150 protein-coding genes, 1 tRNA gene, 1 other RNA gene and 9 pseudogenes (1 of these 161 cut by a window edge) are annotated in these 172,081 nt (G+C 72.8%); 81 read left to right on the top strand and 80 right to left on the bottom strand.

What is annotated here, in order from left to right; genetic code table 11:
- Positions 1-119: 119 nt before the first annotated feature.
- The 3 genes and pseudogenes from tgmC to IE294_RS06910 all read right to left on the bottom strand — a co-directional run.
- Complete coding sequence (tgmC, locus tag IE294_RS06920; protein ID WP_306433359.1) at positions 120-1,097, bottom strand: ATP-grasp peptide maturase system methyltransferase; 978 nt, start codon at positions 1,095-1,097, stop codon at positions 120-122.
- Positions 1,098-1,238: 141 nt separating this feature from the next.
- Positions 1,239-1,649 (bottom strand): MvdC/MvdD family ATP grasp protein, encoded by a 411-nt coding sequence (locus IE294_RS06915; protein ID WP_229917048.1) that lies wholly within the window; start codon positions 1,647-1,649, stop codon positions 1,239-1,241.
- Positions 1,650-1,665: 16 nt separating this feature from the next.
- A pseudogene (locus tag IE294_RS06910) lies at positions 1,666-2,307 on the bottom strand (DNA-methyltransferase); the annotation flags it as partial.
- A gap of 638 nt (positions 2,308-2,945) precedes the next feature.
- Between IE294_RS06910 and IE294_RS06905 the strand changes: the two are divergent.
- Together IE294_RS06905 and IE294_RS06900 are read left to right on the top strand one after the other, a co-directional pair.
- Positions 2,946-3,461, top strand: a pseudogene (locus tag IE294_RS06905) (C40 family peptidase); the annotation flags it as partial.
- 278 nt (positions 3,462-3,739) lie between these two features.
- Entirely contained in the window at positions 3,740-4,933 is a 1,194-nt protein-coding gene (locus tag IE294_RS06900; protein WP_229917040.1) for a hypothetical protein, read from the top strand.
- 611 nt (positions 4,934-5,544) lie between these two features.
- Here the strand turns inward: IE294_RS06900 and rnpB are convergent.
- The 4 genes and pseudogenes from rnpB to IE294_RS06875 form a co-directional block, all read right to left on the bottom strand.
- Positions 5,545-5,957: RNase P RNA component class A (rnpB, locus tag IE294_RS06895), an RNA gene on the bottom strand.
- A 115-nt stretch (positions 5,958-6,072) separates the two neighbouring features.
- Positions 6,073-6,789 (bottom strand): annotated as a pseudogene (locus IE294_RS49580) (DMT family transporter); the annotation flags it as partial.
- A gap of 59 nt (positions 6,790-6,848) precedes the next feature.
- Complete coding sequence (locus IE294_RS06880) at positions 6,849-7,697, bottom strand: helix-turn-helix domain-containing protein (protein WP_189883307.1); 849 nt, start codon at positions 7,695-7,697, stop codon at positions 6,849-6,851.
- Between the two features lie 109 nt (positions 7,698-7,806).
- The gene (locus IE294_RS06875; protein ID WP_189883304.1) at positions 7,807-9,240 is read right to left on the bottom strand and encodes an RNB domain-containing ribonuclease; all 1,434 of its coding nucleotides are present in this window, start codon (positions 9,238-9,240) and stop codon (positions 7,807-7,809) included.
- Between the two features lie 74 nt (positions 9,241-9,314).
- On the opposite strand from IE294_RS06875, the gene yaaA reads away from it, so the two are divergent.
- A complete protein-coding gene (yaaA, locus tag IE294_RS06870; RefSeq protein WP_189883413.1) occupies positions 9,315-10,097 on the top strand; it encodes a peroxide stress protein YaaA in 783 nt (260 codons plus the stop codon).
- A 71-nt stretch (positions 10,098-10,168) separates the two neighbouring features.
- Complete coding sequence (eda, locus tag IE294_RS06865; protein WP_189883300.1) at positions 10,169-10,831, top strand: bifunctional 4-hydroxy-2-oxoglutarate aldolase/2-dehydro-3-deoxy-phosphogluconate aldolase; 663 nt, start codon at positions 10,169-10,171, stop codon at positions 10,829-10,831.
- 13 nt (positions 10,832-10,844) lie between these two features.
- On the opposite strand, the gene IE294_RS06860 is transcribed toward eda, so the two are convergent.
- Genes IE294_RS06860 through IE294_RS06850 form a run of 3 tightly spaced genes read right to left on the bottom strand, consistent with a single transcriptional unit; the run spans position 10,845 to position 13,977 of the window.
- Positions 10,845-12,317 (bottom strand): bifunctional RNase H/acid phosphatase, encoded by a 1,473-nt coding sequence (locus tag IE294_RS06860; RefSeq protein ID WP_189883298.1) that lies wholly within the window; start codon positions 12,315-12,317, stop codon positions 10,845-10,847.
- Between the two features lie 11 nt (positions 12,318-12,328).
- On the bottom strand, positions 12,329-13,072 hold the full coding sequence (locus IE294_RS06855; protein ID WP_189813676.1) for a zinc ribbon domain-containing protein: 744 nt from the start codon (positions 13,070-13,072) through the stop codon (positions 12,329-12,331).
- A complete protein-coding gene (locus tag IE294_RS06850; protein WP_189883295.1) occupies positions 13,069-13,977 on the bottom strand; it encodes a Nif3-like dinuclear metal center hexameric protein in 909 nt (302 codons plus the stop codon). Before IE294_RS06850 ends, IE294_RS06855 begins: the two co-directional genes overlap by 4 nt.
- A 187-nt stretch (positions 13,978-14,164) precedes the next feature.
- Between IE294_RS06850 and IE294_RS06845 the strand changes: the two genes are divergently transcribed.
- Both IE294_RS06845 and IE294_RS06840 read left to right on the top strand, forming a co-directional pair.
- The gene (locus IE294_RS06845) at positions 14,165-15,466 is read left to right on the top strand and encodes a hypothetical protein (protein WP_189883281.1); all 1,302 of its coding nucleotides are present in this window, start codon (positions 14,165-14,167) and stop codon (positions 15,464-15,466) included.
- Between the two features lie 96 nt (positions 15,467-15,562).
- On the top strand, positions 15,563-15,721 hold the full coding sequence (locus IE294_RS06840) for a hypothetical protein (protein ID WP_189883278.1): 159 nt from the start codon (positions 15,563-15,565) through the stop codon (positions 15,719-15,721).
- 47 nt (positions 15,722-15,768) lie between these two features.
- Here IE294_RS06840 and IE294_RS06835 read toward each other — a convergent pair whose 3' ends face one another.
- Genes IE294_RS06835 through chsH3 form a run of 3 tightly spaced genes read right to left on the bottom strand, consistent with a single transcriptional unit; the run spans position 15,769 to position 18,690 of the window.
- Positions 15,769-16,707 (bottom strand): 3-oxoacyl-ACP reductase, encoded by a 939-nt coding sequence (locus IE294_RS06835; protein ID WP_189883275.1) that lies wholly within the window; start codon positions 16,705-16,707, stop codon positions 15,769-15,771.
- Between the two features lie 11 nt (positions 16,708-16,718).
- Complete coding sequence (locus IE294_RS06830; protein WP_189883272.1) at positions 16,719-17,795, bottom strand: Zn-dependent alcohol dehydrogenase; 1,077 nt, start codon at positions 17,793-17,795, stop codon at positions 16,719-16,721.
- A gap of 37 nt (positions 17,796-17,832) precedes the next feature.
- On the bottom strand, positions 17,833-18,690 hold the full coding sequence (gene chsH3 / locus IE294_RS06825) for an enoyl-CoA hydratase ChsH3 (RefSeq protein ID WP_189883270.1): 858 nt from the start codon (positions 18,688-18,690) through the stop codon (positions 17,833-17,835).
- Positions 18,691-19,003: 313 nt separating this feature from the next.
- On the opposite strand from chsH3, the gene IE294_RS06820 reads away from it, so the two are divergent.
- Complete coding sequence (locus IE294_RS06820) at positions 19,004-20,350, top strand: sensor histidine kinase (protein ID WP_229917039.1); 1,347 nt, start codon at positions 19,004-19,006, stop codon at positions 20,348-20,350.
- Here IE294_RS06820 and IE294_RS06815 read toward each other — a convergent pair.
- Together IE294_RS06815 and IE294_RS06810 are read right to left on the bottom strand one after the other, a co-directional pair.
- Positions 20,316-21,896 carry an alpha-L-arabinofuranosidase B gene (locus tag IE294_RS06815; RefSeq protein ID WP_189883267.1) on the bottom strand — a complete coding sequence of 527 codons (1,581 nt, stop codon included), beginning with the start codon at positions 21,894-21,896 and terminating at the stop codon, positions 20,316-20,318. The two genes, IE294_RS06820 and IE294_RS06815, sit on opposite strands and share 35 nt — an antisense overlap.
- Positions 21,897-22,157: 261 nt before the next feature.
- Positions 22,158-22,775 (bottom strand): TOPRIM nucleotidyl transferase/hydrolase domain-containing protein, encoded by a 618-nt coding sequence (locus tag IE294_RS06810; RefSeq protein WP_189883252.1) that lies wholly within the window; start codon positions 22,773-22,775, stop codon positions 22,158-22,160.
- 397 nt (positions 22,776-23,172) lie between these two features.
- Between IE294_RS06810 and IE294_RS06805 the strand changes: the two genes are divergently transcribed.
- Positions 23,173-23,805: a response regulator transcription factor gene (locus IE294_RS06805; RefSeq protein WP_189883408.1), complete on the top strand. Its 633-nt coding sequence runs from the start codon at positions 23,173-23,175 to the stop codon at positions 23,803-23,805.
- A 279-nt stretch (positions 23,806-24,084) separates the two neighbouring features.
- Here the strand turns inward: IE294_RS06805 and IE294_RS06800 are convergent, their stop codons facing one another.
- Positions 24,085-24,909 carry a hypothetical protein gene (locus IE294_RS06800; protein ID WP_189883249.1) on the bottom strand — a complete coding sequence of 275 codons (825 nt, stop codon included), beginning with the start codon at positions 24,907-24,909 and terminating at the stop codon, positions 24,085-24,087.
- Positions 24,906-25,445 (bottom strand): SigE family RNA polymerase sigma factor, encoded by a 540-nt coding sequence (locus tag IE294_RS06795; protein ID WP_189883247.1) that lies wholly within the window; start codon positions 25,443-25,445, stop codon positions 24,906-24,908. Before IE294_RS06795 ends, IE294_RS06800 begins: the two co-directional genes overlap by 4 nt.
- Positions 25,446-25,700: 255 nt before the next feature.
- Here IE294_RS06795 and IE294_RS06790 point away from each other — a divergent pair, with 255 nt between their 5' ends.
- The 5 genes from IE294_RS06790 (at position 25,701) to IE294_RS06770 (ending at position 31,239) form a co-directional block, all read left to right on the top strand.
- Positions 25,701-27,443 (top strand): MFS transporter, encoded by a 1,743-nt coding sequence (locus IE294_RS06790; protein ID WP_189883245.1) that lies wholly within the window; start codon positions 25,701-25,703, stop codon positions 27,441-27,443.
- A gap of 153 nt (positions 27,444-27,596) precedes the next feature.
- Positions 27,597-28,247: a class I SAM-dependent methyltransferase gene (locus IE294_RS06785; RefSeq protein WP_189883244.1), complete on the top strand. Its 651-nt coding sequence runs from the start codon at positions 27,597-27,599 to the stop codon at positions 28,245-28,247.
- Positions 28,248-28,269: 22 nt separating this feature from the next.
- Positions 28,270-29,247: an N-acetylmuramoyl-L-alanine amidase gene (locus IE294_RS06780; RefSeq protein WP_189883242.1), complete on the top strand. Its 978-nt coding sequence runs from the start codon at positions 28,270-28,272 to the stop codon at positions 29,245-29,247.
- A 116-nt stretch (positions 29,248-29,363) separates the two neighbouring features.
- Positions 29,364-30,122, top strand: a complete 759-nt coding sequence (locus IE294_RS06775; protein ID WP_189883405.1) for a DUF5336 domain-containing protein — start codon at positions 29,364-29,366, stop codon at positions 30,120-30,122.
- A gap of 106 nt (positions 30,123-30,228) precedes the next feature.
- A complete protein-coding gene (locus IE294_RS06770) occupies positions 30,229-31,239 on the top strand; it encodes an LLM class F420-dependent oxidoreductase (RefSeq protein WP_189883240.1) in 1,011 nt (336 codons plus the stop codon).
- A 173-nt stretch (positions 31,240-31,412) separates the two neighbouring features.
- Here the strand turns inward: IE294_RS06770 and IE294_RS06765 are convergent, their stop codons facing one another.
- Entirely contained in the window at positions 31,413-31,982 is a 570-nt protein-coding gene (locus IE294_RS06765) for a hypothetical protein (protein ID WP_189883237.1), read from the bottom strand.
- Positions 31,983-32,155: 173 nt separating this feature from the next.
- Between IE294_RS06765 and IE294_RS06760 the strand changes: the two genes are divergently transcribed.
- Complete coding sequence (locus IE294_RS06760; protein ID WP_014672411.1) at positions 32,156-32,449, top strand: hypothetical protein; 294 nt, start codon at positions 32,156-32,158, stop codon at positions 32,447-32,449.
- A 34-nt stretch (positions 32,450-32,483) separates the two neighbouring features.
- Here IE294_RS06760 and IE294_RS06755 read toward each other — a convergent pair whose 3' ends face one another.
- From IE294_RS06755 to IE294_RS06745, 3 genes are read right to left on the bottom strand one after another with little or no spacing between them, the layout of a single operon-like run.
- A complete protein-coding gene (locus IE294_RS06755; RefSeq protein WP_189883236.1) occupies positions 32,484-33,554 on the bottom strand; it encodes a prenyltransferase/squalene oxidase repeat-containing protein in 1,071 nt (356 codons plus the stop codon).
- The gene (locus IE294_RS06750) at positions 33,551-34,303 is read right to left on the bottom strand and encodes a class I SAM-dependent methyltransferase (RefSeq protein ID WP_189883234.1); all 753 of its coding nucleotides are present in this window, start codon (positions 34,301-34,303) and stop codon (positions 33,551-33,553) included. Before IE294_RS06750 ends, IE294_RS06755 begins: the two co-directional genes overlap by 4 nt.
- Positions 34,297-35,697 carry a glycosyltransferase family 4 protein gene (locus IE294_RS06745; RefSeq protein ID WP_189883232.1) on the bottom strand — a complete coding sequence of 467 codons (1,401 nt, stop codon included), beginning with the start codon at positions 35,695-35,697 and terminating at the stop codon, positions 34,297-34,299. The genes IE294_RS06750 and IE294_RS06745 overlap by 7 nt, the downstream gene beginning before the upstream one ends.
- A gap of 220 nt (positions 35,698-35,917) precedes the next feature.
- On the opposite strand from IE294_RS06745, the gene IE294_RS06740 reads away from it, so the two are divergent.
- On the top strand, positions 35,918-36,535 hold the full coding sequence (locus IE294_RS06740; RefSeq protein ID WP_189883230.1) for a TetR family transcriptional regulator: 618 nt from the start codon (positions 35,918-35,920) through the stop codon (positions 36,533-36,535).
- Between the two features lie 319 nt (positions 36,536-36,854).
- Here IE294_RS06740 and IE294_RS06735 read toward each other — a convergent pair whose 3' ends face one another.
- From IE294_RS06735 to IE294_RS06725, 3 genes are all read right to left on the bottom strand, one after another.
- Positions 36,855-37,718, bottom strand: a complete 864-nt coding sequence (locus tag IE294_RS06735; RefSeq protein WP_189883227.1) for a tetratricopeptide repeat protein — start codon at positions 37,716-37,718, stop codon at positions 36,855-36,857.
- A gap of 365 nt (positions 37,719-38,083) precedes the next feature.
- Positions 38,084-38,317, bottom strand: a complete 234-nt coding sequence (locus tag IE294_RS06730; protein ID WP_189813109.1) for a ferredoxin — start codon at positions 38,315-38,317, stop codon at positions 38,084-38,086.
- A gap of 3 nt (positions 38,318-38,320) precedes the next feature.
- On the bottom strand, positions 38,321-39,772 hold the full coding sequence (locus IE294_RS06725) for an aldehyde dehydrogenase (protein WP_189883225.1): 1,452 nt from the start codon (positions 39,770-39,772) through the stop codon (positions 38,321-38,323).
- Between the two features lie 133 nt (positions 39,773-39,905).
- Here IE294_RS06725 and IE294_RS06720 point away from each other — a divergent pair, with 133 nt between their 5' ends.
- The gene (locus IE294_RS06720) at positions 39,906-40,931 is read left to right on the top strand and encodes a Strvi_7410 family MBL fold metallo-hydrolase (RefSeq protein WP_189883223.1); all 1,026 of its coding nucleotides are present in this window, start codon (positions 39,906-39,908) and stop codon (positions 40,929-40,931) included.
- A 60-nt stretch (positions 40,932-40,991) separates the two neighbouring features.
- On the opposite strand, the pseudogene IE294_RS06715 reads toward IE294_RS06720, so the two are convergent.
- A pseudogene (locus IE294_RS06715) lies at positions 40,992-41,471 on the bottom strand (pyridine nucleotide-disulfide oxidoreductase); the annotation flags it as partial.
- Positions 41,472-41,849: 378 nt separating this feature from the next.
- A complete protein-coding gene (locus IE294_RS06705) occupies positions 41,850-42,443 on the bottom strand; it encodes a helix-turn-helix domain-containing protein (RefSeq protein WP_014672423.1) in 594 nt (197 codons plus the stop codon).
- Positions 42,444-43,553: 1,110 nt separating this feature from the next.
- On the opposite strand from IE294_RS06705, the gene IE294_RS06700 reads away from it, so the two are divergent.
- The 6 genes from IE294_RS06700 to IE294_RS06675 all read left to right on the top strand — a co-directional run bounded on the left by IE294_RS06700 (position 43,554) and on the right by IE294_RS06675 (position 50,021).
- Positions 43,554-44,756: an SCO2321 family membrane protein gene (locus IE294_RS06700; protein WP_189883221.1), complete on the top strand. Its 1,203-nt coding sequence runs from the start codon at positions 43,554-43,556 to the stop codon at positions 44,754-44,756.
- Positions 44,753-45,388, top strand: a complete 636-nt coding sequence (locus IE294_RS06695) for an SCO2322 family protein (RefSeq protein WP_189883219.1) — start codon at positions 44,753-44,755, stop codon at positions 45,386-45,388. The genes IE294_RS06700 and IE294_RS06695 overlap by 4 nt, the downstream gene beginning before the upstream one ends.
- Positions 45,389-45,443: 55 nt before the next feature.
- Positions 45,444-46,550: an energy-coupling factor transporter transmembrane component T gene (locus tag IE294_RS06690; RefSeq protein WP_229917038.1), complete on the top strand. Its 1,107-nt coding sequence runs from the start codon at positions 45,444-45,446 to the stop codon at positions 46,548-46,550.
- The gene (locus tag IE294_RS06685) at positions 46,547-48,442 is read left to right on the top strand and encodes an ABC transporter ATP-binding protein (protein ID WP_189883217.1); all 1,896 of its coding nucleotides are present in this window, start codon (positions 46,547-46,549) and stop codon (positions 48,440-48,442) included. The genes IE294_RS06690 and IE294_RS06685 overlap by 4 nt, the downstream gene beginning before the upstream one ends.
- Positions 48,439-49,275: an ECF transporter S component gene (locus IE294_RS06680; protein WP_189883214.1), complete on the top strand. Its 837-nt coding sequence runs from the start codon at positions 48,439-48,441 to the stop codon at positions 49,273-49,275. The genes IE294_RS06685 and IE294_RS06680 overlap by 4 nt, the downstream gene beginning before the upstream one ends.
- A 332-nt stretch (positions 49,276-49,607) precedes the next feature.
- Positions 49,608-50,021, top strand: a complete 414-nt coding sequence (locus tag IE294_RS06675; protein ID WP_189883212.1) for an aggregation-promoting factor C-terminal-like domain-containing protein — start codon at positions 49,608-49,610, stop codon at positions 50,019-50,021.
- Positions 50,022-50,060: 39 nt separating this feature from the next.
- Here the strand turns inward: IE294_RS06675 and IE294_RS06670 are convergent, their stop codons facing one another.
- Positions 50,061-51,314: an alpha/beta hydrolase family protein gene (locus IE294_RS06670; protein ID WP_229917037.1), complete on the bottom strand. Its 1,254-nt coding sequence runs from the start codon at positions 51,312-51,314 to the stop codon at positions 50,061-50,063.
- Between the two features lie 118 nt (positions 51,315-51,432).
- Between IE294_RS06670 and IE294_RS06665 the strand changes: the two genes are divergently transcribed.
- Positions 51,433-52,122: a YoaK family protein gene (locus tag IE294_RS06665; protein WP_189883210.1), complete on the top strand. Its 690-nt coding sequence runs from the start codon at positions 51,433-51,435 to the stop codon at positions 52,120-52,122.
- A 33-nt stretch (positions 52,123-52,155) separates the two neighbouring features.
- Here IE294_RS06665 and IE294_RS06660 read toward each other — a convergent pair whose 3' ends face one another.
- The gene (locus tag IE294_RS06660; protein ID WP_189883208.1) at positions 52,156-53,391 is read right to left on the bottom strand and encodes a cytochrome P450; all 1,236 of its coding nucleotides are present in this window, start codon (positions 53,389-53,391) and stop codon (positions 52,156-52,158) included.
- A gap of 230 nt (positions 53,392-53,621) precedes the next feature.
- Between IE294_RS06660 and IE294_RS06655 the strand changes: the two genes are divergently transcribed.
- Complete coding sequence (locus IE294_RS06655) at positions 53,622-54,791, top strand: steroid 3-ketoacyl-CoA thiolase (protein WP_189883206.1); 1,170 nt, start codon at positions 53,622-53,624, stop codon at positions 54,789-54,791.
- Here the strand turns inward: IE294_RS06655 and IE294_RS06650 are convergent.
- Positions 54,775-54,918, bottom strand: a pseudogene (locus IE294_RS06650) (DUF397 domain-containing protein); the annotation flags it as partial. The gene IE294_RS06655 and the pseudogene IE294_RS06650 sit on opposite strands and share 17 nt — an antisense overlap.
- 29 nt (positions 54,919-54,947) lie before the next feature.
- Here IE294_RS06650 and IE294_RS06645 point away from each other — a divergent pair.
- On the top strand, positions 54,948-55,490 hold the full coding sequence (locus IE294_RS06645; protein ID WP_229917036.1) for a hypothetical protein: 543 nt from the start codon (positions 54,948-54,950) through the stop codon (positions 55,488-55,490).
- Between the two features lie 659 nt (positions 55,491-56,149).
- Here IE294_RS06645 and IE294_RS47355 read toward each other — a convergent pair.
- Positions 56,150-56,825: pseudogene (locus IE294_RS47355) on the bottom strand (hypothetical protein); the annotation flags it as partial.
- Between the two features lie 410 nt (positions 56,826-57,235).
- On the opposite strand from IE294_RS47355, the gene proP reads away from it, so the two are divergent.
- Together proP and IE294_RS06630 are read left to right on the top strand one after the other, a co-directional pair.
- Positions 57,236-58,546 (top strand): glycine betaine/L-proline transporter ProP, encoded by a 1,311-nt coding sequence (proP, locus tag IE294_RS06635; protein ID WP_229917035.1) that lies wholly within the window; start codon positions 57,236-57,238, stop codon positions 58,544-58,546.
- A 98-nt stretch (positions 58,547-58,644) separates the two neighbouring features.
- Positions 58,645-59,316: an O-methyltransferase gene (locus IE294_RS06630; RefSeq protein ID WP_189883195.1), complete on the top strand. Its 672-nt coding sequence runs from the start codon at positions 58,645-58,647 to the stop codon at positions 59,314-59,316.
- A 28-nt stretch (positions 59,317-59,344) separates the two neighbouring features.
- Here the strand turns inward: IE294_RS06630 and IE294_RS06625 are convergent, their stop codons facing one another.
- A complete protein-coding gene (locus tag IE294_RS06625) occupies positions 59,345-59,737 on the bottom strand; it encodes an FHA domain-containing protein (protein WP_189883192.1) in 393 nt (130 codons plus the stop codon).
- Positions 59,738-59,847: 110 nt separating this feature from the next.
- Between IE294_RS06625 and IE294_RS06620 the strand changes: the two genes are divergently transcribed.
- Positions 59,848-60,288, top strand: a complete 441-nt coding sequence (locus IE294_RS06620) for a DnaJ family domain-containing protein (protein ID WP_030649369.1) — start codon at positions 59,848-59,850, stop codon at positions 60,286-60,288.
- Here the strand turns inward: IE294_RS06620 and IE294_RS47350 are convergent.
- Both IE294_RS47350 and IE294_RS06610 read right to left on the bottom strand, forming a co-directional pair.
- Positions 60,277-61,326: a hypothetical protein gene (locus IE294_RS47350; protein ID WP_229917034.1), complete on the bottom strand. Its 1,050-nt coding sequence runs from the start codon at positions 61,324-61,326 to the stop codon at positions 60,277-60,279. The two genes, IE294_RS06620 and IE294_RS47350, sit on opposite strands and share 12 nt — an antisense overlap.
- Before the next feature lie 5 nt (positions 61,327-61,331).
- Positions 61,332-62,012, bottom strand: coding sequence for a hypothetical protein (locus IE294_RS06610; RefSeq protein WP_189883190.1), 681 nt, complete (start codon positions 62,010-62,012; stop codon positions 61,332-61,334).
- A gap of 135 nt (positions 62,013-62,147) precedes the next feature.
- Here IE294_RS06610 and IE294_RS06605 point away from each other — a divergent pair, with 135 nt between their 5' ends.
- On the top strand, positions 62,148-62,666 hold the full coding sequence (locus IE294_RS06605) for a GNAT family N-acetyltransferase (RefSeq protein ID WP_189883188.1): 519 nt from the start codon (positions 62,148-62,150) through the stop codon (positions 62,664-62,666).
- On the opposite strand, the gene IE294_RS06600 is transcribed toward IE294_RS06605, so the two are convergent.
- Positions 62,659-64,698 carry an MDR family MFS transporter gene (locus tag IE294_RS06600; protein WP_189883186.1) on the bottom strand — a complete coding sequence of 680 codons (2,040 nt, stop codon included), beginning with the start codon at positions 64,696-64,698 and terminating at the stop codon, positions 62,659-62,661. The two genes, IE294_RS06605 and IE294_RS06600, sit on opposite strands and share 8 nt — an antisense overlap.
- A 129-nt stretch (positions 64,699-64,827) precedes the next feature.
- Between IE294_RS06600 and IE294_RS06595 the strand changes: the two genes are divergently transcribed.
- Positions 64,828-65,736: a peptidoglycan-binding domain-containing protein gene (locus tag IE294_RS06595; protein WP_189883184.1), complete on the top strand. Its 909-nt coding sequence runs from the start codon at positions 64,828-64,830 to the stop codon at positions 65,734-65,736.
- Between the two features lie 39 nt (positions 65,737-65,775).
- On the opposite strand, the gene IE294_RS06590 is transcribed toward IE294_RS06595, so the two are convergent.
- Both IE294_RS06590 and IE294_RS06585 read right to left on the bottom strand, forming a co-directional pair.
- Complete coding sequence (locus tag IE294_RS06590) at positions 65,776-66,444, bottom strand: HAD-IA family hydrolase (RefSeq protein ID WP_189883175.1); 669 nt, start codon at positions 66,442-66,444, stop codon at positions 65,776-65,778.
- 200 nt (positions 66,445-66,644) lie between these two features.
- Complete coding sequence (locus IE294_RS06585; protein WP_014672445.1) at positions 66,645-67,226, bottom strand: TMEM165/GDT1 family protein; 582 nt, start codon at positions 67,224-67,226, stop codon at positions 66,645-66,647.
- 383 nt (positions 67,227-67,609) lie between these two features.
- On the opposite strand from IE294_RS06585, the gene IE294_RS06580 reads away from it, so the two are divergent.
- A complete protein-coding gene (locus IE294_RS06580; protein ID WP_189883173.1) occupies positions 67,610-68,254 on the top strand; it encodes an HNH endonuclease family protein in 645 nt (214 codons plus the stop codon).
- 10 nt (positions 68,255-68,264) lie between these two features.
- Here the strand turns inward: IE294_RS06580 and IE294_RS06575 are convergent, their stop codons facing one another.
- From IE294_RS06575 to IE294_RS06565, 3 genes are all read right to left on the bottom strand, one after another.
- Positions 68,265-68,876, bottom strand: coding sequence for a DedA family protein (locus IE294_RS06575; protein WP_181140261.1), 612 nt, complete (start codon positions 68,874-68,876; stop codon positions 68,265-68,267).
- Between the two features lie 138 nt (positions 68,877-69,014).
- The gene (locus IE294_RS06570; RefSeq protein WP_189883171.1) at positions 69,015-69,470 is read right to left on the bottom strand and encodes a DoxX family protein; all 456 of its coding nucleotides are present in this window, start codon (positions 69,468-69,470) and stop codon (positions 69,015-69,017) included.
- A gap of 573 nt (positions 69,471-70,043) precedes the next feature.
- Positions 70,044-70,274: a DUF2277 domain-containing protein gene (locus tag IE294_RS06565; RefSeq protein WP_189883169.1), complete on the bottom strand. Its 231-nt coding sequence runs from the start codon at positions 70,272-70,274 to the stop codon at positions 70,044-70,046.
- Positions 70,275-70,366: 92 nt separating this feature from the next.
- Between IE294_RS06565 and IE294_RS06560 the strand changes: the two genes are divergently transcribed.
- Positions 70,367-71,266: a ketopantoate reductase family protein gene (locus IE294_RS06560; protein WP_189883167.1), complete on the top strand. Its 900-nt coding sequence runs from the start codon at positions 70,367-70,369 to the stop codon at positions 71,264-71,266.
- 166 nt (positions 71,267-71,432) lie between these two features.
- On the top strand, positions 71,433-71,774 hold the full coding sequence (locus IE294_RS06555) for a DUF8825 domain-containing protein (RefSeq protein WP_189883165.1): 342 nt from the start codon (positions 71,433-71,435) through the stop codon (positions 71,772-71,774).
- A gap of 47 nt (positions 71,775-71,821) precedes the next feature.
- Here IE294_RS06555 and IE294_RS06550 read toward each other — a convergent pair.
- Positions 71,822-71,893: transfer RNA gene (locus IE294_RS06550), tRNA-Val, on the bottom strand.
- Positions 71,894-72,102: 209 nt separating this feature from the next.
- On the opposite strand from IE294_RS06550, the gene IE294_RS06545 reads away from it, so the two are divergent.
- The 3 genes from IE294_RS06545 (at position 72,103) to IE294_RS06535 (ending at position 75,054) form a co-directional block, all read left to right on the top strand.
- The gene (locus IE294_RS06545) at positions 72,103-72,873 is read left to right on the top strand and encodes a DUF4097 family beta strand repeat-containing protein (protein ID WP_189883163.1); all 771 of its coding nucleotides are present in this window, start codon (positions 72,103-72,105) and stop codon (positions 72,871-72,873) included.
- Positions 72,874-72,947: 74 nt separating this feature from the next.
- Positions 72,948-74,342: a coiled-coil domain-containing protein gene (locus tag IE294_RS06540; protein WP_189883161.1), complete on the top strand. Its 1,395-nt coding sequence runs from the start codon at positions 72,948-72,950 to the stop codon at positions 74,340-74,342.
- A 79-nt stretch (positions 74,343-74,421) separates the two neighbouring features.
- Entirely contained in the window at positions 74,422-75,054 is a 633-nt protein-coding gene (locus tag IE294_RS06535; RefSeq protein WP_189883159.1) for a DUF4383 domain-containing protein, read from the top strand.
- Here the strand turns inward: IE294_RS06535 and IE294_RS06530 are convergent.
- The 3 genes from IE294_RS06530 to IE294_RS06520 form a co-directional block, all read right to left on the bottom strand.
- Positions 75,042-76,145: an amidase domain-containing protein gene (locus tag IE294_RS06530; protein WP_189883393.1), complete on the bottom strand. Its 1,104-nt coding sequence runs from the start codon at positions 76,143-76,145 to the stop codon at positions 75,042-75,044. The two genes, IE294_RS06535 and IE294_RS06530, sit on opposite strands and share 13 nt — an antisense overlap.
- 187 nt (positions 76,146-76,332) lie before the next feature.
- On the bottom strand, positions 76,333-77,628 hold the full coding sequence (locus tag IE294_RS06525; protein WP_189883158.1) for a polysaccharide deacetylase family protein: 1,296 nt from the start codon (positions 77,626-77,628) through the stop codon (positions 76,333-76,335).
- Positions 77,629-77,671: 43 nt separating this feature from the next.
- On the bottom strand, positions 77,672-79,846 hold the full coding sequence (locus tag IE294_RS06520) for a transglycosylase domain-containing protein (protein ID WP_229917045.1): 2,175 nt from the start codon (positions 79,844-79,846) through the stop codon (positions 77,672-77,674).
- A gap of 211 nt (positions 79,847-80,057) precedes the next feature.
- Between IE294_RS06520 and IE294_RS06515 the strand changes: the two genes are divergently transcribed.
- A complete protein-coding gene (locus IE294_RS06515) occupies positions 80,058-80,279 on the top strand; it encodes an FmdB family zinc ribbon protein (RefSeq protein ID WP_079087989.1) in 222 nt (73 codons plus the stop codon).
- 51 nt (positions 80,280-80,330) lie between these two features.
- On the opposite strand, the gene IE294_RS06510 is transcribed toward IE294_RS06515, so the two are convergent.
- The 3 genes from IE294_RS06510 to IE294_RS06500 are packed head-to-tail and all read right to left on the bottom strand — an operon-like array spanning position 80,331 to position 84,817.
- Positions 80,331-81,143, bottom strand: a complete 813-nt coding sequence (locus tag IE294_RS06510; protein ID WP_189883156.1) for an HAD family hydrolase — start codon at positions 81,141-81,143, stop codon at positions 80,331-80,333.
- A complete protein-coding gene (locus tag IE294_RS06505) occupies positions 81,143-83,605 on the bottom strand; it encodes a phosphoribosyltransferase (RefSeq protein ID WP_189883154.1) in 2,463 nt (820 codons plus the stop codon). Before IE294_RS06505 ends, IE294_RS06510 begins: the two co-directional genes overlap by 1 nt.
- Before the next feature lie 45 nt (positions 83,606-83,650).
- Positions 83,651-84,817 carry an HpcH/HpaI aldolase/citrate lyase family protein gene (locus tag IE294_RS06500; RefSeq protein WP_189883152.1) on the bottom strand — a complete coding sequence of 389 codons (1,167 nt, stop codon included), beginning with the start codon at positions 84,815-84,817 and terminating at the stop codon, positions 83,651-83,653.
- A gap of 175 nt (positions 84,818-84,992) precedes the next feature.
- On the opposite strand from IE294_RS06500, the gene IE294_RS06495 reads away from it, so the two are divergent.
- The gene (locus IE294_RS06495) at positions 84,993-85,712 is read left to right on the top strand and encodes a TerD family protein (protein ID WP_189883151.1); all 720 of its coding nucleotides are present in this window, start codon (positions 84,993-84,995) and stop codon (positions 85,710-85,712) included.
- A 23-nt stretch (positions 85,713-85,735) separates the two neighbouring features.
- Here the strand turns inward: IE294_RS06495 and IE294_RS06490 are convergent, their stop codons facing one another.
- The 6 genes from IE294_RS06490 to IE294_RS06465 all read right to left on the bottom strand — a co-directional run bounded on the left by IE294_RS06490 (position 85,736) and on the right by IE294_RS06465 (position 90,207).
- The gene (locus IE294_RS06490) at positions 85,736-86,473 is read right to left on the bottom strand and encodes a TerD family protein (RefSeq protein ID WP_189883149.1); all 738 of its coding nucleotides are present in this window, start codon (positions 86,471-86,473) and stop codon (positions 85,736-85,738) included.
- A gap of 88 nt (positions 86,474-86,561) precedes the next feature.
- Complete coding sequence (locus tag IE294_RS06485; protein WP_189883147.1) at positions 86,562-87,701, bottom strand: DUF475 domain-containing protein; 1,140 nt, start codon at positions 87,699-87,701, stop codon at positions 86,562-86,564.
- Between the two features lie 76 nt (positions 87,702-87,777).
- Positions 87,778-88,356, bottom strand: coding sequence for a TerD family protein (locus IE294_RS06480; protein ID WP_189883145.1), 579 nt, complete (start codon positions 88,354-88,356; stop codon positions 87,778-87,780).
- Positions 88,357-88,468: 112 nt separating this feature from the next.
- Positions 88,469-89,044 (bottom strand): calcium homeostasis/redox stress adaptation protein, encoded by a 576-nt coding sequence (locus tag IE294_RS06475; RefSeq protein ID WP_100826004.1) that lies wholly within the window; start codon positions 89,042-89,044, stop codon positions 88,469-88,471.
- Positions 89,045-89,182: 138 nt separating this feature from the next.
- A complete protein-coding gene (locus IE294_RS06470) occupies positions 89,183-89,641 on the bottom strand; it encodes a peroxiredoxin (protein WP_014672466.1) in 459 nt (152 codons plus the stop codon).
- A 128-nt stretch (positions 89,642-89,769) separates the two neighbouring features.
- Positions 89,770-90,207, bottom strand: a complete 438-nt coding sequence (locus tag IE294_RS06465; RefSeq protein ID WP_189883143.1) for a DUF3052 domain-containing protein — start codon at positions 90,205-90,207, stop codon at positions 89,770-89,772.
- Positions 90,208-90,602: 395 nt separating this feature from the next.
- On the opposite strand from IE294_RS06465, the gene aceE reads away from it, so the two are divergent.
- The gene (gene aceE, locus IE294_RS06460; protein WP_189883141.1) at positions 90,603-93,350 is read left to right on the top strand and encodes a pyruvate dehydrogenase (acetyl-transferring), homodimeric type; all 2,748 of its coding nucleotides are present in this window, start codon (positions 90,603-90,605) and stop codon (positions 93,348-93,350) included.
- Between the two features lie 132 nt (positions 93,351-93,482).
- A complete protein-coding gene (locus IE294_RS06455) occupies positions 93,483-94,304 on the top strand; it encodes a potassium channel family protein (RefSeq protein WP_229917033.1) in 822 nt (273 codons plus the stop codon).
- On the opposite strand, the gene IE294_RS06450 is transcribed toward IE294_RS06455, so the two are convergent.
- Positions 94,301-94,606, bottom strand: a complete 306-nt coding sequence (locus tag IE294_RS06450; RefSeq protein ID WP_103811047.1) for a small hydrophobic protein — start codon at positions 94,604-94,606, stop codon at positions 94,301-94,303. The two genes, IE294_RS06455 and IE294_RS06450, sit on opposite strands and share 4 nt — an antisense overlap.
- Positions 94,607-94,844: 238 nt before the next feature.
- Positions 94,845-96,464, bottom strand: coding sequence for an MFS transporter (locus tag IE294_RS06445; RefSeq protein ID WP_189883139.1), 1,620 nt, complete (start codon positions 96,462-96,464; stop codon positions 94,845-94,847).
- 113 nt (positions 96,465-96,577) lie between these two features.
- Here IE294_RS06445 and IE294_RS06440 point away from each other — a divergent pair, with 113 nt between their 5' ends.
- From IE294_RS06440 to IE294_RS06430, 3 genes are all read left to right on the top strand, one after another.
- Positions 96,578-97,204, top strand: coding sequence for a TetR family transcriptional regulator (locus IE294_RS06440; protein WP_189883137.1), 627 nt, complete (start codon positions 96,578-96,580; stop codon positions 97,202-97,204).
- A gap of 104 nt (positions 97,205-97,308) precedes the next feature.
- Positions 97,309-98,526, top strand: coding sequence for an alpha/beta hydrolase (locus IE294_RS06435; protein ID WP_189883135.1), 1,218 nt, complete (start codon positions 97,309-97,311; stop codon positions 98,524-98,526).
- 66 nt (positions 98,527-98,592) lie between these two features.
- The gene (locus IE294_RS06430) at positions 98,593-99,441 is read left to right on the top strand and encodes a DUF4429 domain-containing protein (RefSeq protein ID WP_189883133.1); all 849 of its coding nucleotides are present in this window, start codon (positions 98,593-98,595) and stop codon (positions 99,439-99,441) included.
- On the opposite strand, the gene IE294_RS06425 is transcribed toward IE294_RS06430, so the two are convergent.
- Positions 99,442-99,897 (bottom strand): MerR family transcriptional regulator, encoded by a 456-nt coding sequence (locus tag IE294_RS06425; protein WP_189883130.1) that lies wholly within the window; start codon positions 99,895-99,897, stop codon positions 99,442-99,444.
- 96 nt (positions 99,898-99,993) lie between these two features.
- Between IE294_RS06425 and IE294_RS06420 the strand changes: the two genes are divergently transcribed.
- Both IE294_RS06420 and IE294_RS06415 read left to right on the top strand, forming a co-directional pair.
- Positions 99,994-100,470, top strand: a complete 477-nt coding sequence (locus IE294_RS06420) for a GNAT family N-acetyltransferase (protein ID WP_189883128.1) — start codon at positions 99,994-99,996, stop codon at positions 100,468-100,470.
- Between the two features lie 19 nt (positions 100,471-100,489).
- Positions 100,490-101,311: a serine hydrolase domain-containing protein gene (locus IE294_RS06415; RefSeq protein ID WP_189883126.1), complete on the top strand. Its 822-nt coding sequence runs from the start codon at positions 100,490-100,492 to the stop codon at positions 101,309-101,311.
- Here IE294_RS06415 and IE294_RS06410 read toward each other — a convergent pair.
- Positions 101,308-101,961 (bottom strand): pirin family protein, encoded by a 654-nt coding sequence (locus tag IE294_RS06410; RefSeq protein ID WP_189883384.1) that lies wholly within the window; start codon positions 101,959-101,961, stop codon positions 101,308-101,310. The genes IE294_RS06415 and IE294_RS06410 overlap by 4 nt on opposite strands.
- Before the next feature lie 185 nt (positions 101,962-102,146).
- Here IE294_RS06410 and IE294_RS06405 point away from each other — a divergent pair, with 185 nt between their 5' ends.
- The 5 genes from IE294_RS06405 to fabF all read left to right on the top strand — a co-directional run bounded on the left by IE294_RS06405 (position 102,147) and on the right by fabF (position 107,101).
- The gene (locus IE294_RS06405) at positions 102,147-103,352 is read left to right on the top strand and encodes a PucR family transcriptional regulator (protein WP_189883124.1); all 1,206 of its coding nucleotides are present in this window, start codon (positions 102,147-102,149) and stop codon (positions 103,350-103,352) included.
- A gap of 89 nt (positions 103,353-103,441) precedes the next feature.
- Complete coding sequence (locus IE294_RS06400; RefSeq protein ID WP_189883381.1) at positions 103,442-104,359, top strand: ACP S-malonyltransferase; 918 nt, start codon at positions 103,442-103,444, stop codon at positions 104,357-104,359.
- Positions 104,360-104,369: 10 nt separating this feature from the next.
- Entirely contained in the window at positions 104,370-105,401 is a 1,032-nt protein-coding gene (locus tag IE294_RS06395; protein WP_189813164.1) for a ketoacyl-ACP synthase III, read from the top strand.
- 81 nt (positions 105,402-105,482) lie between these two features.
- Entirely contained in the window at positions 105,483-105,731 is a 249-nt protein-coding gene (locus tag IE294_RS06390; RefSeq protein WP_014672482.1) for an acyl carrier protein, read from the top strand.
- Positions 105,732-105,838: 107 nt separating this feature from the next.
- On the top strand, positions 105,839-107,101 hold the full coding sequence (gene fabF / locus IE294_RS06385; RefSeq protein WP_189883122.1) for a beta-ketoacyl-ACP synthase II: 1,263 nt from the start codon (positions 105,839-105,841) through the stop codon (positions 107,099-107,101).
- A gap of 67 nt (positions 107,102-107,168) precedes the next feature.
- On the opposite strand, the gene IE294_RS06380 is transcribed toward fabF, so the two are convergent.
- Positions 107,169-107,663, bottom strand: coding sequence for a DUF3145 domain-containing protein (locus IE294_RS06380; RefSeq protein ID WP_041665147.1), 495 nt, complete (start codon positions 107,661-107,663; stop codon positions 107,169-107,171).
- 256 nt (positions 107,664-107,919) lie between these two features.
- Here IE294_RS06380 and IE294_RS06375 point away from each other — a divergent pair, with 256 nt between their 5' ends.
- The 3 genes from IE294_RS06375 (at position 107,920) to IE294_RS06365 (ending at position 111,367) form a co-directional block, all read left to right on the top strand.
- On the top strand, positions 107,920-108,804 hold the full coding sequence (locus tag IE294_RS06375; RefSeq protein ID WP_189883120.1) for an SGNH/GDSL hydrolase family protein: 885 nt from the start codon (positions 107,920-107,922) through the stop codon (positions 108,802-108,804).
- 15 nt (positions 108,805-108,819) lie between these two features.
- Entirely contained in the window at positions 108,820-109,797 is a 978-nt protein-coding gene (locus IE294_RS06370) for an aldose epimerase family protein (RefSeq protein WP_189883118.1), read from the top strand.
- Positions 109,798-110,125: 328 nt separating this feature from the next.
- A complete protein-coding gene (locus tag IE294_RS06365) occupies positions 110,126-111,367 on the top strand; it encodes a PA0049 family protein (RefSeq protein ID WP_189883116.1) in 1,242 nt (413 codons plus the stop codon).
- 43 nt (positions 111,368-111,410) lie between these two features.
- Here the strand turns inward: IE294_RS06365 and IE294_RS06360 are convergent, their stop codons facing one another.
- Both IE294_RS06360 and IE294_RS06355 read right to left on the bottom strand, forming a co-directional pair.
- Positions 111,411-112,205 (bottom strand): EI24 domain-containing protein, encoded by a 795-nt coding sequence (locus tag IE294_RS06360; protein WP_189883114.1) that lies wholly within the window; start codon positions 112,203-112,205, stop codon positions 111,411-111,413.
- Positions 112,206-112,281: 76 nt separating this feature from the next.
- Positions 112,282-112,719, bottom strand: coding sequence for a MarR family winged helix-turn-helix transcriptional regulator (locus IE294_RS06355; protein ID WP_189883112.1), 438 nt, complete (start codon positions 112,717-112,719; stop codon positions 112,282-112,284).
- A 95-nt stretch (positions 112,720-112,814) separates the two neighbouring features.
- On the opposite strand from IE294_RS06355, the gene IE294_RS06350 reads away from it, so the two are divergent.
- On the top strand, positions 112,815-113,813 hold the full coding sequence (locus IE294_RS06350) for an NADP-dependent oxidoreductase (protein ID WP_189883378.1): 999 nt from the start codon (positions 112,815-112,817) through the stop codon (positions 113,811-113,813).
- Positions 113,814-113,908: 95 nt separating this feature from the next.
- A complete protein-coding gene (locus IE294_RS06345; protein WP_189883110.1) occupies positions 113,909-114,328 on the top strand; it encodes an organic hydroperoxide resistance protein in 420 nt (139 codons plus the stop codon).
- A 92-nt stretch (positions 114,329-114,420) separates the two neighbouring features.
- Here IE294_RS06345 and IE294_RS06340 read toward each other — a convergent pair whose 3' ends face one another.
- Entirely contained in the window at positions 114,421-115,578 is a 1,158-nt protein-coding gene (locus IE294_RS06340) for a serine hydrolase domain-containing protein (protein WP_189883108.1), read from the bottom strand.
- A 247-nt stretch (positions 115,579-115,825) separates the two neighbouring features.
- Positions 115,826-116,737, bottom strand: coding sequence for an SCO2400 family protein (locus tag IE294_RS06335; protein WP_229917032.1), 912 nt, complete (start codon positions 116,735-116,737; stop codon positions 115,826-115,828).
- Between the two features lie 200 nt (positions 116,738-116,937).
- On the opposite strand from IE294_RS06335, the gene IE294_RS06330 reads away from it, so the two are divergent.
- The 8 genes from IE294_RS06330 to IE294_RS06295 all read left to right on the top strand — a co-directional run bounded on the left by IE294_RS06330 (position 116,938) and on the right by IE294_RS06295 (position 127,130).
- The gene (locus IE294_RS06330) at positions 116,938-118,101 is read left to right on the top strand and encodes a mandelate racemase/muconate lactonizing enzyme family protein (RefSeq protein ID WP_014672496.1); all 1,164 of its coding nucleotides are present in this window, start codon (positions 116,938-116,940) and stop codon (positions 118,099-118,101) included.
- Positions 118,098-119,102: a zinc-dependent alcohol dehydrogenase gene (locus IE294_RS06325; protein WP_189883105.1), complete on the top strand. Its 1,005-nt coding sequence runs from the start codon at positions 118,098-118,100 to the stop codon at positions 119,100-119,102. Before IE294_RS06330 ends, IE294_RS06325 begins: the two co-directional genes overlap by 4 nt.
- Positions 119,103-119,224: 122 nt before the next feature.
- Positions 119,225-120,241 carry a hypothetical protein gene (locus IE294_RS06320; protein ID WP_189883104.1) on the top strand — a complete coding sequence of 339 codons (1,017 nt, stop codon included), beginning with the start codon at positions 119,225-119,227 and terminating at the stop codon, positions 120,239-120,241.
- A 6-nt stretch (positions 120,242-120,247) separates the two neighbouring features.
- Entirely contained in the window at positions 120,248-121,357 is a 1,110-nt protein-coding gene (gene chvE / locus IE294_RS06315; RefSeq protein ID WP_189883102.1) for a multiple monosaccharide ABC transporter substrate-binding protein, read from the top strand.
- Positions 121,358-121,391: 34 nt separating this feature from the next.
- Positions 121,392-122,942, top strand: a complete 1,551-nt coding sequence (gene mmsA, locus IE294_RS06310; protein ID WP_189813179.1) for a multiple monosaccharide ABC transporter ATP-binding protein — start codon at positions 121,392-121,394, stop codon at positions 122,940-122,942.
- Complete coding sequence (gene mmsB, locus IE294_RS06305) at positions 122,939-124,183, top strand: multiple monosaccharide ABC transporter permease (protein ID WP_189883100.1); 1,245 nt, start codon at positions 122,939-122,941, stop codon at positions 124,181-124,183. The genes mmsA and mmsB overlap by 4 nt, the downstream gene beginning before the upstream one ends.
- Before the next feature lie 25 nt (positions 124,184-124,208).
- Positions 124,209-125,369: an aldose epimerase family protein gene (locus IE294_RS06300; protein ID WP_189883098.1), complete on the top strand. Its 1,161-nt coding sequence runs from the start codon at positions 124,209-124,211 to the stop codon at positions 125,367-125,369.
- A gap of 102 nt (positions 125,370-125,471) precedes the next feature.
- Entirely contained in the window at positions 125,472-127,130 is a 1,659-nt protein-coding gene (locus IE294_RS06295; RefSeq protein ID WP_189883097.1) for a pyridoxal phosphate-dependent aminotransferase, read from the top strand.
- 354 nt (positions 127,131-127,484) lie between these two features.
- Here IE294_RS06295 and IE294_RS06290 read toward each other — a convergent pair whose 3' ends face one another.
- Together IE294_RS06290 and IE294_RS06285 are read right to left on the bottom strand one after the other, a co-directional pair.
- A complete protein-coding gene (locus tag IE294_RS06290; RefSeq protein ID WP_189883095.1) occupies positions 127,485-127,688 on the bottom strand; it encodes a hypothetical protein in 204 nt (67 codons plus the stop codon).
- Between the two features lie 70 nt (positions 127,689-127,758).
- Positions 127,759-128,217 (bottom strand): RrF2 family transcriptional regulator, encoded by a 459-nt coding sequence (locus IE294_RS06285; RefSeq protein WP_189813184.1) that lies wholly within the window; start codon positions 128,215-128,217, stop codon positions 127,759-127,761.
- 74 nt (positions 128,218-128,291) lie between these two features.
- Between IE294_RS06285 and IE294_RS06280 the strand changes: the two genes are divergently transcribed.
- Positions 128,292-131,246 (top strand): beta-galactosidase, encoded by a 2,955-nt coding sequence (locus tag IE294_RS06280; protein WP_189883093.1) that lies wholly within the window; start codon positions 128,292-128,294, stop codon positions 131,244-131,246.
- Here the strand turns inward: IE294_RS06280 and IE294_RS06275 are convergent.
- Positions 131,233-131,523 (bottom strand): annotated as a pseudogene (locus tag IE294_RS06275) (alpha-L-arabinofuranosidase C-terminal domain-containing protein); the annotation flags it as partial. The gene IE294_RS06280 and the pseudogene IE294_RS06275 overlap by 14 nt on opposite strands.
- A 138-nt stretch (positions 131,524-131,661) precedes the next feature.
- Between IE294_RS06275 and IE294_RS06270 the strand changes: the two are divergent.
- The 3 genes from IE294_RS06270 to IE294_RS06260 are packed head-to-tail and all read left to right on the top strand — an operon-like array spanning position 131,662 to position 134,907.
- Positions 131,662-132,294, top strand: coding sequence for a toxin-antitoxin system, toxin component family protein (locus tag IE294_RS06270; protein WP_189883091.1), 633 nt, complete (start codon positions 131,662-131,664; stop codon positions 132,292-132,294).
- On the top strand, positions 132,291-133,520 hold the full coding sequence (locus tag IE294_RS06265; protein WP_189883089.1) for an MAB_1171c family putative transporter: 1,230 nt from the start codon (positions 132,291-132,293) through the stop codon (positions 133,518-133,520). The genes IE294_RS06270 and IE294_RS06265 overlap by 4 nt, the downstream gene beginning before the upstream one ends.
- On the top strand, positions 133,513-134,907 hold the full coding sequence (locus tag IE294_RS06260; protein WP_189883087.1) for an FAD-dependent oxidoreductase: 1,395 nt from the start codon (positions 133,513-133,515) through the stop codon (positions 134,905-134,907). Before IE294_RS06265 ends, IE294_RS06260 begins: the two co-directional genes overlap by 8 nt.
- Positions 134,908-135,152: 245 nt before the next feature.
- On the opposite strand, the gene IE294_RS06255 is transcribed toward IE294_RS06260, so the two are convergent.
- Together IE294_RS06255 and IE294_RS06250 are read right to left on the bottom strand one after the other, a co-directional pair.
- Positions 135,153-135,998, bottom strand: a complete 846-nt coding sequence (locus tag IE294_RS06255) for an SMP-30/gluconolactonase/LRE family protein (protein ID WP_189883085.1) — start codon at positions 135,996-135,998, stop codon at positions 135,153-135,155.
- Positions 135,995-136,768, bottom strand: coding sequence for an IclR family transcriptional regulator (locus IE294_RS06250; RefSeq protein ID WP_189883082.1), 774 nt, complete (start codon positions 136,766-136,768; stop codon positions 135,995-135,997). The genes IE294_RS06255 and IE294_RS06250 overlap by 4 nt, the downstream gene beginning before the upstream one ends.
- A gap of 96 nt (positions 136,769-136,864) precedes the next feature.
- Between IE294_RS06250 and IE294_RS06245 the strand changes: the two genes are divergently transcribed.
- On the top strand, positions 136,865-137,464 hold the full coding sequence (locus IE294_RS06245) for a hypothetical protein (protein ID WP_189883080.1): 600 nt from the start codon (positions 136,865-136,867) through the stop codon (positions 137,462-137,464).
- A 17-nt stretch (positions 137,465-137,481) separates the two neighbouring features.
- On the opposite strand, the gene IE294_RS06240 is transcribed toward IE294_RS06245, so the two are convergent.
- Positions 137,482-138,381, bottom strand: coding sequence for an ATP-grasp domain-containing protein (locus IE294_RS06240; protein WP_189883078.1), 900 nt, complete (start codon positions 138,379-138,381; stop codon positions 137,482-137,484).
- A 145-nt stretch (positions 138,382-138,526) separates the two neighbouring features.
- Between IE294_RS06240 and IE294_RS06235 the strand changes: the two genes are divergently transcribed.
- The 4 genes from IE294_RS06235 to IE294_RS06220 are packed head-to-tail and all read left to right on the top strand — an operon-like array spanning position 138,527 to position 143,203.
- The gene (locus tag IE294_RS06235; RefSeq protein WP_189883375.1) at positions 138,527-139,627 is read left to right on the top strand and encodes a MerR family transcriptional regulator; all 1,101 of its coding nucleotides are present in this window, start codon (positions 138,527-138,529) and stop codon (positions 139,625-139,627) included.
- 10 nt (positions 139,628-139,637) lie between these two features.
- The gene (locus IE294_RS06230; protein WP_189883076.1) at positions 139,638-140,243 is read left to right on the top strand and encodes an O-methyltransferase; all 606 of its coding nucleotides are present in this window, start codon (positions 139,638-139,640) and stop codon (positions 140,241-140,243) included.
- 55 nt (positions 140,244-140,298) lie between these two features.
- Positions 140,299-141,783: an acyl-CoA synthetase gene (locus tag IE294_RS06225; RefSeq protein ID WP_373315787.1), complete on the top strand. Its 1,485-nt coding sequence runs from the start codon at positions 140,299-140,301 to the stop codon at positions 141,781-141,783.
- Positions 141,776-143,203, top strand: a complete 1,428-nt coding sequence (locus tag IE294_RS06220; RefSeq protein ID WP_189883074.1) for a carboxyl transferase domain-containing protein — start codon at positions 141,776-141,778, stop codon at positions 143,201-143,203. The genes IE294_RS06225 and IE294_RS06220 overlap by 8 nt, the downstream gene beginning before the upstream one ends.
- A gap of 18 nt (positions 143,204-143,221) precedes the next feature.
- Here the strand turns inward: IE294_RS06220 and IE294_RS06215 are convergent, their stop codons facing one another.
- Positions 143,222-146,833 carry a S8 family serine peptidase gene (locus IE294_RS06215; protein ID WP_189883072.1) on the bottom strand — a complete coding sequence of 1,204 codons (3,612 nt, stop codon included), beginning with the start codon at positions 146,831-146,833 and terminating at the stop codon, positions 143,222-143,224.
- A gap of 253 nt (positions 146,834-147,086) precedes the next feature.
- Between IE294_RS06215 and IE294_RS06210 the strand changes: the two genes are divergently transcribed.
- The 5 genes from IE294_RS06210 (at position 147,087) to IE294_RS06190 (ending at position 155,487) form a co-directional block, all read left to right on the top strand.
- Complete coding sequence (locus tag IE294_RS06210) at positions 147,087-147,539, top strand: CU044_2847 family protein (protein ID WP_189883071.1); 453 nt, start codon at positions 147,087-147,089, stop codon at positions 147,537-147,539.
- Positions 147,539-149,281, top strand: a complete 1,743-nt coding sequence (locus tag IE294_RS06205) for a VMAP-C domain-containing protein (RefSeq protein WP_189883369.1) — start codon at positions 147,539-147,541, stop codon at positions 149,279-149,281. Before IE294_RS06210 ends, IE294_RS06205 begins: the two co-directional genes overlap by 1 nt.
- A gap of 44 nt (positions 149,282-149,325) precedes the next feature.
- Positions 149,326-150,360, top strand: a complete 1,035-nt coding sequence (locus tag IE294_RS06200) for an AAA family ATPase (RefSeq protein ID WP_189883069.1) — start codon at positions 149,326-149,328, stop codon at positions 150,358-150,360.
- Complete coding sequence (locus IE294_RS06195) at positions 150,360-154,292, top strand: SAV_2336 N-terminal domain-related protein (RefSeq protein WP_189883067.1); 3,933 nt, start codon at positions 150,360-150,362, stop codon at positions 154,290-154,292. The genes IE294_RS06200 and IE294_RS06195 overlap by 1 nt, the downstream gene beginning before the upstream one ends.
- A gap of 157 nt (positions 154,293-154,449) precedes the next feature.
- On the top strand, positions 154,450-155,487 hold the full coding sequence (locus IE294_RS06190; RefSeq protein WP_189883065.1) for a rod shape-determining protein: 1,038 nt from the start codon (positions 154,450-154,452) through the stop codon (positions 155,485-155,487).
- A 19-nt stretch (positions 155,488-155,506) separates the two neighbouring features.
- On the opposite strand, the gene IE294_RS06185 is transcribed toward IE294_RS06190, so the two are convergent.
- Positions 155,507-156,469 (bottom strand): anti-sigma factor RsbA family regulatory protein, encoded by a 963-nt coding sequence (locus IE294_RS06185; protein ID WP_189883063.1) that lies wholly within the window; start codon positions 156,467-156,469, stop codon positions 155,507-155,509.
- Positions 156,466-156,753: an STAS domain-containing protein gene (locus IE294_RS06180; protein WP_229917031.1), complete on the bottom strand. Its 288-nt coding sequence runs from the start codon at positions 156,751-156,753 to the stop codon at positions 156,466-156,468. Before IE294_RS06180 ends, IE294_RS06185 begins: the two co-directional genes overlap by 4 nt.
- Before the next feature lie 224 nt (positions 156,754-156,977).
- Here IE294_RS06180 and IE294_RS06175 point away from each other — a divergent pair, with 224 nt between their 5' ends.
- On the top strand, positions 156,978-157,739 hold the full coding sequence (locus IE294_RS06175) for an ANTAR domain-containing response regulator (protein WP_189883059.1): 762 nt from the start codon (positions 156,978-156,980) through the stop codon (positions 157,737-157,739).
- A gap of 158 nt (positions 157,740-157,897) precedes the next feature.
- Here IE294_RS06175 and IE294_RS06170 read toward each other — a convergent pair whose 3' ends face one another.
- The 6 genes from IE294_RS06170 to IE294_RS06145 form a co-directional block, all read right to left on the bottom strand.
- The gene (locus tag IE294_RS06170; RefSeq protein ID WP_189883057.1) at positions 157,898-159,172 is read right to left on the bottom strand and encodes a serine/threonine-protein kinase; all 1,275 of its coding nucleotides are present in this window, start codon (positions 159,170-159,172) and stop codon (positions 157,898-157,900) included.
- A 65-nt stretch (positions 159,173-159,237) separates the two neighbouring features.
- On the bottom strand, positions 159,238-161,073 hold the full coding sequence (gene asnB / locus IE294_RS06165; protein WP_189883055.1) for an asparagine synthase (glutamine-hydrolyzing): 1,836 nt from the start codon (positions 161,071-161,073) through the stop codon (positions 159,238-159,240).
- Between the two features lie 69 nt (positions 161,074-161,142).
- Positions 161,143-162,402, bottom strand: coding sequence for a nucleotide sugar dehydrogenase (locus IE294_RS06160; RefSeq protein WP_189883052.1), 1,260 nt, complete (start codon positions 162,400-162,402; stop codon positions 161,143-161,145).
- Positions 162,403-162,457: 55 nt separating this feature from the next.
- On the bottom strand, positions 162,458-163,864 hold the full coding sequence (locus tag IE294_RS06155; RefSeq protein ID WP_189883044.1) for an MFS transporter: 1,407 nt from the start codon (positions 163,862-163,864) through the stop codon (positions 162,458-162,460).
- Positions 163,865-163,866: 2 nt separating this feature from the next.
- Positions 163,867-165,750 carry an NAD-dependent epimerase/dehydratase family protein gene (locus IE294_RS06150; RefSeq protein ID WP_189883042.1) on the bottom strand — a complete coding sequence of 628 codons (1,884 nt, stop codon included), beginning with the start codon at positions 165,748-165,750 and terminating at the stop codon, positions 163,867-163,869.
- A gap of 103 nt (positions 165,751-165,853) precedes the next feature.
- Positions 165,854-166,639, bottom strand: a complete 786-nt coding sequence (locus IE294_RS06145) for a phytanoyl-CoA dioxygenase family protein (RefSeq protein ID WP_189883040.1) — start codon at positions 166,637-166,639, stop codon at positions 165,854-165,856.
- 268 nt (positions 166,640-166,907) lie between these two features.
- Here IE294_RS06145 and IE294_RS06140 point away from each other — a divergent pair, with 268 nt between their 5' ends.
- Positions 166,908-167,531: a hypothetical protein gene (locus IE294_RS06140; protein WP_189883038.1), complete on the top strand. Its 624-nt coding sequence runs from the start codon at positions 166,908-166,910 to the stop codon at positions 167,529-167,531.
- A 115-nt stretch (positions 167,532-167,646) separates the two neighbouring features.
- On the opposite strand, the gene IE294_RS06135 is transcribed toward IE294_RS06140, so the two are convergent.
- Positions 167,647-167,973, bottom strand: coding sequence for a hypothetical protein (locus IE294_RS06135; protein ID WP_189883036.1), 327 nt, complete (start codon positions 167,971-167,973; stop codon positions 167,647-167,649).
- Positions 167,974-168,081: 108 nt separating this feature from the next.
- Here IE294_RS06135 and IE294_RS06130 point away from each other — a divergent pair, with 108 nt between their 5' ends.
- Together IE294_RS06130 and IE294_RS06125 are read left to right on the top strand one after the other, a co-directional pair.
- Positions 168,082-168,282: a hypothetical protein gene (locus tag IE294_RS06130; RefSeq protein ID WP_189883419.1), complete on the top strand. Its 201-nt coding sequence runs from the start codon at positions 168,082-168,084 to the stop codon at positions 168,280-168,282.
- Positions 168,283-168,586: 304 nt separating this feature from the next.
- Positions 168,587-171,004, top strand: a complete 2,418-nt coding sequence (locus tag IE294_RS06125; RefSeq protein WP_189883034.1) for a helicase-associated domain-containing protein — start codon at positions 168,587-168,589, stop codon at positions 171,002-171,004.
- A 102-nt stretch (positions 171,005-171,106) separates the two neighbouring features.
- On the opposite strand, the pseudogene IE294_RS49300 reads toward IE294_RS06125, so the two are convergent.
- The 3 genes and pseudogenes from IE294_RS49300 to IE294_RS06115 all read right to left on the bottom strand — a co-directional run.
- A pseudogene (locus IE294_RS49300) lies at positions 171,107-171,254 on the bottom strand (VapC toxin family PIN domain ribonuclease); the annotation flags it as partial.
- Positions 171,253-171,436 (bottom strand): annotated as a pseudogene (locus IE294_RS06120) (type II toxin-antitoxin system VapB family antitoxin); the annotation flags it as partial. The pseudogenes IE294_RS49300 and IE294_RS06120, both read right to left, overlap by 2 nt.
- A gap of 396 nt (positions 171,437-171,832) precedes the next feature.
- On the bottom strand, positions 171,833-172,081 hold the 3' end of the coding sequence (locus tag IE294_RS06115) for a hypothetical protein (RefSeq protein WP_189883030.1). It continues 534 nt past the right edge of the window; 249 of the gene's 783 nt are visible here — the last part of the coding sequence; the start codon falls outside the window, past its right edge; the stop codon is at positions 171,833-171,835.

Genomic DNA, 172,081 nt, shown 5'->3' with positions numbered 1-172,081 from the left:
GTCGCCGTCGAAGGCACCGTCGACCTCGACGAGGACTTCTGACCGCACCCGCACAACGGCGCAAGGTGTCCCGGAACGTTCCGGGACACCTGTCGGCTGTCGTCGTCAGGACACGAAGGTCAGATCGGCAGGTTCCAGGAGCGGCCATCGGGTGTTCCGAGCCACACGCGTTGGGTGCCGTCCAAGTCCACGGTCAGGCCGAGGTCCGAGTGTGGGGGTGAGCCCGCGTCCTGCCAGACAGTGAGAGTGTCTTCCACCTGATCCCAGAGGCGGAGAGGGCCGTGCTGGTGCACGGTCCAGCCGCCTCCGGCCGGTTCGGTCCACGCCTGTGATCCGGTGGCGACGTCCACGAGGATCACGCCCGTGCCGGTGGTCATGAGTTCGGCGGACGGTGCAGCGAGCTGAGCGAGGAACTGCCCGGTCCAGTCTTCCAGGAGTGCGGGGTCCGCGCGGGTGGCGCGGGTATGGCCGGGACGCTGGTGGAAGGTGGGTCGGGGTGGGCGTTCGTGGGGGCGGGCGAGCATGTAGCTGATCTGGTCGGGGTGGAAGCGGCCGGTGGCGGTGCCGTCGTCCTGGACGGTGAGACGAACGAGTCCGGAGGCGAGCATCCACCCGCTGATGGTGGTGGTGATGGTGCCACCGGCACGTACCTGGCAGAGCCAGGCTGGGGGGATGTGGCGGACGGCGCAGGTGGCCACGATGTGGTCGTACTCAGCGTCGCCCTTGTGTCCAGCGAGGCCGTCGCCGGTGATCAGGGTGGGGTGATACCCGGCGGCATGGATGTGGTCGGCCGCCGCCGCGGCCAAGTTTGGGTCGTACTCGATGGAGTACACGTTCTTGTCGCCGAGGCGGCTGCACAGGATGGCGGTGGAATAGCCGGTGCCGGTGCCGATCTCCAGCACCTTGTGACCCTCGCTGATCCCGGCGACATCGAGCATGCGCACGATCAGGGAGGGCAGCGTGCTGGACGAGGTGGGGCGGCCGGTGACGGGTCCGGTGGCGTCGACGGCGGTGGTGCCGTCGACCTGGGTGACCCAGGTGGTGTCTTGGTAGACGAGCCCCAGCCACTTTCCGGGATCGGTCTGGTCGCGGTGCATGGGGGTCCACTGGCGGCCGTCGAACTGGAACAGGCCGTTGCCGAGGAAGAGCGCGGGGCACCGTTTCGAGGGCTGTGCGCCAAGCCGGGTCGTCCACAGGGACGACGGCGGCGAGTTGGCGGCGCAGGTCTGCGGAGTCGGTCATGCGGGGGCTCCGTGCTGTAGGTGGTCGGCGATGGCGTGCGTGAGGGGAGCGGTGATGTGGCCGGGAAACCAGGCCCATTGACCGTTCGGGTTGCACTCGTACCAGTGCCAGACGCCCTCACGGTCCAGACCGAAGTCGAAAGCGCCGAAGGTCAGTCCGAAAGCATCGAGGTAGGAGCGCACGCCCTTGACGATGGCCGGGGGAACGGGCACGGCGGTGTAGGTGAGCAGGTCGTAATGGCGACGCCAGTCCACGCCAGGTGAGCCGTCGATGCGGACGGCGGTGAGGTGGTCGCCGACGGCGGTGAGGCGGATGTCGGCGGACTTGCGGACGCGCTGCTGAAACAGGTGCGCAGTGTGGCGTAGGTGGTGGTCGATCTGGCACAGGGTGACGTCCTCGATCCACACGGTCAGCGCGCGGCCGGCGGCTCTCGCGCAGGGCCACGACGCCGGTCGTGCCGGAGCCGGCGAAGGGGTCGAGGACGGTGCCACCCGGCGGGCAGATCCTCACCAGCTCCTGCATCACTTCCACGGGCCTCTGCGTGATGTGCACGCGGTCCTTCCGGGGCTGGCTCGCGGCGTACAGACCGGGCAGGTAGATGGGGTTCCGGTCGGGGTCGACGGGGCCCTTGGTGCCCCAGACGATGTACTCGCAGGACTGCTTGAGCCGGCCCTTCTGCGGTCGGGAGATCGGCTTGTGCCACGAGGCGATGCCGCGCCATGTCCAACCAGCGGCCTGGAGTGCGTCGGTCGTGGTGGGCAGTTGCCTCCAGTCGGTGAACACGAGCGCGGAACCCGACTCGACGGTTGCCCGGTAGGACTCCGTGAGCAGGAGGGTGAGCCAGAAGCCCTACGAGCGCTGGTCGCGGTTCTCACCTGGGAAGTTGGCGAGGTCATGTTCGGCGTCGGCCGAGGTGTACTTCGCGCGGGCACTGCGGCCTGTTCGTTCGCTGCTGGTTCGGCCGCCACTGTTGTAGGACGGGTCCGTGATGACGGCATCGACGCTGCTGTCGGGGATGCCGGCGAGGGCAGTCAGTGCGTCGCCTCGGTGCAGGGTGTACGGCATAGTGCGGTTCTCTCTTTCGCAGGAAGGTCGTGTGCCTGATTCCGCACTCCCGGAATTCTGCACACGGCGGCGTTAGCCGCTCTCGGAGGCTGTAGAAGCAACCGTCTGGGGAGAGCGACGGGCTGGAGAGTAACTGCCTTATCCGGCCGTACCCTAATGCGCTCAGCCTCCATGTGGCGCGCCCCGACTAACCGTCATGACGTCGTTTGGTGGGGCCGAACTTCGTCTCTACAGTCTTGCCGTGCTCGACGGCCGGGGCTCAGTGCCCTCTCTGTTGAGCTTTGCTGATGCGCGTTGCCTAGTCCAGCTGGCGGTACGGACGGCACACACGAGGCAGCCTGACAATTCGGCCTGAGAGGACTCTCTGTGTGGCTTGTGAGATTACGAGCGCGGCTGACTGCCGCTCTCCAGTAACGGGGCCCCAAGGGCCGGGAGTTAGTGGCTTCCGACCTTTGGTCCCCACTTCCTGATCTCAGGTGATGTGAATTCCCGACCAGAGCGGTTCCGGTGACCTTTTCGACGAGAACGCTGGCGCTGCGCTGCCTACGAAGCAAGGAGCTGCTGATGCAGCATGCCCAGGCACACCCTTCCCCTGAGTCCAGCTCCCCCGCCGCCCTCTCGAAGGACGGCCCGCGGCCGTGAAGGCGGGCGCGGCGATAGTCGGGGCCGTGGCTCTCGGCCCGTTGCTGCTGATCGCCCCGCTCGCAATCGCTCTGGCTGGCGCGAACAGTGCCCAAGCCGCCTGTACAGGGAGCGATGCGCAGGCTGTGGATGCCACAGCGGTCGGCAAGCAGGTGGAGTCGATCCTCAAGGGTGGCGGCAAGGCCACGGCATCGGTCCCAGGGTTGGACGACCCCGCCGAGCAGATCCCGAACGCCAAGACGATCCAGGCCACGGGCGTCGCCATGAAGGTGCCGGCTCGTGGACAGGTTGTTGCCCTGGCCACAGCCCTGCGGGAGTCGGGGCTGCGGAATCTGACCTACGGCGATCGGGATTCGCTCGGCCTCTTCCAGCAGCGCCCGAGTCAGGGTTGGGGGACGGCCCAGGACGTCCGCGACCCGGGGCACGCCTCGACGAAGTTCTACGAGGCGCTGCTGGAGAGTCCGGGGTGGCAGTCCATGACCGTCGCGCAGGCTGCGCAGGCGGTCCAGAAGGACCGGGTGTGGAGCCGGATGACGAGGGCTGCCGCAAGTCCGCGGCCTGACGTACGCTCCGCACACGATCACCCTGCGGGCCCAATGTCAGTGCGGATCCATACAGTTGCTCCGCTGGCCGCGCCCGTGCGGCCGGATCCGTCCTCGAAGGAGATCTTGAGATGCGTTTACGAAGACGTGTGGCGGGTGTCGCGCTAGTTCTGGCGGCCGCCTCGTTCAATCTGCTCGGTGCTTCCGGCACAGCAGCGGCGCAGGCTCGGGGTGGCATCGTCCTGCCCGTGCGGTCGCATTGGCAGACCCTCGCCGACAGCCATCATGTGTACGTCAGCGCACCCGGCGACGACGCGGTGCTGGCGACCGACCACGACGGGCAGGTCGTGAAGAAGGTGGAGGGTCTCGACGGGGCGCGGGGCATGGCCGAGTCGGCCGACGAGTCCACCCTGTACGTGGCGCTCCCGGATGCTGACGCGATCTCCGTCATCGACACCGCGACCTTGACCGAGACGCGGCGCATCCCGACCGGGGCCGACACCGAACCAGAGAGCGTCGCCCTCGCCGGCGGCCGGCTGTTCTTCGGTTACCAGGCCACCTCCTTCAACGCCGGCATCGGGTCAGTCGCCATCGGCGGGGCGATCCCGGCCGTCAGCTTGGACGAAAATCCCGTCTGGTACGGCAAGCCGCGGCTCGCTTCGTCGCCAGGCACGCCCGACCGGCTCGTCGCCGCGGAGAGTCAGGGTGCGCTGGGCATGCGCGTGTACGACGTGGGCTCCGGCACGCTTCAGGAGACCGCCTACAGCGACGCCATCGGCGATGTCGAGGACGTGGCGATGACGCCGGACGGCAGCAGCGTGATCACCGCGAACGGCTCCAACTACTACCACCAGCGGTGGCGCCTGTCGGACCTGACGGAGGAGGCCCAGTACGATACCGGCCCCTACCCGAACTCCGTCGCTGTCGACTCCCACGGCACGGTCGCTGCGGGGATCGTGGCAGGAGGGGATTGGGACGTCTACGTCTACCGTCCGGGAGAGACCGCCGCGTACCGCACGGTCGCGTTGTCGCCGGGATACGCGGATCTCGTCGACCGGGGCGTGGCCTGGGCGCCCGACGGCAACAGGCTGTTCACCACCCGATTCCCCTACTCGGGCGAGGTCGTTCTCGACATCATCACCGACCTCAGCAAGGCATCCAGCACGATCACCCTGTCCGCCCCAGCGACGAACCCCATCGGCACGCCGGTCACCGTGACGGGAAAACTGACCTCGCTGGTCCCCTTCCCCGAGCACATGGCGGTCGCGGTGACACGCAACGGCGTGGAACTGCCGGATGCGACGGTCGGACCGGACGGCACCTTCAACTTCAGTGACACCCCGCCCGACTGGAACACGTATCCCCAGTACACGGTCACCTACGCGGGCGACGCCCGACATGTGCCCGGCACGGCGACCGTCATGGTCGAGTTCGTCCGCTGACCTGGCCGGGCGGTTTGCCTGAGCCCGTCACAACGGGGTCGGCCGGTGTCTCGGTGGACACCGGCCCACCCCGCGCTGGCGAAGAGTCTTCGAAGACCGGGGGAGTCTCGTTTCGAGATGAACGCGCGCCGTTGTTCTCCGGCCCCCATCAGGACGGTGAAGGGGGCTGCGGCCCAGCAGGCTGTCGACCGGGAGGGATGTCGCCGTGCCCCCCACCCTTGAACATGTATAGAACGGTCGACCTCGCCCCCATCCAATGGTCGAGCGTGTCCTCCAGCAAGGCCCTGGCGTCATCTGTACTCAGTTCGTCCACGGCACGCAACGCGGCCTCGGCTTCCGCGGTGAACGCCTTGTGGTGCGCCGTCGCGACCCACGCTTGTGTGGCGGGCGAAACGTGCGGCGAGTGCTGGGCAACGGTCCCCGGCAGGGTCAGGTAGCAGGCGCCGGCGAGTTCGGCCAAGGTGGCCCGGCTGGTGGCCAGGGACTTTCAGCGCTGTCTCAGGGACTTCCGAGGGACTTTCCGCCGCCTAACACGGCAAGCCCCCGAAAGATCGGAAAGGGCCTCCGACGCAGGTCAGAGGCCCTTTCCCAGGCAAAGCCGCAGGTGGCGGCAGACGAGTCGGGCTGTACGCCGGGTTCTGTTCCCCGGTGTCCTCGCGGACGCCGGGGCGACGGCCATCCATCTAGGGCCGGCGTTGCCGCCGGCCTCGTGCGGTCTACCCGCGGACTCGGGCGGGCAGCCCTCGATCGTCCGCGCAGGGACGCCCCTCTTGCGAGAGGCGGCCCCTCTTGACCTTGCTCCGGGTGGGGTTTACCTAGCTGCCCAGGTCACCCTGGGCACTGGTGGTCTCTTACACCACCGTTTCACCCTTACCAGGGGCCGGAGCCCCGGGCGGTCTGCTTTCTGTGGCACTGTCCCGCGGGTCACCCCGGGTGGCCGTTAGCCACCACCCTGCCCTGTGGAGCCCGGACGTTCCTCGGGAAGCCCCCTAGGGGGACTCCACGCGGCCGTCCGCCCGGCTCGTCTGCCGTGACGACCATGGTACCGGGCGCGTGCCGCGTCGCGGACCCGCGGCCGTCGCGAGGACCGAGCCGGCCAGGATGAGGGCGAAGGCGGCCAGCACCGGGAGGGTCAGCGGTTCGTCCAGGAACAGGGCGCCCGCCGCCACCGCCACCGCCGGGTTGACGTAGGTGATCACCGTGGCCCGGGTGGGGCCGGCCTCCTTGATCAGCTCCAGGAACGCCACGAACGCCACCGCGGTGCAGATCACGCCCAGTCCGGCGAGCGCGGCCAGGACGGTGGGCGAGGGCAGGGCGGCCGGGCGGGTGAGGGCCGCCGCGGGGGCGTAGACCAGGGCGGCCAGGGTGAGGCACGCGGCCGTCAGATGGAGCGACGGGACCTCCTTGAGGCGGCGGGCGGCGATCAGGGGGGCCGTGGCGTAGCCCAGGACCGTGACCAGGACTTCCGCCAGGGAGCGGGCGTCGCCGCCGGTGAGGTGCGGGAGGGTGAGGACCGCCACCCCGGCCAGGCCCAGGGTCAGGCCCGAGACCCGGCGGACGCCGAGGTGCTCGGTGTCGCCCAGGAACCGGGCCAGGACCACGCCGACGATCGGTACGCCCGCGATCAGCAGGCCCGCCGTCGAGCTGGACAGGTGCCGTTCGGCGTCGGTCAGGGTGAACCAGGGGATCATGATCTCCAGGACCGCGAAGGCCAGCATGGGGCGCCAGTGGCGTCGTATCGCGTCCCCGAAGCCGCCCTGGCGGAGGGCGAACGGGAGCAGCAGGGCCGCGCCGAGCGCGCAGCGCGTGAACACCACCACCGGCGGGGACACCGCGTCCACCGCCACCTTGATCATCAGATAGGGGATGCCCCAGACCACTCCCATCAGGGAGAACAGGAACCAGCCGCGTGCAGTCATGCGGCCGAGTGTCGGCCTCCCGGTCCGGGGCCGTCTTGAACGCTGTTGCGGTAGGCCGCCGGGGTCACCCCGAGCACCCGGCGGAACCAGCGGGTCAGGTGGGCCTGGTCGGCGAAGCCGACGAGGGCGGCCACTTCGGCGGGGCGCAGGCCGCTCTCCAGCAGGTACCGCGCCTTGGTGACCCGGTGCTGGGCGAGCCAGGCGTAGGGGGGTATGCCCATCGTCGTACGGAAGGCGCGCAGGAGCTGGTAGCGGGACAGGCCGAGGTCGGTGGCGAGCAGGGCCAGGGAGGGCGGGTCGGTGAGTTCGTCGGCGAGGCGGTCGCGGACCGTGCGGGCTATGGCGTCGGCGCCGGGGATGCGGTCGGCGAGCGGGCGGGCCGTGGAGTGGCGCCGGGCCAGGGCGGTGAGCACCCAGGGCAGGACGGACTCGGCCTCCAGCGGGTCGGGGCAGGCGCTCAGTCGCGTGTGGGCGGTGCGCAGGGCCTCGGCCAGCGCCGGGTCGTCGACGAGGGGTTCGCGGAAGTGCGGCAGGCCGCCGAGGGTGCCGTCGGCCAGCAGGGACGGCTCGGCGTACAGGGCGCGGTAGGCGTAGCCGTCGGTGGGGTTGCCGGGGCCGCCGGTGTGCATCTCGCCGGGTTCGAGGACGACGATCGTGCCGGGGCCGGTGCGGATGTGGCCGCCCCGGTAGTCGATGATCTCCGAGCCGCCGACGCAGACGCCGATCGTGTACTCGTCGTGGGCGTGCGGGGCGTAGACGTGCCGGCGGAAGCTCGCGGTGAGCAGGTCGAGCGGGGGACCGCAGCGGCCCAGCCGGGCCCGTGTCCACCGTGCCTGTTCCCCCATCGGACCGTCCCCCTCACGACTCCCGCGGCCGGCGCCCGTCCCGCGCCGTGCCCCCGCTACCGGGTACAGCGTCGGAAGCCCCGATTCCATGCCGCGCTCGTCCAGGCGCTCAGGCCACGGTGAAGCGGATCTTCGACGTGCCCGGGTCGGCGCGGGTGAGCCGGACGCGCAGGCGTTCGCCGAGCGGCAGGTCCGTGCCCTCGACGCGTCCGATGACCGCCGGGGACAGCACCTGGACGGTGCCCACGGTCGGCCGGTGCTCGTCGACGTCCACGACACAGCCGTCGAAGACGTCCCCGACCCGGTCCTTGAGCAGGGCCGCCTCCACGATGTCGACGCACTCCCGTTCGACCGTGCCCGCGCGCCGGGAGCCGTCGGCCATCCGCCGGGGCAGCGCGTCCAGCGCGGCGAGCACCCAGTCGGGCGGGTCCTGGCCGGCGACGGCGGCGAGGCAGATCTCCGAGGCGTACCGGTCGGCGAGGCGGCGCAGCGGGGCGGTGCAGTGCGCGTAGGCGGCGGCGACGGCCGCGTGCGTGGTGAGCGCGGGCAGTTCGCCGTCCCGGAAGACGGTGTAGCCGGCCCCGCGCAGCAGGGTGGTGCACTCCTGGAGGAAGGCCGCGTGGTGCGGGTCGTGCGGGTCCAGGGTGCGCAGCAGGGCCGCGTACGACACGTGGTGCGGCCAGTCGATGTGCAGGGCGGTGGCGGTACGGCGCAGCCGCGCGACGGCACCGTCGGGGGCGGTGGGGAGGGTGCGCAGGATGCCGGTGCCGTGGGCGAGCATCAGATCGGCGGCGGCCATGCCGGTGAGCAGGGAGAGCTGGGCGTTCCAGCGGTCGGCGGGCAGCGGGGCGCGGTAGCGCAGCGCGTAGGTGTGGTCCTGCTCGATGATCTCCTGCTCGGGCACGTGCAGGGAGATCCCGCCGCGCTCGGCCTCCAGGCGTTCCCGTGCCTCGCCGATCTCCTTGAGCAGCGCGACGGGTTCCTCGGCCGTCCCCTTGTCGATGTCCCGCTGCACGTGGGCGTAGTCGAGCTTGGCCCGGCTGCGAACCAGGGCCCGGCGCACGTCGACGGCGCGGGTACGGCCCTCCGCGTCCAGGTCGATCGTCCACAGCGCGGCCGGCCGGGTCCGGCCGGGCAGCAGGCTGGCCGCGCCCTCGCTGAGCACGGTGGGGTGCAGCGGGACCCTCTCGTCCGGGAAGTACAGGGTGGTCACCCGCCGGTGTGCCTCCGCGTCCAGGGCTCCGCCGGGTGCGACGAAGGCGGCGACGTCGGCGATGGCGTACCGGACGCGGTAGCCGGTGCCCTGCCGGGACAGGTGGGTGGCCTGGTCGAGGTCCGTGGAGGTGGGCGGGTCCAGGGTGAAGAAGGGGATGTCGGTGGCGTCGTACACCGGCAGGGCCGGGTCCTTGGCCGCCTGCTCGGCCGCGGCGTGGACCTCCGGCGGGAAGGCCTCCGGTATGCCGAGTTCGGAACGGAGCGCGGCGAGCGCGGCCCGGAGGGGGGCTTCGGGGGCGCCGGTGACGCGGATCTTGCGGCGGGGCATGGAGTGAGCGTAGGCCGAGGTGGCAGCGGAGTCACGCCGTACCCTGGCGCGGAGGTCTACGTGAGGAGTACGTGTTGCTGGTCCTGCTGCCGCCCTCGGAAGGCAAGGCGAACGGGGGCGAGGGTGCCTCGCTTCGGCTGGAGTCGCTGTCCCTGCCGGGGCTGACCGCCGCGCGGGATGCCGTGCTCGGGGAGCTGGTCGAGCTGTGCTGCGGCGACGAGGAGAAGGCCCGCGAGGTGCTGGGGCTGAGCGAGGGGCTGCGCGGCGAGGTCGCGAAGAACGCCGGGCTGCGCACGGCCGGCGCCCGCCCGGCCGGCGAGGTCTACACCGGTGTCCTGTACGACGCCCTCGGCCTGGCCACGCTGGACGCGGCGGCGCGGCGCCGCGCGGCGGACTCGCTGCTGGTCTTCTCCGGGCTGTGGGGTGCCGTGCGGGTGACGGACCCGATTCCCTCCTACCGCTGCTCGATGGGCGTGAAGCTGCCGGGGCTGGGCGCGCTGGCCGGGCACTGGCGGGCGCCGATGGCCGAGGTGCTGCCGGAGGCGGCGGCCGACGGCCTGGTCCTCGACCTGCGGTCCTCGGCGTACGCGGCGGCCTGGAGGCCGAAGGGCGAGGTGGCCGGGCGCACGGCGACGGTACGGGTGCTGCACGCGCCGACCCGGAAGGTCGTCAGCCACTTCAACAAGGCGACGAAGGGCCGGATCGTCCGCGCTCTGCTGACCGCCGGGGCCGCGCCGAAGGATCCCGCGGAGCTGGTGGAGGTGCTGCGGGAGCTGGGGTACGCCGTGGAGGCGGAGGCGCCCGGGAAGGCGGGCAAGGCGTGGGCGCTGGATGTCCTGGTGGACGAGATCCACTGAGGACACCGTAAGGCGTTGCAGCATGCGCAACGCTCATTGCGGGGATTGCAGTACCTGGGCACGATGAGCGCATGACCTCGCCGCTGCCCTCGTTTCCGGCTGCCTCCGTACTGGACCTCGCCCCCGTCGTGCCCGTGGTGGTGCTCACCGACGCCGCCGACGCCGTACCGCTGGCGCGGGCGCTGGTCGCGGGCGGGCTGCCCGCGATCGAGGTGACCCTGCGGACCCCGGCCGCGCCCGCCGCGATCCGGGCCATCGCCGCCGAGGTCCCGGAGGCCGTGGTCGGGGCGGGCACGGTGATCACGCCCGAGCAGGTGGACGCCTGTACGGCGGACGGGGCGCGGTTCCTGGTCAGTCCCGGGTGGACGGAGGCGCTGCTGGCGGCGATGCGCGGGTCCGGGGTGCCGTTCCTGCCCGGGGTGTCGACCACCTCGGAGGTCGTCGCGCTGCTGGAGCGCGGGGTGCGGGAGATGAAGTTCTTCCCGGCGCAGGCGGCGGGCGGTACGGCGTATCTGAGCTCGCTGGCCGGGCCGTTGCCGCAGGCCCGGTTCTGTCCCACGGGCGGGATCGGGCCAAAGACCGCGCCGGAGTACCTGGCCCTTCCCAACGTCGGCTGCGTGGGCGGGAGTTGGATGGTCCCGGCGGAGGCGGTGGCCGCCCGGGACTGGGGGCGGATCGAGGAACTGGCGCGTACGGCGGCCGGGTTGAGGTCCCCGGGCGGCTCGGGGGCGTAGCCGCCCGGGTGGCTCAGGGACGCAGGTGGGAGGTGTCGTTGAACAGCCGCACGCTCGCGTTGCCGTCCGCGTAGTACGCCACCGCCGACAGGGAGGCCGCCGAGAGCTCCATCCGGAACAGCGACTTGGGCGGGGCGCCGAGCGCGAGGCGGACGAAGGTCTTGATCGGGGTGACGTGCGTGACCAGCAGGACCGTACGGCCCGCGTGGGCCGCGACCAGCTTGTCGCGGGTCGCGGCGATCCGGGTGGCCGTCTCGGCGAAGCTCTCGCCGCCGCCGGTGGGGTGGGCCTCCGGGTCGGCGAGCCAGGCGTCGAGGTCGTCCGGGTGGCGCTCGCGGACCTCGCCGAAGGTCAGGCCCTCCCAGGCGCCGAAGTCCGTCTCGCGCAGGCCGTCGTCGAGCGTGACGTCCAGGTTCAGGCGGGCGGCGACGATCTCGGCGGTCTCGCGGGTGCGGGCGAGGGGGGAGGCGACGACGGCCTGGATCGTGCCGCGCCGTGCCAGGGCCTCGGCGACCCGGTGCGCCTGCTCCCGGCCCGCGGCGGAGAGGGAGGGATCGGTACCGCCGCTGCCGGAGAAGCGTTTCTGGGGGGTCAGGGGGGTTTCGCCGTGCCGGAGCAGGACGAGGGTGGCGGGCGCGCCCAGGTCGGGGGCGGCGCTCCAGCCGGGGGCACTGGTGACGCGCTGCTCGTTCACGGTTTCCCCACCGGAACTGGAGGGGCGCCCTTCGCTGGGGGACCCGGGGCGCTGCTCGCCGAGGGCCTGCCCGGCGCCGAGGGCCTGCCCGGCGCTGGGGGACTCGGGGCTCTGCTCGCTGGGAGGTGCCGCTTCCGCTGGGACGGGTGCCGCCCCAGCGGCACGACTGCCCGCAGCTGCGGCGGGTTCAGGGGCCGCACCGGCGGCCCGGTCCCCCGCGGCCACCGCGGAATCCGGAACCGCACCGGCGGTCCGGCTCTCCGTCAGGGCCGCGCGGGCCTTCGCCGCGCCCGCCGCCGCGTCTCCGGGCGGGCCCGACGGCTCAGGGACGGCAGGCGGGGTGTCCAGGGCCGCGCGGGACCGCGACGGTGACCACTGCCGGCCCTTCGCCCCCGCGTCCATCGCCTCGTTCGCCAAGCGGTCCGCGTGCTTGTTCCGCTCGCGCGGGATCCACTCGTAGGTGACCTGGTCCGGGGGGTAGACGGACCTCGCCTCCGTCGCCAGCGGCTTCATGTCGGGGTGCTTGATCTTCCAGCGGCCCGACATCTGCTCGATGACGAGCTTGGAGTCCATGCGGACGTGCACCCGGGCCGACGGGTCGAGGGCGCGGGCGGCGCGGAGGCCGGCCAGGAGGCCGCGGTACTCGGCGACGTTGTTCGTGGCGACGCCGATGTACTCCGCGGCCTCGGTCAGGGCCTCACCCGTGGCCCCGTCGAGCACGACCGCCCCGTAGCCCGCGGGCCCGGGGTTGCCCCGCGACCCGCCGTCGGCCTCGACGATGAACTCCCGCACCCTGAAGCCCCTTACAGACCCGACTCGGCCGTACGCACCAGGATGCGGCGGCAGTTCTCGCAGCGGACCACCGTGTCCGGCGCCGCCGCGCGGATCTCGTTCAGCTCGGTGATGGCCAGCTCCTGCCGGCAGCCCTGGCAGGTGCGGGCGTACAGCTTGGCCGCGCCGATGCCGCCCTGCTGCTCGCGCAGCTTGTCGTAGAGCTTCAGCAGGTCCGCGGGGACGGAGGCCGCCACGACCTCGCGCTCCTTGGTCACCGAGGCGGCCTCGCCGTCGATCTCCTCGAACGCCGCGTCCCGGCGACCGGTCGCGTCGTCGATCTTCGACTGCACGGAGGCGACCCGCTCGGTCAGCTCGTTCACCCGCTCCTGCGCGGCCTCGCGGCGCTCCATGACCTCCAGGACGACGTCCTCCAGGTCGCCCTGCCGCTTGGCGAGGGAGGCGATCTCGTGCTGGAGGTTGGAGAGGTCCTTCGGCGAGGTGACCGCGCCGGAGTCCAGGCGCTGCTGGTCGCGGGCGGCGCGCTGGCGCACCTGGTCGACGTCCTGCTCGGCCTTGGTCTGCTCGCGGGCGCAGTCGCTCTCCTCGGTCTGCGCGGCCACGAGCAGGTCGCGCAGCTGCGTGAGGTCCTTCGTCAGCGACTCGATCTCGGCGTGCTCGGGCAGGGACCTCCGCTTGTGCGCGAGCTGCTGGAGGCGGACGTCGAGGGCCTGGACGTCGAGGAGTCGGATCTGGTCGGCGGGCGCGGCGTTCAGTTGGGGGCTCCCGTGGTATCGGAAGGGGCGCGCGAAGCGCTCGTTGGAAGGGTGGTGGTGGGCGACGGGTGGGCGGTGGCGGTGGACGCCGCGTGGGCGGTCCAGGGGTCGGTGACCGTCTTGGAGACGTGGACGCGCAGGTCCCAGCCGTAACGGTCGGAGATCTCGTCGAGCTGGCTCGCGGCCAGCTCGCACCAGGGCCACTCGGTGGCCCAGTGCGCCGCGTCGAGCAGCGCGAGGGGACTGTGGGCCACGGCCTCGGAGGCCGGGTGGTGGCGCAGGTCGGCGGTGAGGAAGGCGTCGACGCCGGCCGCGCGGACCTGGTCGAAGAGGCTGTCGCCGGAGCCGCCGCTGACGGCGATGGTGCGGACGACGGCCTCGGGGTCGCCGGCCACCCGGATGCCCTGCGCGGTGGCGGGCAGCCGCTCGGCGGCGCGGGCGGCCAGTTCGCGGAGGGTGAGGGGGTGGTCGAGTTCGCAGACGCGGCCCAGGCCCCGGCGGCCCTCGGGGTCGGCGGGGTCCGGCACGAGGGGGCGTACGACGCGGAGGTCGAGGGCCCCGGCGAGGGCGTCGGAGACGCCCGGGTCGGCGGTGTCGGCGTTGGTGTGGGCGACGTGCAGCGCGATGTCGTTCTTGATCAGCGTGTGCACGACCCGGCCCTTGAAGTGCGTGGCCGCGACCGTGGTCGTGCCGCGCAGGTAGAGCGGGTGGTGGGTGACCAGCAGGTCGGCGCCGAGCTTCACCGCCTCGTCCACGATCTCCTGGACGGGGTCGACGGCGAACAGGACCCGGGTGACCTCCTGGGCGGGGTCGCCCACGACCGTGCCGACCGCGTCCCAGGACTCGGCCCGCTCGGCGGGCCACAGGTTCTCCAGCGCGGCGATGACTTCAGACAGACGGGGCACGGCCCAAGGCTACCTGGCTGCTCGGCGGGGCTGTACCGCATGCGTCCGGTCTGCCCCCGCTCAGCACAGACGCCCCGGTTTCCTCAGGTGAATCGCTTCTGCACCACCCGTACGTGTGAAGCCGGGGAGGGCCGGTCCCCCGCCTCCGCGCGCGAAAACTAGCTTCGTCGCCGGAGGTGACCGAACGATGACGGTCTGTGCGATCGACCCCCCCTCCACGGACGGGACCGCCGGCCTGCCGGGGACGGGGTGCGCGATCACGGCGGACGGCGCGTACGCCGCCCGGCTCGCCCGTGACGGTGACTCCTGGTTCCCGGAGCGCTGGACCCTGGACGGCCCGGAGCCGTACGCGGTGCCCCTGCCCGGAAACCAGCCCGAGGGGCCCGGGACCGAGGTGCAGCCGATGGGTGACGGGCGGGTGCTGATCCACCGCCCGGTGGCCGGGCGGCACGCCTTCTCGCTGCTGTACCCGACCGGGCCCGGCACCGGTGAGCTGCCGCTGGGCGCGGTGGAGTGCGCCGGACCCGGCACCCGGCTCACCCTGCTGCCGCCGGCGCCGGGGGGCGTGCGGGCGTACGCCCTCGCGGTCGGACCGCGCTCCAGCGTGGTGTGGCTGGTGGCGGGCGGGGCGTTCGGCCCGGAGCGGTGCGCCGAGGTGCCGGGGCGCTGCTCGGGCGGGGTCTGGCTGGACGGCTCCGGACGGATGCTGGCGCTGGACCGGGAACTGGACGGACGCACCAAGACGGTCGTGGTGGACCTGGAGCGCGCCGGCGAGGTCTCGCCGCTGCTCCAGATCGCGGAGGGCAGCGACGACCGGCTGCTGCTCGCCGATCCCGACAGCGGCCTGCTGCTGATCTCCTCGGACGCGCCCTCGCCCGGGCGGCAGCGCCTGGGCTGGGGCGTCCTCGGCAGCACCCTGCCGGTGCGGTTCCCGGAGTGCCTGCGGGTGCCGGAGTGCGTGGTGACGCCGTTCGCGATCCAGCCCGGGCAGGTGCTGATGCCGGAGAACTGCGCGGTGGGCCTGCGCATCGACGGGTCCCTCGGCACCTGGGTGGGCGTGTGGCGGCCGGCCGGCCGTGAGGTCCGGCACCTCCCGGCGCCCGAGGGCTGGCTGGCGGGCACCGGGCTGTGCACGCGCGACGGGGTGCTGCGCCTGCCGTACGCCACGGAGGCGACCCCGTGCGGCGTGTCGGATGTGACGGCACCGGGCGGGGGCGCGACCGCGGCCACGACGGGGGTGGGGAACGTGGCAACGGAGGGGACGGGGGACGTGGCCGCGGGGAGAACGGGGGCTGTGGCCGCGGAGGGAACGGGGGACGTGGCCGCGGAGAGGACGGGGGGCGCCCAGGTGCCGGAGCGGGACGGCGGCGCCGCCGGGGCCTTGGAGCGGGTGGGTCCGGCGGGGGCGGAACCGGGTCCTCCGGTGCCGGCGGTGGCCCGGCCCGTGCCGTTGCAGCAGGCACCCTTGGGGCGTCTTGTAACGAACTAGTGCCGGTTGGCGTGTGCGCCTGGATTCGGCCCGTGGTGCGCCGGTTAAACTCGCCCGGCTGTACGAAAGATCAGGTTGACGGGGTGAATACGTCCGATGAGCGACACCAGCACCACTGAGCAGCTGTCTGCCGGCTCTTCCGAGAACGCCGGCCACGGCCGGCACCGGGGCCCGGTCGCGGCCCAGGAGAGCGAGTCGACTCCGCACGGCCGGCATCGCAAGCCGGCCCAGGAGACGGCGGAGGCAGCTGCCTGACGGCAGTGAAGATGAGGGGGCGCCCGCTCGGCGGGCGCCCCCTTCGCCTATCCCCGTCCGAGCCCCAGCACCTCCGCCGCCGCGAAGGTCTCCCCCGGCGGCCGGTCCGCGTAGTGCGGGGTGAGGAGCGCGTCGAGTTCGTCGTACGTGAACGTCTCCTGCTCGCTGTCGAACCGGGCCCGCACCCGGGGCCGTTCCATCACGGCCACCATGCCGCCGTGGACGACGAGCAACTGGCCGTTGACCCGGGCGGCGGCCGGCGAGGCCAGATAGCCGACGAGCGGGGCGACATGTTCCGGAGCGAGCGGGTCCAGTCCCTCCTCCGGCCTGCGCAGCCCGGCGAAGACGTCCTCGGTCATCCGGGTCCGGGCGCGCGGGCAGATGGCGTTGGCCGTGACGCCGTACTTGGCGAGGGCGAGCGCGGTGGAGGTGGTCAGGCCCACGATCCCGCCTTTCGCCGCCGCGTAGTTGGGCTGGCCCGCGGACCCGGCCAGGAACGCCTCCGAGGAGGTGTTCACGATCCGCCCGTAGACCGCCGCGCCGGCCGCCTTGGACCGCTCCCGCCAGTGCGCGGCGGCGAAGCGGATGGTGTTGAAGTGGCCTTTGAGGTGCACGCGGATCACCGCGTCCCACTCGTCCTCCGTCATGGAGAACACCATGCGGTCGCGCAGGATGCCGGCGTTGTTGACGAGGACGTCCAGCTTGCCGAACGCGGACACGGCCGACTCGACCAGCGCGCGGGCCTGCGGGAAGTCGGAGACGTCCCCGGTGTGCGCCACGGCCCTGCCGCCGGCGGCGCGGATCTCCTCGGCGACCTCCTGAGCGGGCCCCGCCGACGCCGGCCCCGAGCCGTCCCGCCCCGGCTGCCCGTAGTCGTTGACGACGACGGCCGCGCCGAGCCGGGCGAGTTCCAGGGCCTCGGCCCGGCCGAGCCCGCGTCCGGCGCCGGTGACGATGGCGGAGAGCCCCTCCAGTGGCAGTGACATGTGCCGCTTCCTCAGATCTCGACGCAGGTGCGCAGGGCGGCCCCGGTGCGCATCTGGTCCAGCGCCTCGTTGATCCCCGCGAGCGGCACCCGGTGGGTGATCAGGCCCGCCAGGTCGACGCGGCCGGCCCGCCACAGGGCGATCGTGCGCTCGTAGGAGCGCAGCACGTCCCCGCCGCCGTACAGGGACGGCAGGATGCGCTTCTCGTCGAAGAACAGCTCGAACATGTTGAGCTGGAGAACGTCGTCCATGGCACCGGCGCCGACCACGACCAGGGTGCCGCCGCGCCGGGTGTTCTCGTAGGCGGCACGGGCGGTGGCGGACCTGCCGACGACCTCGAAGACGTAGTCGAAGCCCTCGCCGCCGGTGACCTGCTGCCTGGCGTCGGCCAGCCCCTCCGGTGCCACGGCCCTCGTGGCACCGAACGCGAGGGCGGACTCGCGCCGGGAGGCGACCGGGTCGACGGCGACGATCTCGGCGGCGCCCTTGAGCCGCGCGCCCTGTACGGCCGAGATGCCGACGCCTCCGCACCCGATGACGGCGACCGACGAACCGGCTGCCAGGTCGGCGGTGTTGAGGACGGCGCCGAGGCCGGTCGTCACCCCGCAGCCTATGAGGGCGGCGATGTCGAAGGGCACGTCGTCCGGGATCGGCACGGCGCAGCCGGCGTCGACCACGACCTCCTCGGCGAAGGTGCCGGTGCCCGCGAAGCCGAACAGGTCGCCGCCGGAGCGGCGGAAGTTGGGGGTGCCGGCGTTCATGAACCCGGCCAGGCACAGCTCGGTCTGCCCGCGCTTGCAGGCCGGACAGGCGCCGCAGGCCGGCAGCCAGCACAGCACGACCCGGTCCCCGGGCTTGAGGTGCCGTACGCCCTCGCCGACTTCGAGGATCTCGCCGGCGCCCTCGTGGCCGGGTACGAAGGGGGCCGGCTGGGGCAGCACCCCGCTCATCGCGGACAGGTCCGAGTGGCACAGCCCGGTGGCGCGCACCCGGACCCGGACCCTGCCGGGGCCGAAGCCCACCGCCTCGACGTCGTCGAGCACCTCCAGCTTTTCCTGGCCGATCTCGTGCAGTACGGCTGCGCGCATGGTGCGGCTCCCCTCGCGGTCTCTCACTCGCGGTCTGTCAGGAGTGCTGAACGATGGTGTCGGCGAGGACGGGCGCGTCGTCCCGTTCGACGGCGCTCACGGCGGCCCGTACGGAGGCTTCCGAGACCCACATCCGGATCCGCAGGGTCTCCCCCGGGTACACGACCCCGGCGAACCGCGTGGCGTACGACCGCACCCGGCTCACGTCCCCGCCGAGCAGGGTGTCGACGACCGCCTTGAGCGTGACGCCGTAGGTGCACAGGCCGTGCAGGATGGGCCGTTCGAAGCCGGCGAGCTTGGCGAACTCGGGGTCGGCGTGCAGCGGGTTCCAGTCCCCGGACAGGCGGTAGAGCAGTGCCTGGTCCTCACGCAGGCGCCGCTCGACGACCCGGTCCGGCTCCCCGGTGGGCGGCTCGCGCCGGGCGGACGGCCCCCGGTCGCCGCCCCAGCCGCCCTCTCCCCGTACGAAGATCTGCGCGTCGTTGGTCCACAGCGGGCCCTCGCTGTCGGCGACGTCGGTGCGCATGACGAGGACGGCGGCCGAGCCCTTGTCGTACACGGCGGCGATGCGGCCGGTGGCGGTGGCGGTGCCCTCGGCCGGGAGCGGGCGGTGCAGGGTGAGCGTCTGGCCGCCGTGCAGGACGCGGGCGAGGTCGACGTCGACGCCGGGCATGGACAGCCCGCTGATCACGCCCGGTGAGCCGGCGCCCGCGACGGTGGCGAAGCTGGGCAGGACGTGCAGCCGGGACTCCAGGGTGTAGCGCAGCTCGTCGGGGTCGGTGGCGGGGACGCCCGCGCCGATGCCCAGGTGGTAGAGCAGGACGTCCTTGCGCGTCCAGGAGATCTCTCCCGACCGGGGCTCGGCGGCGAGTGCCTTGGCGGCGTCGATGGGCATGGGGCTCCTGACGGGTCTCAAGACCTCGGTGCGGACGTCCGCACCGTCGGCCGCACCGAGGTCGTCCACGTGCGGACATAGAACGCGTTCCAGTCCGGCGCCCCCTGTATAGCCGAGCCCTCCGCAGTTGTGAAGGCTCCTGACACCGTGTCAGATCAGCTGGCCGGCCGTGACATGTGTCCTGCCCGATTCGGTACATGCGTGTCTGCCCGCGTCCGGGCCCGGTTCCGTACCGTTCGATCCGTACGCCGTACCGCCCTCCCGCCCTCGTGCGGGACGGGCCGTTCGAACGACTGGGACGGGGGACTCGGAGATGACGTGGTGGCAGAGGCTGAGCTGCCGGATGGCGGCCTGGCAGCGGGAACGGCCGGTGTGGCGGGCGGACCTGCGGCGCTCGCGGGCCGCCCGGTGCGAGGGGGCGGACCCCTCGGCCGCCGGGCATCCGGGCCCGCCGCCCACCGGCTTCACCCTGCTGCCCTGGCTGCTGCTGGGCATGGGCTCCCTCTCCAACGTGCTCCAGGGCGAGACCCCGAACCCCTGGATCGGCGGCCTGGGCCTGCTCGCCTTCAACTCCCTCTACGTCTACGTCACCTTCCGCGCCTTCGACCGGGCCAGGCGCGAGTCGGCGTCCACCCGGGTGGCGCTGGGCCTGCTCGGCCTGGTCACGACGGGCCTCGCCCTCGGGTACGGCGGCAACTGGCTGATGTTCTTCCCGCTGCTGGGCCTCGCCACGGGCGCCACCCTGCGCGGACCATGGCTGGGCCGCCTGGGCCTGCTGCTCACGCTCTACGCGGGAACCGCCACCTGGCTGCGGGACGGCTGGAACGACGCGTCGGGCATCGCCTACGCCACCTTCCTGTCCAGCATGGTCACCGCCGCGATCCTCAGCCTGTCCGAGGCCGTGCGGGAGCTGCGGGCCGCCCGGGAGGAGCTGGCCCGGCGGGCGGTGGCGGAGGAGCGGCTGCGCTTCTCCCGCGATCTGCACGATCTGCTCGGGCACACCCTGTCGGTGGTCGTGGTGAAGTCGGAGGCGGCCCGCCGGCTCGCGCCACGCGACCTCGACGCGGCGCTGGCACAGGTCTCGGACATCGAGTCGGTGGGCCGGCAGGCGCTCACCGAGATCCGCGAGGCGGTGACCGGCTACCGCGAGGGCAGCCTGGCCACCGAGCTGACCCGGGCCCGGTCGGCGCTCTCCGCGGCGAGCGTGCGGCCGGTGGTCCGCCAGTCCGGGGCGCCGCTGGCCCCGCGGACCGAGGCACTGCTCGGCTGGGTGGTGCGCGAGGCGGTCACCAACGTCGTCCGGCACAGCCGTGCCGACCGCTGCGAGATCACCGTCGAGGGAGCCGCCGATCGGGTCCGGCTGACGGTCACGGACAACGGCACGGGCGCCGGAACCCCGGCCGCCGGTGCGGGCGCCGGCGGTACGGGGCTGAAGGGGCTGACCGAACGCCTCGCGGCGGCGGGCGGCTCCCTCACGGCCGGCCCGGCGCCCCGCGGCGGCTTCACGGTCACCGCCGACCTTCCGGTGAGCGGTGACCTGCCGGCGAGCGATGCCGAGTGGGCGACGGCGGTGGGTACCGGTGCGGGTACGGGTACGGGTGCCGCTACGACTGCTGCGGCTGCGGTTACGGCGCCCAGGGCGCGGCGACCACCCAGCTGACGTCGGCCGTCCACGACGTGCTGCTGTCGAAGGCGTTGGCTCCGCCGTTGCTCGCTATGTAGAGGTTGTGGTCGTAGTGGCGCAGGTAGCGCGTCGGGTAGTTGTACGAGGCGAACGAGGTGCCGGTGCCGCTCTTGCCGGTCTGCGGGCAGAAGGTGGCGTCGGCCCGGAACTGGGCGGTGCCGTCCATCGGCTGCCGGTAGACCCGGTAGTTGGAGTGGCGCAGGAAGTCACCGGGGTAGTTCCGTGACTCGAAGGAGACGCAGGAGCCGTCGGCCAGTCCCCGGCGGACGATCCAGGTGGCGTCGTTCTTGTCGAGGGACGAACTGCTCGACGTCACCGGGGAGATGACGGCCGCGTCGTTCTGGTGGCGGACGTAGTCGCCGGTGCAGCAGGAGGTCGTGGCGCGCAGGGAGACCTCGGAACCGGGGCTCAGCGCGCCGGTGCTGCCGGTCGGGCCGCCGTAGCCGACGGAGACGACGTTGGCCTGGACGGCGTTGTCGGCGGCGTCCGTCGGGATGCCGGCGGTCATCACGCCCTCGAAGAAGGAGCCGATCGAGCCGTTGCTGTTGTCGCCGCCGGTGCCGAGGACGATCGCGCCCTCCTGGTGCATCGGCCTGTATCCGCCCGCGGTCGGCTCACCCCCGGAATAGGTGGTGGTCAGCCCGCCCGATTGGGCATTTCCGTATTTCAGCGCGAAATGGTCCTGGCCGTTGTTCTTCAGCAGCGCGGTCACGAACGGCAGCGGGCCGGTCCCGGTGTTGGCGGTGTTCTTGCTGTAGCCGGCGTCGGACTGGAACAGCCCGTTCTCCAGGTCGGCCTGCACCCAGGGGCCCTGCCCGTAGCAGGGCGAGAACCAGCACTCGGTGCCGAAGTTGATGGCGTCCATGTGGCCGTTGCCGGTGTCCATGTTGTTGGTCTCGGCGTTGCCGTAGTCGAAGCAGCAGCGGTTGTTGACGTGCGTGCCCGAGGTCACCATGTACATCCCCTCGGCCTGCCCGTTCACGGCCACGCCCGAGGTGGAGTTGTCCCGGTACCCCATGCCGGCGGAGATCTCCAGGCCGTAGACCTGGTGGCCGCCGGCGGTCACCGGCAGGGCGTCCGCGGGCGCGCCCACATCGGCGGCCCCGGCCCCGCCCGCGCCCTCGATCGTGAGGTCGTTGTGGCGCGGGGACTGGTCGTAGATCTCGGTGATGACGCAGGTCGTGCCGGAGCAGAAGGAGTCCTGGGCCGCCGCGTCGGCATACCCGCCGGCGGACAGCGGACCGATGTTCGTCTTCGCCCCGTCCTTGGCGCGCTGCACCTGGTACAGCGGCCCGTTGTACGCCGCGTACAGCGACCGGACCAGGCTGTGCGCGGCGACACAGGGGGTGCCGGCGGCGGCGTAGAGGTCACAGGGCAGCGAACTCGCGGCGGCGGCCGGGGGTGCGCCGGTGCCGAGGAACAGCGCGGCGAGGGTGGCGCAGACGGCGAGGAGGGAGAGGAGGGCGCGGGGTGTGCGGGGGGCGCGCGGGGCGCCGGGGGCGCGGGGGGTTCTCGACAGCACGGTGCACCTCGGGTTCGTCGTGGGCGAGGCTTGTCCGGGATCCCGAACGTCGTTCGATCGAAATACCGAACCTATTCGCCTGCGGAATTACTGCGGATTCCAGGAAATGCGCGGGCACGGCACGGGCGATTGTTTGTGCACCGTCAAGACGCGTCAACCCCCGCCGCACCGGACCATGCCGAGTCTTTACGGGCCCTCTGTGCCGAGCAGTCCGTGCCGAGCCGCCTGGGAGGAGCCGTCCGTGCCGAGCCCGCCGGCCGGTCAGAGGCTGGTGAGCAGACCGTCGAGCGGGGCGGGTGTACGAGCGGGATCGAGGGCCTCGACCAGGACACGGCCGTAGTGGATCTTCCGCCCCTTCTTCGTGCCGAGGAAGCGCCGCAACTGCTGCTGTGCGGTGCGGCCCCGCTGCGCGGGCTGACTCAGGAAGGTCTTCAGCGCGCGCAGGTCGCCCTCCGCCCGGACCAGTTCCGCCACCCGGGTCACGCCCAGCGCACGGATCAACTCGTCCTCCAGATCCGCCGCGCAGACGAAGAACCCGTGCTGTGCCGCACCGGCCCGCTCCCAGCCGCGGGCGTAGTACGGGCGCTCCCGCTCGTCGCACAGGCCGGTGAGGCGCAGGCCCAGTCCGGCCGGCCCGAGGAGGCCGGCGAACCGCCCGACGTTCATCGCCCCGCCCATCGGCAGGACGCAGACGCCTTCGGCCGCCAGGTCCCGGCCGCGGCCCGCGGCCAGCGCGCCGACCGCCGCCTCGTCGCTCGGCCCTTCGAGCAGGACGGCCGCCCGGACGGACAGCCGCGCGGCCAGCTCCCGCGCGGGGCCCCCGGGCCCGCCGGCCGCCCACGCGGTGACCGCCTCCCGGAACGCCCCCATGTCAGCCATGAGCCGAGTCTCCGCCCTTTCCAGGGCCCACGGTAGGGAATTTCCACGAGCGCGACCGATCCATGCGGCCAGCGGCCGACCGAGACGCCGGCCCTGACCGCCGTACCGCCTCCGGTGCCGCCCCCTGACCGGCTCCGGGCCCCGACCCCCACCGCCGTACCGACTCCGGTCCCGACCGCGTACCGTCGCCGACCCCCTACCGCTGTACCGCCGCCTGCCTCCACCGCCGTACCCCTGCCGACTACCCCTGTCCCCTCGGCTGCCGTATCTCCACCCCCCTGCCCCACAGCCGCCCGCCCCTCCCCGCAGTACCCGTGCGCCCTGTCCGCCCCCGCGTGGGGAAACGCTGAGCTCCTGTCCGGGCCGTCCGGCGTAACCTGTGGCGATGGACGAGGAGATGCCCCGGGACCACCGGCCCGGCACACGCATCCGGGTGCTGCTGGCCGAGGACCAGGGCATGATGCGTGGCGCTCTCGCCCTGCTGCTCGGCATGGAGGAGGACATCGAGGTCGTGGCCCAGCTGGGCTCGGGCGACGGCATCGTGGACGCCGTGCTCACGCACCGGCCGGACGTGGCCCTGCTGGACATCGAGCTGCCGGGCATGAGCGGGCTGGACGCGGCGGCCGAGCTGCGGGACCAGGCTCCCGACTGCCGGGTGCTCATCCTCACCACCTTCGGCCGGCCCGGCTATCTGCGCCGGGCCATGGAGGCCGGAGCGGCCGGGTTCCTCGTCAAGGACGGGCCCGTGGAGGAGCTGGCCGCGGCGATCCGGCGTGTGCTCACCGGGGAGACCGTGGTCGATCCGGCGCTGGCAGCCGCCGCGCTCAGCGCCGGGCCGAATCCGCTGACGCCCCGTGAGCGGGAGGTGCTGACGGCGTCGGTGGACGGGGCGACCGTCGCCGACATCGCCGGCAAGCTGTGCCTGTCCGAGTCGACCGTCCGCAACTACCTCTCCTCCGTGATCGGCAAGACCCGCACCCGCAACCGCGCCGAGGCGGTACGGGAGGCCCGGCAACAGGGCTGGCTCTGAGCGGGGCCTCCCGCACCCCGGCCACTCCGTCACGACCGGCCTCGCGTGGGCCGCCCCCTCCAGGCCGACCGTCGCCGACACCGCCGACGGCCTGCACCTGCCCGAGTCGACCGACCGCTCTGCGCGGGACCTCCCACACCACGCACCCCCGTCACTTCGTCACGACCGGCGTCGCGAAGGCCCCCCTCCAGGCCGACCGTCGCCGACACCGCCGACGGCCTGCACCTGCCCGAGTCGACCGACCGCTCTGCGCGGGACCTCCCACACCACGCACCCCCGTCACTTCGTCACGGCCGCGTTCTCGTAGGCCGTTCCCTTCGGGGCGACGCACACGAACCAGTTCCCTCCCGGGTAGCCCGCCACCGGGCGGATCAGCGCGGTGCCGTCATGGGCGGCGGGGGCGGACCCCGCCGGGCGGGCCACGGTGGAACCGCCGTCCTTCCAGCGGCAGGTGACCTCCCGGGCGGACTTCGCCACATGGCCGACCACCAGCCGCTCGGGGGCCGTGGGGCCGGGCTCCTCCAGGCTGACGGCGGCGGCCATGAGGTCGGTGTCCGAGAGGCGGTCGATCCTCTTGTGCGTGTCGAACATGACCACCAGGGAACGGCCGTCGCCGTAGGACCGCATCGAGAAGTACGACGTCTTCCCGACCAGGTCGGCGGCCCTGTCCACCGCCGGCCGCAGGCCCGCCCGCTTCATGGCGTCGAACTGCCGGTCCGCCTCCCGCACGTCACGCGGCGCGCCCCACACCTCGACCCAGACCCGCCACTGCTTGCCCTGCTCGGTCCCCCGCGCCAGCTCCGTCCGCTGCGGGGCGTACACGTGTCTCTCCTCGGCGGACGCCGGGCCGGGCGCCGTCGGCGTCCCCCGGCCGGCGCGCTCCCCGGGCAGCCCGGCGAAGGCCAGCGTGGCCCCCGTCGAGCCCGCCAGCACCAGGGCGGTGGCCGCCGCCACGGCCCAGCGTCGCGCTCTGCGGCGCCGGCCGCCGCGGATGACGGCCTGGACCGGGGCTATGCCGATCTCGACCTCGTCCGCCGCGTCCGCGAGCAGGAGGGCGATGTCCGTCTGCGTCATGTCGTGGTTCTCCCGGTCCGCGCTCATCACTTCCGCCCTCCGTGCGTCACCATGTCGGCCAGTCCCGGTATGGCGCGGAGTTTCGCGATCCCCTTGGCCGCGTTGCTCTTCACCGTGCCGACCGAGCAGCCCATCGCCTCCGCCGTCTGTGTCTCCGTCAGGTCCTCCCAGTAGCGCAGCACGACCGCCTCCCGCTGCCGGGCGGGCAGTTGCGCGAGCGCCTTGAGCAGGGCGCTGCGGTCGTCGGCCTGGGCGATCCGGTCGCCGGTGTCGGCCACCTCGCGCACCAGGCCGGAGTCGTCCTTCGGCGCCAGGAACTCCCTGAGCCTTCGGCGGTGTCTGCGCGCGTGCGCGTTGATCATCACGCGCCGTACGTACGCCTCCGGGTCGTCCGCGCCGCCGACCCGGCGCCAGGCCACGTAGACCTGTTCGAGCGTCGACTGGACCAGGTCCTCGGCGGCGTGCTGCTCCCCCGTGAGGAGAAATGCCGTGCGCATCAACCGCGGCCAGCGGCCGACCACGAAGCTCTGGAACTCCTCGTTCCGAGTCTGCTTCCCGTCCCCCATGGGCACCTCCTAGATGTCTGAAGGAGTCCATGGGCCGCCCGGACCGTTGCCCCGGTCCGCAGGAGGATTTTCCGCCGCCCTCCCTCCGTCCTTCCCCTCCGTCCTTCCCCTCCGCCCTCCCTCGCCCCCCGCCCTGACGCCGCGTCAGTAACCCATGGATCGGTCAAGAGTTCGTTAGAGGCCCGAAGCAACGGAATAGTTGCCTGTGCATACGAGGTTTACCCAGGACTTATGACACGCGGAAGGCCTCACCCCATGCCAGAGACGACGACCGACCAGCCCACCCGGAAAGCGGGCGGCGCCGTGGTCCCCGTGCTCGCCTTCGCGGGCATCGTGGTCGCGGTGATGCAGACGCTGCTCGTGCCGGTCATCAAGGATCTGCCGCAGCTCCTGGACACCGCCCCCAGCAACGCCACGTGGGTGCTCACCTCGACCCTCCTGTCGGGCGCCGTCGCCACCCCGATCATGGGCCGGCTCGGCGACCTCTACGGCAAGCGCCGCATGCTGGTCCTCAGCCTCGCCGTGATGGTGGTCGGCGCCCTGGTCAGCGCCTTCACCGACCAGCTGCTCACCATGATCGTCGGCCGTACCCTCCAGGGCTTCGCCATGGGCGCGATCCCGCTCGGCATCGGCCTGATGCGCGACATGCTGCCGCGCGAGAAGCTGGGCTCGGCCATGGCCCTGATGAGCTCCTCGATCGGCGTCGGCGGCGGCCTCGCGCTGCCCGCCGCGGCCCTGGTCGCCCAGCACACCGACTGGCACGCCCTGTTCTACGGCGCCGCCGGCCTCGGCGCGCTCGCCATCCTCCTCACCTTCCTCGTCGTCCCCGAGTCCCCGATGCGCGCCGCGGGCTCCTTCGACCTGCTCGGCGCGCTCGGCCTGTCCGCCGGTCTGGTGCTGCTCCTGCTGCCCATCACCAAGGGCAGCGACTGGGGCTGGTCCTCGGGCACGACGCTCGGCCTGTTCGCCGCGGCCGTCGTCGTCCTGCTGCTGTGGGGCCTGTACGAGCTGCGCGTCAAGGCGCCCCTGGTCGACCTGCGCACCACCGCCCGCCGCGAGGTGCTGCTCACCAACCTGGCCTCGATCATGGTCGGCGTCAGCTTCTACGTCGTCTCGCTCGTCCTGCCCCAGCTGCTCCAGCTGCCCACCGCGACCGGCTACGGCCTCGGCCAGTCCATGGTCGTCGCGGGCCTGTGCGTGGCCCCGCTGGGCCTGACGATGATGTTCACCGCCCCGGTGTACGCCCGTCTGTCCGCCCGCTACGGCCCCAAGGTCACCCTGATCACCGGCCTGGTCGTCATCGCGATCGGCTACGGCGGCGGCCTCGGCCTGATGGACGCGGCCTGGCAGACGATCATCACGTCCGTCATCCTCGGCGCGGGCATCGGCCTCGCCTACTCCTCGCTCCCCGCGCTCATCGTCGGCGCGGTCCCGGCCTCGGAGACCGGCGCGGCCAACGGCCTGAACACCCTGATGCGGTCCATCGGCACATCGGTGTCGAGCGCCGTCATCGGCATGGTGCTGGCCAACACCGCGAACAACGTGAACGGCGTCGCCGTCCCGACCATGCACGGGTTCCGGGTGTCCTTCCTGATCGCCACCGCCGCCGTCGCGGTGGGTCTGGTCCTGGCGGTCTTCCTGCCGAGGGCGGCTCGCCCGGCGCAGCACACCCAGCTGCGGGCGAGCAGTGAGGAGGAGGCCAACCTGGAGCGGGCCGAGGAGGTGCTGCGCGGGTTCCGGGGGCGGATCCTGGACGCCGGTGGCGCGCCCGTCGCCCGGGCCAAGGTCACCCTGATCGACCGCCGGGGGCGGCAGGCAGGCGCCACCGTCTCCGCCGAGGACGGCAGCTACGCGCTCGCCGTGCCGGCGCAGGGGGCGTACGTGCTGGCCGCGCGGGCCTTCGGCCACGGGCCGCTGGCCTCCTCGGCGACGCACTCCGGTGAGGAGCGGGCCGTCGCCCTGGACCTGTCGCTGCCCGGGGAGACCGTGAACGCCTGACGGGACGCCCCGGTCCGCCGTCCGGCGGTCGCCGCACCGTCCTGGCCGATCGCGCCGGGTCCCCGCGCCCCTCGCACCGCACCCCCTGTCCATGAGTGACGGGGGGTGCGGCAGCATGGGCGCCCGGACCGACGTACGACCGAAAGGCGCTCCATGCCCGCCGCTCCCCAGCCCGAGATCCTGGCCGCGTTCGAGGCGGCGAAGGGGTTCATGCCCCTCGACGAGGGGCTCGCCCTCTACGACGCCGCCGTCACCGCCGGCCGGCTCGGGCTGCCGCTGCTGGAGGTCGGCACGTACTGCGGACGCTCCACCGTCCTGCTGGCCGACGCCGCGCGCGCGGCCGGGGTCACGGCACTCACCGTCGATCACCACCGGGGCAGCGAGGAGCAGCAGCCCGGCTGGGACTACCACGACCCGGAGACGGTCGATCCCGAGGTCGGCCTGATGGACACGCTGCCCGCCTTCCGGCGCACGCTGTTCAGGGCGGGGCTGGAGGAGCACGTGGTCGCCCTCGTCGGCCGCTCCCCGCAGATCTCGGCGATCTGGAACTCCCCGCTCGGGCTGGTGTTCGTCGACGGCGGCCACACGGACGAGCACGCCACGGCCGACTACGACGGCTGGGCGCCGCACGTGGCCGAGGGCGGGCTGCTGGTCATCCACGACGTCTTCCCCCACCCGGAGGACGAGTTCACCGGCCAGGCGCCGTACCGCGTGTACCTGCGGGCCCTTGGTTCCGGGGCGTTCGCCGAGGTCTCGGCGACCGGCTCGCTGCGTGTCCTGCGGCGAACGGGAGCGGGGATCTGAGGCCCCGGTTAGAGTCGCAGACGTGTCGTACGTTGGTCCGGACTTCGATCCCCCGCAGCCCCGCCGGCCCCGGCGGCGCCCGCTGACCGTGGCGCTCGCCGCCCTGGTGCCCGGGGCGCTGCTCGGCTGGGTGGTGTACGAGGCGGTCGGCGGCGGTGGCGGTGCGGACCGTACGGCCTCCCCCGCGCCGGCGCCGCGCAGCTCCGCGGTGTCCTCCGCCCCGGCCTCCTCCCCGAGCGGCGGGAACGGCGGAAGTGACAGCGGCGGCGGTGACGACGGCAAGGCGTCCGGCTCGCCCTCCGCCCGGCCGGGCGGCTCCGGCCCGCTCAAGGGGAAGGTCGTCGTCATCGACCCGGGGCACAACCCGGGCAACTTCCGGCACACGGCCGAGATCAACCGCCCGGTGGACATCGGGACGAACCGCAAGGAGTGCGACACCACCGGCACCTCCACCAACGACGGTTACACCGAGGCCCGGTTCACGCTCGACGTGGCGCACCGGCTGCGGGACCTGCTGGAGCGGCAGGGCGCCACGGTGAAGCTCACGCGCGACGGCGACAGCCCGGCGTGGGGTCCGTGCGTGGACGAGCGGGCCCGGACCGGCAACACCGCGCGCGCGGACGCGGCGATCTCCGTCCATGCCGACGGCTCCGCCCCCGGCGACCGCGGCTTCCACGTCATCCTGCCGGGTTCCGTGCACGCGGGTGCCGCCGACACCCGTGCCATCGTCGGCCCGTCCCACGATCTCGGGGTGCGCATCGCGGGCACCTTCCTCCGCGAGACGGGGGAGCCGCCCTCCAACTATCTCGGCGACGGTACCGGTCTCGTCACGCGGACGGACCTGGGTGGTCTCAATCTGTCAACGGTTCCGAAGGTGTTCATCGAGTGCGGCAACATGCGCGATAGCAAGGACGCGGCACTGCTGACCAGCGGCGCCTGGCGACAGCGGGCGGCGCAAGGGATCTCTGAGGGAATCGTGAGTTTCCTGCGCGCTTCGTGACCGGCGGGCGGAACCGGCCGGACAGCCGGATCTTGCGGACGATAGTGTCTACCGACGACGAGACGACCTACGAAGGACCTGAAGTGAATATCCGCTCCCTCACTAGAGGCGACGGCGTGGTGATCGGAGCAGCGGTGGTGCTGTTCATCGCGTCGTTCCTCGACTTCTACACCTACTCCGGCTTCGGCGCTGAGGTCAGCCGGAGCGCGTGGGACAACCTGGGCACGGGCCTGGGCACCTACATGGGCGCGGTGATCGGTGCCGTTCTCATCGTCGTCAACCGCTGCCTGCCGCAGCCGCGCAAGGTGGCCGGGCTCGACCTGGCCACGGTCGGCACCGCCTTCGCGATCCTGGCGGCCTGGACGCTGCTGTGGACGCTGATCGACCTCGACAACGTGGACGCCGGCGCCGGCCTCGTCCTCGGGTTCATCGCCGCTCTCGTCCTGTCCGCCGCCGCCATCGCCACCCCGCTGGTGCCCGCCCTCCAGGCTGCCCTGATCCCGGCCCCCAAGCCGGTCGCCCCGCAGCCCTACGGCGCCCAGCCACCCGGTGGTTACGGCTACCCGGGCGCCCAGCCGCAGCAGCCCTACGGTGCGCAGCCGCAGCCGGGGCAGCCGTTCGGGCAGCAGCCGCCGGCCGCGCAGGGTGCCGCCCCGGCGCCGCAGCCGGCCGCCGCGGACTTCTCGCCGTTCTGGTTCGCCGTGCCGGTGCCCCGTCCGCTGTTCTCGGAGGACGGTTCGCCGAACCAGATCGCCGAACTGGCGCCGGGCACCTGGTACCTGGCCGTCGAGCAGCGCGGTGCCGCGCTGGTCGCGCAGACCCAGGACGGCCGCCGCGGCGTGCTCCAGGACACCTCGGGCATCCAGCGCGGCTGATCCGCACCTCCGCATCGCACCGGCCCCTCGCCCTTCCCGGGCGGGGGGCCGTTGTCGTACAGTCGCCTCCCGGCCGGTAACTGACGGTCCGTCAGGAGGTGGGCGCATGCGGCTCGGTCTCGCACTCGGCTACTGGGGACGCGGTCCGGACGCCGGTCATGTGCCGCTCGCCCGGGAGGCGGAGCGGCTCGGCTACGACTCGGTGTGGACGGCCGAGTCCTGGGGCTCGGACGCCTTCACCCCGCTGACCTGGATCGCCGCCCGGACCTCGACGATCAGGCTGGGTACGGCGGTCGCCCAGATGGCCGCCCGCTCACCGGCCGCCACCGCGATGCACGCGCTCACCCTGGACCACCTCTCCGGCGGACGCGTCCTGCTCGGGCTCGGGCTCTCCGGCCCGCAGGTGGTGGAGGGCTGGTACGGCCGCCCGTTCCCGAAGTCGCCGCTGACCGCGACCCGCGAGTACGTGGACGTCGTACGGCAGGTGCTGCGCCGGGAGGCGCCGGTGGCGGTGGACGGGCGGTTCCACCCGCTGCCCTACCGGGGCCCGGACGGCACCGGCCTCGGCAAGCCGCTCAAGCCGATCACCCATCCCCTGCGCCGCGACCTCCCCGTCCTGCTGGGCGCCGAAGGCCCGCGGAACGTCGCCCAGACGGTCCGGATCGCCGACGGCTGGCTGCCGCTGTACTGGGCGCCGAGCCGCCCCGAGGTGTACGGGGACGTGGTGCGCGCGTTGCCGGAGGGGTTCATGGTGGCTCCGCTGACCCGGGTGCGGGTGTGCGACGACGTGGCCGAGGCGCTGCTGCCCGTCAAGGCCATGCTCGGCTTCTACATCGGCGGGATGGGGCACGCGGCCCGCAACTTCCACGCCGATCTGATGGCGCGCATGGGGTACGAGGCCGAGGCCCGGCGGGTCCAGGAGCTGTTCCTCGCCGGGCGCCGGGAGGAGGCCGTGCTGGCCGTGCCGGACGCCTTCGCCGACGAGATCTCCCTGGTCGGTCCGCGCGAACGCGTCGCCGAGCGGCTGGAGTTGTGGCGCCGGGGCCCGGTGACGGACCTGCTGGCCCTGTCACCGGACCCGCACAGCCTGCGGGTGCTGGCCGAGCTGAACTCCTAGGTCCTGTCGTCAAACTCCCGTCGTCCGCCCGGAGGGCGGGCCGCGCGGCGTCAGGTGCGTGCTCTCGGCGCGCCGGGCCCCGGCCCTCGTACTGGATGTACTTGGGTCGGGGCCCGGTGCGGCGAGAGTGCGTGCATGGCGTCGCGCGGCAGACGGGAGTTTGACGACAGGGCCTAGCCCTTGGCGAGCTGGGAGGCGGAGGGCACCTGGTCCTTGACCGGGGCACCGGCGCTCTTGCCCGCGTCCTTGACACCGCCGATGACGTCGCTGAACGAGCTCACCGCGTTCTCGTCGCCCTTGCGGAGCTTGGACGGCAGGTTCTTCAGGGCCTCGATGCCGTTGCTGAGGGGCGCGAGCGCCTTGGAGAGGGTCGGGTCGGCCTTGGCGTTCTTCTGGGCCGCCTTGAGCCGGTTGTAGGTGAAGGCGCCGGCGAGACCGGCCTTGACCAGGGCGGTCTTGCGGCCCTTGGCGCCCTTCTTGAACTTGCCTTCCTTCCAGGGCTTGACGATCCAGTGGTAGGTCGCGCCGGCGGCGAGGCCCGCGTCCAGCACGAAGCGGGTCTTGGCGAACCTGCGCTTCTCCGCGGACGTGGTCGGACTGGGACTGTCGACGGCGGGGACGGCCTGTGCCGCCGAGGTGTCCTTCGTACTGTTCTTCTCGCTGCCTCCACAGGCGGTGGCACCCGCCACCAGGGCGCAGCACAAGGTGAGCGCCACGACGAGGCGCCGTATCGGTACGGGCACGGAGTCCTCCGGACGTGTCCTCCCCGAGCGGTCTGCTTCCTCCGGCAGCCTCGTCCGGGGCGGCGGGGTGCGCCACCCGGGGGACGCCGTCCGGGTGGTGTCCGGGCCGGGTCCGGGTTCGCTCCGGGCTTCCTGGGGGGTTTCACGGCACACCGCCCGGCAATCCGGAGAGTATGTCCCCTCGATATCGCAACGGCGCGAACCAGGCCGGGACGGTCATCGCGGTCGTCGCCGACATCATGGCGCTGATCCTCGGCCTGTGGATCCTGATGTACCTGTTGGACGCGAACCGGGCCAACAGCCTGGTCCAGTTCGTCCATGACGCGGCCTCCTGGCTGGCCGGCTGGTCCCACGACCTCTTCACCTTCGACGAGGCATGGGCCCGGGTGGTCGCCGGATACGGGCTCGCCGCGGTGGTCTACCTGTTCGTGGGCCACGCCATAGCCAACCGGATGCACCGGCACTGACCCGGGCGGACGGCCGGGCCGGACCCCCGCGGGGTCAGCCGCAGCAGTCCGGGTCCAGTCCGGCCGGCAGGTGGTCCCCGCCGAACACCGCGCACGTGGCGTCGTGGCCGCCCAGCGCGGCCACGGCCAGCAGCAGCGAGCCGGCCGTCCAGGTGGTCAGCTCGCGGGGCCAGACGGCGTCGTCGTCGAAGACGTAGCCCGTCCAGTACAGGCCGCTGTCCGCGTCCCGCAGGTGCTGGATGGACTGGAGGATCTCCAGGGCCCGGTCGGACTCGCCCATCACCCACAGGGCCAGGGCGAGTTCGCTGGACTCGCCGCCGGTCACCCAGGGGTTCGGGACCACGCAGCGCACCCCGAGGCCGGGGACGACGAACCGGTCCCAGTCCGCCTCGATACGGGCCTTGGCCTCCGCTCCGGTGAGCGCGCCGCCGAGGACCGGGTAGTACCAGTCCATCGAGTAGCGGTCCTTGTCCAGGAAGCGCTCCGGGTGGCGGCGGATCGCGTGGCGGAGGGACCCGGCGGCCAACTCCCAGTCCGGCTGCGGCTCCTCGCGTTCCTCGGCGATGGCGAGCGCGCACCGCAGGGCGTGGTGGACGGAGGAGCTGCCCGTCAGCAGCGCGTCCGTCGTCGCGGTGCCGTCGTCCTCCCGGCGCCAGCCGATCTGGCCGCCGGGCTGCTGGAGCCGCAGCACCCATTCGACGGCCGCGTAGACGGTCGGCCACATGCGGTCCAGGAACGTGTCGTCGCCCGTGGACAGGTAGTGGTGCCAGACGCCGACGGCTATGTAGGCGACGAAGTTGGACTCGCGGGCGCGGTCGGTGACCTCGTCGTGGGCGCCGTCGGCGTAGGCGGCGTACCAGGAACCGTCCTCGTTCTGGTGCCGGGCGAGCCAGCCGTACGCCCGCTCGGCGGCCTCGTGCTCACCGGCCGCGTCCAGGGCCATCGCGGCCTCGGTGTGGTCCCACGGGTCGAGGTGATGCCCGCGGAACCACGGGATCGCGCCGTCCTCCCGCTGCACGGCCAGGATGCCGGCGACGGTCGCGGCGGCCTGCTCGGCGGTGAGGACCCCGGGCAGGACGAGGTGTTCTGTCCGGGGGGTGGTCACTCGGCGGCCACCCCGTCGGTCTCGGCGAGCCGGGGCAGGTGCGGCTTGGTCGCGTAGACCACGAAGCTCTTGCCGATCAGCGGGTTGAGCGCCTGCTCGGCGAGCCGGGTGGCGAGCGGCTTCTTCATGATGTCCCAGACCAGCAGCTTGTGGTACGCCCGCACCGGCAGCGCCTTGTCGTTGTCGACGCCGAACGCGCACTTCAGCCACCAGTACGGCGAGTGCAGCGCGTGCGCGTGGTGGCTGCCGTACGGCTTCAGCCCGGCCCCGCGGACCTTCGCGACCAGCTCGTCGGCCTTGTAGATGCGGATGTGGCCGCCCTCGACCTCGTGGTAGGCGTCGGACAGCGCCCAGCAGACCTTCTCGGGGCCGTAGCGCGGCACGGTGATCGCGATGCGCCCGCCCGGCCTGAGCACGCGGACCATCTCCGCGAGCACGCCCTTGTCGTCGGGGATGTGCTCCATCACCTCGGAGATGATGACGACGTCGAAGGACTCGTCGGGGAAGGGCAGGGCGAGGGCGTCGCCCTCCATCGCCGTGGCGGTGGCGCCCTCCGGTGCCTCCCCGGCCTCCTTCATCGCCGCGAACCACTTGGCGACCTCGCGGATCTCCTCGCCGTTCTGGTCCAGGGCCACGACCTGGGCTCCGCGCCGGTAGCACTCGAAGGCGTGCCGGCCGGCTCCGCAGCCGAGGTCCAGGACACGGTCGCCGGGGGCGAGCGGGAACCGGGAGAAGTCGACGGTCAGCACGTGGCCCTGCTTTCGGAGGAGACGCCTGCAACACTTGCCGGGGCCGCGGAGCGGCCGGGGGTCTGGGCCGCGGAGCGGCTCGGGGAGTGGCCCGCGGAGCGGGCGATGGCCTCCCGGTAGTGGGCCACGGTGCCCTCGGCCGCGCGGGCCCAGGTGAAGCGGTCCAGCACCCGCCGGCGGCCCGCCTGGCCGAGGCGCGCCCGCAGCTCCGGGTCCCCGAGCAGCCGGTTCAGCCCGGCGGCCAGCGCCCCGGCGTCACCGGGCGGTACGGCCACGCAGGTCTCGCCGTCCGGCCCCGCGACCTCGGGGATCGCGCCGCCGGTGGTGGCGACCAGCGGGGTGCCGGTGGCCATGGCCTCGGCGGCGGGCAGCGAGAAGCCCTCGTACAGGGACGGCACACAGGCCACCTGGGCGGAACGGATCAGGTCGACCAGCTCGGCGTCGGAGATGCCCTTGACGAAGTCGACGGCGCCTTCGAGGCCGTACCGCTCGATCGCCTGCGCGACGGGGCCCTCCTGCGGGCGCTTGCCGACGACGACGAGGTGGGCGGCGGGGTGCTCGGTGCGGACCTTGGCGAGCGCCTCCACGAGGAACACCAGCCCCTTCAGCGGCACGTCGGCGCTGGAGGTGGTGACGATCCGGCCCGGCACCTCGTCGACGGCCGGGTCCGGCGCGAACAGGTCGGTGTCGGCGCCGATGTGGACGACGTGGACCCGCTCGTCCCGGACGCCGAGATGGTCCACGATCTCCTGGCGCGAGCTGCCGGAGACGGTGAGGATCGAGGGCAGCCGGCGGGCGACGCGCTTCTGCATGCGGGTGAAGGCGTACCAGCGGCGCACCGAGTAGCGGCGCTGCCAGGTGTCGGCGGCGTCCAGTTCCAACTGCCGGTCCACGGTGATGGGGTGGTGGACCGTGGTGACCAGGGGCGTGCCGATGTCGCCCAACAGGCCGTAGCCCAGGGTCTGGTTGTCGTGGACGACGTCGAACTCGCCGCGCCGGGCGCGCAGATGCCGGCGGGCGCGCAGCGAGAAGGTCAGCGGCTCGGGGAAGCCGCCGGTCCACATGGTCCCGACCTCCAGGGCGTCGATCCAGTCCCGGTACTCCTCCCGCTTCGGGGTGCGGAAGGGGTCGGGCTGGCGGTAGAGGTCGAGGCTGGGCAGCTCGGTGAGGGTGAGGCCGGGGTAGCCCTCGTCGAGGACGGGGTACGGCTGGGAGCCGATGACCTCCACGCGGTGGCCGAGGCGGGCCAGCTCCCGCGAGAGGTGTCGTACGTAGACGCCCTGGCCCCCGCAGAACGGGTTCCCTTTATAGGTGAGGAGCGCGATGTCGAGCGGTCGTCCGCCGTCGGCAGCGGGTTCCTGGCCGGCACCCGCTTCCCGGGCCTCAGCGGTCACTCCGTGCCCCCTTCTGCCTGCACTGTCCCGCGAGACTACGACGGGACGCTAATCTAGAACAAGTTTCAGACTTGATCGTTCAGGAGGCTCTGAATCTACCGGCAGGTAGGGGCGCTGTGAGCAGTGGATCAGGTGATTCGCGCCACGGCGCGCCCCCTGCCATCCTGTCCGATCACGAGCCCAACAGACGGCCTCACCGACTGTCACGGAACGGGGACCCATGCCTGCGGAAGCCAGCACCTCGCGTCCGGCCTCGCCCCTCACCGAGCGGCAGGAGGCCCGCCGCCGCAGGATTCTGCACGCGAGCGCGCAGCTGGCCAGCCGGGGCGGGTTCGACGCCGTCCAGATGCGTGAGGTCGCGGAGTCGTCGCAGGTGGCCCTCGGCACGCTGTACCGCTACTTCCCGTCCAAGGTGCATCTCCTGGTCGCCACCATGCAGGACCAGCTGGACCACATGCACGGGACCCTGCGCAGGAAGCCCCCGGCGGGCGACACGGCCGCCGAGCGGGTCGCGGAGACCCTGATGCGGGCCTTCCGCGCCCTCCAGCGCGAGCCGCACCTGGCCGACGCGATGGTCCGCGCCCTCACCTTCGCCGACCGCAGTGTCTCGCCCGAGGTCGACCAGGTCTCCCGCCAGACGACGGCGATCATCCTGGACGCGATGGGGCTGGCGGACCCCACCCCCGAGCAGCTCTCCGCGGTCCGGGTCATCGAGCACACCTGGCACTCGGCCCTCATCACCTGGCTGTCGGGCCGCGCCTCCATCGCCCAGGTGAAGATCGACATCGAGACGGTGTGCCGGCTGATCGACCTGACGGAGCCGACGGGGCACCGATGACGCGGGCACGGCCGCGGGGCACACGAAGAGCCCGGGGCACGTGAGGACCCCGGGCACGTGAAACCTACGAGACGGGTTCCCTTCGCCGGTATGGTCCGGATCAGGTCCTAGGGGTCGCCGTCCGGCCTGACTGCTGCCTTCCAGCCTCTCAGCCCTACCGTCGCTGTCGGCCCGGGCGGATGCCTGCGCATCCCGCCTGAGTCGGCTACTCCGGTCGGACTCCCTCACTCGTCCCGTAGGCTGATACCAGCATAGAACGGATACCGCGCGGCGGAACCCCTCATTTCCGACCAATTCCCCCCAATAGTGCCACCTTCGGTCAGCCGACCAAGGTCAGCCCGCTCCAGCTCCGGCCGGTCGGCGTCTGCGCCGCCCACTGGCCGAGCAGGCGGCGGGCCTCCTCCTCGGGCGCCCCGAAGGACACCTGCTGGGCACCCGCGTGGGTCTTCCGCTCCTGCTCGTGCGTGCCTTCGCTACAACAGGCGCACAGGACCTCGAAGCCGCTCGCCGGCTCGGCGCCGTAGCCGTGCCGGTCGAAGAGCTCGACCAGGGCGTCGAGGTCGGCCACCTCGCCCGCGTTCACCGTCGCGGTCAGCGTCGTGAGCTCGGAGGTCTGGAAGAGGAGGAGTTCCTCGAAGACGGGGTATTCGCGCCCCTCGATGACCCGGTGCCCCTTCGGCTCCCCGTCGTGGACGACGATCTCGCCGAAGCGGCGTCCGCCGGTCACCGGCACGTTCATCACCCGGCCGCGCGTCGGACAGAGCCGGTCGATCCAGACGACCTCCCGCTCCCCGTCCGTGTCCAGCCGGACGCACGCCGGCCCGAACCGCCCGTCGATCTCGCCCTCCCCCGGCGGCAGTTGGATACCGAAGCCCTCCCAGGCGTCCCTGGCCGTCGCCCAGTCGCGCCGGATGGTCGCCGCGATGCCGAGGTTCCAGTACGCCGGATCGCCCTCACCCCGAGGAGCCCGGGCGGCGGCCTCGCGCCCCAGCTCGTACGCCTTCTGCCAGTCGCGCAGGAACTTGTGGGCGAGCGCGGCGTCGTACCACCACACCGGGCTCTTCGACGTGTCCGGGTAGTGCGCGAGGACCCGCTCGAACAGCCCGGCGGCGGTCAGCCAGTCCTCGGCGTCCCATGCCTCGTACGCCTGGACGATCAACTGCTCGGCCTCGGACGTGTCCACTCTTCCCCACCCTGCTCGCCACTTCGGCACACCGGAACCGCAGGAGCGTACCCCGCGACTGCCCCACCCGACGTGCCCGGCGGTCCGTGGGGCCCATCGCCCGGAGCGCCGGCCATGTGAGAGCGCCGGTGTTCCGCACGGGGAGGAGCCGGCCGCCCAACGGGCCGTCACCGGGAACAAGGGCCTGGAGCACCTTCCGGCCGGACGGCGGCCGGCCGCCCGGCGCACGAGGGACGGGGCGGAGACGACCCAGGAAGAGCGGAAGCCCGCGTGGCGGCAGGTCCTGGAGCGCCGCGGGCTCCAGGACGTGGAGCTCCTGATCCTGCCTCCCGTGTCCGACGTGACACGGGTGCTGCCGCCGCGCCCTACTCCTCGGGCGGGAACACCGCCTCCCCGCTGCCCAGCAACGTGATCACGATCGCCTCCACCGGGCAGTTCTCGGCCGCCGCCAGGATCTGCTCGGCCGCGTCCGTGTCCGGTTCCGCCGGGTGGGACTGGCGGGCCGAGTCGAGGCGGAAGTCGTCCGGGGCGTGGTGACGGCACTGGGCCGAGCCGATGCACAGCGACCGGTCGACCTCGACGTGCCAGCGGTCGCCCATGGGCTACGCCCCCGCCGGGAGGTGGATCATCTTGTGCTCCAGGTACGCGCCGTACCCCTCCGGGCCGAACTCCCGCCCCAGGCCGGAGTTCTTGTAGCCGCCGAACGGGCCGAGCATGTCCAGGCTGAAGGTGTTGACGGAGTAGGTGCCGGTGCGGACCTGCCGGGCGATGTCGATGCCGTGCTCGACGTCCGCCGTCCACACGCTGCCGGAGAGGCCGTAGTCCGAGTCGTTGGCGATCTTCACCGCCTCGGACTCGTCGCCGTACGGCAGCAGGCAGATGACCGGGCCGAAGATCTCCTCGCGGGCGATGCGCATCGCGTTGTCGACGTCGCCGAAGAGGGTGGGTTCGACGTACCAGCCGCGCTCCAGTCCGTCCGGACGGCCGCCGCCGGTGAGGATCTTGGCGCCCTCCTCCTGGCCGATGCGGATGTAGTCCAGGTTGCGCTGCTGCTGGCGCCGGGCGACCAGCGGGCCGACCTGGGTGGCCGGGTCGAGCGGGTCCCCGACGACGAGGGCGCGGGCCGCCTGCGCGAAGGCGTCGGCGAAGTCGGCGTAGCGGGCGCGCGGGACGAGGATGCGGGTCTGGGCGACACAGGCCTGCCCGTTGTTCATCCAGGCCGCCGGGACGATCCCGGAGACGGCCGCCTCCAGGTCCGCGTCCGGCAGCACCAGCGCCGCCGACTTGCCGCCCAGCTCCAGCGTGACCCGGGTCAGCCGGCGCGCGGCGACCTCCATCACGCGCTTGCCGGCCGGGACCGAGCCCGTGAAGGAGACCTTGTCGACGCCGGGGTGCCCGACCAGGTACTCGCTGACCTCGCGGTCGGCGGGGAGGATGGACAGCACGCCCTCGGGCAGGCCCGCCTCGCGGGCGATCCCGCCCAGCAGGTACGCGTCCAGCGGGGACTCCGGGGACGGCTTGAGGACGACCGTGCAGCCGGCCAGCAGCGCGGGCGCCAGCTTGGCGGCGGCGACGAACTGCGGGACGTTCCACGGGACGACGGCGGCGACCACGCCGACCGGCTCGCGGCGGACCAGGAGCGGGCCCAGGACGCCGTCCCGGCGTTCCTCGTGGGTGAAGTCCCGGGCGACCCGGATCGCCGCGTCCCACACCATCATCGCGCCGAGCGCCTGGGCGAGGACGCTCCAGGAGTACGGCGAGCCGTTCTCTGACGAGATCACCCGGGCGATCTCCTCGTGCCGGGCGGCGATGCCGTCCTTGATGCGCGTGACGACCTCGATCCGCTCCTCCAGGCCGGCGCGCGGCCAGGGGCCCTCGTCGAAGGCGCGGCGCGCGACGGCCACGGCCCGGTCGACGTCCGCCCGGGAGGCGTGCGGCACCCGGCCGATGACCTCCTCGGTGTGCGGTGAGATCACCTCGATGACGTCCCGGCCCAGCGGGTCGGTCAACTCCCCGCCGATGAACAGCTGTCCGTGTTCCACGAGCTCGGTCATGGCCGACTGCCTCCCGCCGCACCGCACCGCATCCGTCGTTTCTGACACTGTTTCAGAACTGATATCAGTTCTAGTTATAGTGGGCAATGGCCCCGGGGGCGGCGGGGCGGACGGGTGGAGGGGCGGAGAGCGGATGGCGACGACGTTCGATCACGGCGGGGGCGTACGGTCCGTCCGGGTGCCCATCCCGGACAACCCCCTCGGCCACACGCTGGTGTACGTGGTGGACACCGGCCGGGGCCCGGTGCTGATCGACACCGGCTGGGACGACCCCGGCTCCTGGGACACGCTGGTGGCGGGGCTCGCGGCCTGCGGTACGGCGGTCGGGGAGGTCCACGGCGTCGTCATCACCCACCACCACCCGGACCACCACGGCCTGTCGGCGCGGGTCCGCGAGGCGTCCGGCGCCTGGGTGGCGCTGCACGCGGCCGACGCGGCGATCGTGCGCCGGACGCGGGAGACCCGGCCGGGGCGGTGGTTCTCGTACATGGCGGCCAAGCTCACGGCCGCCGGGGCGCCCGAGGAGCATGTGGCGCCGCTGCGGGCGCCCCGCGCCCGCACCCTGCCCGGCCTCTCCCCCGCCCTGCCGGACCGGGAGATCGTCCCCGGTGAGCTCCTGGACCTGCCGGGCCGGCGGCTGCGCGCGATCTGGACCCCGGGGCACACGCCGGGCCACGTCTGCCTGCACCTGGAGGAGGAGCACCCGGCCCGACTGCCCGGCCGGGGGCGCCTGTTCAGCGGCGACCACCTGCTGCCGGAGATCACCCCGCACATCGGCCTGTACGAGGACCCCGACGACGCGACGGTCACCGATCCCCTCGGCGACTACCTCGACTCCCTGGAGCGGATCGGCCGGCTCACCCCCGCCGAGGTCCTCCCGGCCCACCAGCACCCCTTCACCGACGCCCCGGGCCGCGTCCGGGCGCTGCTCGACCACCACGAGAGCCGCTTGGCGGGCCTCCTCACCCTCCTCGCCGAGCCCCTCACCCCCTGGCAGCTCGCCGAGCGCATGGCATGGAACCGCCCCTGGGCCGACATCCCCCACGGCTCCCGCACCATCGCCGTCTCGGAGGCGGAGTCCCACCTGCGCCGCCTGGTGAAACTGGGCCGCGCGGAACCGGTGCCGGGGAGCGAGCCGGTGACGTACGTGGCGGTGTGAAGCACCTCCCGTTCGGCGGGCCGACCCCCCAGGCGGCACCGGCCCGTCGAGGCCGTCAGGTCAGTCCAGCCCCGCCGCCTCCCGTTCCGTCCGTGTCAGCGGCGGGCCCGGCAGGGGGCCCTTGCGGGAGCCGAAGGAGAGGGTCCAGAGCATGTCCGGGGCGAACAGGCGGGCCGCCGGGGTGCGCAGGCTCATGACGTCCAGCAGGCCGCGCAGGGCGCGCGGGTTCTCGGAGCCGGCGGCCACGGCCCTGTCGACGTAGGCGGTGAGGAGGCGTTCGACGGTGGCCGGCGGCTGGGGCGCGGCCCCGGGGTAGTAGGCGTCCTGGCCGACCGCGAGGTTCCACGCGTTGCCGACCGGCCGGGCCACCGCGCGCTGGATCCGGCGGGCGGTGCCGGGCGCGGTGGGGCCGTACCGGTCGAGGGTCCGGCCGAGGGCGAGCGCGCTCTGCGCGGCGACGGACAGGCCGTGGCCGTAGACCGGGTTGTAGCCGGCGACGGCGTCCCCGAGGACGGCGAAGCCCTCCGGCCAGGTCCCGGCGGGCGGGCCGGAGGGGTAGTGCACGTCCAGCGTGCCGTAGTGGATGTGCCCGATCTCGTGCCCGGCGATGACGAACTTGTGCGGGTCCGGGGCCCGGTCCTCGACCACGACGATGTAGTCCTCGTCCCGGCGAGGGTGATCCCGGAGACGTCCAGGCCCGGCGGGAAGGTGACGAACTTCAGCCGGACCGGGCGGTCGAGCTGCGGGCTGAGCGTGGCGCACAGCGCGTGCAGGAACGCCTCCGGGCCGGTCGGCGGGGTGAGGGTGCGGACGGTGTCGCGTACGAGCCGGTCGAGGAAGCGCCTCGGGGACCTGGAGTGCTTCGGCGGGCGCGCCAGCCGCGGGTACGGCGCCGGCTTCGGGGCCCTGGCGCTCGGTTCACGCACGCCCGGCGTCCTCGGCCCGCTCGGAGGCGATGATCATCTCGGCCAGGTCGGCGAGGGTGGCGAGCTGCCGGGCGTTCATCTGCGGGGCCCGGGCGGCCAGTCGCACCAGCCCGCTCTCGCGCAGCCGCAGCAGCGGGTCCGCCTCCGCCTCCAGGCTCTGCAACACCGGTTGCAGCGCCTCGTGCAGCGCCTCCGGCTCGTCCGCCGTGAAGAAGCCCGCGGGCAGGCCGAAGAACCGGCGCAGCCGGTCGGCGTGTTCCAGGCTCGGCATCCCGCTCTTGCGCCACTCGCTGAGCCACTGCCGGCTGGTTCCGGCGATCCTGGCCAGCTCGTCCAGCGAGTACCGCTTGCCGTCCGGCCGGCGCCGGGTCTCCCGGATGAAGTCCAGCCGCTGGCGCACGCGTTCGGCCAGGCAGGTCTCGGGGGCCCGGCCGCCGGAGAGCAGGTCGACGACGACGCCGACGGGGATGCCCGTGCGGTGGGAGAGGCCGGCCACGTCCAGGACCTCCGGCAACCGTCCGGGCCGGCCGGTCAACTCGCCGAGCCGGTCGAGGACATCGGCCAGCGAGGCGTAGGCGTCACTCACCGAGGTCCCCCCTGGGCGTGTCGTCCGTTCGGTGGCTGGGCTGACGGCGAGGCTACCCGTTCGCCCGTTCGGCGACCAGACGTGACAACGCTCCCTGCCTAATTAGGCAGCTATCGTTGACAGTTAGGGGCGCCGTGGGTGAGGATCACGGCACGGAGAGCAAGATTCCGACCCGCCCCGGGTGCCGCGTACGGGGGAAGCGGCACCCGGGGCGCCTCCGCGCCCGCCTTCAGCCCGGGGGACGTCCGGCCGCCGTGCCGGCCGGACGCGGGAACACCTGCGAGGGCTTCCCGCCGACGCGGAGCGCCACGGCCCACCCGGCCCGGCGGCCCGATGCGGTGCCGGTACACGCCGCCTGATGCGGCACTGGAACACGCGCCCCGGCCGCGGCGTCCCGCCCGGAACACGGACCCCCTGACCGCCCCGGCGCGGCTCACGGCCCGGCCCGGGTCACCGGAGCCTGCCGCCCGCGACAGCCGCGTCCCGGTCACCGCCGCTACGGGGCACCGGGCGCCGTCAGCCTGCACCCGACCGCCCGCGCCCCCGCGCCCTCACCGCCGCCCCGCATCCGCCCGGCAACTCGCCCCCGCCGCCGATGGAACGGTCGCCCACCGGCGGCGCCCTTCGCACCGGCGGGCGACCGGACCGGCCCCCCACCGGCAGCGGGCCGTCACGTCCAGTGCGCCCACCCCGGCGCCACCGGCCGCCCGGCCGACCCGTGCCGCGATCCCGCCACCCGGTGACCCCGTCTCCCCGGGGCCCTGGTGGCCGTGACCCCGGTCACCCCGTCCGGGTGCGCACGGCCACCCCTCGGCCCGCGCGGGGCGGCCGGTAAAGTGGCGCGGGTCGTCATCACACCCGTACGGGGGGAAGCCGGTGCAATTCCGGCGCTGACCCTCCCCCAGCTCCCGGCCGCGCTCGCGCCGGGGGCGCCCCCATCCGTGTGCCGCCAGCGAGGCGGTGAGCCGGACCGCCCCGGACGGGACGTTGACCGGCTCGCGTGCGTCGGCGGCCCGCCGCGCACGGCACCGTCGAGGTCTACGGAGCCGAGCCGCCCGGGGTGTCACCCGTGCGCCGCCCGGCTCCCCGCAGGAGAGGCAGTCGCCGACCATGAACGTCCGCCGCAGCGCCGCGGCTCTCGCCGCCGTAGGCGTGCTGGCCGCCGCCGCGCCCGCCACGGCCGCCGAACCGTCCCCGTCGCCGAAGGTGACGGTCCCGTCCGGGCTGTACGGCAAGGGAGACCCGACGTACGACGGCGTGTGGCGGCAGTCGCTGACGCTGGTCGCCCAGCGGACCCTCGGCTACCGGCCGGCCGCCGCGGCCGTGGACTGGCTCACCGGCCAGCAGTGCGCGAACGGCTCCTTCGCCGCCTTCCGCGCCGCCCCCGCCGAGCCGTGCGACGCCAAGGTCAAGGCCGACACCAACAGCACGGCCGCCGCCGTCCAGGCCCTCGCCGCGGCCGACGGGCACGGCATCGCCGTCGGCAAGGCCGTGGACTGGCTGAAGTCCGTGCAGAACGAGGACGGGGGCTGGGGCTACTACCCCGGCGGCCCCAGCGACACCAACTCCACCTCCGTCGTCATCGGCGCGCTCACCGCGGCCGGCACCGACCCGGCGGACGTCCGGAAGTCCGGCAAGTCCCCCTACGACGCCCTGCCCGCCTGGTCCATCCCCTGCGACCAGGACGGCGGCGGCGCCCTCGCCTACCAGGCGGACAAGAAGGGCAAGCTGCTCCCCAACGCGGACGCCACGGCGGCCGGCCTGCTGGGCGCCCTCGGCAAGGGCTTCGTGGCGCGGGCCGGCAAGGCCCCGGCCCGGGACACCTGCGCCGAGGCCCGCACCCGCACCCAGGTCGCCGACAACGCCGGCGCCTACCTGGCGGCGGCCGTCGCCAAGACCGGCCACCTCACGTCCGCCCTGCCCGGCGCCGAGGACCAGCCCGACTTCGGCAACACCGCCGACGCCGTCGTCGCGCTCGCCGCGGACGGCCGGACCGAGCCGGCCAAGAAGGCCTACGCCTGGCTGGAGAAGAACGCCGGCCCGTGGGCGACGCAGAACGGCCCGGCCGCGTACGCCCAGCTGATCCTCGCCGCCCACGCGCTCGGGCAGCAGCCGGGCGACTTCGGCGGCACCAGCCTGGTCCGCTCCCTCAACGCGCTCGGCCCCGCCCCGCGCATGGACTCCGCCGCCGAGCACGAGGAGAAGTCCGACGACGGCTCCGGCACGGGCGTCTGGTGGATCGTCGGCGTCGGCCTCGTCGCCGGCATCGGCATCGGCTTCCTGCTCAGCGGCCGGAAGAAGCAGCAGCCGTGACCGTCGTCCGCCGTACCCTGCCGGCGCTCGTCGCCGCGCTGCTGCTCCTCGGCTCCGCCGGGCCGGCCGGTGCCACCGGCTACCGCTACTGGTCCTTCTGGGAGCGCACCGGCGGCCACTGGACGTACGCCACCCAGGGCCCGGCCTTCGTCCGCCCCGACGACGGCGCGGTCCAGGGCTTCCGGTTCGCGGTGAGCGCGGACTCGGCGGACGCCAGCCGGCCGCGCGGTACGGCGGACTTCGACACGATCTGCGCCGGTACGCCGGCCGGGCCGGGCACGAAGCGGGTGGCCCTGGTCCTCGACTTCGGCACGCGGTCGGACGCGCCGTCCGGCGAGACCCCGCCGGCGCGCCGTACGGCGTGCGCGCGGGTGCCGTCCGACGCGACCACCGCGGACGCGCTGGCCGCCGTGGCGAAGCCCCTCCGGTACGACGCCAACGCCCTGCTGTGCGCCATCGCCGGGTACCCGCAGGAAGGGTGCGGGGAGCAGGTCTCCGCCGGGGGGAAGCGGAGCGGGAGCGGGACCGACGGCGGGCCCTCGCTGGGGCTGCCGATCGGCGCGGGGGTGGTCGTCCTCCTGGCGGGGGCGGCGGTGTGGCAGGCACGTCGGCGGCGCGATGAGTCCGGGTGAGCCGAAGCAGTCGTGCGGTTTTGGGCGTGCGGCGGCCGATCGCGCCCACGCGGCGGTGGCCGCGGAGCAGACGGCGCCCCGCCTCTCCACGGGGCGCCCGCACCGTGCCGCCCTGCACCCCGGGGCCTGGTGGCTCTGGGCGGTGTCCCTCGGTGTCGCCGCCACCCGTACCACCAACCCCCTGCTCCTCGCCCTCCTCATATCCGCCTCCGCCTACGTCGTGGCGACCCACCGCTCCCCCGCCCCCTGGGCCCGCTCCTACACCGCCTTCGCCAGACTCGCCCTCGCCGTCCTCCTCGTCCGCGTGCTGTTCGCGGTGGCGCTCGGCTCCCCCATCCCCGGCACCCACACCCTCCTGACGCTCCCCGAAGTCCCGCTCCCGCACTGGGCGCAGGGCATCCGGCTGGGCGGCCGGGTCACCGCCGAGGCGGTCGTCTTCGCCGCGTACGACGGCCTGAAGCTCGCCACCCTCCTCATCTGCGTCGGCGCCGCGAACGCCCTCGCCAGCCCCACCCGCCTCCTCAAGTCCCTGCCCGGCGCGCTGTACGAGACGGGCGTGGCCGTGGTCGTCGCCCTCACCTTCGCGCCCCATCTCATCGCCGACGTGCAGCGGCTGCGCGCCGCGCGCCGCCTGCGCGGCCGTCCGGACCGGGGCGTACGGGGCCTGCTCCAGGTCGGACTGCCGGTCCTGGAGGGCGCGTTGGAGCGCTCGGTCGCGCTCGCCGCCGCGATGGAGGCCCGCGGCTACGGCCGTACCGCCGAGGTCCCCGCCCGGGTCCGCCGTACGACGGCCGCGCTCACGCTCGGCGGCCTGCTCGGCGTGTGCGCGGGAACGTACGGGCTGCTGACGGCCGCAGGGGGTTCGTACGGGCTTCCCGTGCTGCTCGCCGGAGTCGGCGCCGCGCTCACCGGGCTGCGGCTGGGCGGCCGGCGCTCCCCGCGCACCCGGTACCGCCCGGACCCCTGGGGTCCGCGCGCCTGGCTGGTCGCGGGCTCGGGCGCCGCGGTGGCCGCGCTGCTCACACTCGCCTCCGTCCGCGATCCACGGGCGCTGCACCCCGGGGTCGTGCCCCTCGTCGCGCCCACGCTTCCGCTCTGGCCCGCCGTGGCCGTCCTGCTCGCCCTGCTGCCCGCCTTCGTCGTCCCGAGGGAGCCGTCGTGATCCGCTTCGAGGAGGTCAGCGTGACGTACGAGGGGGCGGCCCGGCCCACCGTCGCCGGCGTCGACTTCGAGGTCCCCGAGGGCGAACTGGTGCTGCTCGCCGGTCCGTCCGGGGTCGGCAAGTCGACCGTGCTGGGCGCGGTGAGCGGGCTGGTCCCGCACTTCACCGGCGGCACCCTGCGCGGTCGCGTGACGGTGGCCGGCCGGGACACCCGTACCCACCAGCCGCGTCAACTGGCCGACGTGGTCGGCACCGTGGGCCAGGACCCGCTCGCGCACTTCGTGACGGACACCGTGGAGGACGAACTCGCCTACGGCATGGAGTCCCTGGGGCTCGCCCCGGCGGTGATGCGGCGCCGGGTGGAGGAGACCCTCGACCTGCTGGGCCTCGCCGGACTGCGCGGCCGGCCGATCGCCACGCTCTCCGGCGGACAGCGGCAGCGGGTCGCGATCGGCTCGGTCCTCACCCCGCACCCCCGGGTGCTGGTCCTGGACGAGCCGACCTCGGCGCTGGACCCGGCCGCCGCCGAGGAGGTGCTGGCCGTGCTGCAACGGCTGGTGCACGACCTGGGGACGACGGTCCTGATGGCCGAGCACCGCCTGGAACGGGTCATCCAGTACGCCGACCGGGTCGTGCTGCTCCCGGCCCCCGGCGCCGCCCCGGTCACCGGCCCCCCGGCCGAGGTGATGGCCGTCTCCCCGGTCTACCCCCCGGTGGTGGCCCTGGGCCGCCTGGCCGGCTGGTCCCCCCTCCCCCTGACGGTCCGCGACGCCCGCCGCCAGGCCCCCGCCCTCCGCACCCGCCTGTCCGCCACGGAGCCACCCGCGCACACCCCCGCCACCGGCGACCCCGCCCCCGTGACCACGGGCGACCCCGCCGCCGCAGCCCCGGCCGATCGCGCCACCACCCCGGCCACGGGCACCGCCACCACCCCCGCCACCGGCGACCCCGCCGCCGTAGCCGCCGTACCCGCAGGCAGTCGTGTCGCCGGGGCGGTGCGGGTGGGCGCCGCGGTGGTACCCCGCCCGCGTGGGCAAGCCGCCCCCGCCCCCGGCCGGCCCCCGCACCGGGCACCCGGCACCCCCGTCCGCCGCTCCTTCTTCCGCCGGCGCCCCGCCCCCGCCCAGGAACCCCCGCGCGGGCACCTCGCGGAGATCCGCGCCCTCTCGGTGCGCCGGGACCACGTCCAAGCCCTCCGGCGCGTCGACCTGACCGTCGCCCCCGGCGAGACCGTCGCGCTCATGGGCCGCAACGGCGCCGGCAAGTCCACCCTCCTCGGCTCCCTCGTCGGCCTGGTGGCGCCCGCTTCCGGAACCGTCGACGTCGACGGCGCCGTACCGCACCGCACCCCGCCCCAGGACCTCGTGCGCCGGGTCGGTCTCGTCCCCCAGGAACCGCGCGACCTGCTGTACGCGGACACCGTCGCCGCCGAGTGCGCCGCGGCCGACCGGGACGCGGCTGCCGCGCCCGGCACCTGCCGCGCCCTGGTGTCCGAGCTGCTGCCAGGCGTGGCGGACGACACCCATCCCCGGGATCTGTCGGAGGGCCAGCGCCTGGCGCTCGCGCTGGCCGTGGTCCTGACCGCCCGCCCGCCCCTGCTCCTCCTCGACGAGCCGACGCGCGGCCTGGACTACGCGGCCAAGGCCCGCCTGGTCGCCGTACTGCGCGGGCTGGCGGCCGAGGGGCACGCGATCGTGCTGGCCACGCATGACGTGGAGCTGGCCGCCGAACTGGCCCACCGGGTGGTGCTGCTCGCCGAGGGCGAGGTGATCGCCGACGGGCCGACGGCCGAGATCGTGGTGTCCTCCCCGTCCTTCGCGCCGCAGGTGACCAAGATCCTGGCCCCGCAGCGGTGGCTGACGGTGGCCCAGGTGCGGGAGGCGCTGACGTGAGCCACGGCACACGCACCGCCGCACGGACCCGCGCCGTCCGCCTCGGCCCCCGCTCGCTCGCCGCGCTGGCGCTGACCAGCGCGGTCGGTGTGGTCGCCTTCGGCTGGCCGTTCCTCGCCCCGCCCGCCTCCCAGCTCAACGCGCACGCTCAGGACGCCCCCTGGCTCTTCTCCGGACTGCTGGTGCTGCTGGTGGCGGTGGTCGCGGCGACGATCTCGGAGTCGGACCTCGGTCCGAAGGCCGTGGCCATGCTGGGCGTGCTGGCCGCGACGGGCGCGGCGCTGCGGCCGATCGGCGCGGGTACGGCGGGGCTGGAGCCCATGTTCTTCCTGATGGTGCTCAGCGGGCGGGTGCTCGGCCCGGGCTTCGGCTTCGCGCTGGGCTCGGTGACGATGTTCGCGTCCGCGCTGCTCACGGGCGGGGTCGGACCGTGGCTGCCGTTCCAGATGCTGGCGATGGGCTGGTTCACCATGGGCGCGGGCCTGCTGCCCGGACCGGTCCGGCTGCGCGGTCGCGGTGAGCTGCTGCTGCTCGCCGGCTATGGATTTCTCGCCGCCTTCGCCTACGGCACGTGCATGAACCTGGCCGGCTGGCCCTTCCTGGACGCGGCGGCCTCGAACATCTCCTTCCACGGCGGTGCCCCGGTCGCCGAGAACCTGGCCCACTTCGTCGCCTACTGCCTGGCCACCTCGCTCGGCTGGGACCTGGGCCGGGCGCTGTGCACGGTGGTGCTGACCGTCGTCCTCGGTCCGGCGGTGCTGCGGGCGCTGCGCCGGGCCACGCGACGGGCCGCTTTCGAGACCGCGGTCACATTCGACGGTCCCGCTGGGTGAGGGTTCGCTACCGGCGCGTGTGCGGCCCGGTGAAGCGCCCCACATGACGCACGTCACCTACGACCCGGGACCGTAGTCCTATTTGCCCGATACACCCACTCCTGCACCCCTTCTGACCTGCACGTTGCGACCCAGATCACAGAGGCGACGTTCGCCGCAGATCCGGCCACAACTAGTAAAAGGGGTCATTGCGGACGGGTTCCGGGCCTGCTTCTCTGGACGACGTCGCCAGGCGCCACGAGCCCACCCGGGCCGCGGCGCCGCCGCATGAGACCACACCACGTGGTCCTTCCCATGCGGGTGATCCCCGTTCCCGACGCAAGAGGTTCTCCGTGTCCGTCTCCTTCATCCGTCGCATCGCTTCCCCGAAGAAGGCCCTCACCACCGCCGCCCTGGCCGCCGCCACCGCCGGCATGGCTCTGACCGCGGCGCCCGCCCAGGCCGCCACCACGTCGGCCTCCTCCGCCCAGGCGATCGCGCACCGGATGATCCCGGACTCCGCGCAGTTCACCGCGTTCAGCAAGATCGTCGAGCACGAGAGCGGCTGGAACCCCGCCGCCACCAACAGCTCGTCCGGCGCCTACGGCCTCGTCCAGGCCCTGCCGGCCTCCAAGATGTCCTCCGCCGGCGCCGACTGGAAGACCAACCCGGCCACCCAGATCAAGTGGGGCCTGGACTACATGAACTCCCGCTACGGCAGCCCGGCCAAGGCCTGGAACTTCTGGCAGGCCAACGGCTGGTACTGAGCCACCCGGCACCGAGCCACCGGCCGTCCGGCCGCCCCCTCACCGAGCCGTGCCCCCGCTGAACCAGCGCGCGATGCCGGCCAGCGCGGCCCGGTCCGACCCGAAGTGGTCGACCGGTCCCACCTCCAGCACCCGCACCCTCGCCCCCCGCTGGGCGAGGGTGCGCGCGCATGTCCGGGCGTTGCCGATGGGCACGTCGGTGTCGCGGTTGCCCGCGTACAGCCGTACCGGCACCTCGGGCTTCCAGTCGCAGGCGTGGCCGTTGGCGCGCAGGGCCGCGAGCAGCCCGCCGGTGGGCTCGCGGAGCTGCCGGTAGAAGCGGTCGGTGAGCAACTGCCGTACCGTCGGGGCGAGCCGGCGCACGATGTCCTCGTCCTTGTGCCGCCCGTCGAAGAGCCGCTCGACCCGCTCGGCGTACGGCTGCCGGAAGACCTCGGCGGGGTCCTTGTAGATGGGGTGCAGGCGGTTCTGGGCCACGAGGAAGTAGGAGAGGTAGAACACCCCGCTCACGTCGTTGACCCGGCCGTCGGTCAGCGCCGGCTCCTCGGTGCCCTGGAGGTCGTACGGCCCCGCCACCGGCGCGACGGCCTTCAGCCGGAACCCGGCCGCGTCCCCGCCCTGCACCGCCCGGGCCAGCGCCATCGCCACCTGCCCGCCCTGGGAGAAGCCGGTGACGTACAGGTCCCCGGTCAGTGAGCGCCCCAGCAGCCCGGCCGCCGTCCGGCTCGCGTGCAGCATGTCCACCGAGGCGGTCACCGCGGACCGGGTGTCCATGTAGGGGTGCCGGCCGGGCCCCTCCCCCAGGCCCAGGTAGTCGGGCGCGGCCACCGCGCGCCCCGTGGCGGCGAAGAGGTACGACTGCGTCCGCGCGGCCTCGGCCACGGAGGGCGCGTAGGACCGGTTGGCCATGGTGCCGTGCGTGTCGGAGACGAGCCCGAGGCGGTGCCCGCCACCGGACGGGACGGTGAGCAGACCGGTGGCGGTGGTGGGCCGGCCCTGCGGGTCCACCGTGCGGTACGTCACCCGGTAGGCGAGGACGCCGTAGCGCACCGGGGCGGCACCGATGTGCTGCGCGCGCAGGGCCCGGGCGACCTCCGTACGGCTGTGCGCGGCGACCGGTACGACGGACACGACCTCCCCGCGCTCACCGGAGCGCTGTCCGTCGGCGCCGGGGACCCCCGGCACCACCCCGGCGACCCCGACGAGCGCCAGGGCACCCAGGGTGACCGCGGGGCCCTTGCGGATGGGCCGACCGGGCTGCTTTTCCACCGTGTTGCGCGTGTCCTGAGTCATGTCCCGAACGCTACGGACGCACGCTGCGCCCGGACATCCGAGAGCCCCCCGTCCTCGGGTGGACTTCTTTCGCGCGCCGGGTGGACTTCTTTCCACCTCCCGTCCCCTCGGAGGAACGATGACGACGCCGACGCCGCCGGTACGGGACCCGGAGACGCGCGGACTGCGACTGGTGGCCGTACTGCTGGCGCTGACCGGGGTCAGCGGCCTGATCGACGCCGTCAGCTTCCTGGGCCTGGGCCGGGTGTTCACGGCCAACGTGACCGGCAGCGTGGTCATCCTCGGCTTCGCCGCGGCCGGGGTCCCGGGCTTCTCCGTGCGCCACGCGGTCATGTCCCTGGTCTGCTTCCTGCTGGGCGCGGTGACCGGCGGCCGGGTGGCGGGCCGGTACGGCCGCGGCTCCCGCCGCCGCTCGGCCCGGCTGGCCCTGGCGGTGGAGGCGGTGCTGGTCGGGGTGGCGGCGGCCGTGGCCTTCGCCCGGCCGGACACCACCGGAACCCGGGACGCCCTGATCGCCCTCACGGCCTTCGCGATGGGCCTGCGCACCGCGACGGTCCGCACGTTCCGCGTGCCCGACCTGATCGTCACCACCGTCGTGACGATGACCCTGACCGGCCTGGCCTCCGAGTCCCGCCTCGGTGACGCCACGCAGCACCACACCGTGCGCCGCGCGGCCTCGGTGTTCGCGATGGCCGGCGGTGCCTGCCTGGGCGCCTGGCTGGTGCTCCACCACGGCCTGGGCGTCCCCCTGCTGCTGGCGGCACTGGTGTCGGGTGCCCTTGCGGCGGCGGCCTCGGGCCGGGAGTGACGACTGCGGACGGCGATCCGGCGGCCGGTCCCGTCACCCGGCGCTGACCCGGAGTTCCTTGACGCCGTTGATCCAGGCCGAGCGCAGTCGGCGGGGGCTGTCGGCCAGGCGCAGGCCGGGCATGGCGTCGGCGACGGCGTTGAAGATGAGGTCGATCTCCAGGACGGCGAGGGACTTGCCGAGGCAGTAGTGGGGACCGCCTCCGCCGAAGCCCAGGTGGGGGTTGGGGTCACGGGTGATGTCGAAGGTGTCGGGGTCGGTGAAGACCTCGGGGTCGTGGTTGGCCGAGGCGTAGAACAGACCGACCCGGTCGCCCTTCCTGATCAGTACGCCGCCCAGTTCCGTGTCCTGGGTCGCCGTCCGCTGGAAGGAGTTGACCGGGGTCGCCCAGCGGACGATCTCCTCGGCCGTGGTGGACGGGCGCTCGCGCCGGAAGAGGTCCCACTGCCCGGGGTGGGTGAGGAAGGCGTGCATGCCGTGGGTGATGGCGTTGCGGGTGGTCTCGTTGCCGGCCACCGCCAGCATCAGCACGAAGAAGCCGAACTCGTCGGAGTTCAGGTTGCCTTCGTCCTCCGCCGCCACCAGGGTGGTCACGATGTCGTGGGCCGGGCACCGCTTGCGCTCGGCGGCCATGTTCATGGCGTAGGCGATGATCTCGGCGGCCGACTGCGTGCCGACCTCCTCGGTGATCGCGTACTCGGGGTCGTCGTAGGCGATCATCTTGTTGGACCAGTCGAAGATCCTGGACCGGTCGTCCTGCGGGATCCCGATCAGCTCGGCGATGGCCTGGAGCGGCAGTTCGCAGGCGACCTCGGTGACGAAGTCGAAGGGCCCGGAGCGGTCGCGGGCGGCGGCGACGATCGCCTCGGCGCGCGCCCGCAGCCGGTCCTCCAGCGCACGGATGGAGCGTGGCGTGAACCCGCGCTGCACTATCTGGCGCACCCGCGTATGTTCCGGTGGATCCATGTTGAGCAGGATCAGCCGCTGCGCGTCGATCGCCTCGCGCCGGATGTGCTCGTTGAAGCGGATGATCGCGGTGTTGAGGGAGGAGGAGAAGAGTTCCGGGTGCGTGGAGACGTACTTGACGTCGGCGTGCCGGGTCACGGCCCAGTAGCCGGTGTCGGCGAAGCCCGCGATGCCGCGCTGCTGCGGGATCCAGCGGACCGGCTCGGTACGGCGCAGCTCGGCGAACTCCGGCAGGGGCACACGGTGGTGCAGCAGATCGGGGTCGGTGAGGTCGAACCCGTCGGGCAGCGCTGGACAGGGCATCGGCGACTCCAGCCATCTGACGGTCCATCAGCGGGTGCCGCGAAGGTAGTAACGGGTTCTACAAGTCGCAAGGGGTACGGCGCCCCCAATCGGCTCGGAAGTCGTACGGATCCCACCCTCGACACCTGCAAGACCCTTGCGGTGACGGTCGTCACGTCAGCAGACTGCTGAACAGAACTAGAACGCGTACTAGTTCTGGAGGAGAGCCCTCTCGGAGAGGACCCGCACCCATGGCCGCCGAACCCGTGATCGTCGAAGCCGTCCGCACCCCGATCGGCAAGCGCGGCGGCGCGCTCGCCAACCTGCACCCCGCCTACCTCCTGGGCGAGACCTACCGTGAACTCCTCGGCCGCACCGGCATCCCCGCCGACGCCGTCGAGCAGATCGTCGGCGGCACGGTGACCCACGCCGGCGAGCAGTCCATGAACCCCGCGCGCACGGCCTGGCTGACCATGGGACTGCCGTACGAGACGGCGGCCACGACGGTCGACTGCCAGTGCGGATCCTCGCAGCAGGCCTCGCACATGGTGGCCAACATGGTCGCGGCGGGCGTGATCGACGTCGGGATCAGCTGCGGCGTCGAGGCGATGTCCCGGGTCCCGCTCGGCTCCGGCTCCAAGCACGGCCCCGGCAAGCCGTTCCCCGACGAGTGGAACGTCGACCTCCCCAACCAGTTCGAGGCGGCCGAGCGCATCGCCCGCCACCGGGGCCTGACCCGCGAGAACGTCGACGCGCTCGGCCTCCTCTCCCAGGAGCGAGCGGCCCTGGCCTGGGCGGAGGAACGCTTCAAGCGGGAGACCTTCGCCGTGCAGGTGCCCACGACGGAGGAGGAGCAGTACGCCGGACAGGGCATGTGGCGCCTGGTCGACAAGGACGAGGGCCTGCGCGACACCTCCCCGGAGGCGCTTTCGGGCCTGAAGCCGGTGATGCCGAAGGCCGTACACACGGCCGGCAACTCCTCCCAGATCTCCGACGGCGCGGCGGCGATCATGTGGGCGTCCAAACGGATGGCTCGCGCCCTGAAGCTGAAGCCGAGGGCGAGGATCGTCGCCCAGGCCCTCGTGGGCGCCGACCCGCACTTCCACCTGGACGGCCCGATCGACGCGACCCGCACGGTGCTGGGCAAGGCGGGCATGTCCCTGAAGGACATCGACCTCGTCGAGATCAACGAGGCCTTCGCCTCCGTCGTACTGAGCTGGACCCAGGTCTTCGAACAGAGCCTGGACAAGGTCAACGTCAACGGCGGCGCGATCGCCCTCGGCCACCCGGTCGGCGCGACGGGCGCCCGCCTGATCACCACCGCCCTGCACGAACTGGAGCGCGCGGACAAGGAGTTCGCGCTCATCACCATGTGCGCGGGCGGTGGTCTGGCGACCGGGACGATCATTCAGCGCCTGTAGACGCCCAGCTCACGAAGGCGGAGAAGGCGGCGGGGTCGAGGGTGAGGATGGGTCCCGCCGGGTTCTCGCTGTCGCGGACGACGACGGTGGCTTCCGCCAGTTCGGCGACCTCGACGCACGAGCCGCCCTGGTCTCCGCTTCAGCTGGACTTACGCCATGCTGAACGGAGGAGCCCCCGCCGTCAGACGGGGGCTCCAGGAGTCGAGACGCACTCAGGCTGTTCACACGGCGGGCGTCTGCACGCTCTCCTCGGGCGTGGTCTGGGTGCCCTCGTTGTTCGGCGTGGTCTGCGTGCCCTCGTTGTTCGGCGTGGTCTGGGTGCCCTCATTGTTCGGCGTGGTCTGGGTGCCCGGCGCGTTGCCCGTGCCCGGCGCGTTCGGCGCGTTCGGCGTGTTCCCCGTGCCCGGCGCGTTCGGAACGTTCGGCGTGTTCGGAGCGTTCCCCGTGCCCGGCGCGTTCGGAACGTTCGGCGTGCCCGGAGCGTTCCCCGTACCCGGCGCGTTCGGAACGTTCGGCGTGTTCGGCGTATTCGGCGTGTTCGGAGCGTTCGGCGTGTTCGGCGTATTCGGAGCGTTCGGCGTGTTCGGAGCGTTCGGAGCGTTCGGCGTGCCCGAATTGAACGACCCGTTGATGTTCGTGTTCGTGTTCGTGTTATTGGTGATGTTGCTTACGTTGTTGGTCGTCTGGTTGACGACTTGATTCACCACTGACGCCGGCAGACCGAGGCTTTGCGCCTTGGCCTGTGCAGCCGCTACACCCTGTGCCTTCGCCTGCTGCGGGGTGGCGCCCCGTTTTATCGCCGCTTGCGCAGCGGCCGAACCGGCCGCCACAGCCTCGGACGCCTGCCCCGAATTCCCCGCGGCGGACGAGGACCCTACCGTGCCTCCCGCGCATGTCACGGAACCTACGGAGAAAGGCCCTGTTCCCGAGACGGACGTCGGTCCGATACTGCCGTCGGAAGACGCATTCACGCTTTCCCCGCCGGGCGAGACGGTGAAATTTCCGTTGCCGGCGAAGCCGTTGCCCGTCAGGCTCCCCCCTGAGACGCGACAGCTTTGGTTCGGGGCGGCGGAGGCCGACTCCATCGCGCCGACCGTCATTCCTCCGACCAGCACAGCCATGGCGGCGGCGCTCAGTACTGATTTCCCTCGCATGAAGCTCTCCTTCGCTGGGGCCGTAATTCAGCGACCGGAGACGTTTCCGTCCGGATAACAGCACGCTAACTCCGCTACCCTGCTGGTGCATCTAGGCTTGCAGGCACCAGCGGCGGGTATTAGCCTGCCTCAACTTCCCGCGAGACGGCCCTTTTTCTGTTTAGCGCGCAAATTCCTCTTCCTCGTGCCGGAGCCCGGACTCACCACCACCGCACCCCCGACCGCGTCCAGGACCCGGTGGTTGCCGGTGGCGACGATGGCCGAGACGGCGAAGAGCGGGTGCAGGAGGCCCAGCGCCTTCATCACCGCTTCGGGGCGGTCACCGCGATCACCACCCTCGACCGGGCGGCACCAGTACCGGGACGCCGAGGACGGTCAGCGGGACGACGAAGCGGGAGGACTCGTACCCGCTGGTAGGCCGCGTACGTGACGCGGAGGAGGAACGGCTCCGGGAGGAGGACGCGGCGGAAGCGGGCCGGGGCCTGCGGGTAAGTGCGGCGACGTACGGGACAGGAAGGGGACGGCCGTGGCGGCGGCCGGGGCCGCGAGCAGGACCAGGTTGTCCCGCAGCGGGTACACCACCGGCAGGTGCGGCAGCATCATCGTCGCCGGGAGCGTGGTGACGAGGACGACCGCGACCGAAGGTGCCGGCCGTGGTGAGGGCGGCCCGGCGGCGGCCGGTGCACCACAGCAGCGGGGTGAAGAGCAGGACGAGCAGGACCGGGATGACGCCGGTCTGCCCGGGCCACGGGGTGTTGCGGACCGGCAGCGACAGCATGAACAGGCTGATGGCGACCGGCGCGGCCGGCAGCGAGGCGCGCCGGGGCAGCGCGCGGGCGGCGACCAGGCCGAGGGCGACGACGAGCAGCAGGGTGCCGAAGGGGGTGGTCAGGACGACGACCGGCTGCCGTACGGCGAGGATCGCGGTCATCACCCCCACTTTGTCCTCTTTTGTCCGAAAGGCCGCGGTCCGGGGCGCGGCCGGTTCCGTGTGGGGGGCGCGAGAAGGATCACACCGCGCTGTCGGCATGGCGCCGCGTGAGGGGGCAGACGTACCTGCGTACACGCCCTTTAGCTGCACTGTGCATCGGTGCGCGTGCAGGACGTAAGGGGCGGAACTCCGCCTATGGTCGATTTTCGGCCCGTCGTACGTCACCGTCGCCGTCCGGGTCCGTCCCTGTCCCCGTCGAAAGGTAGGCGAGCCCCGTTTTGGCGTCCGCTACCACCGCCTCAGCCCTCACCCCGCCCCTCAAGTCACGACGGGCCGCCAAGGCCCCTACCGCCCGCGACGTGACCGTCACCGACCCCGCGCTCGTCAAGCGCGCCGTGAAGGCGGCGGCACTCGGCAACGCGATGGAGTGGTTCGACTTCGGCGTCTACAGCTACATCGCCGTCACCCTGGGCAAGGTCTTCTTCCCGTCCGGCAACCCGACCGCCCAGCTGCTGTCCACGTTCGGCGCCTTCGCGGCGGCCTTCCTGGTCCGTCCGCTCGGCGGCATGGTCTTCGGCCCGCTGGGCGACCGCGTGGGCCGGCAGAAGGTCCTCGCGGTCACGATGATCATGATGGCGGCGGGTACGTTCGCGATCGGCCTGATCCCGTCGTACGCGACGATCGGCGTCGGCGCGCCGCTCCTGCTGCTCGCCGCCCGTCTGGTGCAGGGCTTCTCCACCGGCGGTGAGTACGCGGGTGCGACGACGTTCATCGCCGAGTACGCGCCGGACAAGAAGCGCGGCTTCCTCGGGAGCTGGCTGGAGTTCGGCACGCTCGCCGGCTACATCGGCGGCGCGGGTCTGGTCACGCTCATGACCGCGCTGCTGTCCTCGGACGACCTCACCTCGTGGGGCTGGCGCATCCCGTTCCTGATCGCGGGCCCGATGGGCATCATCGGCCTGTACCTGCGGATGCGGCTGGAGGAGACCCCGGCGTTCGCGGCGGAGGTCGAGAAGGCGGAGGCGGCCCGGCCGAAGGTGCCGCTGCGCGAGATGATCACCGGCCAGTGGAGGTCCCTGCTGCTGTGCATGGGCCTGGTCCTGGTCTTCAACGTCACCGACTACATGCTGCTGTCGTACATGCCGAGCTACCTCACCAGTGAGCTGAAGTACGACGAGACGCACGGGCTGCTGGTCGTGCTCGGTGTGATGGCCCTGATGATGGTCGTCCAGCCGTTCGTGGGCGCGCTGACCGACCGGGTCGGTCGCCGGCCGGTGATCGCGGCGGGCTGCGCGGGCTTCCTGTTCCTGTCCGTCCCGGCCCTGCTGCTCATCCGCGACGGCAGCCTGCTGGCCGTGGGGCTGGGCATGGGCGCGCTGGGTCTGCTCCTGGTGTGCTTCACGGCGGCCATGCCGGCCGCGCTGCCCGCCCTGTTCCCGACGCGCGTGCGCTACGGGTCCCTGTCGATCGGGTTCAACGTGTCCGTGTCGCTGTTCGGCGGTACGACTCCGCTGGTCGTGACCGCGCTGATCGGGGCGACCGGGAACATGATGATGCCCGCGTACTACATGATGGCCGCGGCCGTCGTGGGCGGTGTCGCCGTGTGGCGGATGTCGGAGTCGGCGGGGCGCCCGCTGCCCGGTTCCGCGCCGTCCGTGGAAGGCCGCTGAGGGGCGTCCCCGCCGCCATGCCCCGCGGGCAGTCGTACCCATCCGCGCCCTCGGCTGCGATCATCGAGGGAGGACACTCGGGAAAGGCAGCTGGCGCTATGAGCGGGTCGCAGGTCTGGGACGACGTCGACGACTACTTCATCAACACGCTCTCACCGGACGACGAGGTGCTGCGCGCGGCCCTGCGCGACAGTGATGCCGCCGGACTGCCCGCCATCGCCGTCACGGCGGCGCAGGGCAAGTTCCTCCGGCTGCTCGCCGAGCTCCAGGGGGCGCGGCACATCCTGGAGATCGGCACGCTCGCGGGGTACAGCACGATCTGGCTGGCCCGCGCGCTGCCCGAGGACGGCAGGCTGATCTCGCTGGAGTACAGCGCCAAGCACGCCGAGGTGGCCGTCCGGAACATCGCCCGGGCGGGCCTGGACCGGATCGCGGAGGTGCGGGTGGGCCCGGCCCTGGAGTCCCTGCCCAAGCTCGCCGACGAGAACCCGGCCCCCTTCGACCTGGTCTTCATCGACGCGGACAAGGCCAACAACCCGCACTACGTGGAGTGGGCGCTGCGGCTCACCCGCGCGGGCAGCATGATCGTCCTGGACAACGTGGTGCGCGGCGGCCGGGTGGCCGACGCGGGCAGCACCGAGCCGGACGTGGTCGGCACCCGCGCCGCGCTCGAACTGATCGCCACGCATCCCCGGTTGACCGGTACGGCGATCCAGACGGTCGGCAGCAAGGGGTACGACGGGTTCGCGCTGGCCCGGGTGCTCGGCTGAGGCCGCTCGGGCCGAAGACCCCGCCGGTTCAGAGCTCGTGGTAGAAGCCGACGTTGACGCTGCGCGGCTCGGTGCGGTCCTGGATGACGATCTCGCCGGACCCGCCGTGCGGCAGCGGGACGGTCGCGCCGTAGCCGAGGGGCTGCGCGTACTCCCCGACGGTGAGCCGGACCTCGGAGGCCGGGTCGGGCTGGGAGCCGCGCAGCCAGGTCAGCTGCCAGGCGCCGTCCGGGCCGCACAGGAACTCCAGGTGGACGCGGGAGACGAACAGCCAGTCGTCGGGGGTGACCAGCCGGCACGCCGCCCCGTCCCGGCCGATCCGCAGCACGGCGCCGGGCTCGCTGGGCGCCTCGGCCATCGTCATGCCGGCGGTGGCACCCGCGTCCGCCCCGGAGACGGTGGCCATGGTGAGTTCGAGCACGAGGTTCCCCCTGAGACGTCCTGTGCGGTGGCTTGTCGCGGCGGGCGGGGTGCCGTACCGCCGCCGCATGATAAAACGCCCGGCGGGGTCGCGTCCGGCACAATGGGTTCATGACCGAGCGAAAGCCACCGGGGGTCCCGTTCGAGTCCTGGGTGGACAAGCAGATCCGCGACGCTCAGGGGCGCGGGGAGTTCGACCGGTTGCCGGGAGCGGGGGCGCCGCTGCCCACGGAGGTCGACTCCACGTACGACGAACTGTGGTGGGTCAAGCGGAAGCTGGTCCGCGAGGGGCTGGCGGTGCTGCCGCCGGCGCTGGCGCTGCGCAAGGAGGCGGAGGACGCGCTGGAGGCGGCGTACGCGGCGCCCTCGGAGCGGATCGCCCGGAAGATCATCGAGGACGTCAACGTCCGGATCAAGGACATGATGTTCAAGCCGCCGCCCGGTCCGCCGCTGGGGAAGAAGCCGTACGACGTCGAGGAGGTCGTACGCGAATGGCGGCAGCGCAGGGCTGCCGCCAGGGGTGACGGGGGCGTGGCGGGCTCAGCCGTGTAGCAGCCGCCCGGCCAGCTCCCGGTAGTCGCGCAGGGCGAGTCGCAGTTGCTCGGTGTCGGTCTCGGCGCCGGGGCCGCGGCCCTCGGTGCCCTCCCAGGACATCCGCAGGGTACGGCGGCGGCGCGTGACGGCCTCGGTGAACCGCGCGGCGATCTCCTCCAGCGCCCGGTCGGCCTGTTCGACGGCCTGCCGGGGCTCGTCCACGAACCCGGTGACCACCTCGCGCAGCCGCCGCTCCCACTGCTCCGTCTCCTCGTGCGGCAGCAGCGGGGCGCCGGTCCCGGAGGGTGCGGTGGCGGCCGTCCCGACGGTGCCGGTGGCGCCGCGGCCGGGTGCGGCCGTGCTGCCCGGCCCCGTCGGCCAGGTGTCCGCGGCCCGCGCCTCGGTCATCCGGGCCTCGCGCCCGGTGACCTCACCGACGGACGGAGCCCCGAGCCCGTTGTCCGGCATCACGCCTTCCTCCTCCCCGGCCCACTCCGGGCCACCGGCGTCCCTGTCGCGTCCGCGGTACGTCTGCGACGCCCGCCCCTGTGCACCGGGTGTCTCCGGACCCGGTTCCTCCGTGCCGGGCCGCAGCCCCTCGGAGCCGTGACGCGGGTCGCCGCCTGGGAAACCGGGGCTCCCGGCCATACCGGAGGCGGGGCTCTCCACCGGGCCCGGGGACGGCTCGATGTCCTCGGACCTTCCGGACTCGGGCACGCCCGCCGGGCCCGGGGGCGGCTGGGGCGTGTCCTTCGGGGTGCGGTCGTCCCCGGTCAGCCCTTCCCTGCCGGGACCGGCCGAGCCCGGCAGCCGGCCGCCTCCGCCGGGCCCCGCGCCCGGAACCCCGCCGTCCGCCGGCCGGCGTGCTCCCGGTTCACCGGGCAGGCGTTCCTCCGGCAGGGGCCTTCTCGGGGTCCGGCGGCCGGGGGCCGCGTCGCCCGGCGTCCATTCGTCCCTCTGCTGTTCCGACTCCTGCTCCGGCGTCCACTCGTCCCCGCGCGAGAGGCGTTGCGGGCGGTGCCGGTCGCCGCCGGAGCCGCTCGTCCTGTCCGTCATGGCGTTCAGCTCTCCTTCGGTCGGCTCCGGTGCAGGGCCCACGGCGTGTGGGAGCGGGCGTGGGAGCGGGTCGCGGCGGGCGGCGACGAGCGGTCCGTTCCGGCGCGGGCGCGGTGCCGGCCGGGCTCGGCGCTGGTCAGGTCCTCGAAGAGGGCGCGGGCGCCGAGCAGTGCCGACCGCATCTCCTCGGTCCCCGCGCCGGTCCCGTCCGTTCCGGTGCCGGCGGCGGCGTGGGCCACCCGGTGCACCTGGCGGTAGCCGTCGACGTGGTCGGCGTGGTGCACGGAGAGCGCGGCGAGCTGCTCCTCGTGGCGTGCGCCGTCGGGGTAGCCGCGCGCGGCGGCGAGTTCTGCGATGAGGAGGTCGGCCTCGGCCACCGCCTGGCGGGGCGAGTCGACGAAGTGTTCCTGCACGGCCGTCCAGCGGTCCGCGTACCGCTGCCGCTCGGCGCCGTCCAGCGGCCGTTCCCGCAGGTCGCCGTGGCGTTCGAGGCGCTCGGTCAGCTCCCGTTCGGCGGCCGTGGTGTCCCCGTCGTGCAGGGCCACGGTCCGCTCGTACTCGGGCCCGAAGCGCCGCTTCAGGTTCGGACCGCCGCGCCGGGTGCGGCCCCGCACGGTCAGGGCGGCGGCGCCGAGGACCACGACCGCCGCGATCACGATCAACAGAATGATCAGGCCTGTGGACATGGTTGCCTTCCGGTCGGACCGGCCCCGCTGGCCGGTTCTCCCTTCGGGTGACCCGGAAGTTCGCCCACAAACGGCTGCCCGCCCCGGTTCGCCCCGCCATATCCGGTTGCGGAGGGGGCGGGGCGGCTCCCGACAATGGCCGGCATGACGTGGACGATCGCTCCGGAACCGTACGACTCCCCGGCCGCCGTCGCGCTGTGGCGGGCGTACTACACGGAGGTCAGCGACCGCTGGTACCTGCTGCACGAGGGGCGTCGCACCGACCCGGACGAGCTGGAGCGGGAGATCGCGGCCCACAGCGGTGCCGACCTCGCGCCCCCGCGCGGGCAGTTGCTCGTCGGGCGGTACGGCGGCACGCCGGCCGGTTCGGCGGGCGTACGGTCGCTGGACCCCGGCACGGCGGAGCTGACCCGGGTGTTCGTGCTGCCGGAGCTGCGCGGCCGGGGCGGGGCCCCGCTCCTCGTGGCCGCCGCCGAGGAGGCCGCCCGTGCTCTCGGCGCCCGGCGGATCGTCCTCGACACCCGCGGCGACCTGGTCGAGGCCCGCGCCCTGTACGCCCGCCTCGGCTACACGGAGACCGCCCCGCACAACACCGACCGGTACGCCGAACACTGGTTCCGCAAGGAGCTGCCGCCGGCGCGGGCCGTCAACTGATCTTCGTCACCGTGCCGTTGTGCGGGCGTTCGCGTTCGGCGCCGCAGAGTTCCCCGGTGAGCTCGCGGACCAGCCGGGTCAGGTCGGTCGAGCGGCCGGGCTGCCACCAGTCGCCGAGCAGTTCGGCCAGGGACTCCTCGCGGGCCGTGGCGAGCCGTTCGGTGACCTCGCGGCCGGCGTCGGTCAGGACCAGGTCGAGGCCCCGGCGCTCGGCGAGCCGCCGTTCCTCGACCTGGCGGGCGGCGGCCATGACGGCCTGGAGCGGGACCGGGCTGCGCTCGGCGAGCACCGCCGGTTCGACGGAGCCGTAGCGGCGGATGCGCAGCAGCATCCAGCTGGCGGCGGGCAGCAGGTCGTACCCGGCCCGTTCGGTGATCTCCCGGTAGATCTCGCGGCGGCCCTCGCGGGTGCCGAGCACGGACAGGGCGCGGCACACCTCGTCGTAGGAGGAGCGCTGGACCGGGTTGGGCGGGATGGTCTCGGAGGCGTCGGGCGCGGTGACCGAGCCGCGCAGCCGGTCCTCCTTCAGCAGCCAGGCGAGCAGGAAGCCGAGGAGGGCGACGGGCGCGGCGTAGAGGAAGACGTCGGTGATGGCGGACGCGTACGCGTGCAGGGCGGCCGGGCGCAGCGGGGGCGGCAGGGCGGCGATGCCCCGGGGGTCGGCCTTCAGCGCGCCGGGGGTGGCGCCGGGTGGCAGGCGTACGCCCCGGAAGGCGTCGGTGAGCTTGTCGCCGAGACGGCTCGCGAAGACGGTGCCGAAGATGGCCACGCCGAAGGAGGCGCCGACGGAGCGGAAGAAGGTGGCGCCGGAGGTGGCGACGCCGAGGTCCTCGTAGGAGACGGCGTTCTGCACGATGAGCACCAGGACCTGCATGACGAGGCCGAGGCCGGTGCCGAAGACGAAGAAGCAGACGCTCATCACGGCGGTCGAGCTGTGCTCGTCGAGCCGGTGCAGGAGCAGCAGGCCGAGGGTGGTGACGGCGGTGCCGGCGATCGGGAACACCTTCCAGCGGCCGGTGCGGCTGACGATCTGCCCGGAGAGGGTGGACGACAGCAGCAGGCCGAACACCATCGGCAGCATGTGGACGCCGGACAGGGTCGGGGAGATGCCGTGGACGACCTGGAGGAAGGTCGGCAGATAGGTCAGCGCGCCGAACATGGCGAAGCCGACGATGAAGCTGATGACGGCGGCGAGGGTGAAGGTGCGGATACGGAACAGCCCCAGCGGCAGGACCGGTTCGGCGGCCCGGCGCTCGACGGCGACGAACGCCGCGGCGAGGACGACGCCGAGGACGGCGAGCCCGATGATCCGCGCCGATCCCCAGGGCCAGGTGGTGCCGCCGAGGGAGGCGACCAGCACCAGGCAGGTGGCGACGGCGGCGATCAGGAAGGTCCCCAGGTAGTCGATGACGTGGTGGGCGGTGCGGCGCGGGATGCGCAGGGCGGTGGCGATCACGGCGAGCGCGATCACGCCGATGGGCAGGTTGACGTAGAACACCCAGCGCCAGCTGAGGTGTTCGGTGAACAGCCCGCCGAGCAGCGGCCCGAGCACGCTGGTCGTGCCGAAGACGGCGCCGAACAGGCCCTGGTAGCGCCCGCGTTCGCGCGGCGGCACCAGGTCGCCGACGATCGCCATGGACAGCACCAGCAGCCCGCCGCCGCCCAGGCCCTGGAGCGCCCGGAAGGCGATGAGCTGGGGCATGTCCCGCGCCATGCCGCACAGCGCCGATCCGATCAGGAAGATCACGATGGCCGTCTGGAACAGCCGCTTGCGGCCGTACTGGTCACCGAGCTTGCCCCACAGCGGGGTCGCGGCGGTCGAGGCCAGCAGATAGGCGGTGACGACCCAGGAGAGGTGCTCCAGGCCGCCGAGGTCGCTCACGATCGTCGGCAGCGCGGTCGACACGATGGTCTGGTCGAGCGCGGCGAGCAGCAGCCCGAGCAGCAGCGCGCCGATCGGCACCAGCACGCTGCCCGGAACGTGTTCGCCGCCGCTCACGCCCTTCGTCGTGCCGTGCGTCTCCAGGGCCATGGGACCTCCCGGGGGTCGGGTGCATCTCCTCCATGGTGATCGGTGTCACCACTTATGGCCTGCCGAGTGCTGCGGATCCGGAGGAAATCCGCATAATCTCTGGAGTTCCCGAGGGGAGGGGACACACGCGTGACGGGAGAGCAGGGCACCACGTGCCCGGAGTGCGGGACGCCGAGGGGGCCGGACAACACGCCGTCGTGCGACTGCACGGCGCGCGCGTCGCAGGCCCTGCGCGAGATCCGCACGGCCGAGGCGGCTGCGGCGGAGGACTTCGACCCGCTGCGGATACGGCCGTACGTGGAGATGCGGCCGGCCCCCGAGGAGCCCCCGCCCGCACCACCCGCCGGAACCGCTCCGCCGCCTCATCCGCAGCTGCCCGTGTCACCGCTCGGCGCGGCGGCGGAGCCGGACGCGCCCACGGCCGGAACCGAGGCCGACCGGCCCCGGCGCCGCTCCCGTCGTACGGTGCTGCTGGCCGCCGGGGGCGCGGGGGTGGCCGTCGTCGCGGTGGCCGGTTCCGCGCTGTTCTCGTACCAGGCGCCGGTCCGGGGCCGGGCGGCCCAGGAGGTCAGGGAGAGCATCCCGGAGACGACGACACGGGCGCCGTCCTCGGCGACGGCCCCGGCTCCCCCGGTGACATCCCGTCCACCGCTGCCCTCTCCCTCGGCGACGGCCGACCCGAGCCCGTCGCAGGGCTCCGCCTCGCCGTCCCCGACCGCGTCCCCGACGGCCTCCCCGAGCGCCTCCCGCGCCGCCGCCTCACCGACCCCGTCCACGACGCCGTCGGGCACCCCGGGCACCACGCCCGCCACGCCACCGGTGCTGCGACGCGGTGACACGGGCCCGGAGGTCACCGAGCTCCAGCAGCGCCTGCGCCGGCTGAACCTCTACGGCGACCAGATCAACGGCATCTTCACCCGCCCGGTCGAGGACGCGGTGCGCAACTACCAGCTGGCCCGGGGCATCATGGGCGACGGCCTGGGAACGTACGGCCCGGCGACGCGCAGGAGCCTGGAGTCGGAGACGCCGGAGCCGTAGCGCCTCGTGCGCGCACGACCACGGCGTCGAACCGGGCCGTCAGCCGATGTGCAGCCGGATCCCCCCGCCGGCCACCGCCTCGACCCGCACCTGCGTGAGATCGGGCACCGCCACGTCCGGCTCGTGGAACACCGCGCGCGGCCCGACCCCCACCACGCGCATCCCGGCGGCGCGCCCCGCCGCGATCCCCGCGCCGGAGTCCTCGAAGACGATGCAGTCGGCCGGGTCGACGCCCAGTTCGGCGGCGCCCTTCAGGAAGCCCTCGGGGTCCGGCTTGCTCGCGCCGACCGACTCGGCGGTGACGCGGACGGCCGGCAGGGGCAGCCCGGCGGCGTTCATGCGGGCGGTGGACAGGGCGACGTCGGCGGAGGTCACCAGGGCGTGCGGAAGCCCCTCCAGCGAGGAGAGGAGGGCACGCGCGCCGGGGATCTCGATCACGCCGTCGGTGTCGGCGGTCTCCTCGGCGAGCATGCGGGCGTTGTCGGCGAGGTTCTGCTCGACCGGCCGGCCGGGGAGGAGGACGGCCATGGAGGCGTGGCCCTGCCGGCCGTGCACGACCTTCATCACCTCGTCACCGTCCAGCCCGTGCCGCTCGGCCCAGCGCCGCCAGATGCGCTCGACCACGGCGTCCGAGTTGACGAGGGTGCCGTCCATGTCGAGCAGGAGGGCGCGGGCGGTGAGGACGGCGGGCGTGGCGGTGGCCGGCATCGGCAGCTCCAGGAACGGGAGGACCCGGGTCGGGCGGACGTCGGGTGGGACAAGGCGGCCCCGCCCGCCGGTCAGGGAAAACGGGCGGGAGCCACTTTGTTTCCCCACGGTACAAAACCAGCCCGCGTTCCCGCCACCACCCCCGGCGAGCATTCACCCGGCGTTCGGCCCGGACCGGCCGCACGGCCGGGCCGTCCCGGTCAGCCGCGCACGGCCTCCCACAGGCTCCACACGCCGAGCGCCAGCATCAGCAGCGCCGCGATCTGCGTGATCAGCCGCAGCGGCACCCGCTTCATCAGGGCCTTGCCACCGACGATGCCGAGTCCGGCGACGGCCCACAGGCCCAGTACCGCGCCGAGGCCGACGGAGATCGGGTCGTCGTAGCGGGCGGCCAGGTTGGCGGTCATGATCTGGGTGAGATCGCCGAACTCGGCGACCAGGATGAGCATGAAGCCGGTCCCCGCGACCTTCCAGAACGACTGGTCGGCGGGCTTCTTGACCTCTTCGTCCTCCTCGCCCTTCTTCAGCAGGAGCATCGCGGCCCCGCCGAGGAAGAGGACGCCGGTGACGGCGTGCACGATCTGCTGCGGCAGCAGGGTCAGCACACTGCCGGCCGCGACGGCGAGCACGACGTGCAGCAGGAAGGCGGCGGCGACGCCCGCGAAGACGTACGAGGCGCGGTAGCGGGTGCCGAGGACGAGGCCGGCGAGCGCGGTCTTGTCCGGCAGTTCGGCGAGGAAGATGACGCCGAAGACGAGCGCCGTCACGGTGATGCTGATCAAGGTTCCTCAATCGGTCGGGCTGCCCCGCCGAGAGTGCGGTACGTCATGCGATGACACCTCGGCACGGCAGCACACTCGGCGCCCGCGCCGGGGGGCACGGGCGTGCACTGCTTGCCGAAGGTCTCGCTGGCGGACCCCGGTGAAACGCGGTCCGCCTCCGGGCGCCGGCTCAGGCTCGCTGAGCAGTATGTCGACGGTCCGGCGAAGAGCTACTCCCCTTCTGCGCTTCCCATCGTAAGGGATGTGAAAGTTCCGCCGTCAACCTTGTCGTGACATGCGCACGTCACTAACTTCTTACCGAGCGCTCACCCCCCGGCAACTCCGCCCCGCGAGCATTCCCTCGCTCCGGCTCCAACACCGCCACTCCACAAGGGAGTTCACGCATGCCGAAGTTCTACGCGCGTCGACGGACGAGCATACTCGCGGTCCTCACCGGCCTGATAGCCTCCGTCGCCCTGTTCAACTCCCCGAACGCATCCGCGGCCCTCCCCACGCCGGTCAGCGGCGCCACCGCCCGCAGCTACCTCTCCCAGCTCACCGTGGCCACCGAGAACCGCACCGGCTACAGCCGCGATCTCTTCCCGCACTGGATCACCATCAGCGGCACCTGCAACACCCGCGAGACGGTCCTCAAGCGGGACGGCTCGAACGTCGTGACCGACTCCTCCTGCGCCGCGACCAGCGGCAGCTGGTACTCCCCCTACGACGGCGCCACCTGGACCGCCGCCGCCGACCTCGACATCGACCACCTCGTGCCGCTGGCCGAGGCGTGGGACTCCGGCGCGAGCACGTGGACGACCGCGCAGCGGCAGGCGTTCGCGAACGACCTCACCCGGCCCCAGCTGATCGCCGTCACCGACAACGTCAACCAGGCCAAGGGCGACCAGGACCCGGCCACCTGGGTGCCGTCCCGGTCGGCGTACCTGTGCACGTACGTGCGGGCGTGGGTGCAGGTGAAGTACTACTACAACCTCTCGGTCGACTCCGCCGAGAAGAGCGCGCTGACGAACTACCTGGCCGGCTGCTGAGCCGGGGCGCTCAGGAAACCGGACGGCGGCGCATCAGGAAGGCCGCTGCCGCGCCGGCGCCGAACAGGGCCGCCACCGAGACGCCCGTGGCCAGCCAGGTGGCGCCCAGCCACTGGGCGCCGTAGTAGCCGAGGGCCACGCTGTAGGCGGCCCAGGACAGGCCGGCCAGGGCGGACCAGGGCAGGAAGTCGCGGACGCGGCGGTGGGCGGCACCGGCGCAGAAGGAGACGACCGAGCGGCCGGCGGGGGCGAAGCGGGCGAGGACGACCAGCGCGCCGCCACCGCGGGCCAGGGCGTCACCGAGGCGTTCCTGCGCGGTGGTCAGCCGCCGGGAGCGGGCTATCGCCCGGTCCAGCCGTTCCCCGCCGCGCCAGGCCAGCCGGTACGCCACCAGGTCGCCGAGGACGGAGGCGGTCGCGGCGGACAGGATCAGGGCCAGGATGTCCGGCACCTCGTGCGGGACCTGGCCCGCCGCGCCCGAGCCGGCCGCCGCCGCCGTGCCGGCCGTGATGACGAGCACACCGCTGGGCAGGACGGGCAGGAACACGTCGAGCAGGACCGACAGGGCCACCACGGCATAGATCCACGGCCCGGCCGCCAGCGACCCCACGCTCTCGAACACCACGACTCCCGACACTCCCCCGTTGACAGCCATACAGCGTACGCCGGGGGTGTGACAGGAGGTTCGCGGGGGGCTCGCGGGACGATCACGGACGGTTCACGGGCGGCGGGCCGCCTGACGGCCCGGCCGGCCGGGCCGTCAGGCGGCCACCGGGGACTGCTCCGGCGCGTGCTCGCCGTCCTCCGCCGCGCGGCGGACCAGGAGCCGGTCCAGGCCGAAGGCGCCGGAGCCGGTGAAGACGAGCAGGAAGAACGCCCAGCAGAACAGGGCCGACAGCTCGCCGCCGTTCTGTATGGGCCACAGGGCGGCCTGCTGGTGGACGTCGAAGTAGGCGTACGCCATCGAGCCGGAGGCGATCAGCGCGGCACCGCGGGTGCCGAGGCCGAGCGCCACCAGGCCGCCGGCGACCAGCTGGATCACGGCCGCGTACCAGCCGGGCCAGGCGCCGGTCGCGAGGGTGCCGCCGTCGGTGCCTGCGGCGCCGCCGAGGACGCCGAACAGGGAGGCGGCGCCGTGCACCGCGAAGAGCAGGCCGAAGACGACGCGGAAGAGCCCGATCACATAGGGCTGAGCGGAATTGAGGCGTGCGGACATGGAGAGATCTCCTCTTCGGTGACGGTCGGGCCGGCCGGGGACGGAGAAGGCCGGTCGTGGGGACGGCAGTACCGAACAGGTGACCTAGGTTAGGGGTGCCTAACGAGTACTTGCAAGTTCAACATTCGGCCATGGCGCCGGCGGCCCGGCGGCCCGGCGCCGGGCACCGCGCCCCGCGGCCCCGTCCGCGCCACCGCGTCGGCGTCCGACGGCGTGACCGGGTCCGCCCCTGGCCGGGCGCCCGCCACGGGCACAGAGGGCACGTCTTCCGCGAGCTTCCCGGAAGCCGACATCCCTACACATGCGCACCTTTGATGGGCCGTCAAGCAGTACGGCCGCCCGCGCCACGTCCAGCCCACCTGTCTCATAACCGTCCACGGCGTGCGGTCGGCAGCCCTTCGCGGGCACCGCCTCGGCCGTGCGCCGCACAGCGGGATGACCGCGCCTGCATGGGAGGCGTCACACGCCGAGTACGCCGAGTACGCCGAGTACGCCGAGTACGCCGAGTACGCCGACAGGCGGGTGCCCGGCGCCCCCGGCCGGCCGGCCGCGGCCCCGGCGCCCTTCGGGGCGCTACCCCCCTCGCCGCACCGACTGCCCCCGCACCTCCAGCTCCCCGAGCAGCTCCGTCGTGGCCCGCGCCACCGCTTGCACCGCCTTGTCGAAGGCCTCGCGGTTGTGGGCGGCGGGGGCCCGGAAGCCCGAGATCTTCCGCACGTACTGCAACGCGGCCGCGTGGATGTCCTCGTCCGTGGCCTCACCGGGCAGCACGGGCGGACGCAGCGTCTTGATGCTCCGGCACATGCGCCCAGTCTCGCGCGCCCCGCCGTGCCCTGCGATGATCTGCGCGAAGGCGGCCACCGACACCCGGGGCCGACCGTCGAGAGGACAACTTCATGACGCACCCCCTCACCGTGGCCGTCCTCGGCCCCGGCGGCACCGGTGGCCTGCTCGCCGCCCTGCTGTCCCGCTCCGGGCACCGCGTGATCTGCCTGGCCGGCGAGGCCACGGCCGACACCCTGCGCGGTACCGGCATCACGGTCCGCAGCCCGCAGTTCGGCGACTTCACGGCCGCCGTCGACGCGGACACCGAACTGCGCGAGCCGGTGGACGCCTGCCTGGTCACCGTGAAGCACACCGCGCTCGGCGACGCCCTGACCCGGGTCCCGCCCGCCGTCCTCGGCGACGCCCTGGTCGTCCCGCTGCTGAACGGTGTCGAACACCCCGGGACCCTGCGCGCCCGCTACCGTCCCGACCGGGTCGCCCCGGCCGTGATCCGCGTGGAGTCCACCCGGATCGCCCCGGGCGTGATCGAGCACGGCAGCCCGTTCACGGAGATGGACCTCGCCGGGGACGCCGTACCCCGCGCCCGGCTCGACGCGCTGGCCGCCCACCTCACCGCCTGCGGTACGACCACCCGCGTGGCCGGGGACGAGACGGCGGCCCTGTGGGCCAAGATGGCGTTCCTCGCCCCGTTCGCCCTGCTCACCACCCGGTACGGCGTCCCGCTCGGCGTGGCCCGCACCCGTCACCGGGACGAACTCCAGGCGCTGGTCGCGGAGACCACCGCGGTCAGCCGTGCCTGCGGCGCCCCGGCCGACCCGGCCCAGGCCCTGGCCCGGTACGACGCCTTCCCGCCCACCGCCAAGTCGTCCATGCAGCGCGACGCCGAGGCGGGCCGCCCGCTCGAACTGGACGCCATCGGCGGGGCGCTGCTGCGCGCGGCCGAGCGGCACGGGGTACCGGTGCCGGTGGCGGCACGGCTGGTCCGGGAGCTGCGGGACTCCGCCCCCTGATCCGGCGCCGCCCTCCCCGCCCCGCCGGGAGCCCAGGGGCAGGGGCGGTCGGCGATCACGTGCTCGCCGGACGCCGTACGCCCCGCGCCACCCGTTCGGCTGAACCTCCCCCCTGACCCCGCGGACGGCCTCGCCCCCGTAAATCGAACAGGCGTAGCATTGCCGCGTGGCTACGACCTATGAATTCCCCAGTGACCTCCTCGCCGGCCAGGAGGAGCTGCATCAGGTCCGGGCCGAGCTCTCGGCCCTGCTCAAGCGGCTGCCCTGGTCGGTCGAGCCGATGGACGGCTTCAGCGACGACACCGGCTGGCGCAAGGTGGAGCGGCCCGCGTCCCCCGGCTGGACGGAGGACGAGCAGGCCGAGGTGGAGAAACTGCGGCGGCGCGAGCACGAACTCGCGGTCTTCGTCAGCACGCACCGCTTCTGGGCCGAGGTCGCGGCGGCGGACCGCGTGGAGGCCCGCTCCCGGCTGAAGCACGCCCACGAGACGGCGGCGGAAGGGGAATAGCGCAAGGAAACGGCCCCTCGGAAGACTGCTCCGAGGGGCCGGACCGGTGGGCGCGGACGGTTTCGAACCGCCGACATCCTGCTTGTAAGGCAGGCGCTCTACCCCTGAGCTACGCACCCGGGACAGGTGGACAGCCTACCTTGCCCGAGCGACTGCCCTGCACACCGGACAGGGGGGTTAACCCCACCCCGTTCCGGGAGGCCGCCGGATCGTCGGCGCGGGCCCGCGGGCCCTAGCGTCGGCCTCGACCGAAGCACTCCGGCGCCGCGTCCCGCGCGCCGGATCAGACCGGTGCACGCCGTGGAGCCGGTTCAGGGGGAGACATCACATGGTCCGTTCGCTCTCGTTCCGCGCGGCCCGGCCCGCCGTGCTCGCCGGTGCGCTCCTCGCGGGGCTCACCGCCTGTGGCGCCTCCGCCGGCGACGACACACATCCGGATCACCGGTCCTTCGCGCTGCACGGCCGTACCCTCACCGTCGACTCCGACGACTCGGCGCTGGAGATCGTCGCCGCTCGGGGGCAGAAGGCCGGCACGGTCGGGGTGACCCGCTGGTTCGAGGGGTCCGTGGTCGCCGGCGGCGAACCCGAGGTGCGGTGGTCCATGGACGGCGACCGGCTCGTGCTGCGGGTGCACTGCTCCGGGATCATCGCCGACTGCTCGGCCCGGCACCGGATCGAGGTGCCGCGCGGGGTCGGCGTCACGGTCGTGAACGAGGACGGCGCCGTGCGGGCCTCCGGGTTCCGGGACCCGGTCAGCATCCACGTCAGCGACGGCGCCGTGCGCGTCACCGACACCAGCGGCCCGCTGGACCTGCGGGCCGACGACGGATCGGTGCGCGCGGTGGTCTCCTCGCGCCGGGTGAAGGCCGCCACCAGCGACGGCTCCGTGGACGTCGAGCTGACCGGCCCGCCGGACCTGGTCGACGTCCGCAGCGACGACGGATCGGTGACGGTCGGCCTGCCCAAGGGCGCGTACCGGGTGTCGGCGGGGGCCGACGACGGGTCGGTGACGGTGTCCGTGCCCCGCGACGACAGCAGCCCGCACCGGGTGTCGGCGCACACCCAGGACGGGAAGGTCACGGTGCGCACGGCGAACTGACCGGCCCGTGTGTTCGTCTTCAACGGGTGGGAGAATGACACCACCCAGGGCGGACCACAGCACGGGAGAGGGATGTGACGGCGACACCGGGCACGCCAGCCAGCCAGCCGTACCCGCCGCCGTCCACCGCACGCGCCCGGCGCGGCCCCTCCCCGCTGCGGGACGCCCTCGCGCTGCTCGGCCTGCCGGTGCTGGCCGCGCTCGCGCTGCCCGCCGCCTTCGCCGGCGGCGGCACCCGGCGCTGGTTCGGCGGGCGGGCGGAGAGCCACCGGGCCGACGCGCAGGCCGCGAAGGACGCGGCGGCGACGGCGTTCTACGAACTCGACACCGCGCAGCGGGATCTGCGGATCTCGGTGGAGACCGTCTCGGCGGTGGACGACTCCCCCGCCGCCCGGCGGGCCGTGTCCGACTTCGAGGCGCTCGGACGCCGGATCGACGAGGCCAGCCGGCGCTACATCCAGGCCGTGGACGCCCACGACCTGGACCGGCACGACCTGGAGGCCGGCACGGCGGCGCGGGCGCGGGCCGAGCTGACCGCGGCCAAGGACGAGCTGGACCGGGTCCGGCAGGAGCTGGACCGGTTCGGAAGCTCGCTGGAGCCGCTGCTGGGCAAGGCGGAGACGCAGCTGGCCCGGCTGGCGCCCGCCGTGGAGCGGGCCCGGCAGTCGCTGCTGGCGGCGAGCAACGCCCTGGACGCCGTGCGGGAGCGGAACCTGCGGGCCGACGAGCTGGCCGCGCGGCTGGCGGCCCTGTCGCCGGAGCTGACCAAGCTGAACCAGGGTGCCGGGCGGCACGGGGTGCAGGCGACGCTGGAGCGGGCCGAGCGGGTGCAGCGGGAGGCCGGGGCGGTCCTGGCGGAGGCGGAGCGGCTGCCGGAGCGGGCGGCCGAGACCGACCACCGGCTGGTCAGCCTGCGCACCAGGGCCCAGGCGCTGACCACGCGGGCCGGACAGGTGGAGCCGGTGCTGAGCGAGCTGCGCCGCCGCTTCACCGCCGCCTGCTGGCAGGACCTCCAGCACGTGCCGGAACAGGCCGCGGAGAACGTACGGCAGGCCGAGCTGAAGCTCCGGGAGGCGCAGGCGGCGCGGGACGCCCAGCACTGGGCGGACGCGACCTCGCTGCTGTCGACGGTGCGCGCCCTGCTGAACGCCACCGACGAGGCGGTGTCGGCCGCCGGTGACCGGCTGGCCAGGCTGAACGCGGTGCAGAAGGATCCGCAGGCGGAGATCGAGCGGACCCGGTTCGCGATCCGGGACGCCCAGCGGCTGGCCATGACGGGCCGTACGACCCCCGATCCGCGGCACGCCCGGCCGCTGGACGACGCGGTGGCCCGGCTGGAGCGGGCGATCGGCGCCCTGGAGGGGCGGCACCCGGACTACTGGCACTTCCTCACCGAGACGGAAGGGGTGCGGCAGACGGTGGCGCGGGTGGTGGCGCAGATCCGCGAGGAGCGCGGCGCCGGGCACTGACGTGCGTGTTGCCGGGTGCTGTGCGGCAGCGGATATTAAGAGGACGGATGGCCTCCGCTAGCGCCCGAGGGAGGCGGACATGGCCACACACGCGGTGCACACGAGGAAGGCCGAGGAACGACGGCCCCGGCTGGACGACCATCTGCCCGTCGACCACCGGCTCAACCAGGTCTACCGGATCGGCGCCGGCCTCATCGGCGGATTCCTGGTCGCCTTCGGCATTCTCGGTTTGATCGACCAGATCGGCTTCTTCAGCACGGGCGGCAACACGGTCGCCGGGCTGAACTCCAACGGCGCGCTGAGTGTGCTGTCGATCGTCATCGGCGCGGTGCTGCTGGCCGGCATGGTGATCGGCGGGAACCTCGCGTCGACCCTGAACATGGTCCTCGGCGTGCTGTTCCTGCTGAACGGCTTCTTCTTCCTCGGCCTGCTGGACACCGCCAGCAACTTCCTGGCGTTCAAGATCCAGAACGTGTTCTTCAGCTTCATCGTGGGCCTGCTGCTGATGACCTTCGGCATGTACGGCCGGGTCGGCCACAACCTGCCGCACGACAACCCCTACTGGCGGGCCCGCCACCCCGACGCCCCCCCGCAGGAACAGCGGACGCCGCCCGAGCAGCTGACGCGGCAGGAGCGGCGCCCGCGGGACGAACAGCGGGAGGGGCCGGAGCAGCGGGGCCCGCGGCAGCCTGGACCGGGTCAGGTCCTGTAGGCGTAGAACGCCGCGTTCGGGTACGAGGCGACGAGGCTGGCCACCGACCGGTTGTACGTGTTGGTCGAGTGGTAGCTCACGTACGGCACGCCCCGGCTGTCCCGGTTCGTGACGATCATCGAGTGGTCCTTGGACCCGTCCCGGTTGAAGTCCATCTGGAGCACGTCGCCGAGGTCCATCTGGTAGACGTTGGCGAGGCTGGTGGCGCGCTTCGAGGACAGGGCGAACCAGGAGAACTCGTTGACGCCGACGAACGAGTCGGACTGGATGTCGGCGGTGCCGAACCACTTCTTCCAGTCGTACGTGTAGCCGGGCACGTGCTTCCAGCCGCCGGCCTTGAGGACCTGGCTGACGAAGTTGGTGCAGTCGCCGCCGGCCCCCTGCCCGTTGAAGTCCGGGTAGGCCGGGTTGTACTTGTTCCAGTACTTCTGCGCGTACGCGACCATGGCCTTGTAGTCGTAGCCGGTCGCGGAGAAGTTCTTCTTGTTGACCGGTGCGGGCCAGGTGGTGGCGGCGCGGGCCGCGGAGGGCGGGCCGTCGTCCGCGGTGGCGGTCTTCGCCGAGGTGACGGCGGGCTTGGCGACCTGGTTCACCGCGAGGTAGCCGTCGTCGGTGTCCCGGATGCCGGTGAGCCGCCAGGTGCCGTGCCGGTCGGCCTGGAAGGTCAGCTCGTGGTGGGCCTGGAAGCCGGTCGACTTGGGACCCTTGGCGGTGGCCTCGCCGTAGGTCAGCGACGTGGTCTCGGTGACGGCTACCTTGGCGTGCCGGCCCTTCACCCGGGTCGCGTCGAGCGTGACCTTGGTGCTGCCCGCGCGGTACGTCTCGCCCAGCCGGGCCAGCCGGCCGCGGCGGTCACGCAGCTCGTCCAGCGCGGACTTCTCCTGGCGGGTCTGCCCGCCGGACAGGCGCACGGAACCGGAGAAGCCGGACGTGTGCCGGGTCTCCGCCTTCCCGGCGCCCTCCACGAGGGCCTGCGTGCGGTCGGTGAAGACCGCGTCGGCCAGCCGCTGGAAGGTCGCTTTGGTCGCCGCGTCCACCGTCGGGTCGTCGGTCACCGCCGCACCGGCGCTCCAGTTGGGCACCAGGGCCACGCCGGCGACCACCGAGGCGGCCGCGGCGGTGACTATGCCCGTGCGGCGCCGCCCACGGCTCAGTCTTCTAGATCTCAATGATGTTCCCCTCTACGCCGGTACACCTACCGGGCGAGGGGCATCTTCGCACGCCGTGTGCGTCGGTTGTGAAGGGGGTTGCACAAGTGGAATCCCCCGTGCGCGCCCGTCACTTGACGACCGTCGACCAGTCGGGCGACTGGGCCGGGTCGAGGCTGCGCAGGGCGGCCAGGGTCTGCGGCTTCTGCGCGTCGAGCCAGTCGGACAGCTCCTTGAAGGACACGCACTTGACGCCCTCCTTGGTGCAGACGTTCTTGACCACCTGGTCGATGGACTTCATGTAGATGCCGCCGTTCCAGTCCTCGAAGTGGTTGCCGATGAACAGCGGGGCCCGGCTGCCGTAGTACACCCGGTTGAAGCCGGCCATGTAGGAGTCGACGGTCTGCTGCTGCCACTGGGGGAACTTGGCCGGGTCGCCCTGGGTCTCACCCTCGGACTGGTTGTACAGGAAGTTGAAGTCCATGGACAGGCCCTGGTACTTGCCGCTCTCGTACGGCAGCATCTGGAGCGGGAAGTCCCATATGCCCTTCTTCTTCGACGGCCATATCTGGAAGTCGCCCGGTGAACTGGCGTCGTAGCGCCAGCCGTAGTCCTTCATGGCCTTCAGCAGGTTCGGCTGCCCCTCCAGGCAGGGCGCCCGGCCGCCGGTGACCTCCTTCTTGAAGTCGAAGGGCAGCGGCGCGAGGTCCTTGAAGCCGGTGTTGGTCTTCCAGTGCTCCACGAAGGAGTAGAACTGGTCGATCTCGCTCTTCCACTCCTCGACGCTCCAGTCGCCGCCGCCCTTGGCGCCGCAGAAGTGGCCGTTGAAGTGGGTGCCGATCTCGTTGCCGTCCTCGTACGCCTTGCCCAGCTGCTCCACCGTCGTGCGGATGTGGTCGTCGGTGGCGTAGTCGATGGCGGCGTCGCCCGGGGAGTGCATGGGGCCGTGGTACTGGGACTTCTTGCTCTTGGGCAGCAGGTAGATGCCGGTGAGGAAGAAGGTCATGTGGGCGTTGTACTCCTTGGCCAGCTCCCGGTAGTGCGAGAACAGGTGGTCGCTGCCCTCCAGCGCGCCGTCCCAGGAGAAGACCACGAACTGCGGCGGCTTCTCACCGGGCTTGAGCGGCACCGGCTTCAACTGCCCCTTCTGCGGCCCGGTGTAGGAGGTGGAGCCGTCCCCGAGCACCTTGGTCCTGCCGTCCCACTCCGGGGTCGGACTGGCCTTCGGCGCGCTCTTCCGTCTCTTGCCGGCCGCGGCGGCCGGTGTGCTGTTGCCGTCCGTGCCGGACAGCGCCAGGAACCCGGCGACCAGCGAGGCGACGACGAGGAGGGCGGCCAGCGTCAGAACCTGCGGCCGGGTGGCGCGGGGCGCGCTGCGGCTGCGGGGGGCTCGGCGGCGGCCTGACGACGACATCTTGCGGGGCATGCGCGGCTCATTCTGCGGAAGGGGAGGGGGTACGGGCCCCGGCTCAGCCGAGACCCGTCGCTGCCGACCAGAGGGCATACGGGACGCTGTGGGCGGACGAGCCGGCCAGGCCCTTGAGCGGCAGTGGCTCCAGGGACTTGGCCAGGTCGATCCGGTAGACGACGATCGCGGTGGACACGGAGTCGGCCGTGCCGACGTACCAGGCGGCGGTGTCCTTCTCGGTGGTGCCGGCCTTCCCGGACACCCCGGCCCGGCCGGCCGCCGCCTCCGGATGGGCGGTGCGGAAGGAGTCGGTGAGCGCCTCCGTGACCTCCTCGGCCACCTTGGCGCCGACCGCGCGCTCCGGGCGCGGGGTGGCCAGGGGGACCGGGGAGCCGTTGCGGGTGATCCGGCGCACCGAGTACGGCTCGGTGTGGTTGCCGCCGGCGGCGAAGGTGGCGTAGCCGCCGGCCATCCGGATCGCGCTGGGGGTGGAGTTCCCCATCGACAGGGCCGGAACCCGGGGGCCGATGCTGGAGGACAGCAGCCCGGACGCCACGGCGGTCTGGCGCACCTTGTCCAGGCCGGTGTCCATGCCGAGCTGCATGAACGGCGTGTTCACGGACCGGGCCACGGCCTCGCGCAGACTGATGTCCCCGTACGACCGGCCGCCGTCGTTGTGCGCGGCGACCTTCTTGCCGCTGCGGTCCCAGTACGGCCCCTCGGGGGTGGTGACGGGCACGCCGTCGTCGCCGTCGTAGACGCTGTCGGGGGTGACGGGGGTGGCGGGTCCGGTGCGCGTCTTGTGCACGCCGTGTTCGAGCCCGGCGGCGTAGACGAACGGCGTGAACGCGGTGCCGGCCGGGACGGTGGTCGCGTTGGACTCGTTGTAGCCCTGGGTACGGTGGTCGGGGCCGCCGTAGACGGCGAGGATCCGGCCGTCCGCGGCCACCGAGGCGGCGCCGTAGTGGCCGTTCTTCGCCGCCGCCGGGTTGTCCTGCCTGGCCTGCTTGCGGGCCTTGGTGACGGCGTCGGTGAGGGCCTTCTCCCGCTTGCGGTCGAAGGTCGTGTAGATCTGGTAGCCGCCCAGGTCGAACTGCTTGTCCGTCAGGTGCCCGGCCTTCTTGGCGTACTGCGAGGCCAGCTCCACCAGGTAGTCGCTCTGCGCACCGGTGTTGTACAGCGGGTTGCTCTTCAGCGGCTCGGGGAACTCGGTGTACTTCGCCCGTTCCTGCGGCGACAGCTTGCCGATCTTGACCATGCGGTCGAGGATCCAGGCCCAGCGCTCCACGGCCCGCGCGTGGTTGGCCTTGCTGAGCGTGGGGTCGAACAGGCCCGCGCCCTTGAGCAGCCCGGCGAGCATGGCCGCCTCGGAGGCGTTGAGCTTGCCGACGTCCTTGCCGTAGTACGCCTGGGCGGCGCGCTGGATGCCGTAGCTGCCGCGGCCGAACCAGCTGGTGTTGAGATAGCCCTCCAGGATCTGGTCCTTGCTCATCCTGTTGTCCAGTTTGAGGGCGATCATCGCTTCGGTGAATTTGCGGCTGATGGTCTGGTTCTGCGTCAGATAGACATTCTTGACGTATTGCTGGGTAATGGTCGATCCGCCCTCGGTGTCCCCTTGTCCCAGCGTGCGGAACACCGCCCGGGTGATGCCTCTGGCGGATATGCCCGGGTCCGAGTAGAAACTCTCGTTCTCCGCCGCGAGCACCGCCCAGCGGACGTCCGGGGGGATGTCCTTCAGCGGCATCGCCTGCCGCTGCACCCAGCCCGTACGGGCCATGGGCGTGCCGTCGGACCAGAAGTAGACGTTGTCCTGCTGGGTGGCGTACGAGTTGAGGTTCTGCGGTATGTCCGTCAGCGCGTACGCGGTGACGAGGAACGCGCTGAGCAGACCGAACGAGGTCAGGGTGGCGCCGAGCCACTGGCGCCAGGAGGGCATCCAGCGGCGCCAGCCGGTGCGCCCGGGGCGCGGGTACACCGGCTTCAGGCGGCGCGCGTACGGGGCCAGCGGGCCGAGCAGCCGGACGACGGCGCCCAGGGCCGCCCTCGCGGGCGCGACGCGCTCCCGTCCGGCGGAGCGCGCGTCACGCCGGCGTTCGGCCCGGCCGCCGCCCGGAGCGGGCGGCTCCGGCGGCGGGGGCACGCGCAACTGCATGGTCTGGTCCGCCCTGAGGGCGTCCACTCTCAGATGCAGCGTCTCATCGGCGTCCAACGGCTCCTCGCCACGGCCACCCCCCATGGGGCCGTCCTCCCCCTGCGACGCATCGGTCACGCCTGCGTCTCCCTCCGCACTCGGTCTTGCTCGCGCGGGTGAGCTGAGCATCCTCGCAACGGCGTTCACAAATTATCAGTAACGTTTTCGAATGCCCTGCACATATGCCGGATAGAAAGCAACGCTCGTGAAACATTGAGACGTCCCCGGCCGGGGCCTTGACGGCTAACCTGGGGCCATGCCTCGTTACGAGTACCGCTGCCGGACCTGCGGCGACACGTTCGAACTCAACCGGCCCATGGCCCAGTCCGCCGCCCCCGCGTCGTGCCCCGCGGGGCACGACGACACGGTGAAGCTCCTGTCGACGGTGGCGGTGGGCGTGTCGAACAACACGTCCGCGCCCGCGCCTTCGCCGAGGGCCGGTGGGGGCGGGTGCTGTGGGGGCGGGTGCTGCGGGTAGCCGCCACGGGGGTGCCGTGCGGGGCCGCACGTCGATGCGGCCCCGCACCCCTCAGGTCGGCTGCCGTGCCGCCCTCAGGAACTCCCGTAGGATCCGCTCTCCCGCCAGGACACCGCGTTCCGGGAGGGAGCTGATCCGCGGGGCCGTCCAGTCGGTGTCGGCGAGTTCGCCGTGGCCGGGGCGCCAGCCCCGGTCGGCGGCCAGCAGCAGGTCGGCGTCGAGCAGGGAGTCCCCGGCGGCCAGCGTCAGCTGCGCGCCGGTGCGCCGGGCCACCTCACGGACGGCCGCGCTCTTGGTGAGCGGCTTCGGCACGGCGTAGATCTTGCGGCCTTGCAGGGACACCGTCCAGCCCCGGTTCTCCGCCCACACCGCGAGCTCCTTCACCCAGTCCCCGGGCAGCAGTTCGCGCTCCACCACGAGGTAGGCGAACAGGTCCTCGGCGATCCGGTGCTTGCGTACCCACACCGGGTCGGCGGACCGCAGCAGGTACTCGCTGACCTCCGCCAGCGGCGCGCACTCGTCGGCGAGCCGTGCCTGGACGCCCGCGTGCCAGTCGTCGTCGGTGACCCCGTCGACCAGCAGATGGCCGCCGTTGGCGCAGATCGCGTACGCCGGCGGCGGGCCCGGCAGGTTGATCCGCTGGTACTGCTTGCGCGTCCGGGTGGTCGTCGGCACGAAGACGGCCGTGTCGCCGAGGTCGGTGAGCAGCTGGGCCGCGGTCTCGGTCATGTAGGACAGCGGCTTGGCCTCGTGCACCTCCACGCACAGCAGCCGGGGCGCCCGCGGGTCCGGCATGGTCAGCGCGAGGGCCGCCGAGGAGTAGATCAGCGTGCGGTCCAGGTCGCTCGCCACCAGCACCGGCATCAGACGTTCACCGCCCTGCCGTCGGCGCCCGTGGCGCCCCGCGTGTACTGGGGGTGGATCAGCCCGACGCAGGTGTACGGCAGGTCGTCCACCTCCTCCACCGGCACCCCGCGCTGCTCGGCGAGCAGCCGCACATGGGCCAGGTCCGCGCCCGCCCCCGCCCGCGCGAGGATCTTCCACGGCACCCGCCGCAGCAGCACCCGGGTGGTCTCGCCGACGCCGGGCTTGACGAGGTTGACGTCGTGGATGCCGTACTCCTCGCTGATCCGCTCGACCGCCCGCCAGCCCTCCCAGGTCGGGGTGCGGTCCGCGGCCGGCAGTTCCTTCACCGCGCTGTCCACGCCCTCGGCCACCTCGGGGAAGCGGGCGGCGACGGCGTCGAGGAAGGCCACGGAGACGTCCGCGCCCGCGAGTTCCCGGTAGAACTTGGCGCCGTGGAAGTCGTGCGGACCGACCAGGTCGGCGCGCAGCACCGTGCGGGAGATCAGCCCGGAGACGGTCGAGTTGAGGCACGCGGAGGGGATGAGGAAGTCCTCGCGGGTGCCGTAGGTGCGTACGCAGGAGCCGGGATCGGCGAGGACCGCGATCTCCGGGTCGAATCCGCTGACGCCCTCCTTCCGCTCGAACTCCTCGACCGCTTGGGCGAGTTCACGGGTGATCGCGCCCTTGCCGGTCCAGCCGTCGACGAACACGACGTCCCGCGGGTCGTGGTGGGCGGCCAGCCAGCGCAGCGCGTTGGCGTCGATGCCCCGGCCGCGCACGATCGACACGGCGTAGTGCGGCAGGTCGAGGCCGTGCCGGAACCGGGCCCAGCGGCGCATCAGGATGCCGACCGGGGTGCCGGCGCGGGCCAGGGAGACCAGCACCGGACGGGGCGACCGCTCGGTGAGGACGGTCTCGGTCACGACACCGACGGCCCGCGCGAGGCGGGCGGCGGAGGCGTCCAGGGCCGCGTGGAACAGCTCCTGGTACCGCGCGCTGGGCTGGTACTCCACCGGCAGCGACTCGGCGTAGTGCGCGCCGCCGCTCTGGATGGCCTCCTCCCGCTCCTCCGTCGGTGCCTCCAGGGTCACGTCGGAGAGGTCCTGGAGCAGCCAGCCGACCTCCTCCGGCGCGTACGAGGAGAACGCGGGGCCACGGAGGGGCTCGGGCAGCATGGCCGGCCTTTCGGGAGCGTGCGGAACGTACGAGGGTACGACCGCGAGCAGGACGTGCGGGACATGCGCGGCGAGGGCGGCCGGCAGGCCGTCGGGCGCGCGCAGGACGGGGGTGTCGGCGACGGAGTCGACCACGGCGACGACGGCGTCGAAGCCGGCGCCGGCCACGTTGTAGGCGTACCGCTCGCCGGGCCCGTCGGCCGGGTCGTCGTGGGCCGGGAAGACCAGGCGGCTGCGGATCGCGTAGCCGGGGTCGTCGACCGCGAGCACGGGCGACCGGGTCGTCGTGGAGAACCGCACATCGGCGTCCGTACCCCGCTCCACCTCCTGGGCGAGCCGCAGCGGAACGTACATCAGCTCCTCGGACCCGAGCACCAGGACGCGCCGGGCCCCGGCAGGCAGGGCCGCGCGTATGCGCCCGGCCATGGCGGGAAGCGCCGCTTCGAGCCGGGCCCGGTGGGCGGGGGTGAAGCCGTGCCGGCCGCCGTCGGGGAGACCGGGGGGCCAGTGCAGGTCGACCTCGGTGACCCGGCCCGGCTGGTGCGCCCCTCCAGGGGCGCGAGCGACCGCGCTCGACCCGCACCCGGCGGACTCGTGGTGGGCCACCAGTTCCTGCCCCTTCTCCAGCACCCCCTCCGGCAGTCGTACGGTCCCGGACGCAGCGGCGATCACCTCGACCCGGGCTCCGATCTCCCCCGCGAACCGCTGGAGGCGAGCGGTGTCCTCGGCCGACCGCATGTCGACCAGAGCGACCACCACGTACCGCCGCCGCGGATACCGCGCGTGCAGGTCACGCACGGTGTTCAGCACGGTGTTACCGGTGGAGAACTCGTCGTCCACCAGCACCAGCGGCCCGTCCCCGGCCAGCAGGGCGGGGTCCTCCGGCAGCAGGAGGTGCGACGTGGCATGCGAGTGCGACTCCTCGAAGCCGCCCGCGGGGGCGACCCCGGGAACCGCCCGCCGCGTGGAGTGCAGATACGGCACCGCGCCGAGCCCGTCGGCGACCGCGTGCCCCAGCCCCGTCGCGGTCTCCGCGTAGCCGAGGACGACGGCCCCGGCCCCTTCCTCGCCGAGCAGCGCGGCGACCCGCCGGCCCAGGCGGAAGCCGTACCCGTACACCACGGCCGGCGACTGGGGGACGTGCTTGCCGAGGACGTTGGAGACCAGCAGGTGCGCCCGCTTGGGGTTGCGCCGCAGCGCGAGCCCGAGCAGGGCCGGCAGCCCGTCGTCGCCCACGAGTCCGACCCCGAGTCGCTCGGCGACCCAGCTGCCGGACCAGACCGCGTCGTTCACTGCGTTGTTCATTCGTTCCTTGGAGAGGCGGAGGTGGAAGTGGAGGTGGAGAGACGTTCAGCCGGGTATGCCGGCGGCGAGCAGTTCCACGAAGCCAACGTCCTCGTTGGCGACGCCGAACACCTCGGCGCGCAACAGGGTCCGCTCGGCCCAGGCGCGGTGCGGTTTCACTTCGTTCATCTTGTTCGTGTAGGCCGACCGGAGTACACCCCCGCCGCCGCGTTCCGGCCGCAGGATGTCCTGGGCGTCGCTGAACTCCTCGTGGCTGACCACGGAGAGCGCGTGCACGGGCAGGACGTGGGACGGGTGGATGCAGGTCTTGCCGAGCAGGCCGTTGGCCTGGTCGAGGGAGATCTCCCGGAGCAGTCCGTCCATGGCGTGTTCGATCAGCTTCTCGCGCAGGGAGACGGCCTGCACCTCCAGGAAGGGGCTCTGCCTCAGCTGCGGCTTGAACATGCGTTCGGAGAGACGGAAGTACTCCCAGACCGGGCCGGTGACGGTGAAGCCGGTGCCGTCGGCGCGGCCGAGCATGTTCACGACGTCGGCGATCACGGAAGCGACGATCTGGACGTCGTAGGCGGTCATGTCGGGGGCGCGGCGCAGGCCGTAGGAGGAGCAGAAGTCGGTCACGCCGAGGCGGAGGGCCAGCACCCGGTCCCGGTACTTGCCGACCGCGCGGGAGATGCCCTCCAGGGTCTCCACCCGGGACTCGCGGTAGAGCAGTTCGGGGGACTCCAGGACGGGCATGGCGAAGAGCCGCCGGCCGCTGCTGTTCTCGGCCGCGGTCAGGGCCTCCAGGAAGGGGATGCCGCGTTCCTCGGTGAACTTGGGCAGCACGAACCCGGACAGCAGGCGCACGGCGGGGCCGAGGCGGCGGACCAGGTCCGGTATCTGCTCCGGGGTGCGCACCCGGATGAACAGCAGGGGCGGCTCCGCGTCGGGCCGGGCGGCGAGGTCGGCGAACTGCCGGACGAGGTTCTCCTCCCCCGGCTCGACGTCCGCGTCGTCGATCGAGTCCTCCAGGCACAGCACCATCGAGACCACGCCGTTGTCGGCCTGTTTGACGATGTCGTCGGCGAGCCGGGGCCGGGTGGCCGGGCTGTACAGCGTGGCGCCCAGGGCCGCGGAGAGCAGCCGGGCCGGGGAGTCGGCGGTGAACGCGCACGGCTCCTGGTGGAAGAGGCGCTGCCGCACCTCGGGGGCGATGTGCCCGAAATGACGCATAGGACTCCCTAAGGGCGCGAGCCGAGCCTCTGGGTTGGGTAAAAGGTGGCCGGTAATAGTACGTGGGGATCCGTGTCCGGGGTTCCCTGTGGACATGAATTCCCGGTAACTCGCCCATGTCGGCGGCACCGCCCCCGCATTGTCGTGACCAGGACCGAGAGGGCAGGATGACCGCATGACGCACACGATGCTGAAAGGGTCGAACGTCCCGCTGGAGGCCACCACGGTGCGCGCCGTGCTGCGCTGGACGCCCGGGCAAGGGGTCCCGGACGTGGACGCCTCGGCGCTGCTGCTGGGTCCGGACGGCCGTGTGCGCTCCGACGAGGACTTCGTCTTCTACAACCAGCCCCGGCACCCTTCCGGGAAGGTGTGGCGGCTCGGCAAGAAGCGGATCGCCGAGGGGCTGACGGACACGATCCAGACCGACCTCTCCGGGGTGGAGCCGGGGGTCGGCCGGATCCTGCTGGTCGCCTCCGCGGACGGGGTCGCCTTCGACCAGGTGCCGGCGCTGTGCGTCCTGCTGTACGACGCGGCGGTCGCCGACGGGGAGCCGCTGGCCCGGTTCGAGATCAAGCCGGAGACCGGCGCGGAGACGGCGCTGATCTGCGGTGAGCTGTACCGGCGCGGGGAGGGCTGGAAGTTCCGGGCGCTGGGTGAGGGCTACTCGAACGGGCTGAAGGGGCTCGCCACGGACTTCGGGATCTCGGTGGACGAGTCCGAGATGGAGGGGGAGCCGGCCTCGTCCCAGCCGTTGCCTCCGGAGCAGCCGACGGCCGCGGTTCCGGCACAGCCGCCCGCCTACGGCTATCCGCAGCCGATGTCGGCGCCGGCGGCTGTGCCGGGGGACCCGTACTTCCGGCTGCCGCCGCAGGGGCCGCAGTTCCTCGGGCGGTAGTCACCCCGGGAAGCGACCGGTGGTCACCTGTCCACCTTCGTCTTGAAGCCCCTGCCCCACTGGAGGCCCCAGCCGTAGAGGCGGTCCAGTTCGCCCTGGAAGCCGTAGACGAACTTCACCTCGCGGCGGACGATCAGTTCGCCCTTGACGTTCTCGATCATGACCACGGCGCAGGAGCGGGCCTGGGGGTGGCGTTCGTCCAGGCCTATCTCGATGCGGGGGCCGTTGCTGGGGTAGAGGGTGACGACGGCGTGCGTACGGTCGAAGGCGGGGGTCTGGTCGTAGATGTAGACGAAGACCAGCAGTCTCTTCAGGGCGTCCCGGTGGTCGAGGTTGACGTACATCGTCTCGCCGGACGCCGAGCCGAACCGGTCGTCGCCGCTGAGTTTGATGTACGGCGGTGCGTTGACGTCGCCGAGGTAGCCGCCGAGGGGCTGTACGACCCCCTTCGTACCGTCGGTCAGTTCGTACAGGCAGCCGAGGTCCAGGTCGACGTTGACCATGCTCTGGCCGTGGCCGAGGACCTCCGGAGGCTTCAGGGCCCTGAAGGGGTGCCGGAACAGGCTGGTGCGCTGGACTCCGTCCAGGTCGGAGGTCCGCATCCGCCAGGAGAGGTTGACGCGCAGGTGGCCGGTGGCCGCTTCCTGCTTGGTGAGGGACACCGTCTGGTGCCGCCTGGTCAGTTCTATGGCGTTGCTCGACGCGTTGCCCGAGTCGAAGTCGGCGGCGCGCCCGCCCAGCAGTCCGTCGAAGAAACCCATTCCCGCCCCCAGCTACCTGTTGTGACGCCGGCGGGGCGGCCGACCGTGCCGGCCGCCCCGCTCAGAGCGTTCCTCACCGTCCGGGGTGTCACACCCCGGAGGAGACCTCGGCCTTCTCGTCGCTGCCCTCGCCCGCCGCGGCCAGAGCGCGGTTGCGGCGGACGGAGGAGAAGAAGGACGCCGCGATCAGGACGACGCCGACGAGACCGGTGACGACCTCGTTGATCTCGTGCTGGATGGTGACCATCAGGATCACGGCGAGGGCGCCGATGGCGTAGTGGGCGCCGTGCTCCAGGTAGACGTAGTCGTCGAGGGTGCCCTGGCGGACCAGGTAGACCGTCAGCGACCGGACGTACATGGCGCCGATGCCGAGGCCGAGGGCCATCAGGACGATGTCGTTGGTGATGGCGAAGGCGCCGATCACGCCGTCGAAGGAGAAAGAGGCGTCCAGGACCTCCAGGTAGAGGAACATGAAGAACGCGGCCTGGCCGGCCAGGACGATCGCGGGCTTCCGCTTGCCGGTGCGGGCGGCCTCTTCCTCCTCCTCGTGCTCGCGCTCCTCCTCTTCCTCCAGCTTGTCCTCGAAGTAGCCCGAGAGGCCGCCGACGACCATGTAGGTGATCAGGCCGGCGATACCGGCGATCAGGACCGTCTGGGCCTTGTCCACGTGGGCGCCGCCGTGCTGGTGGGCGTGGGTGGCGAAGGTGAACGACGTGATCAGCAGGACGACCAGGGCGATGCAGACCGACAGCATGTCGACCTTGCCGAGCTTGGCCAGGGGCCGCTCGATCCAGCGCAGCCACTGGATGTCCCGGTCCTCGAAGATGAAGTCGAGGAAGATCATCAGCAGGAACATGCCACCGAACGCGGCGATCGCCGGGTGGGCGTCGGTGACGAGCTGCTGGTAGTGGTCCTTGTTGTTGAGCGCCAGGTCCACGGCCTCGATCGGGCCCATCTTGGCGCTGATCGCGACGATGACGACGGGGAAGACCAGCCGCATGCCGAAGACCGCGATGAGGACACCGACCGTGAGGAAGATCTTCTGCCAGAAGGCGTTCATCTTCTTCAGGATCCCGGCGTTGACCACCGCGTTGTCGAAGGACAGCGAGATCTCCAGGACGGCCAGGATCGCCACGATGCCGAAGGCGGTCCACCCCCCGTAGAACGCCGCCGCGACCAGACCGAGCGCGGTGACCGCGAACGACCAGCCGAAGGTTTTCAGAAGCACTGGCTACCCCATCATGTGTGGGGGGCACCTCCCAGACGGAGTCCGGGGGAGGGTCTCCCCTGAGTCGTACCGAGTTTTACGAAACGTTGACTCCGAAGTCTAGAGCGATGCCCCGCAGACCCGACGCGTACCCCTGACCCACCGCTCGGAACTTCCACTCTCCCTGGTGGCGGTACAGCTCGCCGAAGATCATGGCGGTCTCGGTGGAGGCGTCCTCACTGAGGTCGTAGCGGGCCAGTTCCTGGCCGTCGGCCTGGTTGACGACGCGGATGAAGGCGTTGGAGACCTGGCCGAAGGTCTGCCCGCGCTCGTCCGCCATGTGGATGGAGACGGGGAAGACGATCTTCTCGCACTGCGGCGGCACCTTCGCGAGGTCCACCAGGAGCGACTCGTCGTCGCCCTCGCCCTCACCGGTGAGGTTGTCACCGGTGTGCTCCACGGAGCCGTCGGGGCTGGTGAGCTGGTTGTAGAAGACGAACCACTCGTCGCCCAGCACCCGGTTGCCGGCCCCGCACAGCAACGCGCTGGCGTCCAGGTCGAAGGGGGCGCCGGTGGTGGACCGGGCGTCCCAGCCCAGTCCGATCATGACGTTGGTGAGGTTCGGTGCGGCCTTGGAGAGGGAGACGTTGCCTCCCTTGGCGAGTGTGACACCCATGACGCTGGTCCTCCCCTGGTGGTGCTTCCCTGGTTGTCCTGCACGTCCGGCGCCGCCCCTAAACGGGACGGCGCCGGTCTCACGGGCCGTGCGGCCTCACATGCCGTTCGTGTCAGACGTTGACGCCGAAGTCCTGCGCGATGCCCCGCAGGCCCGACGCGTAGCCCTGGCCGATGGCGCGGAACTTCCACTCCGCGCCGTGCCGGTACAGCTCGCCGAAGACCATGGCGGTCTCGGTGGAGGCGTCCTCGCTGAGGTCGTACCGGGCGATCTCCTGCCCGCCGGCCTGGTTCACGACGCGGATGAAGGCGTTGCGGACCTGGCCGAAGGACTGCTGGCGGTTCTCGGCGTCGTAGATCGACACCGGGAACACGATCTTTTCGACGTCGGCCGGGACACCGGCCAGATTGACCTTGATCTGTTCGTCGTCGCCCTCGCCCTCACCGGTGAGGTTGTCACCGGTGTGCTCGACCGAGCCGTCGGGGCTCTTGAGGTTGTTGAAGAAGACGAAGTGCTGGTCGCTCGCGACCTTGCCGGAGTTGTTCAGCAGCAGCGCGCTGGCGTCGAGGTCGAAGTCCGTGCCGGTCGTCGTGCGCACGTCCCACCCCAGGCCGACGATGACGGCGGTCAGGCCCGGGGCCTCCTTCGTCAGCGATACGTTGCCGCCCTTGCTGAGGCTGACTCCCACGGGTCCTCCATGTGGTGTTCGGGGGCGGGGAGCCCCGTCGTGCTTCGGATATGGGATCAACGTGCCGATCCTAGTGACGGGTTCCCGCGCCCCGCAGACCCTGGACCCGAAGAATCACAGGTGTCGCCCGCGGCCCGTTCACAGGGTGTCGAGCGCCTTCACGTAGTCGTTCAGGTCGCGGGCGTCCGGCAGGCCGTTGACCACGGTCCACCGCACGACACCCTCCTTGTCGATCACGAAGGTGCCCCGGACGGCGCAGCCCTTGTCCTCGTCGAAGACGCCGTACGCGCGCGAGACGTTGCCGTGCGGCCAGAAGTCGCTCAGCAGGGGGTACTCCAGGCCCTCCTGCTCGGCGAAGACGCGCAGGGTGTGGATGGAGTCGTTGGAGACGGCGAGCAGCTGGGTGTCGCGGTCCTCGAACTTCGGCAGGTTGTCGCGCAGCTCGCACAGCTCGCCGGTGCACACGCCGGTGAAGGCGAAGGGGTAGAAGAGCAGGACCACGTTCTTCGCGCCGCGGAAGTCCGAGAGCTTCACGGTCCGGCCGTGGTTGTCCTTCAGCTCGAAGTCGGGTGCCTTGTCGCCGACCTGGATCGCCATCGTCGTGCTTCCCTTCGGTGGGCTGTTCGGATGAGAGCGCTGAGGCTCGGTTCCACCCTACGCAGCGGTCACCGGGGACTCCCGGACGGGCTGGGGCGATTTCCAGCCCGTCCGGCGTCCGAGGACGGTCACCTCTTGGACTTGGCCGCCTTCGGCGTCGCCAGCCGGCTGCCGCTCCAGTCCTTGCCGACGCTGACGCTCTTCGAAGCGGTCAGGCCGGCCGTCGTGGCGGCGTCCTGGATGTCGCTCGGCTCCACGTACCCCGAACGGCCGGTCTTCGGCGTGAGGAGCAGGATCGCGCCGCCCTCTTCGATGTACGTGGTGGCATCCACCAGCGCATCCGTCAGGTCGCCGTCGTCGTCACGGAACCACAGCACAACGGCGTCGGCCACGTCGTCGTAGTCCTCGTCCATGAGGTCGCCTGCGATGGTTTCCTCGATGACCTCGCGGAGCTCCTGATCGACGTCGTCGTCGTAGCCGATCTCCTGGACCACCTGCCCGGGCTGGAACCCCAGCCTGGCGGCAGGGTTCGTCCGCTCCTCCGCGTGGTCCGCGGTCGCGCTCACGGGTTGCCTCCTGATCATGTCTTGGTAAGTATCTCAGCCACGCGCGTGCGCGAAGCATTGGCCGTAGTCCACACGGGCGGGGCGGATCGCGCAAGTACCCGGCCGTCGGGACCGCCGAAACGGTGACGATCCCGGCCGTGTCGCCGCAACTCCCAGCACCGTATCTCGATTCCGCGCCCCCCACATCACGCCGATGCGCCCGGTTTGTCACGTTCGGAATCATCCAGCGTTACGTCACTCGAACAACTTTGCCAAACACGTCACACCCCGGGCGTATCGTTGCGTTTTGACCGGTACAGATGACGGTGCGGATGACGTACGCCTTCCCGAGGTACACGATGGGGAACGGTGTAGGCAGGTGCAACAACTTGGCCCTCTGACAGGTAAGGAACAGCGTGGCTTCCGGATCCGATCGCAATCCGATCATCATTGGCGGCCTTCCGAGTCAGGTTCCTGACTTCGATCCCGAAGAGACCCGGGAGTGGCTCGACTCCCTGGACGCCGCCGTCGACGAGCGCGGCCGGGAGCGGGCCCGCTATCTCATGCTGCGTCTGATCGAGCGCGCCCGCGAGAGGCGCGTGGCCGTACCCGAGATGCGCAGCACGGACTACGTCAACACGATCCCCACCAAGAGCGAGCCGTTCTTCCCGGGCAACGAGGAGATCGAGCGCAGGATCCTGAACGCGACCCGCTGGAACGCGGCCGTGATGGTCTCGCGCGCCCAGCGCCCGGGCATCGGCGTCGGCGGCCACATCGCCACCTTCGCCTCCTCCGCGTCGCTGTACGACGTCGGCTTCAACCACTTCTTCCGCGGCAAGGACGAGGGCGACGGCGGCGACCAGGTCTTCTTCCAGGGCCACGCCTCCCCCGGCATCTACGCGCGCGCATACCTGCTCGACCGGCTCACCGAGGAACAGCTGGACGGCTTCCGGCAGGAGAAGTCGAAGTATCCCGACGGCCTGTCCAGCTACCCGCACCCGCGCTCGATGCCGGACTTCTGGGAGTTCCCGACGGTCTCCATGGGCCTCGGCCCGCTCGGCGCGATCTACCAGGCGCGGATGAACCGGTACATGCAGGCGCGCGGCATCGCCGACACCTCCCGGTCGCACGTGTGGGCGTTCCTCGGCGACGGCGAGATGGACGAGCCGGAGTCGCTCGGCCAGCTCTCCCTGGCCGCCCGCGAGGGCCTGGACAACCTGACCTTCGTGGTCAACTGCAACCTCCAGCGGCTGGACGGCCCCGTCCGCGGCAACGGCAAGATCATCCAGGAGCTGGAGTCGGTCTTCCGGGGTGCCGGCTGGAACGTGATCAAGCTGATCTGGGACCGCACCTGGGACCCGCTGCTCGCGCAGGACCGGGACGGCGTGCTGGTCAACAAGATGAACATCACGCCGGACGGCCAGTTCCAGACGTACGCCACCGAGTCCGGCGCGTACATCCGCGAGCACTTCTTCGGCGACGACCTGCGCCTGCGCGCGATGGTCGAGAACATGACCGACGAGCAGATCCTGCACCTCGGCCGCGGCGGCCACGACCACCGCAAGATCTACGCGGCGTTCACGGCGGCCAAGGAGCACAAGGGCCAGCCGACGGTCATCCTGGCCAAGACGATCAAGGGCTGGACGCTGGGCCCGAACTTCGAGGGCCGCAACGCCACGCACCAGATGAAGAAGCTGACGGTCGACGACCTCAAGCGCTTCCGGGACCGTCTGCACCTGCCGATCTCCGACAAGGAGCTGGAGTCCGGTCTGCCGCCGTACTACCACCCGGGCCGGAACTCGGAGGAGATCCAGTACATGCACGACCGCCGCAAGGGCCTCGGCGGTTACGTCCCGACCCGCGTCGTCCGCTCCGAGCCGCTCGCCCTGCCGGACGCCAAGGCGTACGCGACCGTGAAGAAGGGCACGGGCCAGCAGTCCATCGCGACGACCATGGCCTTTGTACGCCTCCTCAAGGACCTCATGCGGGACAAGGAGATCGGCAAGCGCTTCGTGCTGATCGCACCGGACGAGTACCGCACGTTCGGCATGGACTCCTTCTTCCCGAGCGCGAAGATCTACAACCCGCTCGGCCAGCAGTACGAGTCGGTCGACCGCGAGCTGCTCCTGGCCTACAAGGAGTCGCCGACCGGCCAGATGCTGCACGACGGCATCTCCGAGGCGGGCTGTACGGCGTCGCTGATCGCGGCGGGCTCGGCGTACGCCACGCACGGCGAGCCGCTGATCCCGGTGTACGTCTTCTACTCGATGTTCGGTTTCCAGCGCACGGGTGACCAGTTCTGGCAGATGGCCGACCAGCTGGCGCGTGGATTCGTCCTAGGTGCGACCGCCGGTCGTACGACCCTGACCGGTGAGGGCCTCCAGCACGCGGACGGCCACTCCCAGCTCCTGGCCTCCACCAACCCGGCGTGCGTGGCGTACGACCCGGCGTACGCGTACGAGATCGCGCACATCGTGCAGGACGGTCTGCGCCGGATGTACGGCAGCTCGGCCGAGCACCCGCACGGCGAGGACGTCTTCTACTACCTCACCGTCTACAACGAGCCCATCCAGCACCCGGCCGAGCCGGCGGGCGTGGACGCCGAGGGCATCGTCAAGGGCGTCTACCGGCTCAGGCAGGGCACGACCGGCTCCGTCCCGGCACAGATCATGGCGTCGGGCGTGGCGGTCCCCTGGGCCCTGGAGGCGCAGCGGCTCCTCGGCGAGGAGTGGAACGTCAGGGCCGACGTGTGGTCCGCGACCTCCTGGAACGAACTGCGCCGCGAGGCCGTGGAGTGCGAGGAGTACAACCTGCTGCATCCGGAGGAGGAGCAGCGGGTGCCGTACGTGACGCGGAAGCTCAGTGGCGCCGAGGGGCCGTTCGTGGCCGTGTCCGACTGGATGCGATCGGTTCCGGACCAGATCGCGCGCTGGGTGCCCGGTACGTACCAGTCCCTGGGCGCCGACGGCTTCGGCTTCGCCGACACCCGGGGCGCGGCGCGCCGGTTCTTCCACATCGACGCCCAGTCGATCGTGGTGGCGGTGCTGACCGAGCTGGCCCGCGAGGGCAAGGTCGACCGCTCCGTACTCAAGCAGGCCATCGACCGCTACCAGCTGCTGGAGGTCTCGGCGGCGGATCCGGGGGCGGCGGGCGGCGACGCGTAGCCGGTGCCCTTGGCTTCGGCCGACAAGGGCGGTGAGGGTCGTGGGGAGCTGCGGGTCGGCTGGGGTTGATCGCGCAGTTCCCCGCGCCTCTTCGGGGGCGCGTCGGCCTTACGGTTTCTTTACTATGCGGGCATGGATCAAGTGTCGGCGCAGGCTCGGTGGGAGGCGCGTACGCAGCGGCCGTTGTTGGCGCTCGCGGTGGCGTTCGCGGTGGCGTACGCGGTCCCGATCGTGGACGCCCCCGCCGGTCACTCCCTGACGGCCCTGTGCACGGGGGTCGAGTGGGTGGTGTGGGCGGCGTTCGCCCTCGACTACCTGGTCCGGCTGGCCCTCGCCCCGCAACGGCGGGACTTCGTACGACAGCACTGGCCCGACCTGTGCGCGGTGGTCCTGCCGGTCCTGCAACCGCTACGGCTGCTCCGGCTGGTGTCCACGCTGCTGCTGGTCGGCCGGCGGGCGCGGATGGCCCCGCAGATCCGGCTGACCACCTATGTCGTCGGGGCCGTGGTCGGTCTGCTGATGTTCGGGTCGCTCGCGGTGCTGTCCGTGGAGCGGGAGGCACCGGACGGAAACATCCGGACACTGGGTGACGCCGTGTGGTGGTCGTTCACGACGATGACGACCGTGGGGTACGGGGACCACGCGCCGACCACCGGGCTCGGACGGATGATCGCCGTCGGGCTGATGCTGTCGGGGATCGCGCTGCTCGGTGTCGTCACCGCGAACATCGCCGCGTGGTTCATCTCGCGGTTCGAGAAGGACGACGTGGAGGAGCGGCGGCAGACCGAGGCCATCGCCGCCCTGGCCGAAGAGGTACGGCTGCTGCGGGCGGAGGTGGCCCGGTTGGCCGAACAGCAGCGCCCCGACGGGGGCGCGGAGAACCGCGCGAGCGGCCACGACGTGCCCACGGCCGCCAACGCGCCCACGCCCCTGCGGCGGGACGCCGTCGGCTAGAGGAGCCCGTGGCCCCACGTCGCCGCGCCCGCCAGGGCGATGATGGCGAGCAACGTGTCGATCGCGCCCAGGATCAGGGCGACCAGTGCGGGGACGTTGCCGTCGTTGGACCATTTGCGGCCCATCGACTGCCAGCCGCAGAACATCGCCACCGGGCCCAGGACGATGCCCAATGCGAAAAATCCGGCCACGGCACAGATCGTGCCGATGATCCCGAGCGTCGCACGGTCCGGCCCGGTCCGCTGCCACGTTCGGCCGCGTGACCGGGGGTACCCGCTCGTTCCTCGCCCGAAGCCCGCCATCATCAACTCCTTGAGGCGAATGGACAGTTCGGCTTCGGTGTGCGGGTACCCCGGTTCCGCTTCGGCAGACCTGCGCGCGCTGCCCCCCTCCAGCAGCGCGCGCCGCGGCCCGGCGTCCCCCATGTCCTGCGGAGGACTTGACCCACTGTGACCCGCGGCGCGCGCCGGTGCGAGCGATCTTCAACGGCGTCACCCTGATAGGGGAACTCCGCCGGGGAGGGGACGTGGGAACCCGGGCTCAGATGTGGCCCATGCCCGCGCCCGCCTCCGCGTTCGCGCCCCGCTTGGTGAACAGGGCGACGAGGACGGCGACCAGCGCCACGCCGGCCGCGACCAGGGAGGCGAGGCTCATGCCGGAGATGAAGGTGTCGTGGGCGACGGCGGTGATCTTCGCGACGATCGGTTCCGGCATGTCCTTCGTCACCGGGGCCACGCCGACCTGGACCGCCTCGGAGGCCTTGTCGAGCTGATCCGGGGTCAGCTTCGGCAGCCCCGCGTCCGCCCAGTTGCCCGGCAGATCGCGGTCGACCTTGGAGGCCATCACCGCGCCCAGCACCGCCGTACCGAGGCTGCTGCCGATCTGCATGGCCGCCTGCTGGAGGCCGCCGGCCACACCGGACAGCTCCAGGGGGGCGTTGCCGACGATGACCTCGGTGGCGCCGACCATGACCGGTGCGAGGCCCAGGCCGAGCAGCGCGAACCACAGGGACATCAGACCGCTGCCGGTGTCGGGCTCCAGCGTCGACATGCCGTACAGCGCGACCGCGGTCACGGCCATGCCGAAGGCCAGCGGGACGCGCGGGCCGAGCTTGGTGATCGCGGTACCGGCGAGCGGCGAGCCGACGATCATCATGCCGGTGAGCGGCAGCAGGTGCAGGCCGGCCTTGACGGGGCTCAGCCCGTGGACGTTCTGGAGGTAGAACGTCACGAAGAACAGGCCGCCCAGGAAGGCGATGGCCATCAGGACCATCAGGATGACACCCGCCGACAGGGCCACCGAGCGGAACAGGCCCAGCGGGATCAGCGGTTCGGCGACCTTCGTCTCCCAGAAGGCGAAGAGCACGAACAGGGCCACGGACACGGCCATGAACACCCACGTCTTGCCGTCGCCCCAGCCCCAGGTCGGCGCCTTGATGAGCGCCCAGACCAGGCAGAACATCGCGCCGGACAGCAGGGCGATGCCGAGGAGGTCGAAGGAGCGCGGGGCGTTCTCGGCCCGGTGGTCCAGCAGGATCACGGTGCCGAGGAGCAGCGCGAGGGCACCGACCGGCACGTTGATGAAGAAGACCGACTGCCAGTTGACGTGCTCGACGAGGACACCGCCGAGGATCGGGCCGCCCGCCGTGGACGCGCCGATCACCATGCCCCACACACCGATGGCCATGTTCAGCTTCTCGGCCGGGAAGGTGGCCCGCAGCACGCCGAGCGCGGCCGGCATCAGCAGCGCGCCGAACAGGCCCTGGAAGACCCGGAAGGTGACGACGGCGGCGATGGAGCCGGACAGCCCGATGGCACCGGACGCGACGGCGAAGCCGGTCACGCCGATGAGGAAGGTCTGCCGGTGGCCGAAGCGGTCACCGAGCTTGCCCGCGGTGATCAGCGTGACCGCGAGGGCGAGGAAGTAGGCGTTGGACACCCACTGCACGTCGGCGAAGGACGCGTTGAGGTCGTCGCGGATGGCCGGGTTGGCGATGGCCACGATGGTGCCGTCGAGGGCCACCATCATGACCCCTACGGCGACGGTGAGGAGGGTGAGCCACGGGTGGCCGCGCAGGCCCGGGGCCGACGGGGGCCCCGACGGGGCCGCCGGCGCCTTGCCCCCCGGCCCCGGCGCGTCGACGGTGGTCTGACTAGTCATACTTCTCAGGCTAGTGACAGTCGCTGACAGTTGACAAACCAATTCACTCGTCGGTTACTGACACGACAGCGGCGCATAGGCTGGGCCGGCCGGACACGCACGGGAGAGAGGCCATGGAGACGCTGCGCGAGCGCAAGAAGCGGCGTACACGGGAATCGCTGCTGCGGGCCGCTCTCGAACTGTTCACCACACAGGGGTACGAGCACACGACCGTCGACGAGATAGCCGAGGCCGTCGACGTCTCGCAACGCACCTTCTTCCGCTACTTCGCGGGCAAGGAGGAGGTGGCCTTCGCGGTGCAGAACATCACGGAGGCGGCGTTCGTGGCGGCCGTCCGCGCGCGTCCGCCGCACGAGGCGCCGATGAAGGCCCTGCGGCAGGCGTTCCTGGAGGGCTGGGACGCGATCCGCGAGACCGTCGAGTCGATCGTCCCGGTCGAGCTGTACCTGCGCATGTACCGGACGATCGAGTCGACGCCCGCGCTGCTCGCCGCCCATCTGCGCCGGTCGGCGGCGACCGAGGAGACGATCGCCCGTCTGCTGGCCGAGCGGGAGGGCGTCGACGTGGACACCGATCCGCGCCCCCGGCTGGCGGTGGCCGTCTTCGCCGCGGTGATCCGGGTCACCGAACGGCAGTGCTGCGCACGCGAGGACTTCGGCCCGGAAGCGCTCCGGACGCTCAGCGCGGCCTACCTCGATCAGGTGGGTCCGGCGCTCACGGGTAACTGGCGCGGCGCCTGAGACCGTTGGCGAAGCGCCGGACACGATGTTCGGTTACCGCCGAAACGTGATCCCTGTCACTCGGTTACCGCGAGACCCTCCCGTTCTCCTAGTGTGTCCTCCCAGTGACTTCCTTCGACACCTCCCCGCAATGGAACGTCTGGCGCGCACTGCTGGCGCTGGCCGTCGTGTTCGTGATGCTCGCGACCACCGGCTGGACCGCCCTGCGCAGTCACCGGGAGTCGACAGCCCTTCAGGCCTCGCTCACCAAGTGGGAGCACGGCCGCCTCCACGGCCTCGGCCTGCCGGACCCCGAAGCCGCGCCGTCCCGGCTGGCCCGCTTCTTCGCCTCGCTCACCCCGCACGACCGCGACCGCCTCGCCCACCGCTATCCGCTGGCGGTGGGCAACATGAACGGCGCGCCCGTCTCCCTGCGCTACCGGGCCAACCGCATCGCGCTGGCGCAGGCCCGCCAGGTCGAGCACAAGCGCCTGCACGACAGCCGGCTCAGCACGGCGGGCCAGCAGGACGCGGCCCGCCGGATGGACCGCTACGCGTCCCTGCTGAACCCCGGCCGGCACATCCTGGCCTTCGACCCCGAGGGTTCGGGCCGGGTCGCCGAGGTCTTCGGCGACCTCTCCAGGGCACAGCGGATCTCGGTCGTCGTCCCCGGCGTCGACACCGACCTGCTCACCTTCCAGCGGACGAACCGCAAGTACAGCGCCCCGGTCGGCATGGCCAAAGCCCTGTACGCGGCCGAGCGCGAGGCGAGCCCGAAGACCCGTACGGCCGTGATCGCCTGGGCCGACTACACCTCCCCCGACGGGCTGGGGGTGGACGCGGCCACCGGACTGCGCGCCGAGGAGGGGGCCGTACGGCTGAACGCGCTGCTGCGCGCGCTGCCCGGCCGGGCCCCGGTGTCGATGTTCTGTCACAGCTACGGCTCGGTGGTCTGCGGGGTCGCCGCACACGGTATGCCCCGCCGGGTCGCCGACATAGCGGTGGCCGCGAGCCCCGGCATGCGCGTCGGCAACGCCTCCCACCTGGGCACGACGGCCCGGGTGTGGGCCATGCGGGACGCCAGTGACTGGGTGCAGGATGTTCCGTACCTGGAGCTGGGCGGTCTCGGCCACGGCGCCGATCCGGTCTCCTCGGCGTTCGGGGCGCGGGTGGTGTCGGCCCGGGACGCCCAGGGGCACAGCGGTTACTTCCAGCCCGGCACGGACAGCCTGCGCAACCTCGCCGCCATCGGCGTGGGCGCGTACGACGCGGTGACGTGCGCACGGGAGAACGATGCGTGCCGGTCCGGTCTGTCCGGCACGGTGACGGCCGGACGCGCGTAGAAACAGCAGGAAGTGCGGTCTGCGCGGGTGGCGACGGAGGAGCACGTGCCGCATACGATGAGCCGCATGGGTGACGTACTGGCGGGTTTTCATGCCGTCTGGGAGTTCGAGTCCGACTCCGTGCTCATCCGTTACGAACGGGGGATTCGAACACCGAAGCTGTTCCAGGCGCTCGGCGAGCGCCGGATCCCGCTGTCCGCGGTCGAGGGCGTGACCCTCGCCCCGGGCAAGCGCGGCACGGTCGTCCTGCGCCTGACGCCACGTCCGGGTGCCGATCCGCTGATGGAGGCGGCCGACGGCCAGTTGAAGGAGGGCTCCGACCCCTACCGGCTGGTGCTGCCGGCCGAGCGGGAGACCCTCGCCGAGTACTACGCCGACGAACTGAAGGGCCTGCTGACCGAGTCGGGGCCCGCCGAGCGGCATCTGGTGGCGGCGCCCGAGGCGCCGTTGCAGTTCAAGGCGTACGACGGGAAGGCGTCCTTCGACGGGACGTCCGTTCAGTTCCGCTGGTCCTGGACCGGGGCGTCGTCGGCGAAGTGGAAGGCCGGCGACCAGAGCTTTCCGGTGGCCGGGCTGAGCGGGGTGGAGTGGCGGTCGCCGGAGATCTTCGAGGGGCACCTGCGGCTGGTGCCCCGCGATCCGGGCTCCGCGCGGTCCTTGCAGCCGGACCAGGATCCGGCGTCGGTGGTGTTCGGCCTGGGGTACGGGCCGGTGCACGAGTCACTGCCGTTCGCCGCGGCGGTGCTGGCGGCGGTGCGGACGCGGGGGCCGGTACCCGCCGTACCGGCCCCGGCCCGGCGTGACCCCGCCGACATCGCCGAACGGATCCGGCACCTCGGGGAACTGCACCAGGCGGGGCTGGTCACCGACGAGGAGTTCTCCTCCAAGAAGGCCGAGTTGCTGGCCGAGCTGTAGCTACCGCTCGCGACCGTAGAAGCTGATCTTCTTGTCCAGGACGCCCAGGGTGTCGTGGAGTTCCGCGATCCGGGACAGGACGTCCCTGCGGGTCGACTCCAGCAGTTGACGGCGTTCCGCGAACGTGTGGTCGCCCTCCCTGACGAGTTCCGCGTAGCGCACCATGTCCGCCACCGGCATGCCGGTCAGGCGGAGCTTGGTCACGAAGTCCAGCCAGTCCAGGTCGCGGTTGCTGTAGCGGCGCTGGCCGGTGTGCGAGCGGTCCACGTGCGGCATCAGCCCGATCCGCTCGTACCAGCGCAGCGTGTGCGCGGTGAGGCCGGTGAACGCGACGACCTCGCTGATCGTGTAGCGGTCCTGGCCGTCGGGGCGGGGGTGCCGCCGGGACGGGGCGGAGCAGATGTCGGCGGGGGTGGCGTGCTCGGTGGCCGCTGGCGTGGTCTGCATCACCGTCATGCCCCCACGCTATGGCCTTGGAGTGGACTCCAAGCAAGCGGGTTCGCCGAGAAATCCGCAGGACGGCACCCCGGGCGGCTGATTAGCGTGCGGCCCATGAGTCTTGTACGCCGGGCCCGGCCCGAGGACGCCGCCGAAGTGCTGCGACTGCGCCAGGTGATGATCGACTCCCTGTGGAGCGCGGGAGGTTCCGGGTCGACCGAGTGGCACGCGCAGTCGCTGCCGGCGCTGCGGGAACGGCTCGCCGAGCAGGACGGGGACTTCGCCGCGTTCGTCGTGGAGCGTTCCGGACGGCCGGGGGCGCTGGCCGCGCTGGTGGCGGGGACGGTGGAGTACCGCATCGGCAAGGCCGGGAACCCGCGGGGCCGGGTCGGGCACGTCTTCAGTGTGGCGACCGATCCGGACGCCCGCAGGCGGGGGTACGCGCGCGCGTGCATGGAGGAGCTGCTGGGCTGGTTCCGGGCGCGGGGTGCCGGGCACGTGCTGCTGAACGCCTCGCCGGAGGCCGAGCCGCTGTACACCTCCCTGGGCTTCACCCGGGACCCCGACCCGTCGATGCGGCTGCTGCTGTGAGCCGCATAGGCTCGGAGGCATGTCGTTGCAGAGCCTGGCGCTGATCGAGAACTGGCCCGTCCCCACCGCCGCGGCGGGTGTCGTACGAGCCGACGGGACCGTCCTCGGGACGCACGGTCCCGTCGGGCACCGCTTCCCGCTGGCCTCCGTCACCAAGCCGCTGGCGGCCTACGCGGCGCTCGTCGCGTACGAGGAGGGCGCGATCGAGCTGGACGAGCCGGCCGGGCCGCCCGGGTCGACGGTCCGTCACCTCCTCGCCCACACCTCCGGGCTCGCTTTCGACGAGCACCGGGCGACGGCCCCGCCCGGGGAGCGGCGGCTGTACTCCAACGCCGGGTTCGAGCAGCTCGGGGACCACATCGCCAAGGCGACGGACATCCCGTTCGCGGAGTATCTGCGGCAGGCGGTGCTGGAGCCGCTGGGGATGACGTCGACGTCGCTTCAGGGGTCGCCGGCGAAGGACGGGGTGTCGACGGTCGGGGACCTGCTGCGGTTCGCGGCGGAGGTGCAGGCGCCGAGGCTGCTGGACCCGCGGACGGTGGCGGCGGCGATGACCGTGCAGTACCCGGGGACGAAGGGGGTCCTGCCGGGGTACGGCCACCAGAACCCGAACGACTGGGGGCTGGGCTTCGAGATCCGCGACGGGAAGTCCCCGCACTGGACGGGGAGTTCCTCCTCACCTCGCACCTTCGGGCATTTCGGGCAGTCCGGGACGTTCCTGTGGGTCGACCCGGACGCCGGACTCGCCGGGGTCGCCCTGACGGACCGGGCGTTCGGCCCGTGGGCGGTCGAGGCGTGGCCGGCCTTCACGGACGCGGTGCTCACCGAGCTGCGCGGCTAAGCCGTCATCTCCCACAGCAACAGCTCCGCCGGTGTGGCCGCCACCGCCTCCAGGCCCTCCGCCCCTGTGATCCTCGCCGCATCGCCGGGGCCCAGCTCCTCCCCCGCGAGCCGGACCTCGCCCCGCACCACGTGCGCGTACACGTACGCCGCGTCCGGGACGGCGGTCCGCTCGCCGGGGTCCAGGCGGCGCACGTGGAGCATCGCGCCCGCCGCCGGCACCGCGTACGGCGTGGAGTCGGCGATGCCGGTGACGAGGTCGTAGGAAGGGTCGCCGCCGGGCTCGCGTGGCGTCAGCCACATCTGTACGAAGGTCAGGGGGACGTCCCCGTCGTTGCGCTCGACGTGCCGTACGCCCGCCGCCGCGCCGAGGTGCTGGACGTCCCCGGGCCGGACCCGCGTCTCGTGCCCCGTGGAGTCACGGTGGGTCAACTCCCCCTCGACCACCCACGTGACGATCTCGGTGTGGCTGTGCGGGTGTTCGTCGAAGCCGGCGCCGGGCGCGAGCCGCTCCTCGTTGCAGGCGATCACCGCGCCGAAGCGGAGGTTGTCCGGGTCGTAGTGCGGGCCGAAGGAGAAGGCGTGCCAGGTGTCGATCCCGCCCTCGGGGTCCCCTCCGCGATAGCGCTCACCGGCGCGCCGTACGTCCATCACGGCACCACGGTAGCCGGGCCGGGCACCCAGGACCCGCCTTGGGGCAAGGGCCCGCCAACGCCCACCGTCCCCACGCGCCGGCCGCGAGGGAGCCGGAGGGGGCGCGCCCCCGGAGGCGACCGAGCCGTCAAGTACAACCCCGGCGGCGCACGGGCCCGGCCCGATAAGGCAGTCTTGTCCCCGTGCCCGAACCCGAATCCCACAACGGCGATCCCGCAGCCCACGACGTCCATCAGCACGCCGCGACCCTGAAGCGTCTGGAGAAGTCCTCCGGGAGCCTGGCCGCGCAGGCCATCGCGCGCATGGACGAGACCCTGCCGTGGTACCGGGCCATGCCCCCGGAGAACCGTTCCTGGATCGGCCTCGTCGCCCAGGCGGGCATCGCGGCGTTCACCGAGTGGTTCCGGCACCCGGACGCGCCCCAGGCGATCTCCACGGACGTCTTCGGGACCGCGCCGCGTGAGCTGACCCGGGCCATCACGCTGCGGCAGACCGTGGAGATGGTGCGCACCACCATCGAGGTCATGGAGTCCGCCATCGACGAGGTGGCGGCGCCGGGCGACGAGAGCGTGCTGCGCGAGGCGCTGCTCGTGTACGCCCGGGAGATCGCCTTCGCCACCGCCCAGGTGTACGCCCAGGCCGCCGAGGCACGGGGTGCCTGGGACGCACGGCTGGAGTCGCTGGTCGTGAACGCGGTGCTGAGCGGGGAGGCGGACGAGGGGGCCGTCAGCCGGGCCGCCGCGCTGGGCTGGAACTCGCCGGAGCACGTGTGCGTCGTGCTCGGGACCGCGCCGGACGGGGACAGCGAGCTGACGGTGGAGGCCATCCGGCGGGCCGCCCGGCACGCCAAGCTCCAGGTGCTCACCGGGGTGCTCGGCGACCGGCTGGTCGTCGTCGCCGGGGGCAGCGCCAATCCGCTCGCCGTGGCCAGGTCGCTGATCGGGCCGTTCGCCGCCGGGCCGGTCGTCGCGGGGCCCGTCGTACCCGATCTGCTGGCCGCGACCCGGTCCGCGCAGGCCGCCGCCGCGGGACTGAAGGCCTGTTCCGCCTGGCAGGACGCGCCGCGTCCGGTGCTGGCGGACGATCTGCTGCCGGAGCGGGCCATCGCGGGTGATCCGAGCGCCCGCGAACAACTGGTGGAGGAGATCTACAGACCGCTGGAGGAGGCGGGCTCGGCACTCCTGGAAACACTGAGTGTGTACCTGGAGCAGGCGAGCAGCCTGGAAGGCGCGGCGAGGATGCTCTTCGTTCACCCGAACACCGTGCGCTACCGGCTCCGACGTGTGACTGACGTCACCGGATGGTCGCCTTCGGATGTACGATCCGCGTTCACACTACGGATCGCGCTCATCCTGGGGCGTCTGGCCGACGCCGAATCCCAGGCATAGGGTTTTGTCGGAGGCCCACAAAAGCCCTTCGTGTTCTTCGTCCCTGTCCTCACGGGCGGCCGTGCCCGTCCCCAAGAGAGAGTGTGAGAGTGCTCGTACTCGTCGCTCCCGGCCAGGGCGCTCAGACGCCCGGCTTCCTGACCCCCTGGCTCGAACTGCCCGGTGCCGCCGACCGCGTCGCCGCCTGGTCGGACGCCATCGGACTGGACCTCCTGCACTACGGCACCCAGGCCGACGCCGACGCCATCCGGGACACCGCCGTGGCCCAGCCGCTGCTCGTGGCCGCCGGCATCCTGTCCGCCGCGGCACTCGGTGACATCAACCCCGGCGCGGTCGCCGGGCACAGCGTCGGTGAGATCACCGCCGCCGCCTTCGCCGGTGTCCTGGACGACACGGCCGCCCTCGGCCTCGTCCGCAAGCGGGGTCTGGCGATGGCCGACGCCGCCGCGGTCACGGAGACCGGCATGGCGGCGCTGCTCGGCGGCGACCCGGAGACCTCCCTGGCGCACCTGGAGAAGCTGGGCCTGACCCCGGCGAACATCAACGGCGCGGGCCAGATCGTCGCCGCCGGCACGCTGGAGCAGCTCGCCGCGCTGGCCGAGGACAAGCCCGAGGGCGTGCGCAAGGTCGTCCCGCTGAAGGTGGCCGGCGCCTTCCACACCCGTCACATGGCGCCCGCGGTCGAGACGCTGGCCACGGCCGCGGCGGCGCTGTCGCCGGCCGACCCCAAGATTCCCTACGTCTCCAACAAGGACGGCGAGATCGTCGCGTCCGGTGCCGAGGTGCTGGAGCGGCTGGTCGGCCAGGTCGCCAACCCCGTGCGCTGGGACCTGTGCATGGAGACGTTCAAGGAGCTGGGCGTCACCGCGCTCGTCGAGGTGTGCCCGGGCGGCACCCTGACCGGCCTGGCCAAGCGGGCCCTGCCCGGTGTCGCGACGCTGGCCCTGAAGACCCCCGACGACCTCGACGCGGCCCGCGCTCTGCTCGCAGAGCACGCCGGTGCCTAAGGAGCCGTACATGGCGAAGATCAAGCCCAGCAAGGGTGCCCCGTATGCGCGCATCCTCGGCGTCGGCGGCTACCGGCCGACCCGGGTCGTGCCCAACGAGGTGATCCTGGAGAAGATCGACTCGTCCGACGAGTGGATCCGCTCCCGCTCCGGCATCGAGACCCGGCACTGGGCGGGCCCGGAGGAGACCGTGGCCGCGATGGCGATCGAGGCCTCCGGCAAGGCCATCGCGGACGCCGGCATCGACGCCGAGCGGATCGGCGCGGTGGTCGTCTCGACCGTCTCGCACTTCAGCCAGACCCCGGCCGTCGCCACCGAGATCGCCGACAAGCTCGGCACGGACAAGGCCGCCGCCTTCGACATCTCGGCCGGCTGCGCGGGCTTCGGCTACGGTCTGACCCTCGCCAAGGGCATGGTGGTGGAAGGTTCCGCCGACTACGTGCTCGTGATCGGCGTGGAGCGGCTGAGCGACCTGACCGACCTGGAGGACCGGGCGACCGCGTTCCTGTTCGGTGACGGCGCCGGCGCGGTCGTGGTCGGCCCCTCGAACGAGCCGGCGATCGGCCCGACCGTGTGGGGCTCCGAGGGCGACAAGTCCGAGACCATCAAGCAGACCGTCTCCTGGGACCGGTTCGCCGTCGGTGACGTCTCCCAGCTGCCCCTGGACAGCCAGGGCAACATCAAGTTCCCTGCGATCACGCAGGAGGGCCAGGCGGTGTTCCGCTGGGCCGTGTTCGAGATGGCGAAGGTCGCCCAGCAGGCGCTGGACGCGGCCGGAATCACCGCGGACGACCTGGACGTCTTCATCCCGCACCAGGCCAATGTGCGGATCATCGACTCGATGGTGAAGACACTGAAGCTGCCGGAGCACGTCACGGTCGCCCGTGACATCCGCACCACCGGCAACACCTCGGCCGCCTCGATCCCGCTCGCGATGGAGCGGCTCCTGGCGACCGGGGAGGCGAAGAGCGGCGACACCGCGCTCGTCATCGGATTCGGGGCGGGTCTCGTCTACGCCGCCACGGTCGTTACCCTCCCCTAGGCACTCCGTGCCGGATCATGCGATCCGGCAGGGGAACCACTGCCACAAACCGTCTGGATTATCGAAGAAGGAGCGCCTGACATGGCCGCCACTCAGGAAGAGATCGTCGCGGGTCTCGCGGAGATCGTGAACGAGATCGCCGGGATCCCCACCGAGGACGTCCAGCTGGACAAGTCCTTCACCGACGACCTGGACGTCGACTCGCTGTCCATGGTCGAGGTCGTCGTCGCCGCCGAGGAGCGCTTCGACGTGAAGATCCCGGACGAGGACGTCAAGAACCTCAAGACGGTCGGCGACGCGACCGAGTACATCCTCAAGCACCAGGCCTGAGCCACCCCTTAGGCCCGCAGGCTGCTAGCCCCGCCACCCGGCGGTGGCGCCGTAATCCCCGCAGACGCGGGGGTAGTCCTCCCGTATCCGTTGGAGAAAGAATTCCCGTGAGCCCGACCAATCGCACCGTGGTCGTCACCGGTATCGGCGCAACCACACCGCTGGGTGGCGACGCAGCCTCGACCTGGGAGGCCCTCGTCGCCGGCACGTCCGGCGTCAGCCTGCTGGAGCAGGAGTGGGCGGGGCAGCTGCCCGTCCGGATCGCCGCGCAGATCGCCGTCGAGCCGGGCGAGATCATCCCCCGCCCGCAGGCCCGCAAACTGGACCGGTCAGCGCAGTTCGCGCTGATCGCCGCTCAGGAGGCCTGGAAGGACGCCGGCTTCACCGCCAGGGCCGGTGAGGACTCGTCCATCAACCCGGACCGTCTCGGCGCGGTCATCGCCTCCGGCATCGGCGGCGTGACGACCCTGCTGGACCAGTACGACATCCTCAAGGAGAAGGGCGTACGCCGCGTCTCCCCGCACACCGTGCCGATGCTGATGCCCAACTCCCCGGCGGCCAACGTCGGGATCGAGCTGGGTGCCCGCGCCGGTGTGCACACCCCGGTCTCGGCCTGCGCCTCGGGCGCGGAGGCCATCGGGTACGCGATCGAGATGATCCGCACCGGGCGTGCGGACGTGGTCGTGGCCGGTGGTACCGAGGCCGCCATCCACCCGCTGCCCATCGCGGCGTTCGGCAACATGATGGCGATGTCCAAGAACAACGACGATCCGCGGGGCGCCTCGCGTCCCTACGACGCCGGCCGGGACGGCTTCGTGCTCGGTGAGGGCGCCGGTGTGATCGTCCTGGAGTCCGAGGAGCACGCGAAGGCCCGCGGCGCCCGGATCTACGCCGAGGCGGTCGGACAGGGCATCTCCGCCGACGCGCACCACATCACGCAGCCCGAGCCGTCCGGCAACGGGATCGCGCACGCGTTGCAGAACCTGCTGGACAACACGGATCTGAAGCCGGCCGAGATCGTGCACGTGAACGCGCACGCCACCTCGACGCCGCAGGGCGACGTGGCCGAGATCAAGGCGCTGCGGAAGGTGTTCGGCGACGACGTCGACCACATGGCGATCTCCGCGACCAAGTCGATGACCGGTCACCTGCTGGGCGGTGCCGGCGGTGTGGAGACCGTCGCGTCGATCCTGGCGCTGGTGAACCGCACGGCTCCGCCGACCATCAACGTGGACAACCTCGACCCCGAGGTCAACGCGGACGTGGTCGTCGGTGACGCGCGGGCCCTGCCCGAGGGCCGTATCGCCGCGCTGAACGACTCGTTCGGCTTCGGCGGGCACAACGTGGTCCTGGCGTTCCGGACGGTCTGAGAAACACGGCGAAGGGCCCTCACCAGCTGGTGAGGGCCCTTCGGCTGTGTCCGGTACGTGCGCGACGTCACACCACTTGGTGCAGCCAGCGGACCGGGGCGCCCTCGCCGGCGTAGCGGAACGGCTCCAGTTCGTCGTCCCAGGGCTTGCCCAGGAGCTTGGCGATCTCCGCCTCCAGGTCGGTCTCCCCCTGCTTGGACCGCGTCAGCGCGGCGCGCAGGCGGTCCTCGGGGATCAGGATGTCGCCGTGGATGCCGGTGACGGCGTGGAAGATGCCGAGGTCGGGGGTGCAGCTGTAGCGCTCGCCCTCGGCGGTCGCGCAGGGCTCGGCGGTGACCTCGAAGCGCAGCAGGTGCCAGCCGCGCAGCGCGGAGGCGAGTTGGGAGGCGGTGCCGGCCTGGCCCTGCCAGGAGAACTCCGAGCGCCAGGTGCCGGGGGCCGCGGGCTGCCGGATCCAGTCGAGGTTGACGCGCGTGCCGAGCACCCCGGCGACGGCCCACTCGACGTGCGGGCACAGCGCGCGCGGCGCGGAGTGCACGTACAGAACTCCACGTGTCGTCACCGGAACCTCCGGGCAGAGCGGGACATCTTGCGGACTGGCTGGGCGGCAGTGGCGCGACGGCCGCGTTGATGGCGAGGCTACCTTGCGGCGGGGCAAGGAGTGTGACGTACGGTCGGTCCCGGTGCCAGGAAACCGCCGCCATTCACCCAGGGGGACGCTTGTGCGGGGGTGCGCCGTTCCCGGGACGCCGGGCCGGGAACCCTCGCACGTTGTCAGGGGAGCCAGTGCCTACCGTCGAACGAGGGGAACAGCAGGGATGCGGAAGCGAAGCCACCGTGTACGGGCCGTTCTCGCCGTCGTGGCGGCCGTGCTGCTGGGCGCCGCCGGATGCGACGACGGGGCGGGGAGCGCGCCGGCGCCGGCGGGCACCGGGGCGGGCGCGGCCCGGCTCCCGGTGTGGGACCGCAGCCCGGACTCGATCGCCGCGGTGGGCGACTCCATCACGCGCGGCTTCGACGCGTGCACGGTGCTGTCGGACTGCCCGGAGGTGTCGTGGGCGACGGGCAGCGACGCCAAGGTGGACAGCCTGGCGGTGCGGCTGCTGGGCGTGACGGGGGCGGCTGAGCGGAGCTGGAACTACGCGGTGACGGGCGCCCGGATGGCGGACCTGCCCGGGCAGATGGAGCAGGCGGTCTCCCGGCGCCCGCAGTTGGTGACGGTGATGGTGGGGGCGAACGACGCCTGCCGGGCCTCGGCGTCGGCGATGACCCCACTGGCCGGCTTCCGCGCGGACTTCACGGAGGCGCTGCGCACGCTGCGCTCGGCGCTGCCGAAGACGCAGGTGTACGTGGCGAGCGTGCCGAACCTGAAGCGGCTGTGGTCGCAGGGCCGGACGAACCAGTTGGGCAAGCAGGTGTGGAAGCTGGGCATCTGCCCGTCGATGCTGGGGGACGCGGACGATCTGACCAGCGCGGCGATGCTGCGCCGGGACTCCGTGCAGCAGCGGGTGGTGGAGTACAACCAGGTGCTGAGGGAGGTCTGCGCCAAGGACCGCCGCTGCCGCTTCGACGGCAACGCGGTGTACGACTACCGCTTCGGCACGGACCAGCTCAGCCACTGGGACTGGTTCCACCCCAGCAAGGACGGTCAGGCGCGGCTGGCGGAGATCGCGTACCGGAGGATCACGGCGGGAAATCCGTGACCTAGGGTTTTCCACATGGACGAACTTTTCGGCGCACTCCCCGACGGCCACGCGGTGCACCGGTGGACGCTGGAGCGCGGCGGGGCGCGGGTGCGGGTGCTGTCGTACGGCGGGATCGTGCAGTCCGTGGAGGTCCCGGACGGCGCCGGGCGGACGGTGGACGTGGCGCTGGGCTTCCCGGACCTCGACGGCTATCTGGCACATCCGGAGCCGTACCTGGGTGCCGTGATCGGCCGGTACGCGAACCGGATCGCGGGCGGCCGGTTCCCGCTGGACGGCCGGACGTACGCGCTGGCCCGCAACGACGGGCCGAACTCGCTGCACGGCGGTGAACGCGGGTTCGACAAGCGCGTGTGGGAGGTGGCGCCGGTCCCGCACGGCGTCCGCCTGAGCCGGGTCAGCCCGCACGGCGAGGAGGGCTTCCCGGGCCGGCTGGAGGTGGCGGTGACGTACACGCTCGACGCGTCGGGCGCGCTGCGGATCGCCTACGAGGCCGTCACGGACGCGCCGACGGTGGTCAACCTGACCAGTCACACGTACTGGGACCTGAGCGGTTCCGGTGACGCGGGCGGGCATGAGCTGCGGCTGGCGGCGTCCCGGTACACGCCGGTGGACGCGGACCTGATCCCGGCCGGCGCGCCGCAGGACGTGTCCGGTTCCCGCTTCGACTTCCGTACGGCCCGCAGGACCGGCTCCGGCTACGACCACAACTTCGTCCTGGACAAGGGCGTGACCGGGGTGGCGGAGGAGGTGGCCGAGCTGCACGACCCGGCGTCCGGGCGGACCCTGACGGTGGCCACGACCGAGCCGGGCCTCCAGCTCTACACCGCCGACCACCTGTCCGGGCCGCTGGGCCCCGGCGCCGGGATCGCCCTGGAGACGCAGCACTTCCCGGACTCCCCCAACCGGCCGGACTTCCCGAGCACGGTGCTGCGGCCCGGCGAGGTCTTCCGCTCCGAGACGGTGTACGGCTTCGGCGTCCGGGGCCGGTAGCCCGTCGCGCGGGGCCGTGTAGCCCCGGTCCGGGGGTCAGGTTCCCGGACCGGGGCTGCGCGGGAGGGACGCGTCCCCGGGGGGACTTGTCCCGGATCAGACGTTAATCGTCGTGATGACGCGGCGGCCCTCGATCGAGCGTCCGGCGGAGATCTCGTACGAACCCTTCACACTTGGCCGCGTCCCCGCCGTCCCGTCCGGACCTCGCGTCCCGCGGTGGGCGCCGCCGGTACCGCCCGCACCATGGCGCGGGTCACTTCCGTCACGCGATACTGCGGCCGTCCCACCGCACCACGCGCCCCACAGCGACGGAAGGACCCGAACTCCCTTGACCCGCATACGCATCGGCCTGATCGGGCTGGCCCTGCTGACCGGCCTGTCCGCGCCCACCGCCACGGCATCCGCCGCCGCCCCGCCCTCCCCCACCGTCGAGGAACAGCGGCTCGACCAGGCCGTGCCGCAGGAGATCCTCCGGCGCTCCGGATTCGCCGGCGCGGCACCGGAGTTCGGCCGAGCCCTGCACCATGCGCACTCCTACGCGCAGGCCCGCCGCATCGTCGTACGCGAGGGGTCCGCGCTGTGGCGGCGGGCCGTGGAGCGGGCGCAGGGGCGGGGACCGGCCGGCGGTGATCTGAGCCGGGACGACGACCGGCCGCTGTACTGGGCCCGGCTGGGAATGACCCGGGAAGTGCGCACCTGGGAGCCCGGCTTCGCGCTCACCGACCGGCAACGGGACGCACTGCTCGACCGGTTGGAGCGGACCTCGCGCGGGCAGACCGACATCCGCTACCCGGTCAAGGGGCACCTACGGCGCGTCCTGCTCACCGGGTTCGACCCCTTCACGCTCGACCGGGACATCCGCATCTCCAACCCCTCGGGGGCGACGGCGCTCGCGCTGGACGGCACGGTCATCGAGACGTCGCGGGGACCGGCGCGCGTGGAGACGGCCGTGTTCCCGGTGCGCTGGCAGGACTTCGCCGAGGGCACGGTGGAGCGGACGCTGCGGCCGTACCTGCCGAAGGTGGACCTGTTCACGACCGTGAGCCAGGGCCGGGTCGGCCGGTTCGACATCGAGCGCACCAACGGCGCCTGGCGGGGCGGCTTCGTGGACAACGACAACGTCGGCCGGACCGGGACCATCCCGGTCACGGACCCGGCGTCGCAGCCGCAGTGGACGGGCACCACCCTGCCGTACACCGCCGTCGTGGCCGCGCGGACGGGCCGCTTCCCCGTGTACGACCACACGGAGGTGACCGAGATACCGGCCGGCGGCACCGCGCCCGTCGTACGGCCGGACGGGCCGACCCCCGGCTCCGCCGCCCGTGCCGGGGCCGGCGGCGACTACCTCTCCAACGAGATCGCCTACCGGGCCACCCTGCTGCGGGACCGGCTCGGGCTGCACGACACGCTGCCGGGCGGGCATGTGCACACACCCGTGCTCCAGTTCGGGGCCGGGAACACCACCGAGGTGACCGACCCCGAGTTCGTGCGCAACCGGCTGGACATCATCGCGCAGGTCCGGTCGATCGTCGCCGTGTCCGCCGGTGCGACGGAGCGGCGGCCGGGCTGACGCCGGGACCGGCCAGGACGGGACCTTAAGGCGAGCGTCTCGGTCAGGGGGTGACGTCCTGCGTCCGGGGCGCGTCCGCGCCGTCCTCGCCGGTCTCCTCGCCCAGCAGGTCGCGGGCGAGGAGCGTGGCGCCCGCGACGGCGCCCGGCATCAGGAACACCGCGACGAACGGGACCAGGAAGGCCAGGCCCAGGGGGGTGCCGAAGCCCCAGACCAGGGTCTTGCGGGAGCGGAGCAGGGTGAGCCGGGCGCGCAGGTCGACGCCCCGGCGCTGCATCGCCACGGCGGCCAGTTCCTCGGTGAGGAAGAAGCCGGTGACGAAGAAGCCGATCACGGGGACGACGGTCTGCCCGACGAACGGCACGAAGCCGAGGGCGAAGAGCAGGACGCCCCACAGGCCGGCCCGCACCAGGACGCGCAGGCTGTCCCGGGCGGAGATCCACAGCTCGCGCCAGAGCGGCAGGTCCGACCGCGGGGCGGTGCCGTCGGGCGAGACGTCGGCGTCGACCTTCTCCGACAGGTTCTCGTAGAAGGGCTGGCCGACCAGCAGGGTGACGGCGGTGAACGTCAGCACGGCCAGCAGCAGGCCGAGGGCGAAGAGGACGGCCGTCAGGAAGCCGCGGAACAGGCCCTGCCAGGGGCTGGACCAGTCGTCCGCGAACGGGGTCGCCCAGCCGACCGCGTCCGCGCCCCACACGGCGAGCGCGACCAGCGCGGCGGCGTACAGCACCAGCGTGATCAGTCCGGGCAGCAGCCCGAAGCCGTAGCTCCGCCCGTGCCGGGCCACCCATCGCTGGCCCTTCAGCAGATACCCGAAACCCACCCCAAGATCGCGCATGGCGAGGACTTTACTGGCTCGGTGTGACGGCGCGGGTGGCCGGTGACGGCGGGGCCGGCCGGTACCGGGCGGGGTCTCAGGCGTCCAGCATGCGGCGGAGCAGGTCGCGCAGGGAGCGGCGCTGGTCGTCGGTGAGCGCGGCGAGCGGCTCGCGGGCGAAGTGCAGGCCCTCGCGCAGGTCCCGGGCCACCCTGCGGCCCTCCTCGGTGGCGGCGGCGACCTTCACCCGGCGGTCGGCCGGGTCGGGGCGGCGCTCCACCAGGCCGCGGGACTCCAGCCGGTCCACGATCCCGGTGACGTTCGACGGCTCGCACTTGAGCTTCTGGGCCAGCTTGCGCATGGGCAGCGGTTCCAGCGAGAGCAGGCTGAGCAGCCTGGCCTGCGGGCCGGTCAGCGTGTGCTCGCCCGCCGCCTCCTCGTAGTCCGCGTAGAAACGGGCCACGACGTCACCGATCAGCTCGACCACTTCCATGGTCAGGGGGTCGGGGCGGTGGGTCTTCGGTGGGGTGGGCATGCCTCCAGGATACCCGGTTACTTGACATCCTGAAATATTCAGGGGCATGGTTGTTTCAGGTACTGAAGTAAATGTGTGACACGAAAGGCTCCGTCATGATCAACCGCGAGTGGCACCTGCTCAGCCGACCCGTCGGCTGGCCCAAGCCCGAGGACTTCGCCCTCGTCGAGGCGCCGGTCCCGACCCCGGACGAGGGCCAGGTGCTGGTGCGGAACAAGTACCTCTCCGTCGACCCCTATATGCGCGGAAGGATGAGCGCGGCCAAGTCCTACGTCGCCCCCTTCGAGCTGGGCAAGGTCATGCAGGGCGGCGCGGTCGGCGAGGTGGTCGAGTCCCGCGCCGAGGGCATCTCCGCCGGCGACCACGTCCTGCACTTCTCCGGCTGGCGCGAGTACGCGGCCGTGGACGCGAAGAACGCCGTGAAGGTCGACCCGGAGGCCGCGCCCCTGTCGACGTACCTGGGCGTCCTCGGCATGACCGGGCTGACCGCCTACGCCGGCCTGCTGCGCACCGCCTCCTTCAAGGAGGGTGACACCGTGTTCGTGTCGGGCGCCGCCGGGGCCGTGGGCAGCCAGGTGGGCCAGATCGCCAAGCTCAAGGGCGCCTCGCGGGTCATCGGCTCCGCCGGGTCCGACGAGAAGGTCAAGCTGCTCGTGGACGAGTACGGCTTCGACGCCGCCTTCAACTACAAGAACGGCCCGGTCGCCGAGCAGCTGCGCCAGGCCGCGCCCGACGGCATCGACGTCTACTTCGACAACGTCGGCGGGGACCACCTGGAGGCCGCGATCGGCTCGCTGAACCAGGGCGGCCGGATCGCCGTCTGCGGCATGATCTCGGTCTACAACAACACCGAGCCCGCGCCCGGCCCGAAGAACCTGGCCCGTCTGATCCAGACCCGCGGCCGGATCGAGGGCTTCCTCGTCGGCGACCACTACGACCTCCAGCCGCAGTTCGTCCAGGAGGTCGGCCCGTGGGTCGCCTCGGGCGCGCTGAAGTACCGGGAGACCGTGGTCGAGGGCATCGAGAACAACCTGGAGGCGTTCCTCGGGGTCCTGCGCGGCGACAACATCGGCAAGATGGTCGTCAAGCTCTGACCTTCCCCCGGCTTCCGGCATGCGGTAGCTTCTTTCCGAAATCCGTCGTCGACCGTGGGCGCGAGTCGCGGCGGACCGAGGAGGAAGACAACCGCATGCCCATCACGCAGTCCGACGTCCTGTACACCGCCGTCGCCACCGCCGAGAACGGCCGCGACGGACGGGTCGCCACGGACGACGGCCGACTCGACGTCGTCGTCAACCCGCCGGAGGAGATGGGCGGCAGCGGGTCCGGGACCAACCCGGAGCAGCTGTTCGCCGCCGGTTACAGCGCGTGCTTCCAGGGGGCGCTGGGGGTCGTCGCCCGGCAGGAGGGCGCCGACGTGTCCGGGTCCACCGTCACGGCCAGGGTCGGCATCGGGAGGAACGACGAGGGGTTCGGGATCATCGTGGAGATCTCGGCGAGCATCCCGAACGTCGACGAGGCCACCGCGAGGGCTCTCGTCGACAAGGCCCACCAGGTGTGCCCCTACTCGAAGGCGACTCGCGGGAACATCAGCGTGACGCTGGTCTGACCTCCGTCGTTCCCTACATCGGCAGCCGCATCCTTGGACGTGGGGTGCGGCTGCTTCCCGGCCGGGGGCGTCCGCCGCGTGCCGTGCGCTGCTCAGCCGGCCAGCGCCGCCTTGTGGACCTCCGCCGCGAGCCTGTCGTTCTCCGGGGCCGCTCCGCCCGGGAACGCGAACCTGCGCCTCGTGTAGCCGTAGGCGATGCCCGCGTGCGGGTCCGCGAACGCCTGGACGCCGTTGGCGCCGCTGTGGCCCAGCGTGCCCGCGCCCAGGAACGGGTGCCAGATGTCGGCCGTCGCCTGGAAGCCGAGGCCGAAGGACTTGTGGACGCGGGCCACCAGGTCGTACCCCGTGGAGTGGACCTGGGCGAACTCCGCCAGTGTGTCGCCCTTCAGCAGCGGGCTCCTGCCGTCCACCTCGCTGATCATCGCCGCGTACATGCCCGCGAGACCGCGCGCCGAGCCGACCCCGCCCACCGAGGCGGGTCCCTGGGCGCGGATCAGCCGCTCGTTCGGCAGGCTCTCCAGGTCGGTGGGCTCCGCGCCGTGCCGGTTGAAGGCGATCGACCCGAGGGTGTGCGGGCCGGTCGGCACGGCGTCGAGCTGCGCCTGCTGCGCGGGCGTCGGCAGCATCGGCCGGACCGTGCGGAAGCGCGGCTCGTGCGCCTCGGGCAGACCCAGGTGGAGGTCGAGGCCGTGGGGGGCGCGGACCCGCTCCTCGTACACCTCCTGGAGCGTCCGGCCCGTCGCCCGGCGGACGACCTCGCCGGTGAGCGCGCCGATGACCAGCGCGTGGTAGCCGAACGCCGTGCCCGGCCGCCAGAACGGCCGCTGGTCGGCGAGGCGTTCGGCGATCATCCGGTCGTCGGCCAGCTCGGCGGGGCTGAACCCGGTGTCGGTGCCGACCAGCCCCGCGCGGTGCGCCAGCAGGTCCCGCAGCGTCAGCGCGCCCTTGCCCTCGCCGGCGAACTCCGGCCAGTAGTAGGTGACTTTGCGGTCCAGCTCCAGCGTGCCGTCCTGTACGAGCAGCGCCGCCACCAGATGGGCCGCGCCCTTCGTGGCCGAGTAGACCGCGTACAGCGAGTCACCCGTCACCCCGGCGCCCGCCCACAGATCCACGACCCGCCGTCCGTGGACGTATGCGCACAACTGGCCCTCGTAGTCCTCCCGTTCACCGGCGACGAAGGCGGCGAACTCCTCGCGCACCGACTCGAAGCCCTCGGCGACCGTGCCCTGGACGGTGATCTCCTGCGTCATCCGCTCTCCTCGACCGAACCGCTGCTCGCTGCTCCCCCTCGGCACAACGCCCTGCCCCGGCATCGGGCGTCCCGAGACCGGTACGGCGAGACGTGCCTGTTCGACTCAACCCCCGTGAGGGCCGCGGGATGTCACGGATAGCCCGGATGGCCGATGGCGCGGGGTGGCGGGGGTGCGCCGGGGCGTGCTGCACGTGCACACGGACGGAGCCGGACGCGCGCGGACGCTCACGTGCCCGCGGACGCCCTCAGGAGCACCACCACAGGAAGCGGTCGCAGGTCTTCGTGGGCGACGGCTCGGGCGTGGGCGCTGAGGTCGTCGGGGCCGCGGTCGGGGTGGCGGGCCGGCTGGGGGGCGGGGCGGCCGGGGTCGTCGGGGTCGCACCGGAACTCGTCGTGGCCGACTGCTGCGCCGTGCCGGTGTCCGTGACGGAAGGGGAGGCGGAATCCTTGTCCTTCGGGGACTCCGACGAGGAGGCGGAGGCCGAGGCGTCCGGGGAGGCGGACTCGCCCGCGCGCGGGGTGGCGCCGGAGGTGGTGCCTGTCGGGCCGGCGGTGCGGTCCGGCGCGACGGAGGCGGCGCCGCCGTCCGCCGAGGTGTCCCCGGCCGGGGCCGGGGTGTCGCTGGAGAAGGGCGAGAAGGGCGAGAAGGGCGCGTCCGTGCCCAGTTCCGCGAGACTGAGCCCGCCCGCCGCGAGGACGAAGCCGGCGGCGACCAGGACGGCACGGCGGCGTCTGCGGCGGTGTGCGGCGGCCTTGCGGTCGCGGCGGCTGCCCTCGGCTCCGTCCCGGGCCCGCCGGCCGGCCGGGGCGACCTCGTCGTCGGCGTCGTCGGCGTCGTCGGCCTCCGCCCCGTCCGCTCCGCCGGCCTCCGCCTCCGCCGGTTCCGGTTCCTCCGCCCGCTCCGGCTCCCCGGGGGTCTCCGGACCGCCGTGCGCCTCTTCGTGCGGCTGCTCGTACGGTGCCTCGAACGACGGCTCGTACGGCTGCTCGTACGTCGCCGGTGTCTGCGCGTGCCCGTGCCCGTGCCCGTGCTCGTGCCCGTGCCCGTGCGCGGCCGGCGCCGCCGTGGGGGCCCCGAGCCGGTCGGCGGGCGTTCCGCACCCCGGGCAGGCCAGGGCGCCGTTGAGGTGCCGTCGGCACGGGAGGCAGTAGTTCATGACGCGGGAAGACTAGAGTCCACGCGGTTCCGGTTCCAGGCGTGGTTGTGAAGGTTTGGTGCGGGGTCGAAAGAGTTGCCGAAAGCCGTGCCGAAACCGTTACCTGTTCGACCCATTGACACCCCCGCCGGACCATCCTTACTGTCACGCCAACATTTCGAACGTGTGACGAAATCTCGAACAGCTGAGGGGCAACTGCCGTGCGCATCACCGGAATCAGCACGCACGTGGTCGGCACGCCGTGGCGCAACCTGACCTACGTCCAGGTGCACACCGACGAGGGCATCACGGGAGTCGGCGAGACCCGGATGCTCGGGCACACCGACGCGCTGATCGGATATCTGCGGGAGGCCGAGGCCAACCACATTCTCGGCTCGGACCCGTTCGCTGTCGAGGACCTCGTGCGCCGGATGAAGTACGGCGACTACGGCCGGGCCGGGGAGATCGTCATGTCCGGCATCGCGGTGGTCGAGATGGCCTGCTGGGACATCAAGGGCAAGGCGCTGGGCGTGCCGGTGTGGCAGCTGCTCGGTGGCAAGGTGACCGACAAGGTCAAGGCGTACGCCAACGGGTGGTACACCACCGAGCGGACCCCGGAGGCGTACCACAAGGCGGCCCAGGGGGTCATGGAGCGCGGCTACAAGGCGCTCAAGATCGACCCCTTCGGCACCGGGCACTTCGAGCTGGACCACCAGGAGACCCTGTACGCGGTCTCGCTCATCGAGGCCGTGCGGGACGCGATCGGCCCGGAGGCGGAGCTGATGCTGGAGATGCACGGCCGCTTCTCCCCCGCCACCGCCGTCCGGCTCGCCAAGGAGATGGCGCCCTTCAAGCCCGCGTGGCTGGAGGAGCCGGTGCCGCCGGAGAACCTCAAGGCGCTGGAGAAGGTCGCCGCCAAGGTGGACGTCCCCGTGGCCACCGGTGAGCGCATCCACGACCGGATCGAGTTCCGCGAGCTGTTCGACAGCCAGGCGGTGGACATCATCCAGCCCGACGTCGGCCACATCGGCGGCATCTGGGAGACCCGGAAGCTGGCCGCCACCGCCGAGACGCACTACATGCTCGTCGCCCCGCACAACGTGGGCGGTTCGGTGCTCACCGCCGCCTCCCTCCAGGTCGGCTTCACCTCCCCGAACTTCAAGATCCTTGAGCACTTCAATGACTTCGCGGACGCGGAGATCAAGAAGGTGGTCAAGGGGGCGCCGCAGGTGAACCCGGAGGACGGCTGCTTCCACCTCTCCGACGCGCCGGGGCTCGGCGTCGAGCTGGACGTCGACGCGGCGGCGGAGTTCCCGCAGCAGCAGGCCCGGTTCGACCTGTGGGCCGAGGGCTGGGAGCAGCGCAAGCCGAAGGGCACGAAGTGAGCTCCCAGGTCCTGATCGAGGCGCCGGGGGTGCACCGGGTCGAGGCCCACACACCCCGGCAGCCCGGTCCCGGCGAGGCGCTGGTCGCGGTGCACGCGGCCGGCATCTGCGGCAGCGACCGCGAGGTGTACCAGGGCAACCGGCCGGAAGGGTACGTGCGGTATCCGCTCACGCCCGGACACGAGTGGTCGGGGACGGTCACGGCGGTGGGTGCCGGGGTGCCCGGCTCGCTGGTCGGCCGCAAGGTCGTCGGCGAGGGCTTCCGCAACTGCCAGGTGTGCGAGCGCTGCCACGCGGGCGAGACCACGCTGTGCTCGGCCGGGTACGAGGAGACCGGCTTCACCCAGCCGGGCGCCATGGCCGCCACGCTGACCCTGCCCGCCCGGCTGCTGCACGTCCTGCCGGACGACGCCGACCTCACCGCCGCCGCCCTGCTGGAGCCGGCCGCCTGTATCGCCGCCGCCGCGCTGAAGGCGCACGCCCAGCCGGGCGAGCGGGTCGCGGTGGTCGGCACGGGCACGCTGGGCATGTTCGCCGTGCAGTTCCTGAAGGCGGTCTCGCCGGCGGAGCTGCTCGTGGTGGGCACGCGGAACGACCGGGAGGCGCTGTCCCGCCGGTTCGGGGCGAGCGACTTCCGGCTGAAGGACCAGAGGTTGCCCGACGACTTCGACGTGGTGATCGAGACCGCCGGGTCGGCGTCCGCCGCGCGCACCGCCGCCGCGCTGCTGCGGCGCGGCGGGCGACTGGTCCTCACCGGGATCCCGGCGCCGGGCGCGGACGGGCTCGACCCGACCGATCTCGTCGTACGGCAGCTCGAGGTGCACACCGTCTTCGGGGCACCGCCGGAGGCCTGGGCGCACACCGTGCGGGTCTTCGGGGCCGGGCTGCTCGACCCGCTGCCGCTGGTCACCCACGAGTTGCCGCTGACCGAGTTCCCGCAGGCCATCGAGCTCGTCGGGGCCGGCGATCCCAAGGTGGGCAAGGTGCTGCTCCGTCCCTGACCGTACGCCGGTCAGGGCGTGACCTGACGGCGCCCTGACCGGCGTACACCCAGCGGTTTTCCACACCCAGAGCCGCGAACCTTGTCCGAAATACCGAACACTCAGGACCCTAAGGACAGCTTGTGACCGACGCTTCCGCTCCGGCAGCCCGCAGGCCCGGCGAGCAGGTGCTCGCCGCACTCGGCCTCGGCGCGCCCGCCCTCGACCCCGCCGACGCCTCCACCCACACCTTCCCGGGCGGCGGTCGCTGGCGCACCGAGATCCCCTCGTGCGAGGGTCCCGAAGCGCTGGCGGTCGTCCTGAAGGAGGCCTCGCGCCTCGATGTGCCGATCCACCGGATCAGCCAGGGCAGCGGCGTGTGGATGCTCACCGACGCCGAGATCACCGAGATGGTCGACGCCACCCAGGAACGCGACATCGAGCTCTGCCTGTTCACCGGCCCGCGCGGCACCTGGGACATCGGCGGCTCGGTGCGGTCCGACTCGCGGGGCGCCGGACTGCGCGCCCGGGGCCACGACGCCGTCGCCGGCTGCGTCGAGGACGCCGTGCGGGCCACCGAGCTGGGCGTCAAGTGCCTGCTGGTCGCCGACGAGGGCGTGCTGTGGACCCTGCACCGGGCCCGCCAGGCCGGGATCATCCCCGCCGACACCACGCTGAAGGTCTCGGCGCTCATCGGCCCGGTCAACCCGGCCTCGTACGCCGTCTACGAGCGGCTCGGCGCCGACTCCGTCAACGTGCCCAGCGATCTGACGCTGGACCACCTCACCGAGATCCGCCGGGTCTCCGGCGCCCCCATGGACATGTACATCGAGGCCCCCGACGACCTCGGCGGCTACATCCGGATGTACGAGGTCGCCGAGCTGATCCGGCGCGGCGCGCCGCTCTACCTGAAGTTCGGTCTGTCCAAGGCCCCCGGCATCTACCCGTGGGGCACCCACCTGCGGGACGTGACCCTGGACACCGCCCGGGAGCGGGTGCGGCGCGGCCGGCTCGCCCTGGACCTGCTCGCCCGGCACGGCGCGGACGGCGACATGGCGCCGCTCGGCTCCCGGCTGCCGGGGACGCTCCACCGCTTCCCCGTCGAAGCACCCGCACCTGTCACCTCCGCTCCTCTCAACGACGAGAACGACAAGGACTGATCCCACATGCGCAACCGCAGAGCCGCACTCGCCGCGATAGCCGGAGCCGCCTCGCTCGCCCTCACCCTCACCGCCTGCGGTCAGAGCGGCGAGGGCGGCAGCAAGGAGAAGTCGGGCGACGTCAAGGGCGCCACCATCGGCATCGCCATGCCGACCAAGTCCTCCGAGCGCTGGATCTCCGACGGCAAGAACGTCGTCAAGGACTTGGAGGCCAAGGGCTACAAGACCAAGCTGGTCTACGGCGAGGACGACCCGGAGACCCAGGTCTCGCAGATCGAGAACCTGATCACGCAGGGCGTCAAGGGCCTGATCGTCGCGGCGATCGACAACAAGTCCCTGGACCACGTCCTCCAGGAGGCCGCGGACGCGCACATCCCGGTCATCTCCTACGACCGGCTGATCCTCGGCACCAAGAACGTCGACTACTACGCCTCGTTCGACAACGAGAAGGTCGGCAAGCTCCAGGGCCAGTACATCGTCGACAAGCTCGGGCTCACCAAGGGCAAGACGGGCCCGTTCAACATCGAGCTGTTCGCGGGCTCCAACGACGACAACAACACCAAGTACTTCTTCGGCGGCGCCATGAGCGTCCTCCAGCCGTACATCGACAAGAAGCAGCTGGTGGTCAAGTCCGGGCAGACCAAGCTGACCCAGGTCGTCACCCTGCGCTGGGACGGCACCACCGCGCAGAAGCGCATGGAGGACGTCCTCACCTCCGCCTACAAGAGCGGCCGGGTCGACGCGGTCCTCTCGCCGTACGACGGCATCTCCATCGGCATCCTGTCCGCCCTGAAGTCGGACGGCTACGGCTCGGGCAGCAAGCCGCTGCCGGTCATCACCGGCCAGGACGCCGAGCTGGCCTCGGTGAAGTCGATCATCTCCGGTCAGCAGACGCAGACCGTCTACAAGGACCTCCGCAAGCTCGCCGAGGTCGCCGCCACGATGATGGACGACTCCCTGAAGGGCAAGAAGCCCGAGGTCAACGACACCAAGACGTACGACAACGGGACGAAGGTCGTGCCCGCCTACCTGCTCCAGCCGGTGAGCGTCGACAAGAGCAACTACAAGCAGGTGCTGGTCGACGGCGGTTACTACACCGAGGCCGACCTCAAGTAACCCGCCCATTTCCTACGGATTGGAAGGCACGACCATGGCGGGACCCGTCCTGGAAATGCGCTCGATCGTCAAGACCTTTCCCGGTGTCAAGGCGCTGTCGGACGTCACCCTGACCGTCCGGCAGGGCGAGGTCCACGCCATCTGCGGGGAGAACGGCGCCGGCAAGTCCACCTTGATGAAGGTGCTCTCCGGCGTCCACCCGTACGGCAGTTACGAGGGGGACATCCTCTTCGCGGGAGAGACCTGCCAGTTCAAGGACATCCGGGCGAGCGAGCAGCACGGCATCGTCATCATCCACCAGGAACTGGCGCTGGTACCGCACCTGTCCATCGCGGAGAACCTCTTCCTCGGCAACGAGCACGCCACGCGCGGACTCATCAACTGGCGCGAGACCCTGCGCCACGCCACCGCGCTGCTGCGCCGGGTCGGTCTGGACGAGCACCCGGAGACCCGGGTCGCCGACATCGGCGTGGGCAAGCAGCAGCTCGTCGAGATCGCCAAGGCGCTGTCCAAGCAGGTGAAGCTGCTGATCCTGGACGAGCCGACGGCGGCCCTGAACGACGAGGACAGCGACAAGCTCCTCGATCTGATCCTGGAGCTGAAGAACCAGGGCATCACCTCGATCATCATCTCCCACAAGCTCAACGAGATCCGCAAGGTCGCCGACTCGGTGACGATCATCCGGGACGGGCGGTCCATCGAGACCCTCGATGTGAAGGCACCGGAGACGACCGAGGAGCGGATCATCGCCGGCATGGTCGGCCGCGACCTCGACCACCGCTTCCCCGAGCGCACCCCGCACCAGCCGGAGGAGGGCGCGGCGCCGGCGCTGGAGATCCGCGGCTGGACCGTGTTCCACCCGATCGACCAGCAGCGCAAGGTCGTGGACGACGTGTCCCTGAACGTGCGCCGCGGCGAGATCGTCGGCATCGCGGGCCTGATGGGCGCGGGCCGCACCGAACTCGCGATGAGCGTCTTCGGACGGGCCTACGGCCGGTACGCGGCCGGCACGGTCCTGAAGGACGGCACGGAGATCCGTACGAAGAGCGTGGCGGAGGCGATCGGGCACGGCATCGCGTACGTCACCGAGGACCGCAAGCACTACGGCCTGAACCTCATCGACACCATCAACCGCAACGTCTCGCTGACCGCGCTGAACAAGGTCGCCAAGCGGGGTGTGGTGGACGAGCACGAGGAACGGCAGGTCGCCGAGGGCTTCCGGAAGTCCATGAACATCAAGGCGCCCACGGTCTTCGAGCCGGTGGGCAAGCTCTCCGGCGGCAACCAGCAGAAGGTCGTCCTCAGCAAGTGGATCTTCGCGGGTCCCGACGTGCTGATCCTCGACGAACCGACCCGCGGCATCGACGTGGGCGCCAAGTACGAGATCTACACGGTCATCGACCAGCTCGCCGCCCAGGGCAAGGCGGTCGTCTTCATCTCCTCCGAGCTGCCCGAACTGCTCGGCATGTGCGACCGCATCTACACGATGGCCGCCGGGCGGCTGACCGGTGAGGTGCCGCGGGCCGAGGCCACGCAGGAAGTGCTGATGCGCCATATGACGAAGGACAAAGAGGTAACGCGATGAGCACGGATGTGACCGCCAAGAGCCCGGCCCCCGCGCCGCCGGGCAGGAGCGGAGCGGCTGCCGACGGGGGACTGCTCGGCCTGATGCTGGCCGGTCTGCGCCGCAACATGCGCCAGTACGGCATGCTGATCGCGCTCGGCCTGATCGTGGTCCTCTTCGCGATCTGGACCGACGGGGACCTGCTGCTGCCGCGCAACGTCTCCAACCTGGTGCTCCAGAACAGCTACATCCTGATCCTCGCGATCGGCATGATGCTGGTGATCATCGCCGGGCACATCGACCTGTCGGTCGGCTCGCTCACCGCGTTCGTCGGCGCCTTCGCGGCCGTACTGACCGTGCAACACGGCATCTCCTGGCCCATCGCCCTGGTGCTGTGCCTGGTGGTCGGCGCGGTCGCCGGCTCGATCCAGGGCTATCTGATCGCCTATCTCGGCATACCGTCCTTCATCGTCACCCTCGCCGGGATGCTCCTCTTCCGCGGCCTCACCGAGATCCTGCTCAAGGGCCAGACCCTCGGCCCGTTCCCGAACGGTCTACAGAAGCTCGGCAACGGCTTCCTGCCCGAGGTCGGCCCGAACACCAACTACCACAACCTCACCCTGCTGCTCGGGCTCGTCCTGATCGCGGCCGTGGTGTGGCAGGAGTTCCGGGACCGCCGCCGCCAGCAGGAGTTCTCCCTGGACGTGCTGCCGACCCGGCTGTTCCTGCTCAAGCTGACCGCCCTGGTCGCCGCGATCCTCGTCCTCACCCTGCTGCTCGCCAGCTACAAGGGCGCCCCGATCGTGCTGATCATCCTCGGCGCGCTGGTCGTCGGCTACGGCTACGTCATGCGCAACGCGGTCTTCGGCCGGCACATCTACGCGATCGGCGGCAATCTGCCGGCGGCCAAGCTGTCCGGCGTGAAGGACAAGAAGGTCACCTTCTACGTCTTCCTGAACATGGGCGTGCTCGCGGCCCTGGCGGGTCTGGTGGTCGCCGCCCGGCTGAACGCGGCCTCGCCGAAGGCGGGCGTCAACTTCGAACTGGAGGCCATCGCCTCCTCGTTCATCGGTGGCGCGTCCATGAGCGGCGGTGTCGGCACCGTCCTCGGCGCCATCATCGGCGGTCTCGTCCTCGGCGTGCTGAACAACGGCATGAACCTCCTCAGCGTCGGCACCGACTGGCAGCAGGTCATCAAGGGTCTCGCCCTGCTGGTGGCGGTCGGGTTCGACGTGTGGAACAAGCGCAAGTCCGGTTCGTAAGCGCCCAGAAAACGGAGCCGCACCCATGGAACTGAACAGACGCACGGTCATCGCGGGAACAGCAGCGGCGGGCCTCGCCGCCACCACCCTCGGCACGGGCAGCGCCCAGGCCGGCACCGGTTCGAGGGGCCGCAAGCCGGTGAAGGAACTCTTCGGCACCCTCGCCGACGGCACGAAGGTGTACCGCTGGTCGCTGGAGAACGGCGGCACCCGGCTGAAGGTCCTGTCCTACGGCGGCATCGTCCAGACCCTGGAGCTGCCCGACCGGCACGGCCGGTACGCCAACGTCGTGGCCGGCTTCGACGACATCGCCGACTACGTGGCGAAGAGCCCGTACTTCGGCGCCCTGATCGGCCGGTACGGCAACCGCATCGGCAAGGGACAGTTCACGCTGGACGGCACGTCCTACCAGCTCTCCGTGAACGACGGCGACAACAGCCTGCACGGCGGGGCCAAGGGCTTCGACAAGCACGTGTGGGACGTGGAGTCGTTCACCAGGGGCTCGGACGTCGGGCTGCACCTGCACTACACGAGCGTCGACGGCGAGATGGGCTACCCGGGCACGCTGCGGACGACGGTGACGTACACCCTCACCCGGCACGGCGACTGGCGCATCGACTACGCGGCCACCACCGACAAGGCCACCGTCGTCAACCTCACCAGCCACGTCTACTGGAACCTGGCCGGCGAGGGCAGCGGCACGATCGAGGACCACGAACTCACGATCGCCGCCTCCCGGTACACCCCGACCGACTCCGGCCTGATCCCCACCGGCGAGCTGGCCGAGGTCGCGGGCACCCCGTTCGACTTCCGGCACGCCAAGCCCGTCGGCCGGGACATCCGCGCGGGCCACGAGCAGCAGGTGCTGGCCAAGGGGTACGACCACAACTGGGTGCTGGACAAGGGGATCACGGCGAGGCCCGAGCACATCGCCACCCTGCGCGACCCGCGCTCCGGCCGCACCCTGAGGATCGCCACCGACCAGCCGGGCCTCCAGTTCTACTCCGGCAACTTCCTCGACGGGACGCTCACCGGCACCGGCGGGCGCACCTACCGGCAGGGCGACGCCCTGTGCCTGGAGACGCAGCACTTCCCGGACTCGCCGAACCACGCCGACTTCCCGTCGACGGTGCTGCGGCCGGGGCAGACGTACCGGACGTCGACCCTCCACACCTTCGGGGCGTGAACCGGCTCACACCGCGGGTGAGTTGAACGCCACTGCCGTCTCCTGCGTATCGAAGGGCGGCCCGTGCTCCCCCGCACGGGCCGCCCTTCGACGGAGGTTCCCTTGGCCGGCAACGTCACCTCGTTGTTCCGCGGCACCGCCGCGCACAGCCCCTCCATGGCGGCGCTGACGCGGGAGGGCGGCGACGGGACCGGCCCGGTGGACTTCTGCATTCCGTGCAATCCGTACTTCCCGACGCCCGCCATGTTCGAGGAGATGGCGGGCCGGCTGCGCGAGATCGTCACGTACTACCCCAGCAGCGCCGACACCATCACGGCGGAGCTGTGCGACCTGCTCCGGCTCCCGCCGCAGTGCGTGGCGATGGGCAACGGCTCCACGGAGCTGATCACCTGGATCGACCACCTGCTGGTCCGCGAGTCCCTGGCCGTCCCCGTGCCCACCTTCGGCCGCTGGACCGACCAGCCGATGGAGACCGGCAAACGGGTCGACATGTTCCCGCTCCAGGAGGCGAACGACTTCGCCCTGGACCTCGGCCAGTACGCCGAGTTCATCCGTGCCCGCGGCACCCGGGTGGCCGTGATCTGCAACCCCAACAACCCCGACGGCGGCTGTCTGCGCCGGCAGCAGATCGTGCGGTTCATGGACGCCATGGCGGACCTCGATCTGGTGATCGTGGACGAGTCCTTCCTGGAGTTCGCCGACGCGGAGGCCGAGCCCAGCGTCGTCCAGGAGGCCATGCTCCGCCCCAACGTGGTCGTGCTGCGCAGCCTCGGCAAGAACTTCGGCCTGCACGGCATCCGCTTCGGCTACCTCGTCGCCAACCCGGCGCTCGCGGGCAAGGTCCGCTCCATGCTGCCGAAGTGGAACCTCAACTCCTTCGCCGAGCACGTGGTGTTCATGCTGAAGGAGCACGGCGCCGAGTACGCGCGGAGCCTGGCGCAGGTCCGCCGCGACCGCCTGGAGATGGCCAGCCACCTCTCCGCCCTCCCCGGCCTCACCGTCTACCCCTCCCAGGGCAACTTCCTCTTCGTGCGCCTGCCCGTGGGCGCCGAGGGCACGGTGGTGCGGGACCGGATGCTCACCGAGCACCGGATCCTGGTCCGCGAGTGCGGCAACAAGATCGGATCCTCCAGCCGCTTCCTGCGGCTCGTGGTGCGCCCCCAGGTCGACGTGCGTCGCCTGGTGTCCGGCCTGGAGCAGGTGCTCTACGGGTCCAGGAGGGGAGCCGCCGTACCCGAGCCGGGCACCGGGACCGGCTACAGCTCGGGTACGGCGGCGGTCGACCGGCTGGTCAGCGAGACCAACGGGGCCGGCCTGCGGCTCACACCGGCCGGCCCCGCTCCGGCCGCCGGCACCGGCATGCCGCTCCCCGCCGCCGTGACACCGCCCGGCGGCGGAATGCCGATGCCGGCGGCAGCCCCACCGCCACCTGCACCGGCTGCGGTTGCTCCGGCGGCTCCCTCGGCTCCGGCGGCTCCCTCGGCCCCGGTGTCTCCGGTTTCCCCGGCGGCGGCCGTGATGCCGGCACCGGTACCCGTGCCGGCGGCCGTGATGCCCGCACCGGCACCGGTGGCCCCCGCGCCCGTACCGCTCGCTCCCACCCCGCCCGGCGTTCCGGCCCGGGGCGGGCTCACCGCCGCCCAGGTCCGCGGGATGACGGCCCCGGCGCCCGCCGCCGGCCTGACCCCGGCCCCCGCGACGGGCTGGCCCAACGCGCAGAGCTGGCCGAACGCGGCGGGGACGGGCCAAGCGGCCGTCTGACGCCGGTCCCGGTGAGAACACCTCTGACCTGCCGGGACGGGGCATGCGGCGGCACGCCACCCTCGCCGGGAAGTGACCGTTGGGCCGCTCGCTTCTCGGTCGGTGTCGGGCTGGAGTTCACCGAACCCGTGTGGCCTGTGGGGCTGATGGGGCCACCGGGACACCAAGCCAGGAGCCACCCCCGCCCCGGCACCCCCACCGGCCGCAAGCCGCCAAGCCGGCCCGGCGTGCAGGCGAGGCGCGTTCGCGCACCCCTGGCGCCGGGTGCGCCCCCAGTTGGCCTCGGGGCCCGTTACCGGCGGGGCCACCGTCTTTCCGGGCGGGCCGACAGCAACCGACCCAGCCGACGCCCGTTCACTCGCCCCGGACGCCCGTGGGGAGAACCGTCCTGAGGGACGTGACCGGGTGGCCGATTTCCAGGGAGCCGAGGATGCCGTCGAGGAGGGCGGCACCGGGGGCACCGGTGGGCGGCGCGGGGCGCGTGGTGGCTTCGGCGGTGGCGGCGGACGCCAGGAGGGCGGCCGTCAGGGCGGTGACACAGGCGAGTTTCTTGATCATGACCGCCCTAACGACGCACGCGCGCGGGGGAAACCCGCCGGTGCGCCGACCGGGGGACCGGTGTTACGCCTTACGGGTTCTCCCAGGCCGCCGGTTCCGCCGCCAGGGCGCGGACCGGCTCGGGGAGGGCGTCGGCCGCGAGGTCGGCGAGGGTGACGCCCTCCAGGATGCGGCGGACGTTGGCGCGCAGGGCGATCCACAGGGGCAGCAGCGGCTGGGCGGTGCCGCTGTAGGAGAGGCCGGTCGGGCGTTCGCCGCGTACGGACACGATCGGGCCGTCGACCGCCCGGATGACGTCGGCGACGGTGATCGAGGCCGCCTCGCGGGCCAGGCGGTAGCCGCCGCCCCCGCCGCGCCGGCTGTCGACGATCCCGGCGCGTCGCAGGTCGCCGAGAATCCCTTCCAGGAACTTGTGCGGGATCTCCTGCACGGCGGCGATTTCTTCTGCTTTCACCGGGCCGTTACCCTGCCGTACGGCCAGCTCCAGTACCGCCCGTACCGCGTAATCCGCCCGTGCCGAGATCCTCATGGGTCCATTGTGGGGCGTGTCCGTGGGGAGAATGGCCGGACCGCGCCCCCGTAAGATCGCCGGGAGGATCCACCTTGGCGCTCAGCAGACGTTCCTTCAGTGCCCTGGCCGGCTCCGCCGCGCTCGGTCTCGCCCTGGGCGGCAGCGGCGGCCCCGGGGCGCCCTCCGCGTACGCGGGCAGCAGTGCGCCGACCGGTCCGGCACCGCTGCCGCCGCGCGTCGACGGCGAGCGGCACACCATCGGGTACGACCGGTACTCGCTGCTCGTGGACGGGCGGCGGCTGGTGGTGTGGTCCGGCGAGATGCACCCGTTCCGGCTGCCCAGCCCGTCCCTGTGGCGGGACGTGCTCCAGAAGATGCGGGCGCACGGGTACAACGCCGTGAGCATCTACGTGGCGTGGAACTACCACTCCCCCGCGCCCGGTCAGTACGACTTCAGCGGCATCCGGGACCTGGATCTGTTCCTGCGGACGGCTGCCGAGACCGGACTGTACGTCCTTCTGCGGCCCGGTCCTTACATCAACGCCGAGGTGGACGGCGGGGGTTTCCCCGGGTGGCTGACGGCGACCAGGGGCACGGCCCGGACCGACGATCCGGTCTACCTGGCGCACGTGGACGAGTGGCTGACCCAGGTGAACCGGATCGCCCGCCGGCATCTGTTCACGCAGGGCACCGGCACGGTCCTGCTGTACCAGATCGAGAACGAGTACGACGCCCATGTGGACGAGGCCACCGGGCGGAACTACATGGCCCACCTGTACCGGAAGGTGCGGGGCGACGGGATCGACGTCCCGTTGTTCCACAACGACAAGGGGCGGAACGGGTACTGGGTGCCGGGGTCGTTCGACACCGGTGGGGAGAGAGGCGGCTGGCTGTACGGGTTCGACGGGTATCCGTCGCCGTCCCAGACCCCGCCGGACTGGGGGCACTACGGGCCCGGCGGGGCGAAGGGCGGGGCCACCGCCTCCCCCGCCACCCCGGGGTTCGTGCCCGAGTTCGGGGGCGGCTGGTTCGATCCGTGGGGCGGGGCGTGGTTCGACGGCAAGGGGTACGCCGAGTCGCGGCGCACCCGGGACGCCGCGTACGAGCGGCGCTTCTACCTGACCAACCTCGCCAACGGACTCACCCTGCACAACGTGTACATGACGTTCGGGGGGACGTCGTGGGGCTGGCTGCCCGCGCCGGTCGTCTACACGTCGTACGACTACGGCGCCGCCATCGACGAGGGCCGGAACGTCACGGACAAGATCGCGCCGATGCACCAGCTCGGCCATCTGCTCCAGCGCGTGCCCGACTTCGCCAAGCTGGACCGGGCTGCGGACGTGACGGCCGCCGGGCTGAAGGTCTACCACCTGACCAACCCGGACACCGGCACCCATGTGTACGTCGCCCGCAACGACGGCGCCGATCCGGTCACCACCGAACTGCCCACCGACGCCGGCAGGCTGCCGATCACCGTGCCCGGCAAGGACGCCAAGCTGCTCACCACCGGGCTGCCGCTGGGCAGGCGGACCCTGAAGTACGCCACCGTCGCGCCCATGACGGTCCTGACGGCGGGCCGGCAGGACATCGCCGTGTTCGCCGGGCGGACCGACGAGATGGCCGAGCTGGTGCTGAAGTGCCCGCAGGAGCCCTCCGTGCAGCGGCTGGACCCGGAGGCCGGCTGGGCGTACGACCGGAACGAACTCCATGTGAACGCCCCCCTCGGCCAGGACGGGCTGACCCGGGTGCTGGTGCGCAAGGGCGAGACGGACACCCCGCTGCTGCTGCTCTTCGCCGACGACGCCACCGCCGTACGCCTCTTCCCGTACGACACCCCGTCCGGGACCCTCCTCGTCTACGGCCCGGCGCTGCTGCGGCACGCGGAGCTGCGCGGCTCGGAGGTCCATCTGACCGGTGACATCACCGAGCGGACGGGCATGGAGGTGTGGGGCCCGCGCGGGATCGACACCCTGGTCTGGAACGGGCGGAAGCTGCCCACCCGGGCCACGCTCTCCGGCAGCCTGCTGACCACCGGGATGCTGCCCGACGTGCCCGAGGTGCGGCTGCCCGAGCTGGGCGGCTGGCGGATGCGGACGGAGAACCCGGAGGCGGGCCCGAGCTTCGACGACTCGTCGTGGAAGGCCGCCGACAAGACGTCGTCGTACAGCACCACGGCCGTCCCGGACGGGCAGCCGGTCCTCTTCGCGGACGACTACGGCTTCCACTACGGGGACGTCTGGTACCGGGGCAGTCTCACCGGCACCACCGGGGTCGAGGAGGTCTCGCTCGCCTACAGCACCGGCACGCAGGGCCTGCTGATGGCCTGGCTGGACGGCGAGCCGCTGGGCACGCACCGGATGCCGGTGCCGGACAAGGACGTGACCATCCGCAAGGGCAGCTGGGCGACGACGGCGGTGTTCCCGGTGCGGGAGCGGCTGCGCTCCCCCGGCCGGCACGTGCTGTCGGTCCTCGTCCGGCGCATGCAGCACGACCAGGACGGCAAGGCGCTCGACACCCACAAGGCGGCGCGGGGCCTGACGGCGGTCACCTTCAAGGGTGCCTCGCCGAAGGTGCGCTGGCGCATCCAGGGCGCGGGCCCCGCCGATCCCGTGCGCGGGCCGATGAACAACGGCGGTCTGTACGGCGAGCGGGAGGGCTGGCACCTGCCCGGCTTCCGGGACCGGGACTGGGAGAAGGTGACCTTCCCGCGCACGGCGCGGTACCAGGGCGTGACCTGGTACCGGACGACGTTCCGGCTGTCGGTGCCGGCCGACGTCGACGCGTCGGTCGGCCTGACCCTGGACGACGACCCGTACCGCGCCTACCGCGCGCAGATCTTCCTCAACGGCTGGAACCTGGGCCAGTACATCAACAACGTCGGCCCGCAGCACACCTTCGTCCTGCCGAACGGCATCCTGCGCTCCCGGGGCGCCAACACCCTCGCGCTGGCGGTCCTCTCGGAGTTCACCACGCTGTCGGGCCCCGGGTCGGTGCGGCTGACGCTGCTCGGCAAGGCGGCGGGGGGCGTGCCGGTCACGCCAGTCTGATCACGTTCCAGGACAGCGGTTCCAGTACGGCGGTGAGGGTGCCGTCCCTCAGGGCGGTGCCCTCGACCGGGTGCGGGGTGACGCGCCCGGGGTCGGTCAGGGTGTTGCGGGCGTCGGGGTCGGCGTCCGTGAGCGCGCTGTGCTCGGTGACGGTGGTCAGCTCCAGTCCGCTGAGGGTGACGTCGAGGGGCAGCGGTTCGGTGCGGCCCCGGTTGACGGCGAACACGGTGACCGTGCCGTCGTCCGCGCGGACGGCGGTGGCGGACCGCAGGTTCGAAGCGCTTCCGCGTCAATGGGCCGCACACGAGCTCATAGGTTGTTCCTCGTTGAACGACGGTCGCCGGATCGCATGACGCGGACACATCCAGGCGCGTACGCTCGGACCAGCCGCAATCGTCGGTGGGAAGGGAGACAGATGAGTTTCGGGGGCGCGCGGGAGCAGGCGGCACGCCTGGCCTCACGACTGCGACGCTCCCGCTTCGGCCCGGCCCGCACACGGCGCTCCGGTCCCGGCTTGGCGATGCGCGCCCTGGCCGGCGACCTCGCCGCCGCCGTCCGCGCCCGACCCGAACCACCCGACGGCGTACGGGCGTTGTGCCGCGCGCTGTGCGAGGAGATGAGCGCGCTGCGGGGCGGACGGCCGGTGGAGCTGCGCTTCGAACGCTTCCCGGACGAGATCGAGGTCACCGGCCTGTGGGTCGAGTTCGCCGACTTCGACCTGGTCATCGTGGAGGAGCGGGCCGAGGCCGTGCAGCAACTGGTCATCCTCGGGCACGAACTGTGGCACCTGCACGCCGGGCACCGGCACCACCACCTGGCCGGAACCGTCGCCGCCCGGGCCCTCACCGACACGCCCGGCTGGCGGGAGGCGGCCCTCACCGTGGCCGCCCGTGACGGCTCCCGGGAGACCGACGAGGCCGAGGCCGACGACTTCGGGCACCGCCTGGCCACCCTGTTCCGGGGCCGCCTCGACGGGACCCGCACCACCCCGCCGGGCCCGGTGCAGCGTTCCCTCGGATACCGGGGGCGTGGAGGAACGGCCCGGTGATCCGGCTGGCGCTGAACCCCTCGGGATTCCTCAGCGAGTTCTACATCTCCTTCTGGATCCCCACGGCCGTGCTCACCGCCGCCCTGGTGATCAAGCTGCCCACCATCATCCGGCTGTGGCGGGACCCGCTGCTGCGCGCGGTCGGCGGACTGCTGCTGCTCGCCTGCGCGGTGTTCGTGTTCTGCACCCCGTCCACCATCGCCTGGGTCAACCGGCTGACCGGCGTGCCCAACATCTCGGCACCCTGGTGCTATTCGCTGATCACCGCGTTCTGCGGCTCCTGTCTGCTGCTCATCATCACCTGGCGCAACGGCCTGTCCGACCGCTCGGCCGCCACCCGCCGCGCCATGCGCTGGGTGATCTCGGTGTACTCGGGGGTGATCGCCGCCCTGTGGGTGCTGTTCCTGCTCGCCGACGCCCCCGAGGAGCGGCTGCGGGACCTGGACACCCACTACGCCACCACCCCGTTCATGCGCGAGGAGATCCTCCTCTACCTCGTCGCGCACGCCGTGGCCTGCCTGATCACCTCCCGGCTCATCTGGAACTGGGTGCGCACCGAGGGTCTGGACGCCTGGCTGCGCTGGGGCCTGAAGCTGCTGGGCGCCGGCTACGTGCTGAACCTGATCTTCGACGCGGTGAAGCTGATCGCCGTCGTCGCCCGCTGGGCCGGGCAGGACCTGGACTGGCTGAGCACCAATCTGGCCCCGCCCGTGGCCGCGCTCTCCGCCATCCTCATCGCCGTCGGCTTCATCCTGCCGCACGCCGGCCAGTACCTGCACGACCGCTGGCGGGTCCGGCTCGCCCACCGCGAACTGCGGCCCCTGTACCAGCTGATGCGCACCGCGAGCGGCGAAGGGGTGCCGTTCGTGCTGCGCGCCACGCCCGAACTGCGGCTCACCCGGCGCGAGACGTTCATCCGGGACGTGCTGCTGCCGCTGGCCCGGCACATCGACACCGGGCTCGGCCGGCGCGCGTACGGCGCCGCGCTCGGCCTCGGCCACCCACCGGAGCGGGCCCGCGCGCTGGCGGCGGCGGTGTGCATCCTCGACGCCGTCGAGACCAAGGCCCGTACGCCGGAGTCGCCCGAGCCGGCCGCCGGGCCGGACACCACGAACCTGCTCCAGGAGATCGGGGCCGTCTCCCGAGCCCTCCGCCGTCCCGACGACATCGCGGCGGTGCGCGCGCGTGCGGCCGTCCCAGCAGAGAGCGTTGCCGTTCATGACTGAGCACAGACCCAGCGCCGTCGTCCTCGGCGGCTCCCTCGCCGGCCTGCTCACGGCTCGCGCCCTGGCGGCCGGCGGCGCCCGGGTGACGGTGGTCGAGCGGGACGCGCTGCCCGACGGGCCCGCGCCCCGCAAGGGACTGCCGCAGGCCCGGCACGTGCACCAGCTGTGGTCGGGCGGGGCGCGGGCGCTGGAGGAACTGCTGCCCGGGGCGATCGGGCGGTTGCGCGCGGCCGGGGTGAGCCGGGTGCCGATGACCACGGACATGGTGGCGCTGTCCCCGTACGGCTGGTACCGGCGCTGGGCCGAGTCCGCGTTCATGCTGCCGGCGAGCCGGGACCTGCTGGACTGGGTGGTACGGGGGCTGGTGCTGGCCGACGGGCGGATCGCGCTGGTGGAGCGGGCCGAGGCGACGGGGCTCACCGGCACGGGCGGCGTGGTGACGGGGGTGCGCATCCGCGCCCACGACAGCGCCGAGCGGACGCTGACGGCCGACCTGGTCGTGGACGCGACCGGGCGCGGCTCACGGGCGGCGGGCTGGCTGACCGGGCTGGGGCTGCCCGCCGTCGAGCGGCGGGAGGTCGACTCCGGGCTGGTGTACGCCAGCCGGCCGTACCGGGCGCCGGAGGCGGCGCGGGCCGGCTTCCCGGTCGTCAACATCGAGCCCGATCCGCGGGGTTCCGGGACCGGGCGCGGGGGCGTGCTGATGCCGGTGGAGGACGGCAAGTGGATCGTCACGCTGTTCGGGGGCCGCGGTGACGAACCGCCTTCCCTTCCGGGGGAGTTCGAGCGTTACGCCCGTGACGGGCTGCGGCATCCGCTGATCGGGGAGCTGCTGGGCGGGGGCGCGGAGCCGCTCGGCGAGGTCGCGGTCACGCGGACGACGGCGAACCGGCGCCACTTCTTCGAGCGGATGCCGGTGTGGCCGGAGAACCTCGTGGTCGTCGGCGACGCGGTGTGCGCGCTGAACCCGGTGTACGGGCACGGCATGGCGGTGGCCGCACGATCGGCGCTGGCCGTGCGGGACGTGGTACGGCGTCGGGGGCTGGGGAGCCGGGGACTGGCCCGGGAGGCGCAGCAGGCGGTCGGGCGGACGGTCCGGGCGGCATGGGATCTCGCGGTCGGGGCGGACGTGTTCTACCCCGGCGCGACCGAGGAGGGGCCGACACTGCGGGACCGGGTGCTGGCCGCGTACGTCGGCCGCCTGCTGCGGACCGCCACGGGGAACGGGCGCGTGGCCCGGCGGGTGACCGACGTGACGGCGCTGGAGCGGGGGGCGGAGGCGTTGCTGGCGCCGAGTGTGGTGGTGGCGGCGGTGGCGGGGCCCCTGAAGCCGACGCTCGCTGCTCCGCCGCTGACTTCGGAGGAACGTCGGTCTGCGGGGTTGTAGGGCGCGGTGGGGATGCGGGTGGGGGCGGGGGGCTTGTGCCGTCCGCCGGCTCCGGGTCCGTCGTGGCTGATCGCGCAGTTCCCCGCGCCCCTGGGGAACTGCGGTTCCGTCGGTTGTGGGGTGCCGTGGCCGCTGCCGGCCGGCGTAGCCGCGGGCAGTCGTGCCGCTGGGGCGGCACGGGTGGGCGCGGCGGCACCCCGTCAGCGCCGGGTCGCGCGGCCCACCCCCGAGCCGCGTCGGTGGGCTCAGCCCTCGAACGCCGGTTGGGGCAGGCCCTTGCCGGCGCCGGGCACCACGAGCAGGGAGCCCGACAGAGGGTCGGAAGGCGGCAGGCCGGTGCGGGCCGTGGTGACGTAGAGGTCGGTCAGGCCGGGGCCGCCGAACGCGCAGGCCGTCGTGCGGGGGGTCGGCAAGGTGATCACCCGGTCCAGTTCGCCGGCGGGCGTGTAGCGGCGGACCGCTCCCCCGTCCCACAGGGCCACCCACACACAGCCCTCCGCGTCGACGGTCAGCCCGTCCGGGAAGCCCGCGCCCTCCTCGATCTCCACCAGCGTGCGGCGATCACGGATGCCGTCCTCGTCGTGGTCGAAGACGTCGACGCGCCGGGTGGGGCTGTCGACGTAGTACATCAGGCGGCCGTCGGGGCTCCAGCCCGTGCCGTTGCTGACCGTGACGTCCGGCAGGACCGTGCGCACGGCGCCGTCCCCCGTCAGCCGGGACAGCGTGCCCCCGCCGGGCGCCTCGTCGTACCGCATCGTGCCCGCCCACAACGATCCGTCGGGTGCCACCGCCGCGTCGTTCGCGCGGCGCCCGGCGACCGGCTCGTGGTGCAGCCAGCGGAACGTGTCGTCGGGGTCCAGCAGGCCCACGCCGTCCCGCAGGTTGAGCACCAGGCCGCCGCCCGCCCGGGGCTTGGCCGCGCCGACGTGCTGCGGTGCCGTACGGATCGTGCGCCGGCCGGAGGAGGGGTCGTAGGTGTGCAGCCGCGCGCCCAGGATGTCCAGCCAGACCAGCCGGCCCGTCGCCGGGTCCCAGGTGGGTCCCTCGCCGAGTGCGGCCTCCGCCCGCACCGCGACCTCGTACGCCGTCATGCCGCGCTCCGGTGGCCCAGTCGCTCCGACAGTTCCGCCGCGCCCTTCGCGGCCAGTTGCTCCAGCTCGGCCCGGCGCTCGTCGCTCCAGCGGATCATCGGGACGGAGATGGACAGCGCGGCCACGACCCGTCCGGCGCGGTCGCGGACCGGCGCGGCCACGCAGGAGACGTCCGGGTTGGACTCGCGGTTCTCCACGGCGATCCCGCGCTGCCGGATGTCCGCGAGGACCTCGCGCAGGGCGGCCGGGTCGGTGATGCTGTTCGGGGTCATCGCGGCCAGTTCGGTCCCGTCGGGGATCCGCGCGGTCAGCTCCGGCTCGGGCAGCGAGGCCAGCAGCATCTTGCCGACGGAGGTGCAGTGGGCGGGCAGGCGGCGGCCGGCGGCCGAGACCATGCGGACCGCGTGCGTGGAGTCGACCTTGGCGATGTAGATGACGTCGGTGCCCTCCAGGATGGCGACGTGCACCGTCTCGTCGCAGGTCTCGGCGACGGAGCGGGCCACCTGCTGGCCCTCGGCGGCGAGGTCGAGCTGCTCGGCGTAGCGGCTGCCGAGCTGGTACGGGCGTACGCCGAGCCGGTACCGTCCGGGCTGGCCGGGCACCTGCACGATGTACGACCGGGCGGCGAGCGTGGTGACCAGCTCGTGCACGGTGGTGCGGGGCAGCTGGAGCTTGCGCACGATGTCGGGGGCGGAGAGCGTCCCGTCCCCGTCGAGGAACAGCTCAAGAATGTCGAGAGCCCGGGTCACGGCAGGCACGAGGCGTCCCACGTCCGGCCCCCTCCCTTGGTTCAGCGTCTGCGTTCGAGATTTCAACAGACGATCGGCATGACGAACACAGGCTAGTCATGGTGGGTGGCGCGGGCAATGGCCGGGAACGACCCCGTGGTCACGGGCACCATGGACACCATGGATCTCGACTTCCAGCTGGTCCTGCTGCGCCGCATGGCCGACCACAACCCGGACCTCGTGGAGGACGCCCGGCGCCGGCTGGGCGCCTCGGTCGCGGACATGCGGGAGGCCAACAAGCGGTGGCAGGCCATGGTCCGCTCACCCCGGTCCCGGGGCGCCGCCGCCCGGTACCGCTCCGTCCTCGGCGAACCGGAGTCCGTGGTGCCGCGCCGGCTGGGCGACGTCGACTGCGAGGCCCGGCGGTGGGCCCTGCCGCTCTGGCCCGCCCTGCGCTTCGAGGTGCTCGTCGGGCCCGACGGCGGGGTCTGGAACGAGTGGCTGGTGCGGGCGCCCGGTGCGCCGGCGCCACGGCTGCGCACGCTGGAGGATCTGACCCCGTGGTCCTGCACGGTGGACGAGGCCGCCCGCGCCTTCGCCCCCGCCCGTCCGCTGGAGGGCACCGCCCCCACCCGGTGGGGGCTGGCCCTCACCGCCCCCGACCACGACGGCGCACGGCGGCAGGTGGTCGCCGAGTTCACCTGGGGGCTGCTCCAGCGGACGGCCGTCCTCACCTGAGCGCCGAGTGCGCGGGGTCAGGTGACCGTCGGGCCGGCCGGGGCCGCGTCCTCGGCCGCCGCGAGGATCGCCTCCGTCACGCGCGGCAGCGAGTCCGGGTGCAGCCACAGGAACAGGTTCGGCTCGACCAGTTCCAGTTCCATCAGGCGGGGCTCGCCGTCCTCGCCGTCCACCAGGTCCACGCGCGCGTACAGCAGTCCGGGCACACCGGGCACGGCCGCCAACGCCTTCTCGGCAACGGCGAGTTCGGCGTCCGTGGGCTGCCAGCGCTCCAGATCGGGGTGGGCCACCTTGTCGGCGTCGTACGGGGTGCCGGGGGAGAGCACGGCCCCCTTGCGGCTGGCGTGCAGCAGCCGCCCGCCGAAGAACTGCAACGCCCGCTCACCGCGCACGTCGATGCCCGGCATGTACGGCTGCACCATCGCGGTGAAGCCCTCCGCGTGCATGCGCGCCAGGTGCCGTACCGCCGTGTCGTGCTCGGCGGGCGTGTAGCGGGCGGCGAACCGGGCGCCCGCGCCCGAGGTCGGCTTGATCACGAACTCGTGGCCGGCCGGCAGGTCGGCCGGCTCGCCGGGGGCCAGGTAGCGGGTGGGGACGGTGGGCACGCCGGCCGCCGCCAGCTCCCCGAGGTACCGCTTGTCGGCGTTCCAGCGCACCACCGGGGCCGGGTTGACGAGCCTGGTCAGCGCGCCGACCCGGTCCACCCAGGCGGCGAACTCCGCGGCCCGCCAGCTGTAGTCCCAGGTCGAGCGGATGACGACGAGGTCGTACCCGCCCCAGTCCACCGCCGGGTCGTCCCAGTACCGGGCCTCCGCCCCGGCACCGGCGTCCGTGAGCGCCCGCACCAGCGCCGGCAGGTCCGCGTCCCTGCTCGGTCCGGCTCCGGGGTCGTAGGTGGCGAGGGCTATGCGGGGCACGGCAGACTCCCTGTCGTACGCGGGTTCGGCGGTCGGTGCGGCTGCGAGGCTAACAAGCGCCGTGGGAACCGGGACAGCCCCGTTGACCTTCCCCTTCGGTCAGGCCCCAGCATCGGTGGCGGACGACGAGACGCGCGAGGTGCGCATGGAACTGCTGACCATCGGGGCGTTCGCGAAGGCGAGCCGGCTGTCACCGAAGGCCCTGCGCCTGTACGACGAGCTGGACCTGCTGCCGCCCGCCCGGGTCGACCCGGACACCGGTTACCGCTACTACGCCCCCGCCCAGTTGGAGCGGGCCCGGCTCGTGGCCTGGCTGCGCCGCCTGGGCATGCCCCTGGCGGAGATCCGGGCGGTGTGCGCCCTGGACGCGGCGGACGCGGCCCGGGAGATCCGGGCGTACTGGGCGCGGGTGGAGGCGGAGACGGCCGTACGGCGGGACCTGGCCGCGTTCCTCGTCGAGGAGCTGACCGGCGAGTCGAGAGGGAGACACACCACCATGCTGGAACTGCGTTACGCGGCGCGTTCGGACCGCGGGCACGTCCGCCCGGCCAACCAGGACACGGTGTACGCGGGCCGCAGGCTGCTCGCCGTCGCCGACGGCTGCGGCCCGGCGGGGGCGCCCGCGAGCCATGCCGCCGTGGCGGCGCTGAGGTTCCTGGACGAGCGGGAGGAACCGGCCGCGGGCAGTGTGCTGAACCTGCTGGAGGAGGCGGTGCGCGGGGCGAACGAGGCCGTGCAGGACCTCGCGAGGGCCGCGGGGGAAGGCGGCGAGGAGAGCGGGACGACGCTCACCGCGCTGCTGTGGACGGGGTCGAAGCTGGCCCTGGTGCACATCGGGGACTCGCGGGCGTATCTGCTGCGGGACGGCGGGCTGTTCCGCATCACCCACGACCACAGCGTGGTCCAGTCGCTGATCGACGAGGGACGGCTGTCGCAGGAGGAGGCCGAGAGCCATCCGCAGCGGGCCTTGCTGCTGAAGGCGCTGGGGACCTCCGGTGCGCCGTCGGTGCCGGACCTGCGGGTACGGGAGGCCCGGGACAAGGACCGGTACCTGGTGTGCTCGGACGGGCTGACCCGGGTCGTCCCCGACGCGCTGATCGAGCGGCTGCTGGCCGCCGAGGCCGATCCGGAGGCCGTCGTACGGTCCCTGATCGGCGCGGCCAACGCGGCGGGCGGTCCCGACAACGTCAGCTGTGTCGTCGCCGATGTGGTGCGATCCGCCCGCCCGTCCGTCCCCGTCGGCTAGAACCGGTTGTATGGCACAGCACGGCACCGACGCGTACACCGGTGCGGACGGGCTGCCGCCGCTCGTGCGGCACGCCCTGGCCGCCGCCCGCGCGCACGGCTTCCCCTTCTCCTGCCGGCCCGAACAGGGCCGCCTGCTGCACACGCTGGCGGGCGGCGCCCGGCTCCGGATCGGGGAGACCGGCACCGGGCTCGGCGTCGGCCTGGCCTGGCTCGCGTCGGGGGCCGCCCCCGGGGTGCGGCTGGTCAGCGTCGAGCGGGATCCGGAGCGGGCGCGGCGCGCCGCCGAGGTCTTCGCCGGCCGGCCCGAGGTCACCGTGCTGACCGGCGACTGGCGGCGGATCGAGGAGTACGGCCCCTTCGACCTGCTCGTCCTCGACGGGGGCGGGCAGGGCAAGGCGCCCGGGGACGCGCCCGCCGACGTGGAGCGGCTGCTGGCGCCCGGCGGCACGGTCGTCGTGGACGACTTCACGCCCGCGGCCGGCTGGCCGCCCCTGCACGAGGGCCGGGTCGACCGGGCCCGGCTGCACTGGCTGGAGCATCCGGCGCTGCGGGCGGTCGAGCTGCGGCTCGCGGCCGATCTGAGCGCTGTCGTCGGGACGCGGGTCCTGGTGTAGGAAGGTGCTGTCGTCCCCGGCAGTCGGCACCGTCCGACAGTAAGGAGTGCGCCGCGTGTCCTCCCTCTTCCCCGCCCTGACGGACGGTCCAGGTGAGCGCAGCGAGATGGGGGTCCCCCCGGACGAAGTCTGGGGGAGGGTCGCCCTGCGGTTCGGACCACGGTCCCTGACGTACGGCGGGCTGGCGGGCGCCGCGGGTGCCCTGGCCGCGCGGATCGAGGGCTCCGGCCGGGTCGCCGTGTGGGCCACCGCGGAGCTGGAGACCGCCGTCGCGGTGACCGGCGCGCTGCTCGCCGGGGTGGCGGCGGTGCCGCTCAACCCGAAGTCGGGCGAGAGGGAACTGGCGCACATCCTGTCCGACAGCGCCCCGTCCCTCGTGCTCGCCGCGCCCGGCGTCGAACTCCCGCCGGTGTTCGGTGACTTGCCGCGGATCGAGGTCGACGCGTCCGCCACCGGTGCCGTGCCTCAGGAGCGGGCCTCGGACGGTGACCCGGCGCTGATCGTCTACACCTCCGGCACCACCGGCCCGCCCAAGGGCGCGGTCCTCCCCCGCCGGGCCCTGGCCACCACCCTGGACGCGCTCGCCGACGCCTGGCGGTGGACCGGCGACGACGTGCTGGTGCACGGGCTGCCGCTGTTCCATGTGCACGGGCTGGTGCTGGGCGTCCTGGGCCCGCTGCGGCGCGGCGGCTGCGTACGGCACCTGGGGCGGTTCTCCCCCGAGGGCGTGGCCCGGGAGCTGAACGCCGGCGCGACCATGGTGTTCGGGGTGCCGACGATGTACCACCGGATCGCGGAGGCGCTGCCCGGCGACCCGGAGCTGGCCAAGGCGCTCGCCGGGGCCCGGCTGCTGGTCTCGGGCTCGGCCGCGCTGCCGGTCCACGACCACGAGCGGATCGCGGCGGCGACCGGACGCCGGGTGATCGAGCGGTACGGCATGACCGAGACCCTCATGAACACCAGCGTGCGGGCCGACGGTCAGGCCCGGGCCGGGACGGTCGGGGTGCCGCTGCCGGGCGTGGAGCTGCGGCTGGTGGAGGAGGACGGCACGGAGATCACCGCGTACGACGGGGAGAGCGTCGGGGAGATCCAGGTGCGCGGCCCGAACCTGTTCACCGAGTACCTGAACCGGCCCGACGCCACCGCCGCCGCGTTCACCGCCGACGGCTGGTTCCGCACCGGGGACATGGCCGTGCGCGAGCCCGACGGCTACGTCCGCATCGTCGGCCGCAAGGCCACCGACCTGATCAAGAGCGGGGGGTACAAGATCGGGGCCGGTGAGATCGAGAACGCGCTGCTGGAGCACCCGGGGGTGCGGGAGGCGGCGGTCACCGGGGAGCCGGACGCCGACCTGGGCGAGCGGATCGTGGCCTGGATCGTCCCGGCGGACCCGGAAACCCCGCCGGGCGCCGAGGAGTTGGCGGACCACGTGGCCCGGCGGCTGGCCCCGCACAAGCGCCCCCGGGTCGTCCGTTACCTTCAGGTGCTCCCCCGCAACGACATGGGGAAGATCATGAAGCGGGCCCTGTCCGATGCCTGAGCGGCTCTCGGCACGGGAGATACTCGCGCTGGTCGCGGACGCGGACAGCTTGCGTGAACTGCCCGCTCCGGTGAGGGAGTCGAAGCGGGACGACGGCCCGCTCGGCTGGCAGGGCTACGACGCCTCCCGCGACCGTGCCGCCGCCCGCACCGGCGAGCAGGAGTCGGTCGTCTGCGGCACCGCGCGCGTCGGAGGGACCCGGGCCGTCCTGATCGCCTTCGAGTTCGGCTTCCTGGGCGGCTCGCTGGGCGAGCGCACCGGGGACCGGCTGGAGGCGGCGTACACCCATGCCCGCGAACACCGGCTGCCGGTCGTGCCGTTGATCGCGACCGGGGGCAGCCGGATGCAGGAGGGCATGCTCGCGCTGACCCAGCTCCAAAGGGTGGCCCGGCAGTCCGCGCTCACCCGCGAGGCCGGGCTGCCGCAGATCGCGGTCCTGCGGGACCCGACGACCGGTGGCGGCTGGGCCACCCTCGGCGCGGGCGCGGACATCGTCCTGGCCCTCCCCGGCGCCCAGGTCGGCTTCGCCGGCTCCCGGGTCCGCCCGCCCGGCGCGGACCCGGCCGCGTACACGGCGGAGTCCCAGCTCACGGCGGGTTCGGCGGACGCGATCGTGGCGCCGGCCGAGCTGAAGGGGGTGCTCGGGAGGTGGCTGCGGCTGCTGTCCGGGCGCGAGGCGCGAGTCGCGCCGGGCGTCACACCGACCGACAGCGCACAGCCCACCGCCCTCGCCCCGCCATCCACCCAGTGGGCCACGCCCGCCCCCACCCCAGAGCCCGCCCCCGTGCCGGGTGCGCTCGGGCGGGGCGGGCTGCCCGGGACCGGGTGGGAGGCCGTCGAACGGGCCCGAGCGGCCGAACGGCCACGGGCGCACGCCTACCTGGACGCCTACTTCGACGACCGGCTGCCGATCAGCGGTGACCGGTGCGGCGGTACCGATCCCGACGGGATGCTGTGCGGGTTCGGTGAGCGGGACGGCCGTACCGTGGCCTACGCGGCGCAGACCGGCACGGCGACCCGCCCCGCCGGGTACCGCACCGCCGCCCGGCTGATCCGGCTGGCGGACCGGCTCGGCATCCCCGTGCTGACGCTGGTGGACACCCCCGGTGCCGCGAACGACGCGGAGGCGGAGCGGCAGGGCGTCGGCGCGGCCGTCGCCGAGGTGTTCGGCGCGGTGGCCGCCGCCCGGGTGCCGGTCACCACCCTCGTCATCGGCGAGGGCGGTTCGGGCGGCGCGCTCGCGCTGGCCGCGCCCGGCAACACCTGGGCCACGCCGGACAGTTACTTCTCGGTGATCGCCCCGGAACTGGCGGCCGCCATCCTGAAACGCCCACCGGAGGAGGTCCGGTCGACCGCGGACCAGCTCCGCATCCGTCCACAGGACCTGGCGGAGCTGGGCGTGATCCGGGGCGTCGTCTGAACGCCCTCGGCCGCGGCGCTACCGGACCGCCACCGCCCGGATGATCTCCTGCGTCACCGCTCCCCCCTTGTCGTCCCGGGCCGAGGCCCGCAGCGACACGGAGGACGCGCCGCGCGGCACGGTCAGCGTGCCGCGCCAGGAGGTGTCCCGGCCGGTGCTCAGGGGAACCGTCCGCCAGGTCGTGCCGTCGTCGTACGACACCTCCAGCCGGCCCCCGCCGAGCCTGCCGGTGCCCGCGGCGTGCGCCACGTACGCGGCGCCGATGGCGACCGGTACCCGCCGCCCGCCGCGCACGGCACCGGCGAGGTCGGTGTCGAGGTCGTAGGCGAGGTTGATCAGCGGCAGGTACGTCCAGTGGTCCTCCGGGGTGGCCGCCGAGCGGAAGGTCCACTCGGTGTGGCCCCGGGTGGCGAGCCGCCACCGGCCGGCGTCGAGGGCGGTGTCGGTGACGACCTGGTACGTGTGCTCGTCGGCGGGCGCGTCCCGGACGTAGGCGGCAGAGCCGGTGTTCTGGTCGACCAGGGTGCCGTCGAGCCGGACGGAGGTGGTCTGGCGCATCCCGCTGTCCTCGCTCCACACGTCGCCGAAGCCGGTGTGGTCGGGGCCGGAGTCGCCCCAGCCGGGCACGTTCACCTGGATCTGGTTCCCGGCCCGTTGCTGGCCCCAGCCGAGCCCGGTGCCCAGCCACGGGTGCCACACCGGCCGGAACCAGTGCAGCGCCGGCCGGGTCCCGCCGTCGTAGCGGACGAGCCCGCCGCGCTCCTCCAGCGCGCCGTCGCCGGCGGTGACGGACTCGTGCCACAGCTGGCCGGGTCCGGTGGAGACGTAGTCGGTGCGCCGGGCGGGCAGGGCGACGCGCTCCTGGAAGCCGAGGCCGATCGGGAAGGTGTCGGTGATCGAGTACCGGAACTCGCCGCCGCCCTGCGGCCGTGCGGCGTGGAAGGCGACGCGCACGGCGGCCAGTTGCCGGGTGCCGGGCGCGTACGTGAGGTCCCGGTCCGGGATGGCTCCGCGGTGTCCCTCGGAGAGGTCGTACACGTACGGCGAGTCGGTGGTGCCGGTCATGTCGGCCCGGCCCAGCGCCCTGAGGCGTGCCGCGTCCGCCTGGTTCACGGTGGCGATCAGCAGGGGCCGGTCGGCGTTGTCGTCGGTGCCCCACCAGGCCATCAGCCGGCCGGGCGCGTCGTCCGTGACGAACAGGGCCTTGGCGCCCGCGTCCTGCGCGGCCCGCGCGAGCGCGGCCGGGTCGGCGCCGGGGGCGAGGCGGGCGAGCACGGCCTTGCCGGACACCCCGGTGACGGGCCCGTCGCCGACGTCCACCAGGGGCAGTCGCGTGCGGCCCGCGGTGAGGGTGCCGCCCGGCTGGACGGTGGCCTCGCCGACGCCCTCGACCTCAAGCCGCGGCTTGGCCAGCCGCCATACGGTGCGGTACTCGAAGGTGCCCTGCGTGACCTCGGGGGTGGGAGCGGCGAAGACGCTGTCGTAGGTGAGGGGCACCTGGACCGCGCCGAACAGGTCGGCTCCGTTCGCCTTCCGGTCGTACTCCATCACGAGCTGGTGGGTCTCGGTGCGCCGGTCCACGGCCGCGCGGACCTCGCGCAGCGTGCGGCCGTCCAGGGTGATGTCGCGGTCCCGGTCGAGGGCGATCTCGGGGGCGGTGAGGAAGCCGAGGCCGAGGGAGTCGGCGCCGTGGCCGCCGGGCACGTCGAGGAAGGTGGCGAGGGAGTAGGTGCCGGGTTCCAGGCGCAGCCGGAGCGTGCCCGAGTCGCCGACGTGGACGGGCTCGGCGTCCGCGCCCTCGGCGAGCCGCTGCACGGTGAGGTCGGCGGCGGCGGGCGCGCCCGTCCGGTCCTTGACGTGGACGGTGAGCGTGTACCGCTCCTCCTCCTTGACCAGCCCGAACACGGTGTGCGCGACCGTGGCGCCGGCCGGGTCGGTGGCCACGATCTGCCCGCTGGTGTCGCCGACCGGTGCCGTGGCCGCGTCGCCGGTGACGGTGGTGGAGGCGGTGCCGTGGGCGGGCACGGTGAGACGGTCGTCGGCGAGGCGGGCGACGCCGTCCGGGGCGCCGCGCACCGACAGCCGCAGGTCGACCGGGGTGCCGGTGGAGTTGGTGTAGGTGACGGTCCGGGTGACCGGCTCGTCCGCCTCGTACGGCCAGGCGTGGAAGCCGAGGTCGGCGCTGCCGGTGGCGGTGACCGTCGCGTGCACCGCGTCCGGCACGCTCACCCGGCCCGCCCCCAGTGTGTAGGCGGAGGCGTCGAGCTGTTTCGAGCTGGACATCAGCGCGTCCTTCAGCCGCGCGCCGGTCCAGTCCGGATGCCGCTCGGCGAGCAGCGCCGCCACCCCCGCGACCTGCGGGGTCGCCATGGAGGTACCGCTCATGGAGGTGTAGGGGCCGGTGCCGCCGGTGAGCCCGGAGCGGGCGGCGAGGATGTCCACGCCGGGGGCGGCGAGGTCGGGTTTGAGGGCGTTGTCGCCGTAGCGGGGTCCGGCGGAGCTGAACCAGGCGGCCTGGTCGGCGGAGTCGACGGCGCCGACGGTGAGGGCGGCGTCGGCGGCGCCCGGTGAGCCGATGGAGGAGGGGGCTCCGGTGTTGCCGGCGGCGACGACGAACAGTGCGCCGGTCTCCTTCGAGAGGGTGTCCACCGCCTGCGCCATGGGGTCGGTGCCGTCGCTCGCCTCGGTGGAGCCCAGGCTCATGGAGACGATCCGGGCGTGCACGTCCCGTGCCGCCCATTCCATCCCGGCGATGATCTGGGACTCGCTGCCCGAGCCCTGGTCGCCGAGCACCTTGCCGACGGCGAGGGTCGCGCCCGGCGCCACCCCCTTCTCCTTGCCGTCGGAGGCGGCGCCGCTGCCGCCGACGGTGGAGGTGACGTGGGTGCCGTGGCCGTTGCGGTCGGCGACCTCCTGCCCGTCGACGAAGCTCTTGGTGACGCCCACCCGGTCCACGAGGTCGGGGTGGCCGAGGTCGGCGCCGGTGTCCAGGACGGCGACGGTGACGCCCTTGCCGGTCAGCCCCGCGTCCCAGCCCGCCGCTGTGCCGATCCGGGCGTTGCTCTCGGCGAGTTCGGCCCGCACGCGCCCGTCGAGCCACACCTTGTCGATGCCGGGCGTCCGGGTGAACGACCGCCAGAAGGCGCGCCCCTTGCCGGCCTGAACGGCGGCCCCGCGCAGACTGGGCAGCGCACGGGTCCGCTCGGCACCGGCCGGGGTCGCGGTCCGCGCGCTCCGGTCGTAGGTGACGATCAGCGGCAGGGCGTCGGCCTCGGCGTCGGTGAGCCCCTGCCGGATCAGCCCGCTGACGTCGAACAGCCGCCGGTCCAGGGTGCCGGCCCGCAGGTACGGCAGCGCCTCGTCCGGTACGACGGTGAGGTGGCCGTCGCCGCGCTGTGTCCGTACGGCACCGGTGGCGCCCGCGGGCCGTCGTACGGTGACCGTCTGTCTGCCGTGCCCGAGGTCGGTGACGGTCACCTTGTCGCCGGTGACGAGGGTGACGGTGGTGGTGCCGCTCGCGCCGGGGCCCTGGGGACGCGGTGCCGCGAGGGCCGGGCCGGCCGGGAGCAGGGCGCTCACCAGCCCCGCGGCGAGCAGGGCGGCCCCGCGTCTGACTGGTCCTGTGCTCATCCACGCCTCTTCTCGTGTGTGGCGAGTCGTGTCGTCGAGTCGTGCCGTGCGAAGTGCGTCGCGTGCTGGGACGAGTGTGATGTGCCGCTCGTCGTACGGGAGTTGGCCGGTGCTGACGGAAAGGCGCCCTGGCGGGTTCTCGCCGGCCTCGGGACATGTCCCGTCCCTCAGCGCCGCGTGTGTGACTCCGGCGGCACCGTCCGTAACATGGGGTGGTCACTGGTCGGGTACGACGGGGGAAGCGAGCGTCAGCGTGGACGAGTTGGTGGAGTTCAGGACCGAGGACGGCGCGCTCGTCGTGGTGGAGGGTGCCGCCGGCACCCGGTCGGGAGCCCGCCTCGTCTCGCGCGGCGAGGGGCCGGCGCAGGCCGCGCGCACCTTCGAGGGAGCGCTCGACGGCGTACGGGCGGCTGCCGCGTCCGCGCTGCGGGTCTTCCGGGACGGCAGCCTGCGCCCGGACGCGGTGGAGATCGAGTTCGGCGTGCGGCTGACCGCGGAGGCCGGTGCCGTCATCGCGAAGGGGTCGGCGGAGGGCCACCTGGTCGTCAAGCTCAGCTGGTCCCCCGGGCAGGCGCCGGACCAGGCCGCCCCGGGGGAGAACCCGCCCGCGTGGGCCGCGTCCGCGCAGCACGCGTCACCGCCGGCGGTGCCCGGCCAGGCCGCGCCCGACCGGAGCGTGCCGGGCCCGGAGTCCGCCGACCGGTGATGCGCGGCGCTGCCTGGCAGGCCCGGATCGCCTGTGGCGACGCGGTCGGGGCGGGATTCCTGGTCACCGGCCGCCGGCTGCTGACCTGCGCCCATGTCGTCAGGTGGAGCGACCGGGCGGCGGTGACCGTCACCTTCCCGCACGCACGCGAGCTGGGCGCGCTGTCCGCCTCGGTCGTCGCCCACGGCGGCTGGGCGGGCGGGGTCACCGATCCCGGCGATGTCGTCGTACTCGAACTGGACCGTGACGTCCCGCTCGCCCCGGCCGGTTTCGCCCCGCCGCACGCCGCGTACACCGAGCCGTACCCCCGGCTGGTCGCGTACGGCTTCCCCGAGGGCTATGACGAGGGCACGCTCGCCGAGTGCCAGCCCGTCTCCGGCCAGTTGATCGCTGGGGAGTGGCTGGAGCTGGTGGCGTGGCAGGGGCACGGGCAGCCGCTCGTGGACGGGTTCAGCGGGGCGGCGGCGACGCTCCCGGACGGCAGGGTGGCGGGCATGGTCACCGCGGCCGTGGGGTCGTCGCCGGACGTGCGCAAGGGCCGGATGCTGCCGCTGGACGTGCTGGCCCGGTACTGGCCGGAGCTGGGCGAACTGGTGCCCGCTCCGGGCCACCGGGACGACGCCCGCCGGCGGCTGTACGCCCTGCTGCGCCGGGCCGTGGCCGCCGCCGACCCGGTGGGCGACCCGAACCGGCTGTACGTGGACGCGGTGGGCGCCTTCGGGCCGCCCCTGCCCCCGGGCGGCTTCCCCTCCCTGTGGGACGCCGCCGCCTATGTGCAGTGGGAGGTCCCCGATCCGCAGGCGGTGAGCCGGTTCGCCGACCGGCTGCTGGAACTGCTGGACCCCGAGGCGGTGTCACGGGCCCCGGCTGTCCCGGACACCCCGGCCCCGGCCGGCACGTCGGCGGCTCCCGCCTGGTCCCCGGTGGTCGTGGAGATCGATCACAGCGGTGCCGGTCCCGACCAGGTGACCGTGGAGGTGTCCGCCTACCGCGACGGCCGGCGCCGGCCGGTGGGCGCCTGCCGGCTGCCGCGCACCGGGGTGCGGGCCTACGTCCAGAGCCGCATCGACGAAGCCGTCGCCCACCTCGCCCCTGACGCGGACGAGCTGGTGACGTTCGTCCTGCCGCGCGAGTGGCTCAACGAGGCGGTGGCGCGCTGGGAGTGCGGCGCGGACGACAGCACGCCGCTCGGCTGCGCCTACCCCCTCGTGGTGACCGACCGGGCGCGCCACCACAGCGGCCGGCTGCGCCACCAGTTGCGCAAGAAGTGGCAGAAGCTGGACTCCGGCGGCGGGGTCGAGGTGCACCGGGTCGAGTGCGGCACCCGGGAACGGCCGCCGAGCCTGCGCAAACGGCTCTGGGACGGCGACGCCGGGGTGGCGGGCTACGCGGCCCCGCCCGCGGCGGCACGGCAGCACTTCGAGGTCGGTCTCACCGTGCCCGTCCCGGTCCTGCTGTGGCCGCGCACCGGCTCCCCCTGCGCCGGGCACGAGGAGGCGTCCGGCACGGACACCGCCCCCGGGGAACCGCCCTGTCCCGGCGCCGCGTTCCTCGACCGGCTCGCCGCCTCGGTCGCCGGCGTGCCGCCCGCCGAACTCCCGCGCCACGTCCTGTCGTTGCGGCTGACCGCGGACGCCGCCGACGAGCCGGACCGGCACTGGGCGAGAGACCTCCAGCTGCTGTGGGACGACCCGCGCTGCTTCCCCGAGACCACCGCGAGCCTGCACTCGCCCGTCGCCTGACCCACCGCACGACCGAACCGCCCCCCCACGGAGAAGAAGAGCCCATGCCCCTGTGGCCCGTCTACACCGGTACGAACGAGCCGCACGACGGCATCACCGAGCTGCCCCCGCCGCCGCCCTGGCGGGCCTTCGACGGCGGGCCGGTGCTCCCGGCGCCGGACGCGTCCGCCGACGCCTCCGCCGTCTCCCCCGACCGCACGCACCGCGCCGAGACGTACCGGGCCACGGCGGAGACGGTCCAGCTCGTCAACGCGGCCCTGTACCTGCGCCGCCCGCTGCTGGTCACCGGCCCGCCCGGCACCGGCAAGTCCTCGCTCGTGTACGCGGTCGCCCGTGAGCTGCGGCTCGGCCCGGTGCTGCGCTGGAACATCACCAGCCGCAGCACGCTCCACGACGGCCTCTACCAGTACGACCCGCTCTCACGGCTGTACGCGGCCCGGCAGGAGGCCGCCCGGCAGGGCGGGGCCGAGGGCGCGGACGACCGGTCGGGCATCGAGGACCATCTGCGCCTGGGCCCCCTCGGCACCGCCCTCCTGCCGTACGCCCGGCCCCGCGCGCTGCTCATCGACGAGATCGACAAGAGCGACCTGGACCTGCCCAACGACCTGCTGAACGTGCTGGAGGAGGGCCAGTACGAGATCCCCGAGCTGGTGCGTGCCGCGCGGCTCGCTCCGGACGGCGTCGCCGAGGTGCTGGCCGACGGCACCGACGAGCGGGTCCCGGTGGCCCGCGGGCGGGTCCGCTGCCGGGCCTTCCCGTTCGTCGTCCTCACCAGCAACGGCGAGCGCGAGTTCCCGCCCGCCTTCCTGCGCCGCTGCGTCACCCTGCACCTGCGCCAGCCCGACGACCGCCAGCTCGCCGGGATCGTCCGCGCCCACCTGGGCGAACCCGACGCCCACGCGCGCACCCTGATCGACCGGTTCCTGTCCCGGGCGGGCACCGGCGACCTCGCCACGGACCAGCTCCTCAACGCGATCTACCTGGCCCGCTCCGCCGACCTGGACGCCGACTCCCTCGACCGGCTGGCCGAACAGCTGATGCCGTACCTGGGACAGACCGCGCGGTCCGATGTCTTCTGATGTCCGCTGAGTCCTCCGGGGCCGCCCCGCGCCCCCGCTCCCCGGACCCCCTGGTCCGCCTGGCCGACCTCCTGGCCGAGGCGGCCCACGGGGTGCGCCCGACCCCGCTGGAACTGGCCGAAGTGCTCTGGCTGGCCCGGCAGATGACTCCCGACGCGCACGACGGCGCCCCTGCCCCCGCCGGCCTCGCCGCTCCCGCTCCCACCGGGCCCGGGGCCCCGGAGCGGGACGCCCCGGCCCCGGCCCCGGCCCCGCCGCCGAGGGAGCCGGCAGGGCAACCGGAGCCCGCCGCCGAGCCGCCCTCCCGCGTCCCCCTGCACCTGCCCGCCCGCCGTCCCGCCCCGGCCGCGGACCGGTCCCACACCCCGCTGCTGGCCCCGGCGCCCCCGATGCTGCGCCACCCGCTCGCGCTGCAACGCGCGCTGCGCCCCCTGGGACGCCGTACCGAGGCACCCGTGGGCCTGGAGCTGGACGAGCCGGCGACCGCCGACCGCATCGCCCGCCTCGGCGCCGACCCCGCGTGGTGGCTGCCGGTGCTGCGTCCCGCACGGGAGCGCTGGCTGCGCCTGAACCTGGTGTACGACGCCGGCCCCACCATGCCGGTCTGGCGGCCCCTGATCCGCGAACTGCACACGGTCCTGGCCCAGTCGGGCGCCTTCCGCACGGTCGCCCTCCACCGCGCCGCCGCCGACGGCACCGTGCGCGGCCCCGCCCCGCACACCCCCGCCGACGGCCGTACCGTCACCCTCCTGATCAGCGACTGCATGGGCCCGCAGTGGCGGGAGGGCCCCGCCGGCACCCGCTGGTTCGCCACCCTGCACCGCTGGGCGCGCCGGACGCCCCTGGCCGTCGTCCAACCGCTCCCGGAACACCTGTGGCGGGACACCGCCCTGCCCACCACCCCGGGCACCCTGTCGGCCCCGCACCCCGCCGCCCCCACGGCGACGCTCGCGTTCACCCCGTACGAGCCGCCCGAGTCCGCCGTGACCGGCGGTGCGGTCCCGCTCCCCGTGCTGGAGCCGGAGCCGCGGTGGCTCGGGCACTGGGCCGGGCTGCTCGCCACCCCGGGCGGCGGGGGGTTCCCGGGCGCGGTCGCCCGGCTGGGGCGCCCGCTGCCGGCGGACGCCGAGGACCGTACGGACGTCGGGCTGCTGTCCGCCGAGGAGCTGGTGCTGCGGTTCCGGGCGACCGCCTCCCCGGAGGCGGTCCGGCTGGCCGGCCATCTCGCGGTGGGCCGCCCCGACCTGCCGGTGATGCGCCTGGTCCAGGCCGCCGTCGAACCCGATCCGCGCCCCCAGCACCTGGCCGAGGTGATCGTCAGCGGGATGCTCACCACCGCCCCGGACGGTCCGCCCGGCTCCTACGCCTTCCGGGACGGCGTGCGCGAGCTGCTGCTGCTCGGCCTGCCCCGCACCGACCGCCACCGCACCACCGGACTCCTCGACCGCATGGGCGAGTTCATCGACCGCAGGGCGGGCCGGGCGCCGGGCGAGTTCCGGGCGTCGGTCCCGGCCGCGCGGGGCACGGGGACGGCCGCGGAGGGCGATCCGTTCGCCACGGTCAGCGAGGACACCGTCCGGCGGCTGACGGCGGACGACGCCGGGGAGCCGTTCGCGGGGCGGTACCGGCTGCTGCGGCAGGCCGGGGGCACGGCGGGCCGCACGGGCTGGCTCGCCCGGGACACCCGGGACGGTGACGCGCTCGTCGTGCTGCACCGGTATCCGCCGGGACGGTCCCCCGCCGCCTTCCGGGACCTCGGCCGGCGCCTCGGCGAGCTGCGCCACCCCGGGATCGCACCGGTCCGCGACCACGGCGTCGCCGACGGATCCCCGTACTTGGTCCGGGAGTTCGTCCCCGGCCCCACCCTGCGCCGACGCCTCCAGGACGCTCCGGGCGGCCTGCCCGCCGAGGAGGTCCGCGCGCTGCTCCCGCCGCTGGCCGAGGCGGTCCTCGCGCTGCACGCGCAGGACGGGCCGCGCGGGGTGCTGGACCCGCACGCCGTCGTGCTCGGCCCGGACGGTCCGGTCCTGACCTGTCTGGACTCCGCGCCGGTGGTCCACGGGAGCCGGGAGAAGGCCCTCCAGGCGCTCGGGGGCATCGCGCGCGCCCTGTACCCCGACGACTCCGACGCGCTCGGGACGGAGCTGGCCCCGGCCGTCGCGGCGCTCCTCTCCGACAGCCCGCAGGCCCAGCGGCGCGGCGCCGAGCTGCTTGTGCGGCTGGGGCGGGGGCGGCAAAGCGGTCCCGCCGGTGCGACTGCCGACCGGGCCGAGATCCGCTTCACGGCCGACGGACTCACCGGCCGCCCGGAAGCCCGCATCACGCTCGAAGCCACCGTGCACGAGATCCTCGCGCGCGGCTCCCTCAGCCCCCGGCAGTACGAGGCGGAGGTCCGCCCGGACGGCTACCTGGTGCGCACCGCGCCCGGCGCCTATCTCCTGCCCGTCCTCGTCGCCGTGCTGCGCGAACTCCCCCAGGCGCTCGCCCGGCTGAGCGACCCGCCGCGGCTGCGGGTGACGTTCGGCCGGCCGCCCGTCCAGCTGCCGGAGGAAGCCGCGGACGTGCTGGTCGTCGTACCGCCCGCCCTGTACGACGACTTCGCCGCCAGCTCCGCCGCCCGGCGCTCGCGGCGGTTCCGGCCGCTGTTCGGCGACAGCGCCCCGGACAGCCCGCCGGCCGCCTGGTACTGCCCGCTCGGACCGGGGTCCGCCGAACCCGGGGAGCGGGATCTGGTGCGGGGCCCGTTCATCACGCACGACCTGCGCGAGCTGGGCGTCCCCACGCCGGGGCGCACGGCCGTCGTCCACACGCGGCCCGACGGCCCGCTGACGCTGCTCGACCCGATCCGCCCCTACGGCACGCGTCCACCCCGCCCGGAGACGTACTACACGGTCGACCTCACCCCGCACGAGACCCGCAGGATCGTGTCCCTGCCGAGTTCCGGCAAGGGCGCGTTCACCGCCGCCGTGAAGCTGTCCTGGCGGGTCGACGATCCGGTGGCGTTCGTCCGCGCCGAGGCCGCCGGTGTCTCCGGGCTCCTGCTGGAGCACCTGCGCGGTGCGGCGGCCCCCGTCGCCCGCCGGTATCCGCCGCGCCGGGCGGGCGCGGCCCAGCGGGCGGTGAACGCCGGGGTGGACGACTGGCCGGTCCCGGGACTGACGGTGTCGTACGCCGTGCAGCTGGTCCCCGAGTGGGCGCCCGCGCCGGCGGCGGAGCCACCGGTCCCGTCCCGCCGGCGGCTGACGGCGCTCCTCACGGGCGCCGAGACGGTGCTGGTCGGCTTCGACGGGCCCCTCGCCCGGCTGTTCCCGGCGCAGACGGCCCGGGAGGCCGTTCTCGACCTGCTGTCCGTCGTAGCCGACCACCGCGATCCGCAGGACGCGCTCACGGGCCGGCCGCTGCCCGTCGCGGGCGCCCCCGGCCGGGAGGCGTTCACGCACCCGCTGGACCTGCTGCGCGCCTTCGCCCACGACGGGCTCGGCCCGCTGCTGCGGGCGCGGCTCGACGAGCTGGAACTGCGGGCCGTACCGGACGCGCCCACGACGCACCGCTCCTTCGCGCTCGTCCGCGTCCTGCACCGGTCCGGCCGCCGGGTCAGCGTGGTGACGGACGTGTCCACCCAGGCCGTCCACCGCTGCCTGGAGCCCTACCGGCTGCCCCTCGCGGGCATCCACGGCCGCCGCGCCGACCTCAGCCTGCTGACGCCCCACCCCGACTGTCTGCTGCGCGCCCTGACCGCCGTCGGCACACCGGCCCGTTCCTGCGTGCTGATCAGCTCCTCGGTCGCCGAACTCACCGCGGCCCAGCAGCTCGGCCTCCGCTTCGTCGGCTACGCGCCCACCGCCGCCGGCCGGCGCGTGCTGCGCGAGGGCGGCAGCGAGGTCACGGTCTCCTCCCTCGAACCGCTGGTGGAGGCCCTTCACGCCCGTTGACCCGCCGACACTCCGGGGCGGCCGGACATTACGCCCGTTCGGCGGCACCCCGCCCGGCGGCCCAGGAAGGGCGCCCGCTCCCGGGCCCGCGCAGGATTCCAGTGAGCCCGCCGGACAGGCGGGGGACCCAAGGCCCGCGCACTCGGGAGGATCCGCCGTGACCGTCAGCCTGGAGCGGCTGCGCCGCTGTCACTTCGCCGTCGACCTCGGGGCGGCCCGCACCCGCGTGTACGTGAAGGGCTCCGGTCTGGTCGTGGACCAGCCTTCGGTCGCCGCCGTGAACACCCGTACCGGCGCGCTGATCGCGGTGGGCGAGTTCGCGGAGAAGATGACGGGGCGCACCCCGGACTACATCAGGGTCGTACGGCCCATCGCCGGAGGCACGGTGGTGGACATCGAGATGGCCCAGCGGATGCTGCGGCACCTGCTCGGCGACAAGATGCGCCGGGCGCTGCGCCGCAAGCCCCGGCTGCGGGCGGCGGCCTGTGCCCCGCACGACGCCGATCCGCTGGCCCAGCGCGCCACGACAGAGACGCTGGTCGGGCTGGGGGCCAGACGGGTGGAGCTGGTCGACACGCTGATCGCCGCCGCCGTGGGGTGCGGGCTGCCGGTGGAGCGGCCCGAGGCCACCATGGTCATGGTGTGCGGGGCGGCGGCGACCCAGGTCGCGGTGCTCTCGCTGGGCTCCATCGTCACCGCCGAGCGGATCCCGGTGGGCGGCGAGGCCGTGGACCACGCGATCGTGCAGCACCTGCGGCACGCGCACGCGCTGATGCTGCCCAGCCAGGCGGTACGGCCGCTGCAACTGGCCCTGTCCGGCAACGGGCTGACCTCGCACGGTCCGGCGTCGACCGAGATCCACGGCCGGGACGTGGCGACGGGGCTGGCGCGTAGTGTGCGGGTGGACACCGCCGCCGTGCGCGACGCGATCCAGACCCCGCTGACGGCTGTCCTGGACGCCATCGGCAAGGTGCTGCGCGAGTGCCCGCCGGACCTGGTGGCCGACCTCGCCGACCGCGGGATCATGATGGTCGGCGGCTCGGCGCTGCTGCCCGGGTTCGACCAGATGCTGCGGCAGGCCACCGGGATGCCGGTGCGCATCGCCGAGCGGCCCGACGTGTGCGCGGCGCAGGGCCTGGGCGCCATGCTGGAGGGCCGGATCGAACCGCTGGTCCTGGACCCGCTCGCCACCTGAGCCCGCTCGGGGGGTGCCGTCAGCGGCGCAGGTAGGAGCGGATCGTCGTCCCCTCCGGGCCGGTGTGCGTGCGGACCAGGTCCGACACCAGGTTGACCAGCAGCAGTCCGCGTCCGCCCCGCTGGTCGCGGGTGGCGGGGCGGCGGCCGGCCAGCGGGTCGGCGAGACGGCCCTTGTCGCGGACCTCGCACAGCACGTACCCGTCCTCGGGCCACACCGTGAGGACGCCGGTGCCCCCGCCGTGGACGACGCTGTTCGTGGTCAGCTCGGCGGTGATCAGCGCCAGGTTCTCCAGGGCCAGGCCGGTCAGGCCGAGCCGGGCGCCGTGGTCGGTGGCCAGGTGCCGGACGGCGGACAGGGAGTCCTCGTCGAAGGAGAGGCGCAGCAGGCCGGGGCCGGGGTCGGGGGCGGGCGGCAGCGGCTCGTTGTAGCGGGAGACCACGCCGTCGGGGTCGTAGGCCGCGCTGGTCCGTTCGGCGCCGGAGCCGGCCGGGATGACGACCGGGTGGGTGGCGTACGCGTCGGCGAGCGCCCGCTCGTCCAGGCGGGCGGTGTCGTACGGGCACAGGATGGTGACCTCGCGGCCCCGGAACGCCGCGTTGATGAGCGCCTCGTGCTGGGCGCAGGCCGGGTACTCGGCCGGGCTGCGGCCCGCCCAGACCGGCTCGCCGATGATGTGGACCCGGCGGCCGGGCGGCTGGGCGTCGGCGAAGGCGCGCAGCACACCGGGGATGATCCGGCCGGGGTTGCGTCCGGCCTCCCGCATGTCCAGGAAGCGTACGGCGGCGCCGTCGGCGCCCAGCTCGTCCTGGATCAGCCGCAGGTTCTCGCCGGGGACGGCGACCGCGACCGGCTCGCCGGCCGTCAGCGCCGCCCGGACGAACGGCACGGTGCCGGCGACGTACTCCCGCGCGTCGGCGTAGAAGAGCGCGGGGTGCACGAAGGGGCCCGCGGTCTGTGCGGATCCGGTGGTCGCGGTCATGACGTCCGCACCTCGATCCCCGGCAGACCGGGCCACAGCAGGTCCAGTATCCGTGGCAGGGCGTCCGGGGGCCGGTCCAGCACCAGACGCCGGCGCCCGCCGAGGTCGCGGGCGGCGTCCGCCAGTGCGCCGGCGCCCGCGACGTCGACGAAGGTCAGCGCGGAAAGCTCCAAGTAATACACGTCCTCGCCCTCGCGAACGGCCCGCTCCAGCGCGCGCTCCCAGATGCCGCGCGTGCCCAGGCTCACCTCGCCCGCCGCCCGGAATCCGGTCCGCCCGGCCAACGGGGACACATCGAGCCGTGGTGCCGAGGGCGCCGGAACCGCCGGCCTCGGCACCACGGCCGGCCGGGGCCGCGCCGGTTCAGCTGCGTTCACGCCGTCTCCCAGCCGCACGGGTACACGAGTGCCCAGTATGCGCCTCGGCTCCCCCGGATGGTGTGTAGGGCCCTGCGCATGGGGCATGCGAGCTGGGGAACGACCGACGGCGGAGCGAGACGAGAGACACGATGTCAGCTGCACGCGCACCGCACGCCGGGCGGCTGGACACCCTGGCCGTCGACGGCACCGCGGAGGGCGACCGGGTGGTGCTGACCGCGCGCGGTGAGCTGGTGAGGGGCTGTACGCAGCCCCTCACCAGGGCGCTGGCGGCCCTGCCGGCGGGCGTGGCCGGGGTCGACCTGGACGCGTCCGGGGTGACCTTCCTGGACACGGCGGGGCTGGCGGCCCTGGACACGCTGAGCGCGTACGGCCGCCGGCACCGGGTGCCGGTACGGGCCACCGGCTGGCGGGGGCAGCCGCGCCGGGTGCTGGAACTGGTGGGCCTGGACCCCGTGGATCCGCTGAGCGCCGCCCTGCCGGCGGAGCTTCCGGCCCGTACCGTCTCGGCGGTCGCCCGTGAGCACGCCGAGCAGTCCGAGCAACTGCACGTGCTGCGCCTGGAGGTCGAGCAGCTGCGTCATGCCATGGACTCCCGCCCGGTGATCGACCAGGCCCGGGGCATCCTGATGGCGACGCACGCGTGCACCCCGGACCAGGCGTGGGAGATCCTGCGGGAGGCGTCCCAGCGGTCCAACACCAAGCTGCGGCAGGTGGCGTCGGCGGTCACGGAGAGCGCGGCGCCGAACGGCCCGGCCCCGCCGGAGCCGCTCAGGACGGCTCTGGCCGCCGCGGTCCACCGGGCCGGTGCGGCCGTCAGTACGGCAGGACGCGCCCCGAGGGGGTCCTGCGGTCGATCTCCTGCCCGCGCGGCGCGGCGGGCCGCCGGCTGACACGTACCCGGATGCGACGGTCCATGACGCCCTCCTGCTGCCGACACCACCCGGCTGCACGCCGGTAGGAGGTGCGTGCCCAGGAGCTGACCGGTTCAAGCCTGGACCGCTCAACTCTTCTGTTCGGCACGGTGGTTGGCGGTGGTCGGCCGGACCTGCTAGCGGGTCAGGTACCGGGTGAGGACCGGGTCGAGCTGGGCCACCCAGGCGGTCAGCCGGGCCCTGCGGCGGGCGTTCAGCTCGCAGGAGTACACCCCGCCGTCCCACAGCCGCACGGTGAGGGTGAGGCGGTTGCCGCGCCAGTGGCGTCCGACGTGCGCGATCTCGGCCCAGGCGAAGTCCGCGGTGACTCCCGCCACTTCGAAGAGCACTCCGGTGGCGTTGACGACCGCGCCGGACTGCGCGTCGGCGAGCACGACCTCCGGGGTGCCGTAGGGCATGGGCGGCCCGAAGCCGTAGGGGGCCGGCGGGGTGGCGGGCTGCGCGGGCAGGTGCGGTGGTGTGGCGGTCTGGACGGGGTGCTGGTACTGGGGCGCCGCGGCCTGCGGGGGTGTCGCGGGCGGCGGGGGCGGGGTGAACGCCGGTGGCGGGGTGGCCGGCCCCGGGGACGCGATGAGCGCCGGCGGGTACGGCGGTGCCGTCGGCCGCGCCGGGTCCGATGCCGGGTCCGTCAGCCGGTCCAGCAGTGCGGCGGGCGTCGGCCGGTCCGCGGGCTCCTTGGCCAGGCACGCCGAGACCAGGTCCGCCAGGCCGGCGGGTACGGCGGACAGGTCGGGCGGCTCGTGCACGGAGCGGTACATCAGCCCCATCGGCGTGCCCTCGCCCCAGGCGCTGCCGCCGGCCGCCGCGACCAGCACGGCGCCGAGGGCGAACACGTCGGCGGCGCCGGTCACATCGTGGCCGAGGGCCTGTTCGGGCGCGAGGAAGCCGGGGGTGCCGAAGGCGGTGCCGGTGGCGGTGAGCCGGGTGGACTCGGCGGCCCGGGCTATGCCGAAGTCGAGGACGCGCGGCCCGTCGACGGCCATGATGATGTTGCCGGGCTTGAGGTCCCGGTGCACCAGGCCGCAGGCGTGGATGGACTCCAGCGCCTCGGCGAGCGCGGCGCCCAGGGACCGCAGCCCGGGCTCGTCCATGGCGCCCTCGGCGGCGAGCCGGGCCGCGAGGGTGGGTCCGGGGATGTAGGCGGTGGCCAGCCACAGCGGGTCGCCGTCGACGTCGGCGTCCACCACCGGTGCCGTGTGGAAGCCGCCGACCGCGCGGGCCGCCTCGACCTCGCTGCGGAACCGCTCGCGGAACACCGGGTCGGCGGCCAGTTCGGCCTTGGCGACCTTCAGGGCGACGGCCCGTCCGCCGCGCGTCCGTGCGAGATAGACCGTGCCCATGCCGCCCTCGCCGAGCCGGCGCTCGACGAGGTATCCCCCGATGCGTTCCATGCGGTCCAGTATGGCCGCCGGGCCCGCCCGTCCATGCCCGGCCCGGACCCGGCGGCCGGTGCGGCTCAGAGCACGACGTCCACGTCGTACGCCCGCAGCCACGCGTCCAGTTGGAGGGTGGTCTCCAGGGCGGCCCGGCTCATGCCCTGTTCCAGTGCCGCGGCTCCGTCCCGCCGTACCCGCGTCTTGAGGTCGGGCGAGAAGAAGGGGTCGAGCGGGCCGGTACCGGTGCGGACGAGGTCGGCGAGGCGCTCGCGCAGGGTCCGGTTGTAGGCCTCGGCCCGGATGGAGGGGTAGGGCGTCTTGACGCGCTGGGCGACGGCCGTGGGCAGCAGGTCCTTCATGGCCGCGCGCAGCAGGCTCTTCTCCCGGCCGTCGAAGCTCTTCATCGCCCAGGGGACGTTGAAGGTGTACTCGACCAGCCGGTGGTCGGCGAAGGGCACGCGGACCTCCAGTCCGCAGGCCATGCTCATGCGGTCCTTGCGGTCGAAGAGGACCTGGGCGTGGCGGGTGAGGGCGAGGTAGGTGACCTCGCGGTAGCGGGCCTCGGCGGGGTCGGCCAGGTGCCGGCGGGCGTCGATCTCGGCGACGGCGGCGCTGTGGCAGTCGCGTTCGTAGGTGTCGAGGTCGAGCTTGGCGAGCAGGTCGGGGGTGAAGACGACGTCGTTGCCCTGGTAGTTGTGGCGTCCTTCGTGGACCCAGGGGAACGTGGTGGAGAAGACCGCGTCGGGGTCGCGCTGCCAGCGGTAGCCGCCGAACACCTCGTCGCCGCACTCGCCGGACAGGGCGACGGTGGAGTGCTGCCGGACGATGCTGAACAGCAGGTGCAGGGAGGCGTGTTCGTCGCCCTTGGCGATGGGCAGGTCGTAGGCGCGCAGCACGGAGGCGCGCAGTGCGGGGTCGAGCAGGTCGGGTGCCTTGAGCGGGAGTTCGCTGTGGTCGGAGCCGACGTGTTCGGCGAGCAGCCGGGCGTAGACGTGGTCCTCGTTGGCGTCGGGGCCGGCGGTGCCGTCGAGGTCGGGGTCGCTGACCGAGCAGGAGCGGATGCGGCCGAGGCCCCTGGTGCGGGTGGCGTGCGCGGCGAGCGCGGTGAGCGAGCTGGAGTCGAGGCCGCCGGAGAGCAGGGTGCACAGCGGTACGTCGGAGACCATCTGCTGTTCCACGGTGGACGCGAGGAGTTCGCGCACGGTGCGGATGGTGTCGTCCAGGGAGTCGGTGTGCTCGGCGACCCGGAGCTGCCAGTAGCGTTCCTCGGTGAGGCCGGTGCGGTTCACGCGGACCATGCAGCCGGCCGGGACCTCGCGCATGCCGCGGAAGATCGCGTGTCCGGGCACCTTGGCGACGGAGAGGATGTCCCGCAGGCCGTCGGCGTCGAGCACGGGCCGGAACGCCGGGTGGGCGAGGACCGCTTTGGGTTCGGAGCCGAAGAGGACGCCCGTGGGGGTCGGCGCGTAGTAGAGGGGTTTGACGCCCATGCGGTCGCGGACGAGCAGCAGTTCGTCGCGGTCGCGGTCCCAGATCGCGAAGGCGTAGATGCCTTCGAGCCGGTCGACGAACCCGGGGCCCCACTCCAGGTAGGCGCGCAGGACGACCTCGGTGTCGCTGCGGGTGGTGAAGCGGTGGCCGAGGCCGGTCAGCTGGGTGCGCAGTTCCTGGAAGTTGTACGTCTCGCCGCTGTAGGTGAGCGTGGCACGGGCGCCGGGGCCCTCGTCGGCGGTCATGGGCTGGCAGCCGCCTTCGAGGTCGATGACGGACAGCCGCCGGTGGCCGAGGGCGACGTGGTCGTCGGTCCAGAGCCCTTCCGCGTCGGGGCCGCGCCGGGCCATCGTGTCCGTCATGGCGCGCGCGATGTCGTGGTCGACGGGGCGGGCGTAGTCGACCCACCCGGCGATACCGCACATGGAAGCACTCCTGGGGTGTGCGGGGCGTCATGCCCCGGGGCGAGGGAACGGGGAAGAGCGGGGCCGGTGTCAGAGGCGTTCGACGTGCGGCTGCGGGCGGGCCGCGCCGCGCGTGTCGAGGAGCAGCGGGGCGCGCCGCTGGATCTCGTCCAGGTCGAACACCCGGTGCCGCTGGAGGAGGATGGCGAGGTCGGCGGTCTCCAGGGCGGCGGGCAGGTCGGCGGCGGGCGGGACGGCCGTACCGTCGACGGACCACTCGGGCACGTACGGGTCGTGGTAGGAGACGTCGGCGCCGCGGGCCCGCAGCCGTTTGACGACGTCGCGGGCGGAGGTCTCCCGCTGGTCGGCGATGTCCGCCTTGTAGGTGACGCCGAGCAGGAGTACGCGGGCGCCGCCGAGGGTCTTGCCGGCCCGGTCCAGGAGGTGCTGGGCGCGCTCCACGACGTAGCGCGGCATGCGTGTGTTGATCTCCTGGGCGAGTTCGACCATGCGGAAGGGGTAGCCGAGCGTACGGACCTTGTGGGCGAGGTAGTTGGGGTCGATCGGGATGCAGTGGCCGCCGACGCCGGGGCCGGGCCGGAACGCCTGGTAGCCGAAGGGCTTGGTGGCGGCGCAGGAGATGGCGTCCCACAGGTCGATGCCGAGTTCGTTGCAGAAGATGGCCATCTCGTTGACCAGCGCGATGTTGACGTGCCGGTAGGTGTTCTCGATGAGTTTGGCCATCTCGGCCTCGCGGGTGCCGGTGGCCTGCACGACGGTGTCGACGATCTTGCCGTAGAAGGCCGCGGCGGCGGTGGCGCAGGCGGGGGTGTGGCCGCCGACGACCTTGGGGGTGTTGCGGATGCCGTAGACCTGGTTGCCGGGGTCGACGCGTTCCGGTGAGAAGGCGAGGTGGAAGTCGCGGCCGGCGGTGAGTCCGGAGCGTTCGAGGAGCGGCCGGACCACCTCGTCGGTGGTGCCGGGGTAGGTGGTCGACTCCAGGACGACCAGGGTGCCGGGCCGCAGGTGGCGGCTGATCGCCGCGCAGGCGCTCTCGACCATGGTCAGGTCGGGTCCGCCGTGGTCGGACAGCGGGGTGGGGACGCAGACCACGACGGTGTCCGCCCCGGCGACGGCGCTCTCGTCGGTGGTCGCGGTGAAGCCCTGGGCGCGGACACCGGCGACGGCGGCGTCGTCGATGTCGTCGACGTGCGAGACACCGGTGTTGAGCCGGGCGACGATCTCGGCGTTCTTGTCGAGGCCGACGACGGTCATCCCGGAGCGGGTGGCTTCCACCGCGAGGGGCAGGCCCACGTATCCGAGGCCTATGACGACAAGGTCACTGCGCACAACGGTCCCTTTCGGATGGGAGGGTGCGGAAAAGAGGGAGGGGGGAGGGAGGGGGTCAGTCGCCGCGGGCGCGGACGGCGAGCAGGGCGACCAGCAGGGTCGGCAGGAGCAGCAGCGCGAACGCCACGCGGTAGCCGTCGAGCGGGCCGGCGCCGGCGGCCAGGCAGGCGTTGAGGACTCCGGAGGCCAGGGCCAGGACGACGACCTGGCCGAGGTTCATGTTGGTCTGCATGGCGCTGGTGGTGTGGCCCTGCCGGTGCGGCTCGCTGTGCTTCAGGGAGAGCACGGTGACGCAGGGGTCGAGCAGCCCCATGCCGATGGCGGACAGCGGCATCGCGGCGGCGGCCGTGGCCGCGGGCAGGCCGCCGGAGCAGCCGGCCGCCGCGAGGGCGGCGGAGGCCGTCATGACGAGGGCGCCCACGGTGACGAGGCGGTGCCGGGCCACGTGCTGGAGCGCCTTGCCCTGCACCCAGGAGGCGCCCGCCCACAGCACCGCGGAGGCGGTGAACGCCACGCCGACCACGACGGCGGCGACCCGCCGTTCGGTGATCAGCATCAGCGGCACCAGCGCCTCGATGGTGAAGTAGGTGCCGGAGGTCAGGCCGCGCAGCAGTACCGCGGTCGGCAGGCCCCGGGCGCTGCGCCAGGTCCCCCGCGGCAGGAGCCTCGGGGCGAAGGCGACGAGGAGGACGAGGCCGGCGGCGACGAAGGCGAGGTGGCGCGGGTCCCAGTCGGAGACGCCGTACTGGCCGAGCGCCGCGCCGAGGCTGAGCATGGCCGCGATCAGCAGCGGGGGGCGGGCGGCCCGTTCCGCCGCGGGGGGCATGCCGGCCGGGTCGCCGTCCGCGGGTCTGCGCAGGACGACGACGAGGGCGACGGCGGGCAGCGCCGTCAGGGCGGCCAGGCCGTAGAAGACCGCGCGCCAGGTCCACCACTGGACGACCACGCCGGCGAGCGGCGGCCCGAGCAGCGACGGGATGACCCAGCTGGCGCTCATCATGGCGAGCATCCGGGGCCGCAGGTGCTCGGGGTAGGCCTGGCCGATGGCGGTGGTCACCGACACGGCGACCATGCCGGCGGCCAGGCCGTCCACGAACCGGCCGGCGGCGAGCTGCCAGACGGACACGCTGGAGGCGGACACCAGGAGGGTGAGCACCGACAGGACCATGCCGAGCGCCAGGGGCCGCCGGGCGCCCGCCCGGTCGGCCCAGTGCCCGCCGAGCACCCCGCCGAACAGGCTGGCGGCGACGAAGCAGCCCGCCACGACCGGGAACAGGGACACGCCGTCCAGTTCCCGGGCCGCGGTCGGCAGGGTGGGCACGACGGCGAGCGCGGCGAACCCGGTCAGGAACATCACCACGGCGAACGTCAGGGTGGCGGCGAGGTACGGCGGCGAGAAGATCCCGCCCTCCGTGCCGCCGCCCGTCTCGGGCGCCGCCCGCTTCTCCGCCTTCTCCGTCATCGTCAGGCCCGCCGTACGCCGGTGTCGTCGCCGGGGTCCGGGGTGCGCCACAGCCCGACGAGGTCGTCATGGGTGTCGCAGGCCAGCCACTGCGCCTGCGCCCGGGCGCCATTGTCCACCGGTGCCGCGGGCCGCCAGCCGGTTTCGGCGGTGATCAGGGCGGTGGACATGAGCGGGGTGTGCGGTCCGGGGGCGTCGGCCCGCTCCCAGGGGGTGCGGCGGGCCGTCTCCGTGACCAGTTCGGCGAACGCGGTCTCGTCGTAGCCGGCGGACGCGACGTTGCAGACCTCGGGGCCGGCCGGGCGGGCGAGCAGCGCGGCGAGCGCGTCGGCCATGTCGCGGTAGTCCACGATCTGGTGCCGGCGGCCCTCGACCAGGGTCATGGGGCGCCGGGTCCAGGCCCGCAGCATCCAGTCGGCGAGGACCCCGTCCAGCGGGGCGTGCGGGCCCACGGGCTCGGCGAACCGCACGATCTGCACGGGCGTACCGGTCTGCCGGCCCCAGGCCCGGCACTGCTCCTCCGCGTCCCACCACAGCCGGGCCTCGGCGTCCCCGGGCCGTTCGCGCAGGGAGTCCTCGCCGCGGTCCTCGGCGGCGCCGCCCCGGTAGACGGCCGCCGAACTCGCGTGCACCAGCCGCCGCGCGCCGAGCTTCTCGGCGTCGGCGAGCAGGTCCGCCAGCGGGTATCCGGTGTCGTGCGGGGTGCCGAGGTGGATCACGGCGTCCGGCGCCCCGGGCACCGCGTGCGCCGCCGGGTCGAGCCGCTCGGCGTGTACGGCGGTGCGGCCGGCGTCGGTCAGCAGCCGCGCGAGCTGGGCACCGAAGGCGGGGTCGCCGCCGGTGACGACGACGCCGGGCGCGGGGGCGGGGCGGGGGGTGCCGGCGGTGGCGCGGTGGGCGGCCCGGCCGGCGTCGAGAGCGGCCAGGGCGAGGTCGCGGACGAGCGGGATCATCGGCACGAGTTCGGCGCCGGTGTACTCCTCGCACAGGCCGCCGGGGCCGAGGGACTCCATCACCGCCGCCGCCACGGCGGGCTCGGGGTCACGGTCCGTCAGGCCGGCCAGCGCGACGCCCGTGGCGAAGGCGGTGAGCCACACCTGCCGGCACACGGTGTCGGGCAGGTCGGGCCGGTCCGCCGCGGCGAGGCCGTCCTCGCAACGGTCGAGCAGGCCGATGCGCCGCAGATACCGGTCGGTGTCGAGGTATTCCCAGCGGTCCTCCTGCCGTACCGCGCATTTCGACTCGCCGTACTGGTAGAAGGGCACCAGGGAGAATGCGGCGCACGCGCTGTTGTCGTCGGGGGAAAACGCGGCCCGGTCGGTGAAGAATGTGGCGCGGCGCCATCCGTGGGTGCTGTTTCCGGCGATGCTCGGTACGTCGTCGTGGTCGACCGTACTGGGCACGGCGAGCCGCACCGGAATGTCCAGCGCCTTGAGATACCGCTGGATCACCACGTCGTACGGCCAGCCATTGCCGTGTTCCGCCGCGAATCGCTCATATCCGCGGGCGGCGTCGGCGGGCAGCATCAGGGCCAGCGACGGCACGTGTTCGTCGATGGCATAGGCCCACTGTGCCCCCGTGAGGGCCCCGAGGCGTACGACACCGCTGTTCCTGCCTTCCCATCCCTCGTAAAAGGCGACGGCCTCACCGGGAACGGCGGCGGCGACCTTTTCGGCACAGGGGAAGAAATCCTCGGCGATGAGGACGTCGTCCTGGAAGACCACGTGGTGGGTGGCGTCCGCACCGACGCAGCTCCAGGACGGGTTCGCGGTGCGCAGCGCGGTGGGCGGGCCGGAGGGGTCCGGGTCGGTGACGACGCGGACGCGGCCCCGCGGGTCCTTCGCCGCGATGGCCTCGGCCGCCGCGCGGCGTCGCGGGTGGGTCATGACGGCACCAGTCAGAACGACTGCGTTCACGGCTTTCCCATCTGGCTGTCGGGGCCGGGCCGGCGGTGGCCGGCCCGGCGGTGGCGGGGGTGGTGCCGGGCGGTCAGTCCTCGACGGCGTCGGAGTTGCGGACCTGCCGTACGTTCTCGTTGAGTCCGTGGTCCGCGCCCTGCGCCCGTTCGTGCCGGATCATCGCGGCGGGCCGGTAGTTGAGGATGTACGCGCGGCGTGTGCCGTCCGTGGTGTTGCCCCGCGAGTAGTGCAGGGTGAAGCCGGAGTGGGCCACTGCTTCCCCCGCCCGCAGTGGCACCGCAGTGGCTCCCGGCTCGTCCTCGGAGCAGTCGCACTCGATGTTCTTGCCGTCGCTGGTGGGCCGGTGCGGGCGCAGCGGCTGTTCGTGCGAGCCGCGCACGTACCACATGCAGCCGTTGTCGACGTCGGCGTCGTCCAGCGCCACCCAGATCGAGACCGCCCGGTGGTCGGGCATGTCGATCCAGTAGGCCGCGTCCTGGTGCCAGGGCGTGGGGACGGCGGTGTGCGGATCCTTGTGGATCATCATGTCGAAGTCGAGTTCCGCGTCGGCGCCGATGAGTTCCCGGGCGACGGCGAGCGCCTTATGGTGGAGGGGGAGTTCACGCAGCGGCGGGTGGAGGGCCGAGGGCCACATGATCTGTGTGATGTTCTCGCGTATGCCGTTCTTGCGGGGAACGTGGGAACCGAGATCGGACCGCTTGTCGCCCGCTTCGATGGCACCGCTCAGGAAACGGTCGTAGATGTCCCGGTAAACAGCGAGTTCACCGGGGGAAACGAGTTCTCCGACGGTGGCGAATCCGTCGGTCGTGAACTTCTGCGCAAGGTCCGTGAGCACCTGCGTCGTCAAGACAAACATCCCCTTCGCCCCTTCTCCCAGCAGCCTGAGAGCACAGCGCACCCCGAGAAGGGGGATCGTCGAATGGAAAGCCCAGCGAGCCTTTGAAGAGCTGGTCTGGACCATTGATCAAGACGGGACGGAAATCTACGGGTCGGCGCACCGGAAGGTCAACAGTGATCAGAAAAATGGTCCAGACCTATGGCCCGCGGATGATCAAGCCGCTACGGTGTGCCGGGCCGCGCCACCGGGTGCGGACAGCGGTCAGCGCAGCAAGGAGGAGACAGGCGTGACGAGCACGGCCGGCACACTCCGCGTCGAGGCGGCGGTGCGCCGCAACCCCTACACGTACATGCTCACCGACGGGGAACTGACCACCCTGCTGGCGGACCTCGGCCGCCGCCGGGCCGAGAGCATCCTGCGCAACCACACCGCCCCCGAGGGCAAGGCGCCGCGCGGCCCCTACCCGCGCCCCGCGATGGGCTTCGTCGTCCTCGACCCGACGGCGGAGGCGGGCACCGCACCCGCCGACGCGGTCCTGGGCGCGATCACGGTCGGGGACGAGGCGCGCCGCTTCCTCCCCAAGGCCGCCGCCAAGGCGGCGGCCCACCGGCGCCTCGGCGGCGACAACGGCACACCCGTGCACACCGACCCGCACCTGCTCGGCACCGGCGCCTTCCGCTACGGCCACTCGGCCGAGGTGCGCGGGCTGATCGTCGCCGCCAGCTCCCAGACCACCGACCAGGACCTCTACGAGGCCTCACGGCTGGCCGCCGAACTCGTCGAGGAACTCGGCGCGCGCCACCGCGCCTACGAGTGGAGCCAGGGCGAGACCGACTGGCTCACCGGCACCGGGGAAGTCCCGGACGTGTACGCGGAGATGGTGTCCTGGTTCCCGGGGCCGGCGGCGTAGAGACGCGGGTGACGGCCGTTCGGCACCCCGTTCGGGTCACCACTGCCGAACGCGCCTTCCCTGTACGTCGACTTCGTGTACGTCGACTTCGTGGCGGAGGCGGGTCCGCCAGGGTTCAGCAGTACCTGTCCTCGGCTCGCGAGTACCCGGCGGAGTAGCCGTCGTCGTAGCCGTTCGCGTAGGAGTTGTTGCTGCGGTTGAAGTTGTTGTTGTTCTTGTTCATCTGACAGTCGTCCTTGGCGTCGGCCCACCCGGTACGGTATCCGGCCTTGTAGCCCTGCCTGTAGCTGTTGTCGCGCTGGACCGTGGTGGTCGCGCTCGCGTGCGTCCCGCTCGGCGTCGCCGCGGACGCCTGCTGGAGGCCGACAGGGCTCAGGGCGAGGGTGGCGGCGATGAGGGTCGTACCCAGGACGGCGGATCGCTTGCAGTGGCTGGCACGCATGACCTGCCCCCTTTGACATATAGGTCACTTTCCGTCACTTCCACCCTAATCACCCTGGTAACTCTCGCAACTGGCCGCACTCCAGTTGCACGGGGGCGACACTGACGCATGACGGTCACTCGGCCACACCGGACCACCAACACCGCCGTCATGGCGGCGCTCGCCGTCTCGCTCGTCGGCTGTAGCGGCAGCGGCAAGGTCGGCTGGGCCGCATCCCAGCGCTTCACCTACGAGGACGTCACCACGACCGAGGCACAGGGCAAGCAGATCAACGAAGCCCTCAAGGGACTCGGCTTCTGCAAGACCTGACCCGGAGACCCTGACGGGACCGCCGCCACCGGGCCGAGGATCTTCAGAAGGTGCCGTAACCCCTTCCGCCCGGAGGGGGTTGATGCTGCGCGGCAGCTGAGAACGCTGCGCCGAAGCGCCTCGGTGGGGTGGGTGGGACTCGAACCGGGGAGAGGGACCCGGTGCGCCCCTGTCCGCGAATCTTCGACGACGACCCTGCGGCACCCGCCGGATGCGCCATGCTTGGAGGCCGTACGGCACAGCGCGTTTCGCCCAGCCTGTCGGCGCGAAGCGTGGCGATTCCCTCAACGAGGTGCACTGATCAGTGAAGTCCGGTAAGTCGACCCTCGCAGCATGGCTCCACCGCCTCGACGCCGAAGACCTGAAGCAGGTACTCGCGGCGCGGCCGGATGCCGTGTCCCCGCCGGAGCCCCGCTCGATGAACGAACTGGCCGAACGCCTGCAACGCCCGGGCTCGGTCGCCCTCGCGCTGCCCCGGCTCACGCTGCCCGCCCTCCAGGCAGCCGAGGCACTGGCGACACTGAGTGTGCCGGCCTCTCGGCAGGCCCTGACGGACCTGCTGGATGCGAGGCAGGACGAGACCGCCCGCGGCCTGGAAGCGGCGCTCCGGACGCTGTCCGCGTATGCGCTGGTCTGGCCGGACAGCGAGGGAACACTGCGCATGGCCACGCCCCTGCGGCAGGCGTGGGACATGCCGCTCGGACTGGATCAGCCGCTGGCGACTCTGTTGAAGGACACGACCTCCGAGGAGTTGCGCCGCATGCTCACGGCTGTGGGCGTGCGGCCCCCCGGCACCAAACCGCTGCGCCTCGCGACGCTCGTGGAGTACCACAGCGACCCGGCACGCGTCGCCGCGGTGGTCGAACAGGCACCGGCCGAGACCCGGAAACTGCTGGGACGCAAGGCGGACCCCGCATACCGACCGCAGGCATTCGTCGTCTTCGGGGGGCGGTCCACCTCCGAACCGGGTGCGCGCTGGGCGTTGGAGCGGGGACTGCTGGTCCAGGACCGGCACGGCTACGGCCCTGTACGGATGCCCGCCGAGGTGGCGCTCGCGCTGCGCGGGCCGGACTGGCATGCCCCGTTCGACCCCGCGCCGCCCGTCGTACCTCTGGTACCCGTCTCCCCGGCGGAGGTCGACAGTGAGACGTCCGTCGCGGCCACGGCCTTCGCCGCCCACGCCGCCTCGGTCCTGTCGGTGTGTGCGACGACTCCGCCCGCCCGGTTGAAGTCCGGCGGCGTCGGGACCCGCGAACTGGCCAGGATCGGCAAGGCGGCGCGATGCGAGGAGCCCGTCGTACGCCTCACCCTCGAGACGGCGTACAAGGCCGGTCTCATGGCCCGTGACGGGGACCGGGTCGCGACGACGGACGCCTACGACACCTGGGCCGGGTCAGAGCCCGCAGAGCGACTACCGGTATTGCTGCATGCCTGGTGGACACTTGGACTCACCCCCTCGCAGGCCCGCGACGACGACAACAAGGCGCTGCCCGCCCTGGCCGGAACACCGTCCTGCGCCGGCTGCCTCCATGCCCGGAAGGGGCTGCTCACCGCCGCTTCCCGGCTCCCGGAGGGGCAGGGCGCGAAGAACGCGGCCGAACTGGGTCCTCTTGCCCACTGGTCACGACCCCTCGCCGAGGTGCTGCCACAGGACGCGACGCCGTTCGCCACCGGGATCCGCGAGGCGGAGCTGCTCGGTGTCCTCGCTCGCGGTGCGCTGTCCCCGATCGGCGCCGCCCTGCTGGCCGAAAGCACCGAGGAACTGGCCGCCGCCTGCCACCGCCTCCTTCCCGCCGCCACCCCTACGGCCCGCTTCGGCAGCGACCTGACCGCCGTGGTCACCGGCACACCCGCCGCACGGCTGGTCACACTGCTGGACTCGGTCGCCGACCGGGAGACCAGCGGCACGGCCTCGCTGTGGCGGTTCAACCCGGCGAGCGTCCGCCGCGCCCTGGATGCCGGCCGTAGCCCGGACTCCATCGAGGCCGACCTGGCTGCCGTCGCCGCGGGCCCGCTGCCCCAGCCCCTGTCCTACCTGATCACGGACACGGCACGCAGCCACGGCCGGATCCGCGTCGCCTCGGCCGCCTGCGTCATCCACGGCGAGGAACCCGCCCTCCTCACCGAGATCGCCGCCCACCGCAAACTCTCCGGACTGGGCCTGCGGCACCTCGCCCCGACCGTCCTCGTCAGCCGCACCCCGCTGGAGGAAACCCTCGCCGCACTGCGGACCGAGGGATACGCGCCGGTCGCGGAGACAGCCGACGGAACGGTGCGCGTCGAACGACCCGGCGGCCCCCGGGCGACCGCGCCGGTACCAGCCCCGCGCGGAGCGGTCAGCAGGCCCAGCACCCCGTTCCGTACGACTGCCACCCCGAAGCAGGTCGACCTGGCCGCGCTGGCCGCCCGACTCGCGGGCGCCCCACTGGCCGATCCCGGCCCCGACCCCTGCAACGGCGCCCCCTTCGCCACCGATACCGAAGAAGTCGTCGCCGGACACGCGACCCAGATCCCCCACGCCGATGTCCGTCAACTCGCCCACGCCGTCGACAGTGGGACGGCGGTCACCATCGAGTACGTCGCCACGACAGGCAGCCGCACGATCCGCACCATCAGCGGCCTTGACCTCGACCCTCCGTATCTGTACGCCTGGTGTCATCTACGCGATGCGGAGCGGGTGTTCACCCTGTCGCGGATCCAGGGGGTGATGCCCCCGGCATAACGCCGGAGCGGCGGACCGGGGCGTTCGGGGCACCGCGTGCAGGGGCGTCCGCATGAGCACGATCTCGTACCGTGGCGGCCGGTGGGCTCTGTCACAGCGGTCGCCCGCCTCAGGCGCGCGCGTTCCGCTGCCGTGGAGCACCGTGTGCCCGTGGTGTACCGCAGTGGCGCACACCAGGAGATCAACTGCCCCCACACAGCGCATCCAACTCCTCGGCAAGCGCGTCGCGGTGAGCCGGGCCTGTGACGGAAGGCTGCCTGCCGTGCGCGCCTGGCGGCGTCGTGCGCGGTCGCTGCGGCCTCGAACTCACCCCGCTCGCCGCGCGCGGCCGGCTTCTCGGACGTTGACCGTGTCCTTCTTCGTCGTGGAGCCCATGAGACGCATCGCCTCGGCGAGTGCCTCATCGTCCAGGTCGATCTGCGTCACGGACATCTCCGCCACCACCCTGAAGTATGTGATGTACAAGACAATCGCACATCGCCAACAACCAGGGAGTGCGGCGCGCCTCAGTGGCGGGCGGCCCTCTTGCCAGGCGCTTCCGCACGTCGGAGGCCTGGTGTGGTGGGACGGGTGGGACCCGTCCACTGCGTGACCACTACGGGTGCACGACGAGCCATCCGCGAGGGCCACTGGGACCTCGCCGAAGGCAGGTGCGCGGGCAAAGGCCCGGTGCCTCGTGGGTTTCGAAGGGTCGAGCAGCGGAGTGCCTTACCGGCGAATCGGTGGCTCGCCCTCTTGGCCTGAGGGTGGAGCTCTGCACGTCTTCGCAGGCAGGTGCGCCCGTGCCAGATTACGCGCCAGGTGCGCTGCCACTTCTTGGCCGTTCGGCTAGAAAGGTATGTCGCTGCGTGTACGACACCAGAACGTCGCATCGTACGTCCCTCCGCGATACGGGACTTCGAGAACCTGCTCCGTCCACTCGCCCCAAAAGTCGGCATGCGGGCGGATGCCGAACCCGTGCAGGACAGCACCGGTTGGCCGCGAGTGCGGATATGAGTCATACCGGCTCACTTGGAGCCAGTAGGGCTCCAGCTGTTCAACTTCAAAGAACGTCTCAAGATCGGCAACTGCCTCCCC

This window comes from Streptomyces canarius, from assembly GCF_014650735.1.
In the GTDB taxonomy this organism is placed as follows: domain Bacteria; phylum Actinomycetota; class Actinomycetes; order Streptomycetales; family Streptomycetaceae; genus Streptomyces; species Streptomyces olivaceoviridis.
Note: the sequence above shows the minus strand (reverse complement) of the source record. Positions and strands in the feature narration are given on the sequence as shown.

What these genes read in the sequence shown, in the direction of transcription:
- tgmC (WP_306433359.1), bottom strand. Translation starts at nt 1,097, where the DNA reads ATGCACCGCGACCAGACCGATCCCGGAAAGTGGCTGGGGCTCGTCTAC.
- IE294_RS06880 (WP_189883307.1), bottom strand. Translation starts at nt 7,697, where the DNA reads ATGGGGGAACAGGCACGGTGGACACGGGCCCGGCTGGGCCGCTGCGGT.
- IE294_RS06875 (WP_189883304.1), bottom strand. Translation starts at nt 9,240, where the DNA reads ATGCCCCGCCGCAAGATCCGCGTCACCGGCGCCCCCGAAGCCCCCCTC.
- eda (WP_189883300.1), top strand. Translation starts at nt 10,169, where the DNA reads ATGACCTCGCCGCTGCCCTCGTTTCCGGCTGCCTCCGTACTGGACCTC.
- IE294_RS06845 (WP_189883281.1), top strand. Translation starts at nt 14,165, where the DNA reads ATGACGGTCTGTGCGATCGACCCCCCCTCCACGGACGGGACCGCCGGC.
- IE294_RS06840 (WP_189883278.1), top strand. Translation starts at nt 15,563, where the DNA reads ATGAGCGACACCAGCACCACTGAGCAGCTGTCTGCCGGCTCTTCCGAG.
- IE294_RS06835 (WP_189883275.1), bottom strand. Translation starts at nt 16,707, where the DNA reads ATGTCACTGCCACTGGAGGGGCTCTCCGCCATCGTCACCGGCGCCGGA.
- IE294_RS06830 (WP_189883272.1), bottom strand. Translation starts at nt 17,795, where the DNA reads ATGCGCGCAGCCGTACTGCACGAGATCGGCCAGGAAAAGCTGGAGGTG.
- chsH3 (WP_189883270.1), bottom strand. Translation starts at nt 18,690, where the DNA reads ATGCCCATCGACGCCGCCAAGGCACTCGCCGCCGAGCCCCGGTCGGGA.
- IE294_RS06820 (WP_229917039.1), top strand. Translation starts at nt 19,004, where the DNA reads ATGACGTGGTGGCAGAGGCTGAGCTGCCGGATGGCGGCCTGGCAGCGG.
- IE294_RS06810 (WP_189883252.1), bottom strand. Translation starts at nt 22,775, where the DNA reads ATGGCTGACATGGGGGCGTTCCGGGAGGCGGTCACCGCGTGGGCGGCC.
- IE294_RS06805 (WP_189883408.1), top strand. Translation starts at nt 23,173, where the DNA reads ATGCCCCGGGACCACCGGCCCGGCACACGCATCCGGGTGCTGCTGGCC.
- IE294_RS06795 (WP_189883247.1), bottom strand. Translation starts at nt 25,445, where the DNA reads ATGGGGGACGGGAAGCAGACTCGGAACGAGGAGTTCCAGAGCTTCGTG.
- IE294_RS06790 (WP_189883245.1), top strand. Translation starts at nt 25,701, where the DNA reads ATGCCAGAGACGACGACCGACCAGCCCACCCGGAAAGCGGGCGGCGCC.
- IE294_RS06785 (WP_189883244.1), top strand. Translation starts at nt 27,597, where the DNA reads ATGCCCGCCGCTCCCCAGCCCGAGATCCTGGCCGCGTTCGAGGCGGCG.
- IE294_RS06770 (WP_189883240.1), top strand. Translation starts at nt 30,229, where the DNA reads ATGCGGCTCGGTCTCGCACTCGGCTACTGGGGACGCGGTCCGGACGCC.
- IE294_RS06760 (WP_014672411.1), top strand. Translation starts at nt 32,156, where the DNA reads ATGTCCCCTCGATATCGCAACGGCGCGAACCAGGCCGGGACGGTCATC.
- IE294_RS06740 (WP_189883230.1), top strand. Translation starts at nt 35,918, where the DNA reads ATGCCTGCGGAAGCCAGCACCTCGCGTCCGGCCTCGCCCCTCACCGAG.
- IE294_RS06730 (WP_189813109.1), bottom strand. Translation starts at nt 38,317, where the DNA reads ATGGGCGACCGCTGGCACGTCGAGGTCGACCGGTCGCTGTGCATCGGC.
- IE294_RS06725 (WP_189883225.1), bottom strand. Translation starts at nt 39,772, where the DNA reads ATGACCGAGCTCGTGGAACACGGACAGCTGTTCATCGGCGGGGAGTTG.
- IE294_RS06720 (WP_189883223.1), top strand. Translation starts at nt 39,906, where the DNA reads ATGGCGACGACGTTCGATCACGGCGGGGGCGTACGGTCCGTCCGGGTG.
- IE294_RS06700 (WP_189883221.1), top strand. Translation starts at nt 43,554, where the DNA reads ATGAACGTCCGCCGCAGCGCCGCGGCTCTCGCCGCCGTAGGCGTGCTG.
- IE294_RS06670 (WP_229917037.1), bottom strand. Translation starts at nt 51,314, where the DNA reads ATGACTCAGGACACGCGCAACACGGTGGAAAAGCAGCCCGGTCGGCCC.
- IE294_RS06665 (WP_189883210.1), top strand. Translation starts at nt 51,433, where the DNA reads ATGACGACGCCGACGCCGCCGGTACGGGACCCGGAGACGCGCGGACTG.
- IE294_RS06660 (WP_189883208.1), bottom strand. Translation starts at nt 53,391, where the DNA reads ATGCCCTGTCCAGCGCTGCCCGACGGGTTCGACCTCACCGACCCCGAT.
- IE294_RS06655 (WP_189883206.1), top strand. Translation starts at nt 53,622, where the DNA reads ATGGCCGCCGAACCCGTGATCGTCGAAGCCGTCCGCACCCCGATCGGC.
- IE294_RS06645 (WP_229917036.1), top strand. Translation starts at nt 54,948, where the DNA reads ATGCTGAACGGAGGAGCCCCCGCCGTCAGACGGGGGCTCCAGGAGTCG.
- IE294_RS06630 (WP_189883195.1), top strand. Translation starts at nt 58,645, where the DNA reads ATGAGCGGGTCGCAGGTCTGGGACGACGTCGACGACTACTTCATCAAC.
- IE294_RS06620 (WP_030649369.1), top strand. Translation starts at nt 59,848, where the DNA reads ATGACCGAGCGAAAGCCACCGGGGGTCCCGTTCGAGTCCTGGGTGGAC.
- IE294_RS47350 (WP_229917034.1), bottom strand. Translation starts at nt 61,326, where the DNA reads ATGACGGACAGGACGAGCGGCTCCGGCGGCGACCGGCACCGCCCGCAA.
- IE294_RS06610 (WP_189883190.1), bottom strand. Translation starts at nt 62,012, where the DNA reads ATGTCCACAGGCCTGATCATTCTGTTGATCGTGATCGCGGCGGTCGTG.
- IE294_RS06605 (WP_189883188.1), top strand. Translation starts at nt 62,148, where the DNA reads ATGGCCGGCATGACGTGGACGATCGCTCCGGAACCGTACGACTCCCCG.
- IE294_RS06600 (WP_189883186.1), bottom strand. Translation starts at nt 64,698, where the DNA reads ATGGCCCTGGAGACGCACGGCACGACGAAGGGCGTGAGCGGCGGCGAA.
- IE294_RS06590 (WP_189883175.1), bottom strand. Translation starts at nt 66,444, where the DNA reads ATGCCGGCCACCGCCACGCCCGCCGTCCTCACCGCCCGCGCCCTCCTG.
- IE294_RS06580 (WP_189883173.1), top strand. Translation starts at nt 67,610, where the DNA reads ATGCCGAAGTTCTACGCGCGTCGACGGACGAGCATACTCGCGGTCCTC.
- IE294_RS06570 (WP_189883171.1), bottom strand. Translation starts at nt 69,470, where the DNA reads ATGTCCGCACGCCTCAATTCCGCTCAGCCCTATGTGATCGGGCTCTTC.
- IE294_RS06565 (WP_189883169.1), bottom strand. Translation starts at nt 70,274, where the DNA reads ATGTGCCGGAGCATCAAGACGCTGCGTCCGCCCGTGCTGCCCGGTGAG.
- IE294_RS06560 (WP_189883167.1), top strand. Translation starts at nt 70,367, where the DNA reads ATGACGCACCCCCTCACCGTGGCCGTCCTCGGCCCCGGCGGCACCGGT.
- IE294_RS06545 (WP_189883163.1), top strand. Translation starts at nt 72,103, where the DNA reads ATGGTCCGTTCGCTCTCGTTCCGCGCGGCCCGGCCCGCCGTGCTCGCC.
- IE294_RS06535 (WP_189883159.1), top strand. Translation starts at nt 74,422, where the DNA reads ATGGCCACACACGCGGTGCACACGAGGAAGGCCGAGGAACGACGGCCC.
- IE294_RS06525 (WP_189883158.1), bottom strand. Translation starts at nt 77,628, where the DNA reads ATGCCCCGCAAGATGTCGTCGTCAGGCCGCCGCCGAGCCCCCCGCAGC.
- IE294_RS06520 (WP_229917045.1), bottom strand. Translation starts at nt 79,846, where the DNA reads ATGGGGGGTGGCCGTGGCGAGGAGCCGTTGGACGCCGATGAGACGCTG.
- IE294_RS06515 (WP_079087989.1), top strand. Translation starts at nt 80,058, where the DNA reads ATGCCTCGTTACGAGTACCGCTGCCGGACCTGCGGCGACACGTTCGAA.
- IE294_RS06510 (WP_189883156.1), bottom strand. Translation starts at nt 81,143, where the DNA reads ATGCCGGTGCTGGTGGCGAGCGACCTGGACCGCACGCTGATCTACTCC.
- IE294_RS06505 (WP_189883154.1), bottom strand. Translation starts at nt 83,605, where the DNA reads ATGAACAACGCAGTGAACGACGCGGTCTGGTCCGGCAGCTGGGTCGCC.
- IE294_RS06500 (WP_189883152.1), bottom strand. Translation starts at nt 84,817, where the DNA reads ATGCGTCATTTCGGGCACATCGCCCCCGAGGTGCGGCAGCGCCTCTTC.
- IE294_RS06495 (WP_189883151.1), top strand. Translation starts at nt 84,993, where the DNA reads ATGACGCACACGATGCTGAAAGGGTCGAACGTCCCGCTGGAGGCCACC.
- IE294_RS06490 (WP_189883149.1), bottom strand. Translation starts at nt 86,473, where the DNA reads ATGGGTTTCTTCGACGGACTGCTGGGCGGGCGCGCCGCCGACTTCGAC.
- IE294_RS06480 (WP_189883145.1), bottom strand. Translation starts at nt 88,356, where the DNA reads ATGGGTGTCACACTCGCCAAGGGAGGCAACGTCTCCCTCTCCAAGGCC.
- IE294_RS06470 (WP_014672466.1), bottom strand. Translation starts at nt 89,641, where the DNA reads ATGGCGATCCAGGTCGGCGACAAGGCACCCGACTTCGAGCTGAAGGAC.
- IE294_RS06455 (WP_229917033.1), top strand. Translation starts at nt 93,483, where the DNA reads ATGGATCAAGTGTCGGCGCAGGCTCGGTGGGAGGCGCGTACGCAGCGG.
- IE294_RS06450 (WP_103811047.1), bottom strand. Translation starts at nt 94,606, where the DNA reads ATGGCGGGCTTCGGGCGAGGAACGAGCGGGTACCCCCGGTCACGCGGC.
- IE294_RS06445 (WP_189883139.1), bottom strand. Translation starts at nt 96,464, where the DNA reads ATGACTAGTCAGACCACCGTCGACGCGCCGGGGCCGGGGGGCAAGGCG.
- IE294_RS06440 (WP_189883137.1), top strand. Translation starts at nt 96,578, where the DNA reads ATGGAGACGCTGCGCGAGCGCAAGAAGCGGCGTACACGGGAATCGCTG.
- IE294_RS06430 (WP_189883133.1), top strand. Translation starts at nt 98,593, where the DNA reads ATGGGTGACGTACTGGCGGGTTTTCATGCCGTCTGGGAGTTCGAGTCC.
- IE294_RS06425 (WP_189883130.1), bottom strand. Translation starts at nt 99,897, where the DNA reads ATGACGGTGATGCAGACCACGCCAGCGGCCACCGAGCACGCCACCCCC.
- IE294_RS06420 (WP_189883128.1), top strand. Translation starts at nt 99,994, where the DNA reads ATGAGTCTTGTACGCCGGGCCCGGCCCGAGGACGCCGCCGAAGTGCTG.
- IE294_RS06415 (WP_189883126.1), top strand. Translation starts at nt 100,490, where the DNA reads ATGTCGTTGCAGAGCCTGGCGCTGATCGAGAACTGGCCCGTCCCCACC.
- IE294_RS06410 (WP_189883384.1), bottom strand. Translation starts at nt 101,961, where the DNA reads ATGGACGTACGGCGCGCCGGTGAGCGCTATCGCGGAGGGGACCCCGAG.
- IE294_RS06395 (WP_189813164.1), top strand. Translation starts at nt 104,370, where the DNA reads ATGGCGAAGATCAAGCCCAGCAAGGGTGCCCCGTATGCGCGCATCCTC.
- IE294_RS06390 (WP_014672482.1), top strand. Translation starts at nt 105,483, where the DNA reads ATGGCCGCCACTCAGGAAGAGATCGTCGCGGGTCTCGCGGAGATCGTG.
- IE294_RS06375 (WP_189883120.1), top strand. Translation starts at nt 107,920, where the DNA reads ATGCGGAAGCGAAGCCACCGTGTACGGGCCGTTCTCGCCGTCGTGGCG.
- IE294_RS06370 (WP_189883118.1), top strand. Translation starts at nt 108,820, where the DNA reads ATGGACGAACTTTTCGGCGCACTCCCCGACGGCCACGCGGTGCACCGG.
- IE294_RS06360 (WP_189883114.1), bottom strand. Translation starts at nt 112,205, where the DNA reads ATGCGCGATCTTGGGGTGGGTTTCGGGTATCTGCTGAAGGGCCAGCGA.
- IE294_RS06355 (WP_189883112.1), bottom strand. Translation starts at nt 112,719, where the DNA reads ATGCCCACCCCACCGAAGACCCACCGCCCCGACCCCCTGACCATGGAA.
- IE294_RS06350 (WP_189883378.1), top strand. Translation starts at nt 112,815, where the DNA reads ATGATCAACCGCGAGTGGCACCTGCTCAGCCGACCCGTCGGCTGGCCC.
- IE294_RS06345 (WP_189883110.1), top strand. Translation starts at nt 113,909, where the DNA reads ATGCCCATCACGCAGTCCGACGTCCTGTACACCGCCGTCGCCACCGCC.
- IE294_RS06340 (WP_189883108.1), bottom strand. Translation starts at nt 115,578, where the DNA reads ATGACGCAGGAGATCACCGTCCAGGGCACGGTCGCCGAGGGCTTCGAG.
- IE294_RS06335 (WP_229917032.1), bottom strand. Translation starts at nt 116,737, where the DNA reads ATGAACTACTGCCTCCCGTGCCGACGGCACCTCAACGGCGCCCTGGCC.
- chvE (WP_189883102.1), top strand. Translation starts at nt 120,248, where the DNA reads ATGCGCAACCGCAGAGCCGCACTCGCCGCGATAGCCGGAGCCGCCTCG.
- mmsA (WP_189813179.1), top strand. Translation starts at nt 121,392, where the DNA reads ATGGCGGGACCCGTCCTGGAAATGCGCTCGATCGTCAAGACCTTTCCC.
- mmsB (WP_189883100.1), top strand. Translation starts at nt 122,939, where the DNA reads ATGAGCACGGATGTGACCGCCAAGAGCCCGGCCCCCGCGCCGCCGGGC.
- IE294_RS06300 (WP_189883098.1), top strand. Translation starts at nt 124,209, where the DNA reads ATGGAACTGAACAGACGCACGGTCATCGCGGGAACAGCAGCGGCGGGC.
- IE294_RS06290 (WP_189883095.1), bottom strand. Translation starts at nt 127,688, where the DNA reads ATGATCAAGAAACTCGCCTGTGTCACCGCCCTGACGGCCGCCCTCCTG.
- IE294_RS06285 (WP_189813184.1), bottom strand. Translation starts at nt 128,217, where the DNA reads ATGAGGATCTCGGCACGGGCGGATTACGCGGTACGGGCGGTACTGGAG.
- IE294_RS06270 (WP_189883091.1), top strand. Translation starts at nt 131,662, where the DNA reads ATGAGTTTCGGGGGCGCGCGGGAGCAGGCGGCACGCCTGGCCTCACGA.
- IE294_RS06260 (WP_189883087.1), top strand. Translation starts at nt 133,513, where the DNA reads ATGACTGAGCACAGACCCAGCGCCGTCGTCCTCGGCGGCTCCCTCGCC.
- IE294_RS06255 (WP_189883085.1), bottom strand. Translation starts at nt 135,998, where the DNA reads ATGACGGCGTACGAGGTCGCGGTGCGGGCGGAGGCCGCACTCGGCGAG.
- IE294_RS06245 (WP_189883080.1), top strand. Translation starts at nt 136,865, where the DNA reads ATGGCCGGGAACGACCCCGTGGTCACGGGCACCATGGACACCATGGAT.
- IE294_RS06235 (WP_189883375.1), top strand. Translation starts at nt 138,527, where the DNA reads ATGGAACTGCTGACCATCGGGGCGTTCGCGAAGGCGAGCCGGCTGTCA.
- IE294_RS06230 (WP_189883076.1), top strand. Translation starts at nt 139,638, where the DNA reads ATGGCACAGCACGGCACCGACGCGTACACCGGTGCGGACGGGCTGCCG.
- IE294_RS06220 (WP_189883074.1), top strand. Translation starts at nt 141,776, where the DNA reads ATGCCTGAGCGGCTCTCGGCACGGGAGATACTCGCGCTGGTCGCGGAC.
- IE294_RS06215 (WP_189883072.1), bottom strand. Translation starts at nt 146,833, where the DNA reads ATGAGCACAGGACCAGTCAGACGCGGGGCCGCCCTGCTCGCCGCGGGG.
- IE294_RS06205 (WP_189883369.1), top strand. Translation starts at nt 147,539, where the DNA reads ATGCGCGGCGCTGCCTGGCAGGCCCGGATCGCCTGTGGCGACGCGGTC.
- IE294_RS06200 (WP_189883069.1), top strand. Translation starts at nt 149,326, where the DNA reads ATGCCCCTGTGGCCCGTCTACACCGGTACGAACGAGCCGCACGACGGC.
- IE294_RS06195 (WP_189883067.1), top strand. Translation starts at nt 150,360, where the DNA reads ATGTCCGCTGAGTCCTCCGGGGCCGCCCCGCGCCCCCGCTCCCCGGAC.
- IE294_RS06185 (WP_189883063.1), bottom strand. Translation starts at nt 156,469, where the DNA reads ATGACCGCGACCACCGGATCCGCACAGACCGCGGGCCCCTTCGTGCAC.
- IE294_RS06175 (WP_189883059.1), top strand. Translation starts at nt 156,978, where the DNA reads ATGTCAGCTGCACGCGCACCGCACGCCGGGCGGCTGGACACCCTGGCC.
- IE294_RS06170 (WP_189883057.1), bottom strand. Translation starts at nt 159,172, where the DNA reads ATGGAACGCATCGGGGGATACCTCGTCGAGCGCCGGCTCGGCGAGGGC.
- asnB (WP_189883055.1), bottom strand. Translation starts at nt 161,073, where the DNA reads ATGTGCGGTATCGCCGGGTGGGTCGACTACGCCCGCCCCGTCGACCAC.
- IE294_RS06155 (WP_189883044.1), bottom strand. Translation starts at nt 163,864, where the DNA reads ATGACGGAGAAGGCGGAGAAGCGGGCGGCGCCCGAGACGGGCGGCGGC.
- IE294_RS06150 (WP_189883042.1), bottom strand. Translation starts at nt 165,750, where the DNA reads ATGACCCACCCGCGACGCCGCGCGGCGGCCGAGGCCATCGCGGCGAAG.
- IE294_RS06145 (WP_189883040.1), bottom strand. Translation starts at nt 166,639, where the DNA reads ATGTTTGTCTTGACGACGCAGGTGCTCACGGACCTTGCGCAGAAGTTC.
- IE294_RS06135 (WP_189883036.1), bottom strand. Translation starts at nt 167,973, where the DNA reads ATGCGTGCCAGCCACTGCAAGCGATCCGCCGTCCTGGGTACGACCCTC.
- IE294_RS06130 (WP_189883419.1), top strand. Translation starts at nt 168,082, where the DNA reads ATGACGGTCACTCGGCCACACCGGACCACCAACACCGCCGTCATGGCG.